Below are 230,686 nucleotides of genomic sequence, written 5' to 3'. Positions count from 1 at the left end.
TGCGGGCATCAACCACATGGCGTTCTTCCTCAAGTTTCAATACCAAGGCCAGGACGCCTACCCTCTTCTGTTCAAAGCGCTCAACGATCCAGACCGTCACTATGAACTCGTTCGTTACGAGATGATGAGAAGGCTCGGCTACTTCGTCACCGAGTCCAGCGAGCACCAGTCGGAATACGTCCCCCACTTCATCCATTTCGGCGAAGAGATGGTGGACCGCTATAAGATCCCCCTCGACGAATACATCCGCCGTTGCGAGGCGATTATCGCCTCATGGAAGGACACCGAAGCCAAATTAATCGGCGAAGAGGGAGAGATCGAAGTGAAGGAGCAATCACACGAATACGGATCCTTCATTATCCATTCCATCGAAACCAACACACCACGCACCGTGTATGGCAATGTCCCAAACCAAGGACTTATCGACAATCTCCTGCAAGGATGCTGTGTGGAAGTTCCCTGCTTGGTCGACGGCACCGGACTGAATCCCGTAAAAATCGGTGAACTCCCCCCACAACTGGCCGCCATTTGCATGAGCAATGTCAACGTTCAACGCCTGACCGTCAGCGCCGCTCTGACCGGAAAGCGCGAACACATCTATCAGGCGGCGATGGCCGACCCGCACACGGCCGCCTCGCTGCCGCTGGACAAAATTTGGGCGATGTGCGACGAGCTCGTTGAACAGCATCAAAAAGATGGTTTTCTCGGAGAGTTTGAACCGGTCATTCGGGGAACGGGTCGGTCCTTTGCCGGGATCGGGGATCGGCTGATCGCCACCGCAAAAGCCAGCGCGTCTCATTTGGACGTAGTTGACAGTGAGCTCCATTTGGAGATCTCCGTCGAAAACCCGAGAAAAACTACTCAATCGGTTTCACTCGCCCTGAGCCCGGAAAATGAAAACCTGGAGTTGCAGAAAACCCAACTACAAATCGAAATCGCTCCTCAATCGACAGCGACCGAAGTCGTTCCCGGCACGATCCGAAAGCCGATCACCCAGAAGACCCGGGTCGACCTGATCTCCGAAAGCACGTGTGTGCTCGCAATCGGGGCGACCCTCGTCCCACGGACGTGGATCAGCGCCAAGGAAGACGGTTTCGGACACTTCGAGATGTCCTTGTCCGGCTTTCCCTGCGCCACAGGCAAGATTCGCCGCCACCAGGGTAATCTCGAGCTCGAAATGCAGATCCAGGATTCCAAACCTGAAGTTTATCCCGAAAATCCCGACCAGAGTTCTTACGTCCATCTCTTCTTCTCGGAACAGAACCGCAACAACATCGCTGCCTTAGGCGTGATCCCGGGAGAAGGAGAAAAGAGCGGAATTGATTTCTGGAACAAATCGAAGTCGGAGACCAAGACCTCCTACCGGTATTCTCAGACCGAGCTCAACTACACCTTAACCGCGAGCATCCCCCTCCATGCGATCGGCTTGCCGGAATCGGGCCCTTTCCTCTTTGATGCAACCGCCTCTCTACAGGCACTTGGCGACGCTCACTCCGGCGGCAAAGCCTTCCTCAGCGGGGAGAATCAACCCCACCGATACAACGACCGGGCCTTCTTGATCGATTGCTAAAACATCGGTCTATCGAGACTCATCCGGGGATTACGGGCGGCAACAGCCTCGGCCTCTCGCCCGACATCAGGACAGACACTGCGAGACGGATTCCAAGTCATCTAGCCAGCTATTGCCACAATTCACCGTAGCCCTCCAGTTGACACCCGTGCCAGCCCAACTACCATCACAATCAAATAAACCCCAATCCGATATTCGATGGATCCCCCCACCTTCATTTCGTCCGTAACCATGGCAGATGTCGCCCGGAAAGCGGGCGTCCACCGGTCCACCGTGTCCCGATCTCTGAAAAACGATCCTCGAATCAGTGACAAAATTAAGAAACACGTCCAAGAGACTGCCGAAGAAATGGGATATCGCCCCAATCCCTTGATTTCTGCGCTCGGCGCGCTTCGGACCCATCACAATCGTATCACTTTGCCTTTAACTCTCGGATATATCCAACGGGGAAATCGCCCCCTATTAGAACAATTCAGAGGTGCGGTCGAAATGGCAAATCACAACGGCTACAAGGTGGAAGAATTTCGAATTAATGAAAAAATGAGCGCCGACAGACTCAACAAGATTCTCGTAAACCGGAATATTCGGGGCCTGATTTTAGCACCGCTTCCAGAGGCACACGGATCGTTCTCGCTCGACTGGGAACGGTTCGCAACCGTAACGATGGAATACTCGTTCACCTCTCCCCGGTTCGACCGTATTGTTCCGGACAGCTTTCAATCTGTCATCCAAATAATGGATCAATGCATGGCATTGGGGCATTCGAGGATAGGACTCCTACTCACCCGCACCGTACATGAACGGAATGAACGCCTGCTGACTGCGGCCTACCGACAATACACGCAAGAAAACCACCCGACGTCCGCTTTACCTCCGCTGATTGTGGAATCTTCCGACCAGACCGAACAGCTTAAAGATTGGATCATAACCCAGCGGCCTCAAGTCGTGATCAGCTCCAACCATCTCATCCCGGAAGTGGAAACCTGTCTATCCGAACTGGAGATCAAGGTGCCGGAAGAGATCGGAATCATCAACCTGAATACATTCCCTGAATCACAGAAATATACGGGAACAAGCCTGGATGCTCGGATGATGGGTGCGCAGTCTGTCGCCCAACTCATTCATAAACTTAATAACAATCAATATGGCATTCCCTCCTCTCGAATTACCATACAGATGGACATCGAGTGGATTGAGGGCCAGACGTTGCTGCCAGCATCAAAGATGTCTTCGCCGAGAATTCATGTAAAGTCTCCTCAACAACATTCGCCAAGGGTAAGAGCCAAGTAAAGAAATGGAAACTCCGCTTTTCACAACTTCTGAAGTCGTGAAAAACGATGACGGCAATTCCCATTAAACTTCGAACAGCAGATGGATTGAACCAATAAACGTTCTGGCCGAGCCGAGGAACGAGGCTCGGACAACCAAAGGTTACTCACTGTTCCTTCCCGAGCGACGACGCAGAGAGACAAATCCAAGAACCGAAGCTCCGATAATCAAAGAAAAAACCGAAGCCTCCGGAATCGGAACCAGGGTCATATACCCGGATTCGTCAAGCGAGGCCGTCACCTCACTATAATCCGAAAAGATGATCTGCGAGAGTTGAGTTTCCGTCAGTCCTGTTTCATCGGTGCCGAAACGAATAGACATCGAATCGATGGTTCCGGTGATCGTAAGGATCGAATCGGATTCCCAGAGCCCAGAACTGTTGGAGAAGGCAACCGAAGAACCAGAATCCAAGATCAGGGTGGAATCAGCAGTTAAGCTAAGTGTACCCAGTTCTTCCTGATTTCCCCCCAGATCAAAAGTGCCTCCACTGAGAACTAGATTGCCGGAATCGTTGATTTGATTAGAGGATCCCAGCTCAAGAGTCGCACCGGATTCCACTTCAACATCTCCTGCCAAAGCATCTACTCCCGAATCCTTGCTGAGCCGAAGCGTCCCCGATTTTACTAAAAATGATGATCCGACGGAATAGGTGTTTGCAGACGCTCCACTGAAAATGACGATTCCCTCTCCCGTTTTCTCCAGAATAGCATTCTCGGACCCGCCATTATCTTTGATCACGCCTGAAAATACAGCCGTATTGTTATCTGCTGCATGAAACCGGTGAGTTCTGGCATTCCCCCCGTCTCTCATTTCATAGTTTCCAGCAAAAGTCACTTCCGAGGTGCTTCCTGAAGTCGCGGTGTTATCGTTCGCTCCAAGAGTCAGGATATTGACTGAGGCACCTCCCGAGCCAGCGGTTCCCGTGATAATATTATCAGAGAGCTCTACCCCATCTCTCACCCCGTATGTCGAAGCTTTCACGTTGGTTCCGGAATATCCCAGGTAAAGACCTCCCGAACCAGAAAGATCCAGGCTGGATTCAAGATTCATCGTCGCGGCACCGTAGCGACCCGAAACTCTCAGCACTCCTGCATTAAGGTTGGTCGAGGAAAATGAGCCGACCCTCCAGTTCAAAATCCCCCCTCTCATATCCAAGGCAATGTTCTCTGCTCCTCCGTCAAAAATGTCGGAATACAGATTGATCGTTCCTGAACTACCTGAACTACCGATGATGCCTGAATACGTATACCCCGAGCTGAAAGTTACCGAGCTCGTTCCATCGACTTCGTAGTAAGAACTGTTACTGACCACATCCGAATTAAAGGTGACGCTTGATCCGTTGAGGGAAGTGACGGCTGAGTTCAGGGTCATGCCATAAGAGCCGCCGCCATCAATTGTCGCAAAGACTCGGCCAGATCCTCCGCTCTGAGCTTGGATCTTATCAACAGCTGTGTCGCTTCTTAAAATCAAAGTCGTGGTTTCGTCTGCTTCGGTTGTCGTGACTAATGCACGATCTCCCACTCCAGGAACACCTCCGGGGCCGGACCAGTTTCCAGAATCATCCCAGCTAGCTGGTCCGACCGGAGCCCAATAGTAGTCGGCCCCCTGGGAATGAGGAGACATAAGGGCCAAGATAGATGAAGTAAGGAGAATATTCGCGATAGGAGTTTTCATAGGAATTGATTCAAGGGGTGAATAAACGTGTCAAAGGAACGATGACGAAGGTTAGATAGTTTACTGCTATCCATACTCTCCAAGACGAGATTCATAACAAGAACGAGTAAATGCACCCTGTTGCACAATGTGCGTTATTTGGAATCCTATCGCGCACTTGAGGAGTCTTCGAATGGGAAGGTTGAAACGCTATTCCGGCTTCGCTCCATGGCTTAGTCCTTTTTCTTTCGAGACCGGGCCACTTCCGGGATTCTTGATCTGCATGATCCGGAAATTGTTGGGTCTTCCCGCTTTATTATAAACGAGAATGGTCAGACTGTCACTGGGATTCACGTATAGCTGCTCGGCATATCTCTCTTTCCAGTCGCCTTTGTTATTTTCAGCTCCAATGCGGACCACGATGTATACGCTTTCAGAGGCACCAATGGGAACGACTTTTTGTTCTCCGGGCTCCAGAAGGATCTGCTCTTGATTAAAAAGACATCCAATTGTCGTTCCTGTAATATTCAGAACACAAGCCTCACCAGGCTTCACCCGTTCACGAGAATTATCGATGGGATAGATGCGGTATGTATTCCGGCTCTCAGGATCCGGCAGAAATAAGAGCAAAGCGTGTCGGAAAGAAGGTGGAATACTCACGTCCCCCAGAAAAACTCTCCGAACCGATCCCGTTCCCACGCTCTCTTGACGAAAGAAGACGAGAGGATTGCTTCCCTCATACCAATAAGTTGGTGAAAGGCGTTGCTCGGCGGCTTGCACCAACTCTACCTCGTCACCACCATTCGGACTGAATTCGATCGTAGGCGGAACGTATTCCAGCATTGAACGGCTGCCTTTTTCCTTAACCCCTTCCCTCAACTTAGCATCGAGATTCGGGTTTGGAGCGCCCGGCCAAAGAAAGACCTGAAACGGGATAGGAGACCTTCCATCCGGAGTGGCACCCACGAAATTCGTCAAGAAGCAAAGCAGTAGAACACGAAAAAAGAAGAAATGGAAATTCATAGCGAGACGTTGGCGGCAGCCCACCTAATTTGAGTCCATCCAGCGAAAGCCCGTCAGAACATAACGTCTTCCAAAACGTTCGTTCACCGGATCGGTGAGTGAATCCACGTCCGAAGAGGCACTATCGGCATCACTGTTCAAATAGTTAGGCAATCGCTGCAAGGTCGCTTCTCCCCAAGCTTTACCATCCACCCGGTTATCGAGGGGATTGCGGGATTCCCCATAAACTCGAATCTTAAAGGTATCGGAGCGAACCGCCAAAACAGAGCCCAGCCTCGCCAGTAAATCTGCTTGGGTTAGCCAACCGGGCAGCCCTTCCGACCGCCATCCTTCCATCGCTTGGGTTGTAAATCCTGCGATCACATTGCTGGTTTCCGTTTGCGTCAAATTATCTTGCAGAGCGCGGTTAATCGTCGATCTGGTTTGATCGACACCCAACTCACTGGATTCATCCGCAGAAATCTTATCCGCACGGTCCAAAGCCGCCGAGAGGACTCCCCTCAGACGAAAGGAGTTATTGCTTCCCACTCCGGTCGGCGCATCTTCATAAGGTTGCCGATTCACGAAGCCGCTCAGAGAAGAGAATGGCTTGTTTCGTCCCAAGCGGCGCCATTTGATCTCCTCGACGATCTGATGGGCCAGATTGATAATCTGATCCTGCGTCAAAGCTCGGTATCCGCGATAGGCTGGCTCTTCCTGTGCATCATCGCTAGCGGGGTCAAAGAGCACTGCGCTCTCATCCAGAATCCTGACGATCGGAGAGGCAAACTCACCATCAAGGCTGGCCTGACCGAAGAAAGAACCCAGAAGAGCCCGCCATGCCTCTTCTGAGACCGAGTTCACGTTAAAGGCCCCTTCTACCATAAACTCAGCTGCAACTTCGTGACTCTTTAGAGCATTGGTTTGCGAATCGTCGAGCGGCACCAAACGGGAATTTGCGGAATGCCTGCTGGAATTATTCGAAAGAGCCGAAAAGAAATACGAATCCCAGAGTGCTTCATTCAATAGATACGAATAATCGTAATGACGTCCTTGAATTCGCAGAAAATCATAGACTTCGCTGTCCGTGTAATCATTCTCACGCCACTCTACAACCACCGCATCGAGAGGTATGGAGGGATCAGCCTCGCTATTGCCAATCGCATAGGCAGGAATCGTATTATCAAAGCGTCCATAACGGATACGATTTCCGGCATCGCTCTCCGCATCTTCCCGATTGTAAAGACTTCCTTGAGAACGATTGACCCCAGAGTGGAAAAGCGAAGCGTGCATCAATTGACCAATCGAGCGGAGCCTGCTCCGGCTCAACGAGCTCTCGAACAACACCGTCTCGTCCAGATACGAAGAACTTATCGACCAGCCGCTCCCAACGTTATTCAACCCGAGTTGCTGGTCGCCTTTATGAGTGCTGGAACTAAAAACAGACGGATTGTTCGTATGCCGATTCACGATCGTATCCATGGTGTCACGAAAAAAATAAGGAATCGCCCCCTGATACGATCCTCTCGGATTGAGATGAGAGATCCACTGGATCGAGCGGTCCTCGCTTCCATCAAGAGTTCCCCAATCGGTGAAATTGCGAATCACTTTGATCCCAATGCTTCCCGTCATATCAGAACTCCCTAATGGCAACAAATCCGTTTGAGGAGCCGTAATCACGGCAATGCCGCCCAAGTGGTAAAGCTCCTGCAAGATCTCATCTCCATCCCGGAGCGTCACCGCCAAAGTCGCATTTCGAGTCGCGCGAAGAACAAACTCCACAGGGGGGTCAGACGGATCATAGCTCAACGCATCGCTACCGCTGATATCCGTCAGAAAATAATAGCTACCATCCGGATGAAATCCCGGAGTAAGTGCATAGTAATCCGTCTTATTCATGGACATGGGACTTTTACTTCCGGCCGGCGGGCTGAACGTCACGCTTTCCCCCGGATCGAGGTCGACGGTACCGATCGAAAAATGGAGGCCATTATGATCGTTCGTATTCAGCACGGTTTGATTGGGGAATTGGGGGGAAGAATCATCATCATACCGGCTTTCTATACCATTTTGTACGATCTTTAATAGCCATGCGTGAAAAGGCAGGTAACTCCACCTGAAGGCACCCCCACTGCCTCCATACCGAAAATCCCAATAGCGTCGGGCAACATCGATTAGACCGTTATTAATCCTGATACGACGATCATAGGGGTTCCAAAGGGTAATCGCGGGGTAAATGTCCAAAAAAATCTCCTGCGTCCCTGCCAAAAGGTCTACTTGCGTACGTGGGACTGTATAAAATTGAAACTGCGTAACGACAGGAGCTAATCCGGTCTGATTGTCGTGCTGAGAGCGGACCTCCAATGGTCCGGAATCCGGGATATCGACCCAACTCTTCAATTGCTGCCAAGTTGGGCCTCCAGGATCCGAAAGAGACTTCGCTCCACTAATTGGATCAAAAATTTGCCCTGACGGCAATTCGGACCCGTCGTAAAGGGCAAGAGTCAAATCCCGCTTGAGCCCGCCCTTGGCAACGTTCGCAAGAACCCCGAAGCTATTGGCCGCCAAGTCGAAACGACGATCATCTATGCTTTCCTTTTCGGCGGCACTTGACGCCATAAGGTCCAGCGACTCGATCATACTCAAATTCGCCCGCGCTTCCTTTTGCCCGGAAACAGCCAAGATCCATTCCAGTTCGCTCATTCGTGAAATATCCATCATCTGAGCAGAAACCAGAGGTTCCGTATTCAGAGTAGCATCCGCCAAATTGATATTTGCTTTCACGTTCTCATCGCTAACCCAATAGGCATACGCCCCGCTTTCAATCGGGCGAAGTGGCACCTCCACGCTCCCGTCGGAATACATCGATTGGACGTTCAGTGGGAGCGCTGAAGGAGAAATGAAATCCGCATCCGACGGTTCCAAGCCTTCATTGCCACTAACCAACCACGAAAGGAGGGTCCCTCTCTGATCCCAAACTCCTGTCCAGTAAGGTTCATTGATATCGTCTATTTCGGATGTTTCCGGGTCCGAATCCATTAACCCCGCCGAGCCAGTAATACGTTGATCCGGCCCTGTCTGCCGTTGAACTTCCCCAAAAGCCGTTTGGAGAGCAAGCAACGCATTCTGCCGGGCAACGAACTCCTTTGAGTCATGGTTCGCACTTTTCACGCTAACTCCGACAACAGAGCTAAGAACCAGTACCAATAGTAGCACCAAAGACATCAAGGACAAAGAGACGACAAGTGCGAAGCCTCGCGCTTCACGTCGAGGCTTCGGTTGCGAATGATGGAAATGGATGGGGTGCATTGAAACGGTAAGCGTTCTTTCTGAAAAAGTAGCATTTTCGACAATATCTCGGATCCTTCGACGGCTTTCGGTTACTTAATTATTTTTTCTCCGCATCAGTCGTTCGACGGGGCTCCCGAATATTCGGCCAACACCGTACGAAATCCAGGTCAATCGGCAACATTTCACCAACGCTTACCGATGCACAAACCCGGCGCCTCTCTCTTAATTCAAAGAGAGATTCCCCTGCGGTAGTCTCAACATCCCGAGACCAAAAGGTGATTACTTTTTCCGAACCTTACTCGCTCCGTCGAGATGTCGAAGCGTCCGTCCATCCTGCCAGATTCCGTCTGTGAGGATCGTCTTCCGTCGCACCGGAATTCCACTATCATTATGATTCAACTTTTCGATTAAGAGAGCCGCCGCCGTCGCTCCGATTGCAGGAGAGTCCTGACAGATGCCCGAATAGATTCTGTTGTTCGCAACGTTCAGATTCAGAAGTCCCATATTCTTCGGCACATGATATCGATTCTGTTTCAGCCAACCGGAGATATCATAGATCAAAGTGTTCGAGGTCACGATCACTTCAGGAGAAGCTTTCTTCATCCATTTCTCAAATTTGTTCTCATTCCATTCCTCCAAGATCAGGATCGGAAGACCTGTCATCGAACGCCACCGCATTTGTTCCCGCCAATAAGCTGCAGACAAGAGGCCCTCGTTGCGGTCATCCACGACCTTCGAGAGGACCAAACCGATTCGTTGATACCCGTGCTCCAGACAATGTTCCACAGCCATCAACATTGTCCGGTAACTGTCGGTTACCACCCGATCAAAACGGGGCTCGTTGAAGGAATACTCGATCACAACGGTGCAGAATCGCTCCCAATCTAATTGAAAATGGCCATGGGCCTGAGGAAGAGGACCGATAATAATTCCCAGAATGTTACGAGCCGTCAAAATCCGGTTGATTCTCTGCACACTTGCCGAATCGGAATAATGAAAAAGATCGATTTTAAATCCCCGCTGCCTGGCTGCGTCCTGCGCTCCCTTCAAATGACGCGCGGAGGCCTGGGATTCATGTAGCAGGTAAGCAATCGGCGTTTCGTAAAGCGTATCGGCCCTCTTTCGCCGCAAGGTTCCCAATGCCGAAAGCAATGGATTCGTGCGATATCCCATCCGATCGGCCGTCTCACGAATTTTTTCCCGCATGGCAGGCGAAACCGAAGAAGCATTCCTCAAAGCTCGTGACACGGTAGTCTGGTGAACCCCAACAGCTTTGGCCACATCCTTCATTGTAGGAATATTCTGGGCACCGGGAGAAAATTTTGAATGGGGCATAGGATTAAATTGATAGGCTTTAACGCATCGGCAAGCGTAACGCCAAATTTGTCTTCAACAAACCAATGGTGATTCTGAAGCGTAATTCAATCGAATACCAGCAAACATGACTCGACCCGAATCCCGCCTATTCTTCCAGTTCACTCATTCGTCGGATCAAGAACCTATCGTTCATTCAACGCAAACGAGAGGCTTGTGCAATGGATCCCGATAGAGGTCTGTTTTCGCGAATTCTTCCCGTCCCCAAAAACGGAGGTTTTCGCATGGATGGCTATTGGGTATGGTGTGGATCGGTGATCCGCGGAGAGGATGGACTCTATCATATGTTTGCCTCACGATGGCCCACGAATCTCCCGATGTTCTCAGGATATGTCTTAAACTCCGAAATTGTTCGAGCCGTATCCGTGGCTCCGGAAGGACCATATCAATTTGCGGATCGAGTTCTACCCGATTCTCCTCCAGAAGCATGGGACGGACGCATGGCCCATAATCCCACCGTCCACCGATGCGGAGATAAATTTTTACTTTTTTATATTGGCTCTACGTTTGCAGGGCCGCTTGAACAAGACGACCCAGACGAGGCTGGCGAACAGGTCAAACAGAGCTATGCCGGCATTCGAATCGGATTAGCCATTTCTTCTTCAGTCAAAGGCCCTTGGAAAATATTGTCTAAGCCCATTCTAGAACCTCGCCCCAATCACTGGGACGCGAATATTGTCACGAATCCGGCACCGTGCGTTCGCGAAGACGGAAGCATCATTCTCTATTATCGTTCCAATACCCCGGATGGATTGCGGATAGGCGTCGCCGGAGCGGACTTCTACGAAGGCCCTTACCGACGACTCTCCGAGGACCCAGTTCTACGCTTCGAAGGAGGAGACTACGTTGAGGATCCCTATGTCTGGTGGGCGGGAAACCACTATCAGATGCTTGCGAAGGACATGCTTGGCGGAATTACAGGCGAGTATCACGCCGGAGCGCATTTTCACTCGTCCGATGGCTTGCTTTGGGAGCCGATGAAGCCGGCAAAAGCTTACTCGCGTAACATCACCTGGACAGATGGATCCACCGAAAAACTCGGTTCACTGGAAAGACCGCAACTCCTGTTCGATGAGGAAGGGGAGCCGATTTGTCTTTTTGTCGCCGCCGCTGATGGACCAGGAGGCTTTAGAAATGCTAATAACACCTGGAATCTCGCCATACCGTTTCAACGCCCAACCCAGGCAAACACCCCGGCCAACCGGACATAGACGGGAAACTCCCGATCCAATTGAAAAATATATTTTAATCCCCGAAAGATACCGAAAGCGGACCGAAAATTTTGACGGAGTTGCCCTCTTCCCCGGGCAGAGAATACGAAATCCAGACAAAAGATTACCAGAGACAAATATCAGAGATGATGAAATACACCCTTTTACTTTTTGCCTTTGCAAGCGCAACCGGAGCATCGACTCTCCCTCCCGTAACGGCCCCCCCTCCGCCTTTTGAAAAAGGTCAAGCGGAAGAGGTGCGTCATTTCCCGGTAAATTGGAAAGACGGGGCCCTAGTCGCGGGGCAAAAAAGAATCGTTATGTCATCCGATGGTGAGATTAAAATTCTCGCAGAGGGAAAGGTTCTGACAACCGTTTTTCTGCCCTTCTCTTTCCGAAATACCGAAACGGGAGAGAAGCAGTGGGTAGATCCCGTACGGGATTATCCAAAGGAATATTTCAGCCGGAAAGATCGAACTTTCGAACATGTAGAAGACGTTCTCAAGACTACCAAAACCCTTCATGTGGGCGACGGAGAGGAACTAACTCTTTCGACCTCGCTTGAGCTCCTGCCAGACGGTCTGATTTCCCTGTCGTATAAATGGGACGCCCCCCCAGAACCCTATAAATTGATCCCTAGAACCGCCATTTTATCTGTTCCGTTCTTCGAAATCGAAGGGACCTCGATTCAACTCGACGGGACCGATTACCCGATCACCTCGACGAGCGACGGAACCGTAGCGAAATCGAAAGACTTCGTTCGACTCAAAGTCTATCCAGAGTCGCCTTCCGGTTCATTCACCCTACTCGGAACGAACGATTCCGGCTCCCTCACCGCTGAAGTGCGTGCTGGACAAAATGAATTGTGGTTTCGCATTCGCGAAGCACCGGAAACCCACTGCATTCGCTTCCTGATTGATATCCGAGAGGGCGCGGAGTTGAAAAACTCCTCGCAGCTAGCCGGGGGGATCGACTTCCTCTCCACCGACGACCTAGTCATGCCCGACTACGCGGGTTCCCGAAATCTTCTTCTCAATCCCTCTTTTGAACAAGGACTCTACTCGTATGATCTTCTTCAACGAACCAAACTGCCACAAGAGTGGGGCGTACTCCCCTTCAAACTGAATGATCAGGATTCTTGGGACGCTTCTTACTCATTAGAATTGGCAGCTCCAGAGTCCACAAGTAAAGACTTCCGTTTTATCGGCATGCCGATGCGCACCATGGCGATTCCCCTATCTCCAGGAAGATATACTTTCAGTGTTTACGCGAAATCAAGCGGATCTGCGCAATTGAGTATATGGTTTCCCAATTCGGCCTGGGTAGGAAACCGCAAGACAAGTTTGCCAATAAATTGGCAAAGCTGGAAAGAAGCCGGAGCACAAAAGGTATTCCAGCTCTCCCGGGATTGGACCCGCTACTCGCTTACCTTTGAAGTCCCTCAATCGATGCCAGTATTTGCCGCGTTCGGTTCCGACTCACCCGACGGTCAATCGCAAGTCTGGATCGACGGGCTGCAACTGGAACGGGGCAGTGAGACCTCGCCTTATACGACCCGCCCGGTCGCCGGTCGTTTTCGAACCTCACAAGAGGGGAACTTCCTCGAACCATCGGACCCTCTTGACGCCAGTCTGGAAGTAGTCGGCCCTCCCGAGACGGCAGGCACGGCACGAATCAGCGTGAAGGATTTCTTCGGCCAAACCCTCGTCCAAGACGAATTTGAATTTTCCTCCGATCAAAAGGGTCATGCGAGAATTCCGCTGTCTTGGAACGAGCGGTTCCCCTCCGGAATTTTTGTAGTGAAGGCCTCTTACGAGCTAGCGAATGGAACCAAATCTTATGACCTTCATCGATTTGCGATCATGGACTTTCTCGAAAACAAGCATCGATTGAAGGGACATTTCTCCGACGAATACGGAGATGACCTCAGCGAACGCTTCGACTTTTTAACACTACTCGACCGCTACCGTAAAATCGGCATCGGCGGAAAGCCTCACACCTATCGCTGGGACGAAAAGGCCGTCTGGGACGCCTATACCGATGCAGGGTTTATGACCATGGACTCCGTCATGAGTCAGAGAATAGCTCCCTACACCGGCGTACATAAGAAGGTTGAAGGTTTTGCTTTCCTCAATGAATCCAAAGTAAACGGTCTCAGACCCGACGATCCTCGTATTCTGTTAAGCGACTTCAACCACGACGCGAATGGCGAAATCACTCCAGAATGGCTTCAGCAATTTAAAGATACCGTTGCCACTCTAGCTGCGGAGCACCCTTGGGTTCCGATCTGGTCACTCGGCAACGAGGTGTATGCCAACTATCCCGTGGAATGGTGGTCGGAAGATGGAGACCCTGAGAAAGCCTTCCGCAAATACGCAATCCTCCAGCAAGCATTCATCCAAGGAGTGAAGCAGGGCAATCCAGAGGCCCAAGTCTATCAAGGAGCCCCTTCCAATATGAATCCTAATGGAGGCATCGCCGAAACCGCCCATACTCTAGCTGAACTCAATGAGATCGGTTCGACAAAGTTCGATTGGATTGGAATTCACAATTATCGGAAATCTCCAGAAAGCCCGGATCTTGATGCCGACGCCCAAACATTCTTCGATATGCTTGCGGAAAACGGATATGGAGATACACCCGTCTTCTGGCCAGAAGGGATGCATTACGGACCCTACACGATTCCTCAATGGGGAATTCGATCCGCTAGTTGGCTGCCTCCGAGTTGCTGGTATTACGGTACGCTCTCCTATGACATGGGCTGGAGCGAAAAGGTTTCCGCCGCTTGGCGGGCACGTAGCTGGTTAGTCTCCCTAAAGTATCAGGACAAGGTCAAGACCTTCACATCCTCATCTTACATTAACAATTTGGACATGGATATCGAATATACTCCCTTTGCGACTCAGAAGATCTCGAACACATTGGGAAATTTATTGGGAGATGCAGAGTTTCGGGAGGATATTCGTTTCGCTTCTTATTTGAGGTGTTATATTTTCGAAGACGCTCAAGAAAGACCCGTAGCAGCCATCTGGTGCCACCATCCGAAACTGGACGCGGGCATGATGTCCGCACCTGCGGTCGAGGCCAATTTCACCCCCGGACAAAACGTCAAGATCTTCGATCTGATGGAAGCTCCTCGAGAATTTAATCCTGACCCTCAAGGCCGATTCACCTTTCCCGTCTCTTCATTTCCAGTTTTCTTTCTGGGTGAACCCGGCACCCTCAAGAGTTTCATAAAAACTTTCAAACAGGCATCCGTAATCTCAGGCGAAGGAGTATCCCCATTGCAACTGAGCGCCCGACCCATGGCAAAAGACCGATTTGAGATTTCGGCAACCAACTTATTGTCGAGAGATTTTGTCGGAACCATGACAACCGGATCAAAAATGGTGAAACTCACCGTCCCCTCATCCTCACGGGCAAAGGCGGTTCTCCCGCTACCGACTCCCCTACAGAACGATCTAATCGTAGAAGAGCACATTCCGGTAAATCTCAATTCAGAGAAGCTTTCGATGGATCTAGATCTGAGTTTTCGAGCATTCCTTAGCGAATTTCATCCGGATCCGATCGTCATTGATGGTAAACTTGAGGACTGGAGCGACCTACCGAAAATTCCCTTCTCCGGTCGACTTTTGAGAAATGCGGATAAAATATCCGATCTAGATCTTTCAGGACATTTCCAAATTGCCTGGAATACGCATGGAATATTCATCGCTGTATCCGTCGAGGACGACCTTCTGGCAATTAAAAATTGGCCCAATGCCGAAGACCGCTGGGACAATGATTCGCTCCAAATCTACTTTGATACCCTCATCGACGCTCGGTCCCATCAACAGCAAGGATTCGACGAAAACGATTATGACTATACCGTCCATCCGAGTTCCGACGGAAACAGTGCCGAGGTATTCCGTCGACGGTCTCCCGACCCTCAATTGACTCTCGCCACCACGGCACCGCCAGACAATATGATCGCCGAAGATATTCCGGCAGCCTTTCAAAGAACCCGTGAAGGATACACCTATGAAATCTATTTTCCCGCAAAGTATCTATTACCACTTCGGCTGGAACATGGCTCTTCCTTCGGATTCTCTTTAACCTTAAACGACAAAGACGCCCCAGATGGGCCAATCCAATCTTCCATGACGATTTTGCGCGATGGACAAGATTCATACAACCGACCGGATCTATGGCCAGCAGTGCTTCTCTGGAACAAGGACTAAGACCCCGTTTAAACATCCCCGTGAAGACGTTTAAACGGGCTCCAGTCTCGATTCGCGAAACGCGCTATACTCTTAGTTAATACCTGCACAACCTGATTCGACCCTCAGATCCGCATCCGGACCTCATCCAACCGTTGCCGTTCGGTCCGGGTCCCCTCATCGTCGTTCAACCGAAACGCGACGACCGTAGCACTCTCATCCGGTAGCGGGTATGTCCAGGCGGTGGGACGGGCAAAATTGAAGAAAATATCCTCCGGCCCGTCGAGGGTTTGCACTTCGGGATTCCAGTATTCGCAAATCAACACATCGGTATTGGTAGCCACCAGTCGCCCCTCCCGGACTCGACCCCGCAGGCCACGCAAGCTGATGTTTCCGATAGGCTGATCCGTGACATGCGCGTAGAGAGTCTCTCCCTTCTGCGTATATCGGCCCCATTCCGGTGTTGGATAATCGGCTGCACCGGCTCCGTAAATCGACTCGCCGTTTTTCTTCATCCAGGCACCGACCTCCCGCATCGTCTCCACCGCCTGCTCCGGGACGATTCCGTTGCCATCCGGACAAACGTTGATCAGAAGGTTGCCGTTCTTCGAGACGCAATTGATGAGGGAGCGAATGATCGTTGCCGGCGGTTTCCAGAGGTTGTCCGTCGAGGAATACGACCAGGAGTTCGTCAACGTGAACCAGCCCTCTCAGGGAATTCCATCCCCGTTGCCATCCTTCAGGCATTCCTGGGGAATGTTCTGCTCGGTTTGCTCATAGTCCCCGGCATAGGGCAATTCGAATTACGGGAGAGGTCCCTCTTCCCGAAATCATGGCCACGATCCGAGAGGCACTCTCGGCAAAGAATAACTAGAATCGATCGATTCTAAAGCTCATCAGCTTTCAGCGCTCGGCCCTCTTTTGCCGACTGATAGATGCCGTGGATGATTTCCATTCCGCGATATGCTTCCCCGACATCAATCCGAGTGCTACCCCCGCTCCGCAACGCCTTTACGACATCCACTACAGCGCGCTTCATGTAGAGAGCTTCATCCTCGCCGTGATGGAAGTTTTCCTCCGTCGAAGGACAACGGATAGCCTCTTCACCCGCATAAGAAGCGCGAAAGACGCTGGCTGCTCCCGGTGGCGGCGAGAGGTGCAGCTCGGCAAATCCCTCGCTTCCGTGAATACGGAGGATCGGAGACTTGCCCGGCGTATCCGACCCCACTTCCACGGTAATCCGGAAATCATCGAGAAAATGGGCCGTGCCGAGCAACTGTTTCTCATGAGGAATGCCGTGCCATTCCCCCGTCTCCGACCAGTCCACGGCCCCGAAGACGGACCGCAATGAGCACGATTCTCCGAGTGCAAACAGGGCCGCATCGACGAGATGAGGGCCAAAATCCAGAAAATTGGGCATTGGCTGGACGATGTCCCCCCCTTGAACGATCCCAACCTTCGACGACGCGTCGCGAAACCATTCGAACGGTAATCCGTATCGCCGCTGATGACTCACAAAGAGCCGGACGCCTTTCTCTGCGGCCGCTTTCATGATTCTCTTCGCCGTCGGCAGATCGAGGGCCAATGGTTTTTCGATCCAGATCGCCTTCGCTTCGTTTTCCAACGCGGCCATGACCATCTCTTCCCGAGTCGTGGCGAAGGCGCAGATCACCACCAGGTCCGGCTTCAGCTCCTCCAGCATATTCCGGTAGTTTCGATCGCCCTCACATCCTGGGAACTCAGCGAGAAAATCATCGACGTTCTTCTGCTGGCGGCTGCAGCCACCCACGAGTTCTATGCCTGAAGTCGCTGTGTGCGCCCAGCCATGACAGTAAGAAATAGAATGGACCCCGCCTCTTCCCTCTTCCGAAGAACCGAGACCGATGATCGCCGACCGAATATCTGTATCACTCATTGACTTCCTCCCGGTTTATTTCTTCTCGGACTGCCACGAGAAGGCGACCGAACTCACCTCCCGCTCGAGCAATTTCCGATAACCACTTGCGGCCTCCTTGTAAGGAAGGACCAGATCGACGAAATCCCGTCCAGACAGGTGCCCGGAGCGAATGGCCTCCACGACCTTCTGACGATCTTCCACTCCCCGATCGCTCGGAGTAAGAACGGTGACCCCCTCGCCGGAGAAAAAGGAAAATGGATTGATTGAGACCTCGTCAATGTAGTTCGCCTGCACGACAAGGCGGGGCCAGTCGTCCCCATAGAAGCCGATCGGCTCGACCTTGTAGTCGTCTCCATAAGCCTGAGGCTTCTTGCGCAGCAGTCGATAGGCGGCCTGAATTCCGGCGGATGTACCGGAAGACTCGACCACAATGTCAGCTCCTCCGTTTAAAAGAAACTCCAGACGTCCCATGGCATCCTCGTCCATCATATTGACCGCTTCGGCCACTCCTCGACTCCTAGCCTTTTCCAGTCGTCCTGCGTCCACATCGCATACGATCACCCGACAGCCGTGATTCAAGAGCCAGGCGGCGGAAAACGTACCGATCATCCCCTGACCGATGACCACTGCGGTTTCCTCCGCCCTCGGTCGTGCCGCATCGATTCCACGATGACTGATCGCCGCCACTTCGGCAACTACGTAGTCCAGCGGATCCGCCTCCTTCGGCAGAAGAACGATCCGGTCTTCTCCCCGAGTCGCATAAACATGACGACTGGCCTGACCTCCCCACATGGCGCCAACTCCCGCAACCGCCTTGGGATTCCGGCCACTAACGAGATCGCCCACCCGAATCCCCGAAACCTCGGTTCCAACTTCTAAAACCCGGGCAACCGCCGAGTATCCGGGAACGAGTGGAAAATCCTTAGGCTTTGAATACTGCCCTCCAAGCACTCGCAGTTCGGTTCCAGGAGAGACGAAAGTGTACAAGGTTTCGCAAACGATCTCATCAGGACCACACGGAGGCAGTTCGACAGTCTGGTGAGAGACCTCGTTGACAGATGAGAAAACAATCGCGTCGGCAAATTCAGGCATGATGGATATTTCTGGATGATAGAGGATATTGAGCCCGAAAATAATAACCGAAGCCCCTCCCGAGGTGAATGCACTCGACGGGGAAAATCATTTGCACATTCCGGGTATCCTCAAGTAACTCACTCTCTTCCACCTCGACCCTCATCCACTTTGTCCTTTTGAATAAACTATGGCCTCTATCCGCTGTATTTTCGTTGCTGAAATTCCAATGAAAGCGAATGCTCCCTGCCCGATTCATTCTCACCACTGCACGGAACTAGTCTACTACGCGAAAGGATCAGGAGAGCTCGTTCAGAACAATAACCACTACCCTTATCGGCAGGGCCAAATCACAGTCAGCCCGCCAAACGTTCCCCACAGCGATATTCCTCATCAAGATGGCCGACAGATCTGTGTCGGCATCTCAGGATGCGATTCCGAAGATCTCCGACCCAACGTCTGGGACAACACACCCAAAACCATCGGAGCGACTTTCGAACAGCTTCTCTCGGAATTGAAAGGCCCTCCTGGCGACCTGAAACAACGCCGCCTCGACCTGCTCTCGGGTTGGATTCTCGTGGAATTGCAAAAGATCCAGCGGGAAGAGCATGAAACCTCCTCCCTGCCCCATCCAGTCAAGACCGCCCGCGAAATTCTCGACACCCGTTACCATGAAACCCTGGACCTGTCAGACCTCGCCGCAGAAATCTACATCAGCGCCGACCACCTCCGCCATCTGTTCAAACAAAATCTCGGCGAATCTCCCCTTCACTATCTGATCAGGAAACGGCTCGATGTCGCCTGCGAACTCCTCACCTTTACCGACCTTCCGGTGCAAGAGATCGCCGCTCAAGTGGGCCTCGAAAACCCCTACTACTTTTCCCGGCTCTTCAAAAAGCGTCTCGGCAAGACTCCTTCGGAATACCGACAGGAAAAACGATCCTCTTAATTTTCGTCCATGGGAACCTCATGCTTGATTTTCAGAGCGTCACTCCCTATCCCTCTAAATCCATGTATAAGACAACCCCTTCCCGTCTTCGTTCATACACCTGCAAATGTGCCGCAATCGGCCTGACAACCGGAATCGGTCTCTTTTTCGGCGCCAGCTCGGCCCTCGCGGAACTGAAGCTACCCGCGATTTTCGGATCCCATATGGTTCTCCAGCAAGACGGAACGATTCCCGTTTGGGGATGGTCGGATCCCGGAGAAACGGTGACCGTCTCCTTCGCCGAAAAATCCGCCAAGGTGAAAGCCAGCGAGGACGGCACTTGGCGCGTCGAATTACCTGCCATTCCCGCCAATTCCGAGGCTCAGGTGATGACCATTTCCGACTCCAGTGGAGATCAGGTCACCTTCGAAGACGTCCTCGTCGGCGAGGTCTGGATCTGCTCCGGACAGTCCAACATGGAATGGTCGCTGAATCGCGCGGCGAACGCCGAAGAGGAAATTGCCAATGCCAACTACCCCGAAATTCGACTCTTTGACGTAAAGAACCAAATCGCCTACGCACCTCAGGAAGATCTCGAGGGCAAATGGGTCGTCTGCACCCCGGGAACCGCCAAAAACTTTTCCGCGGTCGGCTACTTTTTTGGACGCCACCTCTACAACGAGCTGCAACAACCCGTCGGCCTCATCAGCACCAACTGGGGCGGCACCATCGCCGAGGCCTGGACCAGTGCCGAAGCCCTCGAAGCCAATCTGCCCGAGTTCTCTCAGAAAATTGCCGATATTCCCAACCTTCCGGCCAAAAACGCCGAAGCTGTTCAAACCTATCAACAAGACCTCTCCGCCTACAGAGCTTCGTTGACCGAGCTCTATTCCCTCGAAGCCGATTTAGCCTCGGCTCAGGCTTGGGCTCAACCCGATCTGGATGACTCCGAGTGGACCACAATGCCTGTCCCCCAGAACTGGGAAAAATCCGGGCTCCCCGGATACGGGAACCTTGACGGCATCGTCTGGTACCGCAAAACCGTCGACATCCCAGAATCCTGGGTCGGTCGCGATCTCGCACTCCGTCCCGGACCGATCGATGAGGTCGATGTCACTTGGTTCAACGGAAAAGAAGTCGGTGCCAGCGGAAATATCTCTGAGAAGAACGTCGATTTCTGGGATAAGCCCCGAAATTACACCGTCCCAGGAGAACTCGTCCAAGCGGGTCCTAACGTTATCGCCATCCGTGTCATAGACGCTGCTGGGCAAGGAGGCCTTTGGGGACAAGATGCGAGCCAAATGACCCTCTCCCCCGTCGAAGGAACCGATGCCGAGTCCATTGCCCTAGCGGGCGAATGGAAAGCAAAACCAGAATTCGCGCTTCTCCCGAAGCCTAAGAATCCCAACAGCCCGAACTACCCGACCGTGCTCTATAACCAAATGATCGCACCCCTGATCCCCTACGGCATCCGTGGTGCAATCTGGTATCAGGGCGAATCGAATGCAGGCCGCCCAGAGCAATACCAGACACTGCTCCCCACCATGATCGAAGATTGGCGTGAGCGCTGGGATCGTGGAGACTTCCCCTTTCTTGTCGTGCAGCTCGCCAATTTCCGCGCTCGCGAGGAGAAGCCGGCCGAAAGCAACTGGGCCGAACTGCGCGAAGCCCAGTCCATGACCGCCGCCAACGACCCTCAAGTAGGACTCGCCGTCATCATCGACATCGGTGAAGCCAATAACATCCACCCGAAAAACAAGCAGGATGTTGGCAAGCGACTCGGTCTCCAAGCGGAAGAGATCGCCTACGGGCATAACATCGTCGCCAACGGCCCCACTTTCGCCTCTCTGGAGATTGAAGACAATGAAGCCGTACTTACCTTCGAAAACGCCGAGGGCGGAATTGTCGCCCAAGGTGACACCGAAAACGCGTTCGCCATTTGTGGGCCCGATGGGAAATTTGTCTGGGCCGACTCAGTCACCGTGGATGGCAATACGATTCGCGTCAGCACCGAAACTATCGATGAACCGGAAGCCGTCCGCTACGGCTGGGCCAACAATCCGGTCGCACCCTTCTATAATGAAGCAGGTCTCCCGATGGCTCCCTTCCGCACCGACGGGCCAACCGAGGCCGTGGCCCGCGATGCGGCGGCCGAGTAGCGGAGTGATTCGACGGGAGATCGGTAGCACCGGCGCTTCGCCGATGAACTGAGGGCTGCCGAAGGTCTAAGAAGCTTCGATACCCGGGCTTCCATTGCGATCATCGAGCAAGGCTCGATGCTACGGGACGGTAGCGGATTGAGGACAATGTCGCTCTATCCGCTTTCTCATCGAGCCCCGAGGTCCAGAGGCCCTAATTTCTGGTTCGTTCCCTGATTCGGCCAAAGACTCTGCTGGAGTGCCTTCGATTACACGTGTGCAACTCTTTCCGAACCGGATGCTTTGTTGACCAATATCTTGAACCGAGAATTTCCGGTTTCAAACCGACCTGCGAGCACTTCCGATTCATTAAAAGAAGCCATGAGCACTTCGCGCTCTTCCGTTCGGTTGTAGTCGTAAATGACGTAAATCGTCCCATCCTCGCTTTCGGTTCCATCCGGATATGAGACCTTCGATCGCTCGTCCAACAGTAGACCTCCCTTCCATGTGAACCCATCGTCCTCCGACAGATAGGCAGTCAAATGAGAGCGGTTAGGTTGCTGACCTTCAGGAAAATCATTACGGACCAACAGCAGATTTCCCGACTTCAATCGGCGAATGAAAAACCGAGAACTCTCCCCTCGCACAGACGAAAGGTTTCCTTTCTCCCACGATCGCCCCTGATCGCAAGAGAAAGTCTCCCACATTCCCCCGTCGGTGCGAATCAGCATCCAAATCGACCCATCCCGCCGCTCGACAAACATATGTTCATCGAAACTAGGCTTCTCATGCTGATCGGACTTTCCAAGATACTCGAAGGTCTTCCCGCTGTCTCGACTCACGACCGCATACGCGCCAATCCTTTTCCCCATATCGTGATAAAGCGGTGGAGCCTGACCCTCACCCTCCTTCAACTTTTTCCAAATGGAAATCGGCAGCAACCATGCCCCGGACTCTAAGACGGTTGGCTTATTCATCATGATGCCATCCCCAATATACCTGGGAGCAGCCCAAGTCGGCTGGTTCGACTCATGATTCTCGCAGACCATTGCCCAGACCCCAAAGCGACCGTCCATATATAGATTCTTCGGAACTTTGGCAGCCATCGACTGGGCCCAGAAAAGCCACAGGCGATTTTCCGGATCCATCCACAAGCAAGGATCAAAAGCCCTAACCGTGCCCCCCGGAGCAACCACCCAACGCGGATCAGACCAAGTGCATCCATCGTTATCACTCGTAACCACAACAACGTAGTTCTGCCAACACTCCCAGTCTCCACCAGCATACCACGCAGCCCACAGCCTCCCGGTGGGACTGCGTTCAACCGTAGGAATTCCCTGAAATGGTCTCTTGTCAGCTTGATACTCAGGACCTGGGGATGAAATTATCTCCGGAGCGTCCAACGCTGTAGGAATTTCTTGGTAGTCAATCGTGTTCGTCTTTTCCATAGAATTCAGTGTGCCGTGCTTTGAGCGGGCAGTTCAGAATAGTAGGTATCTGTATTCATCTTCTGTAGAAGAAACATAGTAGGTCATCATACCTCGCTTCCCCGAATCGGATCAATTGTCCTAGTGTCGAACCGATAGTCGATTTGTCTGTATCTCTCGTGCAGACCCTCAGATTTCACCAAAGAATAGGTCAAACGAAGCAAAAGAAGAGCGGGTTGAAGATCTCTCCAACCCGCCCTCTATATGAATTCCCCAACAATGGGAAAGAGATACGAAAACAGAGAATACGAGTCAGCTCGAACGATGGTTACGACACTTCAGGCCAAGGGAAAGAGCCAGCACACAAGCAACCAACCCAAACGGCGCCGATTCCGGAATCGCAGCGCCGCTCACTTCAACCTGATCCAACCGCATAAAGCCATTGGCGGGCTTGTTGTCTGTATAAACACCGACTGTGAACGAAACGGTTCCGGTCAATCCCTGAAGTTCTGGCGTTCCCGACAAGTCCAATACAAACTGATTTGAACTGGTAGGCTGCACACTACTCGCGATCGCCGCCGAACTCGAATACGTGCCGAGCGTCGAAGCACCCGTCTCACTGCTTCACACTAAAAAATTATAATTCCCACCGTTGTACGGCCCCGCCGTGCTCACCCAGGCGTAGAAACTCAATTCGCTGAGATTCAATGTAGTCCCCCCTCCGGGGTTTTATCAGGCCAGATCAATGTGCTAAAAGGTTCGGTGGTTGTAGAATCATCGGCAGACAGTGGAAAGCGAAGAAAGGCGACTGGCTCATTATGCCACCACAAGGTCGAACCCACGTCATTCAAGGCGAAGTTCAGTTGTGGTCAGCCCACTTCTATTTTGAGTCCAATCAACCAGGCTCCGAGCTCAATTTCCGCGAGGTGGTTCAGTTAAGGTCCCCCAAAGATCCGAAATTGAATCAAGCCACCTGGAAACTGGACAAAGTCGTCTCGACACGTTTGTCAGCCCACGAAGCTCATATCCCCGGTATTTCCTGCTCGGTAAATGACTATATCGCCGGATTAGGTGCTTTTATTCGGTGGCTCGAAGCCTTACTCGAAGTCCTCGCTACCGAAAAAGAAACTTATCTGGAACCTCAAGAAAGCAATTCACGCGCTCATGAAATCCATGAGCATTTATCGAACGCTCCACTAGACGCTCCTCTCTGCCTGCAAACCATCGCAGATCGAGCCAATCTGACCGTCCGACATATGAATCGGATTTATTCGCAAGCGACCCATCTAACCCCTACCCGCTACTTCGAACGAAGACGCTTTACGTGAGAGCAGCAAAGATTGGCCGACCTCGACACCAGCAGAAAAACAATCGCTTACGATCTAGGATTTAAGCATCGATCAAAGTTCTCCAATTGGTTCACCCGCTTGGAGGGCTGCTCTCCCCGTTCTTTTCGCGATCAGCTGAAAGCCTTGAATGTTCGGAATCCGGACATCGATTAGTTCCCGGTATAATCCGGATACTTCTCCATCCATTTCGCATTGCCCATCTTCTTCGGGCGGATGAAGCGGAGAACTTTTAAAGGCGAGTTCCCGGATCGAAACTCTAACTCCATCCCGTTTTCCCGAATCAAGGTTCCGTCGTAGGTACCCATGCGTGTATCGGTAACCATGTCATCGACAAACCATTCCCCATCGGGAACATTTCCGATTTTTTGCAGATAAATCCCTGCTTTCTCTTCGTAGATGAAGGTGTAGAAACGATCCATAGACTCATCGACTCCCTCCAGCATGTAGGGAATCGGATTATCCATAGTACCGTTGGTAACCCCGGCCTTCTTGGCAATCGCTGCCATGAGGCCGTTCTGCTCTTCAGGCTTCATCTCCGGAGTTCCCCAGAAGACGAGAACCTGTCCTTCACCCACCGAATATAGAGAAGCCGCGACACCGCCATCGACGAAGGTCGCGAGAGTTTCTCCACCCACATCCAGATTTCCTTTGTAATAACCAAAGTAATCGGTCTCCGGGATAAATCGGTATGGCCACTTCCAATAGGACTCATAGAGATCCTCTTTCGCTAAATCATTCCGAAGATCCTCCTGTGTAAAGAAGGGCAATCCGCCTTCCGACGAACCGAGCCAATCGGATTCCTCGATCTTCGCAACCACATCTTCTTCATTCATTTCCCATGTCCCAGTCGGCAGCGGAATTTCTAGCTTCTTTAGAAGTGGATACTCGCCGTGCTGCTCATCAGTCGTGTAACGACCTGTGCGTGCAGACATCACCACCAATGCTCCGTTGCGGGCCATCCGGTTTACCACCTCAATCGTGTCCTCGCTCAAAACCTCGTCAATGGGGTTCAAAACCAGCATTTTATAATTGGCCTCCTCATCTTCCCGGTAGAATTCGAAATCGACTGCATCCAGTTTCATCAACTCGAACCAACGCCGCAGGTCAGACTTACGCGCCATAAAGGTAGTTCGATGTTTCGTCAGCAGGGTCTTTTCGTCCTGAATCACTGCTACCTGCTTTGGGTCTTGGACCAAAGTCATCTCCTGAAACTCCCGCAAGATCGGCTTGTAGCGCTCGAAACGGTCGTAGGCGTAGGTCCCCCCATAATGCGCCGTAAGATCGACGCCGGGATTCGGAAAATAATAAACATGCAAGTTTGCTCCCCCTCCTCCTGATTGAGCTATAGAGACATACATCTGCCAATCCAGAACCCAACCCCGGTCGGCAGGATCCCCGTAGGCGGCCCAGCCATGAGGATGATGGGGTTCATTGATCCAGCCAACTCGGTCGTCTTCCCACATTTTCACCATCGTTCCCTCTCCCTGCAAATAATGGTTCCCTCCGTTGTGAAAGTAATCGACAAGATCCAGCAGCTCGTCGTTGCCAACGTTTCGAAACCCACCGTAAACAATGATGACGCGCTGCTCATCATAACTGCGGATGCGTTGGGTAACTCGGTTATACCAGCTCGAACGCCAAAAGTTTTTACAACGCTGAAAGTCCACCCACTGCGGACGAAGGTCCGGCGCTTTACCCTTCGACAAATCCGGCAACGGAGGCATCACTTGCTCCCAGGAAGTATAATCGGTCGACCAACGGTCATTCAATTGCTGTAAGTCGAGCCCAAGAGTATTTTTCAGGTAATCCCGAAACCCGTTCTGACCCGCAACGGAATAATCGGAAATGTACCCGTTCCATGGCTCATCCGGGATAGCCCATTCTCCTCCGGCCTGCATCACGTAATAGCCTTCGAACGCAGGATGCTCTTGATAACGATCATGAACGGCTTTGAAGGCACGATGCCAAGAATCGCGATAGTCTGGATCTGCGACGGAATAACTTCCGTAATAACCGTGCCCCTCCAGAGGCGTCCCGTCAAAGCTTCGCGGCAGGGTGTAAGGCAACCATCGATAAGGCTTCTCCTGCTCCGTATGCGCCAAGCGAACTGTAATCCCCGCACCATTATCCGCTGCGACATCCATGATTTGATCCATCAAGGCAAAATCATACACCCCCGGGAGGATCTCGAATTCGGCCAAATCCACCATATAGGTAATATGCGAGGCCATCTGCTTCGACTCGTCCACCATCTCTGAAAAATTTTCGAGAATATCCTCCTCGACCGGGACTTCCCCGCGACTCCGCTTGTAAAAATAGGTTGTTCGGAAGTAAGGATGCCGTTTGATCACATTCCGATCAGGCAAGTTCCCGTCCCTCGAAATGTAAGCTGGAATTTGTTCCCGGGCGACCCCCAACACATACTCCCCTCCATCCACTGTTTTTTGCTCTTTATCGAGAACGGTGTAGGAAATCCGGTAGGCATCACGATCCTTTACAACCGGTAAAACAACGTTCGCGTCCACGAAGGAGGCCCCCTCAAATCGAACATCTTCTTCCCCTGAATCAATAATTTTATCACTCAGATAGGGCATAAATTGCCATTGTAACGTCAGGGATTCGGAACCATCTTCCGGTTCAAATATGCGAAATTGCACGTTCATTTCTTCATCTTCGCGGTAAACACCTCCTGTCTGTTTTGAATCATCCAAACGGTCCGGATTCATCCGAACCAGCCCCAAGAGGGGACGCTGTGTGAGATCAATACTCGCCACATCCTTCGAAACTTCGGGCGATATATTTTGCTCCCAGCGGATATCCTCGCTCACCACTGGCATACCTTCTTCGTCCCGCACCTGGTAACGGACCCAACTGTTGTGAAGGTCTCCTATCGGCAACTCGATTCGTTGACGACGACTGGCTTCGTTATCCGGGTCAAAATCAAGGGTCTCAACCATCTCCTCTACTGGGGCTCCTTGAAACGCTGATCGGATCTCAAAGCTAATCTCGTATTTGCCTTTCTCCTCGAGAAGAGAATCGGCGAAGGCAAACGGGCTATCAGGCACCTGTTTCCCGCCCAATTCAATGTTCCCGAGGTAAATCGTTCCAGAACTCTCTCCCTCTGCTCGCTTTCCACGATTGGCAAAGAGAACGACCTGAAACCCACGGAACGTAAGATTCCCATCTGGCCAGGCATTCAGGTCTCCCCCTTCAACTCGAAAAATGTTGTCCGTAGCCCCGCCCGCTTCTGTTAGATCAAAGACATGAGTTTTCATCCACTTCCATCCATCGTGGGATTCCTGAAAACTGCGAATCGGAACGGCTCGGTAAGAGATAGTCTCCCCATTTTCGTCCTCAAGCAGGGGTCGAACCTGATAGGTATCTTCCTTCACCCCTTTCATCCGCACTTCGAAGACAACGCGCTGGTCCTCAGGCGCGAGTGCTATCGGTTCTTTCAGCAAGAGCCGAAAGCCCCCTTCTTTCCGGCGGACATGCCCAACCATTTGGGATCGGTCTACCGCAACGTCAAAATCGACGGCTAATAGATCGTCCTCACTAGACAGGAGGCGGACTGTATCTCCCTCCCGTATTTCGACCTTCCAATCATCCACATTCAGAACATCGAAAGCCTTCAATTCGGAAGTACCGAACAAGGGGCAAGTAAGACCAAGTCCGGCCAAGAGAGAAACCACTGTAAGATATTTTCGTTTCATTTTAAAGATTCTGTTTTCTTCATTCTATAGATAGCGACCTCACGGGGCCCCAGTGCCGTGGATAGACCTTCATTCCAAAGCGTATCGGCGGAAAAAACTCCCAAGATCTGTTCTGAGATCATTTCCGCAACCTGATACTCTCCTTGCGGCAGTCTCCAAAAAACGGTTCCGTCTACCGCCTTTTTCCCCCGCATTAGATAGGCTGGATGATAAACCAACCCGTAATAATCGTCGCTATTCTCTTGAGACAGTAGGTTGGTCCACAGAGATGGCGAATCCGATCTTGCGAGCAAATCGACTCCAACCCACCGGGCAATATCACGCATAAACGGATATTCTTCCTCAATTACGGCCGGAACAATCGACGAAGCCCACGCAACAATCACTTGCCCTTCTCCAAAAGGAAAACGAGTGATGGCCGATGCATCCACTTTTTCATCGAAAAACGCGAACACTTCTTCGCCTTCTTTTGAGTCATGAGGCCAAGCAGTTCGAAAACGCCACGTACCAGCCTCTTCGTCAAAAACATCACCCGCTACCGGAATCACGTCAACATACCCCCCGACTCCCGTTTCAGTAACTGGGACGGATAGCCCAAATCGACGCAGTAAGATCCAATCTTCTTCAGGAAGATCCGGAGAACTGCGGCCCGAATCAGCATACAAGAATACGGTTCCCCCATCTTCAACATATTGAACAATCTTATCAATGGTCTTTTCCTCGTAGACCGTGATGCCGGGGAGAATCATCATTTTGCCTCTACAAGCTCGGTCGATATCTCCCCAAGGTGCATTGATTCCCGCCTCCATGAGCACCATATCCGGCCAAAGTTCCCCGTGGTAGTTCAAACGTTCGATTTCAAGCATGCCAGCATTCAAGTCATTCAGCACATAGACTTCACGAGGCATGGTCTTGGTGTACCTCAGCTCCTTCCAGATTGGAATAAACTGGAGAAAACGATCCAGCGAATGCGGAGCCGAAAGAAGCTGCTCATAATCAAGGCGAACAGGATAAAACATCTTGATATTGGCATTTCCTCCTCCTCCTAGGAGCATGGTATATAGGGTTGCGTCCAACTGAGTCGGAAAGTGTTCCGACCAGTTTCCCACCGAGACTTCTTCCGCCCGACGCTGGAGTCCGTAGTCGGCCATTTGCATGGCTGCCCCACCGAAGGTCTCTGGATTCTGACTTCCTCCGTCCGCCAACATGCATCCCATATCACTGAGCGCGTCCATAGTCTCCGGGGTCTGCCCCCCGGTGTAAACCTGAATAATTCGATGATCATCGACCTCTCGAATCGTTTCCACGCAATCGATCAGATGGCTGCCCACACCACGTCGGAGAAAGGCGAGCCAATCTAGTCGCTGCCTTCCCGTAGCCTCCTCGGGTGGAACGATGATTGCCTCCCAACTCGCATAATCAGTTGCCCATCGGGAATTCACCGCCTCCAACGTTTGAAACTCCCTGCGCAGGTGATCTCGGAATTGGCCAAGGGTTTCCTCCGAACCTCCGATATACCAACCCGACGTCGGCATATCATAAGGATGTTCGGTGAGCACAAAGTAGCCATGAACTGCGGGACTACCCCGATAACGTTCTGCCAACGTACGATACAGATTCAAAGTCGCCGCCTTAACCTCATCCGAGTAGTAGTGATTAATGCGCCCTCCGTGAAATGTGTAGGGAATCGGATTGTAAATTTCCCCATCTTCGTTGCGCGGCTTCTCATAGATCGCGGGCAGCCATTCCGGCTCGGCGCCCATGATCGAGGGCCAAATCAGTACCGTCACGCCCTTCGTCTCCGCGTAGTCAAGAAACCGGTCCAACTCCGACCAGTCATAAACTCCCTCCATTGGCTCGATATCTCGCCAACGCACAATGAACTCTACGGTCGAAGTAATTTCCGAAGCCCGATCCAAAAAATTCTTCAACAACCGCCAACGTTCCTCCGGGTCGCGTATCGAGCCGTATCCGTGTGGCATGAGATAAATGATAGAATCTCCTTCGAGAATTTCCTCGTAGGAAGGAATCGACGCGGGAATCTCTGACCAAGGACTTTCAGCCTCTTTGACACCAAAGAGTCGAGTTTCCCGATCCATCAGCTCCCCGTCCTCAAAAACATCCATCTTCATCTGATAGGTTCCTGCCTTCATCTTCCCCAGCGAAACCGGAACCATCTGTCGCTGAGGAACAGACTCAAGATCTCCCTCGAATTCATCCACCAGCTCACCACTACTGTCATGACGAATCGTCAGCTTCCACTGATACTCATGACGATCCGCATCATCTGGAAGCCAAAACGCCGTTTCCCATAAAACGGAATCATTTTCCTCCCCGACAAAAGACTCGCGATTTGGAGCCATCCGCAGAAAAGAATAAGGAACCTGGACTTCGGGAGCCACCTCCTCGCGATCCGCCGGCTCCTCCCCAGCCAGGATATCGAGCCGAAATTCGAACTCATCGATACGGCTGGTCAAACGTGCTGGCTCGCGATTCCACTTCTTTTTGACCCGAATCCAGTAACTTCCCTCCGCAAAAACCGGAATCTCGATCTTGCGTAGAAAAGTATTCCGGTAATCGGGATCGTCCCGGTCGACGAGAATTTCCTCTCCACCGACCAGAAAAGGCTGTCCGGCATATTCATCCCTCACATCCCAGCTAATCACGAACTGCTCTCCGTAATGCGGTTGCTTGAGTTCACCTAAGGAGAGAGAAGGAACGGGATCATCCGCGCCAAAATATTCAGTGTCCGCCAGAGAATAATAGAAGTCTGCCTCCCGCCAGAGTAAGCGGGTAAACTTGAAGTTCCCCAAGGAAAACACCAAGGGTTTGGCATTCTCACCGGCAGCGGGCTCTTTATAGTTCAAACCCTCAAAACGTATCCCCACCACTGACAAAGGAGGCTCTGGCAGGTCACGCACGGAAGGGTCCACTGCATCCAAAGTCGCTCCTGCACGCCTCATTACGGGCCTTTTGAACCCCGGCGCATAAACTCGAACCGCACGCGGGCGTTGGTTGTTCGCGAAATAGTGGGTTCTCTTCGGAAGAAGATTCGAATGCAAATCATAGTCGTAAACATGCCCCTGGCAATCCTTCACCAACAGCCGCAACTGAAAGCCTGTAGGCCATCCTCCGGTAGAATGAATATCGAGAGAAAACTCATCGCTCCACTCGGGAACCCGGACCGGCTCTTTTAGCCAAATGTCCGCGATGTCTCCCCTGCGAAAATCTGTAATTCCCAAGCCAAGACGTTCTGAAATGGGGAACCAACTTAGGCGATCAGACCCGTTCTCAGCAATGACCCAAGACTCCACGTCGGCCATCTCCGGAATCCGCTCTACAGGATCCTCATTGGTAGAGGCCATCAACGGAGACGGGAGTCCCGGAAACGAAAAAACGGAGAGCAATAGCAGAATACGGAGAAACATGGGGATGGGAAATGTTCGAAAGTGAATATCGAGAAACAGTCTACCGACTGCCATCCAATTTCACAATGGTCGGGGTGTCTAAAATGTGGTCCAAATGTTGGAGCCGAACAGCGAAGCAGGAGATCTCTCGCTTTCATTCTCCTGGCCTTAGCGATCAAGCCAGAATCATAAAGTCTCAAGAACTACAACAAAAGCCCTCCCCCGGTTGCATTCATCCACCGAGGAAGGGCCTTTCAAAGCGATTTTCTCTATTCCAAAAGGCCTCAGCAGAAGCCTCATTCAATCATCTGTTGCGCCCGAGATCTTCGTTCCAGACATCCAAAATGAGAGGACTGAAACAATCTTCACTCCCGAGATTTCCGACGGATCAGAAGAAGCAGAACCGACATCAACCCAATCCATCCCGCATAGGCGGAAGGTTCGGGTATCGCTGCGGAGACACCGGAAACTTCTGCTCCTTCTCCGTCCAACCAAATGTAGTAGTTCCCGCCCTCTTGCCAAACATCTCCGGCGGATTTCCCCGTCGTATCGAAACCGGAAGCATAATCCCACTCCAGGTCATCTACAATCACCGTCGAACCACCCGCAGCGCCAGTTTCCCATTCCTCAAAGAGGGAATTCATAATTCCGGCGTTATACCCCGTCAGCTGCTCGGGAGCCTGGCTCAGCGAACGGGCTTGGCCATCTGTGAGAATCCCATTCCAGATAGCAAGATCATCAAAATAGATCGGCGCTTGTCCTCCCTTAAGAAGAATCGAATCAGTGTAAGGCCCGCCCGCTGAGAATGCATTGTCCTGATTGAAATCACTGTAAGTGCCGTCAATAAAGGCATCATATCCTACAGAAGTGTCCCAGGTTGCGACCAGCTGAACCCATTCGCCCAAAGCAAACTGATTACTAGAATACCTCTGGACTCCGTTCGCCGTAATTCTCAATTTTCGCGCATTTGCGCCAGTGCCTCCAGACATTGAATACTGCCAGCCGCTCTGACCATTCACGCTCAAGAAATCGATCCATGCAGGTGTGGCGGAATCCACATAAAACCAAGTCGAAAGAGTCATCTGCGCCCCAGCAGTATCCTGTCTCAAAACATCGGTACTGTTCGGCAAACTGATTGATGTAACCGAATTACCTAAATAGAGAGAAGCCCCGCCCCCTAGTGACGAAGGAAGTTGCGATGTAGACCCCGAGGGTGATCCGCTACTGACAGAAGCTACCCCACCCTGGCTCCCACTATTGGCCAAGCTGAAACTGGTGCCATCATCGAAAGGCAAATAATAGAGCATCTCGGCCTCCACCGTTGCCCCCACCAAACAGGCCGCAGCGAGAAGAGAGGAACGAATTTTTCCTGAACCGGGAAACCGGCAGTAAGTCTTTAAGTTGGGGTAATTCATATGTTCAAATTGTATAAAATGGTGCGATATTCGACAATAGTCCAAGTGTCCGAACTATGGTCTATCTGTAGAAACCGCAATCACCCAGCACAACCTCTCCGAAGCACCTCCCAGTGCTCTGAATCTGCTACACGAGGCTTTGAAAAGAAGTTGTCGCGAAGAGCCAATACATTCCCCACCTCAACGCAGGCCTGCATTCGGGAAGCCGATGCGAAGTATTCGTCAAGAGATTCATCAAATTCATGCATGTCATACGAGACGGTGACCCCCGGGCAGGTGCTCTTTAACATGCGGGCACGCTCTTCGTGCTCCCTCCAATTACTGGTATGAACATCGTAGGTCCGGTTTAGATCGATATAGGGCGAAAGCCAGTAGTTTCCCGCGCAACCCAAATGCAACGCCTCTGGCTTATGCCTCTTCATTTCTGAGTAAAACAGATCGAAAACCTTCAAAAAATATTGCTCCTCGCCGCGCCAAGATGAATCGCAAAGCGGGTTTTCTGGATGCACCTTATCGGCAAGAAAATCCGTCTTCACCCCGTCAAGATCATAACACCCGGGTCCGTCTGAGAAAAACGTTCGCATCAAAGGCTTCAAATAACTCTCCTGAATTTTTCGATCGGAGTAATCCCGCCAGCGAAATCCCCTTCGATTGAGCCATCCACCCTCAGCCAATTCGTGAGAGGGAATCTTTGCATCCTTGGCGATTTCAGCCCAATTCCACCAAACCATGACCTTAAATCCACGCTCATGGAGATCATTTACCAATCGCCGAAGATCGGGAAAACGCTGGGTGTGAGGCCTCCAATCACCCCGCGCAACATTCCAACCTTCGTCCAACAAAATTGTCCGAACCGGAATCTTCTCGCGCTGAATAACCTCTACAGCCCGACGAACCATCGACTCATTCAATTGCTCCAGCGCGCTGGATACCGAATCGGCAGTCTGGTCGACTAACTCCGCTTCGAACTGTCCGTTGGACAGCATTCGTTGATCGTTCCAAGTGCAATAAATCGGCTCTCTCCACCAATCGTGAAAGACCTTCTCCTGAGCGTCCGGGATGATTTTTTCCTCAATCAGCATATCTCCGAACTGGGCAAACATCTGATGCACCTCGACATTCGAGCGCGTGAATAGTCTCATCCGGCCAACAAAAAGATTCTCACCACCCGGAATCTGCCATCCGTGAGGTCTATCGCCAAAATCCAAGAACCAGCTTTCAACTTCCCCTCGCTTGACACTCAGGGACATTCCAAAGCTAGGCTGCAAATCGAGAAAACCACAAAACAGCGCATGCCGATCCCGTCGAAAGAGAAGAGCCGTCGGATGTGGAGCGAATTGCCAATCATCCGAATAGGTTCCCGTATCCAAGGCCGAACCTACATTCAACTCAGGCCACGTCGCTGGAGTATAATGCCGGTTCCGGAAATTCACGACATCGTAGGCATTCAACTCCGTGCCCGGAGGAAAAATCTCGATTCGATTCAGTTCAACCTTCTCCGAAAACCGAAGCGTGCAGCTGCAATCCACCCCGAGCCGATCTTCCGTCCCGGTAAACTCTACCAGCATCTCTTCCAGACCCTCCGCCGCATAGCGCAGGATGACAGAGCCCCCCTCCCGTGAGACAGACACTAGTTCCGTTGAAAGCCTGCGTCCGTTGACCACAGGCTGAAAGTATGAAGCGTTCTCCGAACGCAGAAGGAATGACTGCCCAGCCGAATCGCGGATCGTCAAGGAACCATCCAAGATTCTCCATTGAAATATCCCCAGAGAGACAATGTCGTCCACCCCTGCGATTTTGGGGGTCTCCAGACTCATACGAGTTCATCCCCCTGGTCCGCTACCGATTTTCCTATTTTTGCTAAAGGCATCCCTTCCATCATAAGGAAGGGTCGCCCAGCGGTAAATGCCCTCGATGTCCGAATTATTGTCTATCTGTAATCAGGCGGTCCGCCACATCATCCACTTCCAATACTCGGTTGATCGCATGAATCTTTTTAAATTGTCCGGGCGACATATGATAAACGCGGCGAAATACCTTACACAAATGGTTCGCATCCGCGAAGCCGGTCTCCCGGGCAATATATTGGAGCTTAAACCCCTGCCTCAGAAGTGAGATCGCATCTTTGAGACGTAACTCATTGAAATAGGCAGCGGGGGAGATTCCGGTAATCTGCTTGAAATGCATCGATGCCTGAGCACGTCCCATCCCCAGCACCTGAGCGAAATCCTCTACTCCAAACGAACGCTGCTGATTCTCCCGGTAGAATTTGTCCGCAATAAAAAGTAATTCCTTCCGGGGATCCTCCGGATGCTTGAGCTGATACAAGTGCCTCTCGACCTCAAGCATCCAGCACAACGCAGCCTTCTCCGCTTCGAATGGATCATCCAGATGACCCGAAAACATCAACTCGATCACTCGCAGCGTTTCAGATTGAAAGCGAGATCCTCCCTCAACCGGAAAGGTGTAAACCCAGTCCGAAACAGCGCGTGTCAGCCGATCGACCACCCAATGCGTATCCTTCAGGAATAAGTAGAAGAACTTCCATCCATTTCCCGAAGGGGACACCCTATATTCATGCTCTGAGGGGATCGGGACCAAAAAGGCCTGGCCCGGTCCCTGAGCAAAGACCTTGTCTTCTACTCGAAGCTCTCCTTCGCCTTCCAGAGTCCATTGAAAGGTAAACCACCGATTCGTTTCCGAGCCTCCTCGCTCCATGCCATTCCATCGATAGTCCTCGGACGGGAACTGAAACTCGGCCCCCACACCGAAACTGCTCTGATGGATTAGATAAGAGTGCCCCGCATAGTGGGACCCCTTCGACTCGAACCCATAATCGCGGATTACGGAATCCCAAACTGCAAGCGCATCGTCAGACATAGTAAGATCTTACAAATAGACTATATAGTTCATTTTACAAACCGAATGGAGTCTCATACAAAAATACAAATAAACCATCTTCGGACAACGCAAGTCTCTTAGATCTTGAAAACCAACTCATTTCGACCTCTCGCATTCAAAATTTTTGAGTATGAATTCATTTCCTCACCCCAACGACCTCAATAACAATCAACCCATTCAAGTCCCCTATCTAAAGCAAATCCCGGACATAATCGAACTCCAACCTGGCCGACAACTTTTTCTAGACGATTATCTATGGGAAGCTCATCGAACAAGCATGAGCCCCTGCTACCACCAACCCGCCAAGTTCTCTGGGAACCCCATTCTCTGGCCGGAGACGGCAGAGGAAACCGACCCTCGATTTCCTCCGTGTGCCATTGCCAAAAGTGGAGGCGTCTGGTTCGACGATCGCTACCAGCTCTTTAAGATGTGGTATATGACCGGCTACCTCGGCTACGCAGCCCTAGCCATCAGCCGCGATGGGATCCATTGGGAACGCCCCTCTCTCGACATAGTCCCGGGCACAAATCTAATTCTCCCCCAAGAAGTTCATCCAGATTCTGGCAGTGTCATCATCGACCATAATGCGACCGGTGATGAACCTCGCTACAAGATGCTGATGCGCGAACCCAATCCCGTCGGCCCACCATGGATCGACAATTTTGAAGCGCTTCTTTACACCTCCAAGGATGGAGTCCACTGGGATTTTCGGGGGAAGTCCGGACCTATGGACGACCGCAGCACGATGTATTACAACCCAATTCGGCAAAAATGGGTGCAAAGCATCCGAAAGTGGCATCCGCTAGCCTGTCGTGCACGCTACTACCACGAAGGAGATCATTTCCTGGAAAGCGCTCGTTGGACCGAAGAAAGCATGACCCCTTGGATGCGGGCCGACTGCCTCGATCACGGCAAATATTTCCCGGCCCAACTCTACAATTTCGATGCCATTGCCTACGAGAGCATGATGATCGGATTTCACCAAATCCTACACGGTCCGAACAATCCTCACGGTGAATCTCGGGGCGAGCCCAAACTCACTGAACTCTACTTAAGCAGCAGTCGCGACGGATGCCATTGGTATCGACCAGACCGCCAGCCTTTCATTCCCGCCCGTCGTGAATACGGTTCATGGGAATTCGGATATGTGGAATCCAGCGCAGGCATGTGCTGCATCGTTGGAGATGAACTCTGGCTCTACTATTCGGCTTATGGCGGCGATCCCAACCGTATTACAGAGGACTGGAGAACCAACGGCATGTATTCGAACGGAGCAATGGGCCTGGCCAAGATTCGCCGCGACGGATTCGCCTCTATGCGCCCCAACTACCCTGGAAGTGAACTTCAAACAAGGCGCATGCGATTTAAAGGCCGACACCTTTTCGTCAACGCCACTACGGTTGGGTCCCGTCTGAGCGTCGCCGCGATCGGCACCGATGAAAAGCCTATCCCCGGTCTCTCGCACGAGGATTGTCTCGGGTTTGTTGGCAACAGCACATGCGCACAGATCCGTTGGAAGAATAAAGACCTCTACTCCCTGGAAGAGGAAGGGGTTCGGTTCCATTTCAAATTGGATCGAGGCGATCTCTTCTCATTTTGGATGACTGACAATCTGGAAGGAAAAAGCGGAGGATTTACAGCCGCAGGAGGGCCAGGATATACAAACGGACGAGATACCTGAGCCTCCCCAATGATTAACTACCCAACCCAATGCGTAGCCCCCACCTCACACAACCCCAGCCTCAAACAACCTCATTGGGCGTCCCAATGGACTCCGGCTTTGCCCTGATTATTTCGATTTCACTGATGGCTTTCGTGCTTCTGATACTGATAGCGATCGCCACCCTCACTCGGATCGAAGCCCAGCATTCCAACCATCAGTTAGGCAGGCTCAAAGCCCAGCAGAATGCCCTTCTTAGCTTCAACATTGCCCTCGGGGAACTTCAAAAGCAAACCGGGCCCGACACACGAATCACGGCGTCTTCGAGCCTTCTGGATACGGATCCTTCCACTCCTGAAGTCGATGGGCAAAACCACAATCACTGGACCGGGGTCTGGGACGAATCCGGAAATCTGCTCACCTGGCTGATCAGCGGAAACACGGGCCTCGACCCTGAAGATCCCGATTTCACTACTCCCGATTCGGTTCTACCTGTATCGGTACTCCTGACCGATGACGATTCCGTCACCGCCCCTCTGCAATCGATCAGCCCAAACAATGGATACGCATTCTGGGTGAGCGACGAAGGCATTAAAGCCAAGTTCAGCTCCGCCGGCTCCGAGACTGCCGGCGATCTTCTTCTCTCCTCCCAAAAAGCCGAAATCACCCTCATGAGCAACCTGGGATGGATCGAATCCTTCTCGCGAGCCGAGCTCCAGCAGGCCCAATATGTGAACGAACTTGCTCAGCGTGCAAACGATCCTACCGAACTCACCGCTCTCCGTGACCGCTATCACGATCTCACCGCTCGCAGCTATGGGCTCCTGACCGACACGCGCAACGGAGGATTGAAAAAAGATCTGACTCTCGCCCTCTATGACAATTCTTTCATGCCCACCGGACAAATCTTCGACCCGATTGGCGGTGTCCAACTAGATTCCGATCCAGGGGGTCCTCTCTGGTCGCAACTCCAAAACTGGGCCACCACGACGACAAACCTCCTCGGGCAACTTCCAGTCCAGCGCCAGTCGCAAACACAGGTCGGCTTTCACCCAGTCATCACTCAAGTTCAGCTCTATGTCCTCCCTCGCTACGATCCGACCCCCAATGCCGATGGAGAATACACAGTTTATCTCGAGTTCCTGCCAGCCGTCACTCTGTGGAATCCGTACAGCGTGACTTTGGAAGAGACCGACTATCGCCTGGACTTCGGGCAAACCTTCTACCAAACGAACTCCTCCACAGAACACATTCACCACTACGACCAGTACCTCGGAAGTTGGGATATTCGAATCAACGGAGCCCGAGATGACGTCAAGATCCCCGGTTCCGCACGACTCAGTCTCAACCTAAGCAACGTCCAGTTGATGCCTGGAGAAGCCGTTTGCTTCTCACCGCCCAATGGGAACACCGAGCTGCCCGTTTTTACGAGACTGGCTCGGCCAAAGTCAGGAGAATCTGAGCTCACGCCAGGCTTCCGTCCCTCCGCCAGCTACCACATCCCCACTGGCAATACCTTCACCTCAGCCTCTTCCGGCTTCACACCAGCGGATTTCGAATTAATCCCAAGCCGGTCCTTCTCCAATTCAGTGCGCCTCGTCCGACGGGACAACGAAAGCGTTCTTTTCGAAGCGTTCTATCTAGCCGGATATGCATCCAATGCAGCGGCTCCCTCCATGATGCAGCCAATGGGCGGCCCAATTGCCTCCATGGAAGGAAGCGTGGGTATGAAGTCGATTCACAACTTCGTCGAGAGCGGATCCGACCGTTCCGTGAAATGGACAGCAAACTACAATCCCCGTGCATCGGCCAATGGGTCGAACCCGATTTTCTACCACAATTTCCGAAACAACAGCGACGTCGTCGAATCCAAGATCAACAATCCTTCCTTCGAATCCTACGTAACTCTAGACGGGCAGGACCAGAGTTTCGGATTGCCCATATCTGGCAGTCGAGCCGGAACCGGGTTCTCCGTCAATCCTGTCTTCAATGAGCGCAGTATACTATTCTCCTCTCCTCCCAACCGAGCTGAGCTTCAATCGATCGGTCAGCTGATGGACGCTCCTCTCTACTACTCCGCCCCAATTGTGACCTCAGAAACCGACCTGAATCGCATTCAAAATCTGGAAACAAAATATCGGATCAAGTGGGGACGCTTTGACAATCTCATCCCCGCCTATGCGATCGGTAACAGCCTTGCCGATCCCAACATCCAATCCGACCAGACATTCACTCGTTGGACCGATTACCCACCTCCATCCTCCCAATATTTCAATACTACCTACACCAACATTAAGGGAATGCACTATGACTATTCATACTGGCTGAATGAGGCCCTGTGGGATCCATTTTTCTTTTCCTCTCTTTCTTCCACAACGAGCAGGCATCCCTCCAATCAAAGACTAGTCCCGCTCAATGAAAGCGACACTTCCGCCCTGACTAGTGAAACTGCTGCTAGCAACTTTCTGTTGGACGGAGCCTTCAACATCAACTCGACTTCGGAAGAGGCTTGGAGAGCAATTTTGGCTTATAGCTATGGACAAACTATTGAGCCCGACCAAGAGGAAGGCGCCCCCTATCTCCGTATTTACGACTCCCCGGGAGAGGCCTTCGCCCTCTCCGACGACGAATATGAAACTGCGAGCTATCACGGCTATCGCACATTGAATTCCTCTCAAATCAAGAACCTCGCCCATCAAATCGTCCAAGAAATTAAGTGGCGAGGGCCATTCACATCGCTCGCAGACTTCATCAATCGGGATCCGGATCGGGACGCCCCCAACACTCTGGGCACAGATGCCTTTCGGCTCAAGGGACCACTGGCCGCCGCCTTGGCATCGGCCGATTCAATCTCTACGGCCGAAGCCAACCATCTCGGGATCAATCGCGCCAATGCTCAGATCAACACCTCCCTGCAATCAGCATCCATTAAAACCCAAGCTCGTACCGAAAATGGATTCAATGGCGATGCACAGAAAGGCTGGCGATCCGAAGGAATTCCGGGATGGATCACCCAGGCGGACCTACTCGCCCGGTTGGGATCGACGCTAACCCCTCGTTCCGATACATTTACCATCCATCTATATGGCGAAAACAACAACGTATTCGAAGATGAAAAGTCAATAGCCCGCGCAGAAGCCACCGTTCAGCGTCTTCCCCCATACCTCAAATCCACAGATCCGGAGAGCTCCCTCCCCTCAACGCTTACCGATTCCGTCAATCGGATCTTTGGAAGAGGATATAAGGTCGTTTCCTTTCGTTGGTTGAACTAAATACACTGACGGCAGAAATGAATCTCCGCTCCATATTCCTAGCCCTGTTTTTCACGTCTCTCTCAGTCGTTCACGCAGAGGACGAAAAAGCACACCCTGTGGTCTCCTTTCGAATCTATTTGTGGCCCGGAGAGAATCCACCCGGAGTTCAGACTGTCCCAACGCCGGATAGCAATGCAGCTTCAAACAAGGAAGAAGACGGGATCGATTTCATGGATCCCTACGAACCACCTTTGATCGAATATTGTCCAACAGGGGAAGGAGAGACCGTTCAAATTAAAGCTGAGGCGCAACGAATCTCACCTCTCTACGAATACTCCAGCTCCGATCCACTCACGTTTTTTCAGGAGGTATCCACTTCCAACAACTCCTTCTCGCGCAAAACACTCGGAAAAATCGGTCTACCTCCCAATCAGAAACAATCGCTCCTGATCTTCTACCCGAAAAGCGAATCCACTGGATACGATATATTCCCCGTCGATAGTTCTCAACGCGGCATACCAGCCGGGAAATCACGGGTCTACAACCTGACAACGACTCCCGTAGCTTGTCTCTTCAACCAACAATCTATCCGGTTGGAACCTGGAGAATCTGAGCTCGCTGAACTCGGTCCGAACCAAGATTTCTCCGTGACGATTCGAATTGGCGCGCCCAATGAAGAAGGGAAATGGCGCGAACGCTACGCCCAACGACTGCGCATTCCCCCTGAAGCGAGTATCCTCACTCTGATCTACAGAAAGTCGGGAAACCGGAATGCTTATCGAGTGACCGCCCTGGAGATTCCGGAAGAATAGGGAACCCATAGCCCGCGATTCGGCCGAAGAGTAGCGGAGTGATTCGACGGGAGATCGGTAGCACCGCCGCTTCGCCGATCAACTCAGGGCTGCCAAAGGTCTAGGAAGCTTGGATTCCCGGTCTTCCATTGCGATCATCGAGCAAGGCTCGATGCTACGAAATGGGCACATGGCTTAAGCAATACTCGGGCGGAAAGAAACCTTCTTTCCGCCCTCTCCCATCGATTCTCTCACTTGCGGAGACTTCAAAATCGGGCATAGTAGAAGGCGTCCATGATAGCCTCCAAAGCTCAAGCGCAATCCGCTCCCGCCGTTCGATCGACCATCAAAGTCATTCGTCAGCGGATTGAGGGCAATCTCGCTCATTCGCCCGAGACGGATTTCCTCGCAATCGAAGATCCTCTTGAACTCAGCCTATGCTCACAGTCGGGCGGATCCTGGGTGGAGAGAAATTTCTCGGTAACGATGCGCACACCGGGGAATGATGAGGAATTGATCTACGGACTCCTCTATGCAGAAGGGATCATTCAGCGGGCCGAAGACATCAAAGAGATCGATTTTACGGCCGACAATGATCACGCCGCCCCGAATCGGGCCCGAATCCGCTTGCGGGAGGGCCTCGACGCCTCCGCCAAAACAAAGGAACGCCACTTCGCAGTTCACTCCAGCTGCGGCGCCTGTGGCACGGTCTCTCTCGGCCATCTCGAAATTCCCAAGTCGCTCCGGATCGAGGATCCAGTCGAGGTGGATTCCGAATGGATTCACAGCCTCCCCCGGCAAATGAGGGAACAGCAAAACACCTTCGAACAAACCGGAGGACTCCACGCCGCGGCGATCTTTTCCTCCGACGGTCAACTCGAGGTCGTTCGCGAAGACATCGGACGCCACAACGCCCTCGACAAGGCCATTGGAACCAACCTCCTGAATCAGCGGTCCCCCTGCACGGGCCAGACTCTTTGCGTCAGTGGCCGCATGAGCTACGAAATCATTCAGAAAGCCCTCATCGCCCGAATTCCCATCATCGCCGGCGTTGGTGCGCCTTCCAGCCTCGCCGTTGCTCTTGCCAATGATTTCAATCTCACCCTCATTGGTTTCCTTCGGGATCACCGATACAATTTATACAGCTGCCCAGAGCGCATCCGCACCGCCCCATAAATCTTCATTCTTTTTTCTGGACTAACCGACTATGCAACCCGACGCCGAACCGCCTCGCAAACTCCTGAACCTCGAACGTGGTGCTCCCAAAGAGAAAGCGGTTGGCCGGAAGGCAGTTACGAACTCCCTCAAACATCTTCATGGACAGGCTGGCACGAAGCGGAGTGCCCAAGCCCTCTACCGACTGAACCAGAAAGGCGGTTTCGACTGCCCGAGCTGCGCCTGGCCCGATCCGGACGACGAGCGCTCACGATTTGAGTTCTGCGAGAATGGGGCGAAGGCGGTGGCCACCGAAACCACCCGCAAGCGCATCGGGGCCGAGTTTTTCGAAAAATACTCCGTAACCGAACTCGCGGAACAGTCGGATTACTGGCTCAACGATGTTGGCCGGCTGACCACTCCCATGGTTCTCGAGAAGGAGGCCAGCCACTACCGCCCGATCTCATGGGACGATGCCTTCTCCCTCATTGCCGAAGAGCTCCAGTCACTGGATAGCCCCGATGAAGCGGCCTTCTATACCTCCGGGAGAGCCAGCAACGAGGCCGCATTCCTTTATCAGCTCTTCGCCCGCCAGTTCGGCACCAATAACCTACCGGACTGCTCCAACATGTGCCATGAGTCCAGCGGTAGCGCCCTGACCGAGACGATTGGCGTCGGAAAAGGCACCGTGACTCTGGAGGATATCGAAAAGACCGACTGCCTCATGATCTTCGGTCAAAATCCGGGAACGAACCACCCGCGGATGCTCTCCTCCCTGGAAAAGACGGTTCAGAACGGCGGTAAAATCATCTCCGTAAACCCTCTTTTCGAGACCGGACTCAAGGCCTTCTCCCACCCCCAAAAACTTTCCGGCATTCTCGGCAAAGCCACCCCTCTGGCCTCACAGCATTTGCCTGTGAGACTCAACGGGGACCTCGCGCTGCTGAAAGGCATGCTCAAGTGCATCCTCGAAAACGAAGCTACTTCCCCCGGAGGCGTCATCGACCAGAAGTTCATCGCCGAACACACCTGTGGATACGAAGCGATGGTCGACGATCTGGAAAAGGTCTCTTGGTCCACGATCGTCGAACAATCCGGCCTCAGCGAAGAAGAGATCCGACGGGCGACCCGCACTTTCACGGAGTCCGAGGAGGCCATCACCTGCTGGGCGATGGGCCTCACCCAACACCGAAACTCCGTAGCCACGATCCGCGAAGTCGTAAACCTCCATCTCATCACCGGCAAAATTGGGCGTCCCCGCAGTGGACTTTGCCCCGTCCGGGGCCACAGCAACGTTCAGGGTGATCGCACCATGGGCATCTGGGAGAAAATGCCAGAATCCTTCCTCCAAACCTTGGAAAATGTATTCGACTTTCAGGCACCCCGAGAACATGGCTACGACACGGTCGACGCGATTCGAGCCATGCACGCCGGCCAAGTTCAGGTGTTCTTCGGCCTCGGAGGGAATTTTCTCTCCGCCTCACCGGACACCCACTATACCGCAGCCGCCCTCCGCAAATGTCGCCTCACGGTCCAAGTGTCCACAAAGCTCAATCGAGGACACTTGGTCACGGGCGATCGAGCCCTCATCCTCCCCTGCCTGGGACGAACCGAGACCGACCTTCAAGCCAGTGGCCCGCAATTCGTTACCACCGAGAACTCAATGGGCGTCATTCAAAGCTCCGAGGGACGTCTTGAACCAGCCTCCCCTGACCTCCTCAGCGAGCCCGCGATCATCTGCCGACTCGCTCGCGCGACCTTGGGAGAACGATCAACAACCCCATGGGAATCCTTTGAGGAGAACTACGACCGCATTCGCGAAAAGATCGAGGCAGTCGTTCCCGGGTTTGAGGATTTTAACCAAAGAGCCCGTCGCAAGGGAGGATTCTATCTCCCCAACGGGGTCAAGGAACGAGTTTTTGAAACCGATAGTGGCAAGGCAGAATTCTCGATCAATCCGCTCTCGCCGATTCAATTGGAGGAGGGCCAACTCCTGCTGCAAACCTTCCGCAGCCACGACCAGTTCAACACCACTATTTACGGAAACAACGACCGCTACCGCGGAATCCAGAATGAACGCCGCATAATCTTCATGAACCGCGAGGACATGAAGGAACGGAACCTCGTCGCCGAACAACCCGTTAATATCACCAGTCACTTTCAAGGAGTCGAACGAACCGCCGAACTCTTCCTCGTCATTCCCTACGATACCCCGAAGGGATGCGCCGCTGCCTATTACCCGGAGGCCAATGTTCTCGTCCCCGTAGAGTCCGCCGCCGAAACGAGCCAAACCCCGACCTCAAAGTCGATCGTCATCACCGTGGCTGCACATCGGTAAGGGATCAGCCTTTCTCCAACCGCCTTACCGTAGAAACGGCTATCGCCATTCCTCTACAACGATTGCCACGAAGGCAACGGATCTTTCGGAGCGGAAGCGCTATAGCGATTTCGTTGCCCTCCGCTGAAAACCCTTTCTCCGACCGCCAGTCCGTAGAAATGGCTATCGCCATTCCTCTACAAGGAATACCACGAAGGAAACAGATCTTTCGGAGCGGAAGCGCGATAGCGATTTCGTTGCCCTCCGCTAAAAACCCTTTCTCCGACCGCCAGTCCGTAGAAATGGCTATCGCCATTCCTCTCCAAGGACTACCACGAAGGCGACGGATCTACCGGAGCGGAAGCGCGATAGCGATTTCGTTGCCCTCCACTGAAATCCCTTCCTCCGATCGCCTGTCCGTAGAAATGGCTATCGCCATTCCTCTCCAAGGTTTACCACGAAGGCAACGGATCTTTCGGAACGGAAGCGCGATAGCGATTTCGTTGCCCTCCGCTGAAATCCCTTTCTCCGATCGCCTGTCCGTAGAAATGGCTATCGCCATTCCGCTACAAGGTTTACCACGAAGGCAACGGATCTCTCTTGATCAAAATATCCGCCAGGCGCCAAAAGTTAACTCGGCGATTTCGCGTCCGTTCCAAACCAGACGCCACAATGATTCATAAAAGTTGAATCTGGCGAGTTCAGGAGTAAAGGCTCCCCGGCGAAATCCGTAGCCACGGCACCAGCCTCACGAAACAAGCAGGCCGTCGCCGCAAAATCCCAGATTGAGCCCCCACCCGCCTGCGCTTTAGGCTTTTTGAAGTACACCGCAGGAGGATTTTGTAAGACGGCACATGCGTTCATTACCGCACCACCACTGATGATACAGTGGGCTCCCGAGTAGCCGAGCGCACGAGCCAAACGGTCCCATTCCTGAAAGCGGGCTTCTTTTTCCGGGAAATCGGCAAGTCCGCAGTCGCAATAGATATTCAACGGCTGGTCACCCCGGTTGGCGATCGGATCGACTCGAAAGCGATCCCCGTTGATCGTCATTCCCTGTCCCTGAACGGAACGGTAGAGACATTTCTCGACCGGATCATAGACTACACCGATAACGGCCTCCCCCGCCCGGCTCACCAAGGCGATCGCGACCGCATATCCGGGAAGCCCACGAGTGAAAGGTAAGGTGCCGTCCAGGGGATCAATACACCAGAAGTAGTCCTTTTCCAGTCGACTGCCATCGTCCGCCTCCTCCTCAGCCAAAAGAGCGAGATCATAGCGGCGAAAACTCGACTCCAAGCGATCCAGAATGAATGCCTGACTCTTCTCGTCGACCTCGGTCACGACCTGGGATGCGAGACTGTCGCCGCCAGCTTTTTGCTGTACGGTAAAATCCCCCACATCATAGCCAGCGATCAAGGCACCCGCCCCTTCCGCAGCTTCACAGGCAAGATTGGCTAACTCTGAGAGTTGTTGAGAGCTCAACCTCATTTAGTGGTTCCCTTCTTCCATGCGGCCACCACCGAACGAGCGAGTCGTTCGCTATAGCTGTGAATCTTCCAATGGCCCGGACTCCAGCCTTTGAGAAAACGATGAAAATCAGTCCAAGCGACGGGATACAACGCCCGCCAATCGGACTCCAACGCGTCGGGGTCGACTCCTTTGCCGTTTGCAAGCACCGCTTCGCGCAGGCTTTGAAAGTAGAAATCCAAGAGGCTCTCTTCCGCGGCATCACATTCCTCCTCACGGAGACAACTCCCAATGAAATAGGCGACGTCCTTCATCCCGCATCCACCCCCAACGTACTGAAAATCGACGGCCGCCACTGCACTTCCCGTTTCGGAAAAGCAAAAATTCGCCAACTTCGCATCGCCGTGCACCCAGGTCTGAAAGGGGCTCGCTTTAAGCCGTGTATCAATCGCCTCGGCAGCCGCATGAAGCTCGGCATCTTCCTCGGCCAATACCTTCAATTCGTCGGGTCGGGTTTCCAGATGCCAGTAGGTGCCACTGGACCACAAGCCCGATGGCTTTTCCCCGAGAAACTGAGCATGGAAGTGCGCGAGCCAGTGGAGACAAGCCTTCCGTTCTCCTTCGGACACAGAGGCCCTCCGACCGGGAAAGCCCGAGGCATCCAGATCTTCCAGAACCATCACCACCTCATCCCCGTCTTTCACGACCGCCCAACAATGCGGCACCCGGCAATTTTCGCGACATCGGTTGGCGAAGTCCCGATACCAAGTCGTTTCTACTTCATAGGAATGCAGCTTCCGCCGATGCGAAATATCCGTATTCCAACCCCGTGGATGAGTCGCATCGCTCGGGGGCGAAACGTGCTTCACGATCACCGAAGGCACCTTTGCGCCCTCGACTCGATAACGCACAATCGAACCATAGCCGCTCCAGAGCGTTTGCAGGACACTGGATTCCTCTACCCGGACTGCTCCAGTGGCGTGCTGGACGATGGACTCGATGGATTGCTGCATTTCCGCAGCAGACTGATGCACGGGCGGACGATGTCAAAAGTCGAGTCCTGAGACCGGGCACTTTGTGACTGTCCGCCTTTGCCAAAGACTGGATCCGCTCCAACGTGCGAGAGCTGGAAGCTCGCGCTACTTTGAAGATTCCTCACTTTTCCGGCTCGACACCCAGGCCAAACAATTTCTCCGTACCGCACATCCCGCAGGCGCGGTTCGGGAGGCTGCTCCTTCACGAATTACGAAAAGGGGTTCGATTGATTTTCACTATCCGAAATTCCTGAGAAAGACTCGGCCTGCCCAGTGTTCCTACGCCCCCACCCGTGAAGTGCCACGACCTTTGTTTTCCAGCCCGTGGTCGGGTTCGGCCAAATCTGCAGCCGGAAGCGCACCCACGACCTCGGTCCAGCGTTTGCCGGTCTCATGCGTTTTCGTCAAAGGCATAGGCGTGGAAGACGCTTCCAGACTATAGAGACGTAGTTCAGGATCCCCCCAGGAAGAATCTCCTGTCCAGCGGATTCCGACTACTTTTTGCCCCACTGGAAGAACCCAAAGGCGACGGGCGTTATCCTGAATCCGATGGAGCTCGGTCCAGTCGTCCTCGGAGGTCTTCACCGAAATGCTAAACTCGCGAACCATCGTCTCCGGGACTTGCATGGGCTTATCCTTCAATCCGTAGCGGCAGAGCATCCGTTTGTCGTTACGGAGGTCACTGTCGAAGACCAAACGCAGGCATTCGATCTCCTGCGGGGCCTCCCACTGCATCTCCACGGAAGCACCAAAGGGACCCGTCCAAGCGTGGACTTCTTTGTCCGGCTCTCTCTCATGCCCGTCGAGAAGCACCGCAGGATCTTGCCCGCTCGAAGCCGATAGCTTGGCCGCCTTCATCAAAGGCGAAACTTCACGGGTGCGGCCTGGTAGCCAACAATCATCCTCCATGAGTTGAGACTGCAACCGATCGACTTTGCTCGCACTCACTTCGGCCGGAAGACAACCGTCCTCCACACAAATTGCGGCCGCCGTGCCGACCGCCTGACCGAGAATCGAACAGGTTGCCATCACCCGAGTGGAGGAAAGGGCCGCATGCGTCGCCGAAATGTTTCGCCCTGCACAGAGCAAGTTGGGGATGGATTTCGAATACAAACAGCGAAACGGAATACCGTAGGGAGAGGGAGCTGGATGAAAGATCGTCGCCTTGCCCGGATAGTAGATACCCGCCGGGTGATGGTCATCCATACTCCACCCGCCGTACCCGACGATGTCATCAAACTGCCCCTCGGATTCCACGTCCATCTGGGTCAGGACGTGAGGTCCCACATACCGGCGATTCTCCCGCTTGCCGGGCAGAGAGCCCAACCAACCGAGACGCCAGTTTTTCAGCTTTTCGGCCTGCGGACCCCGGTTCTTCATGTAGTCCCAGACGCCCCACGCAGCCTTGACCAACTCCTCATAGATCACCTCAGAATCGCGAATCGTGTCCTGAAGGCCCCCGATCTCCAACCACCAGAAGTTGTGCCCGAAACCACTCCCGACGCGTGAGGGAAGGTTCGACTCGTCGTCAAAAACATAAGCCCATTCCGGAGGGGTAAACTCCTGAGGCTCATTCGTTTCTTCCAGCTGCAGAAGAATGGTGTTCCCCATGGTCTTCAAATCCGACTTCAGGGGCGCGATCGGCTCGCCCGTTTCCTCACGGGACTCCCGACCCCAGCGTACCTCTGCACCGGTGAGTGGCGCCAAAATCGAGTCCCCCGAGCAATCGATGAAAATGTCGGCCTTCACCGAATGCCAGGTTTGGGTCGTGAGCTGCCATGCGTTGACACCGGTAATGCGGTCGCCGTCCATGGTCACGTCGTTGCAACTGCAGTTCAAAAGCGTCGTCAATCCCGGGGTCATCTTGGCGAACTCGAAAAGAACACTGTCCCAAACGGAGTAGTTGCCTTTCGGGTTGCGCGATAGATTCAGGAGCTGAATTTCTTCCAGAATCCCAGTCTCCTTCCGATCATGCCCATGCGCTCCGCAGATCCACATTCGGACTTCCGACGAGGCGTTGCCTCCGAGAACCGGACGATCATGGATTAAGACAACCTGCGCTCCACGACGGGCTGCGGCCACGGCGGCGATGAGACCGGTCATACCGCCACCTACGACGCAGACATCGGCTTTGTGTTCTTCGGAAAAAAGTTTGGAATTCATGCCATCTAGGTTCGAGAAAACGAAGTGGGAATCAATTCGACACACTATCAAGAATTTCACATTTTATATCAATATCTCACTCTAGCACTTTTCCCGAATGGACTCCCCTGGCTTTCCCGAATTCCGACTCGATCAATGGACGAGCATGCGTATCCAGCTCTTATGGGCCTACCGGAAACGCCTCGATATACCCGACTCACCCACAAGCCAAACCTATCACTTTCAAACCGCCGCTCTCGTCCTCAAAGGCATGGCCGAGGTCGATCAGGGCAAGTCGCGTCGGGTCCAGGCGCAAGCGGGCGAGTGGTTGATCTTCAAGCAAGGGAAACGCTGGCAACGGTTCACTTCGGACTGCGAACTCCTCTCCATCGGTTTCCGTTTCCAGCTCCCGACCGGAGAAGCCCTCTACGATGAGGGACTGCCCTTAGCCTTCCCGGCGAAATCCCATCCACAGCTCGAGAAGGAAGCGCGCCAAGTCCTCCGGTTGACGGAGAAGCACATCGGCTCCGGCTTTCTACTCTCCAACCAGGTAATCGACATGCGGGACTACCTTCTCTCGCAGAACGCCCTCCGAACCTTTCTCATCGAACTGGCGGGCATTCTTCATGAGCACGGAGTCCGCCCGCAGACGATGAATCAGGAGCACCCCCAAGTGATGCGGGCCCTGGAGATCATCAACACCGCAATGACCCGCGATCTCGGAAAAGGCGTCTCCGCCCGCAGCATCGCCCAAGAAGTAGCCGTCAGCCCGAACCATCTCGATCGCCTCATGGTCGCCGAAACGGGCCGCACAATCTTCCAGCACATCGACACCCGACGCCTCCGCACGGCCCAAGACGCCCTCCTCGCGGATCAAGACAGTATAAAAGCCATTGCTTACGCCCTCGGATTCTCCTCGCCGGCCCACTTCAACAGCTGGTTTAAAAAACGCACCGACACGACCCCACTGCAATTCAGGAAGCAGGGATCACTGGCGTAACCCCCGAGAACGGGAATTTCAAGTGCTGCCAGAACAACCTCGGCAAGTTACCGACTCAAGGCCATCCCTTGCCATTGCTCCCTGCGGGATCGAAGAAAACCGAATTCGCCCCCAAGCTCGCCTCTTCCAACATCTCGTCGAGTGTCCGCACTTCCAAATGACCGTCGACAAAGACACAATAATACTCGCCTGGGATGCGGGTCAATTGATCCACGAAGATTTCGTCTTTGTAATAGTTATGGTTAACTCGCATTCCCCCTTTCGAGAACTCATCGCCATACTTCGAGGAAATGCCCGTGGTCAGGGCCATCAAACGGGCGGGGAACTCAATTGTATTCGCTCTCCGATTGGTCACTCCCGTCGGAATATCTCCTTCTCCCGACATACCATTGATCGCGATATTTCGAATAGGACGCTCACTTCCCGACGTTTTCAGACTAGTATCCAAAGGGTCGTGGAAAACGGAATTTTCGATCACCTTGGCACTATACCAATTCTGTGGACTGATCGAGCCTTCCCCCAAATAAGGGGCAACGGCAGCCTGCCATGAATTGTCTCCCGGAGTATTCACATGCCCTGCAGCGCCGGGAAAAACACCTTTATTCTCGGCAACATAAGACATCAATCCCATATGCACGTTGCGCATATGGGACGAGAGCTGAGTCGTGCGAGCCGATTGAAGAACCTTACCCACTCCCACATAAATCAACCCTGCGAGAATCGCGATCACAGCCAACACTGCGAGCAACTCGATCAACGTAAAACCTGAATGACGTCTGGATTGGATTCCCAACATGGAATGTCGCATCTGGTATATGTCTGCCTACCTCTCCGACAATTCAGTCGACGGGCATCAATTCTTCGAACCGCGCCATTCGGTTACTTAAGTCCTCAGGACTCCCCCACTCGGGGAAATGTTTTGGCAGCTTTTCCACTCCTGCACTGCAATCAACGAGGACCACGGAATCGGTTTCTTCTGGTAAGTCCCCCCCAGGATTCCCGAAAGAAACTACGGCCTCCAAACGATGACGACTTCCCTTCAACAGAAAGCCTGCATTCCGATTTTGATGATTCAACAGGTCCCGGTAGCCGGTCCGAGCGTTATTGATATCCACAACGCCCGCCGACTGCGATCCATTGAACGCCACTTCAGACAGTTCGACGACAACCTCGCTTTCACCATGCGAGCTAATCCCTTGATCTCCATTAAACAATGCTCGAACTCGCACCAATTTAAACCCAATACAGCGATTGTGAAAGTTGAACCCGTCATTCCCCGCAAAGGCCACGGTTAGATCGCGAATGATCACGTGCTTTCCTCCGGACCCATGAACAACCGGGTCCAGATCGCGTCCAACCAGAACAATCGAAGAATTCTCGGGTGATAGGCCTTTCGGAAACCTGACGACCATCTTCCCAGCTTCATCGTAACGAAGAGAACCGCCGTGCCAAGCCGGCTTGCCAAGCCCTTTCGGATGCTCAGCCCAGACAGGCAACCCGTCGATAAAAAGAGGCGAGGTCGTATAATGGCGTTGATGCGGCGGCACCTCTTGCTCCAATCGATATTCCTCGCCAATTTTAGTCCAAGGACCGTTCGACACATTACGACCGAGATGAACGACGGCACCATTCCCCTCGATGATTAACGGGTGGGTTTCCGTACCTCCCGAACGTATATTGATTTTTTCCCGGAAAATTTCGTTCGGCATGAGGTGAACCGTCCCTCCAGCCCCATCTACTTCGGTCATGGCCCTTTGAATGGTTCGAAACGGTTGCTGTTCGCTCCCCGGAAACGAATCGTCTCCGACACTCGAACTGACATAGAAATCCCCGGCAACCGCAACGGACCCCATTATAAACCATAAAATCCAAACAGCCTCTCGCTTCTTCGGCATAAGCATCCCGCGCTTCATCGATTCCAAAAATCGGAGATGCACTATCGATGGGACCGTTCGGACTTCGCTCTTCGCAAAGAGAAAGATCGACGTAAACCCGTCATCATGAGCACCATTCCCCCGAAAATGAAAGAGATCTGCGAGCTTTCCGGAATACTTGTCACCATTACCTGATAATCGTATAGACCCGGATCATATTCGTTGAGTCGAAAGGATGCCGTTTGCCCCGGCTCCAACCCGATCACATCGAATTCGTGCTCGGGTGCCGACGAGAGATTGCGAAAGAGTGAATACCAATTGTCTTCGGAGAAGCCAGCGATTGGGTTCAAATCCAACGAGGCCCCTTCTTCGACAACCAACCAATCCAAACTGTAGGCTTCCGTCGTAGCCAGACCCGTCGCACGGACATATTCGATCAGGTCACCTCCCGTCCCGACATCCATCACCAGTGTCCCCTGCGATCCGATCGTCAGTGTCGGCTGGCGACCGGCCGTGGCGGAAGAAACGTAGCTCACCGTCTGCCCGACTCCCTCATGGAAAGCCATTGTCCCTTCCGAGATGCTTATCGAAGACGAACGGTTGTCATTGTCTCCCCATGCAATTCCGATGGAATCGCCCTGAAAGTCGAAGGTTCCCCCTCCGATCTTATCGATCTCGCGAGCATTCCCTCCGGTACTCGTAAAAGATTGAGTGGTCACCAGTCTCTTTCCCAGGCCGATGTCGTAAGTCATACTCAAACTGGACTGACGCAAGCGATTCGATCCCGTAAGCATTACCGTGGAGTAACCACCTCCACTCGCCAATGTGATGTTGTTCACAACCGAATCGTTCGGTGCGTTGAAGGTCAAATCAGCCTGAGCGGCCGAAGTGACCGACAAATCGCCGAAGTACATGTAAGAACGCGGGCTAGACCCGCTGATCCCCACGGTTAAAGGCGATTCTCCGAAGTCACCGAACTGTGAAATATCCGAATTTCCATTCGGCACTCCCGAAGGACTCCAGTTTGCAGTATTGTTCCAATTCGTGTCGGCGGCTCCTGTCCAAAGATATGACTCTGCGGTCAGTTGCCCTCCCGCGAAGAAGAAAAAGCAGAGTGCAAGAGATAAATTTTTCATAGGGCTATCAGGGTGTTGAGGTTGAGTCCGATTCGGACCGGTTCAGATAATTACTACTCTCTTCTTCTAGAGTTTTTATTCGATTGTCAAGAGAATCTATATTCTTACGATACTTATTCGTATGAAAGAGCCTTCCCGCACCAAGTACCGCCAGATAGCGCAGCAACTGCTCACCGAGATTCGCGAAACGAAAGGTCCGGGCGACAAGCTCCCCACCGAATTGCAACTGGCGGAGCGTTTCAACGTTCACTTCATGACCATTCGCGAGGCGTTGAAGGTGCTACAGGAAGGTGGGGTGATCCAGCGCCAACGCGCCGTCGGTACAACCGTGCTGAATCCCCTCGGAGGCAACTGGGTCGGCATCATCTGCGAAATGAACGTTTTCTCCCCGACCAGCCACAGTCTTTTCCATCGAAGCGTGATCTACCATCTTCGCAAATATTTACGGGAAAACAGAATTCCCTCCCGTGTCTCGATCGGAGAATCCGAACCGGGCTCCGTTCCGGACAGCAACCTGACCTCACTCGACTTCATCGCCGACATCGAAGCCAATCGGCTGGCCGGGGTGATCGCCCTGTCCGTAAGTTCCGACGACCAGTGGATTCATAAGCTCCAGAAACAAGGCATCCCGGTGATCGGTTCCAATCACAAGTTTCACTACAGCGTCGCCACCGACGACGCCTCGGATACCCAGCGAGCCGTGCGCACCTTGCTCGATTTCGGACGTCGCAGAATCGCCTACATGGGTTGGGTAGAATCCACCGAGAAGGGCGTCCTACCCCCTCACCTCGATCAACTAGTCCGGTGCTATCCGGAGAATCTTCGCCGCGAATGGATCAAGCACGACATCCACCCGGAAACTCCACGGGCGGGATCGACGGAATTCCGCGAAATCTGGACTTCGGGGAATGAGAAGCCCGACGCCCTCATCGTCAACGACGAACATATGATGCCCGATCTGGAGCGTTCGCTCACCGAGCTGGGAATTTCCTCTCCCGAGGATATTCTAATCATTCGCCACCGCACCCGCGGGAATACGACCCCCTGCAGCGTGCCTTCCATCATCATGGAAACGGATCCCCAGATTTTCGCCTTCCGCATGTCCGATATGTTCTCACGACTATACTCGGGGGTTGAGCTGATCAACAATCGTGAAAGCACCCGGCGGACTTTCATCGACGACGAGATCCGTCGTCACCCTGCAATTCGGTCCTTCGACCCGGGAACTTCCACGCTGGGATCGACCATTCCGTCCTAGCTCGGAGCTTCCGTAGGAAGTGCGGCATTCCGCAATTCTCAAGAAAATTTAAATAAAAACTTGCACTCACGCAGCTCCCCCGCTCAAAACTCTAGATCTTTACAACTTTCCACCCATCTAAATCTATATTTAATACGCACCCCGATGCAGACCGAGACCCTCCCTACTCTCTCCACAACCCCGAGAACCGGAGAATCTTTACCAGATACGGTGCTGGGTCGGTTTTCGGAGGCAGGCATTTCGGCGAATTGCGGGCCAGATGGTTTTGGATTTGAAGGCTACAGCCTTTCTCTCACCACCGAGAGTGGAGAATGGACCATTCCTCACTGGACGATGGCCCCATCGCATCAGCGAGGAACGGCCCGGAATGACATGGCCCTTCAAATTGCTCTCGATTGGGTGAAACTGGGGAAAAACGGCCAGTATCGCATCGATTTATCGATCCTCAACGAGGGATCATTTCCTCGATTGCTGAAAGGAATCAAATTCGGCCAGTTCGGAGACCAAGCCAGATTTCGTCAAGGCCCGGGTCACGTTCTCGGGTGGGGGATGCGTTATGCCCACACCGGCAACCTCCGCACCGAACGCTACCCGTTCTGCGCCGCTGACTACCCTTATCTACGTCAGCTCCCTCCCGAAAAACGAATTCTCGGAGACACCGAGGACCAGCCCTTTCCCGCCCTCTTTCTCGGCAATGCCATTTCGAAGGAGTATCTCGTCTTTGCCTTTACCCGACAGGAGCGGGCCGTTCCCGTCTTCGAATTCCAACGGCGGAATCATTTTTCCGAGGCTGTGTTCGAAACCTTTGAGATTCGTTGGCATTTTCCACAGTCGGGCGGCTACACCCTCAAGCCCGGCGAAACCTTCACCCCCGAATCACTCTATATTCAAATCGGGAAGGATCGCGAGGTAGACTCCGCTTTCGAAGATTACCTCGACTACATCGCCGAAATCACTCCCGGAAAAGATACCGAGAATCCGGTATTTACCAACGCGCTCCACTGCACCTGGAACTATGGGGTATTCGATGACCAGAAAGAGGAGACTCTAATCGACACGGCCCGCTTTATCGCAAAGAACCTCCCGGAGATTCGCTTTTTTCTCATCGACGACGGCTACCTTGAGCATGAGGAAAAGTCGACACGGGTTCATCTTAATCGATTCTATCCGGACCCAGAAAACGCTAGAGTCTGCCCGGACAGCTGGCCAACGGGAATACGGGGATTTACCGATAAGCTCCGCAATCTCGGGCTTCGTCCGGGCCTTTGGTGGACGCCCATGATCCAACTCCCCTGCCGCTTGCACGACGATCACCCCGAGTGGTTTCTCCGCAAAGCCAACGGAAAACTTTTTCTCATCGGAGAGAAGCTTGCCTACCTCGACTACTCCCACCCGGAGGCCCTCGCGTTTCTTGATCGCACCCTCGCTCATATCCAGGGAGAGTGGGGAATCGACGCCGTTAAGATTGATTTTTGGAGCCAAAATTTCGAAACAAACCAAGCTCGACTCCAAAACTCCGATTGTTCCGGAATCGATTTACGACGCAAATTTTTTGAGACCGTTCGCAAGCATCTCCCCAAAGATGGAGTCGTCATGAGCTGCATTGCAATGGGAATGGGAAATCCCTTTCTCTCCGAATTCGTCGATACCTACCGCTGCTCGATGGATATCCACGAAGGATACTGGGAAGACCAAGTCAACAACTGCAATTGGATGCTTCCCATCCTGGGATTTGGCGGACGACGAACCGGAATCCTCCTGAACACAGATAGCATCGGCTTTAATCCTAAGATTCCCGAAAACGAAACCAACTTTCGCCTCACCTGGGCCTACATTACGATGGGCCTGATCGAAACCGGCGGGCGACTCGAAGATTTGAGCCCTGAAGATCTCAGCGCCCTCCGGAAACTCCTGCGGCGATGCGACCGGGGCTACCCCACCCGCTGCCCGGACCTCCGCGCCTACTCCGGGGACCCTCATCCAGAATCCCTCTACGTAACTTTTCCGCCCGGAAGTCCCACCGCTCAAAGCGGCATTCGGCAATCCATCGCCTTCTTCAACTGGCACGATCATCCTCGGGCCATATCGATTGACCTCCGGGCAATCGGACAAAACGAACCTGTCATCGCAAAGGACTTCTGGAACGGAGCCACCGAAACTTGGAACCCAAATTTCATCACGGTCAAACTGGACCCTCACTGCGCCCGGCTCTTCGACATCTACAAACAATAAATACCTTGTATCGACCCCTCCCCTATGAAAATCCGACTATTCCTAGCAAAACTAATAATGTTCTTTGCCTGCAGCTACTCAACCACAGCGGCGTCTCCCGTCGAAACGCAAATTTTTGATCTCCAGGCGGCTATCAATGAAGCGATTAAGGAGAAAGAAAGAGTGCTGGAACTACCCGAAGGTCGTTTACTGGTAGAACCCATAGAAATCTCCGAAGCCAGCCACCTAACGATACGTGGAGAAAACACGGAATTGGTTTTTACTTCCTATACCAACAGCCTGATCAAAGTAACTCGCTCCAGCCATGTGACGCTCGAAGGCTTCACGATCGACTGCAACCCTCTGCCTTTCACTCAAGGAGTAGTCACCAGCATCAGCGAAGACCATCGAACCCTAGAGTATAAGGTTCTCGACGGGTATCCTGAATTGGATGACACCATCAAGCCCGGACGCCATGGTGTTTTCGTTTACGATCCGAAAACTCTATTTTGGAGATCAAATGTCCCCGATCTTTATCTGGAAAGCAGCGAGGTACTGAGTCCAAAGAAGGGAAAATTTCGCATCAGCACGCCAAATCTTCCCGGTTACCAGAACATCGAGATTGGAGACTATCTAGCATTCAAACATTTCATTGGCGCAGGTATCGGGGTTCACGACAGCGAACGAATCGACCTCAAAGACCTTACTGTGTACACCTGTCCCGGGGCTGGTATGATTTACCGGCGAGGCGTTGGCGCTCCTCATATCACCAATTGCACGATCAAACCGGGTCCGCCTCCACAAGGAGCCATAGTTCCACGTTTGCTAAGCACTACAGCGGACGGCTTCAATATCGCCTACACCCGCCAAGGACCGATTATGGAAGATTGCGACTTTTCCTACATGGGTGATGATGCAATCAATCTGCACGGAACTATCGTGAACGTGGGCTTCAAAGAAAGCGAAACGGTATACTGGACCTCATCGAAGTTCTGGCCCGAATATAGCATCTCACTGCAAGCGGGCGATATTGCCCAATTCATGCAAAGAGATTCCTACCAGATTCTGGCTGAAGTCCCCATCAAATCGGCAAAACGCGAAACGCCTCCCGAATCGGTGGATTTCTCCATCAGAAAGCAGTTGGGTCTGGATGACGACCAAAAGCTCTACTGCGTCCGGATTGAACTCGAGGATCCTGTCGAAGCTCAGGCAGGGGACCACCTTGGATTCCCCTCGGTAGCCAGCCCCGACTTTGTGTTTCGCAGCAACTACTTCCACGACCACCGCGCGCGCGGTCTCCGTATCGGCGCCTCGCATGGGTTGATTGAAAACAATACCTTCGAACGAATTAAACAAACGGGGATCTCCCTGGGGCCCCATGCGATTCACCACGAAGGCAATTGGGTTCAGGATATTACCGTCAGGGGGAATACATTCAAAAACATTGGTTTCGACGACCGAGTCTTCGAATCCGGGAGTTACCAGGGAGGAGCCATTGTGGTTCAGCACTTTCTTCCGAATAAGAATGTCGAGTACAGTCAAGGGAATCGAAATATTACCATCGAAAATAATACGATCTGGAACACTGGAGCCGCCGGCATTCTTGCAATCTCTGCCGACGAACTCATCATTCGCAGCAATCTCATCGGTCAAACCCAACAGTTGAATACGAAAGGTGTAGGATCTCGAATGAGGCTCCAATGCAACGGGGCAATATCCCTCAATCACTGCACAAATGTAGTCCTCGAGGACAATCGATTCGGCCCTTTCGGCCCCTTCTGCAAAAACGAGGTGGTGAGGAATCCGTAAGCCTAACACGTCAAAAGGGGATTTAATGGCCGATTTGACTGGCGCAAGATCTTCCCCGACTCTACGCTCTTTCAATCCCCAGGTCGGACGGGACAATCTTATCCCAGCAGTAAGAACTGCCGACCACGCGATTACCTAATCCCTGACAAAGAAATCATGCAACCAAACATCATTGTCTTTTTCACGGACCAACAGCGTTGGGACACCCTCGGACTGAACGGAAACAAATCCGGACTCACCCCGAACTTTGATCGACTCGCCCGACAGGGAACCTTTTTCAAGCAAGCCGTCACTCCACAACCCGTCTGCGGCCCCGCCCGCAGTTGCATACAAACTGGCCAATACGCAACGACCAGTGGAGTCTGGCGTAATGGTCTTGGCTTGAAAGAGGAATCTCCGAAGCTCGCCGAACTTCTCGCAGACGGAGGTTATCGCACCGGATATATCGGGAAGTGGCATCTTTCTCCCTCCAAAGACGAGGGTCCCGTTCCTCTTGAGTCTCGGGCCGGATACCAAGATTGGCTCGCCGCCAACGCCACAGAGATCATCAGCGGGCCCTACTCAGCCCGCCTCTGGGATGTCAACGACCAGGAGGTACAACTCCCGGGCTACCGCGTCGATGCCCAAACCGACGCCATGATCCGCTACCTCTACGACCGCGCCTCGGAACCGAAAGAATCCCGAAAGCCATTCCTGCTATTTAATTCGTACATCGAACCCCATCACCAGAACACAAACGACTCCTATCCGGCCCCCCGAGGCTACGAGGAACAGTATCGAGACGCTCCACTGCCGCCCGACCTAAGATCCCTCGGAGGCACCGGCGCACAACATTGGCCGGGATATTGTGGCATGATCAAACGCTTGGACGAAGCACTCGGACGCACGATGGACGCCCTGATCTCCGAGGGGTTGGACAAAAATACGATCGTTGTTTTCATCAGCGACCACGGAAATCACTTCAAAACGAGAAATAACGAATACAAACGAACGGCACATGAATCCTCCGTCCGTGTCCCTTTCGCCATATGGGGCCCCGGATGGGACGGAGGCGGTGAACGAAACGAAGCAGTAAGTCTTGTCGACTTAATGCCAACCCTTCTTGACTCCGCTGGAGTTCAAATCCCAGGCGATGTTCAAGGGCGATCCCTACTCCCGCTATCGAGGAACGCAACCAAAGGCTGGCCCGAGGAAAGCTTCATCCAGTTCGGAGACAATTCCCTCCCGCCGGGAAGGGCCATCCGAACGAATCGCTGGAAGTACGTCGTCACCTCTGCCCTCGAATTCAAATCAAAAGGTGCCGCCCCTGTTTACACCGAATCCCATCTTTTCGACCTGGAATGCGACCCCTATGAACTCGACAACCTCGTTCACCTCGAGTCTCACTCGGCCATTCGCGAGGATCTTCGCCGACGTCTCATTACTAGAATGACGGAAATCGGAGAACCGTCGGCAGAAATCAAATTCGCGCCATCCAGCAATTCCGGTCAGCGGACCGCGTCTTATCCCAATACGGATACGCAATAGCCCGACCGGCCGTAATCCCCTCTCGGTCTGGATTTCCGACGACGACCTCAAGACCTGGTCCTACCAACGCGACCTCTGCACCTTCCCCGGCGCCCTCTCCTATCCCGATGGTGAAATCGAGGAAACCGACGAAGGCATCTTCCTCCACTTCGCCTTCGACTACAATCGGCACGATGCGATCTATATGAAGGTGGAATTGCCGGGATAGGCTCTCATGCCTTGGGAATAAAAGCCTTTAACTTCAAGTTGCGGTTCGACGCTGTGGCTTGAATCGCTAGAACCCGTTGACGTGCAGCCGGTGACTCGAATCAAACTGCAAGGGCATCCGACTCAGTAAAGCTTGCCGCCAGGATCGGCTTATCTGTCAGCCCACTATTGTCGTAGGCAATATAAACAGTGCCATCGGGTGACTTGGTTCCATCCGGAAAAGAGACTTTCGAAGGTCCCCCCAAAAAAAGCAAGCGGCTCTCTTGGCGTACAAATGGTTTCGCAAAAACGGCTACCGCCTTCCCGAAGACATATCCATCATCGGCGTCGGAGACTCTGAGAAGGCCTACTATGCCTATCCGGAACTTTCCACAATTCGCCAACCGCGTATTTCCTCGGGTACGGAAGCCGTACGGATGCTCGAAAAACTTCTAGAGCGCCCCAACAGCCAATCAGAAAATATCACTTTGCAGTCAGAATGGGTTTGCCGCGATTCAGTGACCGCCTGCACAACGCAACCTAAGGCTGAGAATCGGACATAGTTCTCTGCACGATGGGAGAGTCATTGGCTCCCTCTAGCCATCAGCAACTTATGACCGATTTCCAAGCTGTTGCCCGACAAGATTCCATGCGGCTCGAACGAAACTAAACGCCGCTGGAAAATTCAAAACACGAGCAATCCCGGTCAAAGTCGAAATGAACGTAGCTACGACTCCCAATGTTCGTAGCTTTCGAAATCGAATTAGCATGAAAAAAAACTCCACCCCGACGATTTGCCCTTCGAGCGACGGAAATCACCTTGAGAGATTCCAGCACCCTCAAAAATCAATAGGCCTGGATTGACGACAACTCGACCTCCCGCATCAGAAGTCACAGGAATCCTCAACCAAACGCATCCATATCGGGGCACCAAGTCTTAGCCTGCTTTGAATCATTAGAATTGAGGCAGTCCGTCAAAGTAAATGCTCATAACCTTGTCACAAAGGGTTTAGGATATGGTTTAGGATTGATCGCCCCCTCTCCACAGCATCATCCTTAGATGATGAAACGATGCATTATGGTAATGTTCGATTCGCTGAATCGACACATGCTCCCCCCTTACAATCCAAATACCAATGTTCAGGCGCCAAATTTTCAACGACTCGCTGAGCACTCGACGACTTTTGACACCAGCTATGTCTGTTCGATGCCCTGTATGCCGGCCCGCCGGGACTTTCATACGGGACGTCCTAATTTTCTGCATTGCAACTGGGGACCAATAGAGCCTTTCGATGATTCGGTGCCTGCAATGCTGAGGGACTCGGGGGTCTATTCGCACCTCTGCACGGACCACTATCATTACTTTGAAGAAGGTGGAGCGACCTACCATACGAAGTATTCCAGCTGGGAGGTTTTCCGCGGACAGGAAGGCGACCCGTGGAAAGGAATGGTCAAGGAACCAGAGATCCCCAAGAACATTAACGGAAAAGGTCGTCGTGCAGATTGGGTAAATCGGGCACAACTCCACTGCGACGCAGACTACCCTCAGTCGAAGACATTTGAAGCGGGGTTGGAGTTCATTGAGCAAAACAATACGGAAGACAACTGGTTCGTACAAATCGAATGCTTCGACCCCCATGAGCCATTCACAGTCGATCCTGAGTGGCAGAAAAAATATCCCTCACCGGACATTGACGGTGCATTGTTCGACTGGCCCGACTATGCGGATGTTACGGAATCGCCAGAGGAAGCTCAGGTCGCGAAAAACAATTACTCAGCCCTCGTTTCCAAATGCGATGCCAGCCTAGGCAAAATACTGGATGCCATGGATCGCCATGACATGTGGAAAGACACGCTGTTGATTGTCTGGACCGACCACGGCTACTTGCTGGGTGAACATGGTAAGTGGGCGAAAAACTGGCCAATCACTTGGGAGGAAATTGCGCATACCCCATTCTTTATTGCCGACCCACGTCGCCCAGATACTGCGGGTAAACGACGCTCGTCTCTCGTGCAACCATCCATCGATTTAGGCCCAACATTGCTGGGATATTTTGGATTGGATTCGACACCTGACATGACGGGGAAGGATTTGGCAGGTGCGATTGAAAACGACACACCCGTCCGGGATGCCGGAATTTTTGGTTATCATGGCCAGCGTATGAATATAACGGACGGGCGTTACGTCTATTACTCAGCCCTTGAGGAAACCGGAGATATTTATCTATATACTTTGCTCCCTCTCACCATGAGGGGCGCTAAGCCAAACCTCGAGACGGCGACCCTCGCCAAACCATTCTCCTTCACCAAGGGCATGAATACGCTAAAGATTGGACAAACCAATATTGAGCAAGGCGATTCCTTTGGAAGGAAAGGATACCTCTATGATGTGCAGGAAGATCCTACTCAATCTACTCCGTTAGATGACCCTGAGGTGGTTGAACGTTTGAGTCAGCTTATGGCGAAACTCATGCGCGAATGTGACGCCCCGGCTGAGCAGCTTGCCCGTGTTGGATGCAACGGCTAATACCGAATTTAGTGCAAGAAACGCCTCCCTATTCTTTGCGAGGATCGCGGTCCATAGTTTGGGTCGATTAAAATTCGGCGAAAAACGAAAGGCACTCTGTCTTTGCAAGGTTTAAGGGGAAGCAAACCAAGGGATTTCTCATGATTGCAATTCTCGAATGGTGGCGACGCCAATATAATCCCCTCCGTATGTCGGACAGGATCTGGACCTGCTGATTGATACGAGTCGCAGTGGGTTCATTGATGAATACGTCACATACCCAAGCAAGTGATTACACCGCGGATCTATCCAACAAGCAGAATGATATAAATGGTCCCGGGTTACCCTCCCGGCTTCAAAGGATCCGATGAAGCCCCGTTGGCATTGCCAATCAGAAAAGGTCACGAGCCTCCCAATCAGGTTTCTAATTGGGATGTCATCTATACCTCAAAACCTAACCTCATGAGTGAAAATTCATCACGGTGAACATTGAATCTTCTTTGAAAATCATGAAACCGAAATATTTCCACTACTCTCCCGCCAGACCAGATCATATCCGACTCGCAACCGCTCGACCTGGGATGGGTCAGCTCGATACAGAAACTGCACCGCCCTCTTTCCCGCTTCCTCTCCACGGAGGTTCACACTCGACAGGGGAGGATTTATCAGGTCACTAAAATCCCTTCCCCCAAAGCCGACGACGCTAAGGGCCTCCGGCACTCGTACCCCTACTTCCCTGGCCGCTCGAATCGCCTGAACAGCCAAGCCGTTGTCAAATCCAATGATGGCGGTCGGCCGCTTGGATTGCCGCAGAATATCCTGACAAATTTCATATGCCAAAGTGACATCATAATTGGTGCAATAGTCCGGCCAAGCCGCGAAATCGATTCCCACCTCCTCGGCAGCCCGAGCCATGCCTCTCTTCTTCAGTCGATCCGAGTGCTCGAAATGTCCACTCAGGAGAGCAATACTACGATGCCCTTGCCGAATAAGCCCCTCCGCCAAAGCAAAGGCAGCCTCTTCGATTTGATCGACAATGGTCGGGCCACTGAGGTCGGATTCCATCGCCAAGCAGAAAGGGATCCGGTTGCGGCGCAATACGCTGAGATCACCGTCAACCAGCAGTCGGGGTAATACGACCACCCCCGCCAGAGAGTGAAGAAACTCGGACGTCCACTCGCCAGGAGTTCGACTCGTAATGAGGAGATCGGTTCCTTGCTCTGCCACCGCTATTTGCATCCCACGGAGAAGTTCCGAATTGTGAAAATTGCTCACCTTCCACGGCTCCCGCAGCAAAAACGCGACAGGCTTCGACGAACGATCCTCCAACCGCCTCGGAAAGGTTCCCTTCCCTTTCACCCGATCGATCAAGTGGCGGCGCTCCAAGTCGCTCAACGCCTCCCGCACCGTCCCTCGACTGACACCAAGCCGACGCTGCAGCTCTGTTTCACTGGGCAATGCTTGCGACAGATCCAGATCCGGAGAAGCCAGTTTTTGCTCTAAAGCGGCAATCACCTTTGCTTTCTGAGAATTCGATTCACGCATTTCCCCCATTCACTTGTTCATACAACTTTTCTCATCGGAATCCGATTCAATTCTAACAATTCCCGAATTTAGGTCAAAATCTACCTGTAGCTTACCAGACCTGTTCAAACATCTTCAGCCTATGAATTCCACCTCTGTCCGAGTCCTTCGTCGTGCCATCCCGACCTACCCTCAGGCGGAAGCCGAGGAGCTCCCCATGTTCGCGGAAAACCGAGTGCATCAACGTACCAGTGGGCGTCCCTACCCTAACCGGGTCGTCCTGAAAACTCTACGCGCGGAGAAGGTCGACCGGGAATACGAGATTATCTGTCTCGAAAACGAGTTTCTCAAAATCGAGATTCTTCCGGAGATCGGAGGACGCATCTTCTCCGCTCTTGATAAAACCACGGGCTACGACTTTTTCTACAAGCAAAGTGTCATCAAACCCGCGCTCATTGGCGCTCTGGGAAATTGGATCTCGGGGGGAGTCGAGTTTAACTGGCCCTACCATCACCGCCCCTCGACCTTCATGCCGGTAGACTATGAGATCCAGCACGGCGAGGATGGCGCGGTAACCGTCTGGCTCTCCGAACACGACCCCATCGAAAGGATGAAAGGAATGGTCGGAATCCGACTGGCACCCGGCGAAGCCATCTTCGAAACTCGCGTTCAAGTATGCAACCGAACCCCTCTCACACGCTCTTTCCTCTGGTGGGAGAACGCCGCGGTGCCGGTCAACGAAAACTACCAGATCTTCTTCCCTAAGGATGTCTCCTATGTGAACTTTCACTACCACCGCTCCGTTGGCACCTGGCCGAAGAACTCTGGCACCTATAACGGCATCCGCCTCGGTGAAGATATCGACATCCAGCAGCACGCCAACACCAAGAGCCCGACCTCCTACTTCTCGGCCGCCTCCCAATATGACTTCTTCGGCGGCTACGACCACGGAAAGGAATGCGGCGTCGTCCACGTAGCCAACCATCACGTTTCGCCCGGTAAGAAGCTTTTTACCTGGGCATACAACCAGCTCTCCCAAACCTGGGAGCGCGCACTGACCGACACGGATGGCGAATATGCGGAGCTTATGGCCGGCAGCTATACCGACAACCAACCCGACTTTGCCTGGCTAAAGCCCTACGAAACGAAGAAGTTCTCCCAGTTCTGGTATCCCATCCATAAGATCGGCGCCCCTACCTACGCGAATACCCAGTGCGCACTCAATCTCGATCAGGAGCATGCACGCCTATCCATTCTGTCGACACGCGCCTTCGAAGGAGCGAATATACGCCTGACCTCTGAGGACAAATGTATCCTCGACATTCAACGCGATCTCAGCCCCGCAGAAGCGCTCGAGTTGAGGATCGAAAAGCCAATCCATCCGGAAGCCCTAAAGATCGAGGTTCTGACAAAGGAGGGAAATCGCATCGCGTTCTACCAGACTACCCCAAAAGTGGCCGAAGAAATTCCGGAACCATGGACCGACCTCCCCGGCCCGTCCTATTTCCACAGTGCTCAAGAGCTCCATCTCGCCGGCACCCATGTGGACCAATATCGCAGCCCTAAAGACCTTCCGGAGGTCTATTGGGAAACCGCCCTCAAACGCGATCCGGATTATGCACCGGCCCTCATTGACCTCGGAGCCTTGCGCTATAAACAAGGATGCTTCCGCGAAGCCCGAGAACAACTGGAACACGCACGCGATGTGCTCACTCGACACAACGGCAATCCATGCAACGGACAGATCTTCTACACCTTAGGGCTTGTACTGAAGGCCCTAGGCGAAACCGACTCAGCCTACGACACCTTCTACAAAGCGAGTTGGGATGAAGCCATGCGCTCCAAAGCGCTGACTCAGATCTCTAGTATCGACGGCATCCGCTGCGAATATGATCGCATGCTTGAGCATGCCGAAGCCGCCCTCGATCATGCCTCAGACAACCCTCTGGCCACGTCCTTGACGATTCTAGCCGACCTGAAAACCGGTCGAATCAAACGTGCACGACAGCGCATAGACATAGCGCTTCAGAAGGATCCGCTTCACTGGATGGTCCGCTACCTACGCACGCTCGCCGAAGGCGATGACGTAACAACATTCGTCAACACCCTGAAAAGTTCGCCCTCGCAAACCTCACTGGATCTGGCCTTTGAACTCCTTGGAGCTGGTTTCCTTAACGAAGCAAAAGATCTTCTGGAAGCCCTGCCCGAAGGAGCTGACCCAATGGTATACTACACCGTTGCCGGAATCGAGCTGGAGCTCGGTAAAAACCGAGCCGCGGAGAGTGCCATCGCTCGCGGGGAAGCGGTCAACGATCCACAAACCTACCCTTTCCGCCTGGAAGAAATGGCGATATTGGAAGCCGTCATTGGGCACAATCCTCAGCAGACCGCAAAAGCCCAATACTACTTGGGATGCCTTCTGTATGATAAGTGCCGCTACGACGAAGCGGCCTTCCACTGGGAACAGTCGAAGTCACTCAATGACGGCTTTGCTCCGATCCATCGAAATCTGGCCGTCGCCTACTTCAGCCATCTCGACCGAAAGCTGGAGGTTCTCCCCTTATTGCACAAGGCCTTGGCCTGTGCCCCCGGAGACGAGCAGCTAACCTACGAAATCGCCTACGTCATGACCAAGTTGGGGCTCCCACCGTCCGAGCGCCTACAGTTTCTCAAGAGTCACGTCGACCCAACCAAGACGATCCGGGACGATCTGATTCTCGAATGGGCCCGCGCTCACAACCAAGCTGTCGACCCTCAGGGTGCCCTCGCTCTGCTCAACGTTTATAACTTCGTTCCCTGTGAAGGGGGAGAGCACGCTGTTGTGGAACAATACATGTTCTCTCACCACATGATGGGACGGATTTAGATTCGAAAGGGCAACTATGTCGCAGCCCTGCAACATTTTCGGGACGCCCAAGACCTGCCACAGAGCGTGAAAACCGGCCTCTGGAGTGAAACTTGGCGGTGCCACATCAGATTTTCGAAGCACAATGCCTCGAAGCCTTGGATCGCCGCGAGGAAGCACTCCCCTTCTACCAAGACATTCTCAAGCTCGAGATCGATTACTTCTCGAACATGCACCTCCCCGAACTTCCCGTTTACCAAGCCCGAGCCCTGCAAGCGCTGGGACAATCCGCCCGTGCCGAGCGAATACTACGCAATTGCCTTCGAGACTGGAACCAATCCCTGCAGGAGCAAAGTGCCGGATTCTTTGGGACAACGCCCTTCTTCATCTCCTACGTAGAACAGGAAAGTGAGGCCCGCACGGCTCATTTTAAATACCTCACTGGCAAAGCAAAATGGGCGCTTGGGGACACCGAGGGAGCTCAAAAAGATCTGGAAGTCAGCCAGAGCTTTGACCCGGGGAAGCTTCACGCCTGGATCGATCTCCAAGAGCTTCAAGAAAACTTGCACAGCAACTAACCGCGCCTTTCGAGATCCTCAGATCTCCCAACCGCCCCATCCAAACTCAAAAGACATGGCACAAAAATTCCTCATCAAGCGACAAAAGATGGCCCTCATAGGCCTTCTCTCCACAATGTTCAGCCTAAGCGCAAACGCAGCTCCGCCCCATGACCACTGAAAGTACCGAAACCCTGAAGATCTTACGCGATATTCAATACAGCGAAATCGCTGGCGAAAAAGCCTACGGGAACTTGTTTCTTTATGAAGGCAGTAAAGAACGCGGACACAACATCTGGCGCAACGGCAAGGCCGAGCCGGATCTGCATGAGAAACTCGAAAATCAAATCATTGCCTTCCTCAGTTCATTCTACGCGAAGAAATAGGGCTGAGGATAAACCCGAATGGCAGGTAGATTAGGCCGAGTTGCGAGGCTTGGTTGCAGAGAATAAGACTGGGTCGGACCTCCTCCACCAGCTGTCGCTGGTCCCCCTCCCCTGCATGCAGGAGAGGAGTCTAAATCAAAAATACAATTCCCCTCCTACTCGTAGGAGGGGGGGATCCCGCGGACGCGGGATGGGGAGGTTCCGCAGTTCGGATTGGTCCTTAATCTAGTGCTTGTCCGGCACCCGAATCAAGATCCCCGGTCAACGCCCATATTTATTAAGTCATCGCAGAAGTCGGTTAATCGTCGAAGCGTGCCACCGCCAGCAACATCTCCACACTAAGAGTCGTTATCCACTGAAATGAATACCAAACCATCTATTCCTGAATTTTCAAAATTCCCCACCGTCGGAACGCTCAAGCCCAAACGAAGCACCGAGATTGCCTCATCCCGCATCGGCGTGATGAATACCCAGGCCTGTGAACACTCTTATCCGCCCTTGATCAGTATCACACTCGGCGCTCAGGAAATCGGCAGGGTTGCCTTTGAGCTTCTTGACTGAAGAATGCGCAATCCATCGGCTCCGACACGGCATGCGACCATTCCCACTCGATTGGTCGAACGTCAATCCTGCCCCCCAGTCAAATAACTCTGCCCCAACACAACCATGCACATCCTGATTCAATCTCTTCTAGGTTCCGCAATGATTCTAGGCGTTAGCACCATCGCGGCGACCTCTTCACCCTATGCGCACTTGAATGCGCAGGAAGATGGCGGTCCTGCCGTCTACGGTGACAACACTTTCACACTCAAAGGCGATTCCCTTGTTTCTGAATCCCTTTCCCTGAGATATCCCGTCGCCCAGCAAGCCCGGATTTATACGCTCGGCGGCTCCGTCCGGGGGGCCGGCATGCTGGCCGAACTGCAACCGGATGCGGACGGGACGGTCCGCGTAGTCGTTGCACGCCAAACCAATATCTCCAACCAGGAAAACGAGCCCTATACGCCGATCGCCCTCGCCCGCCTGATCGCACCGGATGGCTCCCTCGCCGACTACGCCGAATTCACGGATCAGCCGGATTCCATCAGCGTGCGGGAACTCACCGCAAAGGATGCCGCGCCCGGCATTTGGCGTGTCTCCTTTTCCGGCGGGCGCAGTAACGATTTGATCGAGTTCCGTCTCCCCGAAACGGAGATCTGGGGGGTTCGGGGGGAGATGTCCCTCGGCACGACCGACAGCACCCCCGGCGTCTCCGGGAAAGCCTTCATTTGGACACCTCCTTCGGCCTTCCTGATGATGGTGGGAATCGACCGGGGAAACACCCGGGGAGCCCGGATCCTGAACCTACGGGGGGACACCTTAGCCGAAGTGGAATCGGATCCGACAAGACGCGCCGGACGCTTGATCCCCCGTCCCACGCCCACAGGGGAAGTGCTTCAGCTCACGCTCCCCGAAGAGTTCAACGGGGTCTTGACTGTGGAGGGCGTCCCCGGTCTGCTCTGCCCTTCGCCGGAGGCCGCCGCGAGGCTCAGGGGCGGCATGGTCGAGAGCCTGGGCAAATGGGTCGCCGGACCACTCCAAGCGCGCGCCCGGGAACTGGCGGCGGAAATCGCATCCGGCTTGGACCGTGATGTATCCTTTGAATTTCCCCAAACGATACCCGACGACTTGACGAATCTGCCCTATCATGTCCTCGGCTTCGGCAAGTATGGTGCCTTGAACACCATCGATTTCAAGGTGAAGCAACAGAACCGGTATTTGGATCCGATGGATCTCAATTTCGGCAGCACCCGGGATACTCCTCGCGAAGCGCCAAGTTCGGAAGAGGACTTTCGCCCCATCGGAGGGGCAACGAACTTCGATCCCGCTGCCTTCGCCGGAGCCGTCACTTTCGATTCTCCCCTCAATCCGGCCTACCACAGTCGGGAATTAACCAAACGAGCCGCACTCGGCTCTTTAGTAAACATCAGCAACCTGCAGGGAGACGATCTCATGCGGGAGGGGTCGCTACTGAAGAGCGTCTATCCCATCACTCATATTTTCTTTGCTTACGGAGGTTCGTTCGCGGAGCCCTTCCTCGAACTCCAGCCGCTGCTCGATGAGGAGGTGCGCGAAGTCTGGCGCCAAGGCTTGATTGCCTTGGGTGATAAGATCGCCGACTATCAGGCGTACCAATCCAACCAATGGTCGCACATGCTGCTCGCGCACTTGGATACGTATCTGGCGACTGGCGAAAAGCGCTTCCTGGGATACTTCGAGCGGCAGGCACGTGCCTACTATGGCAATACCTATGGTCCGAATTCCAAATTCGGCATCCATCCGACGGGCTATTACCTGGAAAATTACGGCCCCGACGGCAATTACGACAAGCTCAACTCCTTCTGTGTCGCCATCTCCTATTACAAATACCGCGAACTCCCGGACGCCGATCCGGAACTGCTCGCCCTGATCGAGGACGCGATCCAACGCAACCTCCGCTTCAATAGCTTTTTCTGGCTGCCACAACCGGATGGCAGTCTTGCCGGTCCGAATCATATGAACGCACGAAAATCGGCCTACATTGGAGACTTGGGCTACCCCGGCACCTTGATGACAAAGTCCGATTTTCCACTCTCCGCGGCTCGTTTCGCCCTGACTCCGGCCCCTGAACGAGGCCTCGGCATTGCGGGCACATTTTCATTCGCCGCCAACCGGGAAGGCTGGATCCGCCAATCCATTGAAAACGGACTCGAAAAGGGTGCCGATGGCTATGACGCCGGTGGTGGCACCTGGGTGTCCGGCATTGTCAAATGCTACACCCAGCCCAAGATCGTCGAACCGGACCGACTCCCCTACGAAGAGGACGGCGCAACCTGGGCACTCCCCGGTTTGCTGGCATGGAATCAAAACGGCATCTACGGTATGGTTTTTAGTGACGTGGCCGGCACCAAGGTCAAGAACCACAACAGTATCACCGGGGGCGCACCGTCCGCACTCTGGACCCCCGGCACCGGAACATTCCTCAGTTCCGTTATTCCGTCCGGGGATCCGACGTCGAAACATCAAACGAAACCCGAGGATCTAACCTTTGCCGCCATCTACGGGACCACTCCATCCGGAGACTTCTTCCATTCCGGAAAAGAACGGGCATCGACGGAGAGCAACGCGCAAAACAATGTGCATACCATCACCTCCGAAGTGAAATCGCCGAAAGGCACCCTCACTTGGCGATACGATTATTCGGAATCACCGCTTAAAATCGGCGTCCGCTTCAAAGCTCACGAACCGGTTCAGGAATGCTATGTCAACCTGCCGCTGTATCGCAATATGGACAGCACCCGGATTCAGATCGCGAGCCCGGGAGGCGCTGTGTTCACGACAGATACCGGCTGCGTCCGAATCAACTGGGCCGCAGGAAAACCCGGCGAGTTGGCCACCTCCGCAAGAAAAGAAATCGAGCGCCTGGTCATCCCCATCGGCAGCGATGGGGAATGGACTTGGATCTCGTTCAAACCCGTCAGCTACAACGAAATCATACGCCACACGCTTTCGAAAAAATGATGAGAAAATCGCGAATCAGAGAACAGGACACCCCTATGATCCGGGTTTGATTTGAAAGATCTCTATCGCAAAAATGATGGCCTGGTTCACCGAAATCTCCGGGAATTTTATGGTCAGCACATCGTCAGTTATACAGACCGGGTAATCACGCACAACTGCTCGGTGATGATCGCCGGATTTTTTCCAAATATCGAGTTTTGATTCCTTATTACGGCGAACCGCAGGTCACGGAGAATCGGCTTGGATCTGATCGATCAAAGAAGCGAAATGACGGATTCCGCAGACTCGGATCTGCTTGTCGCCGAAACGGCGCAGCAAACCCGCCTCATTCCCGCCAGTCATCAGAATCGTCTCGCCATCGGGATAGTTGGCCCGAAAAGCGTCGAGATTACGGGTGTCGAACGCTCTTTCACTCCACTTGCATTCGATCGCGACGACGTTGCCGGGGGACAGCGGGAGCACGAAATCGATTTCCCTCCCCTGCTTATCCCTCCAGAAGTGGACCTCGCGGAGGGTCGGGGATGCCGCCAATTCATCGAGGACCAAATGCTCAAGCAGCCCTCCGCAATCCTCCGGTCGCAAAGTTTCCCATCCCCGCTGGTGAGCCACGAATCCCGTATCAAAGGCATAGATCTTCGGCTGGGCGAGGAGTTCCCTTCGTCCTCCCGCGTGATACGGGCGGAGCGTTCGCGCGAAATGAGTCGCCTCAAGGATGTCGAGATAACTCATCACCGTCGGTCGGCTGAGGCCTGTATGCTTCGCAAAGGAAGTTATCTGCGCCAACCCTCCGCTTTGTCGCAGAACGAGTGCGCAGAGCCGGAGAAATCCACCGCGTTTGCCGACATTGAAGAGTTCCTGGATATCGCGTGCGAAATACGAATCGAGCCATTCGGAATAGAACTCGAGGTCGACCTCGTCCGACAACAACGCGGGGGGGAGGCCGCCGCGCTGGAGTCGGTAGGTCAGATCCGGGATGCCGAACCGATCCATCTCCGATGCGAGGACCGGCAGGAGATGGACGGAACGCTTGCGCCCCGTCAGGGTATCCGAAAATTTGCGACTGGCCGTAAGGGTTGACGAACCTGTGGCCAGAACTTTCAAATGCGGAAACTCATCGGCGGCAATTTTCAGGATTTCGGCGGGATCGGCGGTGCGATGAATCTCATCAAAGATCACGATTCCGGAGGGTATTTGCCCAAGAAACAGCTCAGGGTCGGCAAGTTGGTTCCGGACTCGTGGAAGGTCGCAGTTCAGATAGTGTGCACCTCCCCAGTGCCGGGTGAGCGTCGTTTTGCCCACACGGCGTACACCCGTCAGCCAGACCACCGACACCTTTTTCCAAGCCTTTTCGATCCGACCTACCCATTCTGGTCTTTCAATCATGAATATAATATTTACATATGGACGTCTGTGTGCAAATAGTAAATTCCTCGTTTGCCCTGTTTCAATATTATAAGGTTGGCAGAGTTCAGGGCGGGCTGCGGGTGCGACGAACTTGGGGCATGGAGCTCATTAGAATCAGGGGTTGAAGCTTATTCGGAACTACGAGCAATTCGAGATACTCCTTATCTGTCGCATTCAAAGCGGTAAACGCGTGTCCACTCGGCGGATTCGCCAGGTTCCAGTTCCAGCCGGATGAACTGTTCCGGGCTAATAAATAGTGGTTCGGCATGAATCACCGAATATCCGCTATTGGGCGAGGTCTCCACCTCCACGCTCATGCCCGACGAAGGGTGGCGGACGACCATCTCGTCGGAAGGGCGCCCGGGATCGAAGGGGAAAACGTAGGTTCGCGACACGGGCAACTCCGGCAAGTAGCCGCCGACGATGACCAAGGAATTTCCCTGTCGTTTCATCGGCGGATTCATGGTGACCGCGTAAAAGCCGTAATGGGGTTCCACCACATAGTCCCCAGGCCCACAGTCGCGACCATCGAAGCGGAAGAAATTGTGCGCATAGTTAATCGTCGTGAAAGAACGCTCTCCGGCATTCGTCAGACGATGGTGAATGCGAACTTCGTTGCCGACGACCAAGACTTCCGAATCCAGCGAGTAGGCATAGCCCCGCACATCCCCGCTATCTTGATGAAACCTCGCACGGTCTTCGCCCCACTCGGCCGTCGTGTTCGCGGCTTCGAGCAGTGGGTACTGCGCGTAGAAATCATATGCGTCGCCGTGACGCGCGAGAATCCCCACACCCACTTTCAGGAAGCCCTCCCCCCAGGAGGCTTCCTGGAATCCGGGCGGCGGATTTTCATCGGCCTTGATGTCAAACTCCATGGCCAGCCCACCGTTCTGAGTAATCGGGTTGTGTTCAATCGGGGCATAGAGGAAATCCTGACCGTCCATGCTTACACGCAGGATATTCGCCACCGGCGAAAAGCGCACGCCTTGGTTGTAGCGGTCCGGTGCTTCCGGGTCCATCACCTCCACGGCCAACCGGTCACTGTGCAGCTGCCGCGTGCCGGGAAGCTTGGGCACGTACTGCTGCCGCAAAGTCACAGCCCCGGACACGGGCCAGACGATTGCCAGCAACGCGGAGAAGAGAAAGTAACCGGAAAAGGTCATGTCAGCCAGGTAGACTAATGCTGCGGCGGAAAAGGATTCATCAGAGGGTGGATAATCGTCTGTTAATCAAACATCGACATGGGGTTGGTGGTGGAGGATCCGGATGCCACAGGCGGCCTCCGAAATTGACTGAAAATAGTGATGGCTTCGACGGGCTCGACAGAGTCCACAAGCAAGGTCGTGTGCTCGTGCCGCCACTGGCGGAATTTCATCGTATGGTCGTAATTTTTCTCCTGGGAAACCGTCACCGGCTGGTCCGACTTCACCGTGATCACGGCAGCCGGAGTGTGCACGACATCGAAGTCGGGAGGCGTCCAGGCAGAGCCTTCCGGCAGCTTGCCGATCCAACCTGCGAAACCGATCTCCCCGGCCGGCAGGGAGGCCGTCGTGACGGTGCCTCCCGAAGACTGAATGGAAAGAGACTCCTCGGAAGCCAAATGCCAACGTAGTTTCACATGCTCGGGCTTTTTCGGGACGATCCGGTCGGTCACGCTGATTTCGTCCGCCGTCCAGATGATGTTTCGCTCCCAACTTTGCACCCCGGGATACCCCTGCCCCGCATCGACGGTCACCTCGCCTCCATCTGAATCGAGTCGGATGACGGAGGTGGGTGCGGCGGCTTTTTTCGGATAGATCTCGTCGCCGACTTGAAGCACATTATGTCCGACCACCGAATCGTAACTCTCGCGCTTAAGCGGTTCGTCATAACCGGGCGTGCCCGCTTCAATCAGGAGAGGCTTTCCATGGAGGATAAAATTTACGTGCCCACGATCATGGTGCGAGTGACCGTCGCGCACATCCCCGCCGCGCACCCACACGCCGGAAGCATCGTCAGTCCAACTGCTGCGCCACACGACCCAGCGCGCCCGCTCGTAAGACCCCCAGAGCGGGGGCTCTTTGGCCTCACTGGGCGGGATGCTCCAGGCGAGCAGACTGAAAAAGCCCGGCTGGATCCAGTCGGCGAATTCATTTCGGATGAGCCAAGTCATGTAAGGGTTCGGAACCAGGGCGTTCACACGCACCAGACGGGGCGTGAAAACGTGGTAGATCCCGCGGGAGCCGCCGTAACCATCGAAGCAGTTGATGATACTCTCGCCGGGCTGAAAGGACTGCACGTACCAGAGTGGGAAATTCTTCAAGAACGCGGCGTCGGATAGACGAGTGTCGCCCGCGTCCCGGGCGGCGATAGCAGCCATGGCGTAATACGGCACCGTCCAATAGGCGGCATACACGATACCTTCGGAAACCGAACCATCGGGGCCGAGCGAGTTCTTTGTCTTGAGCAGGCTGTCGATGCCCAGCCGGTAGGCTTCCGGATAGCTGTCTTTACCTGCGGCCACGCTAGCGGCGACCAGCCCTGACGCCGGAACGACCCATTGATTCGAACCCACGGCCTGCTTGCGCACGTACCAGGGACGTTCGTCGGCCCAATCCTTTACAATGAAGCCGATCTCACGATCCAGCAAGGCACGCACCGCAGCTTGAGTGGACTCCGGCAAAGAATCCGGAGGTAACACATCGAGCGTTTGGCAAAGGGCGAGAAGCCCCTGCCCCGTCGCCAGCCAGACACCGTCACCGCCAGCGGGCAATACACTGCTGGGCTTGAGCAGCGTCCAACCCGGCCGTTGCAAAGGCTCCCAGGTACATAATTCATCGATCTGGGCAATGACGTAGTCAAGAAATGACTTATCGCCCGTCAGGCGATAGGCACTGGCGACCAAAGGCATTTCATCAATGATGATACCCGTTGCCGTGGTGTCCGCCATGGCCAGAGCGAAGATCTCGGCTTTTTCCGGGACGGCGGCCTCCAGATTCCCAGTACGCCCATCGATCGTGCCGAGGCGACGTCCGTCCGGGTTTTTCAGCTCATCCAGCGAACTGGCCCGCTCGACGATTGGCCGCCGGACGATCGCTCGTGCCAACTCAAGCGTGGAATCGATCTTGGCTTGGAGCGTAGGATCCGCCTCGGCTCGTCGCTTGAGTTCATCCATCCGGCTGGCGTAGTAAGACTGCGACGACGAAGCGCCCACTTCTCTCTCCGATGCACAACAATCACTAACCATGGCGATAAAAAATGCGACCCCTGCCACAGCAAGGCAGAGACCGCGGGCAGACATAGAATATACAAAAATCATTTTGTTCATGAATGTGTTCATAAAAATCCAATTCGTCAAGCACACCCACTATGAACAATCCACCCGAGGAAGCAAATAACAGTTGCAACACAGGATGACAGACGACTTCAATATGTTCATGAACAAGAAAAGTCGATCCCCACAACTACGCATGCGTGACATCGCACAGCAGGCCGGGGTGTCACTGGGCACCGTAAGCCGGGTTCTCAACGGCAAAGCCGACGTTAACCCGACCCTCACCCAACGCGTCATGCGGGTTGTCCAGGACAAGGGTTATCAGCCTCGCGTCAATTCAGGCATTACCCACAAGAACGGGCAGCGCTTGGGGCCTATCGGAATGCTCATGGACGAGATCACCTACTCAAAACGCCAGTCGACCTCGTTTCAGACGAGCCTGATCCATGGAGTGGAACGGCGAGTCCGCGAACGGGGCGGACACCTCGTCATCGCCTGCTGCGAGGAAGACGCCCGGAGTGGCGTACTTCCTGCAATGATTGAGGATAATCTGGTCAAATCCGTCATCCTCCGGGTCAACCGCGGCATCCCCGACACCTGGATTCAGGAAGTCGCGCAACGCTTGCCGACCGTCATGCTGATGCATCGCGACCTCCTCCACTCGGTTCCTTCGGTGATGTGCGACAACTACGGAGGGATGGCCCAAGTCCTGAAACACCTCATGGACCTGGGGCACCGCCGTATCGGTTTTTACAGTGAGGACGAAGGCGCACGCACCACACCGATCCATACCGAACGCCTGCTATGCTTTGAGCGCATGCGGGGCGAGTTCGGGCTGTCCACCGATCCCCGGCTGATAAAAGTCCCCCGCCGCAACGCCGCCACTGGCGAAAGCTACGACCAACTGATTGAACGCACGAGCCGCGATTTCCTGGCTATGGACGACCAACGTCCGACCGCCATCGTCTGCGCGGCGGACACCTACGCGCTATGCTTCCAGCGCACTTTGTCCCGGCAAGGCCTTTCACTTCCCCGCGATATGAGCCTGACCGGATTCATGAACACGCCCTACTGCGAAGACGCCACCCCGCCGCTGACCAGCGTTTCACTCAACGAAGAAGAACTCGGTCGCGCTGCAGTGGATCTGCTCGAAGAGCGCATGCGCACCCCCGACTCCATCGTCCGGCACGCCCTGGTGAACACCCAGCTCATCGAACGCCAATCCTGTGCTCCTTTTGTGCCCACCCAATAAACACGCCCGTCACTCATCGCCGTATATTCAGTGAAACCACCGTGACTACACTGTCCGGGAACTGCCTCTCCAACGACTACTGTTTTGGGTTCTCCAATTTCAAGATGCGGAAGGCGTTGGCCTTTTCGGGTTTGTTGTAGATTAGAATCGTCAAGCTATCGTCGGGCTGGACGGAGAGTTGTCTGGCATGGCGTTGCTTCCAGTCTCCATCGTCATCCTGGGCGGCGATTCGGACCACAATCGTAATGCGCTCCGAGGCACCGATTGAGACGATTTTCTGTTCTCCGGGGCCGAGCAGCACTTGCTCTTCATTGAATAGGCAGCCGATCTCGCTTTGAGTCACGTTGTGGAGACAGGCTTCTCCCGGTTTGGTTTTCGAGAGGGAGTTGTCGATCGGATAGATCCTGAAAGTATCGGGACTCGTCGGGTTGGGCATGAACAAGAGCAGCGCTCTTTCGATCGTCTCCGGAACGACAACCGATCCCAAAGGAACACGGCGAACCACTTCTTCGCCCGATTGGATCTCCCGAAAGAAAAACAACGGCCCTTCTCCCTCATAGCGGTAGACGGGCGAGAGACGACTTTCCGCAGCCCGGATCGTTTCGACTTCCTCCCCCCCGGTCGGACTGAATTGAATCGTGGGCGGCACATACTCGACCATGACCATCGAGTCGTAATCCGTCGAAGACGCCTGCGCCCTCAACCTTGCCTCCATATTCGGGTTCGGCCCCCCGGGCCATAGGTAGACCTGAAACGGCAGAACGCGGGAACCTTCCACGGAAAGAATTGAGAACGTCAGGAGCAGCAACCAGATCGGATGAAAACGGGGGGCATTCATTATTAAATCGGCCTATGATAGAATCGCACTAGAGTTCTGCGAGCCAACGAAAGTCGACGAGGACAAAACGCCGACCGAATTCGGCGTTGGCGGGGCCGTTCAAGCTGGCAAGCGGAGTCTCGGGCGAGTCGGCGTCGACATCGACAAACTCCGGCACACGCTGCACGGTGGCCTCACACCACGCCTTGGAGGTGGGTGTATCGGTAATCGGGTCACGGGTTTCCCCATAGGCACGAATCGTAAACGTATCGGAACGGACGTTCAAAACAGGACCCAGCCGAGCCAGTAAGTCCCCCTGCGTCAGCCAGCCCGGAAGGGATTCCGTGCGCCAGCCTTCCTGTGCTTCTTGGGTGAATGCGGGCTCATTGCGCGGCGTCGCCTCGTAAGCCGATTCCGAGAGGGCTTCATTGATGACTGCATCCGCTGGTGCAATGCCAAGCTCGCCGGCATCCACGGTCGAAATCTGATCCGCAGCCGCGATCGCGGAACTCAAAGCCCCCCGCAGACGAAATGCGTCGGCGTCGCCCAATCCCGAGGGTGCGGCAGCGGTTGGATCGCGATTCACAAAGTCGGCCATCGAGGTAAATGGCCGGTCACGTCCCAGTGCCCGCCATTTGACCTGTTTGACAATTTGCCGGGCCAGATTGGCGATCTGCTCTTCGGTCAAAGCACGATAGCCATGGTAGGCGGGCTCGTCCTCCGAGTCATCGTTGGCGGCATCAAAAAGATCGCCCGGGTTGTCATGCACGCGCAGAAACGGCGAAGCATCCGTCGCCGACGACTCGACCTCCACGCCAAAGAAGGCTCCCAAAACAGCACGCCAGGCTTCCTCCGAGGTCGAGTTGATGTTGAACGCGCCATCGATCATGAACTCCGCAGCGGCCTCATCGCCCGTCATCACACTCGTCCGGGTCTCATCCAATGCGACCACGCGCGAATTTCCGGATGTGCGGCTGGTGACATTGGGAAGTGCCGAGAAAAAATAGCCATCCCAAAGAGAGCGGTTGAGCAGATAAGAATGGTCATAGTGGCGCCCCTCGACCATCGCGTATGTTGTAGTCCATGCCGTATCATAGAGGCCGCTATTCCAATCCACAAACAGGGCGTCGAGCGGAATACGTGGATCCGCCTCGCTGTTGCCGACGGCATAGGCGGGCATGCTGTTGTCAAAACGCCACCAGCGCAAGCGGTTGGCTGTGTCATTTTTGTTTTCCGAGTTTGCCGCATCCGCCCGGGAAACATCCGCTCCGGAGTAATACAAGGGTGCATGCATCAATTGCCCGACCCCATGCAGGCGATCCCGGCCCGGAGGTGTCTCAAAAAGCACCGTTTCATCAATCGTGGCGGAATCGACACTCAGGCCATTGCCAATGTTAGTCAGGCCAAAGTCATACTCGTAGCCATTGAGATAACTGGATGCATAGAATGACGGGTTCAGGATGTGGCTGGTTTGAATATTCAAAGGCGTTTCGTTATAGAGGAAAATCGGTATAAGCCCCTGGCTGCCACCCCTTGGATTCTGGTGCGCCAGCCACTGAATCGATTCATCCTCGCCCGCATTACCAAGCGAATCCGTAAAATTACGCACCGATTTCACACCGACCACTCCTTTCGGATTGACCAAAATATCGGTGCTTCCCAACTCCAGTAGAGCCGTTCTTGCGGGGGTCGCCTCTTGAACACCTCCCAGCCAGAAGACTTGCTGCAGTATGTCATCCCCATTCCGCAAGCGGAGGCTCAAAGTAATGGTCCGCCAAGCGGCCAGAACAAATTCATAGTCCTCCGAGTCCGGATCGGCCGGATCATACGGCCGCTCGACATCGGTTTCCAGCGAGTAATAAGCCGTCGGCCGGAAGCCCGGGGCCAGTGGATAATAGCTGTATCCGGTTGTCTGGATATCCATGCTGCCATTCCCCGCAGGAGCACTGAAAACCATGGATTCTCCGGGATTGAGCCTCACACTGCCGAGGTCGAAGTGCATAGCTCCATACACGGCTCCGGCACTGGGGAATTTCTGTGTCGATTGATGGTTGTACTCCTCAGATGCCCCGGTTGAATCCCACAGTGTCAATTTCCATGCATAGAAGGTGCTGTTGTAATGATTATATTCCGGCGATGCTTTTGAGTAATCCCAGAAGTTCCGCCCAATATCGATTTTGAAATCATTACCTGTCAAAGGTCTGTCGTAGGGATTCCACAATGTGATGGCCGGGTAGATCTCCAAATAGACCCGTAGTGTTTGCGCGTCCGTATCCTTCACGTATCTGGGCGCGACATAGAATTGCATCTGCGTCACGACCGGAAAAATACCGGTCTGCACATCCGTCGCCGGGCGGACGTTTGCACTGCCATCCGAATTGACCGCACTCGAACCGGCCTGTGCCCAGCTCTGCAATTGACCCCAGAGCGGCCCACCGGGGTCGGTCAACGAAGGGGCTCCACCGCCAACTGGTTCGAAAATCTGGCCGGAGGGTAAATCGGAGCCATCGAACAGGGCCAATGTTAAATCTTTCTTCAGACCGCCCTCGACCGGATCAGTCAAAAGCCCGTAACCATAGTGGCTTAAATCGTGGCGGTGCGCATCCAAACTCGCGACTTGATCCGGAGTGCTTCCCAGCAATTTCATGGTCTCCGTGGTGACGACTTTCTCGAGTTCGCCCGGGGAAACCGACGAACCGTCCAGCCAATCCAGATCCGTCATCAGGGAGACTTCGACTTTCTGGGCGGATGCGAGCGGCGAGGTCGATGCAGTGGCGCCTTGAAGCAAAGGCAGCTTTGCCTTCACACCTTCGTCTCCAACCCAAAATGCATAGGCCCCCTGCTCGATCAGCACAAGTGGTGCTTGCACGGAATCATCATCGTAAAAAGATGCGCCATTAACGACCTCGTCGACCGGACTGACAAAATCGGCATCAGCAGGTGACAAGCCCTCGTTACCGCTAACCAGCCATGTTTTTAGCTGACCGTTCTCATCCCAAATCCCGGTCCAATATTCCTCCTCGAATTCCTCCCCGCCCCACTCGACAGCCATTGTCTCCGGGTCTGTGTCTAAGATCGAAGCACCGGCCGACACTCGCTGGTCGCGTCCGGCATGCTTCTGCAACTCTCCAAGCGCATTCTGCATCGCCAAAAGAGCGGTCGATCTGGCCTGAAGTTCGTTGGTGGTAATGGCGACCGATTTGCGTTCCACCGATATCAGGGAGCTCAAACTGAGAAGCAGCAAGAGAACAAAAGCCATCAAGCTCAAGGCCACGACTAGCGCAAACCCCGAATCGCACTCACGACGCTGTCGTCTGAAAATCATAGAGGGTGTCCGTTATTGTCAGGCGAGAGGCCGTAATCGTAGAGTATCCAATCGAGCCAGCCAACGTTGACGCCCCTGGAGCGGGATGAAGTTCCAGTAAACATTGGCCGAGGAAACATTCCCCACGCTGGTTTCCGGGTTCAGCGTTTGGAACGGCGAATGAAAATGACCGCAGCCCCACAGAGCACTCCGAAAATCATGGCAGAAGCACTCGGCTCGGGGATGGAGGCAAGACCGATCAATGAGGGGTCAATATTGCTGTTCCCGACGGAACGCAACCCGGTCGCCTGAGATAAATCGCCGGTGGTTCCGCTAAAGTCGGAAAGCTGAAAAGACGCCCCCGCAAAGGATGTGACGGTACCAACTTCCGAATTCACAAAATCACCGCGAATGGTTCTAACGCGATCAAACGAAGTAAGCCCACCTCCAAAACTTGCTGCTGTCAGGGTGATTGTATAATCGCCGATTGCGTTTCCGATGCTGTCGACCAGTTCGAAAGTAACGTCATCGCCAGTCCCCATATCGAAGATAAAGATCCGATCACCCGCAGTGATCGTCCGGTCGAACTGGAAGAATGAATCATCCAAGATGTTTGCCGCACCCTCAAAGTTACTCAAACCGGAGACACCGCCACTGATTTGGTCATACATGTTTTGGCGGTCTGTAGCGTTGGCAGGGTTCAGCCCAGTCGGATCAAACCGCGGTGGTTCCGTCGGGGCATCATTGATCCAGAGCCCAAGAAGCGTGCCGGACGATTGGGAGGAGGAAATGTTAAGATTTGCGGTCGAGCCCGTTAAGTTCGTATACTGGATGCCACCAATCGTCACCGAAGTCAGGTTCCCGTAGGTGCCATTACCCGTTGCTCCGGTGCTTATGGACGCATCGTCGGTATATGCGGTGACGGCTTGGACTGCGGCGAATGAGAGTTGCGGAAGAACCGCGATTCCCAGGGAAGCGACGAGAGACTTTGTCAGTGTGGTTTTCATATGATTATCCTGAGGTTGGTTGAATAATGGATGAGGCAGAAAACTCCCGTAAATAGATGCCGACAGGCACAACTTAGGGAACAGACTTGACTCTAGTTGAATCTCGGGTGTTCTCAACGAGAAGGTTATCGAACCGTTCGATGGATCGCATCCCCCCCGAGCCCCGCTTACCATGGAAAAAGTCACTTTAGCTGTGATCGCAGAGAAAGCAGGCGTTGCAAAATCAACGGTCTGCCTGGCGCTGAGAAATGATCCGCGCGTCAAGAAGCCCCTGCGTCTGCGCATCCGGAAAATGGCCGAAAAATTGGGCTACCAAAGCAATCCGATAGTATCGCAACTGATGTCGGAATTGAGGAAGTCCCAGACGAAGAAATACCAAGCGACATTGGCTTGCATCCAAGTCTCCAGCTTTCATCCCAGCCTGTTGAATCTGGCGGCGAAAGAATGGACCCAAGGGTTCACCGAACGGGCACATTCACAGGGCTATCAAGTGGACAACTTCTGGCTCCATGAGACGAAGCACAGCGTGAGGCAGAACGCCGAACACATCTACAGAGTCATGAAAGCCAGAAACATAAAGGGCATTGTCTTTTATGACATTCGCGACAACAGCGAACTGGTTGAATGTGAAGCACTTTGGGAAAACTTTCCAAGTGTCGTCCTCGGCCCCAGATTAAGAAATCCCGCATTGAACTTCGTGAGCAGCAATCACTTCGAGATGGCGCGGGAAGCCTGCAATAGCATCCTTGAGGCGGGTTACCGGCGAATCGGGATCGTTCTCGACTACTGGGTGGATGCCATCATGCAGCATCAACTCACGGGGGGCTATCTGGTGCATAAGTTGCGCCACCCCGAATGGCCCTCCATACTCTACTTGCCGGAAGAGCCGGAGAAAAACCGAATAAAAGGGAAACAACAATTCAGGGAGTGGATCGAACGTGATCGACCGGATGCCTGTTTATGCATCAACCAGTTCATTCTGGATTGGATCATCGAGATGGGACTCGATGTGCCGGCGAAAATGGGCGTCGCCTTTGTGGATTTAAACGAAGAAACGCGTAAAATTGCCGCAGGCATGAATCAGCAACGAAAGGAAGTCGGCATCAATGCCGCGGACATCCTGATCGGCAAGGTAAACCGAAGGGAATCAGGCATTCCGGCCTACCAATCCGGAACCTCCGTCATGGCCTATTGGGTTCCGGGGCCAAGCATTCGATCGAAGCTCACAGCTTCGTGAGCATTGTCCCGTCCAAGACACGTCAAAAGTCTGCTCGAAGCAAATCAAGGAACGATGACACCGCCATGATACAGCATGTTGCCGTACTCAATCTCCGGAAGAACCGTGTAACGCCCAAGCTCGGATACGATACTTTCCCCCTGACGCATCAAACGGAACTCCGGCGTGAAAGCCTGTCCCGGCTCAAAAGGAACAGTCAAAGATGTCATGCCGGCATCGGCATCCATCGTATGCCACGTTTCGCCAATTCGGATGCCGATTTGTCCGGGTTCCTCAAGGAAAGCAAGCAACTCGATCTCGTTGCGCGTTTCAAAGCCCTGACCATCCTTTCGTAACGTCCACTGCGGCCCCCGGAGGGACTCCACCTCGGAATGGTTGATCCGATGGAAATAGTACAGCGTGTCGCGAACGACTTCCGGCTCCTGCCCGGACTTGAACCACTTCGTATAATAGGCATTCAGGTCGTAAATGGCATATCCGAATGCGGTGGAGGGTGCCTGCGCCTGCTCGGAATAGTCCGACCATGTATGGATGAAGATCCAGTCGGAATCGTTTTCGATGGCCGATTCCCACATATTCCGGAGCGCCCCACTGTTGCAGGCTTCCCAATAACTGCTACCGCGTGTTCGGACGTCCTGGAAAACAGCGGGCGCTACCACCAGTTCCGTGATATCGCGAACCTTGTCCGGCCAGTCGTAGGAAACCGGCGAACGCGGCCCCCAGTCGGACATACCATAAGAAACCGGAGCGTATGCCTGCAAACGTTCCCGGCTCAAGCCATTAAACTGTCCGAGCAGTGCCACCTCGAAACCATGCGATTCCAGACGCCGCATGGCATGCGCCCACCACTCGGGCGTATACAGTTCCGTCCCCCACTTGCTGAACAAGACCCGTCCATCTTCTAGCCGATAGACCTGAGGATGCTGCAGGATCCGGTGGAGCACCGGCGAATCCCCATAGTCGTTTGCCCATTGCTCCTGCAATTCCCAAGTAGGTCCCGGATTTTTTTCAGGGACCCAGCCGGCATAGACGGCGGGTATGATCTTGAACTGCGGATCGACTCTCTTGGCGGCGTCCATCAGTGCGAAGGACCGCCTGTTATACATGCGTTGCCCGGCGGGATTCGAATACACCTCCGGCAAGGCGAAAAAATCCAGCAGGAAGCCGTCGAGCCCCATTTGAATCGCCAGACGCACTTCTTCCTCCATCGCCCGGATCAAAACTTCGTCCGCATCCAGCCCCGGCTCCATGGGCGCACGAGGCAGCGGACGGGCCAGATACTCCGTCCCGGATTCGATTCGCGACTGGGGCGTCTTGGATGGATTGAACGTTTTCAAGGTGTAGTAGCCGAGGCCGGGATCCTCATCATTGTAACCGGAGGTATAAATTTCATAGTAGTAGGCAAAGACCTTCTTCGCCTTCGTCTCTTCCATTTCACGGACGTTGCCGCGCTCAAAGGGAAACCATTCCGCGCGTGAGGCGTCCACCTTACCCGCCATCAAGATATTATCCAGCACCCAGCTGCCCCAAGCATCGTCATCATTCGCATTCGTAACAGTCAGGCTCTGGAAGCGATCCGTCTTGATGACACCCAAATCAAAAGCCCCGCCGACCGTCTCCTTGCGTTTGCGTTCGTCCGTCAAGGCCACGTCAAGGCCACCGCCTTCGCGAAAATTCAATGCAACGTGATACCACACCCCCGGATCCACTGTGGTCAGATCGCGCAGTACTTCTCCAATCGATCCAATTTGCATCCGCCCCGACTGATGGACTGACACAATGACGCCCTTTCCTTCGCAATCGGTCAACTCGACATCAAAACCCAGTGCTTGCGACGGATCGCCCTCAACGCCCAGGCGAAAATCAAAGCCGAGATAAAGCGGACCCTCCGGTGGCGGTGCGAAACGATAGCGAATGCCGCAGCCCTGCCCCGTTCCCGGATCATCCACCTGCATCAGCAAACCTTTTCCGGTGACTTCATTGCCTTTGAAAGGCGACTCGCCCGAGGCCTCCAGTGAAAAGTGAACGGACTCCGGCTCCAAGTCTCCAAATGCTTCCCATGGATAAGGCGGCAACTTCCCGGGAACGTATAGATCGAAACGATCCACCGGCAGTTGCTCGACACTCCGGGCGCGTGGCAAGCCGCATGACGCTATCTCCCCCTCTGCCACCTCGGCTCCACAAGGACCCGATGCGCCAATCAAGGTCAGACAAGACACCGCGATTCTTAACGAGGCAGTCATTTGGATTTTTTTATGATATGTCATTTTTTAGGGTTTTACAGAATAGATGCCGGTCCCTCTCAGAGCTAAGGAGACAAACAAGTTGGAGACGATCGCACAGTTCAATAATCGTTTGGTCGAGCCTCAGTGCACCAGCTCTCCGAGCAAAAAAACAGCTCCGGGGTACCAATCCATCGCTTCGAATCTCTCGGGCGATTCGTCGAATTTATTGCGGACTCGCTCGAACAACACTGAGCGCTTGTCAAACGTCTCGGTTGACACTTCGACCACAACGTCATGCACAGTGTCTTCCAAGTTGCCCGCCAGCTCCACTGTCCCTAGCCTGTAGTAGTGGCAATACCCATCCATACGCTTCAACATGCGTGATTTGCCATCGACCGTCACTCGGATCATACCGCAACCGGGACCGAGCAGATCGTAAACAGCCACTCGTGTGCCCTTGAATTGAAAGGACAATGTGGATCCGGGTTCGGCGCGCCATAGCTCCGGCATACGCATCAGAAACCGCTTGGCCAAGGGATCTTCCGGTGCTTTCAACTGCTGCCATGCCCCCTCCAGTGAATCCGGCCCCAGTTCGGAAATCTTCACTATGGTGGCCTGCTCCCAATTGTTTTCAAACATCGGATCAGACAACCGATGCGGAAAGGCTTCTCCAACCGCCAAAGCCTGCGGCAAGGATCGCGCAAGCGCATCCATGTAGAGCCTGTGCCCGGTATCCACGTAGGGATGCACGCCGTCTTTGGAAAACACGACGGGGCGACCGGCCGAAGCCGGCAGCTCTGAAGATTGATTCAAATCATCCCCGGACACTGCTTCCATATTGGCCTCCGGTTCTTTCATCACGAGCCGTCCGGCTTTCTCCATCTCCACGATCTCGACTCCCATGTGCACGGTCGGAATCCCATAGTAGTCGGCAATGGCTTCCATGTTACTGGAAGTGCGCTTCATCTTCCCAGTCCTCAAATGCTCAATCTCGTGGTTTGTAATGGTATAGACAAAACAAATATCAGTATCCGGAAAACGCTTCCAAGTCTTCCGGACAATCCCTTCCATCGCCAACTGGTATTCCAATCCGGCACGGTCGTTGACAGCGAACTCGACGAAAAGCAAATCCGGCTCATGCTGGAGGACATCCCGTTCCAGCCGAAACACTCCCAAGGTCGATCCTGTGCCGCCGATCGCAGCATTGATCCCCGTGATTTCCGAGTCTGGATAGCGCTCCTCGAACCATGCCTCACTGTAGATACGCCAGCCCTGCTGGGACGTGATACTACCGCCAAGATAAGCGATCTTGACCGGTTCTCCCGCCGCAAGCTTGGCAGCCACATTCGGTAGTCCGTTTCGGACACTCGACTCTTTTAAATCCCGCCAAGCCGACGAATCTTCAGCCATACAAAACGTGCCGATCAACACAAACAGAAGTGTTAGAAATGAAAATTTGGAAGTAACAAACATATCGTAAACTTCCACAAATCCGGACCGTTTCACAAGCAACACGGCTTCGAACAGTTCGATAGATTGTGGTTTGACTTTGATCAGCGACTTAGCGGAGTTCATTTCCAATGACAACAACCGCCTCCCCCACCTATTTCGGACTGAAAAAACTCGGCAGAGTGAAGCCCAAGAAGAGCACGGAGATCACTTCCTCGCGTCTCGGCGTGGGATTCGAGACCTTGGACCGCGACATGTGGGAACCCCACCAAGCCTGGCCGGTTCTCAGCGAACTCGGCGTCAAATGGGCCCGCGTGCAGACCGGCTGGACCAAGACCGAAAAGGAAGTCGGCGTCTATGACTTCGCCTGGCTTGATGAAGTGGTCGATACCCTGATTGAGAAAGGTGTCACCCCGTGGCTGAGTCTCAGCTACGGCAATCAACTCTACACGGAAGGAGCTGGCGACACCGGAGTCGGCTATCCTCCCATCGAGACCGAAGCCGAACGCGAGGCCTGGCAAAACTATGTCGCCGCCGTGGTCGAACACTTCAAGGACCGCATCGACCACTACGAAGTCTGGAATGAGCCGGACCTCACCTCCTTCTGGAAACGTGGCCCCAAAGCAGCCGACTACGTCGATCTCGTCCGCCTCAGCGCCGAACCCCTTCGCAAGATCCAACCCGAAGCCAAATTGATCGGGGGTGCCATCGCCTGGGGAATGACGCCTTGGAGCATCAAGTTTCTGGAGGACTGCATGAAAGCCGGCATGGGTGACCTCATCGACATCGTCACCTACCACGGCTACAAATCCGTGCCCGAGCGACATTCGACCCAAGAATTTCCCGCCTTCCAGCACATCTGCAAAAAATACAACCCGGATCTGGTCTACTGGCAGGGCGAATCCGGCTTCCAGTCCTACGTACCGCCCAAGGCGGTTGGTGTCGGCGCTCTCTCAAAGATGAAATTCAGCGAGGACATCCAAGCGCGCATGCTCCTACGCCGCTTCCTCCTCGAACTGCACAACGACACCAAGATGTGCAGCTACTTCCACATGGCGGACTTCGCCCACTATGCATCCTTCAAGGAAACCTTCCACTACGGGCTGGTTCGTCTCGAGGACGGCTCGCCCAAACCGGCCTACTACGCCCTGCAAACACTAGCGACCCTCCTCGCGGACCCGATGGAGCCCGCCCTCGGTCGCACCTCCTCGCACATCAGCGTCATGGAGGATGCCGAAGATCCTCGAAACACCAAGATCGCTACTTGGCAGGCCAACTTCGTCTGCGGCGATATTCCCGTGCTCGCTTGGTGGATTCCCGAGTCGGTTGAGGTGGATCCCGAGATTCTCGAAATGGAACTCACCTACTGGATCGAGGACGGCCTCAAACTCGACGACCCCGTGCTCATCGAGCCCATCACTCAAAAGGTCTACGAAGTTAGCTGCTCCTGGGACAAACGCACCTGCGCCGAAACTTGGATGGATCCCGATCCCGAGGCCGAAGGCGTCCGCGTCTTCAAAGATCTTCCCATCTGCAATTCGCCATTGCTGCTGACGGATCGGGCACTGATTGAGTTGATCTGAGGTCATTCCGCAGACCGGCTTAGGACTGGCTTCTTTCGAGCGGGTCGGGACGGACATCCATTTAGAGCGTCCGCCTCTAGTTATGAGTCTCCACCCGCTGACGCAAGGCCTTGGCAATCTTCACCTGCCTCGCTCCCGCAAAATGCTCAGGCCAGCCGACGGCGGTGAGCGACACCCAATCCGTACCCGTCAACTGCAGAGGCACAGAACATGCGTAAACTGAGGGGTGGTATTGGCCGAGCTCAAAGCAGACGCCCCGCTCCCGACAGTCGCGGATGCGCTTCCAGACGTCATCCGGCTGTTGGCGCGCCCAGGCCTCTTTCGGCGCGGAGTCGAGCACGGTCTTGATTTCGTGGTCGGGCATTTGCGCCAATAAGACCGCCGCAGCCGAACCGATCGCGAGATGAATGCGCGATCCGATCGGGCTGGTAATCGCGTTTGGCGACGATGGCTCCGCCCGTAAAGCCGTCGTCGCGAAATGTCCTTCTCGCAGAGATACCTTAACCGACATTTGCAACTCTTCCGCGAACACGCGCATCGTTGGCTCGAACTCTCGAAGGCGTGTTTCCAACCCCGAGTAGGTCCGGGCCACGTGCGCCAGACCGAAGGCGATCCGCAGCCCACCGGAAGGCTCTTCGCAGAGCCAGTTGTGCTCCAGCAAAGTGTTGACCATCCGGTAGCAAGAGGCTGGCGGAATGTTAAGGGCAAAGCTCAATTCCTTAACAGGAATCGGGACGTTACGATCAGCGAGATATTCGAGGATCGAAACCGCTTTGTGCAAGGCAGGTATAGTTTGCGAACGCGTCATTTCTTTTTTATCATATATGATATTTATTTTATCAATATTATTTTGACCTAACTTATTCAAGCCTCAGGCTGCTCAACAGAAAAAGGAATCACCATGACTCAAACCAACCCCAGAGACACTGATGGCGCAGTGGATCCCGCCACGTTAAAGATCACCGATATGCGCTTTGCCGACATCGACGGCGCACCGAAGCGCTGCACGCTCATCAAGCTCTACACGAACCAGGGTCTCGTTGGATTCGGTGAGGTCCGCGATGCCTCCAGTCGAACCTATGCGGCGATGCTCAAGAGTCGGATCATCGGCGAGAACCCATGCAACGTGGAAAAGATCTTTCGGCGCATCAAACAATTCGGTGGACACTCACGTCAAGGTGGTGGCGTGAGCGGCATCGAGGTGGCCTGCTGGGATTTGGCCGGCAAGGCTTGGGGCGTCCCCGTCTGGCAATTATTAGGCGGAAAATTCCGCGACCAGATCCGCATCTACTGCGATACCGACTCGGAAGGTGGCGGACGTGATATGGGCAAGGCGTTGAAAGCACGAATGGCTCAGGGCTTCACTTACCTCAAGATGGATCTGGGATTGGAACTGCTGATCGATCAACCGGGTTGTTTGAGCGCGCCGCTCGGCTTTCTGGAGAAGATGAAAGAATACAAGAAGACGGTCTTCAGCACACCGGGCGGCTCCATCGATCCACGCGCGATGCGGGGAGAAGCCTATGACCTCTTCAATACCGCCCACCCTTTCACCGGGATCCATCTAACCGAAAAAGGTCTCGACTATCTGGAACAATACATGGCCGATGTGCGCGCCGAAATTGGCTATGAGATTCCACTGGCAATCGATCACCTTGGACACATTCCGCTCGAGGACTGCATTAAGTTGGCCAAGCGCCTGGAAAAATTCAACCTGGCGTGGATGGAAGATCCCATTCCCTGGCAAATGACCGAGCAATACACCCGTCTCGGAAACGCGACAACGGTTCCCATCGGAACCGGTGAGGACATTTACCTAAAAGAGAACTTCATCCCACTATTCGAGTCCGGCAATCTGGCGGTGGCTCATCCGGATGTGCTCTCCACGGGGGGTATTCTGGAAACCAAGAAGATCGGCGACATAGCGGAGGACTACGGCGTCTCCATGGCGATCCACATGGCTGAAAGTCCCATTGCTTGTATGGCGGCCGTTCACGTCGCCGCAGCCACGCGCAACTTTATGGCATTGGAAGTACACTCCGTCGATATCCCCTGGTGGGAAGATATTGCAATCGGCCTGCCGAAGCCTCTGGTCGACAACGGCTACATCGATGTGCCGAACACACCCGGCCTCGGCATTGAAGCGCTGAACGAAGAACTGATTGCCGAAAAGCTGCACCCGGATTTCCCGGACGCATGGGCCCCAACAGACGAGTGGGATAAAGAGTGGGCCAACGATCGCCAATGGAGCTAGTGCATGCGACCATCGGTTCGATCGAAATAGAATCCTAAAATACGAGCACCACTCCAAGAAAATGAGCGACGAGCGGGCTTCCCTTTTCCATCATCGAAAGCGTCCGGCGGCGCACCCGATCGGCAACGAACCATTACTCTGAAACACGACCCTGTCATGAATCTTCCCGCACTCCTTAATCTAACCGGGCGCACCGCGCTCGTCACCGGTTCGTCGCGCGGTATCGGCCGCTCGATCGCCTTGGCATTGGCCGAGGCCGGCGCGGATATCGCGCTCCATGGCACTTCTGACGGCGAGCGTGTCCAACAGGTGCGCGACGAAATCCTTGCCAAAGGCGTCCGATGTGCCGTCATTCTCAAGAACCTCGCCGAGCATGATGCGGCAAAGTATCTTCTCGAACAGGTCGGCGCATCCCTTGGCAAACTCGACATTCTCGTCACGAATGCCTCGGTCCAACTGCCCAAGCCGTGGCTAGAGGGCACTCGCGAGGACTTCGAACTTCAGGTCCAGGTCAACTTCCGCTGCAGCTACGAGCTGATCCAGATGTCGGTCCCCGCCATGCAGGAACGCGGATGGGGACGGATCCTCACCGTAGGCAGCGTGCAGGAAAGTAAACCGCACCCCGACATGCTGGTCTACGCCGCCACCAAGTGCGCCCAGACCAGCATGGCGCAAAACCTGGCCAAGCAACTCGGACCGTCGGGCATAACCATCAATAACCTTGCACCAGGCGTGATCGGCACCGATCGGAACCTCGACCGACTGGCCGATAAGGATTATCTCGATCGAGTCCTCAGCTGGATTCCCGTCGCTAAAATCGGGAAGCCCGAAGACTGCGCCGCCACCGCCCTGCTCCTCTGCAGTGACGCCGGTGCATACATCACAGGACAAAACATCTTCGTCGATGGCGGCATGAGTCTCTAACTAACTTTTCGATACACACAACCCAATCAACAATTATTATGAGCAAGCAAATGCATGTCGATAAACTCAAGGAAATCCGCGACACGGTGGAGAACATTGAACTGAGTATCCCTCTAGAAGAACTCTGCAAGCGCTTCGAAAAACTGTATACAGGTGCAGTCAACGACGTCCTCAGAGAAATGTGCCTCCCCAATCAGGGCCTACCGACAAGCATCATGCCCCTGCGCGACGAGATGGTTGTTTGCGGAGAAGCCTTCACCGTCAAAGCAGTGAAGGACCCCACCATGGGCGGCGAAATGGAAGTGCGCGTCGAAATGCTCGACGAATTGCGCCCCGGCCACGTCGTCATTTGGAATGCCAACGGAGACGACCACGCCTCGCACTGGGGAGGCGTCATGACCCAAGCCTCCATGAAGCGCGGCTGCCGCGGCGCCATCGTAGACGGCGGCATCCGTGACACCAAGGACATCCTCAGTCAGAAGTTCCCGATCTGGTACCGTTACCGCACGAGCAACGGGGCCCTCTCCCACACCAAGATCGTCAACTACCAAGTGCCGATCTTCGTCGGTGAAGTCATCATCAAGCCCGGCGACATCCTGCTCGCCGATATCGACGGTGCCCTCGTCATCCCGCGCAAGATCGCCGTCGCCGTCCTGGAGCGCGCCGAACAGATCGAACGGAACGAAGGCGAGATCAAGGAATGGGTTGCCGCAGGCCTCACCGCCGAAGAGATCCACGACCGCGGCGGCTACTTTTGAGCACCAGAAAGCCAAGGAATCCGGTCTGACCTCAACCGGGACCACTGACGAATCGCAAGATTCAAAGACCCATCTTTCGTTGAACTACCAAATGTCCAACACCCGCTTGAGCGCGTAAGCGGACCATGCCGCTATGGGCGGCGGCTCTTGAGTTGATCCATCAACAAGTCAGGACTGTATTGAAACTCAGGCTCTTCCAATCCAGCGTGAACGCAGTGTAGTCGACGCTCCAATCCTCCAGCTTCTATTTCCCTTCATTGAGATCACTCATAAACCCCGAAGTTCCGACCGAGGAATCCACCTCCGAGACTGCCAGCGCAAACTTGTGTCCTTTGCTTCCCGCAGCCACCTTCACAAAAACCTGATTCTCGCCCGGCTCCAACGTTACGGGGACGTAAATATATCCTTTCGGACTCCCATGCCCCCCGTCAATGTCCGCGACAAGGTCCCCATTGACCCACATCTTGGCATAGTAATCCACCTGGATCGCGAGGAAAACCGGTCCTCCGTTCACGCTCCGGAGAGAGCCCCGTAACCCCCCTCGACAAGAAACCGTCGCAATCCGATCTCGATCCGGGCCGCTTCGCGAAGGGAGTCGTGTCGGTCGCCGCCTTTCGCCAACTCGGGTGTTAGTTCGTACAAGTCTGCATACTCTTCGCAGACGGCGGCCACTTCTTTATTGCTGGCTTCCTTGATCACGGCCACCAGGTCGCCGATCCCATGGGTATTGACCTCGAATCCAAAAACCCGCTCGGCCTCGACCTTGTCGCCATCGGTGACGGAGACGTAGTGCATGTTGTCTCCGAAGCGGACCACCTTGAGGTGACGCACCTCATCCCAGCCCAGGGCGACTCCCGCCCAGCTGGCTACTTGGGCCCGCACGGAGGATTCCTCCCAGTGTCCGACGACCACCTTGCGCGGAATCCGTATGCGCGTCAGCATATGGCCATACTCCCGCCCGCCGTGGGCCGACTGGCTCAGGTTCATGAATTCCATGTCGATCCCGTCCCAGAGAATATCCCGGTTGAACTGGGTGTGGAGGTGACAGATCGGCTTGGTCAGCACGTTGAGACCGCTGATCCACATCTTGGCCGGAGAAAAGGTATGCATCCAAGTGATCAGCCCGATGCAATCCTCTTCGCTGCTCGCCGCCACGCAGGTCGACCGAATCTCATCCGGCGTCGTCACGATCGGCTTGAAGACTACTTCCACCGGAATGGAATCGTCGGCGTTCAAAGCCTTGGCAATGGTCTCGGCGTTCGCGGCAACTTGTTTCAGGGTTTCCGGCCCGTAGAGGTGCTGGCTGCCGGTGATGAACCAAACTTTTTTCGAGGAGTTTTCTTTCATAGGATTAAAAAGTAGCAGGGTTGCTTCAGCGCCCTGCCGTCGGGCGCAGTTACTCCAAAGGCCGCGTCGATCCCAATAGCTTTTCCATCGTTGTTTATCGGGAAACGTATTCCGCCGCAATATCTAACTGTTAGAAAACCCAAATCTTGAGACTCCCGGGATGCGAAGCAAGATCACAACCATCGCGTAGAGTGGTTTCTACGCCAAACAGACCCTCCAAATTGAAAGAAAACCAATGAAGCTCTCCCATTTCCTGATTCCGGTAGCTCTTCCCTTTTTACTCTCGGTTCCATTGGCTGCTCAATCGGTCGAGATCGCTCAGATCGATTTTCAAAGCGACCCTTTCCAGTCCTCCTCAAGCACCTCCAACCAAGATTTGACCCTTAAGTTGAACTATGGCCCTAGTCTCGTGAGTGCGGGAGCCGATGCGGGCTGGAGTCAAAGCTCCGGCACCCTATTCGCCCGGGCCATGCAACTAAGCGGTGAGCCGATTCTGGCCCTCGGAAAATCGAGTAAAAATCTTCCGGAAGATGAAGATAGAGTAATCGAAACCGCTAGTTTCATCGAGTTTTCCCTCGCGCCGAAAGAGGATCAAAGAATATCTCTCGATGAGCTTCGAGTGCGCATTGGCAGCCAACGATTAGCACAGAATGAGAAGCGCACCGAATCCTTTACCACTCAGTTTTTTATTCGCTCCAGCGTCGATGATTACCAGAACACACTGGGAGCGGGAAGAATTTATCTAGGAGCGGCTAGTAGCGCTTCGAATACGCACTGGGAGGAGATCGAAGTTGATCTCCGGTCCGACCCCAGCTTTGAGAATATTTCAAAAGAGGTTCAATTCCGTATCTACATCTATCTCACCACTTCGGAACCGAACTGGTTGCAGGTCGCCCGAGTGGATGACATCGTTCTGACGGGAACGATTCATTAAGGCGACTCAATCATTAGGCGGATTGCAGCGGCAGGATAGGCTGCCGAAAAATCCAGATCTTTTTCTCACAAAGGAAACAACACTTCAGTGAAACACGTTCTTCTTCATTCCGGCTGGCAAACCACAAATATCGGGGACGTGGGTCACACCCCTGGGACGCTCCGCTTCATCGAGCAACATATCCCTGAGGCCTCAGTCAGCGTTCTACTGCATGATTGGTCAGAGAGCGTCCTCGCCATGCTGAGACAAAGATTCCCCCGAATCACCTTCATCCCCCGAGAAGGGAAAGACTATAGGCCGATGAAGGAACATGTCTCTGCATTCGAAAAAGCAGACCTGGTCATTCAGAACTCCGGGATGCTGTACAACCGTTTTTTTCAGCCAGACCTCAGGCTTATGCAAATGTGTATCGAGGCTAGGAAACCCTTTGGTCTCTACGGACAGTCCTTTGATGGTTTTCCCAACGATCAGAAAACAGAAGTGGTTGAACTGTTCAACCATGCCAGCTTCATCTATTGCCGTGACACACTTTCCCTCCAATTCCTGCGATCCTGCGAGGTGAAACCAAGACGACTGGCATTTGGTCCCGATGGTTGTTTCGGAACGGACCTACGCAACGAAGAGGGTGCAAACGAATTACTCCAGAAACTCCACCTCAAGGCTGGAGAATACCTGACCGTCACGCTCCGGACCAATAGCCCAAACAAAGGCAAAGCCGAGAACATCCTGAATCCTGCCCACCTTTCTGCCGAACTTATTGCCGAGAACGATCGATGGGCCGATCAACTCCGTGCAGTGATCATCGGATGGGTCCTGAATACAGGAAGACCCGTTCTTCTCGCGCCCGAAGTGGAGAAAGAAGTGGAGATGGCTCGCACCTACCTTTTTGACCCGCTTCCACATGCAATCCAGTCCCACGTCGTTGGCCCCGAGACCTTCTGGGACTTAGACACAGCCGCGTCAATCTACGCGAAAGCACGCGCAATGGTAGCCATGGAACCCCATTCCTGTATTCTGGGAATCGGAGCTCATACGCCATCTATTCACTACTACACTCCCAAACATGGCCAGAAAGCAGAGATGTTTGCCGATATCGGGCTTCACCCTTGGTTATTAGACATTGAGGAGGTTCAACCCGACCGAGTGCTCGACACCTTATCCAAGATCGACCAAGACCCCGAATCCGCTCGGCAATCCGCCAGACAGGCGATGGAGTATGTCGAGAAAACTACTGCTGTGAATATGCAGTGGATCCGCAAGGTGCTCGGACTGACCAACTAGTTTCCCCCTCAATCTAGAAGCTACGAACCTTCTTCCGCTTGCCCTGCTCTCGCCCGACCATAGGCATGAGCATGGAACGCAGGGCGCCCCTTCATCCAGCTCTCGCTACACCCGGTTCAAAAGCACCGCAGTCTTCTCCCACCTTCGAAGTCTCCTGTTTGAGACGCCAAAGCTGACTGGAGCAAGGATCAAACTCCACGTCGATTCCGTCACTCAAATCTCGTTCCCAACCGGGGGCTATCTGCAAGGAGGTTTGCACCGGATCGGAAGAATAATTCGTCAAAATCGCGAGTAGATCTCCGTTCTTCAGAAAGTGTTCCGTCACGCCAATCCATGGCGACTCCTTTCGGATCACTCTCCGATCAATGAAACGTTGGGAAAACTTTCGATAGAGTTTCCAATAATCCGGTTCCCTCCCTGGCAGAAATACCTCTGCCGAATTGGCCAGAAAAGTCTCTAAAGGAAACAGGAGAGTATAGACCTCACCTTCACCCTGCGGGCAGCGAAGAAAGATGGGACTTCCGTCCTCCTCTGAGGCAAGGATCTCTGTTCCAGAATGCAAATTTAAATCAAAGCGCATCGGACTATCGACTGTGAACGATTGCCCCCCATAGGAAAAAGAACACGTGTTTGCGCGTTCAGAATGACGGATCAAATCGAATCCTGCCCGTTGATTGGTCTCCGCGAGCCCGATAAGAGCCACCGAATGATACAAAACGGCACCGGATTCGATCTTTTCCCAGAGTTCACGCTCACGATGTCGGGATAGTGGAGCTTTGTTGTGGACCGATGGCAGGATGTATAGAGGAGCATCCGGCAGCGGCTGGTCGCTGTAGTGAAATCGGAGATCAAAGCCAGCTTGCTTGGCCAAAACAAACGCCGAAAAACCCGCCCCCCATTGATCCTGTCCCGGTGTCAAAAGGCAGACCGCCTCAACCTTCCGGGACGGAAGCCGTTCTATTCCAGAACTCGCATCCCGAATTTCCTGCCTGGCCGAGGCCAGGGCGAGTGCTTCCGGCTTGGGTTCCCGGTTCGGCTTAAACAAGCCCAGCTCTCTTTCGATGGATAACCAATCGTAAGGAGCCTCTTCCAACTCGTTCTGATCATAAGCACACCACCAAAGCGCTGAGCCAACACCATGGGCCCAGCAATCGTACACGCTCACCCGGGCCAGTTGGGCAGCCACCTTCGAATCGCAGACCGTCGGCCCCAAAGTCCCGAATTCCTCGACAATCACCGGGCTCCCCGAAAGATCGGAGTAAAAACAACTCTCTGCTGCGATATGCAGCAATGGTCTCATAGTATTCAAGGGTTCCCGTAAACAATGTGGAGTAAAGAGGGGATATGGGTGCACGGTGAGTACATCGGTCAGTTCCCCTTGTGCACGAATCGACCATGGCATCTTCGGGTCCGCTTTCAACGAGTGCATTCCCGAAATGATCGGCCGCGATGGATCGACGGCCCGGATGGCATTGGCGATCGATGCCGTCCACGCCCAAGATTCTTCCTCGCTCGTCACCTTTCCCATGCAGTTGCACTCATTCCCCAGATCCCAGGCGACTATGGATGATTCTGACCGGAAGCGATCAACAATACCGTGAACAAACCGTAGTTGCCACTTCACCACCTCGGGATCCGTAATCGGATTCAAGCCTTCCAATGCGGGAGGAACGAAAAGGCGGCCACTCATCCAGCCGGTTATGAGCCCGACCACGAGTTTCAACCCATGTTTTGCTGCGCAGTTCGCAACAAAGGAAAACCTTTCGAGCATTTCCTCGGCCAAACCGTCAGGCCTCTGGAGAAGCTCCTCTCCATTGCGATATTCAACGTGAGTCGCATGCCATTTCCTCAGATTGTTGACTGGTTGAAAATCCGGCCACAATGGGAACACACGAAGCACTTCCATTCCCTGCTCCGCCAGATTGGCAAAATCCGCTTCGACCACATCAGGGCGCCATTTTTGCCACATGAAGATGCCAGCGTGTGAAGCCCAGTAATTGACCCCTATCGAAACCGCCCCAAAACTCCCGTCTTTCTGGATCTCCATTTTCCTCTCCAACTCATTCATACAATTCCTTCCGTTTTTCGATCGACCATCGAAGGATCGAGAAATCCCGCTGCTCCGGCAGTTTGATCCTGATTCTCTCTGCCGACGAAACGCTCACCTGGGCGTTGCCCGCGATCTGCTCAACAGCCCCCAATGCACGCGGGGCCAACCGCCATACAGAGGGCAAATCAAATTCGAACTCCTCATTTTGGGCCAGCTCCCGAAAAACAAAGGCATAAAGCGGAGCCCCCTCCGATTTCAGGTCATAGGACAAAAATCCGCACCAGCTGAATCCATTGGGGCGCTCCCCAATGGCCAGGATCTCTCCCCGCTGAAAAGCAATCCTATGCGGTTTCCAACAAGCCAATAGCTGTCCCCATTCATCTCGCCTTGCCGCCGTGATTTCACTCATTTCAAACCAAGCCAAGGGCGAGGTGGGCAAAACGGTCGCCAGCTGATACGAAGCCGGCCAATGCTTGGGAGCCAACGGATCGTCACTCGGATACCGATCTTCATTCCGGTCCGAATTTAGAAACTCAAGTCGCAGTCGTGACGGGAGAAACCCATAGCGGGTAAGGTCCCAGAGAGCCCTTAGCGTTTGGTGAGGATAATAATTCCCAAAATCCGTATACCGATTTTCCAGAAACATGGGGCCGCCGGACAAACGACCCCAGTAGGTAGGGCGCCTTTCCGCCGTGGCATCAAAGTCGAAGAGGACCTTTCCCTGACTACAGGCCAGGACATAATCGCACAGCTGGTGAAACCGCTGCTCAGCCAGACGGCTTCTGAGTTTAACTGCATCCAGTTTAAAATGACGAACTCCCAGCTCCCGCCAAAGTGCCAACAAGACTTCTGCATCTTTCTCCCAATTCTGGAAATCTGAACTGGAGTCTGGTGCGAACCAAAGACCCAATTCCAATTCCGCTGCCTCAGCAGCATCCACGACAGGTCGCAACCCATCCGGGAAACGTTCCGGATGGGGCTTCCAAAAATCGGGATCTGCTGCCCAGAAACCGTTCCAAACTCCCGCTTGAGGATCCTTGACCGTATTGACGGTTTCCCCTTTCTGCCAGCCATCGTCAATCTGAACAACTTCGACTCCAAGGGCTCGAGCAGCTTCGATCTCGCGCCGAAGAAACGCTTCATTCAAATGGGACGCTGCCGCACGGTCTCCCCACGTGTTGGACACGATCAGGCCGTCACGGGATGGGTCCCACTCGTGCAAAACCCGCTGGAGTTTCTGCAACTCAAATGCTGCCCCGACCCTTCCTCCTCGATAGGTCAGACGCGCCATAGGATAACCGAGCCCCAACGCCCGGACCTTTAGACTTTCCACCTCGAAAGAAATCAGAAAATCATAGGGAGGACTCCACGGCTCCCTCACATGACGCAAGGGAGCGAGTAAAACCCAGAGGATCCCCTCTCCTGCATTTTCCGCCCTGTTCTGTTCCAAGCAAATTACATTCGTGCGCAACGGAAGTGCTTTCTCGGAAGGATGCATCATCCACTCTCGCTCACAAACGAAATCGGCATGGTGATCGGTCTGATCGACGAACTCGATCTGGCGCAGAGTGCAATGCCTCTGCTTCAAGACCAAAGGGGGCAGAATTTCATCCGGCAGACTTACATCCAATCGTCCATTGGGTCGTATTTCGACCCCATCCGCCTCGCGGACTTCCATACTGGATATTCCCTGCCCATACTTTTCCAAAGATTCCTCTACCCCGGGGCCGAACACCTCAAGAATTGAACCCGCGAGACCCGGATAGACCTGAAACCGAAAGATACGCCAATGCCGGGAATCGACGCGCGATTCAAGCCGCAACGTCACGACAAAGGCCTCGATTGCGCACGGATGAAGACACTGGCGTTCGCAACGAAACTCTGCTTTCCAAAGAGAATCTGAGGAAGTGGTGGATTCTTCTTTCCCGGACCATTCAGGACCATCGACTCTCCGCAGAGCCGTGGGCTGCAGAAAACCATCCGAAACGAGAGACCACGATTCCTCGAAACAGTCGTTACCGAGAGTCAGCTTCCCCCCACCCCACGACGCAATTCCTCTCGTTCGCTCTTCCTTCATCTTTCTGAGTTCACAGCGACCAGAAAGGATCGCTACTGCTACTGGGAATTTTCTCGGGAGTCATTGATTCGATGTGGCCATCGTAGAAGGCTACGTTTAGTTCTCCCCCATGAGGAGCGAGCCCAAACATGCGGAAGACATCACGATTCGCAAACGGAGCCGAACACTCCAGAGTCATCGCGGTCTTCGCCGGATCCGTTACGAGGAATAAGTTAACGGGCGTCATACGAGCACTCCCTCCCACCGGAGAACTGCCCACTCCAAAATTGAATCCATAAGAATGCCTCGAGGGCAGTACGCGTCCACCGTATGCGGGGTAATCGCCGATTCGGTTCGCAGGGCAGCGGAAAACGTTATCCGGGCATGGCTCATAAACGGGAGTCCCCATTTGGAGACAGTTCTGCGGACCATCAGATGCACGGTCATTGTAATTGTCATAGCTCCCGTAGATATAGGGCCAAAGCATATAACCCCAGGTATTCTTCTGATTCGAAGCATCGCCAGAGATACTCGGGGGTGGAGTTTTATTTCCATTCTCCCCGGCATAGAGCGACATTCCCGTCGTTATCTGGCGAATATTATTGATACAATCCGCCTTCCGTGCGCTTTCACGGACTCGCCCTACAACTGGAATAATAATCCCAGCCAATATTCCGATCACCGCAATTACAGAAAGCAATTCGATGAGGGTAAAACCACGCTTCCTCGATATAATTCTGAAAGCATGCATATTATTCGTTCTCCTTATCCCAATCTTCACGGACCACTTCGAAGAAGGGAGTTCCTCCCATCGCTCCTAGATCCTGAGTATCAAGCTCAATCAATAACCGGCCCTGAGCGTCTACCGAAATAGGGAGTTCACTTCGTCGGCTCCCATCCATGCCCAATGCGAAGAGCTTGAAACCGAGATCCGCCCGGACTCCGCTCAGGAGAACTTTGAGTTCGGCCGTTTGCAAAAGGACCGGAAGTTCTCCCATTGAGCTCGCGGTATCCTCAGTGGCATCCGTGAACTCCATCCCGTAGTTGCGGGCATCCGTCGCCAAGACCAGAAGGATCCGCCTCGAATCCGGTAGTCCTCGTGAGCGGTCGGAATCAATCGAAATCAAGGAGATAGATGCGGGCTCCGTGCATCGCAGAATCTGCATCGGTCCCACACTCAAGGGCCTATCAAACTTCATGACGGCGCCAAGAAAACGCGTTGTTTCCACCATCATTTCGCCGCCATTACCAGTCCGCACCAAAACCTCACCCGTATCGCTTTCGTAAATTCCAGCCGCTGGATCGGTTCGATTTTCGGGCCCAAGGATCTGCAATTCACGCAGCTCCCCCACCATTCTCTCAATTCTCTCGCGGGAAGAAGCATCCTCGACGACGGAGAACATTTGGTCACCTTTAATTTCGGCCGTCTGTCCCGGCAAAACCACGAGATCCGGGTCAATCTCAACGCGTGGCTCACCGTAAGTAATCCCAATCCGACTCAACGGCCACATGCGTGCCAGCTCATCATCTAATGCGCGCAACGCGCGACCTTCCCGAAAAATGTAATCATCGGTCAGCGGAATCTCAATGGTATGCGGAGAACTCCGCACGTCCCCCCGTCGAAAGAGAAACGCAGCCTGCACTTCAGACGCACGGGAAATGGGATCGTAACCCGCGTTAAAATAACTCATCGATTCCACTTCATCGACGACCTGATTTCCGTGCCGAGTCAACGCCCCCCACCCCTGAAGGGCTGCCCCTGCGCCATGAAGAATGCCCTGCTCGTGACGATAGCGATTCCAGAAAAGGTGTCCAAATTCTGTATTGAGAAAGGGTCGATCCAGGAACCGGGCGACCGACTGGCCTTTAAAACTGTTCCCTCCACTCGCCAGAGCACTGTCTTGGGAAACAATTGCACCTCCTTTGATGTATTTCGGATGAGCGTGATATTGATTCATGCTGACCACCGGAAAGAGTGATCTTGCCGGAACTGATCCGATCCGGGTGCGCATATTCCAGTTGGTGACCAAGCCTTCGTATTCCAACTCCTTGAGGAAAGAGAGGTAAAACTCAGACATTTCAACCTCCATTTCTCCAACGAACCGGGCCATATCCAAACCTGCCTGAGTATCGCTGAGTGCGGTACGATTGATCGAGGGAACATCCGTGTCGATGCGGCCGGATTCCGGCAATTCAATTGAACCACATTTTCCCGCCCAAGCCTCTCTCAGATTCTCATAATCTCCGTACTTCTCCGTCAAAAATACATGCCATGGTTCGTTGAGTTCCGACCCATATTCACGGTGAGGGAGGAGAATCTCCTGCTCATTCAAACACATTACGATCGCGAGTGCAGGATCCTCTTTCGGCGCTAAACCTGTGTAAGGGTTGACTTCATTCAACAACTTGCGCGCTCCCGCCTTCCAATTGGACCGAAACATCGGATTGACGTACATCTGCACCTTCGTGTTGAATGGAGCGTTCTCTAGCGAGGCAGCACTACCATTCAGAATGAATTGATCGTTTCCATGACCGACATAGGTCGTCATCAAATCAATATTCCAGTAGATGCCGTGCTCTTTCAACTGAGCCATGAGATAATGGGTCCGATCAAGCGCCTTTTCATCCCAATGCACGTCTTCGGCTAACATCGCCAAAGCTAAAGAATCGGGCGACGCGGATTTCAGCGCGGCAGCCCGATTGTTTCCGCTCAGATAGTCATCCAGAAAATGGAAACGCACCATATTGTATCCCTGACGGGCGACTGCTGCCGCAAAGCTCTCGATTTGCTCATCTGACCAGTTCCGAAAGCCGGGAGGAAATCTCGGGATCCATTGAAGAGAAAGGAAGCGGACCGGCGCATTCGGCTGATCCGCGAATGCCAGTTCACCCGAAGAATTTGCGATCACCCGGCCATGGATACCTGCTTGAGAGGTTCCACCGAACTCCGTAAAATCCAACGCTGAACCCTGCTGAATATAGAGATTATCCATATCCACCCCGATCCACCCTTTGGGTAGATCCAGCATCTCCGAAGGATCTTCCTGCAATCCGCTCCCCACAAACCGGACCGTAAGGGGCCCGAGATAAACGCTCTCGCCTGGTTCATACTGGCTGAAGATCAAGCGGGGAACGGAGGCCCATTTCCCGGATACGGTTTCTGTCAACGGAGCCGAGAACTCGATTTTCTCCCAATCGTTTCTCAAGTCAAAGCGTTGGGTCTCGCTGAATGGACGAGCGTTCTCATTCGTCACGCGCATGCTTATCCGGGCGCTCGAATCACTTTTCGCCCAACAGGAAATCTCTACCTCACCTACTCCTAGAAGGGAACGGGTATCGGTCGAGAACACCAAATAGGGCGGCCATCTCAATTCTCCCAAGGCGTGAAGAGGAGTGACCTTGAGACTCGGGCCCCCATCGGGTGTCGACTCCGATTCATCCAGCTCGCAAATGATCCCGTTCCAGTCCTCCGGCAGAGCTCCCGGCTCATCATAGCTCCAGAACAATGCCTCTTCGGGACCAGCCACTGCCTCCGGAACTAATCCCGGGATGAAAGCAGAGAAGACCAAGAGCAAAAAGTAAGGACTCCTACCCACGAACGAAACGGACATGGCGAAAAACGAAACCGTAACTGAGTCAAAAGGGTCTAGGCGCGGCAACGGCGACGAGCGACCCAAAGCATAGCCACCATTCCGAGCCCCAAGGCGACCGAAGTCGGCTCCGGAATTGATGAAGTCGAACCGGTGATCAATACATTATCCATTCGCATTAGCTGGTTGGAATCTACGGTGCCGGTGGAAATCACCGCATAGACCCGAAACGTAACCTCTTCCAGCGACGCTATATTTTCAAAATCGCTGTTGCCAATCAGGTCGACGCTCAGATTGGTGTAGTTATTCCCCGTAGTCCCAGAACCCTCACCCACATAGCGATTCACCGTAGCAAGATTGCTAACATATGAGTCCTGACTCGAACGAATAAAGTACGATATCGTGAAGTCGTCTACCGAGGTATTCCCCAGTCGTTGCGCTCCCACATCGACAGAGAACGAGGTAAGGGTCATTTCTTGATCCGCCGCGGGCGTCAGCGAAAAGTCAAAATAGCTTCCCGTTCCTGCATCCACGACATCCGCAGAGCCTCCGACCGTACTAGAATAAGCAAGCGAACCTGATCCTGTTCCGCGAGCGTAGAGGTTACCGCTGCCACTGTAGTTGCCGGATCCAAAATTTGAACCGGCGGCGAAGCCGATCGTGTAAGTAGCATCCTGCGTCGAGGGAAGAGTCGAGAACGGACTCTCGGTAAAGTTAAAATCAACCAATGTGCCGGATGCCGCCTGGGCAGCCGTGGGGAGAGTCAGGAAAAACGCTGAGGTCAGGCCCAGGGAAACAATTGATTTCGTAAGAGACTTCATGGGTATCGGGTCTTTTGAGGGTTGAGTTGTAAACGAACTACAGAAGGACCAATCGTAGATCCAACCGAGACGAGAACTATCGGATTATTCTTGAGCTACGACAAGAAGTTGGAATTCTAACAGTTAGATGCGTGTCAATTTGCGAACGGTTGCCGCCGAAGCGGGTGTTTCCGTGGCTACGGCCTCGATTGCTTTGCGGGGTCTGAAGAATATCAAACCGGAAACGAAACAGCGAGTGCTCGAAGCGGCTCGTCAGCTCGGGTACGTGCGCGACCCGCAACTCGCGAGCGCACTTACTTTCGTACGACAGAAAGAAAAAGCCATCTTCCGAGAAACTTTGGCTTTTATGGCGGACGTCCCCAACCCCAGATACAGCGAGTACCCTTGGCTAGAAGAGGAATTTCGAGGTGCTTCGGAGTACGCAAGGGCCAATGGCTACCAACTGGAGCGCCACCCGTATCCGGATGAGAAGAAACAACAAATGGTTCTCAACCGTCAGCTCAAAGCACGGGGGATTCGCGGCTTGGTGATCACACCCGCACTGAAACGGGGCCCGTTTCGTTTGTCGATCGATTGGGAGAACTTCATCGCAGTTGAAATCGGCCAAACGCTGATCGAACCCAATCTCCCCGAAATCATTCACGACGTGCCCGATGACTATGCGCACATGTTTGAAGAACTCAGATTACGCGGGTACAATCGCATTGGTTTTACAATTACGAAGCACGACGAAATCCGCCGCCATTGGGCGATGATGTCAGCTTATCTGGTATTTCAGCACAAACACAAGGAACTTCACAAACTTCAACCCTTGGAGAGTCCGACGGCCTCTTGGTCGAACGAACTGCTCGCGCCTTGGTTTCGGCGAGAGAAGCCGGATGTAATTGTAACGAATGGCCCGCACTTAGGACGTTGGCTCCACCAGATAGGCAGATGCGTGCCGGACGACGTAGGGATATGCCGAATCGACGCCATGAACGGCCCCGACTCCGGACTCCGTCCCAACTATATAGCCATGGGATACGCGGCGATCGAGACCCTCGCATCAAGGCTGGAAAGGAACACGCAAGGTCGACACACCCCAAACTCGGTCCTCTCCATCCCCAATTTCTGGTTCGAGGGAAAAAGTCTACGTCCCCGGCCTCAATCCGCTCCAGCCATGGGCCTCCGACTCTATTCCTCCTCTTCTTTCTAAAAACCATGGCGAAGCCATCCCAATCCCATCCTTCAAAGTTTGCCCCAACAATCGATGCCCGCAAAGGCGGGCCAAGCAAGCCCTTCGGGAAAACATTCAAGTCAAAATGTCGGTTTTTACGTTAAAAAAATAATGCATGGTTTGATTCGCTCGCCCTATCCTAGGAACCCGGTTCGTTCCGGAATAGTTTCAAGATCTACGGGCGATTGGCCATCGAAAGGAAGTTCTCCGAAGAGAGCGCGCACCAACGCGTCAATCACCGTCGGACATGGACTGTAGGCGTTGACGAGAGTGTCCAGATACGGGTTATCGAAAGTCAGGTAAGCCGTGTTCAGAGAAATGGTGATCGGCTTCATCGTCTCAGCATATTGCTGCGCCCACTGCACCTCGCCGAGCTCACCTACCGGACGGACAGCATTTTTCATCTGATGGATCTGCAGCGAATAGACAACGAGGTACGCATCCCAATGTTTACCCTCCTGCTCCATTTTATTAACATCCAGGCAGTTGCCATTCTTGTGCCGAGTAACCTCCAGCCCACGCGCTTCCAATGTCTCCGCCAAGAGATCGATATACCGGCTGTCTGCCTGCTCGGGAATCGCGCTGTGCAACAACACGGATCGTGCGCGGTCTGAATTCAACGGCAGCAAATTCTCGCGATTGCGAACGAGAGTGATGCTTTCGTCCGCCACCCGGGCTGACAGATCGACCGCTTGTCGACGCACCTCTGAATCCTCCTCAATGGGGGCGAACTGTTCTGCCGCGTCAGCTGCGTCCAACAAGCCCAGTTGCTGCTTAAGAGTGAGGATGCGACGAACGCTCGCCTCCAGTCTTTCTGTCGACACCCGCCCCTCCTCGATCGCTCGTTCCATTAGCGAGTAATAGTCATTCTCGGGCCAGAGCATGACGTCGTTGCCGGCGGCGAAGGCCTGCAGGAGTCTTTCACTCCGCGAGGCAAACCCCACAAACCCGGCCATAATCAGGGCGTCCGTAACCAGAACCCCTTCGAACCCCATCCGCTCCCGCAGCAATTGGGTGAGAATCGGTTCCGACAGTGTCGCCGGCCTGGGTCGTCCCGAAGAAGATCGAAACGAGTCACACCAAGGCAAAGCGATATGCCCGGGCATGATCGTCCGCACCCCTCGATCGATCACGGATTGGAAAACTCCCCCATGTACCTCCCACCACTCCTCCTCGGTGAGGGAGTTCACCGAAGTAATCAAGTGCTGGTCCCGAAAATCGACTCCATCCCCCGGGAAGTGCTTCGCGCAAGCCGCGAACCCGTGATCCTGCATGCCCTCAATAATCGCTCCAGCCAGAGCCGCGACCCGCTGAGGATCATCGCCTAAGCCGCGGTTGGTTACGATCGGGTTGAGCCAATTCTTTTGGACATCGACCACCGGCGCAAAGGTCCAGTTGAACCCGGCCTCCCGTCCTTCGAGGGCGGTGTATTTTCCATACTCATAGGCCATCTTCTCATCCCGGCACGCGGCCAGAGAGAGAAGCATCGGAAATCGAGTCTTGTCGGCCACCGCCTGACCGGCTCCCGACTCAAGATCTCCGGCCACCAAAAGCGGATACTTACTGGCCCTCTGGGCCCGCGCCAGTTTTTCGCGCAGAGCAGCCGACTTCCCCTCGGCCGAGGTAATGATCTCACCCCCACAAAAAACACTCCCCACCGGGAACTCTTCCAAATGACGCTCCAAGGTCTCTTCGTTGCAAAACCGCGAATTGAGGCCTAGCTGAACGGTCTGGCCGATCTTCTCGCGGAGACTCATCGATTGGATCAGATTTTCGATGGAGTCGGCTGGGTGTTGGGTGGTATCCGTGATCATCGTAGATTCATTTGGTTTTCGTGTAAGAAATCGACATTTCGTAGCATAGGCATCCTGCCTGTGTTCGTTTCATCGATCCACAGGCAGGATGCCTGTAGCAGTTGGGTCGGTCCACAGGCAGGATGCCTGTGCTACTGGAATACCTTTGCCAGCGCTCCCAACGATGTCGACGTCGGCCAAATGACTCACGATGCATCCGGAATTGACATTCTTCCGCCCTATTTCCTGATTCATTCCTGCTACCATGCTCAACCAGCGCGCACTTGCCGATCAACTCGGACTCTCTCAGACGACCGTTTCGCGCGCGTTACGCAATCATCCCTCCATTGCTCCCGCGACTCGGGAGCGCGTCTGGCAGGAAGCCCAAAAAGCGGGCTACCGTCCCAACCCGCAGGTCAGCGCCCTCATGGAACAGATTCGCCAAGGTCGCACACCGGAGATCCACAGCACCATCGCCATTCTCTCGGGAACCGACCCAAAGCACTTTCCAAGAAACTCCACGACCCAGCGACTCTACCAAGGCCATTGCGAACACGCTCAGGAATACGGATACAGCACCGAGGTCTTCCCCGTGCCCTCCAACCAGAAGCAAAGTGTCGAGCTCGATCGCATTCTCTACTCACGGGGAATCGCGGGCATCATTTTTGCCTATTCGGGTGGAGAAGAAGGTCTCCCCATCCCGGACCTCCATTGGGACCGCTATGCTATCGCTACGGTCAGTGACGTATTCGCGCACCTTCCCATCGACCGCGCCTCAACCGACCACCAGCGCAATACGAACCGCGCCTACCTCGAACTCCTCCGCCGCGGATACAAGCGAATCGGAATCTGCCTCCCCGAGCACTCAATTGAAGCGCGTGACGGCTATGACAATTCGTGGCTTTCGGCTTACCTTGCCTGCAATTTCAGACGCCCGAAGTCGCTTCAGATTCCAGTTTTCACCGGAACGATTCACGACACCAAATGCTCCCGGTTTCAGTCCTGGTATGAGCGCCATCGCCCAGATGCCCTGATCACCCTCCTCGGCGAAGAAATTCAGTGGCTCAACGAACTGAAACTCGCTCCTCCTCAAGACATCGGACTCGTCTCCCTCAATCGTCCTCCCGACTCCCACCTCTCCGGGATCGATGAGAACAACCTCCAAGTGGGTCGGGCCGTCTGCGAGCTCGTCGTCTCCCGACTCACCCACAATCAACTCGGCCTCCCCACCTCCCCGCGACGAGTTTTGGTCGACGGCATCTGGTGCGAGGGCGAAACACTCTCCAATCCCAGCGCACCGATCCCTCCGCGCGGAGGGCCAAGGGTATAGCTCGGCCCGATGAATCGAAGAAGTTTCTTGATGGAGCACGGACTTCAGTCCGCCCCGCATGCCCCTCAGCCATATTCCCATCGCCTTGCCGAAGATTCCCCTCCTTCGCGGCCAATCCATCGGGGCGGACTGAAGTCCGCGCTCCGAGGGGGAAGTCATCGCCGGGCTTCACTCCACTTGCACCGAGCGTTAGCACCCTCTAATACCACCTAACCTATTCCAGAGTTCGTTCGTAAGGGAGCCACTCATCCGTGCGGAAAGGTTCAGCGGGCAGACCATCCGAATTTCGTAAATTGGCGAAAAACGGATCCCCGGCCCATGCGTAGCGCACACTGACCGGATTGGACACCCGCTCACTGGATAGCACGACGGTGTCTTGGCCTTTGATTCGACAATACCCCTTTCGCACAGGGATTGACTCCTACTCGATGGGAGGTCGCCCTTGGAAAGGAAGAAGGTGGCCCTCCACCGTTGGATAATACAGTTAAAATTCGTGCACAATTGAGTCGCACGCTCCGAGTAATTTATCACTCAAGACGTTTCCCGACGAAAAGGATCTATCATAAATAGATTTCAAAGTTTGGAGACACTAATTTAAAACTCCGATACCGAGGAAACAAATACCCAATGCTAGTCAGTGCATACTTTTTAAACCATGGCCTATGGACTGTCATCCCAGACCAACTGAAGGAAAACTTCGATGATATGCTCGATTGCGGATTCAATGCGGTCTGCCTCTCCTTCAGTGAAAGTGAAATGGTCTACTCTCGGCGCGCGTTCGAGCTTCAAGTGAACTTAGCCCATGAGGCGGGATTGAAAGTCTTTGTCATTCCCAGCCGAATCGGAGGTCGATTCGCCGGGGCTCCTCTCACTCCCAGCCTATGGCTTACCCAGAACCCGGAAGCCCAAATCCCGAACTTCAGTACGTTCTTCGGCCCAGTCGCTTGCATCGAGCACCAAGCCTTTCGTGATTGGATTAAGTCCTTCATGAAGACGCTTCTCACCGACTACCCTCTTGACGGCATAATCTGGGACGAACCCAAGGAAGAGCAGACCATCTCTCATCATCCAGATACAATCTCGAAGTTTGGACCCGATCCAACCGTCGAAGAGATGGAAGATAGCTATCTCGAGTTTCTCACAGAACTGACCGGCCACTGTAAATCGCTGAACCCGGAACTCCTGATAACTCTTTTTAACCAGAAAACCTCCACCGAACGCTTCACTCTCGGTGGCGGAAGTATCTCAGGCATAGACTACGCTGGCTATGACGGGAATCTGGCTAGGCAGAGCTATTTCCACGAGGAACCTCAGTGGCACAAATATCGAATCGAAAGCGTATGGGATCGCATGGAAGATGAGGCTCGGCGAAACAATAAGGGAAGTTTTGCCCTGATTGAGAATATGCTCATGCCGACAGTCGCAATTCCCGAGTATGAGAAGAATCTGGATTCTTTTCTCGAAAGCCATCGCCCCGATCACCTTTCGCTGTATTACTACGCACACAATAATGAAGATCCTCATCGCGTTCACGAAATAACCCGGCACCTGATGAAAAAGCACCTTTCGTAAACGGTGCCCCCCCGGAAAACTCACAGGATTTCATCGCAATGAACTGGTCATTCTCCACCCTGGGCTGCCCTCACAGAACGCTCCAGGAAGCATTCGCTCTGGCGCGACGATACAACCTGTCCTCTCTTGAAATTCGTGCTCTCAATGGAAACGTCAACCTGAGAGACAACCTCATAGAAATATTCGGCTCTCCGAGATCGGCCTGCGGCCTCGCTCAATCTCTCCCACTGCCAATCTGTAGTTTGGATTCATCGGTTCGTGTAATCGGTCCGTCCCAAGAAGATTGGACTGAACTCGAGGCGCTTGCACCTTGGGCAGACGCCCTCAACGTGCCATCCATTCGAGTATTTGACGGTCGGCCTAGACTCGGGGATCTACAAGAAACCCACCTCCAGCAAGTTCGTGATTTTTTTGTATGGTGGAACCAGAAGCGAGACGACCACGGCTGGAAAGTTGACGTGATTGTCGAAACTCATGACATCCTGCTAACCACCGAAGCGATCAAACGCTTCCAATCAATACTCGAAACTCCAGCGAAGATCCTCTGGGACACCCATCACACATGGAGTAAAGGCGAAGAAGATCCACAAAGCACTTGGCAGTCGATTGCACCGTGGGTTGCCCACATCCATGTCAAAGACCGCCGAAAGGGTTCCAACCCCGGCGAACCCGAAACCTTCGCTCTGCCTGGCGAAGGGAACTTCCCGTTTGCCACTTTGATCCCCGAACTGGAGGCCTATAACTTCTCCGGCCCCGTCAGCCTCGAGTGGGAAAAGTTCTGGAAACCAGAACTCCCCGAGCTGTCCGAGGCCCTCGAAGCCTGTCGCAGAATGAACTGGTGGGGTAGCCCACCGAACCCCTCCGCATCATGACTCCAAGCAACATAGAATACGTGGTAATCGGGGGCTATCTGGTTATGCTCCTCGGTGTTGGATTCGCTCTGCGCAAATTAAGTACCGATGTAAGTGACTATTTTCGCAGCGGATGCAAAGGCACCTGGTATCTTGTCGGTTCCAGTGCCTTTATGGCCTCCTTTAGTGCGTGGACCTTTACAGGGGCGGCCGGAGTCGCTTTTGAGAGCGGGTGGTCCGTAACCGTCATCTACGCTTCCAACGCAATCGGATTCTTCCTCAACTTTCTGTTTCTCGCTCCTTGGTTTCGACAAATGCGGGCTATTACTGCACCAGAGGTCATCCGAAATCGTTTCGGGGTGGGAACCCAGCAATTCTACGCGGGGTTCTCGGTCATAACGGCCCTTTTATACGGAGCTCTTCATCTCTACGGGCTCGCTCTCTTCACCTCCGCTATTTTTGGATTTCCCATCAAGGGAGTGATTGTCGTGATTGGGTTCGTCGTTCTTTTTTATTCTCTTACGGGCGGGAGCTGGGCAGTGATGGCGACGGACTTCCTCCAAAGCCTGATCCTGATACCTCTCACTCTCTTGGTCTGCATCCTCTGCCTCATCGAATTGAAAGGATTCAGCGGTCTCCTAGAGGGAATCCGCAGCCAAGGCCTTAGCCAGGACTTTCAATTGTTCAACGAACCCGGGCGATTCACCGCCAGCTCTTTCACCATTACCTGGGCCATCGCGATGGCTTGCAAAAATATTTTCAGTTACAATACTTTAGGTGCCGCGCCCCGATATTTCGCCGTCAAAGATGGCAGAGAAGCCCGCAAAGCCGCCCTTCTCGCCTGTATCATGATGACCGTTGGGATCGTGGTTTGGATCGTTCCACCCATGGCGGCTCGACTTCTCATCGCAGACCAAATAGACGCGCTTGAAATTTCCAAGCCAGCCGAAGCCTCGTACGCACTGATGAGTCTCTCTCTCCTGCCGGATGGGCTCGTTGGCCTCATGGTGGTCGCGATCTTCGCTGCAACGATGAGTTCTATGGATACGGGCCTGAACCGGAATGCCGCTATCATCACCCAGGATGTCTATCCCAGCCTGTGTAAAATACTTGGTATCACTCCCAGCGAGGCTGTTGGGCGACTTTGGATAGGACGAGGTTTCACCATATTCTTCGGTGCCTCGATCATCTCCCTGGCACTCTACTTCTCTGGTCAAGATGGCAAGGGGATCTTCGACATCATGCTCTTAATCGGGGCAATGCTCGGGATTCCTCTGGCGGTTCCGCTCCTCCTCTGTCTGTTCATTCGCCGCGTTCCCCGCTGGGCCGCGGTTTCTTCAGTGATCGCTGCACTCATTCCGTCCGTACTCGGGCACTACAGCGCAGAGCTTTTCGGAGCATCCTGGAACTTCCAAGAACAGATTCTCTACAACCTCTGCGCCGGCACAGTTGGATTTCTCGGCTCGGCCCTTTTCTGGAAGCACTCCTCGCAACAATATCGAAAGCAAGTCGATCACTTCTTTTTGCAAATGCACACTCCGGTCGACTTCGAAAAGGAAATCGGTGAGGCCAACGACGATGTACAGCTTCGTCTTCTCGGCCGGTTCGGACTCGCGATCACCCTTTTTATCGGGGCGCTCGCACTCATTCCCAATCCCTGGACAGGCCGACTGGCCATTCTGTCCGTGGCATTCTTCATCGGCTCAATATCCGGGTTGATGCTTCGTGCAGGAAACAGACGAAAGAGCTAGTACACTTCCATTGTCGATTGGAGATCCCCCCGAGAACGGGGATAATCACCTTGTGCCCCTCACTCCAAGCAAGATTAGCCGGAACCAAACGAATTCAATTCTTTACGAAGCAGACCTCGCTAACGATATGCGTCCTCAACCTTGAGGAGTTTCACCGATCAGTCGTCCGATCTGCACCTGCTCAAAATTGACACTGGAGAACCACGTTCGTAGGCCGAACCAGCCTCCTTCCAGAGGATCATCCAAAGTGAAATCGTGAACTTTCCTGCCATTCAAAAAGTAGCGCAAACGAGGACCCGAGACGACAATCACAAACTCGTAATCGGTGTCGGGCTCGGAACGAAACTGCCGCTGGTCACTCAGGAGATGAAAACCGGGATCCAGACGGGCTCTGGCCCAACCGGGCATGAACCCTCCAGTCAGCGTGAAGATGTAATTGGGAATCGAGTGATAGTCCCGATAAAGCCCACTGCGACCAAACTGCAGCGCGGATCCATTCTCCTCCCGAGCATGAACGAAAAAATTCAGGTTACATGCATTGTCTCCCTCAACCGCTGCGGTCGAAGCCGTCACCCGAATCACGACATCGGGGGGCAACGCCTGACGCATCCAGATCGTAGTGCCTGCCTGCTTTCGATTGTTGTCGACCGGCCGCACTTTGAGTTCACCCGCTTCAATATATGCCCGTGGACCTTGCGACTCTACCACCCAACGATTTTCCCAATCCTCAGACTCAAAGGTCTCCACTGCAAACCAGTCTACTTCAAGAGAAGTTGTAGAGAGGTCCACCGGCTCGGAACCCGACACATAGTGGCTCATCAAAGAGACCCAGAGAGTGCACCCTACGAATCCGTATAGACTCCGTAGCCTCATTATTTGCGGCGGCGACGGAACAGCACAAAAAGGCCGACCACACCGGGAATCACAGTCAGAATGGCTTGGGATTCAGGTATCGCCTCAAAACTCAATTCTCCAGAACTATTCAGACTCGCTTCCCAATTCGCCGTATCATAATTCTCAAAGGTGATCGTTCCCACAGTGCCCGAATCAAAACCGGAAAACAGGGTATAGGTCGTAGAATAATCCCAATCAGAGCCGCCGAGGTCAATGATCCCATCAATCAGATTAAACATCGCCGCCCCGCCCAAACTCGTGATCACATCATTGATTTCGGCATCCTTATCGTAGTCGAACACGATCGTCCCTCCATCCAAGGTAAGGACCTCTCCCGATGCCAATTGGTAGCTGCCAATATTCTCCCCATTGATCTGGAGTTCTCCGCCATTCAGATTAAGCGACCCTCCAATATGAACTACACTAGATTCGCTATCCAGGGTGCCTCCATTAACCGTGACATTGCCAGATCCCAGCGCACTGGTCGACCCCGCGACCAAAGACCCCGACTCGACTTCCGTGCCTCCAGTATAGGTATTGTTTCCGTATAAAGTCTGGGATGAGCTACCGGCTACGACGAGAGCAAGACTAGAATCTAGATCTGCCAGAACCGTTCCCGAACTCTTTGCCGAAAGGACTTCAATCCGTAGAGTCGTTGCGTTCCCAGAAAAAAGACCTCCAAAAATGGTACCTCCACCACCGGAAAGCCCCGAACTGGTTGCCATGATCGGGCCTTTATCCTGAGGAGCTGAATTGAGATAGACCTCTCCCCCACCTGAGGCAACGACTTCTCCAATACTGTAATCGTTATCGACATTTATCCTTAGCTGCCCCCCGGTGCCTACTGATGTCGTTCCCGAGACAGAAAGATTCTGAATCGAGTTTACACTGTTATTGGCCCCAACCAATAGAATGCCCGAACCCGACATGTCGATATTGTTGACCGATAGATCAAACGTATTTGATCCAGAGGACTTCCGGAAAGCCAGGTTATCGTCACCTGATAAGGATAATGTCCCGCCGATCGATAAACTAACATCCCCAACGCCGACGACCTGCCAGTTACCGATATTGCCTGCGTAGCTAAAATTATCAATTGACTCGTTTCCACGGACTTCGAGATTGCCCAACTGACTGGCACCGGTCACGTTATCTGAAACTCCGGGAATTCCGACCGGACTCCAATTGATGGAATCCCCCCATCCCCCAGAGGAAGAACTATCCCATTGGTAGTCAGTTGCCTGAAGACCTAAAACCGGAACCATGCCAATTAAAAGAGGAACGAGTTTGCGAGAATACGGTTGGTAGTGAGGTAGGATATTCATAACTCCAGCAAAATACCTCTAAGCTCGTCCGAATAAAGAAGGTATAAATATTAACTGTAATAATTCTACCCCGCTCTTCTGTTTACAGTTAGAAACGGTACCTTCTTTGCGATCCCCGTTTTCTCTTCCATACAAAGTTATTTGTCATACCCGGAACTCCCCTCATATCAATCTATGGAAAAAATAATCCCAATTTTAGCACTTTGCCTCGGAACCATTCTCACCCAGCAGAGTACCGGATGCACCGGAGATGCAACTGAAGGACCTAAAACTGCCAATCCGACTCCCTCGCGCCCCCAAGCCTCTGAAGACTCGTTTTTTGCTACCGGCAAACAACCACATCTATTCGTCCACTCCCCGCAACAATGGGAACTTCTGCAAACCCGTCTCAACAAAGAGCCCTACGCTTCCGAGATTGCCCGGTTGCGAACATCACTAGAAGCCCGAATGGATCGATTCGACTGGGAGCAGGACACCGAACCCCGCCCGAACAATGCGATGTCCGACCTCCGACCTGCGGGAGATTTCATCGCCGCGCTTTCTTTCCTCTATCGGCTCGAACAACGTGAAGAGGATCTTGAAGCTCTCCTAGAGACCGTCAACTATGTCCTCAACTTACCAGCGTGGGGAGTTCATAAATACGGCGGCCCGAACGTCGATTTGGCCGGAGCACACGTTATGTTCGGCCTGTCATTGGCCTATGACTGGTGCGGACCTGATCTTCCCAGTGAAGTCACCGCTACGATTCAAGAAGAGCTACTGGCACGCGCGACCCAAATGGCCGAATTTGTAAATGGGAAAGGCCTCCCAGGCTATCAGAATAACCACAATGCGTTACGACTTCTCGGTCTTATCTCTGTTGGGGTTTCATTGAGAAACGAGGATCCGCGGGCCCAAGCCATTATCCACAAGGCTATGGAAGTCGCCGCACCTACCTTTGAAGCATTATCCCATACCGACGGGTTCTTCGCAGCAGAAGGAGTTCCCTACTGGCAATACGGCCTCTCGGCGCTGGTCCCGATTGGGGTGATCGCCAAAGAGAATCTTGGCATTGACTGGTTTCGCGGGAACCAAGGACTGGAGAACGTTCCACTCGCCCAGGCCTACTTTCTCCTCCCACCCGAGAGCAGACTCGTCGAAACGAACTCGGCCGGGCTGACTCGACCCAGGCTTGACGTTCTCAATTTCGGCGACGGCCCCTCGAAGAGCTGGCACGATTACACGAAATACATGACTTATCTCGCGAGAGAGTACCGGAGTGGGCTCGCCCAATGGTTGTCCGACGAAAATCGAAGAAACATTACGGGCCACAATCCACTAACTCGGTTTCTCGGCCTGATCTGGTACGATCCGAAAGTACAGCCACAATCGCCCGAAAATCTTCCGACTCAACACTGGTTCAAAGAGCAGGGAATCTTTCTTTGGCGGAGCTCCTGGACGGGAAACGGTACCGTTATCGGCATCAAGTCCACTCCTCCCGGCGGCCGTTTCACGACCGAAACCTACCCATTCAATCCAGGCAGCAGCCACAGCCAGCCGGATGCCGGAACGTTTTTGGTATTCGGCAATCGGAGTTGGCTGATCGCCCCTCCCGGTTATACCAAGGACCGGCAAACCTCCTATGCAAATACACTTCTCGTAAACGGCAACAGCCAGATCGGATCCAACGATAACTGGCTCCATACAGACGCCTATGCTCGGGAGAAGCGTTTCCCGAGAATTGTCTCGGTCGATACAAACCATCAAATCACACGGATCCAATGCGACCTCACCCCGGCCTATCGGGATCCCGGTCTCATTCGATGCACGAGGACATTCTATCTCGTCGATGCAACCACTTGGATCATTATTGACGAGATCCATCATCAATCGCCAGCAACAGCCGAAGCGATTTTTCACAGCGAAAGCTCATTTTTCCTGACGGACAGCCTTCACGCCCGGACTTCTGTCGGGGACAGCGAGTTCAATGTAACTATGCTTCCCCTAGAGAAAACCGATGCCTCGCTCATCGTCAAAGAACAAATCGAGTGGATGAAGAAGGAGGGAAAGATTCGAAAGAATGTCCTCACGGTCCAGGCACAACCCGGGACGCAGCTAAAATGGGCAACCCTATTCCAACTTGTCAATCCGAAGGATATGAGTGGACAACTGACTCTCGACGCCTCCACAGGCTCCGTCATTTATGAAAAAAACGGCCACTCAGAGATCCTCGACTAGACCCCCGATCCGTTTGCTACACGCACAGGCAGAGATCGAACTCTGCCTGCTTTATCGGCTATACTGAATACGGTTATTCAAGATGGGAAAGCCTCAAGTCATCATATCGAACTGCTCAGGACTCACCGTGCTGGTAAGTTCTTCCCCATTGAGGAACCGTTTGATGTTCGCGAGGGCGAGGCGGCCAGCTTTAACGCGAGCATCCGCCGTATTTCCGCCAATATGGGGAGTCGCTACCAAATTTCGCTCCCCTCGCAGGAGTGAGTCGCCAGCGAGAGGCTCGTTGTCGAATACATCCAATCCAGCGCGCAGGAATCCATTCGCCACCCGCTCGGTTAACGCCGATTGATCAACCAACTTGCCTCTGGCCACATTCACAAAAAGGGCACCGTTAGGCATCGACTCAAGGAGTGAGCGTGAGACGATTCCGTGAGTTTTATCCGTCAACGCACAGCATTCAAAAAGGACATCACTCGACGAGAAAAGCTCCTCCAAGGAGCTCTCTGTAGAGACACCTTTTGCCTTAAAAACCGATTCATCCTGATAAGGATCATACGCAAAAGTCCTCACCCCGAAAGGTTTTAGCAAGCTCGACAATTCTTGACCGATTAATCCAAAACCGTGAATCCCGATCCGGGCTCCATAGAGGCTTTCCGCCGGAATGGGTGTCTCACGTCTCCACGCATCCTCCAAGTGAATCGCATAAAAATGATGAGTGAGATTACGTAACGAGGCTAAGGCCAGCATCAGTGCCGTTTCGGCCACGATCGCCGCAACTGTATTTCCCCAGTTCGTGACGATCATACCCTTCTCGATCATCGTCCGCGGGACCTGTTTTCGAACCGATCCACAAACGTGACAGTAATACGGAGCGGGCGACTGACCATCAACCTCCGGCAGGAGCGGAGTCGACCAGGCCCCAATAATCACGGTCGGTTGATATTCTCGAATTAAATCCTCTAAGTTCGTGCAGTTCTCTGGAAGAACCTGTTTCAACTCCCAGGGAATGCCACCGCTCGCCGCATCCAAACCACAGGGAAAGAACGTCCGACTTTCCTCCTCGTTCAATATGGCGAGCAATCGAGCAGACTTGCGGTTCACTGGAATCGAAGTACTCGAGATTAGGTCCATTTCTCCTTTCATAGCACAACAACCAGTATCGGCTCGCCGCCGCAAATGGTGTACTTCCGAAGGTCAAAATTGTATGCCTGAGTCATCATACGATCATCTTCGTCGAAACACCCTCCAGGCAATGGGGTCGTTTTTCTAACTGTAATAACGCCCTCGCTGAGGCTTCCTCTAATCCACTTTAGTCAGGCCCGTTTTGAGCATTTTTTACAGTTATAAACACATTCACATTGTCCCGCATATTTCCGAACAGAACGATGAACTTAGAATCTAAGATCTGCGGATACCATTCTTCGCCATTCAAAATCGGAAAACATCATGCCATCCAGCCCTAAAAAGCCCCCGAACATCGTCCTAATCCTGCCGGACCAGCTAAGGGCAGATTTCCTGCCGCTCTATGGTTGTCAGGGGCTAAAGACTCCACACCTGGATTCAATCGCAAGGGGGGCGACAGTCTTTGAAAATGCCTACTCACCGTATCCGATCTGCGTTCCGGCGCGGGCGGCTTTGCTAAGCGGACTCCATCCGTTGCGGAGCGGCGTACTCAGCAACAATCATTGGTTGCGCCCAGACCGCGCTGAAATGGGTTTCAAAACATGGCCCGAGCACCTTCGGGACCACGGATATCACACGGCCGCCATTGGCAAGATGCATTTTCATCCGTTCGAAGCCAGCGAAGGTTTTGAGGAACGAATTATTGCAGAAGACAAGCGATGGCCCAAAGTCCGTGACGACTTCGCCGAATACTTGGCCCGTCGGAATCTCGAGAAATTCGATGCTCGCCAACATCCGAACTACCGGAAGAAAAAAGGAGCCATCCACTTCCCCTACAAGGTTGAGTTGACCCCCGATCGATACGTAGGCGAAGCGGCTGCGAAATGGATCCGCGAACAACCCTCAGAGCGTCCGTTTGCCCTCATGGTTGGCTTGCCCAGTCCTCATTGCCCCTACGATCCTGTTCCCGAGTATCTCGAGTCGATCGAACCCGAAGGACTCCCTCCTCTGATTCCCGATCCTGACCGAACCGACCGAGGTCCGAAAACATTCTACGACGACTTTCTTGCCAATACCCGATCTGCGTGGCACGACCTTGACTACAGTGACTTTCCAGTGAAACAGCGCAAAGCGATCCGCCTCCACTACGCTGGACTAATCCGGCAGGTTGACGAGGAAGTAGGTCGAATCGTTTCCGCCCTTCAACAACGAGGACTCTGGGAAAACACCCTCTTTACATTTTCAAGCGACCACGGAGATCACGTGGGCGATCGAGGTCTGGTAGGAAAAGGCGATTTCTTTGAAGAGAGCATTCGAGTGCCACTCGTCGTGAAGTATCCTCATCAAGTATCCCCCAGAAGACTGCAAACACCCGCTATCCTACAAGAGATAACCGGAACATTTTTCGATACGGCAAAAATCAGTCAGCCCGAACACTGGGACTTCCCTCCTCTGCCCATCGAAGATTCTGACGATAGTCGTTCGACACCGATCTTCGGTATCCTCGACCGTATGGCAATGATTCGCCGAGGCGCCTGGAAATTTATACAGTATAGCCGCTATGGGTACGGTGAACTTTACAATCTGGAGACCGATCCACGGGAAACGACAAACAGAATTGAAGACCCCGAGGTCCAGACGATCGCCCTTGAACTCCAGGCTCTCCTTAGCCGAGAAATACACCGCCAGGCAGTATCCGGCCACGAAGACAAAATTTTGACCCGTGGAACTCCCCTGAGTGAGGACGCCAATTTCACTCGAAAGGGCTGGCGCATGCGATATCCGCAACGTCTCTAGCGTATGCCCTGGAACCCGAATGAGGATTCCGATTGCCAGTCACACCATTTGGAGTAGAAATAGGACCTCCTTTTTCGCCTCCCCAGAAAAATATGAAATCCCGAGTTTCCATGCGAGACATCGCCCGAGAGGCAAACGTCAGTGTGATGACCGTTTCCCTAGCCCTTCGAAACTCTCCCCGGGTCAAGCAACAGACAGGGGAACGAGTGCGAGCTGTCGCCAAGCAAATGGGGTTCACTCCTGACCCGGCTCTTCGCGCTCTAATCTCCTACCGCAATTTGAAAAGCACCCAGAAGTTTCGCGGAAGCATCGCTTACATCAACAACACTCCTGAACCTAACCTCACGCAAACTTCTCCTCTTCATTCACAGATTTTTTCCGGTGCCACAGAAAGGGGAGAGTCTCTTGGGTACATGATTCGAGAGTTCTGGATGCACGAAGAAGGCCTGAAGAGCCAAAGAGCCAGCCAAATCCTGCTTTCGCGAGGGATACAGGGATTGGTACTCGGTCCCCAGACGAGAGCCCACTCAGAGATTGAAATGGATTGGCAACATTTCTCGGTCGTCCAGCTGGGCTTCTCACTCGAAGCTCCTCGATTCCATCTCATATTCACCGATATATTTGCGGTCGTAGCCCGCATTTTTCAGGAACTCGCCAACTATGGGTATCGGCGAATCGGTTTAGTGCTCCAGAAAGATCAAGACGAACGAGTTCAGAACCGCTATTCAGGAGCATATTTGGCAATGCAAAACAAACTTCCGAAGAGACTGAAACGAATCCCGGTCTTTTCCGAATCGCAAGCTAAAGAAAAAATCGGCTTATGGTATGATAAATACAAACCCGACGCGATCATCGGGGGTCCGGAACTCTTTCAGCACCTGCAAGCAGTCCGGGAACTAAAGACGCCGGAAGACATTGGATACGCTTGCCCATTTTATCTCAAACGCGTGGAAGGTATGGCTCACGCCGACGGAAGGCAGGACGAGGTTGGCCGCAAATCGATGGAAATCTTAAGCAGCCTGATCGAGCGCAATGAACGGGGCATTCCCGACTCTCGCATAATTCACCTCCTCGAACCTTCATGGACTCCCGGGAGCACTCTTCGAAGAGTTGGAAGTCCCGTATCACTTGCTAGCTAATCAGATAATGCCCGCTGGGAAACCGTCTCCCGAATGGAAATCATTTCGATTTTTTCGCCATCCATACGGAATAGAACGGTCAACCGTGTATTACTCCGAACTCCAACGCTGGTATTGACTCGTGGACTCCAGCTCTCGCCCTCTCTGGATGCGACTTGGATCCGGATCGACACCGCTCCACTCTCACTCCCCTCATATTCCAACAGGTCATCCATTCCAGGCGAAAGTTGAAACGCTTCCCCGTCAAGATATCCGGCCAACGAATACGGGGTAAGATTAATCAACCGTGCATGGAACCATGGGATTCCCTCTGGAACTCCAGGTATGGCATAAATCTCGTAAGGAAGCTCACCTTTACGAGCCTCAAAAACGAACAAAGTCAATTCATGCAGTTCCGGAGGCAAATTAAGCTTCCCGATCGGCTCCGGCTTTGGGCCCTCCAAAGTCTCAACCATTTCATAGAGATAGAAAGGACTGGGTCCCGCATATTTCTGCACGGCGGAGAAACCGGCGTTGGGGACGAATAATCGTTCCAGACCCGAAGCCCCCTGATAATAGACGTCACGAAGAGTCTCTCCCAGACTCATTGCCACCCAATCAACATCATACTCTGGTGAGGGTTGTGAGTAAAGAGGCGTGACCCAAACCACGAAGGCGGCCAATGCCAATTTCATCTTCGAAAGCCGAAGAGATGTTATCGCCAGAAGTCTCATCCGATTCATGGGTTATCGAGCCAGCGATAGGATACCAATTTATACCGACGGCCAAATTCAGATCCAGTGTCTCCGCTCTCGATCGCTTCGGTCGGATCCAATTTCTCAGGAACCCTCTGCACGATCGCCTCCAGCAATACTTCCGCATCAATCTGGTGTGAATCCACTGAATTCAACGCGTTTCCGTAGCTGCGAATCAAAAAGGTATCCCCACGAGTCGTCAACACAGGGCCCAGCGAGGTGACCAGATCCCCTTGGGACAAAAATCCGGGCGCGAAATCGGAACCGTAGCCATAAAAATGCTCGGGAGCCGGAAAACTCGTCTCAGGAGGTGCTGCGGTCACCGGCGATCCCCTCACATTATGATTGAGACCAGACGCATTGATCGCTGACTGCAAAGCTCCTGACAGGCCAAGATCAGCACTGGGATGATTCTCATCCACGAGGCGTCGATTGATGAATTCTGCAACCGACAAGAAAGGGCCCCGAGCGCGCACCTCTCGGACGATTTCCGCGGCAAGAATCCCGATATCACCATCCGAAAGACGGCGAACGCCCTGCCAAGCATCTACATCCGACTCCAACGGATCCGCCATAGCGTTCCCCATGGGCAAGGTGAACCGAGAGAATAGGTTGTCCACCGATCCCTGCAATGATCCGTCCTGTTTTCTTAAGTCGTAGTCACGAATCCCTGCTAAAACCGCCCGCCAGGCCGACTCGGATGTACTATTCACATTGAATCCACCCTCCAAGTACAGATTCCCTGCCGACGCAAAAGGGTCGGCATTCATATCTACCGAGGAGTTCCGAATTGTGAATCGGCGATTCACTAATGGCCCGACGGTCTCCGGTGCAGTAGAGAAGAAATATCCATCCCAAAGTGCCTCATTGGATCGATAGGAAGTATCGAAATAGGTGCGCAGCGAATGAAAATTAGAAGTGCCACCATCATAGAAATGCGATTCACGCGGCACCGTCGGAAGCGCTAAAGAATTTCCAAAGGCATAGGTCGGAGAATTATGGGTTGATCGATCATAGACCTGCCCCGGACTCATCAGCTTTGTGCTCAGATCAAGATGCTGCAGTTGCCCCAGTGATATCAAACCGGGATCATTTGGCGGAATTTCGAAAAAGACGACACGAGTGAATCCATCGCTACCATGTGACGGGCCAAAATATGCATTGGCCGGGCTGCCAGCAGGTCCATCTACCGAAAAATCTCCCTGCCCGAAGTCACCAACGAAAAGACGCGGCGCCAAATTTGAATGTTCCGTTTCGTAACCGTTCTGAGAAATATGGTCACTGTGGTAGTTGAAGCTCGCTAATTGGCGAACCGATCCCAAATCCATTTTGTAGCTAAAACCCGCCACGGGAAATACCGATGCATTATCGTCCTGCTGAATGGGAGCCGAAGTCCCGCCCAGACTAAACTGATTATACCCAACACCATCATAGAAACTGAGAAAATTACTTCCGACAACCCCAAGCAGTTCGGTCCGGAATCGTAACGATCCCCCATTGACCAACGAAAAGCTGTAGAACTCCGGAACCTCTCCGGCAGCGAGTGAATCCTGAAATTCGATAAAGGCGCTATTCAGGTCAGAGAATCCTTCCTCCAATTGATTGGACTGATACGAATTACGATCAGGATTCTCAGTCGTCACGAGAGCTGTGTTTACCGGCCCTTGGTAGGGAGCAGTCGAACCCAGGGTCAAGACCTTCACCTCCCCGGGCCCAAAAGAAAGATTCCTCGCAGTAAAATAAATCTCTCCACTATTCGCTCCCTCGAGAAAAATGGGATTGGGCTCTTTAAAATGATACCCACCAAAGGTTCTCGAGCTCCCGTCATCCATTTGAATATCGACCTCCAGTTCCGTAGCACTCTGCTCGTTGTGTTGAGGAAAAGAGAAGAGATAATTGGCTTCGGTCAAAGATACGTTGTAAGGATTATGAAGGACGACTGCCGGAAACATATGCATTCTGAGATGACCGTCAGTGCTGAAGGAGAAATCGAAGTACAACTTCACCTGAGTCAAACTTGGCCCGATCGGTCCAAAATGATTTGAACTATCGGCCTGATCCTTCTTTCCCTCACGCGGACTCATTTCGAGTAGATTTGGACTCAGACTGTTGGATAGATCGTAGAAGTCCTGAATGAGACTCCATGCCGGTCCCGGGACGGACGTCCGACTCAATACAGATGATTCACTCTGGTAAAGGTATCCCGTAGGTAAAGAGTCGTTGCGAAGCATTTGAGTCAGGTCCCTTTTCAAACCTCCCCGGCGCGCATCGGTAAGTATCGAACGGGACATCGCCGTAAGATCATGGTAGCGAGAACGATTCAGAGCCTCAAAAACACTCCCTGAAGCCACTGTCTGTGCAAATTGATCGAGAAAAAGGACCTTCTCGAGTCGACCGTCATTCGCCGGATAATCGTCGCCCATGAATTTTCCGGGATCCGACTGCAAATCCATGAGTTCGAGACCATTTCGTTGAGAGGAGACAAGAGGAACCCGACTTCCGGCCTGAGCGTCATACCGATCGATCAAATTCACCCGAGCCTTCGTTGACTCGTCCGAAACCCAATAGGCGAAATTCCCGGTTGGAGTCGCCCCCCCCAAAGGCTCCAGTGGGACCTCTACATAATCATTCGGTTCGTTAACAGTCCCCTCGCCCAGGATCCGAACTCCAGCTGAAGGTGAGGCCAGGGAATCCGCGGTCGGATCTCCGGAGACTAAAACCGTGATCAGGGAGGGATCGTATTCCTGAACATTGGCAACCGGATCAAAGACTCCGCGATTCTCCCAAACACCGGTCCAATTCTTTTTCGAATCATCGACCGCCAGACTCGAATCAACATTTACCGGCCCGGTACTGACACGATCAATACCCGTTGCAGCTTGCAACTGACCCATGGCCACCTGCAATCCCAGTAAAGCATGCTCTCGGGCACGGGTTTCGGTGCGAACTGATGAAGCTTGGCTCGATTCAATCGAAACCAGATTTCCCAGCACAAGCAGTAATAGCACGATGAATGCGAGAAGGCCTAAGCTCACAATCAGCGCGAATCCACGCTGTGAATTTCGATTCGTGTGGTTTGGGGTCAACATCGGAACAGAAAACTCCATGATGCGGAATCGACTCAGATTCACCACCAAGGAAACTTTTTAACTGTAATAGCTCTCAATCCAAATCCCAGTTAAAAACCGATCCCCTTCATCACTATCTCAGGTCCTGAGCTAACAGAAATTTATTACAGTTACAAATCCACACCAATTGATCGCCCTTCGGCCTCGATCATCCTAGATCTCATGCCTGTAAACAATGTTCTCCTCATGATCGCAGATGATTGGTCGCCCATTGCCGGATGCTATGGGGATCCGATCGCCCATACCCCCCACATCGACAAGCTAGCACGTCAGTCGACAGTATTCGATCGCGCTTTTTGTACCACACCTTCCTGCGCAGCGAGTCGGGCCAATATCCTCACAGGGCAATACAGTCATACCCACGGGCAATACGGCCATTGCCAAGGGATTCATGGATTTCGAACTCTTCCCTCGATGAAGACACTGCCCGAGGTATTGAGGAGCACGCCCGTTACCAGTGCCCTCGCCGGAAAAACCCATTTTGCTCCCGACGAGTCATACCCATTCGATTTCCGAAGGGAACTAATGAAACCGGAACTTGCAAAATTCTCAAACCAGCACCTTTCGGACGCAATCGAAGACTGCTTGGATGCAATCGGATCCAAGCAGTTTTTCCTCCTGACTGCATCCGGGTATCCCCATCGAATCGGTGGCGATTTTGACCCCAACTTTGCTACACAAGAATTTTCCGGCATCGATAAGAGCTACAATCCGGAGACCATTCCCATCCCCGAGTACTTACCCGACACCCCGGCGGTACGTGACGATCTCTGTGAATACTACCGGTACATCACCCGATTCGATGATTTCGTAGGAAAAACCCTATCAGCGCTCGAGCAAAAAGACCGATTAAGAGACACCCTCGTCATCCTCCTATCAGACCATGGCATGCCTTTCCCCGGAGCGAAAGCGAGCTCCTTCGAGGCCGGGCACAACTGTCCTCTGATCATTTCCCATCCCGACATCAAGGGCGGAAGCCATACCCAGTCGCTGGTCAACTGGTGCGACATCCTGCCCACAATTCTTGAAGCGCTCCGAGTGCCTCTGGAACAGTGGCCCGAGAACATGCCGGGAAGAAGTCTTCTTCCAATTCTCGAGGATCCCGACGCGAAAGAGTGGCTCAAGCCAGTCGCGTATTCTCATAGTTTTCATGAGATCGTTAACTATTTCCCTTACCGGGCTCTCCGGGGCCCTCGATATAAATATATCCGCAATCTCGCCTACCAAAGTCCTCTACCACTTCCCACTGACCTATTCGATTCTCCCGCCTATCATGCCATCCTCTCTACCGGCGGGTCTGCGGAACGAACTCAGGAACGTCTCCTCCACCATGACCGGGAAGGTTTCTATGATCTCGAAGAGGATCCGTTCGAGAAGCGTAACTTGATCAACGATCCTGAACTTCAGGGTCTTATTGAATCGTATCGCCAACAACTTACCAAACTCCGCCGAGAAACCAATGACCCTTGGTTGGAGGTAGATTTCCAAGAAGGAGACCTCCCCCAAAGGCATAACAATATGGACCTCGAATCTGAAAAGCGCCTAATCCGCTAACTGATGATGTCACTCCGAAAGATTCCCCTTCTTCCCGTCCTCTCGGCCTTTCTCTTCGCAATAACCGCGCAGGCCGAGCTGAAACTTCCCTCCATCCTAAGCGACCACATGGTCATCCAAGCGGAAAAGCCGATCAAACTCTGGGGCTGGGCCACTCCGGATGCCGAAATCAGCGCCACTTTTCTCGATTCGACCCGCTCAACTCGAACCCGATCCGACGGAACATGGCTCATTGAGCTACCTGCGGCGGAAGCGAACGCGCAGCCCGAAACGATCCGCGTTGAGGGTGACCAGCAGATCGTCAAAATTGAAGATGTTCTGGTCGGAGAAGTTTGGCTCTGTGGAGGTCAGTCCAATATGCAGATGAAACTGCAGAACGTTGACGGAGGGGAATCAGCGATTCGAGAAGCCAATTTTCCAGAAATTCGTTTCTTTGAAGCGAGACGCCGCCCCAACATTAATCCTCAGGATGACATTGCAGGCAAATGGCAGAAGGTGACACCACAGACAATTCGGGAGTTCTCTGCCGTCGGGTATTTCTTCGGACTCGATCTCTCCGAGGCACTAGGAACCCCCGTCGGCTTAATTAGTAGCAACAAGGGAGGAACACCTGCTGAGGCGTGGATGCCCAGCGAAAACCTGAGAGCAAATCCGATCCTCCGTCCATACACTCGGGACCTCGACGATCTCTATGAAGCCTATCCTGATCTAGAAGATAGCTGGGATGAAATTTACGACGAAATGAGAGCCAGCCACAGGGAGTGGAAGAAACAATTCACCATCTGGACAAAGCTCCCGAAAAACGAACAAATCCAGACGCCAAAACCAGAATGGCGCCAAGAGTTTCGTCTCCGCAAAGCACCCACAATCTACTACAATAGTAACATTCATCCATTGAGGTTCTTCCCCATTCGAGGAGTGATTTGGTACCAGGGTGAAGCAAACTCCAACAATCTCCAGGACGCTGCCTTATACGGCACCTTGTTCCCTGAAATGATCCAATCTTGGAGAGACGCTTGGGGCGAAACCCTCCCCTTCTACTTCGTGCAGCTCCCCGGATATGGCGGACGCCCGGGGATCTGGCCAACCACACGCCAATCTCAACTCTCGACTTGGCAAAATGTTCCCAAGACTGGCATGGTCGTCACCATCGACGTTGGAAACGAGAATAACATCCACCCCAAAAACAAACGTCCGGTCGGCGAACGCTTGGCCCGGTTCGCACGCGCAAATACCTACGGCGAGGAGATCCCCTTCTCAGGCCCCGTGGTGAAAACGTCAACCCGAGACGGAACAGTAGTCGAGATAACTTTTAATCATATCGAGGGAGGGCTCGCGGCGAAAGACGGATCGCTAGGGGGCTTCGAAATCGCCGACAACAATTCCGGCTACCTTCCCGCTGAAACCGCAATCCATGGCAATTCCGTTCGGGTCTGGTCTCCCTCAATCGATTCTCCAACCAGAGTGCGTTACGCTTGGACAGACACTCCGGAAGCCTACCTATTCAATGGAGCCGGACTCCCCGCCTCTCCTTTCGAGATCACGGAAATAGGGGAATAAGCCCCATCCTATCGGATCGCGGTCTCAGCGGGTGAAGTAGAAATCGATCGCGCACCTTCGTCAGGCGCATCTGCGCCGGAGCCTTGACAAAGAGGGGCATCCCAGGAGATCCCAATTCCGCAAGGCAACGAGACGAACCTGCCCCCAGAAGTTCACTATCGTACCGGGCTCGACTCGCCAGATCATCGGAACTCGACAAACATCGTCGATGGCAGCACCACGCCCCGGGCCCAGATGGCAGTCGATAACTTTTCCTTCTCCGCCGCACCCGAGCCGCCCTAGGCCTTGATGAGCATCCTTATCGCCGGGTTAATCGTGCTCATTCGGCGCCCCCGGAACGGAGTTAGAGGTCGCGCCGATCCCTCCGCGCGGATGGCCAAGGGTAATTGCTCGGCCCGATGAATCGAAGAAGTGTCTTGATGGAGCGCGGACTTCAGTCCGCCCCGCATGCCCCCCAGTCATATTCCCATCGACTTGCCGAAGATTCCCCTCCGTCGCTACCAATCCATCGGGGCGGACTGAAGTCCGCTCTCCGGGGGAGAAGTCATCGCCGGGCCTCACTCCACTTGCACCGTGCGTTAGCATCCTCTAATACCACCTAACCTATTCCAGAGTTTGTTCGTAAGGGAGCCACTCATCCGTGCGGAAAGGTTCGGCCGGCAGACCATCCGAATTTCGTAAATTGGCAAAAAACGGATCCCCGGCCCATGCGTAGTGCACACTGACCGGATTGGACACCCGCTCACTGGATAGCACGACGGTGTCCTTGCCTTCAATCCTCGCATGAGCCCAGTAAAATTGCCGGTCCTCTCCCGCCACGGCAAAGCCGCTTACCCAGTCTCCCTCCCCCCGGAGGCCCTCGCCTACTCGGTCGAAACGAACGCGCACATCTTCCCCTTCGAAAGAGATATTCTTGACACGCGGACCGGAGGACAGAACCGGAAGACCGTGCGCAACCCTGTCTGCGCACAGAGAAAGTCTGCGTCCGACCTCCTGCTTATTGGGCGGATGAATGTTGTCGGCGTCGCCGATGTCGATCGCCGTTGCCATCTCCGTATTCGGCAACTCCAACCCCCGGATCCGCCGTCCACCCAAACCCGGATCGGCTCGTCAAGCTGAAGCGCAGCGTGCGATTGAAAAGGCGAAGCGAAATCAAGCCCCCATGCGTGAAAGGACAACAGCAACAGCACAGAGAATCGTGGAGAGAGGATGGCATTCGTCGGCACATGGAAAACATTTGCATTCGATCAGGAGCCTAAAGATCACCAAAGGTGGCACGCGGTTTCACCTCTTCGAAAAATCTTTTCCGTCAGTGCATCAATTTAAGTGAAAAACAATCTATGGCAGCCGCTTTACACCTCGACCTCGTGAAGGGCCAGAGGTTCCCATCGCTCTCGGAAAAATATGGAACCGGTGACGGCCTATTTTACCCCATGACCTCGTGGACGACGACGGAGAAAAAGTATACCCCCTCCGATGATTCCGAAGAGAAGTGCAAAGCCCCCCGGTTCGGGGATCATCACGACATCCGACCACGATGTGCCGATAGTCGCCTCGTCAAATTGAACTAAAACGTCGTTCGCCGTGAAATCACTGGTATGTAACGTCAGTTGATCGATCGGCTGACTCCCGGCACCACTCGTCGAAGTCATGCTCTGATAAACAATACTGTCCGAAGTTGCTGCTGCTTCCGAGGATATATCTATCGGGTCGATCCAGATGGACATCTGTTCCGTGCCGTTCCAGTTGCTATTCCCTCCATTATCCAACTTGATGACGAACAAGTGCGTCCCGGAAGTGTAGGCAGTCCCAAGGTCGACATATTCATGCACACCTGTCGCGCTGTTCCGATTCATCAGCATGAAATTCCCATCCTTCACACCGGCCCCCAGACCAAAGGCGAAATTGTCGCCGGAAGAGTCGCTACGGAATGCGACAAATGCGTCACCAGTAGCATCCACCGAGCTGAGATCCATCAAAAAACTGACATAGTAGGTCGATACGGAATTATCGAATGGCAAACTGGGAGTAACCGTTCGGGACGCAAACCGGGCATTGCTATTGGGATTTGTAATTCCGACCCCTCCACCGGTCCCCGTATAAGACCCATAGGAAAGATTATATTCGTCCTTGTAGGTCATTATTGAAGTGCTCGCCGCCCACACATCCGTACCCGTCGCCAATCCGGACGGTCCGGTAAGGTCCTGTGTCCCTATAGCACCATCCTCGACATAGCCGTCGGATGCCAGGAAACTTTCTTTCACCAAAGGAGCGGCCTGCAGGATGGAAGTGCCGAATAAAATGGCAGCGATGCCCAACGAAATAGATCGTTGGGAACGGAGGGCTGAGGGGCTAGCTGGGTTCATGGAACTCCTTATTTTGGAAATTAATTGGGATTCAAAACAATACCCCTAATATCATATGGTATTTTTTGTTTTGCAAACCTTTTTATCTTTCGATTTCGAACTTTCCCCGAAAGCTCCGGCATTCGCCATCGCACTACGAATTCCCCAGAAATAGGGTGCTCCCTTGTACATACCCCAAATACAAGCTATCGATCATGCCATAGACCTTCCGGATATTCACCGAACTCCCAAGCCGCCATCACTCGACCGAACTGCTTTTCGGCAAGTTCATCAGTCCGATTGTGCATTACCGATCGTTCTCTCCGCCCTACTCCAGCCACTCCGGGACCGCGAATAAAACCTGGCACTCGGATCGAACTCTCCTGGCAGGTGTTTTTGTATTCATGCCCGCGGGTTCTGGAATGGCACCCATGGTCACTGTCATAGACGATCAGCGTATTCTCAAGAAGTCCCAAGCTTTTCAGCGCGTCCGTTAATCACGCCAACCCTTCGTCCACACGCTTCACCATCCCATAGTAGGCCGACCTGACCCACACCGCAAAGTATTGCCAATAGAGACGACTAATCAGTCATCCCTTTCGGCAAGAATGACAAATTAGGAATTTCCTAATCTTGCTTTGGTTGACCTGCGGCGGGGAAAAATCATCCATCCTCCGACAATTCCGAGAAAAAGGGCGAAGGCACTCGGTTCTGGAATCACTGACGATACCGTCAAATCCAAGCCCGTCGCTGTGTAATCGGCCACAAACTCGTAGTCTCCGTAACTAACCGTTCCACCATCCGCGACATTACTAAAGACTCCCGAGAGCGAAGTAGCTGAGGCCACGATGGTCAACGTATCATTCACGCTCAATCCACTTGCGATGCCGACAAAGTCCAAAATCGCTGTCCCTGCGATACTGATATCGCCCGCCGTATTCAAAAATCCCGACTTCTCAAAATCATATTCCAAGACAGAACCATCCTGCAGAGTCAGGTTTCCGCCGCCACTGCCTTCTCCACCTAGAACTGCACCAGAATTGACCACAATATTACTCCCGACCGAACCGTCGATGACGAGTTTCCCTTCGGAGACGGTCGTACCAAATTGATCCAGGTTTGTTCCGGTCAAAGTCCAAGTCCCAGTTCCATCCTTGATAATACTGCCATCACTGAGTGACCCTGCGAGCACTCCATCGCCGGCCCCACCCAAATACAGAGCCCGAGCATTCGCGTTACTGATCGTCCCGGTATTCGATAAAGTAAAAGTTCCGGATTGGGATGTAATACGATGCCCCGTGGAAACATTAATCAATGTAATCAAACCGGCATAACTATTATTCCCGCTGACACTGACCAGTGCACCATCACCTCCACCTCCAGAAACGCCATCCCCACCCATGGAGATTGCCTCATCTCCGACGGAAATATTCCCCTGAAATCGCAACGATCCCCCGTTATCAATCGTTGTATTTCCCGTTGTATTTCCAAGACCCGTATCGTTCTCGATGATCAGAACCGCCCCATTATTGATATCAGTTACGCCTGAATAGGTATTCGCGCCCCTGAAGGTCTGTGTAACTTCGACCAAGGAGGCATCGCTACCGATATCAATGGACAATTGACCCGTCGCCGAACCGATATTATCCGCGACAACACCACTAAAACTATAGGTGCCCGCACCTTCAAAATCCAATCGGCGATTATTGTTAACAGAGAGCCCGATCGTGCCTCCACTTCCCCCATAGTCATTTAAGCCAGCGAATGTGTGAAATACATTCCGTAAGCCGATGATTCCTCCGGAACCCAAAGCGACAGTATTGTTCGCGCTTAATCCATCCCCGACCAGCTCCACTCGGCCATTGCTAACGGACAATGCACCCGAAAAAGTTGCTCCACTCGCACTGTTGTTCAAAACCACTGTACCTGTTCCATCAAAAAGAAGATCGCCGCTGCCGGACAATTGACCGTTCACGGTATTCACCGCACCGTTGTTAAAACTCCAAGTTTGATTGGTGGTGATATTAATTCCCAAGGCCCCGTCGAAGTTAACGAAATTAGCTCCACTCTCGACACTGATACCGCCCGCTCCAAGCGACAGACTTGTGCCTCCAAATGAGTTGATCGCCCCGGAGTTCGCCCCCACCTCAATGCCATAAACACTGGTTGTTCCAAAATTAGGCACGTTGGAATAGTTTCCAAGATCGAAACGAGCGGTATCCGTTACCAGATCGTCAGTCGGCGCGACACCACCGACCCAATTATTTCCGTCGGCATATGTCGATGAAGTGTCGCCATCCCACTCAATGATACTCGCCGACAGGGACGGTGAAAGAGTGAGAGCGATAGCTGCTGCAGAAAAACCGGAAAGTTGAGAAATCTGCAATGAGTGAATTAAGGGTATGTTCATTGTATTGGAGGGGGTTAAGGTACAGAGAATAGCTATCATATGCTATCTCCGGGTCAAGCGGAATCTTCCGGAACCAGGATGAAGGCTTCATGGTTGTCTAAGAACCATCGCAGTTCCAATGCTGAACACGTCAACTGTTTCCTCGTAACCCAAAGATTCTTCAGACTTTAGAGCTTCAACTCTGTCATCGAAGAAATTATGTGTGCTCGACGTTTCATTTGAAATAAGTCCACATTTTCTGCGGTTTCCCGTCCGCTTCGTGGTAGATATAGGATTCTCGGACTCGATCTAGCCGATCAGACATTCAGATCACTCATCGTCCGTTCGAAATACGGATTGCCCTCGTCCTTATAATTGAAGAACCCGTGAGGTTGTCCTTCGTAAAGTTTCAATGTGCAGCGATTTCCAGCCCCTTCCATTCCGGCACAACCCAAGACACTGGCCCGCTGGTCATCGGCGATGGTAATGAGAATATTCGGAGGCCGGGTCCGTGAAGTCATTTTGCCGCTTTCACTCTAAAGCTCTCCAGATTCCCGGGCGATTTTTCGCTGCCCACTGAAGTTCACTTTCAGCGGGGGAAGAATCGTGGGACGCTTGCCCTCCACCTTTTCCAAGCGCTTGAGCAATCGCTCCCGCAATTGTTCGGCGACCTCACGGTATCCCTCGAGCCCGATACAATTCTCCTGCTCCCAAGGGTCGGCTTCCAAGTCGTATAAAAACGCTTCTCGGTATTCGTCTGCACACCCGGCCTCCGGCAATTCTCGCTGGTCGGTTTGTACTGCAAATTTCCAACGACCGGTCCGAATCGCACGACCCGTACCGGTGGGGTTTTCGTATTCCACGTAGGCTTCGCCCGGCCATTCGGAGATCGACGAACGGAGACGCGGCACCAGCGATTGTCCCTGCATCTCCCCGGGCACCGACAGGCCCGCCGCATCCAGCAGCGTCGGCGGCAGATCGACCAAACTAACCATCTCGGGCCGCTCGCCTCCGGCCAGAAAGCCCGGGCCGTGAATGAATCCCGGCACTCGAATCGAACTCTCGTGACAGGTATGCTTGTATTCATGCCCGCGGGTTCGGAAATGACAGCCATGATCGCTTGCATACACGATGAGTGTGTTTTCCAACATCCCCATGCTTTTCAGTGCATCCGCCACACGCCCAAGGCCCTCATCCACACGCTTCACCATCCCATAATAGCCGGGCAATTGACGCGCCGCGCTGCCCTCCATGGCAGCCAGGTCCGGCGGAGTCCAGCGATCCGAATACAGTTCCCGATACCCGTCGGGGGCCGGGTAAGAGTCCTGTGGATTGTGCTGGTGGGGCTCCACGAGGGACAGGAAAAGAAAGAACGGATTCTCACGCGGCTCCGAAAGATAGCGGATCGCCGCATCCACATAGGCGTCCGAGCGATAGCCCGGCAGGTCGACCGCATTTTTCTCTTTGTCGTATAGGCGACATCCATACACCCCAGAAGACAAGTCCGGTGTATTGGATCCGAGCCAGGAAGCGTATCGCCCCTGAAGCCTTTCCGGGACCGGATCGGTCCCGGCGAGATGCCATTTCCCGATCAAAGCGGTATCGTATCCGGCCTCGTTAAAATGATCGGCAAGAGTTCGGGACCCGGCAGAGAGAACCCCCGCGGAAAGACCGGATTGCGACGCATAGCGACCCGTCTGAAGGGAAGCTCTGGCAGGGGTGCATAGCGGCTGGCAACTGAAACAATTCTTCAGGAAGGTTCCCTCGCGCGCCAGGCGGTCAAAGTTAGGCGTCAGGCCGAGGGGATTCCCGTGCAGACCGACCGTATCGTGACGCTGCTGATCCGTGAAAAAGAAGACAATATTGGGAGGGGGTGCCATTTGCAGAAGACTCAGGTTAATGGAAATATTCTCTCGCCTTACGGTACGCGGGCGCAATTTCTTCACCCGCCAATTCAAACAAGGCCGCATACAAGTTTTTCAGCGAGCGACCGAAGGGCCGAACCGGATAGCTTAAAAGTCCATTGGCCAACATTTTCGGATCCTCCAGAGCGAGGGCATCCCCCAGCATGGTTTGGTGTGCGGCAAGGCTCGCAGTCACCCCGTGCACAACATCCGGGATATCATAGGCCAATTCGGAAAACGGTCGAACCTCCTTTCCCGACAAAATCTGGGTGTATTCAACGCAATGCCGATCCTTGATCCCGACAATCGCTCCCTCATTCGCACGACTGGTAGCGATCTTGGTCGATCTCACACCCGACAAGGCGGAAAAAACCCGGACAAAGATATCATTATCGTGCCGCTTGAAGACGGAATTCTCCTTCCAATGATTCTTCCAGAATTCCCCGTCCAGATCCTTGTCCAACCAAGACTGAAAACGGCGATCCGCATCGGCCCGTCCGGCTTTCACTTTCTCTGATGCCGCATCGACGCCGTTCGGCATATTTTGGGCAAAGTCGAGCCGATTCTCATCCACTGCACTATCATACATCAGGTGGGCCATTCCATCGCCTTCCGATGAAAAGATCAGAACGCCGTATTCCCGCCAGATACGGACCAGTTTGTTGACGCTGTTCGCAATGTTAAAACGGGCAAACTCTCCCCACCAGGGCTGCAATTCGCACATCTGCCAGTCTTTGGCCAAATGGGCTTCCAGTTTAGGCAACAAGTCTTCGCCCTGCCATGTGCCGCGGATGACAAAACTCATATGATTGATACCCGCGCATTCCACCTCCAAGTCAGTCGCCGGCTCATCGCAGCCGAAAATTCGCGGGACATCCGACAAATGGTTCGTGAATCCAGCGCAAACGCCGAGGCAGCGAATCCGGGTATGGCAATTGACCATCGAGGCCAACACGGCAATGGGGTTCACGAAATTGATCAGCCACGCATCCGGACAGATTTGCTCCATACGACGGGCAATCGTCAGAAGCACGGGGGCGATTTTCACCGCAGAGACCGCGCCATTCGGAGAAACATTGTCCGAACTAATGTATCCGTGATCATAGGATACTGGCTTCCCGTGATTAAAGGAGAGCCAGGGACTTGCCGGCAGAATCACCCCGACTGCATCCGCCCCTTCCAACGCGGGGTCAAGCTGATCGCCCCAGCGCACCGAACAATTGGCCCGCTTCAACTCAGGAGACTTCAGGATCATCCGGCCCATGGCTTCCGCCCGAACCAAATCCAAGTCGTATAGGAAGATCTCTCCTTGGTCCAAAACCCCCGGAACCGCAAGAACGCCGCGAACCACACCGAGGACACGCAGAGCTCCACCTCCAACAATCGTAATTTTCATAAAAGGGTAACTGATTAAATTCGGTAGTCTGGCGACTAGTCCTTCGTCGACCAGCGATGTTCGACTAAATCACCAGGGTTGTTGAGATAGAAGACGAACCAATTGTCCGCACTTCCAGGGTGACATTTAACCAACAGCTCATTCTCCCCCGGCTCAAGCTCGATCTTTGCTTCAATGGGCTTCCAACCGTTGAACCACGCACCATCCTGCGCGCACTCCTCCTCGGACCGTTTGCTGCTCACCTGTCGGCCATTGACGATGAGATTCGCCCACCAATCGCAACCCATCAAAATGGAAATCTCGCAGGCCTCAGGAGCCGTGACATAGGTCCTTGCGTAACAAACACCCATGTCATCGGTGCCACAGAGATGCGAAAAGTTGACCGACTCATCGGAGGCCTGCGATTCGCAAGCGCGCCAATCGACCGGAATTTCACCTCGCTCGGGGGGATGAACCGCGGTCAGGGCATCCCTCACCTGAGAGATCTCTCCCTGAGGACGAAACTCGGTCGGAAAGGGACCGACGACACTCCAGTTTTCGGCGGTCAGCATTTTCCAGAGAGGCTGTGCCCGCCACAGATAAACCCCGAAGTCAGCATCCTCCCCGGAAACCGCAAGATGATGAACTCCTCCGTTCAGGACTTTCCCTTTCAAATGCAATGTGTCCGGATAATTGCAGAAACGAATGGGAAGCTTCGTGGTGCTCGAATCCGAATCCAAGTGAAGATCCAACTCTTGGCCCACGTTCGAAATCACTCCTAGATCCAGGTCATACACGCCTCTCGCCGGCACGAAAAACTCCAGCTTCTGACTACGTTTCATCTGCCAATCGTCGACATTGTGCACCTTCCCCTCTGCGGGAAGATTTCGTCCCGTATCCGCTTCCACCAACAACGAAGGCGGGGTGCTACCGGAGAGAGTTCTTTCCAATTCAACTTTCAACACGGCCAACGATCTGATCGGTTCATCCACCGGAAGCCCGAGAATTCTCACACAACCATCTGGCGATCGATCAAAGTCTAACTTCACGTCCGACCCCAGCAACTCAACCGAGCGCACATCCACATCGATACCTGCGATGACGGCGCGTTCACACGGCCACTCCTCCAAATGGAAATACAGGCAATGCTCGCGGCAAGTAACCGAACCAATCAAATGTTCGGACTCCGTGTAGGGCGTCCGCTCCGAATCGCAAACCGACTGCCGGTTCACCCGCATCCAGTCGCCGATGGCCTCAAGACGCTCGACTTCACTGGGCCGGAACGATCCGTCTGCCAACGGGCCAATATTCAATAAATAGTTTCCCCCAAATCGTGCACAAAAGACCAGATCCTGAATCAACCGCTTCGCCGATTTCTCCTGCCCGACATTTGGGCGCCAGCCCCAGGACTGACCAATGGTCTGACAACATTCCCAAATCCGGCCAGTAGGGGCGGGAGTCAGATGCGGTTCCGGCGTAGTCACATCTTCCGGCCGCGCGGCCCGGTCGTTGATGAGGATTCCAGGCTGCAGCTCACGAACCATTGCGTTGAGCTCTTCGGATCGCCAATATTTCGACCGGATGCTGGCCTCTCCCATCCCGGGAACGACGCATCCATCGTACCAAAGGTAATCGATTTGCCCGTAATCGGTCATCAATTCCCGCACCTGAGCATGGGTCTCTTGAACCATATTCTCCCATCCCTCCGGATCCGCCAATGGCCCCGAAAAGATCGCCGGCCACTGCCAGCTCATTACGGAATAATAGATCCCCACACGCAAGCCGGCCCGGGCACAGGCTTCGACATACTCACGAATCAAATCACGCTTGGCCGCTGTGCGAACCGTCGTGAAGTCGGTGGTATTCGAATCCCACAAACAAAATCCATCGTGGTGCCTTGCTCCAAACACCACATAGCCAGCCCCGGCCTCTTTCGCCAAGGAGACCAGAGCGTCCGCATCAAACGACGAAGCCGTGAACCTGTCCGCCAGTTGATTGTACTCCGCCGGACGGATCTTTTCGTGAAACATCAGCCACTCCCCCTTCCCGTGAATGGAATATAGGCCGTAGTGAACGAACATTCCGAAGCGAGCCTGATCAAACCAAGGAGCCTTTACCCCATTCTGTAGACCATCCGCTGAAGCGAAAGAAGTTTCCATCAGATTATAGCCATTTCGCCCGGAAGATTCGGATTCCGTAATACCGTCTGTTTTCATCGCAAGACTCCTAATACCATAAGTGAGAAACCCCAAAACTATCTTATGCTAGAAGAATGAGACAAGACAAATTCGTTCGCGAAACCATTTTCTGATGCGCCATGGATCTACGGCCGAAAGATTGAGGAGGCGCACGGCTTCCCGCACCAACACGAACATGACGTCACCAACACACGGGCGCCGCCCCCCTTCGGCGAAGTCAAAAATACTCACCGCCCCAAACAGGCTCTCGAGAGGGATTAGATTTTGCGAGTCGACTGTCGGACAATCATCCTAGGCTCAACCCGCAGGTATTGATGGGGGGTTTCCCGATCCTGGATCCGACTGTCGAGCAGCCTCACGGCTCGCTCTGCAATCACCTCCGGTCGCTGGTCGACTGTGGTGAGCGGAGGCGTTGACATTCTCGACAGATCCAAATTTCCACAGCCGACGACCGAGATATCATCGGGGACCCGCATTCCGTGCTGCTGCAACTCCTGGATCGCTCCCAATGCCACGGCATCCGAAGAGGCGACAATCGCGGTAAATGACTCTCCCTTCTCAACCAGACTCCGAACCGACTCCACCCCAGCTTCAAACAGATACTGCCCCCCGAGAACGAGGTTCTCATCCAGCTCAACACCGGCACGGGCCAAGGCACGAACATATCCTTGATACCGCTGGTCTGAGCTGGGGCCCGGGTATCCCTTCAAATAAGCGATTCGCTGATGCCCCAACTCAAGCAAATGTTCCGTCGCCAACCGACCGATCGCGCCGTTGCTGTTCCCGACTCCGGAACAACTCAACCCCTTGATATTCAAATCCAGCAGCACATAGGGATATTTTTGCTGCTCCAGCATCGCATAGACATCCACCGGCTCATTGGAGTTTGCCGGGGCAATGATCAAACCATCGACCCGGTACTCCCGGAGAGCCACCACTTCCTTTTCCAGGATCTCTGGCGAACTGTGACTTTGACAGATGAAGCACTGAAGTCCCAGCTTTCTGGCTTCGCTCTCGATCGTCCCAATCATGTCACTAAAATAGGACACCTTCAGCTCCGGCATAATGATGCCGATCACATGGGTTCGGTTCGAGCGCAGAGCTTTCACCAAAGCGTTTCGGTGATAACCGCTGGCCTCCACGGCTTCCATAATCTTCTCCCGAAGCTCGGGCCCCACCATGTGGGACCGACCATTCAGGACGTGGCTCACGGCCGATCGGGAAACTCCGACTTTTTGTGCGATCGCTGTCTGAGAAATACTCACGATTCTGGGGATATACTGTCTTAAGTGAGCATGCAATCCAAATCAAACCAACGAACGCAACAAGTCATTATGCTGGAGACAGATGCAAACCTGAAAAGGTCATAGAAAGACTCGGATCGCATCCACGGAAGAGACACCCTCCCCCATGTCCCAAATCATTGCTCTGCAAGCACAGCGCGGATCTCTTCCGCAACTTGATCTCCGATCGCTTGGTATCCAGCCTTCGAGTAATGAACATCATGAGGAGGCAGTGCCAATCGCCCCTCGAAGGAATGAGTCAAGCGATTCAAATCGTTGACGCGAACACCGTGCCTCGCCATCACCCGTTCAGCGATGGCGTTAGATTTAAAAGAGTCCCCAATGATCAAGACCCGGGGAAGCGAGACTTCCTCGGTCTGCCCGGACGTTGTGGTCAGAAGACCCAACAATAGAACGGAAAGAAGGATTTCCACGAATTTTAACGGAGATTGAATGGATTCGTGACCTCTCTGAAAGCGTATCACCACTCCCCCTGAGGAACCGGAGTCCGATCGTTCCAAAGTTCCGGAGGATATTCATCCAACTGGACAAAGATCGTCCAAAGATCCGGATGATACAGATTCTGCCGCACTTTGTGATATTCGCCATCTGCCAAAGCTTGCTGGACCACCTCAAATCGCTCCTGAGCCGCAGCGTATTTTTTGGGAGACACCGCATTTTCGATTTTTCCATCGGGCTGCAACCAATCCTCCACCGTAGCGACTTGACGTTCAGCACGCTGAATTCCTTCCTCGGATACCTGAACCGAAAAAGACACCGGCCGATTGTCGCCGGATGTCTTGAGAGAAATCAACTCATAGGGCTCCAGCTGAACCTGCCAAAACCCCGCATCGTCGATTTCCATCGTTTGGCCATCGACAAGGCGAACCACATTTCCGTCGTGCTCAAGAAAGCTTACTTGAGCCTCCACGGGTTCATCCAACCGGTTCACTAAATAGAAGTAGGTAGAATCCCCTGATTTCCCCAGCCAAAGAGCGACAGGGTCTCCAGACCCGATTCGCTCCATCCCGATATTGGGCAGAGCGCGGTAGTGGGGCATCCATTCGCGTAACCATTTCGGCGGCCAGGAAATGTAAGCATGACTTCCATCGGTGATCATGGTCGTATTTCCATCCGCCATGGCATTGGCGAAACGCTCCAGAAAATGACGCCCGGCGGGAAATACCATCCCGGCTCCGTGCATCTTGGGCCGACTCATTTTCTTATTCGAAGTCGTTTCTTCATACGAATACCCCAGCTCGTCACCATAGGCCAAATCGGACTCGTAGGAATTGGCGTCAAAGTGAACACCACTCTCGCGGCCTCCATCAACATTCCGATAGGCTTCCCCGACCACGTCCGGGTCCAGGTATGAATAAAAGCGAGAACCTTGACGGGATGGATTGCGAATGGCGCCGGAACGTGCGCCCGCGGGATAATGACGCCAATCATTGATCACGATGCTCGGCGTATCCCGATAACGATCCGGATCGATTCCCGTCTCTCGCAGCATCCCCGCCCATCCCAGACGGTCGTAACGATCGATATTCGGTTCTCCCCGAAAATCCGGGCGGAGTACATCAATGTTCAGTTTCCAATCGGGGCGCCTTTCCTGAAGGATTGCCAGCAGTCGAAGATGCATGGTCTCGATCTGATCTGCGCGCCAGTCCACCCACTCCTGATAAACGTTCTTCGTCATCCATTGGTAGCGCTCCTCGAAACGCTTCGGATCATCCTCATCGACCGGAACCTCAATTCCGGTATCTTCTTCGAATTGAGAGACCGTCCAATCATCATATCCATACTCGATATTGGGCCATGCCTGCCATCCAGGAAACTGCCAGGCCATGTGACGAATTGCGACTCCCCCGTAAGAGGGCAGGTCCTGATAACGATCCGCCAATTCGGTTACCACATCAGCAACCCAATCCTGAACCCCGGGATGAGCAGGATTGAGAAAAATCGCATTGCCTCGTGCATTGTTCTTTCCGGACCGGTGCATCGCCACCCAAGGCATCGTATCCGCATCCTTCCAGGAAACATCGCCCTTCGGATCCACGCCCGTAATCCGCTCGGTAAAGTACCGGCGAGAGATATCGCGCTGCATTCGGGGATACAGCTGGCCCATAAACTGCATGTTGTACTTCTCGGCAACGAGAGCGAGCAGACGAACCGTATCGCGGGGAAACTGTTCCTTACTCGAATCGAATCCACCCCCATTGAAACCCTGTTCCGGGATGAAGCGAGTCGGCCACAACTTATCTCCGTAGACCGAAATCGTCGGCTTCCAAAAATTTGCCCCGACAAATCGTGAATACCTCCCAATCCTCTCCGCCGGCTGCCATACGCTCAACCAAGAGTCGTCCTCCATACTCGTCGTCCACTGCGTAAAACGTCCCGGCTCCTCCTGATACCGGCCAAACAACCGCCCCTCCTCGAGATCCAGTCCAGGCATAGCCGGGAAGCCGCCCGTAATTCTGTAGACGTTGATTTTCGAAACTGCGGCCGGCTGGCCTTTCCACCAATTGCGGAAGTGGACACGGGGATTCGTTTCCTTGTTATAGAAAACCATTTCCGTGGTCTGCATCTGATCCGTCAGTGAATAAATCCCTCCCGACAAAATTCCATGCGTCAGCGTGCGTCCCCAAGGCTTTTCCTTCTCAATCAACGAATAAGTCCAGTTCCGGCGATCATCGTCTGCATACTCGATCTCCAGAAGGTAGGGCACTCCCACTTCGGGCAAATCCAACTCGTAGGCAAACCAATCGGCCTCTACGTTCTTCTCCATGTGGCCGTGCTCTCCGCCCTCACGATAGACAAGACCATTCCGCTCCACGACCTTGTCCCGACCGCTTCCATACTCAGGCTCTTCTTCAATAGAATTTATGGATTCCACCAGTTCAAGAGACCATGGGGCTTCCGGCGGGGAATCCGTATCGATCGTCAAATACTGGAACGTCCGGTTCACCACTTGCCCGGCCGGCCCAGTTGCAACCACATCCAGAATCCCTTCCCGATCCGTCGGCAAATATATCGTCTCCTCGTAGAAACCGGGTCCGACAGGAATCTCTATTTCCTCCTCGGAAACAACTTCGCCACTTTCCGAATCCACGTACTGAATCATTATCTCGTAATCGGAATCCGTCTGACCCGCCTGAAGTGCCACCGGTACGGATTCGCCCTTTCGATAAACCAGATAGTCTTTCTCCAAGTCTAAATAGACCATCCCCTCCGGACTCTCAGCCGGACGGAAACGCATCTCTTGAATCCGTGGAGGTCCGGGATGCCAACCGCGTTCAACCACCAATTCATGAGACCCTTTCGTCAAATAGACGTTCCGTAGTTTAGTTCCATCCTCCTCCGGTTCGAATCCAACAGGCTCCAAGACGCCATAGAAAAAATACTCTCCGTCGAGTCGAAAGCTTGTCGGCCAACTCCCGGAATGGACGATGAACTCATACCACCCGTCCTCGGGAACGTCGAAAGCGAAATTTGCGATCAACGGCGTCCGCAGAACGTTCTCTTCCCGAATCCTGTTCTCGGTTTCTTCGCTTACATAATCGAAACTCACCGCATCGACTGGCTTGAGGATAATCGCTTCGGTTTCCGAAGACCAGGCCGTGCATAGGCCGCTCGCCGCGAGAATAGAGAATCGACAGAGCAAACGGATCGAGCAGAGAACGGACAAGCCGCGAAAAAGATGGGGAAACATGATTTTCCAGGGTTAGGATTAGAAGCAGATGTGGCTACTATTGACTTCGATAGATCACATATGATAGTTTCTTTGTCAATATCGAGCTTCTACTCTCTTCATGGATTTCAATGGATCATAGACTATCGTAAGTATGTAGGTTCCGGATTTTCATATTCTCTTCGCATTGCTCATCTCATACACAACCATCTTCGATCCCCCCTTGTTCGCCCCCATATCCTAAGATGCAAAAACCGAATATTCTTCTTTTTCTCATGGATGACCTAGGCTGGAAAGACCTGGGATGCTATGGAAGCAGCTTCTACGAGACCCCCAATCTGGACCGCCTAGCAGCCGAAGGAATGCTCTTCACAGATGCCTATGCCAGCTGCCCAGTCTGCTCACCCACACGGGCCAGCATCCTCAGCGGGAAATACCCAGCTCACGTCGGAGTCACTCAATTCATCGGGGGACATGCGGTCGGCAAACTCAGCGACGTGCCCTACTTCCATTGTCTGCCCCAAAGCGAACGCAGCCTCGCCACCGCCTTAAAAGAAGATGCCGGTTACCAAACCTGGCATGTCGGGAAGTGGCACTTGGGAGGCGGCCTCTCCCTACCTGAACGGCATGGCTTTGACATCAACATCGCCGGGAGCGACTGGGGCCATCCCTTGCGCGGCTATTTCAGCCCCTATCAGATGCCCAAGCTGAAAGATGGCCCGGAAGGGGAATATCTCACCGACCGCATCACCGATGAGGCCATCCAACTTTTGGATCGAGCTGCATCAGAGAAAGAGGCCAAACCGTTTTTCCTCAATTTCTGGCACTACGCCGTGCACACTCCGATCGAAGCACCGAAAAACTTAGTCGAGAAATATAAGGCCAAGGCGAAAGATCTCGGACTCGACCAGATCGATCCAATCGAGCGCGGCGAACATTTCTCCTGCGATCACAAGAAAGACCAATACATCGAACGACGCCAGATCCAGTCCGATCCGGGCTATGCCGCCATGGTGGAAAACATGGATACCAATATCGGGCGGCTTCTCGCAACGCTGGAACGCAACGGACAAGCTGATAACACCATTGTTATCTTCACGTCCGACAATGGAGGTCTCGCCACCTCGGAAACCTCCCCCACCTCAAACGCACCTCTGGCTGAAGGCAAAGGTTGGATGTACGAAGGGGGCACTCGTGAGCCGCTTCTCGTCCGTTGGCCCGGCCAGATAAAACCCGGCTCCCGATGCGTGGAACCGACAACCAGCCCCGACCTGTTTCCCACGCTCTTGGAGATCGCCGGGGCACCTCCCCAGCCCCCCACCCGCATCGACGGAAAAAGCATCACTCCCCTATTTAAAGGAGAAGCATTCGAACGAGGGCCCATATTCTGGCACTACCCGCATTACAGCAACCAAGGAGGATGTCCCGGATGCTCTGTTCGCGAAGGCGACTACAAATTAATCGAATTCTTCGAGGATGATTCGCTCGAGCTCTACAACCTTCGCGACGATATTTCGGAAACCAAAAACCTATCGACGGAACGCCCCGAGTTAACTCAAGAGCTGAAGCGCAAACTGGATGCCTGGAAAACCGAGGTCAAAGCCCTCATCCCGGAGCCCAATCCGAACTGGAAGGCCAACTAAACACTCAAAATTCAATGACGCTCGAATACTCTTCCCTAATTCCCACCAGCCCACACGGTTTTGGTCTGGGCACCACGCACTATATCTCGGGACGCATTTCGGCCTGTGTTGCAGCCCAAGGGGGGCTCTATGGAATCCGCTACTACGGTCAGCAGCCACACGCTAAAAGTTTGTTTTTCGAAGCGGCGATCGAATCCGGCTTCAATAAGCTCTTTCGCCTACAGGTGATCATCGATGGCCGCATCTACTTTCCGGAGTTCAACCAAACGCAACATATGCCTTTTGGCTTTCAGTCGCAATGCACTCTGGAAGGAGTGACTCTGCGCCACTCTCTAATCCTCGATCAGAACCTTCTCGCCCAACGCATCCAAGTCCTCGAAAACCCCGAAAATCGCGAAATCCGCGCCCGGTTAATTGTGCACGGCCACCTACGGACCAAAGTAAACGGTCGAATCAACCAAGCCTGGGAGGTCCTAGGCGCCGAAGGTTTATATACACGAACGATCGACGAGGTCGACGAATCCGAGGGCAACTCCGTGGAAACCCGGATCAAACTCGGATCAACCCAACCGCTCGCGATACAGACACGCAAAGGCACCTTCAAATACTATGTCGAAACGACTCGACCCTCGGAATCCGCCACTTTCTACCTCGCCTTCAATCATACGCCCGAATCGGCGGGAATGGATGCACAAATAGACCGGAAGATTAAGAACTATGAAGAGGGCCTGCGAAATGGATTACGCTTTGAAAGCGGCAACCCCTGCCTCGATTCGGCCCTGACCAACGCAGTCCCGACCGTCTGCTCCCTCGAATTGGCCGACACTCCCGGGGCGGTTCGCGCCTCGCAGTCCTATTGGGTTTGGGGATGGGATAGCATGGTTCACGCCGAAGCCTGGCTCTGGAGCGGTCAAACCCGTCTCGTTCGCGACATGCTCTCCTTTTGCGAGGATACCGCACACCCGGAGAAAGGAGTTGCCCATGCTCTTCACAGTGACTTCTCCCTGCAACACTCGATGGCCCCCAGCGCACAGTGCCTCTATGTGGTCATGCTTTACAACTACTTCGCCGCCACTGGAGATCAGGAGACCCTCGACAAGCACCTACCCTTTGCCCGCACGATCCTCGAGAAAGCCGGAGCGGCACGCTCCCAGCACAATTCACTTAGTACCGGCAAAGGCTTTTTTCCCGATCATCCGGAGGAGTTAGAGCAGAAGGAAGACGACATCAGCCTGATCAACAACTCGCTCTACTTCCAAGCGCTTTCTGCCGTGAACGAGATATGCGGTGGCTACGAGGATGAACTGAGGCAACTACAAGCCGACATGGAAACGGTCCTTTGGGATACAGAACAGGGCTACTGGGTCGATTCGGTGGACGAAAAAGACCTGACCCAACGCAAATACTATCCGGCATACGGTCAGCTTTACGTTTCTCCTTTCGGCACCCAGCCGAAAGCGGAATCCAACGGAGCCATCGGAGCGTTCCTGAGGGAGCACTCGCTCTTCGAGCATGGCATTTATATGTTCCCCCGCTCAATGCCCGGCTTTATGGCAGACGGCAACCAACTGGGAGCCTACTATCCATCCGTCGATCGCTATTATTGGAACATCATGAACCGATGCGGTCACATCGGTTCCGCCGATGATTTTGAGCGAATCGTCACCCACTTCTGGAACGAACACTCCTATCCGGAAGGGCTGACCCACGAAACGGAGAACGTCGATCCGGCCCTCGACAATCCTGGCTGCAAACAGGCCTTCGCCGCCCGCAGTTGGTGCTGCGACGCCCTCGAACTGCATTTTGGACTCCGCGTCGATCTAAACGGATTCCATCTCAACCCGCTCCCGTCCGGCAACGCGTTCAAGGTCTCCGGGCTCATGCTTCGCGGAAGAAAGATCTCGATCGAACGACAGGCATCGAACGAAGCGATGCGGATATTTCTGAACGACACCGAGGTCGACTCCCCCATTCGCTGGGAACAGTTGGAGAACCGAAACTACATTCGTATCGAATGATCGCTCCTTCAAAGTGTATTCTCCCTTTACTCGGGTTCGCATTCGCGATGCTCTCCCCCCTCTATTCCTCCCAGGAAGCAGAGATCAAGCCCGACCAATTCGAATTCTACAAGACTGTTGACGGGAAAGATTTCGACCTGCACATCTTTACTCCAGAGGGACACCAACCATCCGACGTCCGCCCGGCCATCGTTTTCTTTCACGGTGGGGCCTGGAGGGGTGGAAATCCAAGGAGCCTTTATCCGCAGTGCCGGTATCTTGCCGACCGTGGCATGATCGCGATCTCGGTCAAATACCGCGTCCGCAGTCGAGATGGCACCTCTCCCCGCGAATGCGTCATGGATGCGAATTCGGCGATGCGCTGGGTCCGGGCGAACTCCGACCAACTGGGAATCAATCCGGATCGAATCGCTGCCGGAGGAAGCTCGGCCGGAGCACAGATGGCAGCAGCCACCGCGACTACCACGAAGTTCAATGACCCCGGAGACGATCCGGATATCGACTGCCGACCCGACGCACTCGTCCTCTTCAACCCGGTTATCGACAACGGCCCGGGGCCCGACAGCTTCGGCCACTACTGGGTGGCCGATTATTGGGAAGACTTTTCCCCTCTCCATAATATCGATGAGACCACGCCTCCCACGATTATTCTGGTCGGATCCGAGGATACCGCGAGCAAACCAGCGGCCTGCCGGGAATTCCAACGCCAAATGGAAGCGCACGACCGACGCTACGACCTGCTGATCTACGAGGGCCAGACTCACGGATTCTATCTCAAAGATCCTCACTACGAGGAGATTACCAATCAAGCGATGGCCCGGTTCCTCCAATCAATCGGATTCATTGCGGAAAGCCCCAATTAACCACTTCCACCTTCACAGCCCCATGAAAAGTATCCTCACCTTCGGACTCGCCCTCTTCCTAGCCACTAGCACCAGTCTGCTGGCCGATGTCAGACTTCCCGGCATCATTTCGGACCATATGGTTTTACAGAAGGGCGAACATGTGCCCATCTGGGGCTGGGCCAGCCCCGGAGAGAGTGTACAGGTTTCCTTAGGCGAGCAGAAGGTCAAAACGACCGCCACGGAGAACGGAGAATGGCGGGTGGACCTGCCCTTAGACGACCTTCCCCAAGGGCCGCATACCCTAGTGGTGGAAGGCAACAACCGGGTGGAAGTCGACGACGTCGTTCTCGGCGAGGTCTGGCTCTGCTCGGGCCAATCGAATATGGCCTTTATCCTCAAACATAGTATCGGATTCCAAAGAGAAGAGAAACTGCCGGAGGATCGCAAACTGCGTCAGTTCCATGTCACTGGTCCCATCCACGAATTTCCCAAGGAGGATATTCGCGGGAAATGGGTTATTGCGAATGCCAAATCGATTCCCCGGTTCACCGCAGTCGGCTACTTTTTTGGAAAGCGCCTCTCCACGGAACTCGACGAACCAGTAGGTCTGATCATCGCCTCGGTTGGAGGCACTGCCGTCGAAGCCTGGACCAGCCGGGATGCCTTGGCACAAATCCCGGAGCTCAGAGTGTCCGCGGAGAAGTATCACGAACAATACTACCAAATCTATCCGGGACAACTGGAGCGCTTCGCAAATGAATGGAACCAATGGATCGAATCCTATGATCGCCAGGTCGACACAACCCAAGATCCGGAACGGTTCACAAACCCGGGTTCAAATGATTGGGATCCGATCGAACTGCCAGGCTCCATCGCCCCCTCCGGAGATGCTGTCGCCGGAGTCGTTTGGCTACGCCGTACGGTCCAGATAGAAGACCCGTCTGCGAGCCATTGGTGGGTTCTGGAACTCGGGGATGCGAGCGGTCTTTGCGACATCTATTGGAACGGTCACAAAATCCGGACGGCCGATGTGGAGGACATTTCCCAACAAAAGTATCCGCTCCGCGGCAATATCCCGAATAAATGGATTTTGGAAGGCGACAACCAACTCGTCGTCTGCATGTACCAGCCACGGGAAGGTTTCTCGATTGGAGGTGAGCTCAAGCGTTTTCGCCTTTCCTATGGGAACACGTCACAATCGTTACAGGGAACCTGGGAGGTAAAAACCGAGGTTCTTCTTCCTCCTCTGAGCGAGAAAGCTCGCAACGACTTTCCCAAGATCCCTGCACAACCCCAAACCGCCGCAAAAAATCTGCCTTCCGGCTGGTTCAACAGCAAGATCGCCCCCATCATTCCTTTCGGGATACGAGGAGTGATCTGGTATCAGGGAGAATCGAACGCTGGCCGCGCCTACCAATACCGGGAAAGTTTCCCCCTCATGATCCAAGACTGGCGGACTCGCTGGGGGCTCGGCGAATTCCCGTTCTATTGGGCTCAATTGGCAAACTACGGACAAAAATCGGAAACTCCGGAAGAGAGCAACTGGGCCGAACTTCGGGAAGCACAGACTCTCGCGCTACGGCTTCCCAATACGGGACAGGCCATTCTCACGGATCTCGGCGAATCTCGAGACATTCATCCACGTAACAAGCAGGATGTCGGGGAGCGCCTGGCGATGATCGCTCTTGCCAAAGACTACGGACGAGACATCTCCTATTCCGGTCCGCGCTACCAGGATATGAAGATTGAGGAGGACCGGATCCGCCTCACCTTTGACGACGTCGACGGCGGCTTGGTGGCCCAAGAAATTCCCGACACTTATGTGGTGCAATCACGCACAGATTCGACCGCCTCACTGGTACGAAACCGTCCGGACAGCGAACTCGAAGGATTTGCGATCTGCGGTCCTGACAGAGAATGGTATTGGGCCGATGCGACCATCGACGGCAATTCCGTCATCGTCCAATCCCCAGAGGTGAGCCAACCAGTCGCCGTTCGCTACAATTGGGCTGACAACCCGAGTGGCAATCTCTACAACCAAGCAGGCCTCCCCGCCCACCCGTTCCGGACGGACGACTTTCCGCTCACAACGGAAAAGGCGAAATACTAACCGATTCCAGCTCCCCGCAAATCCGTAATTTCCCGCATACTGCCCGGTCAGAAAACACACACGGGACGGACCACAAATGGGATTAAGAGGACATTGGGGCGTCTCCCGGTCATGAGAATCTATCCTTCGAACACGGGTAGCGGCAATTCTCGCTCGATCCTATCAACTTGATAACCGAAGCCGGGTCCGGAAAGAGTCGACAGGTTCAGAACCCCTTGAGCTCGTCGATACACTCCCGGATGGACTTTCGCTTCGGGCAAAGACGCATCGGGATAGAACTGAGGAGCATTGGACTCCAGTCCCATAATCGTGCCCGCGTGAGCCGCTAACTGCGCGTGGGGAATCATCGCCAACATGGGATTGGTCAGATCCTGCACCATCAGGGTCATGCCGTGGGCTTTCGCCCAGCAAAGGGAGAGTAAGGCTCCGGTCTGGGTCTTGCAGGTCTTCAACGCCACATTGTTCCATCCCAAGCGCCGTCCCAGACGAATCATCCGCCAATCATGCGCGCTCTCGTCCATGAAAAGAGGCTTCCGAGCCGCAATCGAATGAACATCCATAGGAAACTCCTCCAACTCATAGGGAAAGGGTTGCTCCACGTAGAGGAGCATACCATAGACCCTCGGTTCTTCGACCCGGAGCCGATCCAGCATTGCATTCACATAGCCGGGATCGGGAGCGGTGCAGTTGTAGTCGGCACAGAGCCATTGAACGCCCAGATCCATCCCCAAATGGCCGATCCTCACCAGACGGTCATAGTCCCAGGCTTCATCGTTCCCCCGGAGTTTAATCTTTAAGCAGGTCAATTCATCTCGAATGATCCAGTCCCGCAAGAGAACCGGATAGTCATCCTTCGGCTCGTTCCCCGTAAGTTCAGATTCACTCACCGGGTCCGTCCCTCCGACAGAATGCCAAACGGGAATCTCCTTCGCGGGCTTCACCAGAAAGTCTTCTGGAAAAAGTCCATCGAAAGAACCCCCCTCAGCGTCGGGCTCCAGGTAATACGCTAGGTCTTTGGACAAGTGTTGCTTGCCTAAACAGTCATAGACGTTGAGGCCGTGCAACTGCCCGTAAGCGTCATACAGCGCGAGATCAAAGGCGGATGCACAGACCAATGCCGCCAACTGCGATAAACGCGCCTCGCCTTCCCTCCCACGATTGAAGTCATCACGTAGACCCGGCAATCGATTCTCGAGAAACGAGTGCCCGATCTCAAAGGGATGCCCCGAAGCGCCAAAGTCGGTCCATGCCTGAGCGATTTCTCCGCAGAATTCTTTCAATCCCTGCTCGCGTTGAGAAAACGGAAGTGTCCCGGGCCAGACCCAACCCACGTTCAAAGGAGTTTCTCCCCAACCTTTGGCCGAACGACCCTCGTAGCTGACTGCAATCGCAACCCGCGCACAGACCACTTCTGACATCGTGGCCTTCCCAAACTGGTAGGGGATCCGGGATGTTACTGGCAGAAAATAGAGCTGAACCTTTTCAATCTTCATCGTCTCTTTCTTATCCAATCAGGCAACTTCCCAAGCAAACACTTCGGCAATTTCATTACCCCAGGTTTCATCGATCACCAAACGAATCGCTTTCGTTGTCACGGGAACCGGAACCCGAACCAACCGTTGAAAATTCTCGGTTTCCGAAAACACCGCTTCCCACTCCCCGTTCTCTGTTTCAACCAACAACCGGAATCCTCGGACAAGAGTGGGTTCCGGCCGGATATCCCATCCATCCCGCGGATACCAGAGAGGCATATTCGCCCATTTGCGTTTCAGGTTGCTATTGAAGATCATGCGGGTCCGTGACAACTCCACGGCCTCGTCAAATCGATACTCCGCCCATGAGCCGACTTCAGCCTTCCAAGCATGGAGCTTGTCACTATCCTCATCCTCACGATCATGTCCATCCCGCAAGGCTTGAGGATCGTTCACAGATGCGGTCAACTCCGCCTGTACCGTCAACTTCGGCATTCCTCGAGGAATCCCCGGCAACCAACAGTCATCGTCCTGCAAGATGGTCTGAAGCTCTCGGAGGTGCTCCTGTCCCACTTCGCGCGGAGTGCACTTTTCCCGGGAGGCTAACGCCGCAGCCGTACCGACGGCCTGTCCCATCACAGCGCAGGTCGCCATGACGCGTGTGGTGCAGAGAGCCACGTGAGTTGCACTGATATTGCGCCCCGCCATCATCAGGTTTTCGACGTTTCTCGAATACAAACTGCGAAAGGGAATCCCATAGGGACAGTTCACCTTAAACCAGTCGTGCGAATACTTGCCCTTGCGCAGGGATCCTTTGGAATCGTGATCGTCGATCGGCCACCCGCCATAAGCGACGATGTCGTCGAACTCATTCGGCTTCTGCACATCACTCTGCCTCAAAATATAGTCCCCTACATAACGCAGGCTTTCCCGCTTTCCCGGTAGGAATCCGAACCATTCCAATGCCAGATTCTCGGCGTCGTGATCTCCGTGATTCTTGTAGTGATCGACGAGACCAAGCCCCAGTTTGAGGAGCTCTTCTTTGATTTCTTCCGAGTCGTGGATGGTATCCTCCTCTCCCCCGAGCTCGACAAAGAAACCATTGGCACCACTGACCGGCGTCAGGTTGATCTTTTCGGAATGCTTGGGCGCCTCCTCGTTGTTGTGATAAGTGTGGATCCAGGTGGGGGGCATAAACCGTTGGCGATTCCCCATATCCCGCCAAACAAAGACGAGGCTCATTCCCATCTTGGTCGAGCTGGCTTTCTCGGGGGCTACGGGCTCGTCGAATTCCGAGGCAGCCTCCCGACCCTCCCTCATCTCGGCACCGGCAAAGGAAGCGAGTATGCTATCCCCCGAGCAATCCGCAAAGACATCCGCCCTCACCTCATACCAAGTCTGGGTCGTCGATTGCCAGGCTTTGAGAGAAGTCAGGCGGTGCCCGTCCGCGAAGGCTTCCGTGCAGGAACAATTCAACAATAGGGTCAAGTTCGGTTCCTGCTTTGCAATGCCATGCATGGCCAGATCCCACATCTGCCAGTTTCCGGAAGGATTCCGGTAAAGGGTCTCCAACATGATCTCCTCGATAATGCCGGTTTCCCTCACACTGCGGTCCCACGAGCCAAAGGCTCCCTGTACGGGAACCCGAATCTCACTCGAGGCATTCCCGCCCAGGACCGGTCGGTCATGGACCAATACGGTTTTGGCACCATGGCGAGCCGCAGCCACCGCTGCACAAAGGCCGGCCAGACCGCCCCCGACCACACAAAATTCTACGTTTAGTTTCTCAGTTTTCATGAAAATTGTTCTTCGTTTCCCCATCCTCGACGCCCGGTTCCCGTCCCAGCCGATAACGGACAGACCACTCCTTGCTTCCTCCGGGTTTGATCAAGAGGAGAATAAACTGTTCGGGGCAGATATACCGCGAAGATGCGTGCACACTCACCCGACCCACCGGTTGCCCCGAGAAGCGGGACTCGATGAATTGGCCATTGGTATTCGTAACTTTCAAGACATTCGGATTTTCCGCAGATTCCGGCACCCAGAACTTCACGGTCGTGGGCTTGGTCAATTCGTAGTTAAACGTGATGAAGTCGCTTCCGATTCTGTCCGACTTTTTGAATTGATAAGGATTGATCGGATACGGAAATTCCACGGAATAGTCGGGACCGACGGCGCCTTCCCCGAATTTGAAAAAGGTATGCACGTAAAACTCAGTCCCCAATAATTTCTCCCCCGTATTGGTCAGTCGATAATTCAACTCGATTCGATCTTCGACCAGTAGTAGCTCAACACCCAATGTATACGCATATCCATTGACCGGTCCACATTCCTGCTCAAGACTCGCTCCGTCTTCCCGCCAATCAATCGTTGTTTTAGCCAATTGGATCACTTCCTTGGGACGATAAAATGACCACCGAACAAGACTCCGCCGGAGAACGCCAACCCCGACCTTCATAAAACCTTCATCCATTTCCGCCTGGTAAAATCCCGGAGGTCCGAAAGGATTGGTCGCATCAAAATCCATCGCGAGTCCGGCCCCATCCAAATTCGGATCGTGATCAACCGGAGAGTAGAAAAAGTCCTCCCCGTCCCGAGTCGCCCGCAATATCATAAGCGGCATGAATCGCGTACCCGTATTATACCGCTCCGGCGACTCCGGATCCATTACCTCCAACGTGATCTGCTCATTGCTGAGCACTCGAACGCCTTCGTGACGGCCCGAGACCTCCTGCGCACTCAGTGCACCGACTCCAATCGCCGTTGCTAGAAAAATACCAAGGAAATGCATGAAATGAATTCTCAAGAGATCGGTCGTTGATACTAGTGTTTCTGCACCCAATCAACCCCTTCGGTGACCATGGGCCAGTCGTCGGTTCGGAATACTGCAGCGGGTAGACCTTCTTGATTCACCAGATTTCCGCCGGAAGGACGCTCGGCCCACGAGTAGCGAACCGCTTTCGGTTCCAGCACATCCGGATGACTGACGACAACCGTCTCCCCGTCGACGCGTGCGTTTGCCCAGACCCACTGCCGATCCGCACCGGCCATGGCAAAGCCCCCGAGATCGCCGTCTTTCGCCTGCAGACCTTCCGAGTGGTCGAAGTAGAGGCGTATCTGGCCGTCCTCGATCATCATTTCCCGGTAGAGCGGACCGGAATATTCGATATCCATTCCATAGGCGTTGGCGAGTGCGGCTAAGGCGAGCCGATACCCCACCGGAAGCTTGTCGTGATAGTGAACTCCATCCTCCGGCGTCATCAAATCATCCGTCACCACCATGGCGGTATTGGGAACCGAAAGGGTCCTCCGTTGCATTTCCTTTATCTCCGCTCCTTGGAAATCGCCAGGCTCTCCCTCGTAGAGAGCACCCTTTCCATAGGCGACCTGAACGAAATAAAAGGGCCATTCGGATTCACCCCAAGCCTCCCGCCAGCTCTCGATCATGGCCGGAAATCGCTCTCGATACGCATTCGCCATCGCAGAATCGCTCTCCCCCTGATACCAGAGGACTCCGCGCATCGCAAAAGGGATCATCGGTTCGATCAAGCCATCCCAATGCAATGCCGGCTCATTGTTTCTCTTCATTTTCACCGTGATCTTCGGCTCTTTCGGGGGAGGTTTTCCCTCTTCTTCGGCCTTCTCGACCCTAGCCTTCCATTTCCGGATCTTTCCTGCCGTTTTTCCCAGATGAATGATCTCAAGGACGTTCTCCTGTTCCATAGATTCGTGTCCCTCCAAGAACTCCTCGTAACTCGGCAAAGAACGGTGCAAATCCATACTGGACCAGGTAGAGATGTATGTACCTCCCCGATTCGCCCGGACCAGACCCACCGGAATGCCCAATTCTTCATGGATTCTGATCCCAAAAGCTAAATGAATGGCGAGCCAATTTTTCATCATCTGTGGATCTCCGCCGGAGTCCGCATCCTGCCAACTCACACGGATTCTCTTCTCTCCCGAGTCCACCTCCGTCCCAAACACCGAGCCGAGGCGGACCTCCGGATAGTCGGCCTCGCGTGCCACCTCTGTTCCGCCGGTAGACTGGAGGATCGGTCCTCCCATGTTGGATTGCCCGGAGAGCAACCAAACTTCTCCAACAAGAATACCTGTGCTTCGAATCGTCTCTCCTCCCGACTCCGCCTCAAGGTCGAAAGGACCCCCGGCCTCCATGGGAGGGAATATCACTTGCCAGAGTCCATTTTCGTCCGCTTCGGTTTCAATCGTAGTCTCTGCGAGAGTCACGCGAACATTTTCCCGCGGTTGACTCCAACCCCAAATGGGCAGCTCCTTCCCCCGCTGCAACACTGCCGCATTGCTAAACAAGCCGGCAAACGCAAACTTCGTGGAACTAGGCAACTCCGGGTCTCCCAAGTCTTCGGCTGCCATCAAGTAGCCCCCTTTCAAGTCAGACGGGCGGAGCATCTCGCCATCGACACTTGCCAGCACATGATAGAGACCAACCTTTTCGGGAAGCTCTATCAAAAACTCCTTTCGGAGGGGCCTATCGCTGACAGGGAAAGCCATCTCTCCCAGGGCAATCTTCCCATCCGTCATCTGATCCTCCAGCCAAAGTTCGTAGCGAGTCTCCCGAAACGCATTGCCCCCGATTAGTGTTACCGGGATCGAATCCCCGGGATGAGCGATCCGGCTCCCATCCACCACCATCCGAACACTACTTTCGGGTCTCCCCTCTGCAGGACGCAATTCCCAAACGAATGGGATGTATCCGGGGAAAGAGTATCGTTGATAACGAAGGGTATGCTCACCTTCGGTTAAATAGACGTTCAACTCTTTGAAGAACGGACGGTCTTGATTGCTGGCCTCATCCACGTCCTCTTCCTGACTGGAGAATCCGAGCCTCGAGACGGTTTCCCCATCGATGAAAACATCCCGGTTCCACTCGGGCGGTGCCCCGGCAAACCAAAGCTCGTACCATCCCGCTTCCGGCACCTCGAATGCGTAATCGGCCCAGCCGGTCAGCGGGATTCGTTTGTCCTCGCTCCGGTGAAGAGCGATTTCCTCCTCACTCTCGCGAAAGTCAGCGCGGTCGTAATCCCACCCGTACCGAGTGATCCGCTCACCGTTGGCACTCAAACCCGAAAGAAGGCTCAATCCGAAAAGGATCCATCCAGGTTGTAATATTTGCATCTCAATACTTTTCATTGTGGATCATTATTCAAATGGCACCGGTGACACCTCCAGATCTCCTGGATCCGTGATGTAGCTGGTGAACCAGCACCAAGCGTTTCCTCCCTGATTCTTGACCATCAATCGATTCTCACCTGCGTTCAGGTGAATCCGGGCCACTCGTGGCTTCCAGCGGTGAAACCATGCACCAGTCTCCTCATAAGATTCTTTACCAGAGTCCGTTTCAATCAGGTCACCGTTGATCCAAGCGTTGGCCCACCAATCGCACCCGAGATAGAGGAGAACCTCACATTCTTCCGGACTGTAGATGAAAGTTTGCGCAAATCCGACGTTATACCCCGTCAAACCACTACGCTGGGCAAAATTGACACCACTCTTTTCGTGACGTCCGACGATCTCCTCAGTCTGTGTCCAGACAAGTTCCTGTCCCATTTGGTTTCGATAGGTCGCCTGGATGGATGGATCTCTCTCGGGCGGATATGGCTTCTCCATTGTCCGCTTCACATTCTCGTTGGTCTTTCCGCTAGGAACCCAAAAACTCTGAAACGGAGCTACCGTTGACCATCTCGTAGTATCCAGCGGTGACAATTTGGGGATCAACTGCAATGCATAGACCCCAAATGAAAAGTTGCCCGAAACCTCAAGTACGGCGGCTCCGGATTCTAGCTGAATCTCCGGAAAAATCGTTTTCTCGGGAACTCCCGTCGAGCTCATTTGAACGGGCACCGGTAGGTTTCTGCCCCCAATACTCACCTGAGCCACCCCACTCTCCTCGGCGACGTGCCCTAGACGAAGGGAATAGAACCCCGCCGCGGGGATCTCGATTTCGAAACGAAGCCCATCGCTCAGATTCTTTACCACCTGCGCGAACTTCCATTCAGGATTGTAAGACTCGGATTCTTCGGAACCCCCTTCTCCGATCAGACTTTTCACCAAAGCTTCCGCGTCGGAAAACGGTTCGTCCGGCGCGTATCGATCAGTCAGCAACGATTCCAGGAGATTCGGAAACTGTGTCTTCACCTGATCCTCGGGATAGGGCCCCACTTGTTCATAAATCGCCATCATTGGCGCGGACGTCAAAATGGTCCGAGCTCTCCACCACGATTGTTCCTCTACCGCTTTCCATGCAGCATCCAATTCGATTCGGTAAACTTTCTGTTCGTCTGCGGAGATACTATCGGCAAATACACCCTTTTGGATTTGATCGGCTACACGCTGAGCGAAGGCTAGGCGGCGACGAATCCAATTGATTGCGCGCTCCGGAACCGAAGTCACCGCCGCTTGAATTCTGGCATCTGACGAAGTTCGGAAAGAACGCAAAGCAAAGGGTTCGAGTTCCAGAGTCAACTTTCCGTTTTCCGTGGCAAACTCTCTGTCTGCCCCCAATTGGTAGACAGATTCCTCTGTGCCGAATTCCAGCGTCAGAGTCACGGGATAGCGCTCCCGGTTTACCGCATAAAACCAGTAGGACCCCTCGTAGTTTTGATCCCAAACCGCAACCGGGTCACGTGCCACCTTAATAGGATCAAATGGCACCCGAGGCAAGGCTGCATACTCCCTCATCCATGTAGAGAAGCGATCCTGTTCTCCCCAGAGAATCGGATAGCCCCCGGTCCGGAAAAACATGGTATCCTGTTCGGCCAGCACGGTGGCGTAGCGCTCAAGGAGATGAGGTCCCGCGGCATCGGATCCCGCGCAGTAATGAAGCTTCTTCCTAAAGTGGACTCCGAGCTCCTCAAACGGGAATTCTTTTCCCCACTCCTGGTAGGCTCCATAAGGGGCGAATCCACGGACATAGTTACGCCCGGCGTTCACGTAGTCGGGATCCAGAAACGAGTCATACGCCAACTGATCCGCGAGATAGGTTCGAGACTTCCCTCGACCGAAATTCGCAGTTGTCATGATTCCGATGCCCGGATGGTCCTGAAGTTTCTCCAGATCAATCCCCATCTCAATGAACCGCTGGCTCACGGAAAGAGGAAGACTCGCCCGATGGTTCTCATCGGTGTATCCATCTCCGCAGAGGAAGAGGACCGCATCCGGCTTCGCTTCGCGAATTCTCTCCGCCAGACGTTCGATGAAACGGGTAACCCGATCTTTGCGCCAATCAATCCATTGCTGACGCATGGAATCCGAGGTCAGGAACCGGAAGCGTTGTTCGAATCGAGCCGGATCGTCGGAATTACCCGGAACTTCTACATTCGTATCTTCCTCGAACTGGCGAATCGTCCAGTCTCCATATCCCCAATTCAAACTGGAAAGCGCATAAAGTCCGTCCCACTGCCAAGTATCCAAACGACCGGAAAGCCCAGTGAAGGATTCCGTATCGGCCAGCATATCCGCCAGCTCACCGTAAATGGCGATCATTTTCTCTTGGACGTGAGGATGGAGAACATTCCAATTCGGCCACATTCCTCCTTGGGAATCGGAGGTTCCCCGGCTGTATCCCCACCAGACCGTTGTGTACAATTCCTCGGGGTTCTCCACTCCCTCAATCATCACCCGCTCATTAAAGTATCGCTGCCGGGCCAGAAAAATTTCCGCGACGTAAGAAACTCCATACTTTTCCGCGAGCAAGGCACTCAAGCGCGGCATATTGTTTAGCTTGAGCAAATATCCCTTGAGTTCTTTCGAGTCGTAAGTCGACTGTTGATACGCAACCACCGTTGGCCAAAAAGCATTCATTCCCCGATAGGCAATCCACTCCATCGTCCGATTCAGGCCGATCCAGTCCCGAACCTCCATGGGCAGATCCTGCGGGGTGTTGAAATGCTCATGCCACCGCTCGTGCTCCTCCATCCAAATTCCCGCCAAACGACCCGAACCATTCTGCCCTTGAGAAACCAGCGGACCCTCCACTCTATACAGACGGATCCCGGATGCGGCAGCCCGCTTCCCAATTCGGCTACTCGTTAGCCCTAAGTGAACCTGGTTGCCATTCGGCCAAAATACGACCCGTTCGGTCAGCATCTGATTACTGAGCGGGAGATTTCCACCCGTTTCGTAGCCAAAGGCCCGCGGCATGTAACCTTTCTGCTTATCCCAATCGAACATGTCTAGGATTGAACCGCAGACGGAACGCCATGCGTCATCCGGATGATCGATTTCGATGACGTAAGGCACCCCTGCTTCCGGAATATCCAGCAGAACCGCAAATCCGGAGAAGTTTTCGGAGAAAAGAGATGGATTCGGATCCACATCGGGTCCGCGTCCATCATTGGTCTCTCGATAGGTGCCGATCGCAGAATCCACGATCCGGGTAGCTCCATTCCCCTCCCAATAGTTTTCTCCTAACTCAAGAGCCTCTCCATTCAGCGTCAGAGCCACCAAATCAACCTCACTGACCAATGTCATTGTGGTTTCTCCCGATTCCGGAACGGTCCGTGAACTCGTATCGATTACATAGTAAACGCCCTCGGTGAATTCCCGAGCAGACAGAACGCCATCATCGCTATCGATAAAAAGCTGAAATACCCCCTCTTCCGGGCACGGGATCTCGACAACCCGCTTTTCAACAGAACCCGATGCCGGAAAACGAATGGTATCAATGACCTCCTTGCGATTGTCCAGTAAGTTGACCCGGATCAGATCATAACTCGTCTCCCGATCACCTCCACCGCCGTAAAGCGTCAACTCTACCGATTCTCCCCGTCGAACCTCCCGAAAGGAAGTATAGCCTCCCGAGAATCGGTCTCTGGAGGTTTCTCCCGCAGAACGAATTTGCCACGCACTGGGAAACCCGCCGGGAAACCCCATCCGCCCCACTCGCTGAATTCGAAGCGTGTGCGCACCCTCCGACAGGACTAAATTCGCTTCCTTCACCCACTCCGCGTCCGTCACCTCGTTCACATCAATCCCCGCCAACTCGGCGGCTCGCTTGAAACTATTTCCCACCGTCAACGAGACCCTCTCATCATCGACGAAAATCTCGCGAGCCCACGGTGGCATATTTTTGAGTGACAGCACGTACCATCCGTCCTCCGGCACCTCAAAATCATACTCCAGCTCGGCATCCTGATTCGGAATGGGCCCGTCTTCCGGAATCTCCTTGGGCTCGCCCGACCGATCTTTGCTCAAGACCAATTCACCTCGGTCAAAGTCGAGCGTGCTACGCTCCAGCACAAATTCTTCGGATTCGGTCGCCACTCCGACAAAAGGAAGGAGAAACGTCCCCAATACGAAGCAGCACCGCAGGCAATTGATCGATCGAAAACTCATGGGTTGGTAGTTCAGTCGACTTTCCATTTTACGATTCGACGGTTTCCGGAATCCGCAATGTAGAGCCAGGTCACACCATGCGCGTCCTCTTCTGCCGCGATTCCATACGGTTGATTCAATTCCAATCCTTCCGTGCCATTCCCGAAGTGACCCACGGTTTCGACGATCCGGCCCCGGTCATCCAGTTGCATTACCTGGTGCCGGGAGGGATCCGTCACCCAGATACGACCTTTCCCATCCTGGCAGATTCCTAAGGGCTGACGGAAATCCTGATATCCAGGAGGGCTTGTGACCAAGCGCTCGGAGGACCAATTCACTTCACCCTTCTCCGTCAAAGACAATACCTGAAAGGTACTTCCAGCCGCGAGCAAAAGATCCGGCCCCGGAAGATCAAAAACACCGAATCCGCCATCGGCCGGACTGCCCAAGTTCACCAACAGCTCAGGCTCGGCATCGGGACTCCAATAGTAGAGTGAAAAGTTATTTCCCCAGCGCTCGCCAGGATTCTTCATCCGCAACAAGACGCGGCCTCGTTCATTCAGATGCAAGTCCGTCGGATGGTATTGCGGCCCCTCTATCACGGGCTTGCCGCCATTTAAATACACTGGACCTCTCCACCGATCACCATCCCGTGCACAAAAATATAGATTCGCCCCTCGAGCGGATCCGTTCCAATGGGAAGCCAAATACAAATCGCCATCCTCATCGAAAGCAAATGACTCGAACTCGGGGTGATTTCCTCCGAAACCAGGATCGACGACAACTTCGGCGTTATCACCATCCCGGGGATTCAAACGGTATAACTTGCCCCCGGATGCAAAGTACAAATTCTCCTCGAACTCCTTAATCTGCGTCCGCTGCGTCAAGCCCTTTGACTCCTCGACAAAAGGAACCACTTTTCGGTCGAATGAAAATTCCGTCGATGTCAGAGACACTTCGTGAACAAGAGCTCCGCCGTAGGGGGATTCAAACGCGAGAAACAGATTACCCTCTGGACTCAGGTCGAGATCGATCGCCTTCTGAGGCAACCGATGCGCTACGGACTTCACCCACTCGCGCGATCCCGAATCCCACTGCAGAAGCTGTATCTCCCACCCCCCTGCGGTTAAAAGTGCCAGTGCTAACCCCGAGTCCGACACGGCTAGAGCTTCGGGAGAGACATCGAGAATCGCAGTCAAAAGATTTCCTTTCGGATCGTAGACATTGATACGATCCGCAAACAACAGGAAGATCTCACCATTCGGGACAACTTCCCCACCGAGACAATTCCCCAAAGCCAGAACCCGGTCCAAACGTCCGTCCCGATGGTAAAGGGCAACTTCCGGCTTCGAGCGGTCGCCGGAACTGAGAACCACACGTCCATCCGGATGCACCGCGATAATTTTCGCCCACCGATCGGGTAACAGGAACTCTCCGTACTCCTGCGCCAGGATCCTCCCAGTCTGCCCGTCATAATAGCGAGGTTCCTGATTCCCAGACTGGGTGAGAAGTTCATTTTCGGGCGTCACTCGAATACTCGTCACGTTCTCGGGACGCACCGGATCTAAGGTCGGGGAACGAAGATCTTTTCCAAAAGAATACGGAGCAAAGAGGCTTAACTCTCGGATCGACTTTCCGCCAGGATCCCACGCCTGCAGACGGTTCGGCGAAGCGATCCAAAGGAATCCATCAGGGCCAAAATCCATATCGTAGATCGCAGGAAGCCCCTGCTCCTTTTCGGTGAAGACGACCTCCAGTTCGCCCGCCTCAGTTGAGCGCCAATGAACACCGTGAGGAACGCTTCGCTCCCACATTCCTTCGGGATATCGCCCGGTCAGGTAAAATATTTTCACCGGAGCTTCCCGCTGCAGCCACCCCCAGGCTTTCGCGTAATGGCCTTCGTCAAAGGCATCCATGGCTGCGTTCAAGCAATACAAGGCCTTCTCAAACGTCGGGCCGTCTACCTCCGGAGCCAGCTCGCCCGCCTCCAAAGAGTCGCGAATCTCCGTCGCAGAATCCACTACACTCTCGACTCGAAGAACAAAATCTTCGGGAACTTCGACTTCGACTGCGCCCACGGTGGCACGGCCCTTGAAGCGATAGGCTCGCATCATGAACGGCTCCAATTTGACTGTCAGCACGTCATCGACCGTTGTCACGGCACTTCCACCCGGAGCCGGAAAGACATCATTTCCGCCCACCTGAACACGAGCCTCAACCGCAACCGGAAGTCGGTTCACCAAATAAAAAAACGAATCTCCTTCATATTCGTCCAAAGTCCATAGCGCAACGGGATCCCGGACCGATTCGCTGTGGGTGAAGGCCTCGGTCGGAAGCGACCGAAACTCCCGAAAGAAAGGCTGAAGCAATTCGGGAGTTCCGAAAATCCAACCCGATCCCCCATTGCGGAACATCGCCGTGTCGTTTTCCGCCATCGCATGGGCATACATCCCACGTTCATAGACTCCGCTCGGCAAATTCGCATCAAATGCCGAATACGGCTTCCCCCCCAACTGCGACCAATCGAGATTCCGATTTACCTCATAATACTCGCTGTAGATACCGTACGGGCGCAGCCCAGAAGACTGTATCTGCTGACTCTGCTCTTCGTGCTGAACCTCGAACTTCCGCGCGTCAGAAATCGGCATGGAAAAACGTCTTCCATAACGACTTCCCTCCGGCATCAAGACAAACTCGTCCCCATCCGCGTACCGCTCCCAATCCATTCCCACGGCCCGCAGGTTATCAATTACTCCATCACCGTAGGACTCGCTCGGATTCATATCGTAAATATGAAAATAGAGCTTGGCATCCGGCTTCGCCTGCCGAATCCGGGTCAGCAACCGTTGGTGGTAATCATAGATCCGGTCGCACCTCCACTCGATCCACTCGTCCATCGCATCACCGGTGAGAAATCGAAACCGTTCTTGAAATCTCTCCGGGTCTCCGTCCGCACCGGGCACCCGGATCCCGGTATCTTTCTCGAACTCGGAAATCGTCCAATCGTCGTATCCCCAGTTTAAGCCAGGAAGGCTGTTCCAACCCTGCCATTGCCAGGTAAACATCATCCGGGTGGAAATACCGGCAAAGGCTTCCGTATCCGACAGAGTGTCGGCCAACTCGCCCAATATATTGATGTATTTTTCCTGAACATCCGGATGGAGTGCATTATAGACAAAGGCTTCCCGCGCATACCGAGTGTCCCCATCCTTATCCTGAATCACGCGCTCCTCCGCGCGCGGTGAGGCATAGGTGATTACCAATTCTCGATTGCGTCCCTCTCCGACGTATTCATGATCGACTCCCATAACTTCCGCGTCGAACCATCCCTGCCCGGTCAGGTGAAACTCTGGGATGAACTTCGAACCGTATTTTTCGGCGATTAGAGTGGCCAACCGAACTTCGTTATCCGGCGTACTGAAATACCCGTCCAACTCGCTGCTGGGAAACGTATTGGCCTGATACACATTGATCGTCGGAAACATCAAGTTGGCACCGATATGGCGATTCCACTGCCCCCATCGATTCAAAGTCAATAGGTCGTCGGAGATGCCATCCTTGCCTCCTCCGAAGAACTTGAGCCACCGCCCCGGTTCTTCGAAAAAATACCCAAAGGTTCGTCCTCTCGTTTCACCGAGAGGAGCCGCCGCCAAACCGGACTCGACGAGATCGATTTGAATTCGCGCTGCCGCCGCTTTCATATAGGGAACCAAGTTTAAAACGGCTACGACGACATGATCGGTATCGCGGGGATAGAAATAGGATTGATGGACCTTCATACTGTGAGAGAGCGGATACTGGTCTCCGGTCTCGACTCCCCCGGTATTAATCGTCCCACCTGCAGTTCCCGACCGAGTTCCGTCATTGACCCAAAAGCCCATGCTTCTGCGATCATCGTCGGGATACTCGACGCGCAGTCGGTAAAGACGATTGGCCTCCGGAAGCCGTATGCGATAGGAAAACCCGTCGAGTCCCCAGTGACCATCCCCCGCGTTTCCGAGGCCTGAAGACTCCCGGTAAGTCCCGAAAGAGGTCTCGACCACTTTGGTCTCGCCCTCTTTCTCCCAGAAACCGGATTCGGGTGGGGGTGCGGAGCAATCGATATCCACAACCCTCCGGAATTTCATTTCATCCGGAGCTGGCGGCGGGTTCTGAACATCTACGGCAATGAAGGTCCGGGCTTTCAAGTCCCCCGGTCGTAAAATCGTTTCGCCCGACCGGGCTTGCAGAGTGTAGGCGGCCTCTTCCGGAAATATCACTTCAACGCTCTTTTCGACGGGAACGGACGAAGCTGGAAACTCAAGACTTCCGACCGACTGGAGCACGTCGGAATCGCTCTTCCGAATGAGCAGTTCGTAGTTTTCCGACTTTCCCGTTCCTCCTCCGAGAAAGGCAAGAATCTGCGGTTGCCCGGCGCGCACGACATAGCGATCCATATCTGCGATACGAATCGAACTCTCCGCCCTGCCATCGCCCGGGCGTAGCTCCCAACGGCTGGGCAGCACTCCCGGAAACGTGACCCGATGAAAACGGATCGTATGCGAACCTTCCTCCAGCCACAAATTCGCCCCTTTGAAGAGATCGGTTTCCGGGTCCCGGTCGAGCTCCGAAGATTGGACATGTTCGAATATCTTTTCCCCGTCTAAATAGATGGTTTGAGTCCAGCTCGCCGGAATTCCGGCCGACCACAGGGCATACCACCCATCTTGCGACACTTCAAAATCGTACTCGGTCCAGCCGATGACATTTTTCAGAATCCCCTCCTCACGGGCCTCTTCCGGCTTGGCCCAATCATACCAGTGCAAATCGGAACGATCGAAACTCCAGCCCTCCCGGGCAATCGTGCCATCTCCGTCACCCAATGCCGTTAGTGATAACACGGCACCGAGCATCCAACCGACCAAGGATCCTTTTCGAAAAAATCTCTTCATTTCTCTGCTTCCGCTTTAAGCGGTTCTTTCGATCTCCCAATTCAACTGTTCCCGATGGGATGGCCGCGTATCCGGCTGCGGAGCCCCGGGGGTGCTTCTGTCCTCCAAAACATAGCGGGAAAAGAGCTTCGTCAGTTCTTCTTCCACCTCGGGAAAATCCGCCCGCACGTTTTCCCGTTCGCCAATATCCTCCCATAGATCATAAAGCTGGATCGCGGGCAAATGAGAGGTGTCATCCATGTAGCGACCGGTTAGAATACTATAACGCGACGGGGTGTAGACTGCCGAACTCGAATGGGCGTCCGTAAACGACATTCCCCGAGCCGCCATACGGTCCAGGTTCGGCGTGCGAACGGCAGCATTTTCGTTCAGACAGCTCAAGTCACCGTAGCCCATATCGTCCGCGAGGATATAAACGATGTTGGGACGACGGATAAAAGAAGAAGATTCGCGGAGCATAGAGGGTAAATACGGGAGAGAACCGAAGTTTTCGCCCATCCGACAATCAGAATACAGGGGAATCAGGGATAGGCTTGCATTGAAGAATACGATCAACAACTATCCTATGGTAGTTACTTGTCAACCGAACATTTCCTTTTGGCACAATCATTCGATCCATCCCCAAACATGAAACCGCCCAATATTCTTCTCATTACGACCGATCAACAACGCTTCGATCACTTGGGCTTGGCCGGGGTCAAAGGCGAATGGCAGTTTAAGGATATCTACGCATCGCGAAACCACCCCACCAGCTGGCGCTGGTCCCCCCCTCCTACTCGTAGGCATATCCTTACACACAAATCCGGTGAGCAACACGGTCTTGAACATACTTTTGGTTGAGAGGCTAATTTCACTGTGGTTTGACTTTGTTCGATTGCTCCCTCCTAAGGCCGAAGGTCTTATTTACCCTAGCCTCGGGCGACGCCCGAGGTGAAACGGATGGGATAGCTGGTAGGCTGAAAGTCCTACCTCAATCGCTCCGGATGAACGCGCTAAAGCACGCTTTCAGCGTGCCCATTTCTTGCTTTGGGATCCTCGGGCGTAGCCCGAGGCTAATCTTGAATGGCGCTTTCAGCGCACCGATGGACCGTCACGAATCCAGCGAAAACCTTAACCCAATCTAAGTTCCTTGTCATAAGCATTGTCGTCGACTCGAAGAGACGAGAAAAATGTGTGTAAGGATATGCTCGTAGGAGGGAAGTTGAAAACTTCAGTAGAGACTCCTCCCCTGCTTGGAGGGGAGGGGGATCCCGCGGACGCGGGATGGAGGGGTTCTTTTCGACGTGCCAATCGCCAGATTATCTTCGCAAGAGCTCTTAAACTGCCATTCGGGTTAAAGGCTACCCCCACCTACAGGGAAACGATCTGAGCCCCGTTCTAAACGGGGCAACCGGTCAGGTTCAGAACTCCATTCTTGTCGAATGTCGCCCGAACCGAGAACATCTCAATCAGATCACTCTCGTCACGACCCCCTACAAACTGATCCTCACCCAAGGATTTTCCTTGGGCGAACTGTACGACCTCCGCAATGACCCCGATCAATACGAGAACCTTTGGACACACCCCGAACACCAAAAGACCAAGACCGACCTCCTCGAAAAGCTGATCCGCAAGCGCATGGATTCGGAACCCCATTTTCAGCCCCGGACGACTTTCGGCTGAGGCTTGATTCGATCCACGCAAAAACAGCTACCGACCGATTTTGATTCGCATCAGGTCAAAATGCTCCCGATTTCCGTCCCGGTTAAACACCAAAAACAAAGTATCCTCCGCATCCTCTCTAGGATATTTGCGACTGAGCTTTCGCTCCCACTTCCCTTCGGAATCCCGAGCGGCCACCAGGATCATCTCAAAATACGTGTCGACAATCTTCGAGTCGAGGACGACGGACTGCATCGGCTCCAACTGATAATGATCGACGCCCATGGTACAACCGATCGAATCGCTCGTTAAGTTATAAGCAAAATTGACCTTGTCTGCCCCATCCACTTCAGGGTACGGAACAGGCAGCAATCGATAGCTGCTCTCCCCCGTTCGAATGAGCAAGATAATGAACTTTTTCACCGCCGGATCCAAGGTGACCGACCCGATCGACTGAGGAGCCCCGTCCACGCCATCCCCCATATTTTTTGGGAGATAGAAATACAAAGTCCCAGGCCCCGAGTACGATTGTAACGCCGACAGTCGTCCAAGGCGCAATTCCACTTGTTCCGGATCCTCCAAGACTCCGTCCTCATCGACTCCACTGGCATATAAAAGGGGCAACTTGTATTTGTTTGCCTTGAGGATTCGTCCCGAGCCCAATTCTTCGGCTGCACTATATTCCTCAAAGTTTGCATGAGACTTTCCGGCAAACCCCGAGTAGGACGGCCACAAGTATACATAGAACGAGACCGACACCGAATCTGACTCGCTCTGCCCAGAGAGAACAGTCGTGATCCCCAAAGACATCAAAAAACAGCAAACCAGCGAAAAACCTCTCATATTTCCAAGTCCTCCAACCAACGAAGATCCACTACGACAAAGCGCCTGCCGAAACTCTCATTGAACGGGTTTAATGAATCGAGATCATCCTCAGGATCATTGCCAACGGAGTCCACAAATTCCGGCAATCGCTGCATCACCGCCTCACAAACTGCCGTCGATACTTTCGCGCCGGTTAAGGGGTCGGTTACTTCACCATACGCCCGCACCCGGAAGGTGTCAGACCGTGTGGTCAAAACACTTCCCAACCGGGCCAACAAATCGAACTGACTCAACCAACCCGGAAGATCTTCGCTCCGATCCCCCTCTTCAACTTCGGGAATGAGATCAGGGACTCCACTGTAGGAAGTTTGGGTCCCGGGAGAACGCAATTCGTCGTTTAGTTCTGCTTTCTCAATTGCCCGGCTCAGAAGGCCTTGGAGGCGGAAATCATCCACCGATTCTCCGGCCAACCGATTCGTGTGGTCCAGGTTGGGAGATCGATTCACAAACTCCGCCATACTGGCGAATGGACCCCGAAGTTTGATCTCCTCGACAATTTTCTCGGCAAGCGTATCGATCTCATCCGGCAACAATACACGATATCCATCATACGCACTGTCCGAATAATAGTTTTCGGACCCTGAATCAAATGCATCTCCAACCGGCCGGTCCACTCTCAACAGCGGCGACTCGGGATCCACCAGATCGGCCACCTCGGTCGTGCCATCACTCCGAATAACATCCTCGTAATAGTAGGAAGCCAGCAAGGCCTTCCAAGCGTCCACCGAGGTGCTATTCACATTGAAGGGTCCGTCGATCATCAGATTACCGGCAACCTCATCCATCGTCGCTGGCGGGGAAAGAGATTCTTTCAATACATATCGATCAAAACCGGGCTCGTACCCTCCCCCTTCGACCTCCAAAGTCGAGAAGAAGTACCGGTCCCAAAGACCTTCATTCAATTTGTAGGAATAGTCGTGGTGTACTCCCAGAAAGTTCATGTTCGGATTCGTGTATTGATATCGAGTCGTCCAGTTCACCTCAGTTTGATCCAGCGGGATCATCGGAGAAGCCCGACCGTTCCCGATTGCATAAGCAGGAAGCTGGTTTCCAAACCGGGCGTAGTCATAGGCATCGTACAACTTGAAATCCGTATTCTCATCAGGCGATCGAAATAGAGAGGCCTGAGACAGTTGTCCCAGCGAATGCAGCTCCCCTCGCTCGGGAGAAACCTGGAATAAAACACTTCGATAATTATTGTCACTTCCGACACTGACACTCTGATCATCTGCGGCAATATTGAACCCTTGCTGCATATGGTTGGAAATATCACCGCGAAGAAAATTTCCGGAAAAAGTAGGATTCGGCGACACTTTGTTAACCTGCGTTCCCTTGTTTCCTTTCTCAAATACGACGGGAATCGGCCCGTGATGCGCGGCTCTCGGATTGAAGTGCGCCAGCCACTTGTAGGAATCCGGTAAAGACCGCGCCCCAGACGAATTCCAAAAGGGAAGATTCACGACATAATTGTGGACCAATTTAAAACCCGCACCATAACTGAGATCCGTAATCGGACCGGTTCCCGGGGCTCTCTGCAATTGCACATAACCGGAATTCAAATCCCACTCGGGACCATTTCCCATGCGGACCATGGTCTGCAATAAATTCCCGGGGGCGACAGAATCCTTGTACAACTGCAAGCCCAACGCATTGTTGATCAATTTCACCACCAGTTGGTACGTAAACGGGTAAGTATCCGGATTGTCGTCATGCAAATCCTCGTCGTAGGCAAAATCTCTCCCCGTCAACGGGATCCTGAAGGCAAATCCCGGCCGAAACCCGGGTGAGAGCGTTGCTTGGGGATCGAGCAAATCGTACTCTTGAATAGGGCTGGTAGGAGTAAAAACAACCGCCTCCCCCGGCTCCAACTCCACCCCCTCCAATCGAAACTGTGCCGGATCGTTGAAAAAATGATCCCATTCCTCCTGAGTATCGAATGATACCGACCCGATGTGAAGGCTTCCACCGGAATCCGTAGTTAAACCCGCAGGATTCTCGTCGAGGCTCAACGAATAGGCCAATCCCTGCCATATTTTTTCAATGTAGGCGTCATCAATATCCCATGAAACGCCTTTGGGCACAATGGAAGCCGCTTCGACGACATAGTCCGAGGCCCCGATCGGAACGTTGTATGGATTCCAAAGCACCACAGCCGGCATCGCGTAGAGATCTAACTTTACCAAGCCATCTACGACTCGCCATCCGGGCACCATGTAAATCTGAAAAGCGGCAATCAGCGGAGAAATTCCCGCCTGCGTCTGCGTCTCCTCGCGCGGCAAAAGAGCACCCTCGCTATTTGTTGAGGTATTGACCCAAGAACGAACCTGATCCCAATCCGGTCCCCCAACATCCTCAAGAGGATTGGCTAGATCAGCCAAGGGGCCAAAAACCTGTCCGATCGGGAAGTCGGTCGTATCGAAAAGCGCTGTCGTCAGATCTTTTTTTAGCCCGCCGTCGATCGTATTGGCGAAAACACCATAGCTGTACGGGGTGACATCATGAAACCGCTGAGCAACGCTATCGACCGCCCCTTGTCCACCGGTTCGAATCGCCAAAAGGTTCCAACTGGGCTGATTCAAGACTCTGCCGACTTCCGTCAATTGGTTTGAATCGAACCAATCGAAACCATCGACCGCACCTACTCCAAAACGACTCGGCGATGAAGAATCGCTCACCACCGGAGAGGAACTCAGATTTACTTTCGCCTTTACCCCCTCATCGCCGACCCAGAAAGCGAAGCCGCCGCGAGATGCAATTTCCTCCAAGCCCACGGTAACCGGATTCGGCCCGGGTAAAATCTCCAGTGGATTCTGAAACGGTGTCGATCCAGTATCCGTATCTGCCTCAACAAACACATGATCATTCGAAAAACCCGAAACCAGCCAATGACGGAATGTTGTCATGGGATATCCCTCAGCATCGCGAGCCGCATCCCAAACCCCTGTCCATTGCTGACGATCCCGGTCCAAACCATCCACAATCAATGCTCCTGTGGTCTCATCCAAGTCGTCGCCATCATACGGGTCAGAGTCACGCCGTGCCGCCGTCGCCGTCACCCGCGTGTCGAGCCCCAGAGCCACCTGCGTGTCTCCCATGGCAACCTGAACTCCAAGAAGCGCATTCTGGCGGGCAAGAATGCGGTATTTCTGCTTCTCAGCCGTCGATATCTCCACACCGACCATCACGCTGACCGAAAAAAGAAGCAATACGATGAATGCCATCAACGAAAGAGCGATGACCAGAGCAAATCCAGGATTCTTTGACCCCAAGATCGTACCACCGCCACTATGGATCGCAGAACGATCCGCGCGGGCGACGGACAATCGACCTTTCCGGAAGTTTCTCATGGGGTATCGAGCAGAATCAAGGGGGGAGTTAGAGCTAAATAATCAACTGAGGTATTGATCAAGAGAGAACCATTATCTATCATATAATAGTAATAGCAAGAAAACTTCTCGCCGAGATGGCAACAATCTGATGTTCAACTCGAAATATTCTCTTCGAAACAAAGTCATTTGACCTACAAACCCCCGAAACTATCATATGGGATTTTCGTAAAATCGAAATAATCCCCCCGCGAACCATGCACAAAAAACAACCGAATATCCTCTACATTTTTGGAGATCACCTCAACCCAGTCGCCCTCAGTTGTGCGGGGAACTCCGATCTTGAGACGCCGAACATCGATCGACTGGCTCAACGCGGGGTCCGCTATACCAACGCCTACTGCACTCACCCTCTCTGCACCCCTTCCCGCGCCAGTATGATCACTGGCCGACTCCCCTCCCAGTTGGGAATTACGGGATTTGAGACGGATTGGAAGAAGGAAGATCTCCCGCCCACCTTGGGCCGTCTCCTTCGGGATCAGGGGAATTATCGCTGCGGATGGGGCGGGAAGTGGCATATTAGCGATCATTCGCTCGAAGATCTCGGTCCCCCGGAGCCCTCGGATCAAGACTTTGGCTTCGAACGGATTTGCGGGCTGGATGACAACCATCTCCCCGAGGCCTGCGCTCGCTTCCTGCAGGTCGATGATCCACGGCCATTCTTTCTAGTGGCCGGGTTCGACAACCCACACAACATTTGCGAGGCAGACCGAAACCAGCCACTCCCCTGGGGAGAAGTACAAGACGTGCCAGTCGACGAGTACCCGAACCTTCCCCAGAATTTCCGCCCTTCGACAGGCGAGCCTCAGGTCATTAGCCTGAGACGAGCCCAAGCTCAAAATCAGGCGGTCACCCCCTACTCCGAGGAACGCTGGCGCCGCTACCGCCATCAATTCTATCGGCTGATCGAGAAGGTAGATGCTCAGATCGGTCAGATTCTGGACGCACTGGACGAATCCGGACTCGCGGACGACACGGTGGTCATTCTTTCCAGCGATCACGGTGAGATGAACGCGGCCCACCAACTTTTCCACAAACAGGTGCTCTACGAAGAAAGTGTCGGCGTGCCGCTGATTGTGCGCGACCCGGCAGATACCCGCCGGGGTGTCACAGACGACCAGCTCGTATCGATTGGGTTCGACCTCCTTCCTACCTGCTGCGACTACGCAGGCGTTACGCCACCCGCAGGCCTTTGCGGAAGAAGCCTTCGCCATGAAGGCGTCGATTCTTCAAGCTCCGCCCGCGAGGTTCTCATAGCAGAAACGCGCTTGAACAACGCCTGCGAAGCACGGATGGTGCGCACACCACGCTTCAAATACATAGCACACCGCTGGGGAGAGAATAACGAACAGCTATTCGATCTGGAGGACGATCCCGGCGAGATGATCAATTTGGCCGTCGAGAAGCGTCATGCGAATACCCTCCAAAAGCACCGTGAACTCCTCGCCGAATGGTGTCGCTCCACGGGTGATGCCTATGCCAAACACTATACCCACCCCGGTCACGCCGCCGTCCCCGGCGTCGGCTGGGTCGAACTCAGCCCGGATCGCCTCAAAGTCTAGGAAACCTCTCCTCCCAGAACATCCTCCCGACGATCAAAGAACCCACCTCATGAAGGGAGCCACCGGGCCATTTTCCCCGATGGCTCTTTTCTACGGATAAACCTGCCAATACCCGATGCATTTCCTTCGATTCCTCCTCCTGTCACTCGCCTTATTGAGCCCCGCGAGCAGCTCGCTTCACTCCATGAATCTCAACCTCGCACGTCCCTGGAGCATCAAAGGCTCTCCCCCGCAAAACCCGAACCTCAGCTTTTTCTGTGCGGAATCGCCGAACTTTATCTTCGAACAGAATCCTCGGAAAGTGCGAATCTACTGTCAGGTGAATGTCAAAGCGATCTCGATGAGCTGGTCTCTCCACCTCAATCAGATCCGGAAAGAGTTCCGGACGGGCAAGGCCGAACCACTACCCGCCAATCTTTTTCTAATCGACATCGACACCCGCGATCTCCCTCCGGGTTTTTACGACCTCCGCATTGCGGTGGATACCGGGTTGAAGGAACCCGAAGAGGGAGTTTGCACATTCGGCATCGATCCGACCGAAATGCCGATGTCCAAGACTCGGCCCGACGATTTTTCCCGGTTCTGGGAAACGGCTCTCGACCAATCTGCGGAGATTCCCTTGGACCCTAGAATCGAAGACACTCCCCGAGTTTTCACTGCCGAGCAGATCGACGCCTACAACCGCGAATCCGCTAACCTTCCCGCTCGCTACGACCCGGGAGGAATTGTCTACGACAAAGTCGAATCCTACAAAATCAGTTTCAAGGGTCCCGAGGGAAAACGCGTGTACGGCTGGCTCGCCAAACCAGTCGGCGACGGTCCGTTTCCTGCCATGCTGGTCCTCCCCGGAGCCGGATTCGCCGCGCGCCCCCGCCCCCTTGAGCATGCCCGCCACGGCTACGTCGCTCTCGATATTCAAATTCATGGTCAAGACGTCGATCTGGAAAACTACGAAAAACTGGCTGGATACTATAAACGCGATCAGGTCTACGATCCGGTCGAAGCCAACTACTTTCACAACGTCTACCTCCGAGCCCAACGGGCGGTCGATCTCCTGGCCTCCCGACCCGACGTTCTTCCCGGAAAGCTCGCTGCAGTCGGGGGTAGCCAAGGCGGGCGGCTTTCCGTGATCGTCGCCGCATTGGATCCACGCGTAACCGCAATCGTCTCCTGTATCGCCAACTCCGGCAACGAACCCCATCTCCGGTGGGAAGAGGACTTGAATGAGGCGAAAACCACCCCGATTCCCGGGACGGACCCGATCGAAATGTTCACACCGCCTTCCGGGCTGGAAACGGCCCGAGGGCAATGCGTTGCCTACTACGATCCCATGAACTTCGCGCCCGACGTCGAATGTCCCGTCTTGATGAACGCAGGCTTAATCGATCCGATTTCTCCGGCCTACAGCGTCTGGGGAATCTACAATCGCCTTGGAACCGACGACAAGGAGATCGTTCCCCTAGCCGGCCTCGGCCATGACTGGTCCGCCGAATTCGACCGGCTCGCATGGCGCTGGCTCGACGAACAGTTCCAGCTCCGGCATTGATTTCAAAAGGGAGAGCGACCGCTTCGAAAAAGTCTCCCACCTGACCGCTTATTCTCTCCCTAATCCTTCTTAATCCAGTAGACACCCTCGGTTTCCATCGGCCAATCGTCGGTTCGAAAGACCGGCGCCGGCAATCCTGCCGCATTAACCAGATTGGTTCCCATGGGCTGATCTCCCCAAGAGTATCGAACCGCTACCGGATCCGTTACCTCCGGGCTGCTCACGAGGACGCTTTCCCCGTCAATTCGGGCTTCCGCCCAAAACCATTCGCGATCTTCTCCGGCGATCCAGAAGTTTCGCAGAGACTCTCCACCCGCAACCTCAAGACCTTCGGCATGATCGAAGAAGAGCCGAATCCGATCCCCCTCCACCTGATGTTCCCGGTAAACGGGACCGGAGTATTCCAGATCCATTCCATAAGTATTCGCCAGCGCAATGAGAGCCAAGCGATGCCCTACCGGCAACTTATTCGGATAGTGCACGTCGTCGCCGGGCTGCATCAAGTCATCGGTGACAGCCATCCCGGTATGGGGAACGGTGAGAGCCATCGCCTGCGCTTCCTTGATCTCCCCATGCCTGTAATCTCCGGGAGTTCCCTCAAAACGCTCTCCTTGCCCATAGGCGATCTGCACAAAATAGAATGGAAGATCGGGCTCACCCCAAAGTTCACGCCAATTTCGGATCATCGCCGGAAATCGATCCCGGTAAGCCTCGGCCATACTGCTGTCGCTCTCTCCTTGATACCAGATAATCCCTCGGACCGGAAAACGGGCCAATGGCTCGATCAACGCCTCAAACAAGTAGCCGGGATCGTTCTTCCGAGAGATCTCCAACTGAGGCTCGGGCATCTTCGGGGCTATTTTCCCTTGAGCCTTCGCCTTCTCGGACCGTTTCTGCCACTTTCGAATGTCACCGATATAGTCCTGAACATGGGTCAGCTCCGGCACTCGTTCGCGCTGGTTTGCATGAAGCCCCTCCAACATAGGACGAAAAGCTTCATGGTTTTCATGCAAGTCCATACTGGTCCAAGTCGAAATCACCGTTCCCCCGCGATTGACCATGACGATGCCCACGGGAACATCGAGTGCGCGATGCAGATCGGTGGCGAAAGCATACTGAATCGGCTTCCACTGCTTGATTGCCTTTTCATCGCCCTGAAAGTCTGCATCCGACCAACGATATCCTTCGATCAGAGGATCTCCGTCATCCGTTTCACATTGCTTCAAGGAAGTCACGCGGACATCCGGATAGTCCCCACGAGCCAACCATTCGTCGAAGTTCGGGCTGATGTCCATACGTCCTCCCATGTTCGACTGCCCCGAAGCCACCCAAACTTCACCGACCAGTACATCGTCATAGGTACGTTTCTCGTCACCGGCAGTAGCAACCAACTGCATGGGTGGGCCTCCGACACTCATGGGCTCCAAAATCACCTCCCACAGTCCATCGTCGTCGGCCACCGTTTCGGCACTTTGTCCGCCCAGAGAGATCTGCACCTTTTCACCGGCCGGAGCGACTCCCCATACCGGCAATGGCTTTCCCTGCTGGATCACCATTCCATCGCGAAAGACCCCCGCCAGACGGAATCCGTCTTGAACGATTCCATGCCCGCTTTTCTCCGCCGCGACGAAGTATCCGCCTTTCACATCCGATGGACGCAGTACCTCACCTTCGGCACGGACAACGATCGAATAGAGCCCCGGCTCCGGAAGGGTAAAAGCGACCTCTTTATGAATCGGTGTATCCGCCTTCGGGAACAACAGATTCCCGACCGGCGACAGTTCACCGGTAACTTCGTTCTGCACGTAAAACTCATAATCCAAGGGCCGTGTGGTTCCTCCGATCAGCTCGAGAGTTGTCGATTCTCCTGCCTCGACCAGACGGTCTGCACCCACCAAAGCACGAATACTTCCGGAAGCTTCTCCCGAAACCGGACGGAGCTCCAAAGCCGTCGGCAACATTCCGGGGAAACCTAAACGCTGAATGCGAAGCGCATGACTGCCCTTTTCCAGAAATAGGTTAGCCTCTTTATACCAAGTCGGATGGCCGGGAGGAGTTTCATTCACGTCGCTCCCATAAGAAACCCCGAGACGAATGACGGTTTCTCCATCAATGTATAGATCACGGGGCCACTCCGGAGGGCTCCCGGCAAGCCAAAGGGCATACCAACCGGTCCCAGGGACCTCGATGTCATACTCGACCCAACCACTGGCCTTGAACCGTTTCCCCTTTTCCGCGAGAAGCGCATCGATCTCCTCCGGTCGCCCTTCCAGGCCATGGCGGTCGAAAGACCATCCGTCACGGGAGATGATACCGTCTGCAACCGTATCTTCGCCCAGAGCCGATGATACGACAGCGATGAAGATGAAGCCGAATAGGGAGAGGAGTTTTTTTTGATTCATGGGTCGATAGGGAATTGTTAAAATCAGTTTCACTGCACCGACTCGGGGGTCGGTCCGATCCTCAGATCGCCGGTCTCGGTCATGCGAACCGTAAACCAACTGTGCATGGATCCCCCCTGGTTCTTAATCAGCAAGCGGTTCACACCGGGCTGTAGAGTCACCCGAACCGGACGCGGTTTCCATCCCGAATACCAATAGCCATGACGCTGGCTCAATTCCTCGCCCGCAGCGGGCCGCAAAAGTTCACCGTTAAAGTAGGCATTTGCCCACCAATCCGTCCCGATATAGAGAATAACCTCTTGCTCAACCGGACTTTCGATAAAGGTCTGGGCAAAAGCGATCGCGTTGCTGATAATACCTTCGCGGGGCGCAAAATTGACACCGTTGTCCTCGTTAAGAGCGATGATTTCTTCGGTTTGACTCCAAGTCACCGGTTTGCCTTTGAAGTCTACGTAGGTCGCATCGATGGAGGGATCTTTCTCGGGTCCGTATTCACGCTCCGCCCCTTGCCGGATCAACGGATCCTGAAATTCACGCCGACGCACGCTCGTATCCCAATAGCTTCCAAAATTCCCGACCGTCGACCATAGTGTCGTTGGCAGCGACTGCAACACGGGCTCCAACTGAACGGCGTAAACTCCGAAATCGACCGGAGCCGAAACCGTCAGATCCAGAGTGCCCGCTTCCAACTTCAACTCGCCGAAGACGCCCTTTTCCGGAAGACCGAACTCCGGAACCTCGAAAGACTTCGAGATTTCGCCTTCTGCCAGAGTGGCTTCCAGCGAGGTGGGCTCGGTCACCACATAGCCGAAACTGAGGCGGTAAAAACCATTCACCGGAACATCGAGCCTAAATGTAAGACTTCCGGCTTCGCTGCGGATGACCGGGGTATAGCTCCAGTCGGGATCAAAAACGGACGAATCCACCAGCTCTATTCCTTGCGTGGTTTCCAGATCTCCCAAAAGGTCCTCGGCATCGAGAAACGGACTATCCGGGTCGTATCGGCCTGCTACAGTCTGCTCCAGCAAATTCGGGTAACGGACGTGAACCACTCCCTCGGGAAACGAACCGAGATCATCATAGATCTTGATCATGGGGGCAGACGCCATCAGTGTCCGAGCCCTCCAGAATGCACCGTCCTCCAGAGCCTGCTCGGCAAGAGCCATCCGGCTTCGATATTCCTCGGCCGCGTCATCCTCCCGGTCTTCGATCTCAGCCCCGAGTTCTCTGATCGTCGCCAACCGATTTTCAAGCAGCACGATCTGCTCGGTCGGCACCGCGATATCCGCATCGACGATCTTCGCCTCATGAGGGGCTTTGAACGATTGCAGCGCATAAGGTTCTAATCGAACCACGAGCCGATCCATACGCAAAGGCAGCGGCTCACCCGTCCCCATGCGTTGCACGGACGCCGCGCCCGTCAGATTCAGTGTAATCGTCACCGGATAACGCTCGCGATTCACCATATAAAAAAGATAGCCTTCTTCATCCTCGCGCTCCCAGACCGCGACCGGATCCCGGGCGAATTCCACCGGTGTGAAGGATCGGCGCGGCAGGCTGGAGAACTCCGCCATCCACTCGGAGAAGAAATCACGGCGTCCGTGCAGAAGCGGATAGGCTCCTTGCCGGATCGCCATCGTATCCTGCTCGGCGAGAACCACCGAAAGCCGTTCAAGCAGATTTCTTCCCGCGGCGTCTGATCCAGTACAATAATGCGGACGACGCTTCAAGAGCATTCCCAGCTTTTCATACGGAAATTCCGTTCCCCACTCCTGATAGAATCCGCTGTGGGAAAAACTGGTGACCGCCCCGCCCCCGCTAGTTGAGTAAGTCGGATCCATAAAGACGTCATACGCCTCTTGATCCTCATAATAGGTGCGCGGTTTTCCGCGTCCGAAAAATCCTATCGGCATGATCGAAACTCCCGAATCCGGGCCGAGTGCATCCACGTCGATTCCCATTGATCGATAGCGTTCCGAAAGATTCTCCGAAAGACTTAGATTGTGAATCTGGTCACTCTCGGCTGAACCCGCCAAATAAAACACGGCATCGGGCTTCGCTTCTTGAATGCGCGCACCGAGACGTTTCAGGAAATCAGTCACACGACCGTTTCGCCACTCCATCCAATTTTCGATCATCGCTTCGGAAGTCAGAAAACGGTAACGCACCTCGTAACGTTCAGGGTCATCGACCTTCCCTGGAACTTGGATTCCGGTATCGGCTTCAAACTGTTCAATCGTCCAATCGGAATATCCCCAGTTGAGGCTCGAGAGCGCATAAAGCCCATCCCAGCGCCAGCTCATGAGACGACCGGCCAACCCGACGAATGACTCGGTATCTCCCAAAGTATCGGCGATTTCCCCGTATATCGCGATCATCTTGTCTTGCACCCGAGGATGAAGAATATTCCAGGTGGGCAAAATCCCCCCCTGCACCTCGGGATCGTAGCGATACCCCCACCAAGTGGTCGTGTAGAGGTCCTCCGGATTTTCGCCCCCCTCCAACATGGTCCGATCATTAAAATACTTCTGCCGGGCCAGAAAGATATCTCCCGCAAAGGCCATATCGTATTTTTCGCACAGCAACGCACTCAACCGAGGAGTGTTGTAGTGACTGATAAGATACCCTTCGAGCTCCTTCGAGGGATAGGTCGTGTTCTGATAAGCCGTGACCGACGGCCAAAAACCATTCATTCCGATATAGGAAGCCCACTCCATCACTCGGTTCAGTCCGATGAAATCCCTCACGGGCCCTTCCAGGTTCGGAGGTGTATTGAAATGATTGTGCCACCGTTCCGGCTCCTCCATGAAAAGTCCCATGAAACGTCCATCCGCTCCCCGCGTCTGGGCAGGCAACTGCTCCTGGATCTCATAAATCCGGATTCGTGCAGCGGCCGCACGCTTGCCGATACGAGAGGATGCAAGCCCGAGCACCATTTTCTCACCATTCGGCCAAGTGAAAAACGATTCCGTCAGCATCTCATTCGAAAGCGGAAGCGTGCCCCCCGTCTCATAGGCAAAAGCCCGCGGCGCGTAGCCGTTGGAAGGACCTTCCGGATTAAAGCTGTAGTATTCCACAAACGGGACACAGACGGACCGCCATGCATCGTCCGGGTGATCGATTTCGATCAAGTAGGCCTTGCCGGGCTCCGGGACGTCGAACTGGTAGGAAAATCCAGAGAAGTTGTTTTGAATATTTTTCGCCAACGGATTGGTCTCCGGCCCCATCCCATTTCCCGACTCGCGATAACGACCCGCCTCGGTCTCGCTAATCCGAGTCGCCCCATTTGCCTCCCAGTAGTTGACGTTCAGTTCGACCGGTTCGCCATTGATCGTGTTGGTGATGCAGTCGATGTCGTAGAGAAGCTTCTTTTTGGCATTGGCCGAGATGGGGGCCGATCGGTTTTCCGTATCGATGACAAAGTAGGGACCTTCGATGAACTCTTGGTGGGTAAGATACGTATCACCCGTTTTGGCCAGCAGCTGGAAAACCCCTTCTTCCGGCGTCGGAATCTCCAGGACTTGGGTCTCAAACCGATTCGACTCCGCGAAATCGAGCTCTCCAACCCGTTCTTGCTCGCCGGTCTCCATGTTCGCCCGGTAAATTTCGTATTGCGATGCATCTCCCCACCCGGATGTAACTTTCAACTTCAAAGGTTCGCCCAATCGCAGTTCCCGGTAACCCTCTACCCGAACATAAATACGATCTTGGGGCGCATCCTGGGAAGCGCGCTCCAAGGACCATTGGCGAGGCAACCCTTTCGGGAATCCCATGCGTCCATAACGCGCCAAACGAATCGTATGTTCTCCCGCCTCCAGCGGAAGATTCACCTCTTTCGCCCATCCATCGACCGTCAGATCCTTCAATGGAATACCCTGAAGCTCGGCCGCACTCTTGACGCTTTCGCTGAAAGTCATGGCCATTCGCTCTCCATCGACTAGAATTTCCCGCGCAAAAAACGGCATCTCCTGAAAAGAAAGAACATACCAACCCGGCTCCGTAATCGTGACATCGAATTCGACCCAACCGGAGGCAGGGATCGCCCCTTCACCGATATCCTCTTTGCCTAGCTGCCAAATCAGATCACCCCGATCGTAGTCAAGAACCGCACCCCCCATCGGCCCTTCCGATATGTCTTGACCCCACGACAACTGGATAAGCAAGGAATATACGAAAAGCGAGAAGGCAAAGATGGAGCAGTAGGACTTCATAGTAAATAGGGAACTAAGGGATTTGAATCCATCACCGGCTAAGATCCATGCGAGGCAACACCAAGACGGGGTTCATGATAGCCAGAGGGATAATCGAATTGATGATCCTCATCTATTACTATCATAAGTGAGAAGTAAAGTCCAAAACTGAAGTTTTTCAGTTCCTGTCCCCCTGAGAACAACGAATACCGTGACAAAAGATGGAAACTTTCCTCGATTCACTCGGCGGTCTGAACCAATATCAACTCACCACGGCCTCCCCGGTCCACTCTCTTCCCTCTCGATTCCGATCAAACGCGAGGCAAAGGGGACAAACCCACCCCCGGAAGTTCACTACCATACCGGGCTCGACTCGCCAACCTTGTCGAAGAAGAGTTTACCCCAGAAGCTACTCTACAAATACATCGTATTGTACCGTTTATTACGAGGTTGAAGCGGAGTTGGCAGACGCCCGTCCTCGCAAATCGGATAGGTAAAATGCATCCCTTTCGTATAGTTTGGCAGGTTCTCGTTTTTCACCGTCTCCTGCCCGGTGCTCGAACGCAGGGTGCGGATCATCCATTCCAGCAGCAGACGCCGACAGGTGACGACTTGGTCAGCATGCTTGGGATCGCTGTAGAGATTAATGGTTTCTTCCGGATCGGCTTCAAGATCGTAAAGCTCGCCCACATCCGCACCGTCGAAGTGCTCGGGCTGGTAGTGAACGAATCGCCACTTCCCCCACCGCATCGACTTACTCCAGACATTCTCCGTCACCGCTACATCGCGTAGCGGTTGGTCGTGGCCACGCAGAAGCTCGGTCATGTCCAGACCGTCCGCAGAATCGAACGACGGCAATCCGCACAACTCCGCCAGGGTTGGGGTCATGTCGATGTTTTCAACCAATTGATCGCAGACCATTCCCTTCGGGGTAACACCGGGGACTCGCCAGATCATCGGAACGCGACAAACATTGTCCGAGCAGATCCCGGGAGCCTTTTCCGAAATCCCGTGCATTCCATGGTAACAGCCGTGATCGCTGCCATAGATCACGATCGTATTTTCGGACAGACCCTTTTCCTCGAGAAAACGCAGCAGCTTCCCAAAAACATCATCCACCTGCGTCACGCAAGCCAGCGTCCCCTTCCAGGCCCGCCGCGCACCGTCCTCAAAGGATTCGCCCTCACGGGCATAATCCCATTGCAAAGACCGGAACTGACGCACGGCCTCCTGAAAGTGCGGCGGCCGGTGAGAGGCATCATTTCCAATAGTAGAAGGTAGATTGAGATCGTCCGGATACAGGTCCCAGAACTTCTGCACCGGCAACAAGGGATGATGCGGCTTTTGCATCGAAATCTGAATGCAAAACGGTCGATTCGGATCGGCCTCAATAAAATCCATTGCCTTGCGCGTCGACCACATTTCGTGAGTATGCTCATAGGGCATACGCGTCGGCTGGGCATCGAGGGAGATGGTATTCTTCCCATAATTCCAGGGATTGTGATAACTGTCTTCCCACTCCCGGAGTCCCCGCTCCTCCAAATACCGAAAATACTCGGTCGTGCCCCGCTCCCCGTCACAGGTTTCATAGGTGTCGCCAAACTCATCGACATCGTCGGCAATCCAACTCTCCGGCGACTCCGGCAAATGCAACTTTCCGTATCCCGCCGTCCGATACCCATTCCGCTTGAAGTGGCGGAAGAGATTGTCCAGGCGGGGGGCGCGCCCGGACAAACCGTAGTAGCCGTGGTTATGGCAATACTGACCACTCAGGATACTGACCCGGCTCGGTGTGCAGATCGGGTTCTGCGCATAGGCCTGATCAAACCGGATGCCCGACTCGGCAAAGGCATCGATGTTCGGGGTAATCACTTGCGGGTGGCCGGCACAGCCCATCAATCCCGCGTGGTGTTGGTCGGCAAGGACCATCAAGACGTTGTATTTTGACATAAAGGGGAAAACGTTCGGGTTCAGAGATGGAGCCTACCGGGGATGTTCGCTTGCACAAATACAGGATTGTTGAAATCGTTCGACAAATGTCCTCTCCGATCAACATTCGTGACGTCGCCGAGCGGGCGGGCGTCGCGGTGTCCACCGTGTCGATGGCCTTGCGCAATCACCCCCGGATCTCTGCGAAAACCCGCGAACGGGTTCAGCAAGTTGCCCGGGAGTTGGGCTATCGCCCCAATCCTCTGATCGCGGCCTTGATGTCCAACCTGCGTCCATCCCGCCCCGAGAACACCTCGCCCGTCATCGCCATTCTCCACGCTCACCCGAAACCCGCCGAACGACGACGCAGCCCCTACTACCGCGAAATCGTTCAGGGAGCGTCCGATCAAGCGGAGAAACTGGGTTATCGCATCGAAGAGTTCTGGGCCGATAGCGAGGACATGACCGACGCCCGAATCAGCGACATTCTTCGGGCCCGGGGCATCACCGGTGCCTTGATCGCTCCGTCCCATCGAACTGATCGACGCTGGCAACTGGATTGGCAGCATCTCTCCGCGGCGACGATTGGATACACGATGGAATCACCTCAACTGCATCGCGCCTGCTCCCATCACTTTCAAGGCATGTGTGAACTTTTCGACCGAAGTCTCGCCCAGGGATACCGCAAACTCGGCTTGGTCATCAATCGGGAGATGGACCGGCGAACTCACCGTCAGTTCCGAGCTGCCTTTCTTCTGGAACAGGAGAACCTGCTGAAAAAGAACCGCATCCCCGTTCTCCTCCAAGACAAACCGGGTGCCTATTCCTTCCGTCGATGGATGAAACGACATCGGCCCGACATCGTATTCGGCGGCGGAATCGAGGTACTGACCTGGATGAAGGAAAATGATCAGCCCGCGCCCGGGGACTGCGGCTTCGCCCTACTCGACTGGAATCAAAATTATGAAACCTGCACGGGGATCAACCAGCAGATGCGGCAAATCAGCGCGGCCGCCATCGACATGATCATCGAAATGCTCCAGCGCAATGAACGTGGAATCCCCGCTCAACCAAGAACGCTGATGATCGAAAGTCGATGGAATGCCGGATTCACCACCCGGAAAATCCAGATAGCTCCGCAATAACGATCGAGAACTTTTCCTTCTCCGCCGTTCCCGAACCGTCCTACGGTCTGATGAGTCTCCTCATCGCGGGATTCATCGTGCTCGTCCGACGCCCTCGGAGCTGAACCCGAAGAAGTCTCTTGTCGGAGCGCGGACTTCAGTCCGCCCCGCATGCCCCGCAGTCACATTCCCGTCTCCTCGCCGAAGATTCCTCTCCGTCGCGGCCAATCCATCGGGGCGGACTAAAGTCCGCGCTCCGGGGGCGAAGTCATCGGCAGTCGCCACTCAACTTGCACTGGTTAGCGCGGGACCGAGAACAACTCCCCCTTCGGACGCTCCGGTCACTGTAATCCGTTTCCGTCCCCTACTCGATCAGCCCATCCCGCTGGAAGGCCTGCCAGTCCTCGGCATATTCCTCATCCAGCAGCCAGGAAGCTGTTTCAACGTCTCCCGTAAACTTGTCGACCGGGGCGATCTCTAGCTCTTGATGGCCTCCGGCTACCGGATCCCAGTGGGCACCTCGCCAGCCGGAATCGGGAGAGAGCTCGATCAACTCCACCGGACCTTCGCGAGGATCAGCCCCCTCTGGAACGCGAGCTTCAAAAGTCTTCACGAGAAACGCATAGACCAACGGCCAAGTTTGCGCTGTCGGACCATGTCCCGTGCCCGCTTCGACGACATAGTTCCAGACCGCATCGTGATTCTTCCGAACAGCCGGAACCACAGCGAGATTCTCCTCAACGGAGGGTCGGGTCAAAAAGGAATCCTCTTCCCCGAAGATGACGAGCCCCGGAACGTTCGCCGCTCCTGGCTGGTAGACTTGAAAAGTCGTCCCCGGACGCATCGACACCCAACCCCACACGCGATCACTTTCGGCCGCCGGAAAAAAAGCGGAAAAGCCTGTGCCATTGGAATGGCCGTAGAGAAACAAGGGCGCGTCACCGATCTCCGGATAGCCTACGGCCTCTCCCATCGATCGAAGCTGCTCGAACAGCAGACTCCGCGGCCAGAATCCCCGCTGAACCGGATTCCCGACGAAACGGAATAAAGCGAGATCCCGATCCCGGGCAATCTCCCGAAGGTTCGGATCTTCAAACATTTGCTGACCGGTGCCGTGTGCACTCATGGCCACAACTCCCCGGATCAAATCCTTCCCCTCCGGAATCCAGAGATCATAAGTCACTTCCTCGAGCTCTGTGGGCTCATTCTCGGCCACCAGCGCTTCCCACTCCTCATCGCTCAGGGGAATTTCCCAATTTCGGGCAACCGCCTGCTTCTTCGAGGGAGAGCCCCACTTGGCTTCGTCCAGAACCCCATCCCAAACCGGCTGATCGCTCGGTTGAATGTTGCGGCGCACCCAACCCAAGCTGTGGCTGAGCGGCAATTCTACCGTTTCCGAAATCTCAAAATCTTGTCCCAAAACACTTTTCGCCATAAGCGTAACTAAGAGTATGAAGGGGAAGCGAAGAAGGAAGCCCGTATCCATATACCAGAAAATTCAAAGGTCCATCCTCTGTCGCACAACGGATTTCCTGCCAGACAGTTTGAATACTGATAACGAAATGCCAAAGAGTGCAGCCCTTTGCCTGATCCCAGTCCCTCTAACCGCCCCCCTTACCCCAATCGGTCGGTGGCGACGTGATACTGCGGATCCTCGGAGAGATTCACTTCGACCAGATCCCCCGCCTTGCTCAAGAGCTCGCGACATTCCGGCGACAGGTGGGTAAGGTGGAGGCGTTTTCCGAGGTTCGTATATTTCTCCGCCAGAGAATTGATGGCCTCCAAACCCGATTGATCATAGACTCGGGTAAAATAAAAATCGATGACCACATCCTCCGGATCCTCGCGAGGATTGAAGAGGTCTTTAAAGGAAGACACGGAGGCAAAAAAGAGCGGTCCGTGTAACTGGTAGATCTTCCCCCCTTGCTCGTTGATCATTTCTTCCGCTCCCAAGTGGGTGGCGTGCTGCCAAGCAAATTTCAGAGCCGAGATAATGACCCCGATGATGACGGCCGTCGCCAAATCGTGCATGAGAACGGTGTATGCCGCGACAACAACCATAACGAGCAAATCCCCGGCTGGGACCTTTTTGAACATCTTCAAACTGGCCCACTCGAAGGTTCCGATCACCACCATGAACATGACCCCGACGAGCGCGGCCATGGGAATCATCTCAATCCAAGGTGCCAGGACCAGAACGAAGAGCAGCAGACAGACCGCCGCAGTGATTCCACTTGCGCGCCCGCGTCCACCGGAATTCACGTTGATCAGGGACTGTCCGATCATGGCACAACCTCCCATACCGCCGAAAAGACCGCAGACCACATTAGCCAATCCCTGCCCCACACATTCCCGATTTCCGCGGCCACGGGTTTCAGTAATTTCGTCGATCAAGCTCAAGGTCATGAGCGACTCGATGAGTCCGACCCCGGCCATTGTCAGGGCAAACGGGAGAATGATCCAGAGAGTCGCCCAGGTAAATGGCGGGAAAACCTCATATTGGTCATCGAGAAAAAAGAGCTTCGGCAATCCCGCCTGAATCCCGGTCCCTTCAGCCGTAGCAGCGGCGACAACTTCATCCACCATCGCGGGATCGGCATCGGCGCCCATATCTGCCCAAGCGTCTGCTGTGGCTTTTGCCACGGTGTTGGTTTCCAACATATCCCCCACGGTCAGCAAAGGAGCGTCCTGATTTTCCGCTGCCCAGCTTTCTGGTGCGAACTGGTTGATCCCGATCGAAAGACCCGTAACCACCAAAATCGCGGCCAGCGAGGCTGGCACTGCCCGGGTGATCTTCGGCAGCAGCCAAATGATGAGCATGGTCAGGCCCGCCAACCCCAGCATCAGATAAAGCGCCGGACCCTCCATGAAGATCAAACTCCCGGCATCATTGATGGTCTTAAAGCTCCCGAATTGGGCCATGAAGATAACAATCGCCAGACCATTGACGAACCCGAGCATCACCGGATGCGGGACCATCCGGATCAATTGCCCCAATTTGCCGACGCCCGCAGCCATTTGAATCAAACCGCAGAGGATCACCGTCGGGAACAGATACTCCACCCCGTGAATGGCCACCAACCCAACGACGACCACAGCGATCGCTCCGGTCGCACCCGAAATCATCCCGGGGCGGCCGCCAAAAATTGAGGTAATCAGTCCGATAAAGAAAGCAGTGTAGAGGCCCACAATGGGTGAAACCCCGGCCACAAAGGCAAACGCAATCGCCTCCGGGACGAGCGCCAAGGCCACGGTGAGCCCTGACAAAACGTCGTCTTTGAGGTTTCCAGAATGTTTTCGAAAGAAATTTAGCATAATTTGTGCAAACGATTAGAAACACTCTCCGATAGAGCTTGAGTAAACCCCAAAGTCCACCAGCCGGGAAAAAGATCGCTGGAAATGTGCCAAATGTGGCAATTTCCGGAATCTAACCCCGACCAGAGCCCACAAACGGAGCAGGCCCTCCACTAGGCTTTTTGGGTCACGGGTCCCAAGCGATGGTTCGAGAGCGGCAATACGCCCCCTATCCCATCAGACTCAACCGATGAGCCGAACATAAGATGCAACGACACGGGAATACCTCTCCAAAACGGGGACTGGGGGCTTTAACCGCCGATTCAACCCATTCCGATTATGAAGAGAGACCGCATTTCTTCCTCAGAGCTCGGTAATCAATCTTCGCATTGTGCCTCTTATCTACGGGAAAATTCTTCAATCGGACCCATTTTTCTGGCTTCGGGATATTGGAGGGAAATTCATCCAGAGCTTCTATTCGCCCTCCAGAGGGAATCGCCAGCAGGTATCCGTTACCCACCGGGAGACACCCCGCCAACCGGATCGACTATTTCGACATCCGCACTACGGCCCACATTGCATCTTTCATCGATACCTCTGACAAGGCAAACGCCTAGACACGCAAGAATCAGTATTTCCAGATTCTCAATCCCTCCCCGGACAACCCCATCTATCGTGGCTAGGCCACAGTCTTTACTCATGACCTGGCCATGAAGGAGAGCGAGGATCTCGCTACATCCGAGAAGCGCTACCTCCAAGCACCCGACAAGCTCTTCACGTTTTTCAATGACAACTGAAAGGACATCTGGGTCGGCACACTTGGCGACATTGCAACCTAGGTCAGGAGCGCGACGCTGCCACGCTCGAAACGATCGAGAGCAACCAAACCCGCATTGTCTTAGAACTCACGAGCCTCATGGATCCAACTCTCTTCAACTACCCTCTTACCCTTAAAATCCGTATTTCCGAAACATGGAATAGCTGCCGGGCCATGCAGGACAACGAATTCATACCGGTCACCGTAGTGAATCACGAAGGTGTGCAGTATGCGCTCGTCAACGCGCGTCCCAATAAGGGCCCTATCATCCTCGCTCAATAACTCTGGATTTTTTAAGCAGCAGAGGACTCGATTTGGTAGAGGAGTCGCACCGAATCTAAAAAATTCTAATACTTACGGCGGGATCGTGTCAGAATTTTTGAGAAGTGGTATTTCTAGGATTGGCGGAACCGCAATCGTGGGTGGTATCTATTGACTCAGGTAGCCCTCTTTCGTCTGTAAAGAATTTGGCCTCAGGAAGTCCGGTTGCGATAGCTGCGGGGAGATTTTCGTTCGTGCCGGATGAACCAATTACTGAAGTGGGAGGGACTTTTGAAACCGAGATTGTAGCCGATTTCCTTAATAGGCATCTCGGTGTCTTCCAAGGCGTGTCGCGCAAGGTTGAGCCGACGTCTTTCGAAGCAGTCAAAGGGAGACATGCCGGTTTCATTTTTTAAGAGACGCCCGAGTTGATTGACGCTGAGAGCACAATGCGCAGCAAGCTGGCTCACGGAGAAGGATTCGCTCATTGGGTGATCTTCGATGGCGCGCAAGGCGGTCAGAACACGATCATCGTATTGTTCTGTGTAAAGTATTTGAGCCCCTTCACGGATCATAGAAAAAGTGTAGCTGCTCAGCCATTGGTTGAAAGCGGCATCGATGGCAAAGTTCTCGGAAATGGGGATCTGGTTGCGTCCGACAAGGAGCGAATGGGTGGCACGCCAGGGGTCGAGGCGGCGGATGAGTTCACGTGCACTGTGCTCCAGCTCGGGATAATCCTTGTGGCGGAGGATCCGGGTGCGTTGACGACGAAACAACTCTGTACCGTCCAGCCAGCAAAGATCGAAGCGCAAGGATATGATTCGCGCCTGAGGGGAAAAGTGTTGAGTGCTCTCATTGGCCGCCAAAAAAAGCCAATCACCCCGTTTTGCTACGTAGCTTTGATCCGCTTCATCCACCCGGACTGTGCCTCTATCCAAAAACCAGCAGACCGTGTGAAGGCGAGCGCGAGTCCGATGATCTCGGAAAAATGCTTCGACCACTCGTTCATTCGCCCAAATCAACTTCGCCCGGCAGCGGGAATGGTCGATTGTCCGTTCGAGAGAGAAGTTAGTCGAGGCCGGCATTGGTTAATTTTGATAACTTTTTGGTGAAGTCTAGCAAGTCAATTCACTTTTCACAAATGCAGGAATGTCGCACACATATATATGTCTCAATTAACATCAAATTCCGCCCCCCTAAACCCCAATCGAAGAAAACCATGAATAAGAGTATTTGCTTTCTCATTTCGACTGCGTTTGCGTTTTCAACCGCTTCCGCCCAACTTATGTTGGATTTTGGTCCAACAATTCCGATAGGTACGGATCTGTACAACAGCCCAGCTCATGCTAGTGGTGCGATTTCGGTTTCCGATACCACTTGGAATATCTTGGGGAAAGCTGATGTTTCCTCCGGACTTTTATTTGCGGACGGCACCGCAGCAACAGGTGTATCCGTCAACCTTGGAACCGAGACGTTCGCTGGCAGTGATGTGATTAGTTTTACGACAAATCCGGGAAAATCCTCTGCACTGGGAACCGGATTCAATGGTATTGACGGTGGAGCTGGTTGGTTCAGTGAAGGCATATTTGCGGATCAATCGGTCGGCACAGACGGCATCTGGGGTCCCGATAATGCTGCCAATGGCCTGCGAATCGATGGACTTGTTGCAGGCGCTTACGAAATCTTTTTTGTAGGATCCAACACCAATAGCAACGTCGGCGGAGCGATTATGAACCTTTACAGCGGAGTAGGTGCAAGCAGCAATTCCTTCGACTTTAGTAGTTTAATGGCAACTTCCTCTACTATCACAAATAACACCTTCTGGAGTGAGGGCGAAAACTACGCCAGGGCCACGATCACTCTTTCTGAAGGGCAATCTCTGTTTCTCGCCAACGATACGACCGGATTGGATAATGATCGTGGTTTTATAAATTCGGTGCAAATCAATGCTATTCCCGAACCCTCCTCCTTCGGGCTGCTCGCCGGAATATTGGGAGCGATTTGCCTAGTGCGGCGTCGTCGCGCCTAAAAGCACCGCTCCTCCCAAGGCCAGTACGTTGTCCACCGAATCATATTCCCCCAGCAACAAAGCCCACACATAATAAACAAGGCCGCCATCTGGTAGCCGAATCCATCGAGCACCACATGGCGGGCGATGTGAGCCACCGGACGCATCATCGGCCCCGGTCGGATAGGTCGATTGCCCAGCAGAAGATCCTGTAGCATCGTCATCTCCGGCTCCAATAGCACCGCGCAACCGTCCACTTGAACAACTTTTTTGAGCTGCCCATCGTCTCCATCAGCAAGGTCCGATTTGTGTTCGCAAACTCGCGACAATCCAAGAAAGGTTCCGAACGGTAAAAAGGGAGAGACCTAGATAAGGATGAGATCCACGACATCAACGCGGCCATCCCAAAAAAGAGGAACCGTTTCTGCCTTCTGATAGAATTGGCGAACTACAGACCCAGGGTCGTCGAGTATTCATCGACGGCCTTCGAATGCTCACAAAAGACTCCTTGATGACCGGACTCCTCCCAAAATTGGAGGAGTTTTCTCCAACTCTCGGCCTCATTCCCGGGCAAAATCGGATAGAACCAAGAACCCGCGGCCTTCGCGGCGTCCCAATCTCCCGGCGAATCGCCGATCATCAGAGTATTGCGTCCTTGACGAACCAAATCCGTCAAATACTCCTTTTTCGAGCAACGCTCCTGGGTCACGTAGTCGTTTACAAACGGATCCAATCCCGCCGCAGTCCATTCCTCTTGAATCGTCTCCCGATTCGCTGAAGAGACGACATCGATTCTGGCAACTGCCGATAAACTGCGGATAAACTCAAGGGTGCACGGAAACGAGGGAGGCTGCGACTTCAGTTCAGCGACACACCGATTGACAGCCCGACTCCACTCGAGAGCTTGAGACAAAAACCGGTCTTCTTTCTTCGCCAGCTCCCGCTTTATCGAATCGGGAGAAAGTGAAGCGGTTCCATCGGCGAGAACCTCCATCCCACTAATATCCGGACGCACAAATCCTTGGGGCAACTGGTCAGAGGGAAAGCTCCTCCAAAAGGCCAACAACGCAAGAAACCGATTGATCCCCCGTTTTGGCGAATAGAGGTTTATCGTTTCCCAGGCCTGCTGCACCTCACCGGCAACCGCTTCAAGCTGCCAGAGACGAATGAGTGAAGGACCAAAACACTCACGGTGCTTCAGTGACATATTGTCGAACACGCATCCATCGGAATCGATGGCGACAGCGAATGTTGTGGATAAACTCATCGTTCAGCTTTTCATCGGGTGGTCCGGCCGCGATAGACCCTGCCGGGCAACAGAATTTTCAAAGGATTCTCGGGCAAACCGACTTCGTTCGCGTACACCATCCGCAACAGTTGCGAGACAGATTGGGCTCCAGCCGAGAATCCATCTTCGACGATTCCGCTCAAGTCACCGTCGGGACGCGCCGCACTCACCGAAGCGAGGCCAACATCTTCCGGCAATCGGATGTCGGCCTTCTCGAAAATGGAGAGGATACGCCAAGGACTCGAACATATGACCACATCCGGCCTTTCGTCTCGGATCCAATGCAAAAGATACGAATCGGAGAGGTCCGCATATTTCATCAAAGGAACCTTTTCAAACAAAGGATTTTCCGTCTGTTGCCTCAAGAAACAGGCTTCCCACTGCCCCCCGATTCTCTCGTCCGAGAGAGTTTCCAAGCACAACCCTGGCCGCCGATAGCCCCATGTGGCACAGGCTTTCAACAGAGACTCCATATTGGAATAATGGTCACTCATCACCCGGTGGAGGGCTGGCTTGCGCAGCGTGGGTCCAATCGCAATGGCCGAGACACCCGCCCAATCCCATTCGATTTCCTCCAACTCCGGCGGCAAAGGAGAGACCACGATTCCACGGATTCCGCGAGCGTGAAGGATCTGGCCAATGCGAGAAAGAGGCATCTCCGAGTCGACTTTGAATTTCTCCAGCCGGATGCCCTGCCGCGCCGCTTCGGCCATGGCTCCTCTCTCGAATTCCGCATAGATCGACTCTTCCCGCAGCACAGGCGCCATCTCCTCAAACGAAAGATAGGCTCCTGTCAAAAAGCCTTGCTCCTGATGAGGCCGACGCCGACTTTGCATCAAAGCCGAGACAAGGGGGTTGGGCCGATACCCCATCCTCTCCGCGATCTCCGAAATCCTCGTTCGGGTGAGCTCGGATATTCGCGGGCTACCCCGCAGAGCGAGAGATACTGCCGAGGCACTGACCTTCGCCTCCCTCGCAATATCCTTCATCGTCACTGTGTCATCGCGAGCCATGGACTAAGAATGACAGAGGTTCCTCTCTCCGAGAAAGCACGAATCCTTAAAAATCCCCCCGAAGTCGGAACGCTATCGCTCCGCCTTCCCGTAGAGGTGCCGGGCAACCTCCTTCACGCATTCCGATGAAGAACCATAACTGAGCACGACCGAGTCAAAACTATCGTCCAGCGAGAGAGGTAGATCGGTATTCGTGACCACCACCACTGGCTTCTCACAGTTCCGACAAAACTCTTGCACGAACTCATGCCCATTCGCCCCACGCCGATAGTAGGTATTCGTCAGCACTACGACGTCAGCTTCCTCCATTCGGTTGGCGATGCGCTGATGATCCGCCTCCTCGTAACTCATCTTGACCTCAACCATGGCCACACTCGAGCCGTGCTCCATCATTGCCTCCCAGAGAATACCGGGATGGCACTCCTGACTGTTGACATTGATGTGCAGGGGATTGGCCTGTTCCACCAAGAGAACCCGCGTGCCTGGGTCGAGAGGAAGGATTCCCTTGCGGTCCCGCAGAACCCGGGTCGCCCGTTGAGCCGCCTCTGACGCGATGGATATCACCTCGGACGAACGCGCTGGAGCCTCCGCCTCGGCAGGATCGACAAGTGCCCCCTCCTCGAAAAGGCCGTACTCTGCTTTGATTTTGAGAACCCGGCCCGCAGCGTCATTCAAACGTTCCTCGCTGATCTTACCCTCTTCAACGGCCTCGACGACCTTCGCATATACCTCATCGACCAAGGTGCTTTCGTCACGCAATAGAATGAGATCAGATCCGGCATCAATAGCTTTAATCACGGCCTCGTGCACCTCGTATTTCTCAAGGATCGCTCCCATGGTAATATCATCGGAAGTCACCACTCCTTCAAATCCCATCTCACCTTTGAGGAAATCCGTAATGATGGTTTTCGACAGAGAGGCGGGATCCCCGCTCGGATCGAGGGCGGGATAGACGGTATGAGCGGTCATGATCGACGGCACCCCCGCTTCGATGAGCGAGCGAAATGGCTTCAAGTGCTCTTCCATTCCCTCCCGATCCAGCTCGACAAGAGGAAGACCATGATGAGCATCGCCGATCGAGTGTCCACGCCCGGGAAAATGCTTCGCCGTTGCGATCGTCTTGGAACGTTTTAGACCTTCAAAAACTTTCTTCCCGTATTTCTCAACGATCTCGGCACTATCACCAAAACTGCGGGTACCAATTTCCGGATTCAAAGGATCCGTATTGACGTCCAGCACGGGCCAATGAATCCAATTGCAGCCGAGCCCCGACATCTGCGCCCCAACCGCCCAAGCGACACGCTCAGCCAGTTCAGGGTCTCCACTTTGAGAAAGGCCCCGACTACTCGGGAAAAACCGCAGCGGGCTCCGGGGAAAGTCCGCGCTAATGTCACCCTCCATGTCATAGGTGATATGAAGCGGGATTGCCGCGGGATTTTTCAGCGCAGCTTCCTTCAGACGATTCAGGAAATGGGCATACTCTTCTCCGGTCACGTAAGGGGGAGGCAACCCCGGAAGGAAGTCCTTTACCGTCCCCGTAGGAGCTCTTAGAGCACGGTGCGCGAATTTCTCCCCCACCGCATAAGGATCATAATACGCGGACTTAATCCGAAAGTTCATGCCCATCCGAATCCCTGCGGGACGGATCGTGGCAATACGCTCCAGAATCGCTGGCGTCATCACGCTCCCGGTAAAACCAATGACAAAGCATTGGCCGACCTTGTCCTGGACGGACATTTTCTCGAGCAAGGATTGGATATCAGGGGTTGGCTTCATGTTTTTGAAAGAATGGGTCCGTTAAAAGAAGAAACCACCCTACCCCCTGAATCAGACCGCCCGCAATTGTCGCGCAATTCACATCGTTGACTTCAAGAACACTTTCTCTATGCCCCCCCTTTTTTTAAAAAAAATCGACCCGCTAGCCGGACTGACCGGGCAGCTGCTACGCTTCGGATCAACAGGCAATGCACGGTATCAATGCTTCCCCGGAGAAGAGAACCGTTTCCTTAGTCGAAGCTACCATCCGCAGCGTAGTTCAGGCATCCCTTTTATTCGCTCAGATCCACTCACCGATATTTCAACTCCCCCCGAAGGCGATCCATGTCCAGCCTCGATGGGAACCGATCTTGTCTGTCCTCGATCGGTAAGAGCGAGCAATAACGAAACCGGGAAGGTCAATCCTCATAGATATCATGCGATCCCCAAAATCTTCCTGCAGCAATCCAAGAGATTCTGCATCGCGATCTATGAACGCGACTCGGGCGCCATCTCCGAGCATTGCCGTTATGCTGCCAAGCTCGATGCTGGATACACCTCCGACAACAACGGCGGTTTCACCTTCCTATGTTGGATTGATCTGACTCCTGTCAATCGATGAGTTTTACTGGTTTTAGAGGAGACAGTCCTTCAAGGTCGCAGCAGCTCCCCGTTCGTAAAAACTCTTCAAGAGGGAAGAGACCGTTTCGACAAAGAGCGGCTGATTCGCCAACTCTTCGCTAAAAACTTCACGCATGGCTAGCAGAGGACTTGCGTCACTTCCCGCTTCCTGGGCTCGATTCCGAAGTTTCTCGGCCATGGGGTCGAGCATTGGCATTTCCTTCCCCGATTCGTCCAGCCCACTGAGGAAACGGAACCATGATGCGATGACAAAACTGAGTAGTTTGATGGAACCACCCTTTTTCAACTGCTCGCTGATGCATGGCAATACGAACTTGGGAATCCCCGAAGACCCGTATATTCCGATACGCGAGAGTTGGTCTCGGATCGCCGGATTCGCGAAACGCTCGATCACCGAGTCCTTGTATTCAGTGAGGTCGATGCCGGGAACAGGAGACAATGTCGGCGTTGCCTCCTCATCCATCATTCGACGACAGAGAGTACGAATTTCGGAATCCTCCATGGTTTCGTGAACCAATTCTTTTCCGAGCAGTAATCCGATATAGCAAAGAGCTTGGTGTGTGCCGTTAAGCAGGCGGAGTTTCATCAACTCGTAAGGGAGCACATCTTCTGTCATTTGTGCACCAACGTCTTCCCATCGTGGACGCCCATCGATAAAGTGGTCCTCGATGACCCATTGCTTGAAAGGTTCGGTCATCACTGGCCAATCGTCTTCGATTCCGAATTCTTCACGGACAAGGATTCGAAGCTCGTCGGTCGTGGCGGGTGTGATCCGGTCGACCATACTGTTTGGGAACAGGCAATTGGTATCCATCCAGTTTCTGAGCGCGGGGTCTCTCAACTCCGCATAGGCCGACAGCATTTTCTTGGCGACCTCACCGTTGCCCTGGACGTTATCGCATGACATGATCGTAAATGGTGAAAGTCCGCGAAGGCGCCTCCGGTCTAAAGCTTCAAGTAAGTATCCGAACGAACAGGATGGCGCATGAGGATTCTCAAGATCCATGACCAAGTCGGGGTGCGCGGCATCCAATTCCCCGTTCGAGGCGAAATAGTAGCCCCCTTCTGTAATCGTCAGCGAAACAATTCGAGTCTTGGGCGAGGCCATCTGCTCGATCACCGCCTCCCTGTTATCCGGTGCATAGACAAACTCGCCAATCGAACCGATCACACGCGCCGAGTTCCCCTCCGGGCCTCGCTCCACAAGAGTATAAAGACAATCCTGGGCACGCATGATCGCATCCATGCGAGCGTCATGCCGGAGCAATCCTACCCCGCAATAGCCCCAAGTCTTGTCGCCTCCTTGATTGAGCAAATCATCGGCATATTCAGCCTGATGGGCTCGGTGAAAGCCGCCGACACCCACATGCATAATGGATTGGCTGACTTCTTTTCTGTCGTAGTTCGGGCGTTGGATCCGAGAATCCAATTTACCGAGGTTCGCATTGTTTAATTGAATCGTCATTTGATGATAATGTTTGGTATTGACGTTTCTGCAGCTGCAGGGGCTCTACCGGTGAGCTTAAATTGATATGCGCCGCTCAATGGCTTCATCGATTGCACTCAGGAGAAGAGGATCGACCCTAGTCTTTTGAGCAAGTTGGACATCGGGGCGGCCATCCTTCGCCTCCTGTAAACGCAACGCTTCTGTAATCCAGGATTCGGCAGTTGGTTTCGGGATAATATCGGTGTTGAGGACGAGATCGAGTTCGCTCTCGTCGTGCCATTTACACCGGTAAAACCTCTCGACAAATTTGATCCGCGCTTTGTCGTCGGCAGCCACTTTCGTTTTCGCGTCTTCCCGCTTCGCGATGTTCTCTCGCGCCATGACACGATCCACGCGAACATCAAACGGAGCGTGCAAGCGGACATGCAACACATCGGCATACTTGTTTAAGGCCACGTAACCTCCGCGTGCGAGAACCACAGTCCGTCCGCGGTGGGCGAGCGCCCGCATGGTATCGTTCAGCATGGATACGATTTCCAGGTTCTTTGTATTAGCCAAATCCCATAAGTTGGGCGGCGATGTGTAGAGCTCGCCAAAGCGAGTCAGCCCGTACTGCTGCAGGGTGCCCTGCAAGACGGCTTTATCGACCAGGTCGTAGCCCAGGGATACAGCCAACTGCTTTGCGATCGCGCCGGCATCACTGCCGACCAGTCTGGAAATTGCGATGGTGTTCATGATGCGTTTCTCCAATTGGTGGTGGACCTGATGATGGCTTAACTGGCCTTCCGATGCTGCAAGCAGTCAAAGGCGACAGCGATCAACAGAACGGAGCCTTTGATGACCATCTGCGTAAAATCCGAGACGTTCATGAGGACCATACCATTGCTGAGCACACCGAGAATCAAGACACCGGCGATGACATTGGAAATACGACCGACGCCGCCAGTGACGCTAACGCCACCGAGCACGCAGGCGGTGAGAATTTCCAACTCCATCATTTTACCTGCCGTGACTGTCGCGGAATTCGTTCTCGAAAGGATGACGATACCCGCCACACCCGCAAAGAAACCGGACAATGAATAGACGAGGTATTTAACATTTTTCACCTTGATGCCGGAGAGTTTCGCGGCTTCTTCATTACCGCCCACGGCATAAAAATAGCGACCAAAGTAGGTTTTGTTCAAAATAAACGCTCCGATCGCCATAACAACCGCCATGATGATGACGGGGATCGGAACCGGCCCCAGATAGCCCTGCCCGATGACGGCGAAGGAGTCGGGAAAACCATAAATCGGCAAACCCTTGCTGATCAAAAACGCCACCCCTTCGACAATGATCAACATGGCCAGCGTCACAATCAGTGGAGGCATATGAATATTCGCGATGATCCAGCCGTTGGCGAAACCGATCATGGTGGCCAGCGTAAGAGTGATAAAGATCGCCAGCACTGGGTTAAGGCCCGCATTGACCATAAACCAGCCACAGACCACATTGACCAAGGTGATCACCGAACCCACGGAAAGGTCGATACCTCCCAGCAAAAGAACGAAGGCAAAACCGACCGCCGCGATGCCGAGCATCGATACCTGGCGGGCGACGTTCATCAAGTTATTCGCGACGAGGAAATTCTCCGTCGCAAAGGAGAAGAACCCGATGAGTACGAACAAAACGACGTAGATACCGTTCCGTTTTGCGAAATCTATGGCTTTCGCGGTGCCTTTTAAATTCTCTAAATGTCCCATATTATTGTTCTCCTATCTTTGAGATGCGAAATTCATGATTGCTTCTTGATTGAAATCTTTACGGTCCAAGCTGCCGGAAATCCTACCGTCGCAAAGGACGACAATTCGGTCGGACATGCCCATGACTTCCTCCATTTCAGAGGAGATCATCAGGACCGACTTTCCGTCTTCCACGAGGGCATTGACCAGAGTGTAAATCTCGGACTTGGCCCCCACATCAATGCCTCGGGTGGGCTCGTCGAAGATCACCAGTTCGGGTTCGGAAGCGAGCCATCGGGCGATAATGACCTTTTGCTGGTTTCCGCCACTGAGGTTCTTGATCTGCTGTTCGACCGAGGGCGTTTTGATCCGAATGGATTGCTTGTATTCTTCGGCCAGTCGCTTCTCCTCTTTCAGATCGATCACGAAGAATTTCGAAATCCGATCCAGGACAGCCATGCTGATGTTGCTGCGGATCCTCATATCCATCAAGGCACCTTTGCCCTTTCGATCTTCGGGAACGAGAGCGATGCCGCAGTCGATGGCGTCTCTAGGCGTCTTGGGGCGGACTTCTTTGCCGTTGAGAGAAACGGTTCCGCCAGTTCTCTTCGCCGCGCCAAAAAGGAGCTCTGCGGTTTCCGTGCGACCGGCACCGATCAAACCCGCAAAGCCTAAAACTTCACCTTTTTTGATTTGAAAGCTAATGTCGGTCACGCCGTTGCCGGAGAGGTTCTGCACGTCCAGCAACACCTCATCAGAGATGCAAGACTTGCGCTGCGGATAGGTTTCTTTCAATTCGCGGCCCACCATCAACTTCACCAGCTCGTCCATATTGGTCTCACTGGTCTTGAGGGTCTCGATTTTCTGTCCGTCCCTCAAGACGGTGATGCGATCGGTGAGTCGGAAGATTTCCTCCATGCGGTGCGAAATGTAAATAACGGTCACACCTTTGGCCTTCAATTTATCCACCACTTCGTAGAGGCGTTCCGCTTCAGCCGAAGTCAAAGGCGCGGAAGGCTCGTCCATGATCAAAATCCGGGCCTTTTGCGATAAGGCTTTGGCAATCTCCACGAGTTGCTGATAGCCGACCGTTAAGTTGCAGACCAACTCGTGGGGATCGATATCGATGTTAAACTGCTCGAAGATCGCCGCGGCCTCGCGGACCATGGCTTTTTTATTAATGAAGAGGCCTTTGCGGATGGCCCGACCCAGAAAGATGTTTTCCGCAACAGAAAGTTCGCCGACCAGATTAAACTCCTGGTAGATGACACCGATACCGTGCGCTTCGGATACCTGCGGGGTGAGCGAAGTAAATTCTTCTCCTTCGATCACGATACTGCCGGCATTCGGTTTGACTGCACCGGTGCAACTCTTGATCAAGGTCGATTTACCCGCACCGTTTTCACCAACTAGGGCATGAGCCTCCCCTTCAATGAAATCAATGCTGACATCGTTCAGCGCAATCACACCGGGGTATTTCTTCGTGATGTTCCTTAGTTCAAGGATATTCATGTCTGTTTGGGGCTGAGGTAGAATGGATGAGGGGTATCCCAGGTCGGCGCAGAGTATTCTGGCCCCTACGCCAACCTGGATTTACAAAGATCGAAGCTTACTTTCCTAAGTATTCATCGACGTTCTCACTCGTGACGGGAATAATCTCGCGGTAGACGACCTTATTCTCGATCGGCTCCCCGGAGTTCAGCTCGGACACCATCTCCCAGATCTTCTCGCCGATAGCCGTGTTGGTTCCGGTAATCGTCACAGTCATGCGGATCCCTTCATTGTTCTTCATGGCTGCCAATTCCGGTTGAGTCGCGTCCGCTGCAAAGATACCGAAGTCATCAGTGATCTTTCCAGCCGCCTTGGCCGCTTCATTGGCACCGACGGAACCGCCGCCACCGATCGAGCAAACGACCTTCACATTCGGGTTCGACTGAAAGATGGTTTCCATTTTTTCGATCCCCTCTTTGGTGTCGATCGCGCTACTTTCCGCAACAATCTTAGCATTGGGGGCTAACTCGGTGATGGCATCGCGGATACCATTGCCACGTTCCAGTAAAATCGGCAATTGCGGGTAATTAAGGATGGCGACCTCTGCAGTGCCCCCGAGCTTCTCGTCGATCCACATCGCCGCGTATTCTCCGATGGTGTAGCCCAATTCGTGATTATCAATCAACCAGGCGATATCAGCGTTCTTCAGATTATCATCCCATGCGAGCACCTTAATTCCGGCCTCACGCGCTTGTTTCAGGGCAAACTCAACCCCCTCAGGGTCGGCCGGATGGACGATAATGACATCGACCCCCCGGGAAACAAAGTTTTCGATTTGGGTGATCTGCTTACCAATATTATTGTCGCAGGAGACGTAGTTGATGCTGCCGCCATGCGCCTGAACTTCCTTTTCGATGGCCTGGCAATATCCAGCCCAAGTCGGATTCGTCAAGGTCTGCACCGTCATGCCAATCTTTACTTTGGGATCGGCGGAGCTTGTTCCGTCTTCTTTGCCGCCGCATCCGACGATCGTGAGTGACATGCAGCAGAGCATTAGTCCTGTGAGTATTATTTTCATGGGATTTTTGAGGTTCGTTTTGATGGATTGAGGATTAATCAGAGAGCGAAAAATTGGATTATCGTCTTAGCAGAGGATCTCTATCGACTGGCGCTAGTGCGTGATGGACAAAGTTGGTCGGCCATCCACCGATCCGTTGATACTCGTAATAACGGTCCCTGGGGGAGGTCACCTATACCGACGACTTTAAATGGGGGGTTCATGGTAAGAATGCTTGTCAGCGAATCGGAAATTCGAATGGGGGTTCTGACTGCTCATAAGAAATCCATAAAAGGCGCAGAATGTAAATTCAAAAAATTACATTTGACTGATTTTAATATTACATTTGGATTACATTTAAATTATGAGCACTTCAAAACCGATGTATCTGCAAATCTACGAAGACCTCCATACTTCGATCCGAAACCAAAGTTACGTCCCAGGTGATTTGCTCCCCAGCGAGAAGGCGATTTGCGAGCAATACGGCACCTCCCGCCCTACTGTCGCCAAGGCGATCAAGATGCTCAGCGATGCGAAATTCGTTCGGCGCCGAGCGGGATTCGGCACCCAGGTGTTAGCACCCGATTTTTCCGGTTTGTCGGCAGGATTGCTTATTCCGGAATTCCCTGACACCGAGATTTTCACCCCCATCGTTGATAGCATCATCGAAAATTCGCCCGCGTATGAGCTGCAGATCACACACCCCTATGAGTTGAATCGGTCCCAAGACCGTAAAGCCATGGCCCTCGCTCAGGCCGAACAATACATAAAAAAGAAAGTCAAAGGCGTCTTTTTCGCCCCTCTTGAAAACATTTCAGACCCAGAAGCCTTCAATCTCAGAATCGTCGAACGCTTCACGGAAAAAGGGGTTCAAGTCGTGCTACTGGATCGCGACATCTATCCGTGGCCCCGACAAACCTCTTTCGATTTGATTTGCATCGGCAACATCGAGGCTGGGTTCACTATGGCGGACCACCTTTTGGAAAATGGCTGCACCCAACTAGCTTTTGTCTCCCCCCGAAATCCCGCGATGACCGTGGGGCACCGGATTATAGGGACCCGCGAAGCACTCGTCCAAAAAGGTTTCTCAGCTCGCAGCCTTCTCTCCGTCGAATACGATCATAAAGATCCCGGTAAAGCGGCAGCCCGGCTATTGAATTCAAATGTGGATGGGATTGTCTGCGCCAACGATACAACTGCCGCCGTCATCCTACGTTCCCTCCTCGACCTCGGTGCCAAGATTCCCGATCAAATTAAAGTATGTGGGTTTGATGATGTTAAATACGCCTCACTCCTCAGCGTACCTCTCACCAGCTATCGCCAACCCTGCCAGGTTATGGGGCGCCTCGCCGTTGAAACGATGGTCAACCGAATCAAACATCCGGAAAGACCGCCTCACCACATTGCTTTTCACGGCACCCTGATCGTTCGAGAATCCTCCATTCCAAGCGCTTGATATCCCAAGAAGAGTATTACTCCTGAGTGCTCGGACTCGAGCGAACACACTCTGAGCAAAAAGAACCGCTTTTGCACCACTTTCTGCCACCTCGGCAACAATCGAACAATGGATCGAGCCCATCGCCAGCATGTGGCGATCTACCAGAAAACAAAGGTCATCTGAGAAAGGTTCCATAGAAGAATGAAACGAATCCAGCGAAGAGCTTACGGCTTCAGGTCCTTCCACAACTATCGACTCAGAGTCCTCGCCACTTGCGCATGAAAACTAACCCGAAATATAAAAAAATGAATAATCCCCCACAGTTTGATGTAGACCCGTAGACCCTCACTTTCGCTTCGCGAAGGCCGCCTGATGGCGGAGAGGATGGGATTCGAACCCACGGAACCGCTTTTGGCGGTTCACCGGTTTAGCAAACCAGCGCATTCGACCACTCTGCCACCTCTCCACGGTCGAAAAGAGGAGAAAACAAGATGCAGGCCCTCCCCGTCAAGCGAAACCACACTCAGAAAATCGAAATATTCGGTCTGTGCCTACCCTCTCCCGCCAAACTCCTCTATCGATGGGCCTTCCGTCCGATCCGTAGATGTTCGATCCCAAAAAATTCCAAATTTCTTTCATTTTCGGGTTGATCGATCCTCCAGAAACCGCAAATGTCCACCCTTTACCGTTGCCCAGTAGCTCAGCGGTAGAGCAGGTGACTGTTAATCACTTTGTCGTAGGTTCGATCCCTACCTGGGCAGCCATCCAACCCTTCCGATAAACGAAGGGTTTCTTTTTGCCCATGTTTCACGTCTACATCCTCGAAAATCCCAAAGGCCGACTCTACATCGGCCACACTGAGGATATACAAAGACGCCTTGGCCAACACAATTCACCTGAGGGGAAAGAGCATCTCGGCAAATACACCCACCGCAATGGGCCCTGGAAACTCATCGCATCCGAGGACTTTGACTCGAGAGCCGACGCAATGAAACGCGAGAAACAGCTCAAAGCCTGGAAGTCTCCGAAAAAGGTTCGCGAACTCTTCAAACGATAAACTGGCGGTAGAGTCCCGACTCCGTCGGGATTAATCACTTTGTCGTATCCCGCGGTCGCGATCCCTACCTGGGCAGCCATCCAACCCTTCCGATAAACGAAGGGTTTCTTTTTGCCCATGTTTCACGTCTACGTCTTAGAAAACCCAAAGGGGCGCCTCTACATTGGACACACGGAAGACCGTCAGAGACGTCTCAGCCAGCACAACTCTCCAGAGGGCAAAGAACATCTCGGGAAGTATACGCACAGAAACGGCCCATGGAGATTTCTCGGATCTGAGAACTACCCAACTCGCGCAAAGGCCATGCAACGAGAGAAACAACTCAAAAGCTGGAAATCGCCAAAAAAAGTCCGAGAACTATTCGATTAGTAGCTCAGCGGTAGAGTCCCGACCTTGTCGGGATTAATCACTTTGTCGGATCCCGCGGTCGCGGGACTACCTGGGCAGCCATTGAACCCTTCCCGATATACGAAGGGTTTCTTTTTGCCCATGTTTCACGTCTACATCCTCGAAAATCTCAAAGGCCGACTCTACATCGGCCACACTGAGGATATACATAGACGCCTTCGCCAACACAATTCACCTGAGGCTAAGATTCTTTAATTTGTAGGCATTTGGAATATTGTCGTCACCCTATACCATCTGCCCTCGGGGTCGGTCTTTTCAGACACTACTCAGGGCTCTACAATCTTGAGGCCTCTGAACCAACGCTGAAAATCAGAGCGATTGCGGGTTACCAAACCGTCGAAACGTAGAGCGAATCCTCCGATGAGCAAATCCGCCACTGGACGCTTGGCGACCTGCTTGCTGCGCTTGGCCTGGATGTATGCATTCCACGCCACATGCGCCGTCTCACTATCAGCCAAAGTGAAGGGCTCGTGATAGGAGATTCCACACATATCCAGAAAGGACTTCTGGGCAGTCAAATCTCCCGCGAAGGCCGGGCTAAGTTCGACCATACTGACCGGGCACAGCACTAGCCCTTGGTCGAGGAGCGATTGAAGCTTCTTCGCGGAGCCGACTCCAAACATAGGATCGTTTTCAAGCACGTCGATAACGACGCAAGTATCTACAACCCAAGCCATGCCTATTCGCCCTCCCGCAACTCTTTCATCCAGTCAGAAGTGGCCTTGCCATCGTCGCCCCGGAGCTTCGGACCAAACCCCAGTGCGGCCAGAGGACCGGGTGCGCCCTCCTGCTCCACCGTCACCCGGCACTCGCCTCCGGCGATTTTTTCCCAACGCAGCCTCTGCCCCGGACGCAGACCCAGATCCTTGCGTATAGATGCCGGCACAGAAATTTGCCCGCGCTTGGTTAATGTGCAGGTGAGTGTTTTCATGAACCAAATTTATCATGTAAAAACATCATGTCAAGCAGTGGCCTTTAGAGACCGGTGATTGAATTGATTGAAATCGTGCCATGGAAACCACCCCCGAAAATATTGAAGAGTCTACCATAATGACTTGATCTGTGACCTTTTCCGGACAATGGCGAATGCGGAAGGCCCTCTGAAACCAATTTATGCTTGGGCAGCCATTCTTCCAACCCTTCCGATAAACGAAGGGTTTCTTTTTGCCCGTTTTTCTAGGTCTCGAGATCCTGAGAAGGTCACAAGCCCCCTACTCCTCGAGTTCCCGAGCCATTTCCAGCAAGCCTTCTCGCAGGTCTGAAAGAACCTCCTCGCGAAAGTCCCCACGCAGTCCGATCATACAAAGGGCCAGTCTATGATCCCCGATGCGAACTGGACAGGCGATGGCGTCGATGCCCTGCGGATGCTTTCCGATGTTTTCGCACCATCCCCTCTTTTGACACTGATCAACCCGATCCCGAAGTTCCTCCGGCCGATGACGTCGCCAATGCTCTTCGGGGGTCCGATGTATGAGATCCTCCAGCTCGGACTCGGTTAATCCCGCCAGCAAGGCGGCACCCGAAGCCGCCTCGACCACCGGATACGGCACGCCTTCTGGAGCGAGGATGCCCACCGGATTTGAGGGAGTCCCGACCGCCACCGTAATTTGCTCACTTCCTTGCCGGAAGCAAAGCTTCACGGTGACTCCCCATCTTCTCGCGCCCGCCTCGAGAACGGGGCGAGACCTGCGAATTACCTCCCGAAGATCAGCGAGCGGTTCGACAACCGGAAGGAGTCCCTTGCCAATGTGAAACCCTCCCCACTCGTCCTGGGCGATCCAACCGGCCACTTCCAAGGTCTTGAGAATTCGGTAACAGGTCGAAGCACTCACCTCCACCTCGGCCGCAATTGCCTTTGTCGGCGTTCCGCGCCCCTCCTTCGCAAGATAATGAAGGATGCGGACGGTTTTCTCTACCGCTGGAATACGGTTTCCCGCGTCTTTTGCTCTCACCGGAATCTCCATACCTCTTTTCATATTTGAAAAATATATTTTCAATTTTGATTAGCGTCAATTTTCGAGTTTGCCAGAATCTCCCCCGATGAATCTTCAAATTGACGACCGCTTTCTCCTCAAAACCGAGGCCTCTCGCTCCCTCTACATCGAACACGCGGCCAATGCCCCTCTCATAGATTTTCATACTCACCTGTCTCCGAAGACCTTCGTCGAAAATCAGCCCTTCTCCGATATTTCTGAACTCTGGGTGGCCTCGGATCCCTACAAATGGAGGGCGATGAGAATTCACGGAGTTCCGGAGAGATTCATCACCGGCGACGCCTCTGCAAAAGAGAAGTTCGCGGCTTGGGCCAGCACCCTTCCCCACCTGATTGGAAATCCACTCTACGATTGGGCTCGGATGGAACTGGCCAAGTATTTTCAGGTCGACGAACCTCTCAGTCCGGAAAACGCTTCCGAGATTCGAGAAGTCTGCAATCAACGACTTCAGGAGGCCGACTTTCGCCCCCAGGCCCTTCTTCAACAATCCGGTGTCGAAACCTTCGTCACTTCCGATTCTTGGCTGGACTCGATCTCACCTCATCTGAGGGCGCGCCAGGAAGGGCTTCAGCCCCAGATGTTTCCCTCTCTTCGTGCCGACGCCGCTTTCGCTTTCGGATCAACCGAGTATCCTCAATGGTTACAGAGCCTCCGAGAAGTGAACGGACACCCGCTACAATCCCTCGCCGATTTTCTGGAGATCCTGAGCAAGCGCCTCGATGATTTCAATAAAGCTGGCTGCCGACTGGCCGACCACGGCATGGACACGGTTGTCTATGCACCCTGTTCCGACGGAGAAGCCGAAGCCATCTTCGCAAAAATCTTAACCGACCACATCCCTTCCGAAGACGAGGTTGCCAAGATAAGCACCTTTCTCATCTTGTGGTTGTCGGGAGAATACACGAAGCGCGAGTGGACTCTCCAGCTCCACATGGGAGCCCGTCGCGAAACCAGTTCCCGTCTCGCTGGCCTTTCCGGCAAAGCCGGCGGTTTCGCGGTCATGAGGAACCGGGTGGATGACAAGGCCCTGGTTTCGCTCCTCGATCAGATGGAGCACCGGGCCAGCCTCCCCAGGATCATCCTCTACTCCCTCCACGCAGCCGACTACGACTGGATGTCCTGCTTGAGTGGATCATTCGTCGAAGAAGGTCTTTCCGGAAAAGTCCAACTCGGCCCTGCCTGGTGGTTCAACGACCATCACGATGGCATTGAGCGACAACTTCGATCGGTCGCCGCCTATGGCGTTCTCGCACACAGCGTGGGGATGAACACCGATTCGCGATCCTTTCTATCCAGTGTTCGGCACCGCTATTTCCGACGTATCCTCTGTAACCTAGTCGGCGAGTGGGTCGAAGCGGGGCGACTCGATCCCGAAAACCCGTCCACTGCACTTCTCCTCGAAAACATCTGTTTCCGGAATGCCCGGAACCTGGTTCAACCCAAAGATTCCAACCCCCTTCCCACCTTATGAGCTCAATCACCCAAGAGAAAATCGCCGTCATCACCGGAGCGGGAGGCACCCTCTGCTCGGTCATCGCCAAAGACCTTGCCCGACAGGGAATGAAAGTCGTCCTTCTAGGACGCACCCTCAGCAAGTTGGAAGCCGTTCAAAAGGAAATTGTCGAATCGGGCGGCCAAGCCATGGTCCTCTCGGTCGATGTGACGGACTCTGCCGCAGTTCAAGAAGCCGCCCAGACCGTAACCCGCAAACTCGGTCCCTGTTCGCTTCTGATCAATGGAGCCGGAGGAAAGCTTCCCGGAGGAACGATGTCCCGCACCCATTTCACCCCCGAAGAGCTGACCTCCCCTTCCGAAGAGCTCAACGGATTCTTCAACTGCGACCTCTCCATCTTTCGTGCAGAGGTGGACATGAACCTCAGCAGTGTCGCCCTTTGCTCCCAGGCTTTCGGACGCTCGATGGCGGAGAACGGAGGTGGATCGATTCTCAACTTCGCCTCGATGACCAGCTTCCGGCCTCTCTCGCGAGTTGCGCCTTACGCAGCCGCCAAAGCGGCTCTCGTCAACTATACCGAATGGTTGGCATCCTACCTCGCTCCGGCCAAAATTCGGGTCAATGCCGTTGCTCCAGGCTTCTTTGTCAATGAGCGCAGTCGCAAGCTTCTCTACCAAGAGGATGGCTCCCTCAGCGAACGCGGTTCACAGATCCTCCATCACACTCCAGCCGGACGATTTGGAGAAGCCCAGGAACTCCTCGGCTGCGTCAACTGGCTCATCGACGAAAAAGCCGCTGGCTTCGTCACCGGAATCACAGTTCCCGTCGACGGCGGATTCCTCGCCTGCCCGGGCACCTAGGGAAAATCGCCATTCCAGCCCAAAGCGACTCAACCATTTGATCTGAGGGCGAAGGGCGCTAGAGTGAACTTCTGTGCACTCCGACGCCCCCAAACATCCCCTCATCCGCCCCACCGAACGGGGTCTCTTCTGCGAAACGGGAGGTTTCTACATCGATCCCTGGCGCCCGGTGGACAGGGCTCTGATCACCCATGGACACAGCGACCACGCCCGCTCCGGCATGGGCCGATACCTCACATCCGCTGCAGGGGTCCCCATCGTCCGCGAACGCGTCGGTCACGACGCTCCGATAGAGGGAATCCCTTTTGGCGAGCGACGGAAGATTGGCGAGGTCCACGTATCTTTTCATCCTGCCGGGCATTTACTCGGGTCTGCGCAGATCCGCGTCGAGCACCGCGGGGAGGTCTGGGTCGTCACCGGCGACTACAAGACCGATCCCGACATCTCTTGCGAAGCCTTTGAACCCGTTTCCTGTGATACCTTGATCACGGAGTCCACCTTTGGCCTACCAGTATACCGCTGGCCCGAGCCCGAAAAGGTTTTCCGGCAGATTCACCAATGGTGGCGCGACAATCAGGAGGAAGGCCGGACCAGTATCCTCTTCGCTTACGCCCTCGGCAAAGCCCAGCGCGTCCTCTGCGGACTCGATCCCTCGATCGGCCCCATTGGTATCCATGGCGCCGTAGCTCGTCTCAATCCCCACTACCGGGAAGCGGGGATTCCTCTTCCGGAAACCATCCATGCCAACGCGGAAACCCGATCCATTCTCCGAGGACGCGGGCTGATTGTCGCCCCGGGATCTGCTCAGAACACGCCTTGGATCCGCCGTTTTGCCCCCTACTCGCTCTCCTTCGCCTCGGGATGGATGGCGGTTCGCGGATCCCGCCGTCGCCGAGCCCTCGATCGGGGATTTGTCCTTTCCGACCATGTCGATTGGCCCGGACTCCTCCAAACGATTGAAGCGAGCGGAGCGAGTCGCATAGGGGTAACTCATGGCTACGCCGCCCCACTGATTCGCTGGCTCCGCGAAGAAAGAGGATTGGCTGCCTATGAGATACCGACCCGTTATGCAGGAGAGAGCGAAGAGGAGAATCCCGAGGAGAAGCCGAAGGAGGAAGAATCATGAAACGGTTTACCGAACTCTATCTGGAGCTTGACGCCTCAAACCGCACGACTGCCAAATTGGCCTCCCTCAAGCGTTATTTTGAATCGGCCCCTCCGGAGGATGCCGCCTGGGCGGTCTACATTCTAACGGGGAGGCGACTGAAACGCCTCGTGAAAACGGGCGACCTCCGCACCTGGACCGCCGAAGCCTGCCAGTTCCCCCTCTGGATGGTCGAGGAATGCTATGGTCATGTCGGCGATCTGGCCGAAACTCTGGCCCTCCTTCTGGCCAACCGTTCTTCGACCCCGCCCCCCACGGAAATGCCCGGGCTCCGGGCGATGATTGAGGATCACATCCTGCCGCTCCGCGACCTAACTCCCCCCGAGCAGCAGCAGTCCATGCTCGACATCTGGAATTCCTTGGACGGAGAAGCCTGCTTCGTTCTCAACAAATTGATCACCGGAGGATTTCGGGTGGGCGTCAGCAAAGCGCTGATCAACCGGGCTCTCGCCGAGGTGGCAGGAGTCGAACCGCCGGCCATGGCTCATCGACTGATGGGAGACTGGCAACCCACTGCCGACCATTTTCGCGCCCTCCTCCAACCCGAATCCGCGGAGGATGATCCGGCCCGCCCCTACCCCTTTTGTCTCGCCTACCCTCTGGAACAACCCGATCTGCAAAAGCTCGGACCCACCTCGGACTGGCAGATTGAGTGGAAGTGGGACGGCATCCGGGCCCAGCTGATTAAGCGATCGGGCGAAGTCCTACTCTGGTCGCGGGGGGAAGAACTCGTCGGCGAACAATTCCCGGAAATCGTCGAATCGGCCGCGCAGTGGCCCGAAGACTTGGTTCTGGACGGCGAGATTCTCGCGTGGGACGAAGATCAGCCCGCCTCATTTGCCGCTCTACAAAGGCGTCTCGGCCGCAAGAAAGTGGGACCGAAACTACGAAAGGAAGTCCCCGTTGTCTTTATGGCCTACGACCTACTGGAACTCCAGAGGAAAGACCTGCGATCCCGTCCAACGACCGAACGACGCCGCATTCTGGATACATTGGGATCCTCCGAGCGGGAATCGTTCCGACTCTCCCCCACCCTTCAGGCCGAAAGTTGGACCGAGATCGCAGAAATGCGGGCACAATCGCGCCAACACCGCGTCGAAGGCTTAATGCTCAAGGCCGCCACATCTCCCTATGGAGTCGGTCGGACAAAAGGCCTCTGGTGGAAATGGAAGGTCGATCCCTACACGGTGGATGCCGTTCTAGTCTACGCCCAACAGGGTCACGGCCGGCGGGCGGGACTCTACACGGACTATACCTTCTCCATCTGGAAAGACGGCGAACTCGTCCCCTTGGCCAAAGCGTATTCCGGACTAACCGACAAAGAAATTCGCGAGGTCGACCGCTGGATCCGCCAGCACACCCGCGAATCCCATGGTCCGGTAAGAGTCGTCGACCCTGAGCTCGTTTTCGAAATCGCCTTCGAAGGCATTCAACCCTCCAAACGCCACAAGTCCGGCCTCGCTGTACGCTTCCCTCGGATTCACCGCTGGCGGCGCGACAAACCGACAAAAGAAGCAGATCACTTCGAAACCGTCATTTCACTTCTCAGCTAAACTCCTGATCATCCCAGATCGATTTAGGGAAGGTTAGCCAAGAGCCCGAAGCGACTCTATGCCTTGTAAGCATGCTTATCCGTTTCATCCATTCCCTCGGGAATGACATCGTTGAAAAGTAAGCTCTCGACATCTCCGTCGGGTTGGTTCGTTGCCCGCAGCAAAGGCTCGGGCCACTTCTGCCGCTCCAACAATCGGTAAACATGAATCAACAACTGGGCAAATCTTGTGCAGTGAATCTCGACGACCTTGCGTCTTAAACTTCCATAATCGACCCCATACTCATCTAGACGGTCAAAAACAAAATCGGCTAACTTTCGACTGCGCGCCACACTGTAATAAGGGTTGAATCTAAGATGCTCACGGCTCATCGGCAAGAGCTTGCAGACCGAAAGCAACTGGATCGCTTCAAAAGCGGGATCATCAAAAGATACGTCTTCAAACCAGCAAAGGGGAACACCCGCTTTCACCAGTCGGCTTTGAAATTCTTTGAGCTGCTCACCGCCGATCTGCTGTGAAGAAATCTCTTCTTCCAAGGCATAGGCGGCAAACTCTCCAGCGGCTTCCCCCACAGCCCACTCGACATTGTGAAGGCGGTAGGCACCGTTGGCGATTTGGGTCACTCCGATGCTCTTTCCAGCGACCGCAAAGTTATCCAGCTCTGGAGAGAGCAAGGCCCCCAACGGAATCTGATAGGGCCGTGACATCTGGCTAAGACTGGGAGCACCGTTGCGACGGTGAATATCAATAATGAAGCACCCCAAGCCCACGGAATCCCGAAAATGCGATCCTCTTGCTTCCTTGGCTGTCGCCGTGGAAATGTCATTCTCGGTCACGATCTGGCAGGCCCGCAGCCGACGTCCTTCTCGAATGTAGGGAGCCATCGCAATCCCATCGGGCGCTCCTGTCAGTTCCGGCATTGGGCGCAATTCCGGGTATCCATATCCACCCTCGTCGCGAGGAGCCTCTGTCTGTAACCAATACAGGTAGGATTTCGCTAAAGAGCGCGCCCGACCGTAAATCTCCTGCCGGTCCTCCTTACCAATCGCATTCTCGTGGTAATAATCGTTGCCTGTCACATTGAAAATCGTCCGACTGTAGGGGAGCCGGGGATCATCGAAATTTGCCCGATCAACCATGCATCGATAATAAAAGGCCGGTGGGATGGGAAGGTCGTTCCTCCCCTTTTTCGCGGAGAACATCAGCGCCGGATCATCCGCTCTCGCCCCTGGAGCATCTAAATAGAAATAATCTCCATGCTTCTCTTTCCAAAACTCGTAATCATCCGGCTTGGAGATCACAAAACTTCCACCCGGGACGAATTCTGCTGCGATGCAATAGGTAAAACTCTGCACGGAATCCGGGGCCGCATCATCGGGAGCATGAGGCTCCTGAAATTCGGACTTCGCTTCGGCTCCGATCAAGAACGGAAGATTCAAGATGGGAAAAAGTTCTCCCGTCTCATCGCCATTGAGGAAAAAGGACGCCACAATTTCTAAGCTCGGCTGATTGGGGCTGTCTGAATCGCAAGTTACCGATTGGATCAAGCGATTCTCTACGACCGCATCCGTCGGGACATAATTCGTAAAAATCGTAAGGCGATCCTTGCCACCGGATTTCTCGAACAAATCCTCGATTACCTTCAACGCCGCCGGAGGCTCGGCGACGACCATAGAGTTCATGGAGTTTCCTGCGTTGAAATATAATTGATCCCGTCCGAACTCCGAAAGTCGGTATCCCTCTTGGTAATGCTTGCGGAGTGATTGGCGAAATCCCCCATAACGGCGGCTGTAGCCGACGCCTGCCTCGGAAATCGGATCATGATACTCATCCAGCACACACAATGCTTGGCTTGTAGCTTGCCCTCCCACCCATGGATATTGCTCTGAAATGACCACTCGAAGACCTCGTTCCAAACAGGCTTGTGCCGCGGCAATCGCCCCAAATCCTCCGCCAATAATTGCGACGTCGCACTCTACGATTTTCTTTTTCTCTTGGAGATTATTCATGTCAATTCTTCTGGATCCGTTGAATTCAACTGAAGCGCTCAGTTACACCGAAACGGGTTTCCATGGTGCATCAATGATTCATTGAGGCCTCCTGTATGAGCAAGGAGGCGTTAGGGGTTGATTAGGATTCCGACAGAGGCCTGTGGATCGGTCTGTTCAAACTGATTCCCGGAAAGGATAACTTTTTCACTCCCAGCAATGACAATGGCCTCTGAGGGAGAAATCCCCAGGTCTTCTCCCGCTCTCTCAACTGGCGATAAATTCGAATCGGAGAATACATTCCCACGAACCTCGACATCACTCGCATTCAGGATCGAAACAGCCGGAAGATAAGAGCGATTGATCGTATTGCCCGAGATCTCAATATCGCGAATCGGGAAAAATCCTTCCTTCAAATTCCCCCCGTAGTAGGCATGGAGACTGATAGCCCCTAAAGCCGTTTTATAGGAGGCTTTCGCGGAAACGCTCAACCCTACATCTTCAAGGACATTGTCCTTCACGACAATTCTCTCGGAAAAAGGTCCCTGCATCCAAGGCACCTCGCCACTCAGTTCCATCGCAGGACCGCTAATCCACGAAGCCCGGTTGCCCACGATCCGCACATCGGTTGACTGTATCAAGATAGCTCGCCCCCGAAGGTTATCGATAGAACAGTTTCGAATCTCAGAACCCGACCCACTCCAACCATTGCTCTCAACCAGAGCATTTTCCGACAAGTCTAGATTGCGATTCAACCGCACGGAAAGAATCTCCTGAGTCGCCATACGAATAATCCGCTGGCCCTGCCTGGTGAGGCGGGATGGCAGAGCTTTCGCTTCTTCGATCAACGCCAGATCCTCAACTTTCTCAACTGCTACGACCTTCGCGCTTCCCTCACTATCCATGCTGCGGATCTGGTAAAAAACGAGTTCGTCTCCAACATCAAAGTCACGACGCAATAAGGGAGCAATGATGACCGTATCTTCAGAAGGCTGAGCCAACAGAAGTGAAAAGAATCCGTGGACGGCAAATCCGTCATCGCAAAGGGCCTCCACACGACAGGATTCGTAGTGGGGACCGACTTTCGCCATCGAGGAGTGAAAGCCATCCGCATTTCCGGCGAGCAAACGTTGACTGCCGGGCTTACGAATAATCGAGCATCCCCGGTAAACTGTCTGGTTTTTAGATGCACGCTCATAAACGGCTAGTCCCGCGGAAGCAAAGACGGAGACATCCTCGAAAACCATGCTTTCGCAATCGTTCTGGCTAATGATCGGCTGACCTTTTCCTGAGAGAGTCAGACGCAAGCCGGATTTGTAGCCACATTGAGTCAGACTCATTCCATTGTCGTAAGGGTTGAGCTTCACCCAAAGACGTCTCTCATCTGCAAGCTCTAGGCTCTTAACGCTACAATCCGCATAACCGGGAACCAAACGTCCTTCGTCAGAATCGAAGAGAACAGCCAACTTGAGAGAAAAGTAAGCATCCAGCACCTCTCTACTCTCATATCCCTCATCCATTTCGAGCAATACTCGACCCGACTCATCATCGACCTGCACGATGGTTCCCTGAACATAGGGCAGTGGATCCATGTCTAGAGTAATCCCTCGAAGGATAACTCCTCGACAGTTCGAAAACTGAAAAGCCCCGAACAGATCTTCCACGATCACCGTCGCATCGTGGCCTTCGATCACCACATCCTCCACTCCCGTAAGGGCAAAGGCTGCACGACTTTCGCCGGAGGAAACCCGATACGTACCTTTCGGTATTACAATTTTTTTTTCGCCCTGCTGAAGAGCCTCACGAATACGTTTTTGAAGCTCAACGCCGGCTTGTCTCTCCGTCTCCAGCGATCCGGCTGAGACCATCTGAACTAAAGTTCCCATGAAAATACAGGCAAAGAAGAAAGACTTCCAGCCGGACATACTGAGTTTCATTGAAATCTTGTTACGATCGACAGTCTATTTTTTCGTGCGGCGGGAAATCAGAAGCCAAGAAATTGGGACAAGAGAAAGAAACAAAGCCGAATGATTCATCTCTGGAATCGGACTCACCGCATCGGCCCAATTGTCGGAAATTGTGACCCGATCCACATAAGCCACATCCGTATTGGCCTCAAACAGTGCATACCGCACTCCGAACGTGTCGATGGAGGAGATCGTAGAGGAATCCGTGGTGGAAGAAATCGAAGGGCTCAGCGGCTCGGTCAGGCTCGTAGGATTGATGTAAATCTCGTTTTGATCGAAGAAGGTCCCAGCCGTCGTGCCGGATGACGATACTTTCACGATAAGCAGAAAGGTCTGATTATTGGTCAAGGTCACGCCACTCGATTTTTCACTCTGATTCGGAGCGACTGATCGAATATCACCATTGCGAATAATCACTCCAAAATCCTGATCCTGGTTGAGCCAGACAGAGAAGTAGTCGTTACCCTCCAGAGTCGGGCTCTGGATCAGAAAACTCATATAGAGAGTATCTGAGCCGGCACTGTAAGCGTCAAAGCTCCGGTTCGTCTGATTCGCAGTGTTGTCCGTGCTAGCGCTCAAGCCTTGTTGCATCACTTGGTCACCATCGGAAATATTGATATCTCCAGACGAGTAACTGAGGGACAATTCGGCAACCTGAGCAGAATTCAAACTGGAACTCCAGGCATCTGTCCAACCCTCCCCTCCGTTACTTCCATTCAGAGTTCCGGTTGGGTAAGACTCAAAACTATCGAACACCGCAGCCGACAAGGAGACTGCAAAAAGAGAAAGAGCTGAGACAGACAAACAGAGAGAGGGGAACTTTTTCATAGGATATTGTGGTTAGGGTTCTCTTAAAAAAACAGTCTGAACATGACTGAAAAAATCGGAAAATCAAGAACTTTTTGCACCATGTAAACCTGTGTAGCAAAAATCGTCTCTCTCCTAGGCAATCGACGATTTTGACTGTGGATTCCTGTAACTTTCAAAAATCCTACGGGCGGCTCTATTCATCAAAATTACTCCATGGAAACTAACTGCATCAGAACTTGTGATACTCCGCTACGTCGACCATCATCCAACCCATGGCCATCGGACTCAGACAACTAGCGGAAATCTGCAACGTATCTCACACCACCGTATCGCGGGCACTCAAAGACGACCCGCGCATTTCGAAAACCGTTAAAGCCCGCATTCAAAAAATCGCTGAGACCTACAATTACATGCCCAATCGCCTGGTTAAAGGAGTCATGTCCGGCAAGAGCCAGTGTATAGCGGTCGTTTTAGCGGACTCCACTCGAGACGTTGGAGGAATTCTTGGACCGATCCAGCAATATTTTCTCCGAAAATCGTTTTCGACTTTCGTTTACAATACACAAGATGATCCGAAGCTCGAGTTGTTGAGCTTTCATGAGGCCGCATGCCACCGGGTCGAAGGCCTGATCGTCGCACCCGCCGACCAGAACGCCAAAGATCCCTATTTTAAAGAACTGCGACGCTACGAGATCCCCTTCGTAATCATTGGGCCCAATGTCGAACAGGTTGAAGCTCCCCACGTAGCTGCGGACGACCAAGCCAGCACAATGCAAATCGTCGACCACCTTTCCGATCTCGGCCACCGAAATATCGCTCTCATGCGTGGATCCATGCCTCACGAATCGATGGACAAACGGTATCTCGGATACCTCCAAGCCATGCAGAAACACGACCATCCCGTAAACCTGAACTGGATCTGTCAATCTGGATGGACCCCCGAAGAGTCGGATCAATCCGTTCAGCAGCTCATGCGCAACCAGCCAAAACCGACCGCCATCGTCTGCGTCAATGATTCGATTGCAATGGGCGCGATTCGAGGCCTGAAACAACTGGGACTCCGAGTCCCACAAGATATTTCAGTCACCGGAATGGGAGACGACTACTTCTCGCAGTACCTCAGTCCGGCATTGACCACGACCAGCTCTGTCCGCGGCAAAGTTGGACAGGAAGCCGCGAAGCGCCTCTGGCAAATGATCGAAAAGCCCTCCGCAACATCCGCCGACCCCGCCAACCAAGTCCTTCTTCCCGTTGAACTGATCGTTCGGGAATCGACCGGCCCCGTCTCCTCTCGCAAAGCCTGAGGGGTCTGAGAGACCGCAATAAAAAAATCGAGAGAGCGGACTTATCCAACTGCGCACCATGGTGCATTTTTCTTGCATCGTCTGATTCTCTGATCAAAGTAAAAGAATCCAGGACCCCTCAATCTCATTAAAATCGTGAAAGTCCCCTTCTCCCCTATTACCCCTCACCCAAAGGAACCTCCCAAGAGCGCCCCCCTCCCGAGAGGATTCACTCTCATCGAACTCCTGACAGTAATTGCCGTCCTAGGGATTTTAACAGCAATACTCCTCCCGGTTTTCGGCAAGATGAGAGAGTCGGCGGATCATGCGAAAAACATCAACAACCTCCGCCAGCTCGGATCAGCATTCCATCTCTATGCACAAGACAACGGCGGCCGACTCCCCTTGATCTTCCATATTGGATCAGACCCTTCCGCCTATTGGCGCCGGGCGACGCTCGCATATGCAGAGCGAAATCCCGATCACACTTCGACTCGCGACGATCTCTTCAATTCTCCGTTCACCTCCCCAGTTATCGTCGATATGATCGAACAGAATGGAGGACGACCCTACGTGACAAGCTATGCAATGAACGAAAGGCTTAGAATGGACTCGAAAAACGAGAAGGGTCAGCGAGTCGAGGTCCAACGCCCGCTAGTCACAATTTCAGATCCCTCCAATACAATCCTCGCAACAGAGGGCCCCATGGGACCTGGTGGGGAAAAGACCATCCCCGATTTTTCCGTATACGAACCGACCCTACTCGCGAATCTACCTCAAGCTACCTATAAGGGCGGTCGAGACGCCCTGATGGTCGATGGCTCCGTTCGTTTCTTCGAGAAATGGGACGAGATGGCACTGCCTCCCTACAATTCGGGTGGCGAGAAAGATCTCTGGAATCCTTAAGAATTCAAGGGCCCCGGAATCGGTTCAATCGCCAAGAATCCCGAGGAGGGGGCAAGGCTGCAACAAGTTGCCCATGGCAAAAGATCAGCCGCGTTACGAAACTTCGATCATCGCCTTGAGAACTCCGCTCTCCGGTCGAGTCCACTCAGGGAAACGTTCAGGAACCTCCTTGAGCGGTGCCCGATGCGTAATCCAGGGAGTCGTATCGATCCTCCCGTTTTCAATCATGCCAATAATGTTTCGAAAATCCTCCGGTCGAGCATTGCGGCTGCCCAGAAGGGTCAACTCGCGCTTATGAAAATCCGGATCGTGGAAAGTGACATCGCCCTGAAACAAACCGACAAATACCAGTCGGCCACCGTGGGCCGGATAGTAAAATGCAGACTGCATGGAGTTTGCATTTCCCGTGGCATCCAAGACGACCGTGGGCTGATCCCCGTCTGCTAGTTCTTCGAGTTGCGCAACCACCGACTCCGATGAGCTTGGCCTCAGGGTCGCATCCACTCCCATCGCCTCCCGACAGAAGGCGAGTCGATTCTCGTTGAGATCCATCACGATCACGCGGGCTCCAGCTGCTTTGGCAAACTGGATGACCGAGAGACCGATCGGGCCTCCACCAATCACGAGCACCACCTCGCCCGACTCGATCTGAGCCCTTGCTACGGCATGAGCTCCGATTCCCAGGGTCTCGACCAACGCGAGCTGATCATAGCCCAAATCATTGGAACGGTGGAGCTTATGCACAGGCACATGAATGCGCTCCCGGTACCCGCCGTCAACGTGAACCCCCATGACCCTGAGGGAAGTGCAGCAATTCCCTTTTCCCCGACGACAGGCGATACATTTGCCGCAGTTCAGGTAAGGCTCTACCGAGCATCGATCGCCGGGCGCTAGATTTTGATCGTTGGGCCCCACCGCGAGGATTTCGACGCCCAGCTCGTGCCCGAGAATTCGAGGATACTGGAAAAATGGCTGTATACCCCGATAGGCATGAAGATCGGTCCCACAGACACCCACCCGATGGACTTGAACCAAGGCCTCCCCTCCTGGCGGATCCCCCGGTTCAGAGGTGTCCTCAAGAATTAGCTTTTCCGGCTTTTGTAAGACGATGGTATTCATGATTGGATCAAAACGGCGCGACAGGGAGAACCCGAGAATCCGGGAAGGCTCAGGGGTAAAGCTTGAAACGTGGATCCAGGAAGAAACTCTTTCCATCCATCCCGAAAATTGAGCTCTTCGACGACCCAAAGTCCGGCGCCGAGTAGCGCTTCGTGAGTTTGCAAATTTTCGTCCGCGTCCATCCCGCCGATGGAAAAATGATCGATCCCTACGGCCCGAATCTTTCGCTCGATCAACCATTCCGCCCCATCGCATCGCAAGTATGGCGATTGATAAAGCCAGCGCTCTTCTGACTTTCGCAGCGATCCCCACTCGGTATTCAGCAAAACAATCGCATCCCTGAGATCCGGTCCAGACCCCAGAACGGACTCCAGCAACTCGCTCCCAATCGCACGACCTGGAGAGACCTGCTCGATCAAATCCGCAACGACAGGACGACCGCAGAAAGCCTCCAAAGGAAACTGGTCGATACTGCTGCCACCGGCAATCTTGTGCAGAGGTGCATCGAGATGCGTTCCACTATGGGAAGCCATATGAAATTCCTCCATCCGCCAGCCGTCCTCAGGATGATCGGCACTTCGCGGAAGCCGAATGGGTGGATGGGCCGGACAATTGGGACACCCGTCAAAGAGCGGCTGGGATAGATCAAAAATACGCACGATAACCTCCTAGGAAAGGATGGGATCCCGGTGCTCAGGAAGGCCCCGGGTATAGTTGAAGTTGTGGATCGGCTCGAGAATCTCCTGCACTTCCGCGAGGAGCTCGGCATCGATCGGCTCCTCGACATAGGCGAGATTATCACGAATGTTTTGAGGATCCGCTGTGCCGACCAGAGTGGTCGCGATCTCAGGGTTCGCACAGCTGTATTGAATCGCCAGCCGAACGATATCGACTCCCTTGGCGCGACAGTGGTCCACCGCTTTCCGGCAGCCTTCTTGAATCTCCTGCGAGGCGGGATGCCAGTCCGGGGCCCCGCGCTCGGTCAACAAACCCATTCCCGTAGGCGAGGCATTGATGATCCCCACGCCCTTTTCCTTGAAGTAAGGAATCCAGTCCAAGAGGGAAGAGTCATTCAAGGTGTAGTGACAGAAGGACAACACCGTCTCAACCGTCCCCGGATCTGAACGATCGAAGATCCCCTTCAGCATGCCCAGAGGTAGTCCTGTCAAACCGATGTGTCGAACGATCCCCTGTTCCTTAAGATTGAGCAGCGTGGGCAGAGTCTCATCCAGAATCTGGCGATGGTCCGCAAACTCAATATCGTGGCATTGGATCAAGTCCAAGTAGTCCACCCCGAGCCGTTTTAAGCTGTGAGCGACGCTGCGTTCAGTCGAGGCCTTGGAATAGTCGTAGTCGCCCCGGGCCTCACTATAGCTGCCAATTTTACTGGCGAGATAGTATGAATCTCGGGGAACCCCCTCAAGGGCTCTCCCCAATCTCAGCTCGGCGAGAGTCTCCCCATAGGCGGGAGAAACATCAATGAAGTTCATTCCTCCCTCCAACACTGCCTGCACCGTATCCATGCATTCCTGCAGCGAAACTTCACGAAAGACCGAGCCCAGCGACGAGGCACCAAAGCTCAAGCACGAAACAGACATTCCGGTGGATCCTAGGGGGCGGTATTCCATGCTCACCATTCTAGATTCGAGCTTCCGCTTTGACAATGGACGGAACTGACCATTCCATGCCAATTCTTGACCTATCGACCTCTCCCACAATGGAAACCTCAAAACAGAAAACTCCCGACTTCTTTTCCCGTGAGGTTGAACGTGAGCGAACTTTCTTCTTTCAGGAGCCGACTCCTATCGACGGGCTTACTGTAATCTGTGGGGGTCGGGAACATTGTGCGGAGGATTACACAATTGATCGAAAAACCTTTCCTTATGTTGGTCTCGAGCTCGTCGCTTCTGGGCAAGGAAACCTCTGCTTGAACGGTGTTTCCTACGATCTCTCTCCCGGGAGTCTCTTTCTCTACGGACCCGGCATTCCCCACCAGATCCGAACTCATCCCCAACAGCGCCTCACCAAGCTTTTCGTCGACTTTGAAGGTCCTCAGGCTCTCTCCATTCTCCGAACCCATGGACTACAGATCCCCGGCTTCTACCGCCTCAGCGCGAATGCGGGTGCCATCGACATTTTTGACCGATTGATCGATTCCGGGGCCGAAGACATTCCCCAGTCACCCCGACTCTGTCGATTGCTACTCGAGACTCTTATCATGCTCGCGAGCACTCACCAGACGCCTCTTGGAGAAGCCTCAAGCCAAGGCTACGAAACCTATGAACGCTGCCGGGATTTTATCCTCAACCATCACCGCCGATTGAAACAAGCTGATGAGGTGGCCCGCGCCTGCCATGTCGATCCTGCGTACCTCAGCCGACTCTTCCGCCGATTTGCCCACGAGAGCCCGTATCGGTTTCTGCAGAAGGAGAAGATGAAATCGGCGGCACTCTCGCTGGTCCGCCAAGGGAAATTGGTCAAGGAAGTCGCCGATGAATTCGGCTTCCCCGACCCCTACCACTTCACCCGATCTTTCAAGCGGGTCCACGGAGTCTCCCCGGACGCCTATCGACGGAACCATGGGGAACCGATCCAACAGTAATCGCTTCTATGAGCTTACGAAGGATGCCAAACCCCAGGCCGCGCAGCTGAAGCTGAGCGGCTACATTAGTAAGGCCGTAGCTTCAGCTGCGCCCACCGCGTCGCCCATCCGCCTACCCAGAGTCCTTTTGAAGGGAAAAAAGTTTTCTACCTGCATACGGAGCACCGGCCGTTTCGCTTTACCCCTCGAGGAAAGGTGGAGCTGGTCGAATCTACGAAACCACAAGCCGCGCAGCTGAAGCTGAGCGGCTACTCATCCAGCGTTTTTCTCCGCACTCACCTTGCGCAGCAAGGCAATCGCCCAGACCAAACCAACGGTCCCCGAGACAACATCGGCGATTAAGCGGCCCCAGAAAATGCCTGTCAGCCCCAAGAATTTGTCCCCCAACAAGGAGAGCGGAATCAACAAGACAATGATACGAAGAGCATTGAGCCAGAGCGACTGCATGGGCTTGTTGATCCCGTTCATGAGAAAACCACTGTAGCGCTGGATTTCAAGGAGACCATAGCCGACCGGAATGATCCGCATGTACTGGGTCAGAACCCCGATCACCGCTTCATCTTGACTGAAGAGACCGCCGATCTGCGGAGCAAAGATCCAGAAAACCACGGCGATGATGAGGCCATAGCCAAAAGCGAAAGTATTCCCGTAAAACATCCCCTCTTTGACCCGGTCCAATCGTCCTGCACCAAAATTTTGGCCAACGAAGGGGACCAATGAAATCCCCAGAGCCATGGGAACCATAAAGGCAAACATTTCCAAACGCCCCGCAACCCCCGCAGCTGCCACCGCAGCAGGGCCGTGCCGGGCGAGCAACCAAGTGATGATCGCCCCGGCGATGGGCATGAGAACCTGAGTCACCGTACTGGGCAGACCGATCCGCATGACCGCCTTCCAGGAATTCCAAATATTGGCCCAACGAAGTCGCGAGAAGGTGATCAGATCATATTGGTGGATCAAAATCCAGAGCGCGGCGACACAGGATACGGCACGGGACAGAACCGTAGCCAAAGCCGCCCCTTGGATTCCCATTTCCGGAATAAAGGCGAAGCCGAAGATAAAAATGGGATCCAGAAAAATGTTCAGCACCGATGTCACTCCCATGATGATGCTCGGCCGGATGGTATCGCCTGTAGCTCGGATGATATTGTTGGCCACCATGGGAATCACCAAAAAGATCACCCCCAGATACCAGACCTGCATATACCCCCGAATCGCCGGCATGACCTCCGGCCCGGCCCCGAGAGCGCGGAAGACCGGCTCGATCGTTAACAGCCCCACCACGGAGACGAAAACGACAATGAGAATGCACAAAATGATCGCGTGGGTCGTCAACCGCTTCGCCCTCTCATGATCACTGGCCCCCAATGCCTGGGAAATGACAGTCGTCGCCCCCATCCCCAGCCCGAGCGCCAAGGTAATCAGCAACATCACCACCGGAAAACTGAACCCCATCGCCGCCAGCGGAACGGTTCCCAGCTTCGCCACAAACCAAGTATCCGCCAAGTTGAAGGCGTTCATGGCAAACGTCCCACCCAGCATCGGCAAAGCCATCCGCCAGAGAGTCGAATAAACGGGTCTGCGGATTAAGCGCGGAGTGGATTTTGGTTCTGACGGCATACGATGTTCAAAACGGCACCGATTCAATCCCCGGCAGCCGGAAAACAGGAAACTCGAGAAGATACGCGCCCATCAGGAGGATTTGGAAGAACATTCGGCCCCCCAGCTCGGCAATCTTACGGTGAAGACTGCTCCCTCGCCTTTTCGACTTTCCACCGAAATACTTCCGCAATGGTTCTTGGCGGTCGACTGCGCCAATGCCAGACCCAGCCCGGAGTGCTCTCCCGAGTCCGTGCGCGATTTATCCGCCCGGTAGAACCGTTCAAAGATATGAGGAAGATCCTCGGCGGCGATGCCCGTTCCATCATCGGCAACGATGAGGATGACCTCCCCCTCAGTCTCTTCGACCCGCACCTCGACCTGACCCTGACCCGGATGATGAAGCACCGCATTCGAGATCAGATTGTTGACCAGCACCCCTAACGCGGCCCGACTTCCAACGACAGAGGCTGGGCTTAGACTCGTTAAGCACCTCACGCCCCTCTCCTCCGCGAGCGGACGAATCTCTCGCACGGCCTGTTCGGCAACCTCCGCGAAATCCACTTTTTCCCCGGCTTCGGCGCCAAATTTGACGACCTGATCCTCTTGGCGCGCCAGAAGGAGCAAGCTCTCCACGAGCTTCCGCATCCGCTGTCCTGCATCACGGCACACTGCCATCGACTCAGCGTATTCCTCCACCGACCGTGTCTTTTTGCACATCCGCTGCGTCTCCGAGATCAGGATCGTCAAGGGAGTCCTGAGTTCGTGGGAGGCATCAGCGGTGAATTGGCGTTGCCGCTCCACCGAATTTTGAAGTTCGTCGAAGGTCTGATTCAAAACCCGGCTGAGTTGGTGCAGCTCGTCCTCCCGGCCCGACACGTTGATGCGCTCGTCCAGATTTCCCCCGGCGATGCGGGTAGCGGTGCGACTGATGGACTGAATCGGGCGAATCGCTCGCCCCGCCAACCACCACCCACCGAGAAGGCCGATGACCCAGAGAGCTCCCCCCGATAGAACGAGTGACCACGCAAATGTCTGCTGATCGCGCAATTCAGGGGTAATATCTTTGCCGTAGACCGTCCGCAGACCAAAGGAAAAGCTACTCCGGCTTTCACGACGGGCCCCGTCAAATTGGAAATCTTCCTCCATCCCCCGCTCGGGGACAGGGAGAAAACGGATGTCATCCGGTGCGTTCAAACTGGCGAGAAGGACCCGTCCATCCGCGTCGGCAAAGGCAAAATACTGAAACCCATCATTCCGCGAATCGAACGAACTTTCCAATCCTTCGGGAAGCTGGACAGCTCCCTCCTGCAACTCCCGGAGAAAGAACTCCGCCGGAGATATGGACCGATCCTCTCCATTCGATTCGCTCTTCTGTCGATTAGGCTCCTCCTTGATGAAGGCTTCGATCATCTCCCGTTCTTCTTCAACGAGGCTCCGATCGATTCGGCGAGTTTGGTTCAACCAGGAGAGTTGGTAGGCACTGAAGCAGAAAGCGGAAATCGTCAGCAGAAGAATGACCGCATACCAGATCTGGAGACGCCAACGGAGGGAATGGAAAGGGAACTTCATCTCTGGTCTCCTATTCGATGATGTAGCCATGGCCACGCCGGGTAGTGATGAGCTCGGCCCCCAGCTTTTTCCGGAGATTGGAGACATGGACGTCCAGGAGGTTCGAAAGGCTGTCGTCGTTTTCGTCGAACAGGCGCTCGTAGAGCAGCGTCCGGCTCAAGACCTTCCCACGGTTTAGCAACAAATACTCCAGGAGACTGTATTCGCGGGCAGTGAGATCCACTCCGACGCCGTTCCGGGTTACCTGTCGTCTCGCGGTATCGACCTGAAGCGCACCGACCGTCAAAACGGCCTGAGAAGAGCCCGCCGACCTACGGATCAACGCCCGCAGCCGAGCGAGGAGCTCGCTGTTGTCGAAGGGCTTGGTCAAATAGTCATCGGCCCCGCTGTCCAACCCCTTCACGCGGTCGGGGATCGTATCCCTCGCCGTGAGCATCAGGACGGGCACTTTGGATTCCTGCCGAAGACGACTGAGCACCTCCCAGCCATCCAGCTTCGGCATCATGACATCGAGCAGAACCGCGTCATAGATTTCTTCCCGCGCGCGGATCCACCCTTCTTCCCCATCATTTGCCATATCGACCGCGATCGCCTCGTCCCGCAAAGTAGCGGCTAGGCTTCGGCAAAGCGCAGCATCATCCTCAACGATCAGGACCCTCATAAGGCTTCAGCAGAGCAGAGGATTATTCGTGACGCAAAGCATCAATCGGGTCCAGTCCTGCCGCCCTGCGCGCCGGTGCGAATCCAAAGACCACCCCAACCACGGCCGAGAAGACGAAAGCGATCAGATTTATCTGCAGGTTGAAGAGAAAGCCCACTTCAATGATTGGAGCGAGCACTGAGCAGAAGAGAAAGGCCAATCCGATTCCGACCAATCCCCCGACACACGAAAGGGTCAGGGCTTCGACCATAAATTGCCAAAGGACCTCACGGGCGGTCGCCCCGATCGCAAGCCGGATTCCAATCTCCCGGGTTCGCTCGGTCACCGAGACCAGCATAATGTTCATAATTCCAATCCCACCGACCAGAAGAGAGACGCCCGCGACCGCCCCCAGAAGCATGGTCATCATTTTGGTTGAGGCGCTCAACGTCTCAGCGATCTGACGTGTATCGAAAACACTAAAATTATCGTCCTGATTCCATTGCAGATTCCGCCTCTGACGCATCAGCTGGGTAATTTCGGCAATCAACTGATCGCCATCCGAATCGTCGATGGCCGAGATCGTGATATCGGTAATATCCCGGGAGGAACCCCGCCCCCCAAGCCGCCGCTGCATCGTCGCCAGAGGGACGACAATAATATCATCCTGATCCTCCATTCCGATGCGTCCTTTCGTAGCGAGAAGACCGACGACTTGAAGGGACGCCTGCCCCAGACGAATCTTTTTCCCGATAGGATCCTCCGATCCGAAAAGCTTCTGGCGGACCGTATTCCCGATAACCGCAACTGCGTCTCCCCGCTCCGCTTCGCCCTCGGTGAAGATCCTTCCTTCACCGACGACCCACTTATTGATGAAAAAATATTCTGGAGAGGTCCCAACAACCTGGGATTTCCGGGCTTCCTGACGATAGATCGTGCTCAGCGAAGCTCCCCGAATCGGAGCTACCGCAGCAACACCGGGAATCTGGGTGCGAATGGCCCGGACGTCTTCCAGTGTAAAATTGGGCACCCCCGCCTCGGAAGAACGCGGCCCAAAGCCAACACCGGGGCTTAACACCAAAAGATTACTCCCCAGCTGAGAGATCTCGTCTTTGACCGCTTGGGTCGTTCCCTCCCCCATGGTTACCATTGTAATCACCGCCGATACTCCAATGATGATGCCCAGCACCGTCAAAAAAGTCCGCGTCAGGTTCCGCCGGATTTCCCGAATCGCGATCAGAAAAGCATTTCCCAACATGGCGATCATCGTAGGAACTCCCGGCTTGGTTTCTCCTGAGACCGATCGTGCTCGATCAGCCCATCCGTCACCCGCACGACCCGCTTGGCGTACGCGGCGACCTCATCTTCATGAGTAACCATCAAAATCGTAATGCCCCGTTCAGCGTTCAGTCGGGTCAATAAGTCCATGATCTCGCCGGTCGTCGTCGTATCGAGGTTTCCCGTCGGCTCGTCAGCGAAGAGAGTGCTCGGATTGGTTACGATGGCCCGGGCAATCGCCACTCGCTGCTGTTGTCCCCCCGATAACTCTGCCGGGGTATTCCGAGCTTTGTCGCCAAGTCCGACCGAAGCGAGCGCCTCTCGGGCCACGTGATGACGTTCGCTCCGCTTGATCCCGCGGTAAAGCAATGGCAGCTCCACGTTCTCCAGAGCACTCGTGCGGGCCAGGAGATTAAATCCCTGAAAGATGAACCCCAATGCGTAGCGACGCAGCAAAGACCGCTGCACTGCATCAAGACTCTCGACCGAGATCCCCTGATACGAGTAGAACCCCGAGGTTGGCTGATCGAGGCATCCCAGCAAATTCATCAACGTCGATTTTCCCGAACCACTGGGCCCCATGATCGAAAGGAACTCTCCTTTGTAAATGGCCAGATTAATGCCCCTCAGCGTTTCAAACGCCGCCGTCCCCTGACCGTAGGTTTTTCTCAGCTCCCGGAGCTCGATCAATGGCTCTTTAATCCCTGTATTCATCACCGTTTGGCCAACTCTTCACGGATGATGACTGCGTCACCAATGGAGAGATCTGCTGAGGAGACTTCAGTCATCTGCCCATTGCTGAGACCAAGCATGACCACAACCCTCTGGGGCTCACCATCCCGCAGCACCCAGATCGCGGGTTTCAGCAAACTGGGATCTGACCCATCATACCCTTCCCGGCGCTCATGTTTTTGTGGCGACGGACCCATAATCATTTTCTCAAGGAAGGACATTTCCTCACCTGATTCCCCATTCTCGGCCGGTTCCATCGGCTCGAAACGGAGGGCGGCGACCGGAACCAGGAATACATCCGTATGATGCGCGACATCTATGTCAGCCGTCGCGGTCATGCCGGGACGCAAGCTCAGGTCCGCATTCGCCACCTTCAGCTCTGTCGGATAGGTCACGACATTGTCGGTCACCTTCGAGCCAAAGGAGACCTTCGACACAGTGGCCTCGTAGGTGCGCTGCGGCCAAGCATCAACCTGAAAGCGAGCGACCTGCCCGTCCTTCACGAACCCAATATCAGCCTCGGCAATCGAAACTTCGAGGAGCATGCTCGCGAGGTCCTCCGCAATCACAAACAACTCGGGTGTAGTGAAACTCGCGGCCACCGTCTGCCCAGGTTCCAGTTTGCGACTGAGGACCACACCCTTGGTCGGTGATCGAATGATGGTCTTCGAGAGATCTGTCTCCGTGATCTGAACTTGGGCTTCTTGCTGGTGCACCGAGGCCTCAGCACTGAGGAGATCCGCACGGGCCCGTTCCAGTGAGGCGACAGCTGAATCCATCGTAGCCTGGGAGGGAATCTTGCCACCGCTGATCTTCCGCAATTCTTTTGGTTCATCGTCATTTCCCGGGGAAAGCATGCTTAATCTTGAGGAAGAAGTATTCCGTATCCCTGAAGCCATAAGCGGTTCTTTTGATGACCTTGATCTTGTTGTTCATGCCCTCGAGCACGCTGGTGTTGAGTGGGTATTTGGCTGAGGCTATGATTCCACGGAGGTAGGGTCTGAGTTTATCAGCGAAGGCGAGCAGGGGTTTGATTTTGGACTCACGGCACATCCTCCACCATGTGCGCCAGCGTTTGAAGGCGCCCCAGATGCTTGAGCTTCGCCATAGTTCTTTGAGCTGTTCTTTCAGGACGTAGACTTGAGCCAAGGATTGGTTGGCATTCATCAGCTCTTCGAGCCTGACAAGTTCTTCTTCATTGAGGTTGTCCTTGTTCTTTAGAAGTAACCATCGGCTACGTTTGACCGCTCTGCGAGCCGACTTGTTCTGCCTTAGTTCATTGGCCTGATCCACGCGGACTCGGTCGATGACTTCACGGCCGTATTTGGCAACGACATGAAAAAGGTCGTAGACGACTTCCGCATTCGGGCAGTGCATCTTCACCTCCAGGTCAAAGGCGCTGTTCTGATCCATCGCGACCGCTTCGATTTGATCGCAGTGTTCGCCCAGTGATTCAAAGAAGGGGCGTATGGATTCGCGACTGCGCCCTTCACCGATCCAAAGCACTTGCCGAGTGTCCGCATCGGCTACGACGGAGGCGTAGCGGTGCCCCTTGTGCAATGCGAACTCATCCATGACCAGAGTTCTGAGCGAACCGTAATCGACTTCAGGCAACTCCCGAACCAACCTAGCTTTGTCAATGCGTTTGACGGTGTGCCAAGGCAA

General features: G+C 53.8%; 162 protein-coding genes, 2 tRNA genes and 2 pseudogenes (1 of these 166 cut by a window edge). 69 read left to right on the top strand and 97 right to left on the bottom strand.

What is annotated here, in order from left to right; translation table 11 throughout:
* Positions 1-688, top strand: a pseudogene (gene melA / locus H5P30_RS22830) (alpha-galactosidase) (its annotated part extends 587 nt beyond the left edge of the window); the annotation flags it as partial.
* Between the two features lie 1,113 nt (positions 689-1,801).
* A complete protein-coding gene (locus H5P30_RS13080) occupies positions 1,802-2,860 on the top strand; it encodes a LacI family DNA-binding transcriptional regulator (RefSeq protein ID WP_185693376.1) in 1,059 nt (352 codons plus the stop codon).
* A 141-nt stretch (positions 2,861-3,001) separates the two neighbouring features.
* Here the strand turns inward: H5P30_RS13080 and H5P30_RS13075 are convergent, their stop codons facing one another.
* The 4 genes from H5P30_RS13075 to H5P30_RS13060 form a co-directional block, all read right to left on the bottom strand.
* The gene (locus H5P30_RS13075; protein WP_185693375.1) at positions 3,002-4,573 is read right to left on the bottom strand and encodes an autotransporter outer membrane beta-barrel domain-containing protein; all 1,572 of its coding nucleotides are present in this window, start codon (positions 4,571-4,573) and stop codon (positions 3,002-3,004) included.
* A gap of 189 nt (positions 4,574-4,762) precedes the next feature.
* Positions 4,763-5,395 (bottom strand): hypothetical protein, encoded by a 633-nt coding sequence (locus H5P30_RS13070; protein ID WP_185693374.1) that lies wholly within the window; start codon positions 5,393-5,395, stop codon positions 4,763-4,765.
* 204 nt (positions 5,396-5,599) lie between these two features.
* Positions 5,600-8,725 carry a hypothetical protein gene (locus H5P30_RS13065; RefSeq protein WP_185693373.1) on the bottom strand — a complete coding sequence of 1,042 codons (3,126 nt, stop codon included), beginning with the start codon at positions 8,723-8,725 and terminating at the stop codon, positions 5,600-5,602.
* 399 nt (positions 8,726-9,124) lie between these two features.
* A complete protein-coding gene (locus H5P30_RS13060) occupies positions 9,125-10,180 on the bottom strand; it encodes a LacI family DNA-binding transcriptional regulator (RefSeq protein ID WP_185693372.1) in 1,056 nt (351 codons plus the stop codon).
* A gap of 200 nt (positions 10,181-10,380) precedes the next feature.
* On the opposite strand from H5P30_RS13060, the gene H5P30_RS13055 reads away from it, so the two are divergent.
* Both H5P30_RS13055 and H5P30_RS13050 read left to right on the top strand, forming a co-directional pair.
* The gene (locus H5P30_RS13055; protein WP_185693371.1) at positions 10,381-11,430 is read left to right on the top strand and encodes a glycoside hydrolase family protein; all 1,050 of its coding nucleotides are present in this window, start codon (positions 10,381-10,383) and stop codon (positions 11,428-11,430) included.
* 320 nt (positions 11,431-11,750) lie between these two features.
* Positions 11,751-15,650, top strand: coding sequence for a sugar-binding protein (locus tag H5P30_RS13050; RefSeq protein WP_185693370.1), 3,900 nt, complete (start codon positions 11,751-11,753; stop codon positions 15,648-15,650).
* A gap of 104 nt (positions 15,651-15,754) precedes the next feature.
* Here the strand turns inward: H5P30_RS13050 and H5P30_RS13045 are convergent, their stop codons facing one another.
* The 3 genes from H5P30_RS13045 to H5P30_RS13035 form a co-directional block, all read right to left on the bottom strand.
* A complete protein-coding gene (locus H5P30_RS13045; protein WP_185693369.1) occupies positions 15,755-16,324 on the bottom strand; it encodes an alpha-L-fucosidase in 570 nt (189 codons plus the stop codon).
* A 191-nt stretch (positions 16,325-16,515) separates the two neighbouring features.
* Positions 16,516-17,544: a Gfo/Idh/MocA family protein gene (locus tag H5P30_RS13040; RefSeq protein WP_185693368.1), complete on the bottom strand. Its 1,029-nt coding sequence runs from the start codon at positions 17,542-17,544 to the stop codon at positions 16,516-16,518.
* A 15-nt stretch (positions 17,545-17,559) separates the two neighbouring features.
* Positions 17,560-18,618 carry a zinc-binding dehydrogenase gene (locus H5P30_RS13035; protein WP_185693367.1) on the bottom strand — a complete coding sequence of 353 codons (1,059 nt, stop codon included), beginning with the start codon at positions 18,616-18,618 and terminating at the stop codon, positions 17,560-17,562.
* A 169-nt stretch (positions 18,619-18,787) separates the two neighbouring features.
* On the opposite strand from H5P30_RS13035, the gene H5P30_RS13030 reads away from it, so the two are divergent.
* Both H5P30_RS13030 and H5P30_RS13025 read left to right on the top strand, forming a co-directional pair.
* Positions 18,788-19,546, top strand: a complete 759-nt coding sequence (locus H5P30_RS13030) for a helix-turn-helix domain-containing protein (protein ID WP_281388075.1) — start codon at positions 18,788-18,790, stop codon at positions 19,544-19,546.
* 62 nt (positions 19,547-19,608) lie between these two features.
* Positions 19,609-21,684 (top strand): sialate O-acetylesterase, encoded by a 2,076-nt coding sequence (locus H5P30_RS13025; protein ID WP_185693365.1) that lies wholly within the window; start codon positions 19,609-19,611, stop codon positions 21,682-21,684.
* Positions 21,685-21,932: 248 nt separating this feature from the next.
* Here H5P30_RS13025 and H5P30_RS13020 read toward each other — a convergent pair whose 3' ends face one another.
* Positions 21,933-23,111 (bottom strand): sialidase family protein, encoded by a 1,179-nt coding sequence (locus H5P30_RS13020; RefSeq protein WP_185693364.1) that lies wholly within the window; start codon positions 23,109-23,111, stop codon positions 21,933-21,935.
* Positions 23,112-23,402: 291 nt separating this feature from the next.
* The gene (locus H5P30_RS13015) at positions 23,403-23,615 is read right to left on the bottom strand and encodes a hypothetical protein (RefSeq protein WP_185693363.1); all 213 of its coding nucleotides are present in this window, start codon (positions 23,613-23,615) and stop codon (positions 23,403-23,405) included.
* Between the two features lie 293 nt (positions 23,616-23,908).
* On the opposite strand from H5P30_RS13015, the gene H5P30_RS13010 reads away from it, so the two are divergent.
* The gene (locus tag H5P30_RS13010) at positions 23,909-24,418 is read left to right on the top strand and encodes a hypothetical protein (RefSeq protein WP_185693362.1); all 510 of its coding nucleotides are present in this window, start codon (positions 23,909-23,911) and stop codon (positions 24,416-24,418) included.
* 12 nt (positions 24,419-24,430) lie between these two features.
* Complete coding sequence (locus tag H5P30_RS22695; protein WP_185693361.1) at positions 24,431-24,592, top strand: helix-turn-helix domain-containing protein; 162 nt, start codon at positions 24,431-24,433, stop codon at positions 24,590-24,592.
* On the opposite strand, the gene H5P30_RS13000 is transcribed toward H5P30_RS22695, so the two are convergent.
* From H5P30_RS13000 to H5P30_RS12980, 5 genes are all read right to left on the bottom strand, one after another.
* Positions 24,589-28,152 (bottom strand): beta-galactosidase, encoded by a 3,564-nt coding sequence (locus tag H5P30_RS13000; protein ID WP_185693360.1) that lies wholly within the window; start codon positions 28,150-28,152, stop codon positions 24,589-24,591. The two genes, H5P30_RS22695 and H5P30_RS13000, sit on opposite strands and share 4 nt — an antisense overlap.
* Positions 28,149-31,580, bottom strand: a complete 3,432-nt coding sequence (locus H5P30_RS12995) for a beta-galactosidase (protein ID WP_185693359.1) — start codon at positions 31,578-31,580, stop codon at positions 28,149-28,151. Before H5P30_RS12995 ends, H5P30_RS13000 begins: the two co-directional genes overlap by 4 nt.
* Positions 31,581-31,924: 344 nt before the next feature.
* The gene (locus tag H5P30_RS12990) at positions 31,925-32,974 is read right to left on the bottom strand and encodes a LamG-like jellyroll fold domain-containing protein (RefSeq protein ID WP_185693358.1); all 1,050 of its coding nucleotides are present in this window, start codon (positions 32,972-32,974) and stop codon (positions 31,925-31,927) included.
* Between the two features lie 80 nt (positions 32,975-33,054).
* A complete protein-coding gene (locus H5P30_RS12985; RefSeq protein ID WP_185693357.1) occupies positions 33,055-34,791 on the bottom strand; it encodes a TIM-barrel domain-containing protein in 1,737 nt (578 codons plus the stop codon).
* Positions 34,792-34,897: 106 nt separating this feature from the next.
* Entirely contained in the window at positions 34,898-35,854 is a 957-nt protein-coding gene (locus H5P30_RS12980; RefSeq protein ID WP_185693356.1) for an AraC family transcriptional regulator, read from the bottom strand.
* A gap of 151 nt (positions 35,855-36,005) precedes the next feature.
* On the opposite strand from H5P30_RS12980, the gene H5P30_RS12975 reads away from it, so the two are divergent.
* From H5P30_RS12975 to H5P30_RS12955, 5 genes are all read left to right on the top strand, one after another.
* On the top strand, positions 36,006-37,556 hold the full coding sequence (locus H5P30_RS12975; RefSeq protein WP_185693355.1) for a glycosyl hydrolase family 32: 1,551 nt from the start codon (positions 36,006-36,008) through the stop codon (positions 37,554-37,556).
* Between the two features lie 29 nt (positions 37,557-37,585).
* Entirely contained in the window at positions 37,586-40,807 is a 3,222-nt protein-coding gene (locus tag H5P30_RS12970) for a hypothetical protein (RefSeq protein WP_185693354.1), read from the top strand.
* Positions 40,808-40,824: 17 nt separating this feature from the next.
* A complete protein-coding gene (locus tag H5P30_RS12965; protein WP_185693353.1) occupies positions 40,825-41,601 on the top strand; it encodes a hypothetical protein in 777 nt (258 codons plus the stop codon).
* 273 nt (positions 41,602-41,874) lie between these two features.
* The gene (gene fdhD / locus H5P30_RS12960; protein WP_185693352.1) at positions 41,875-42,756 is read left to right on the top strand and encodes a formate dehydrogenase accessory sulfurtransferase FdhD; all 882 of its coding nucleotides are present in this window, start codon (positions 41,875-41,877) and stop codon (positions 42,754-42,756) included.
* Between the two features lie 31 nt (positions 42,757-42,787).
* Positions 42,788-45,073, top strand: a complete 2,286-nt coding sequence (locus tag H5P30_RS12955) for an FdhF/YdeP family oxidoreductase (protein WP_185693351.1) — start codon at positions 42,788-42,790, stop codon at positions 45,071-45,073.
* Between the two features lie 609 nt (positions 45,074-45,682).
* Here H5P30_RS12955 and H5P30_RS12950 read toward each other — a convergent pair.
* From H5P30_RS12950 to H5P30_RS12940, 3 genes are all read right to left on the bottom strand, one after another.
* Positions 45,683-46,543 carry a 3'(2'),5'-bisphosphate nucleotidase CysQ family protein gene (locus H5P30_RS12950; protein WP_185693350.1) on the bottom strand — a complete coding sequence of 287 codons (861 nt, stop codon included), beginning with the start codon at positions 46,541-46,543 and terminating at the stop codon, positions 45,683-45,685.
* On the bottom strand, positions 46,540-47,535 hold the full coding sequence (locus H5P30_RS12945) for a phosphotransferase (protein WP_185693349.1): 996 nt from the start codon (positions 47,533-47,535) through the stop codon (positions 46,540-46,542). Before H5P30_RS12945 ends, H5P30_RS12950 begins: the two co-directional genes overlap by 4 nt.
* Positions 47,536-47,835: 300 nt before the next feature.
* On the bottom strand, positions 47,836-49,719 hold the full coding sequence (locus H5P30_RS12940; protein ID WP_185693348.1) for an FAD-dependent oxidoreductase: 1,884 nt from the start codon (positions 49,717-49,719) through the stop codon (positions 47,836-47,838).
* A gap of 97 nt (positions 49,720-49,816) precedes the next feature.
* On the opposite strand from H5P30_RS12940, the gene H5P30_RS12935 reads away from it, so the two are divergent.
* Complete coding sequence (locus H5P30_RS12935) at positions 49,817-50,698, top strand: helix-turn-helix transcriptional regulator (protein ID WP_185693347.1); 882 nt, start codon at positions 49,817-49,819, stop codon at positions 50,696-50,698.
* Between the two features lie 55 nt (positions 50,699-50,753).
* Here H5P30_RS12935 and H5P30_RS12930 read toward each other — a convergent pair whose 3' ends face one another.
* The 3 genes from H5P30_RS12930 to H5P30_RS12920 all read right to left on the bottom strand — a co-directional run bounded on the left by H5P30_RS12930 (position 50,754) and on the right by H5P30_RS12920 (position 53,708).
* Positions 50,754-51,494 (bottom strand): type II secretion system protein, encoded by a 741-nt coding sequence (locus tag H5P30_RS12930; RefSeq protein ID WP_185693346.1) that lies wholly within the window; start codon positions 51,492-51,494, stop codon positions 50,754-50,756.
* A gap of 43 nt (positions 51,495-51,537) precedes the next feature.
* The gene (locus H5P30_RS12925; RefSeq protein WP_185693345.1) at positions 51,538-52,446 is read right to left on the bottom strand and encodes a hypothetical protein; all 909 of its coding nucleotides are present in this window, start codon (positions 52,444-52,446) and stop codon (positions 51,538-51,540) included.
* A 188-nt stretch (positions 52,447-52,634) separates the two neighbouring features.
* Positions 52,635-53,708, bottom strand: coding sequence for a hypothetical protein (locus tag H5P30_RS12920; RefSeq protein ID WP_185693344.1), 1,074 nt, complete (start codon positions 53,706-53,708; stop codon positions 52,635-52,637).
* A gap of 121 nt (positions 53,709-53,829) precedes the next feature.
* Between H5P30_RS12920 and H5P30_RS12915 the strand changes: the two genes are divergently transcribed.
* From H5P30_RS12915 to H5P30_RS12890, 6 genes are all read left to right on the top strand, one after another.
* On the top strand, positions 53,830-54,966 hold the full coding sequence (locus tag H5P30_RS12915) for a GntR family transcriptional regulator (RefSeq protein ID WP_185693343.1): 1,137 nt from the start codon (positions 53,830-53,832) through the stop codon (positions 54,964-54,966).
* Between the two features lie 144 nt (positions 54,967-55,110).
* Positions 55,111-57,198, top strand: a complete 2,088-nt coding sequence (locus H5P30_RS12910; protein ID WP_185693342.1) for an alpha-galactosidase — start codon at positions 55,111-55,113, stop codon at positions 57,196-57,198.
* A gap of 24 nt (positions 57,199-57,222) precedes the next feature.
* Positions 57,223-58,986, top strand: a complete 1,764-nt coding sequence (locus H5P30_RS12905) for a right-handed parallel beta-helix repeat-containing protein (RefSeq protein WP_185693341.1) — start codon at positions 57,223-57,225, stop codon at positions 58,984-58,986.
* 156 nt (positions 58,987-59,142) lie between these two features.
* The gene (locus H5P30_RS12900) at positions 59,143-60,513 is read left to right on the top strand and encodes a sulfatase-like hydrolase/transferase (protein ID WP_185693340.1); all 1,371 of its coding nucleotides are present in this window, start codon (positions 59,143-59,145) and stop codon (positions 60,511-60,513) included.
* Positions 60,514-60,983: 470 nt separating this feature from the next.
* The gene (locus H5P30_RS12895; protein WP_185693339.1) at positions 60,984-61,262 is read left to right on the top strand and encodes a substrate-binding domain-containing protein; all 279 of its coding nucleotides are present in this window, start codon (positions 60,984-60,986) and stop codon (positions 61,260-61,262) included.
* Positions 61,263-61,762: 500 nt separating this feature from the next.
* Positions 61,763-63,226, top strand: coding sequence for a sulfatase (locus H5P30_RS12890; protein WP_185693338.1), 1,464 nt, complete (start codon positions 61,763-61,765; stop codon positions 63,224-63,226).
* A 486-nt stretch (positions 63,227-63,712) separates the two neighbouring features.
* Here H5P30_RS12890 and H5P30_RS12885 read toward each other — a convergent pair whose 3' ends face one another.
* A complete protein-coding gene (locus H5P30_RS12885) occupies positions 63,713-64,750 on the bottom strand; it encodes a GntR family transcriptional regulator (protein ID WP_185693337.1) in 1,038 nt (345 codons plus the stop codon).
* Between the two features lie 121 nt (positions 64,751-64,871).
* Here H5P30_RS12885 and H5P30_RS12880 point away from each other — a divergent pair, with 121 nt between their 5' ends.
* The 5 genes from H5P30_RS12880 (at position 64,872) to H5P30_RS12860 (ending at position 72,057) form a co-directional block, all read left to right on the top strand.
* Positions 64,872-67,595: a DUF5107 domain-containing protein gene (locus tag H5P30_RS12880; RefSeq protein ID WP_185693336.1), complete on the top strand. Its 2,724-nt coding sequence runs from the start codon at positions 64,872-64,874 to the stop codon at positions 67,593-67,595.
* A 98-nt stretch (positions 67,596-67,693) separates the two neighbouring features.
* Positions 67,694-68,152: a hypothetical protein gene (locus H5P30_RS12875; RefSeq protein WP_185693335.1), complete on the top strand. Its 459-nt coding sequence runs from the start codon at positions 67,694-67,696 to the stop codon at positions 68,150-68,152.
* A gap of 149 nt (positions 68,153-68,301) precedes the next feature.
* A complete protein-coding gene (locus H5P30_RS12870) occupies positions 68,302-68,517 on the top strand; it encodes a hypothetical protein (RefSeq protein ID WP_185693334.1) in 216 nt (71 codons plus the stop codon).
* Positions 68,518-68,877: 360 nt separating this feature from the next.
* Entirely contained in the window at positions 68,878-69,078 is a 201-nt protein-coding gene (locus tag H5P30_RS12865; protein WP_185693333.1) for a hypothetical protein, read from the top strand.
* A gap of 105 nt (positions 69,079-69,183) precedes the next feature.
* Positions 69,184-72,057 (top strand): hypothetical protein, encoded by a 2,874-nt coding sequence (locus H5P30_RS12860; RefSeq protein ID WP_185693332.1) that lies wholly within the window; start codon positions 69,184-69,186, stop codon positions 72,055-72,057.
* 225 nt (positions 72,058-72,282) lie between these two features.
* On the opposite strand, the gene H5P30_RS12855 is transcribed toward H5P30_RS12860, so the two are convergent.
* The 3 genes from H5P30_RS12855 to H5P30_RS12845 all read right to left on the bottom strand — a co-directional run bounded on the left by H5P30_RS12855 (position 72,283) and on the right by H5P30_RS12845 (position 76,768).
* Positions 72,283-73,440, bottom strand: coding sequence for an ATP-binding protein (locus H5P30_RS12855; RefSeq protein WP_185693331.1), 1,158 nt, complete (start codon positions 73,438-73,440; stop codon positions 72,283-72,285).
* Between the two features lie 182 nt (positions 73,441-73,622).
* Positions 73,623-74,624 carry a hypothetical protein gene (locus tag H5P30_RS12850; RefSeq protein ID WP_185693330.1) on the bottom strand — a complete coding sequence of 334 codons (1,002 nt, stop codon included), beginning with the start codon at positions 74,622-74,624 and terminating at the stop codon, positions 73,623-73,625.
* 62 nt (positions 74,625-74,686) lie between these two features.
* Complete coding sequence (locus tag H5P30_RS12845) at positions 74,687-76,768, bottom strand: heparinase II/III domain-containing protein (protein WP_185693329.1); 2,082 nt, start codon at positions 76,766-76,768, stop codon at positions 74,687-74,689.
* Between the two features lie 85 nt (positions 76,769-76,853).
* Here H5P30_RS12845 and H5P30_RS12840 point away from each other — a divergent pair, with 85 nt between their 5' ends.
* On the top strand, positions 76,854-77,966 hold the full coding sequence (locus tag H5P30_RS12840; protein WP_185693328.1) for a LacI family DNA-binding transcriptional regulator: 1,113 nt from the start codon (positions 76,854-76,856) through the stop codon (positions 77,964-77,966).
* Between the two features lie 76 nt (positions 77,967-78,042).
* Here H5P30_RS12840 and H5P30_RS12835 read toward each other — a convergent pair whose 3' ends face one another.
* From H5P30_RS12835 to H5P30_RS12825, 3 genes are all read right to left on the bottom strand, one after another.
* Positions 78,043-78,804 (bottom strand): hypothetical protein, encoded by a 762-nt coding sequence (locus H5P30_RS12835; protein ID WP_185693327.1) that lies wholly within the window; start codon positions 78,802-78,804, stop codon positions 78,043-78,045.
* 28 nt (positions 78,805-78,832) lie between these two features.
* Positions 78,833-82,108 carry a hypothetical protein gene (locus H5P30_RS12830; RefSeq protein ID WP_185693326.1) on the bottom strand — a complete coding sequence of 1,092 codons (3,276 nt, stop codon included), beginning with the start codon at positions 82,106-82,108 and terminating at the stop codon, positions 78,833-78,835.
* Between the two features lie 140 nt (positions 82,109-82,248).
* Positions 82,249-83,094: a hypothetical protein gene (locus H5P30_RS12825; RefSeq protein ID WP_185693325.1), complete on the bottom strand. Its 846-nt coding sequence runs from the start codon at positions 83,092-83,094 to the stop codon at positions 82,249-82,251.
* 172 nt (positions 83,095-83,266) lie between these two features.
* Here H5P30_RS12825 and H5P30_RS12820 point away from each other — a divergent pair, with 172 nt between their 5' ends.
* Positions 83,267-84,331 carry a LacI family DNA-binding transcriptional regulator gene (locus H5P30_RS12820; RefSeq protein WP_185693324.1) on the top strand — a complete coding sequence of 355 codons (1,065 nt, stop codon included), beginning with the start codon at positions 83,267-83,269 and terminating at the stop codon, positions 84,329-84,331.
* Positions 84,332-84,375: 44 nt separating this feature from the next.
* Here the strand turns inward: H5P30_RS12820 and H5P30_RS12815 are convergent, their stop codons facing one another.
* Positions 84,376-86,574 carry an endo-1,3-alpha-glucanase family glycosylhydrolase gene (locus tag H5P30_RS12815; protein WP_185693323.1) on the bottom strand — a complete coding sequence of 733 codons (2,199 nt, stop codon included), beginning with the start codon at positions 86,572-86,574 and terminating at the stop codon, positions 84,376-84,378.
* Between the two features lie 123 nt (positions 86,575-86,697).
* The gene (locus tag H5P30_RS12810) at positions 86,698-88,131 is read right to left on the bottom strand and encodes an SGNH/GDSL hydrolase family protein (RefSeq protein ID WP_185693322.1); all 1,434 of its coding nucleotides are present in this window, start codon (positions 88,129-88,131) and stop codon (positions 86,698-86,700) included.
* A gap of 5 nt (positions 88,132-88,136) precedes the next feature.
* On the opposite strand from H5P30_RS12810, the gene H5P30_RS12805 reads away from it, so the two are divergent.
* Positions 88,137-89,588 carry a GH39 family glycosyl hydrolase gene (locus H5P30_RS12805; protein ID WP_185693321.1) on the top strand — a complete coding sequence of 484 codons (1,452 nt, stop codon included), beginning with the start codon at positions 88,137-88,139 and terminating at the stop codon, positions 89,586-89,588.
* 76 nt (positions 89,589-89,664) lie between these two features.
* Here the strand turns inward: H5P30_RS12805 and H5P30_RS12800 are convergent, their stop codons facing one another.
* The gene (locus H5P30_RS12800; protein ID WP_185693320.1) at positions 89,665-90,369 is read right to left on the bottom strand and encodes an IclR family transcriptional regulator; all 705 of its coding nucleotides are present in this window, start codon (positions 90,367-90,369) and stop codon (positions 89,665-89,667) included.
* Positions 90,370-90,489: 120 nt separating this feature from the next.
* Here H5P30_RS12800 and H5P30_RS12795 point away from each other — a divergent pair, with 120 nt between their 5' ends.
* From H5P30_RS12795 to H5P30_RS12785, 3 genes are all read left to right on the top strand, one after another.
* Positions 90,490-91,842 (top strand): mandelate racemase/muconate lactonizing enzyme family protein, encoded by a 1,353-nt coding sequence (locus tag H5P30_RS12795; RefSeq protein WP_185693319.1) that lies wholly within the window; start codon positions 90,490-90,492, stop codon positions 91,840-91,842.
* A gap of 156 nt (positions 91,843-91,998) precedes the next feature.
* Positions 91,999-92,766 carry an SDR family NAD(P)-dependent oxidoreductase gene (locus H5P30_RS12790; RefSeq protein ID WP_185693318.1) on the top strand — a complete coding sequence of 256 codons (768 nt, stop codon included), beginning with the start codon at positions 91,999-92,001 and terminating at the stop codon, positions 92,764-92,766.
* 38 nt (positions 92,767-92,804) lie between these two features.
* Entirely contained in the window at positions 92,805-93,524 is a 720-nt protein-coding gene (locus tag H5P30_RS12785; RefSeq protein ID WP_185693317.1) for an RraA family protein, read from the top strand.
* A gap of 244 nt (positions 93,525-93,768) precedes the next feature.
* Here H5P30_RS12785 and H5P30_RS12780 read toward each other — a convergent pair whose 3' ends face one another.
* Together H5P30_RS12780 and H5P30_RS12775 are read right to left on the bottom strand one after the other, a co-directional pair.
* Positions 93,769-94,038 carry a hypothetical protein gene (locus tag H5P30_RS12780; RefSeq protein ID WP_185693316.1) on the bottom strand — a complete coding sequence of 90 codons (270 nt, stop codon included), beginning with the start codon at positions 94,036-94,038 and terminating at the stop codon, positions 93,769-93,771.
* Complete coding sequence (locus H5P30_RS12775) at positions 94,035-94,871, bottom strand: L-arabinose isomerase family protein (RefSeq protein WP_185693315.1); 837 nt, start codon at positions 94,869-94,871, stop codon at positions 94,035-94,037. Before H5P30_RS12775 ends, H5P30_RS12780 begins: the two co-directional genes overlap by 4 nt.
* A 235-nt stretch (positions 94,872-95,106) precedes the next feature.
* Here H5P30_RS12775 and H5P30_RS12770 point away from each other — a divergent pair, with 235 nt between their 5' ends.
* The gene (locus tag H5P30_RS12770; protein WP_185693314.1) at positions 95,107-95,805 is read left to right on the top strand and encodes a hypothetical protein; all 699 of its coding nucleotides are present in this window, start codon (positions 95,107-95,109) and stop codon (positions 95,803-95,805) included.
* 87 nt (positions 95,806-95,892) lie between these two features.
* A complete protein-coding gene (locus H5P30_RS12765) occupies positions 95,893-97,086 on the top strand; it encodes a polysaccharide pyruvyl transferase family protein (protein WP_185693313.1) in 1,194 nt (397 codons plus the stop codon).
* Positions 97,087-97,177: 91 nt separating this feature from the next.
* Here H5P30_RS12765 and H5P30_RS12760 read toward each other — a convergent pair whose 3' ends face one another.
* From H5P30_RS12760 to H5P30_RS12740, 5 genes are read right to left on the bottom strand one after another with little or no spacing between them, the layout of a single operon-like run.
* Positions 97,178-99,154 carry a cellulase family glycosylhydrolase gene (locus H5P30_RS12760; protein WP_185693312.1) on the bottom strand — a complete coding sequence of 659 codons (1,977 nt, stop codon included), beginning with the start codon at positions 99,152-99,154 and terminating at the stop codon, positions 97,178-97,180.
* Positions 99,147-101,213, bottom strand: coding sequence for an alpha-galactosidase (locus tag H5P30_RS12755; RefSeq protein ID WP_185693311.1), 2,067 nt, complete (start codon positions 101,211-101,213; stop codon positions 99,147-99,149). The genes H5P30_RS12760 and H5P30_RS12755 overlap by 8 nt, the downstream gene beginning before the upstream one ends.
* Before the next feature lie 10 nt (positions 101,214-101,223).
* A complete protein-coding gene (locus H5P30_RS12750; protein ID WP_185693310.1) occupies positions 101,224-101,943 on the bottom strand; it encodes a DUF1559 family PulG-like putative transporter in 720 nt (239 codons plus the stop codon).
* A 1-nt stretch (position 101,944) separates the two neighbouring features.
* Positions 101,945-104,803 carry a beta-galactosidase gene (locus tag H5P30_RS12745; protein ID WP_185693309.1) on the bottom strand — a complete coding sequence of 953 codons (2,859 nt, stop codon included), beginning with the start codon at positions 104,801-104,803 and terminating at the stop codon, positions 101,945-101,947.
* A gap of 35 nt (positions 104,804-104,838) precedes the next feature.
* Positions 104,839-105,603: a hypothetical protein gene (locus H5P30_RS12740; RefSeq protein WP_185693308.1), complete on the bottom strand. Its 765-nt coding sequence runs from the start codon at positions 105,601-105,603 to the stop codon at positions 104,839-104,841.
* Between the two features lie 127 nt (positions 105,604-105,730).
* On the opposite strand from H5P30_RS12740, the gene H5P30_RS12735 reads away from it, so the two are divergent.
* Positions 105,731-106,798, top strand: coding sequence for a LacI family DNA-binding transcriptional regulator (locus tag H5P30_RS12735; RefSeq protein WP_185693307.1), 1,068 nt, complete (start codon positions 105,731-105,733; stop codon positions 106,796-106,798).
* 155 nt (positions 106,799-106,953) lie between these two features.
* On the opposite strand, the gene H5P30_RS12730 is transcribed toward H5P30_RS12735, so the two are convergent.
* Both H5P30_RS12730 and H5P30_RS12725 read right to left on the bottom strand, forming a co-directional pair.
* Positions 106,954-108,633: a glycoside hydrolase family 3 protein gene (locus H5P30_RS12730; protein WP_185693306.1), complete on the bottom strand. Its 1,680-nt coding sequence runs from the start codon at positions 108,631-108,633 to the stop codon at positions 106,954-106,956.
* Between the two features lie 69 nt (positions 108,634-108,702).
* The gene (locus tag H5P30_RS12725; RefSeq protein WP_185693305.1) at positions 108,703-108,867 is read right to left on the bottom strand and encodes a hypothetical protein; all 165 of its coding nucleotides are present in this window, start codon (positions 108,865-108,867) and stop codon (positions 108,703-108,705) included.
* Positions 108,868-108,877: 10 nt separating this feature from the next.
* Here H5P30_RS12725 and H5P30_RS12720 point away from each other — a divergent pair, with 10 nt between their 5' ends.
* Positions 108,878-109,942, top strand: coding sequence for a LacI family DNA-binding transcriptional regulator (locus H5P30_RS12720; RefSeq protein ID WP_185693304.1), 1,065 nt, complete (start codon positions 108,878-108,880; stop codon positions 109,940-109,942).
* 214 nt (positions 109,943-110,156) lie between these two features.
* Here H5P30_RS12720 and H5P30_RS12715 read toward each other — a convergent pair whose 3' ends face one another.
* Positions 110,157-110,309: a hypothetical protein gene (locus H5P30_RS12715; protein WP_185693303.1), complete on the bottom strand. Its 153-nt coding sequence runs from the start codon at positions 110,307-110,309 to the stop codon at positions 110,157-110,159.
* 260 nt (positions 110,310-110,569) lie between these two features.
* On the opposite strand from H5P30_RS12715, the gene H5P30_RS12710 reads away from it, so the two are divergent.
* The 3 genes from H5P30_RS12710 to H5P30_RS12700 are packed head-to-tail and all read left to right on the top strand — an operon-like array spanning position 110,570 to position 114,116.
* Entirely contained in the window at positions 110,570-111,514 is a 945-nt protein-coding gene (locus H5P30_RS12710; RefSeq protein ID WP_185693302.1) for a hypothetical protein, read from the top strand.
* Positions 111,515-111,552: 38 nt separating this feature from the next.
* Positions 111,553-112,386: a sugar phosphate isomerase/epimerase family protein gene (locus H5P30_RS12705; RefSeq protein WP_185693301.1), complete on the top strand. Its 834-nt coding sequence runs from the start codon at positions 111,553-111,555 to the stop codon at positions 112,384-112,386.
* On the top strand, positions 112,383-114,116 hold the full coding sequence (locus H5P30_RS12700; protein WP_185693300.1) for a sodium:solute symporter family transporter: 1,734 nt from the start codon (positions 112,383-112,385) through the stop codon (positions 114,114-114,116). The genes H5P30_RS12705 and H5P30_RS12700 overlap by 4 nt, the downstream gene beginning before the upstream one ends.
* A 135-nt stretch (positions 114,117-114,251) precedes the next feature.
* Here H5P30_RS12700 and H5P30_RS12695 read toward each other — a convergent pair whose 3' ends face one another.
* A complete protein-coding gene (locus H5P30_RS12695) occupies positions 114,252-114,935 on the bottom strand; it encodes a DUF6250 domain-containing protein (protein WP_185693299.1) in 684 nt (227 codons plus the stop codon).
* Positions 114,936-114,988: 53 nt separating this feature from the next.
* Positions 114,989-116,335, bottom strand: a complete 1,347-nt coding sequence (locus tag H5P30_RS12690; protein WP_185693298.1) for an autotransporter-associated beta strand repeat-containing protein — start codon at positions 116,333-116,335, stop codon at positions 114,989-114,991.
* 174 nt (positions 116,336-116,509) lie between these two features.
* Here H5P30_RS12690 and H5P30_RS12685 point away from each other — a divergent pair, with 174 nt between their 5' ends.
* Positions 116,510-118,552 carry a heparinase II/III domain-containing protein gene (locus H5P30_RS12685; RefSeq protein ID WP_185693297.1) on the top strand — a complete coding sequence of 681 codons (2,043 nt, stop codon included), beginning with the start codon at positions 116,510-116,512 and terminating at the stop codon, positions 118,550-118,552.
* A 93-nt stretch (positions 118,553-118,645) separates the two neighbouring features.
* Here the strand turns inward: H5P30_RS12685 and H5P30_RS22520 are convergent, their stop codons facing one another.
* Positions 118,646-119,653 carry an NAD(P)-dependent oxidoreductase gene (locus tag H5P30_RS22520; RefSeq protein WP_185693296.1) on the bottom strand — a complete coding sequence of 336 codons (1,008 nt, stop codon included), beginning with the start codon at positions 119,651-119,653 and terminating at the stop codon, positions 118,646-118,648.
* 345 nt (positions 119,654-119,998) lie between these two features.
* Between H5P30_RS22520 and H5P30_RS12675 the strand changes: the two genes are divergently transcribed.
* A complete protein-coding gene (locus H5P30_RS12675; RefSeq protein ID WP_185693295.1) occupies positions 119,999-121,471 on the top strand; it encodes a sulfatase family protein in 1,473 nt (490 codons plus the stop codon).
* 92 nt (positions 121,472-121,563) lie between these two features.
* Complete coding sequence (locus tag H5P30_RS12670) at positions 121,564-122,610, top strand: LacI family DNA-binding transcriptional regulator (RefSeq protein WP_185693294.1); 1,047 nt, start codon at positions 121,564-121,566, stop codon at positions 122,608-122,610.
* Here H5P30_RS12670 and H5P30_RS12665 read toward each other — a convergent pair.
* Positions 122,607-123,284 (bottom strand): hypothetical protein, encoded by a 678-nt coding sequence (locus H5P30_RS12665; RefSeq protein WP_185693293.1) that lies wholly within the window; start codon positions 123,282-123,284, stop codon positions 122,607-122,609. The genes H5P30_RS12670 and H5P30_RS12665 overlap by 4 nt on opposite strands.
* Before the next feature lie 44 nt (positions 123,285-123,328).
* The gene (locus H5P30_RS12660; protein ID WP_185693292.1) at positions 123,329-126,433 is read right to left on the bottom strand and encodes a hypothetical protein; all 3,105 of its coding nucleotides are present in this window, start codon (positions 126,431-126,433) and stop codon (positions 123,329-123,331) included.
* Between the two features lie 201 nt (positions 126,434-126,634).
* Between H5P30_RS12660 and H5P30_RS12655 the strand changes: the two genes are divergently transcribed.
* Both H5P30_RS12655 and H5P30_RS12650 read left to right on the top strand, forming a co-directional pair.
* Positions 126,635-128,026: a sulfatase family protein gene (locus tag H5P30_RS12655; RefSeq protein WP_185693291.1), complete on the top strand. Its 1,392-nt coding sequence runs from the start codon at positions 126,635-126,637 to the stop codon at positions 128,024-128,026.
* 6 nt (positions 128,027-128,032) lie between these two features.
* A complete protein-coding gene (locus H5P30_RS12650) occupies positions 128,033-129,586 on the top strand; it encodes a sialate O-acetylesterase (protein ID WP_185693290.1) in 1,554 nt (517 codons plus the stop codon).
* Positions 129,587-130,189: 603 nt separating this feature from the next.
* On the opposite strand, the gene H5P30_RS12645 is transcribed toward H5P30_RS12650, so the two are convergent.
* The 11 genes from H5P30_RS12645 to H5P30_RS12595 all read right to left on the bottom strand — a co-directional run bounded on the left by H5P30_RS12645 (position 130,190) and on the right by H5P30_RS12595 (position 144,792).
* Positions 130,190-130,636, bottom strand: a complete 447-nt coding sequence (locus tag H5P30_RS12645; RefSeq protein WP_185693289.1) for a hypothetical protein — start codon at positions 130,634-130,636, stop codon at positions 130,190-130,192.
* A 371-nt stretch (positions 130,637-131,007) separates the two neighbouring features.
* Positions 131,008-131,952, bottom strand: a complete 945-nt coding sequence (locus H5P30_RS12640; protein WP_185693288.1) for a hypothetical protein — start codon at positions 131,950-131,952, stop codon at positions 131,008-131,010.
* Positions 131,953-132,137: 185 nt separating this feature from the next.
* Complete coding sequence (locus H5P30_RS22690) at positions 132,138-132,416, bottom strand: sulfatase-like hydrolase/transferase (RefSeq protein WP_354587816.1); 279 nt, start codon at positions 132,414-132,416, stop codon at positions 132,138-132,140.
* A 131-nt stretch (positions 132,417-132,547) separates the two neighbouring features.
* Complete coding sequence (locus tag H5P30_RS12630; RefSeq protein WP_185693286.1) at positions 132,548-134,341, bottom strand: beta strand repeat-containing protein; 1,794 nt, start codon at positions 134,339-134,341, stop codon at positions 132,548-132,550.
* Between the two features lie 296 nt (positions 134,342-134,637).
* Positions 134,638-134,841, bottom strand: a complete 204-nt coding sequence (locus tag H5P30_RS12625; protein WP_185693285.1) for a hypothetical protein — start codon at positions 134,839-134,841, stop codon at positions 134,638-134,640.
* A gap of 15 nt (positions 134,842-134,856) precedes the next feature.
* The gene (locus H5P30_RS12620; RefSeq protein WP_185693284.1) at positions 134,857-136,200 is read right to left on the bottom strand and encodes a sulfatase-like hydrolase/transferase; all 1,344 of its coding nucleotides are present in this window, start codon (positions 136,198-136,200) and stop codon (positions 134,857-134,859) included.
* Positions 136,201-136,216: 16 nt separating this feature from the next.
* A complete protein-coding gene (locus H5P30_RS12615; RefSeq protein WP_185693283.1) occupies positions 136,217-137,620 on the bottom strand; it encodes a family 4 glycosyl hydrolase in 1,404 nt (467 codons plus the stop codon).
* A gap of 35 nt (positions 137,621-137,655) precedes the next feature.
* Positions 137,656-139,815, bottom strand: a complete 2,160-nt coding sequence (locus tag H5P30_RS12610; RefSeq protein ID WP_185693282.1) for an alpha-L-fucosidase — start codon at positions 139,813-139,815, stop codon at positions 137,656-137,658.
* 239 nt (positions 139,816-140,054) lie between these two features.
* Positions 140,055-141,062 (bottom strand): substrate-binding domain-containing protein, encoded by a 1,008-nt coding sequence (locus H5P30_RS12605; RefSeq protein WP_185693281.1) that lies wholly within the window; start codon positions 141,060-141,062, stop codon positions 140,055-140,057.
* A 155-nt stretch (positions 141,063-141,217) separates the two neighbouring features.
* On the bottom strand, positions 141,218-141,514 hold the full coding sequence (locus H5P30_RS12600) for an SGNH/GDSL hydrolase family protein (protein WP_185693280.1): 297 nt from the start codon (positions 141,512-141,514) through the stop codon (positions 141,218-141,220).
* Between the two features lie 47 nt (positions 141,515-141,561).
* Positions 141,562-144,792, bottom strand: a complete 3,231-nt coding sequence (locus H5P30_RS12595) for a family 10 glycosylhydrolase (RefSeq protein ID WP_185693279.1) — start codon at positions 144,790-144,792, stop codon at positions 141,562-141,564.
* A 224-nt stretch (positions 144,793-145,016) separates the two neighbouring features.
* Between H5P30_RS12595 and H5P30_RS12590 the strand changes: the two genes are divergently transcribed.
* Genes H5P30_RS12590 through H5P30_RS12575 form a run of 4 tightly spaced genes read left to right on the top strand, consistent with a single transcriptional unit; the run spans position 145,017 to position 151,387 of the window.
* Entirely contained in the window at positions 145,017-146,414 is a 1,398-nt protein-coding gene (locus tag H5P30_RS12590) for a sulfatase (protein ID WP_185693278.1), read from the top strand.
* Positions 146,415-146,428: 14 nt separating this feature from the next.
* Complete coding sequence (locus tag H5P30_RS12585) at positions 146,429-148,432, top strand: glucosidase family protein (RefSeq protein ID WP_185693277.1); 2,004 nt, start codon at positions 146,429-146,431, stop codon at positions 148,430-148,432.
* Positions 148,433-148,479: 47 nt separating this feature from the next.
* Positions 148,480-149,295 (top strand): alpha/beta hydrolase, encoded by an 816-nt coding sequence (locus H5P30_RS12580; protein ID WP_185693276.1) that lies wholly within the window; start codon positions 148,480-148,482, stop codon positions 149,293-149,295.
* A 22-nt stretch (positions 149,296-149,317) separates the two neighbouring features.
* A complete protein-coding gene (locus H5P30_RS12575) occupies positions 149,318-151,387 on the top strand; it encodes a sialate O-acetylesterase (RefSeq protein ID WP_185693275.1) in 2,070 nt (689 codons plus the stop codon).
* Between the two features lie 119 nt (positions 151,388-151,506).
* Here the strand turns inward: H5P30_RS12575 and H5P30_RS12570 are convergent, their stop codons facing one another.
* From H5P30_RS12570 to H5P30_RS22685, 7 genes are read right to left on the bottom strand one after another with little or no spacing between them, the layout of a single operon-like run.
* The gene (locus H5P30_RS12570) at positions 151,507-152,880 is read right to left on the bottom strand and encodes a mandelate racemase/muconate lactonizing enzyme family protein (RefSeq protein WP_185693274.1); all 1,374 of its coding nucleotides are present in this window, start codon (positions 152,878-152,880) and stop codon (positions 151,507-151,509) included.
* Between the two features lie 18 nt (positions 152,881-152,898).
* The gene (locus tag H5P30_RS12565) at positions 152,899-154,656 is read right to left on the bottom strand and encodes an FAD-dependent oxidoreductase (RefSeq protein WP_185693273.1); all 1,758 of its coding nucleotides are present in this window, start codon (positions 154,654-154,656) and stop codon (positions 152,899-152,901) included.
* Entirely contained in the window at positions 154,646-155,650 is a 1,005-nt protein-coding gene (locus H5P30_RS12560; protein WP_185693272.1) for a hypothetical protein, read from the bottom strand. Before H5P30_RS12560 ends, H5P30_RS12565 begins: the two co-directional genes overlap by 11 nt.
* Before the next feature lie 32 nt (positions 155,651-155,682).
* Positions 155,683-158,025, bottom strand: coding sequence for a sialate O-acetylesterase (locus H5P30_RS12555; protein ID WP_185693271.1), 2,343 nt, complete (start codon positions 158,023-158,025; stop codon positions 155,683-155,685).
* A gap of 9 nt (positions 158,026-158,034) precedes the next feature.
* Positions 158,035-162,255, bottom strand: coding sequence for a family 10 glycosylhydrolase (locus H5P30_RS12550; protein WP_185693270.1), 4,221 nt, complete (start codon positions 162,253-162,255; stop codon positions 158,035-158,037).
* The gene (locus H5P30_RS12545; RefSeq protein ID WP_185693269.1) at positions 162,240-167,138 is read right to left on the bottom strand and encodes a hypothetical protein; all 4,899 of its coding nucleotides are present in this window, start codon (positions 167,136-167,138) and stop codon (positions 162,240-162,242) included. The genes H5P30_RS12550 and H5P30_RS12545 overlap by 16 nt, the downstream gene beginning before the upstream one ends.
* Before the next feature lie 15 nt (positions 167,139-167,153).
* Positions 167,154-167,597, bottom strand: coding sequence for a sulfatase-like hydrolase/transferase (locus tag H5P30_RS22685; RefSeq protein WP_246459709.1), 444 nt, complete (start codon positions 167,595-167,597; stop codon positions 167,154-167,156).
* A gap of 168 nt (positions 167,598-167,765) precedes the next feature.
* Here H5P30_RS22685 and H5P30_RS12535 point away from each other — a divergent pair, with 168 nt between their 5' ends.
* Both H5P30_RS12535 and H5P30_RS12530 read left to right on the top strand, forming a co-directional pair.
* Positions 167,766-167,978, top strand: coding sequence for a hypothetical protein (locus tag H5P30_RS12535; RefSeq protein ID WP_185693267.1), 213 nt, complete (start codon positions 167,766-167,768; stop codon positions 167,976-167,978).
* A 486-nt stretch (positions 167,979-168,464) separates the two neighbouring features.
* Complete coding sequence (locus H5P30_RS12530) at positions 168,465-168,800, top strand: sulfatase/phosphatase domain-containing protein (RefSeq protein ID WP_185693473.1); 336 nt, start codon at positions 168,465-168,467, stop codon at positions 168,798-168,800.
* A gap of 27 nt (positions 168,801-168,827) precedes the next feature.
* On the opposite strand, the gene H5P30_RS12525 is transcribed toward H5P30_RS12530, so the two are convergent.
* Positions 168,828-169,589 (bottom strand): hypothetical protein, encoded by a 762-nt coding sequence (locus tag H5P30_RS12525; RefSeq protein WP_185693266.1) that lies wholly within the window; start codon positions 169,587-169,589, stop codon positions 168,828-168,830.
* 29 nt (positions 169,590-169,618) lie between these two features.
* Positions 169,619-173,011, bottom strand: coding sequence for a hypothetical protein (locus H5P30_RS12520; protein ID WP_185693265.1), 3,393 nt, complete (start codon positions 173,009-173,011; stop codon positions 169,619-169,621).
* Between the two features lie 236 nt (positions 173,012-173,247).
* Here H5P30_RS12520 and H5P30_RS12515 point away from each other — a divergent pair, with 236 nt between their 5' ends.
* Both H5P30_RS12515 and H5P30_RS12510 read left to right on the top strand, forming a co-directional pair.
* Positions 173,248-174,612, top strand: a complete 1,365-nt coding sequence (locus H5P30_RS12515; RefSeq protein WP_185693264.1) for a sulfatase family protein — start codon at positions 173,248-173,250, stop codon at positions 174,610-174,612.
* Positions 174,613-174,796: 184 nt separating this feature from the next.
* The gene (locus tag H5P30_RS12510; RefSeq protein ID WP_185693263.1) at positions 174,797-176,158 is read left to right on the top strand and encodes an acetylxylan esterase; all 1,362 of its coding nucleotides are present in this window, start codon (positions 174,797-174,799) and stop codon (positions 176,156-176,158) included.
* Between the two features lie 59 nt (positions 176,159-176,217).
* On the opposite strand, the gene H5P30_RS12505 is transcribed toward H5P30_RS12510, so the two are convergent.
* From H5P30_RS12505 to H5P30_RS12495, 3 genes are all read right to left on the bottom strand, one after another.
* Positions 176,218-178,560, bottom strand: a complete 2,343-nt coding sequence (locus H5P30_RS12505) for a sialate O-acetylesterase (protein ID WP_185693262.1) — start codon at positions 178,558-178,560, stop codon at positions 176,218-176,220.
* 29 nt (positions 178,561-178,589) lie between these two features.
* Positions 178,590-182,771 (bottom strand): hypothetical protein, encoded by a 4,182-nt coding sequence (locus tag H5P30_RS12500; RefSeq protein ID WP_185693261.1) that lies wholly within the window; start codon positions 182,769-182,771, stop codon positions 178,590-178,592.
* Positions 182,772-183,164: 393 nt separating this feature from the next.
* Positions 183,165-184,700, bottom strand: coding sequence for a sulfatase family protein (locus H5P30_RS12495; RefSeq protein WP_185693260.1), 1,536 nt, complete (start codon positions 184,698-184,700; stop codon positions 183,165-183,167).
* An 86-nt stretch (positions 184,701-184,786) separates the two neighbouring features.
* On the opposite strand from H5P30_RS12495, the gene H5P30_RS12490 reads away from it, so the two are divergent.
* Together H5P30_RS12490 and H5P30_RS22680 are read left to right on the top strand one after the other, a co-directional pair.
* Entirely contained in the window at positions 184,787-185,824 is a 1,038-nt protein-coding gene (locus tag H5P30_RS12490; protein ID WP_185693259.1) for a LacI family DNA-binding transcriptional regulator, read from the top strand.
* Complete coding sequence (locus tag H5P30_RS22680) at positions 185,776-185,928, top strand: PEP-CTERM sorting domain-containing protein (RefSeq protein ID WP_185693258.1); 153 nt, start codon at positions 185,776-185,778, stop codon at positions 185,926-185,928. The genes H5P30_RS12490 and H5P30_RS22680 overlap by 49 nt, the downstream gene beginning before the upstream one ends.
* A 239-nt stretch (positions 185,929-186,167) precedes the next feature.
* On the opposite strand, the gene H5P30_RS12480 is transcribed toward H5P30_RS22680, so the two are convergent.
* Together H5P30_RS12480 and H5P30_RS12475 are read right to left on the bottom strand one after the other, a co-directional pair.
* Positions 186,168-187,289 (bottom strand): hypothetical protein, encoded by a 1,122-nt coding sequence (locus tag H5P30_RS12480; RefSeq protein ID WP_185693257.1) that lies wholly within the window; start codon positions 187,287-187,289, stop codon positions 186,168-186,170.
* A 128-nt stretch (positions 187,290-187,417) separates the two neighbouring features.
* Positions 187,418-189,118 carry a SulP family inorganic anion transporter gene (locus H5P30_RS12475; RefSeq protein WP_185693256.1) on the bottom strand — a complete coding sequence of 567 codons (1,701 nt, stop codon included), beginning with the start codon at positions 189,116-189,118 and terminating at the stop codon, positions 187,418-187,420.
* An 895-nt stretch (positions 189,119-190,013) separates the two neighbouring features.
* Between H5P30_RS12475 and H5P30_RS12470 the strand changes: the two genes are divergently transcribed.
* Positions 190,014-190,196: a hypothetical protein gene (locus tag H5P30_RS12470; protein ID WP_185693255.1), complete on the top strand. Its 183-nt coding sequence runs from the start codon at positions 190,014-190,016 to the stop codon at positions 190,194-190,196.
* A gap of 191 nt (positions 190,197-190,387) precedes the next feature.
* Here H5P30_RS12470 and H5P30_RS12465 read toward each other — a convergent pair whose 3' ends face one another.
* The gene (locus H5P30_RS12465) at positions 190,388-191,260 is read right to left on the bottom strand and encodes an AraC family transcriptional regulator (protein WP_185693254.1); all 873 of its coding nucleotides are present in this window, start codon (positions 191,258-191,260) and stop codon (positions 190,388-190,390) included.
* Between the two features lie 134 nt (positions 191,261-191,394).
* Here H5P30_RS12465 and H5P30_RS12460 point away from each other — a divergent pair, with 134 nt between their 5' ends.
* Positions 191,395-192,204: a PEP-CTERM sorting domain-containing protein gene (locus H5P30_RS12460; RefSeq protein WP_185693253.1), complete on the top strand. Its 810-nt coding sequence runs from the start codon at positions 191,395-191,397 to the stop codon at positions 192,202-192,204.
* Here the strand turns inward: H5P30_RS12460 and H5P30_RS12455 are convergent.
* The 4 genes from H5P30_RS12455 to H5P30_RS12440 form a co-directional block, all read right to left on the bottom strand.
* Entirely contained in the window at positions 192,201-192,512 is a 312-nt protein-coding gene (locus tag H5P30_RS12455) for a hypothetical protein (RefSeq protein ID WP_185693252.1), read from the bottom strand. The two genes, H5P30_RS12460 and H5P30_RS12455, sit on opposite strands and share 4 nt — an antisense overlap.
* 119 nt (positions 192,513-192,631) lie before the next feature.
* Positions 192,632-193,450, bottom strand: a complete 819-nt coding sequence (locus tag H5P30_RS12450; protein WP_185693251.1) for an HAD family hydrolase — start codon at positions 193,448-193,450, stop codon at positions 192,632-192,634.
* A gap of 11 nt (positions 193,451-193,461) precedes the next feature.
* On the bottom strand, positions 193,462-194,484 hold the full coding sequence (locus tag H5P30_RS12445; protein ID WP_185693250.1) for a LacI family DNA-binding transcriptional regulator: 1,023 nt from the start codon (positions 194,482-194,484) through the stop codon (positions 193,462-193,464).
* A gap of 72 nt (positions 194,485-194,556) precedes the next feature.
* Positions 194,557-196,260 (bottom strand): glycoside hydrolase family 3 protein, encoded by a 1,704-nt coding sequence (locus H5P30_RS12440; RefSeq protein WP_185693249.1) that lies wholly within the window; start codon positions 196,258-196,260, stop codon positions 194,557-194,559.
* A gap of 337 nt (positions 196,261-196,597) precedes the next feature.
* Between H5P30_RS12440 and H5P30_RS12435 the strand changes: the two genes are divergently transcribed.
* Entirely contained in the window at positions 196,598-196,861 is a 264-nt protein-coding gene (locus H5P30_RS12435) for a hypothetical protein (RefSeq protein ID WP_185693248.1), read from the top strand.
* Between the two features lie 12 nt (positions 196,862-196,873).
* On the opposite strand, the gene H5P30_RS12430 is transcribed toward H5P30_RS12435, so the two are convergent.
* From H5P30_RS12430 to H5P30_RS12410, 5 genes are all read right to left on the bottom strand, one after another.
* A complete protein-coding gene (locus tag H5P30_RS12430) occupies positions 196,874-198,346 on the bottom strand; it encodes a mannitol dehydrogenase family protein (protein ID WP_185693247.1) in 1,473 nt (490 codons plus the stop codon).
* Between the two features lie 57 nt (positions 198,347-198,403).
* On the bottom strand, positions 198,404-199,063 hold the full coding sequence (locus H5P30_RS12425) for a cytidylate kinase-like family protein (RefSeq protein ID WP_185693246.1): 660 nt from the start codon (positions 199,061-199,063) through the stop codon (positions 198,404-198,406).
* Between the two features lie 38 nt (positions 199,064-199,101).
* Positions 199,102-199,932, bottom strand: coding sequence for an ABC transporter permease (locus H5P30_RS12420; protein ID WP_221774361.1), 831 nt, complete (start codon positions 199,930-199,932; stop codon positions 199,102-199,104).
* A 150-nt stretch (positions 199,933-200,082) separates the two neighbouring features.
* Positions 200,083-201,561, bottom strand: coding sequence for a sugar ABC transporter ATP-binding protein (locus tag H5P30_RS12415; RefSeq protein ID WP_185693244.1), 1,479 nt, complete (start codon positions 201,559-201,561; stop codon positions 200,083-200,085).
* A 97-nt stretch (positions 201,562-201,658) separates the two neighbouring features.
* Positions 201,659-202,618, bottom strand: coding sequence for a sugar ABC transporter substrate-binding protein (locus H5P30_RS12410; RefSeq protein WP_185693243.1), 960 nt, complete (start codon positions 202,616-202,618; stop codon positions 201,659-201,661).
* A 343-nt stretch (positions 202,619-202,961) separates the two neighbouring features.
* On the opposite strand from H5P30_RS12410, the gene H5P30_RS12405 reads away from it, so the two are divergent.
* Entirely contained in the window at positions 202,962-204,053 is a 1,092-nt protein-coding gene (locus tag H5P30_RS12405; protein ID WP_185693242.1) for a substrate-binding domain-containing protein, read from the top strand.
* A gap of 165 nt (positions 204,054-204,218) precedes the next feature.
* A pseudogene (locus tag H5P30_RS22675) lies at positions 204,219-204,317 on the top strand (transposase); the annotation flags it as partial.
* A 91-nt stretch (positions 204,318-204,408) separates the two neighbouring features.
* Here H5P30_RS22675 and H5P30_RS12395 read toward each other — a convergent pair.
* Positions 204,409-204,501, bottom strand: a tRNA-Ser gene (locus H5P30_RS12395).
* Positions 204,502-204,724: 223 nt separating this feature from the next.
* Between H5P30_RS12395 and H5P30_RS12390 the strand changes: the two genes are divergently transcribed.
* From H5P30_RS12390 to H5P30_RS22670, 4 genes are all read left to right on the top strand, one after another.
* A tRNA-Asn gene (locus H5P30_RS12390) sits at positions 204,725-204,799 on the top strand.
* Between the two features lie 38 nt (positions 204,800-204,837).
* Positions 204,838-205,092: a GIY-YIG nuclease family protein gene (locus tag H5P30_RS12385; protein ID WP_185693241.1), complete on the top strand. Its 255-nt coding sequence runs from the start codon at positions 204,838-204,840 to the stop codon at positions 205,090-205,092.
* A gap of 117 nt (positions 205,093-205,209) precedes the next feature.
* On the top strand, positions 205,210-205,461 hold the full coding sequence (locus tag H5P30_RS22510) for a GIY-YIG nuclease family protein (RefSeq protein WP_185693240.1): 252 nt from the start codon (positions 205,210-205,212) through the stop codon (positions 205,459-205,461).
* Positions 205,462-205,581: 120 nt separating this feature from the next.
* On the top strand, positions 205,582-205,695 hold the full coding sequence (locus H5P30_RS22670; RefSeq protein ID WP_185693239.1) for a GIY-YIG nuclease family protein: 114 nt from the start codon (positions 205,582-205,584) through the stop codon (positions 205,693-205,695).
* Positions 205,696-205,766: 71 nt separating this feature from the next.
* Here the strand turns inward: H5P30_RS22670 and H5P30_RS12370 are convergent, their stop codons facing one another.
* The 3 genes from H5P30_RS12370 to H5P30_RS12360 form a co-directional block, all read right to left on the bottom strand.
* Entirely contained in the window at positions 205,767-206,177 is a 411-nt protein-coding gene (locus H5P30_RS12370; protein WP_185693238.1) for a type II toxin-antitoxin system VapC family toxin, read from the bottom strand.
* A gap of 2 nt (positions 206,178-206,179) precedes the next feature.
* Complete coding sequence (locus H5P30_RS12365) at positions 206,180-206,431, bottom strand: AbrB/MazE/SpoVT family DNA-binding domain-containing protein (protein WP_185693237.1); 252 nt, start codon at positions 206,429-206,431, stop codon at positions 206,180-206,182.
* 280 nt (positions 206,432-206,711) lie between these two features.
* Positions 206,712-207,476, bottom strand: coding sequence for an IclR family transcriptional regulator (locus H5P30_RS12360; protein WP_185693236.1), 765 nt, complete (start codon positions 207,474-207,476; stop codon positions 206,712-206,714).
* Positions 207,477-207,540: 64 nt separating this feature from the next.
* On the opposite strand from H5P30_RS12360, the gene uxaC reads away from it, so the two are divergent.
* From uxaC to H5P30_RS12340, 4 genes are all read left to right on the top strand, one after another.
* On the top strand, positions 207,541-208,965 hold the full coding sequence (gene uxaC / locus H5P30_RS12355) for a glucuronate isomerase (protein ID WP_185693235.1): 1,425 nt from the start codon (positions 207,541-207,543) through the stop codon (positions 208,963-208,965).
* Positions 208,962-209,807, top strand: coding sequence for an SDR family NAD(P)-dependent oxidoreductase (locus H5P30_RS12350; RefSeq protein ID WP_185693234.1), 846 nt, complete (start codon positions 208,962-208,964; stop codon positions 209,805-209,807). The genes uxaC and H5P30_RS12350 overlap by 4 nt, the downstream gene beginning before the upstream one ends.
* Before the next feature lie 73 nt (positions 209,808-209,880).
* Positions 209,881-210,933, top strand: coding sequence for a ligase-associated DNA damage response exonuclease (locus H5P30_RS12345; RefSeq protein ID WP_185693233.1), 1,053 nt, complete (start codon positions 209,881-209,883; stop codon positions 210,931-210,933).
* Positions 210,930-212,525 (top strand): ATP-dependent DNA ligase, encoded by a 1,596-nt coding sequence (locus H5P30_RS12340; RefSeq protein ID WP_185693232.1) that lies wholly within the window; start codon positions 210,930-210,932, stop codon positions 212,523-212,525. The genes H5P30_RS12345 and H5P30_RS12340 overlap by 4 nt, the downstream gene beginning before the upstream one ends.
* 56 nt (positions 212,526-212,581) lie before the next feature.
* Here H5P30_RS12340 and H5P30_RS12335 read toward each other — a convergent pair whose 3' ends face one another.
* The 3 genes from H5P30_RS12335 to H5P30_RS12325 form a co-directional block, all read right to left on the bottom strand.
* Complete coding sequence (locus H5P30_RS12335; RefSeq protein WP_185693231.1) at positions 212,582-214,534, bottom strand: FAD-dependent oxidoreductase; 1,953 nt, start codon at positions 214,532-214,534, stop codon at positions 212,582-212,584.
* Positions 214,535-214,644: 110 nt separating this feature from the next.
* The gene (locus H5P30_RS12330; RefSeq protein ID WP_185693230.1) at positions 214,645-216,450 is read right to left on the bottom strand and encodes a right-handed parallel beta-helix repeat-containing protein; all 1,806 of its coding nucleotides are present in this window, start codon (positions 216,448-216,450) and stop codon (positions 214,645-214,647) included.
* Positions 216,451-216,474: 24 nt separating this feature from the next.
* A complete protein-coding gene (locus H5P30_RS12325; protein WP_185693229.1) occupies positions 216,475-217,308 on the bottom strand; it encodes a hypothetical protein in 834 nt (277 codons plus the stop codon).
* Positions 217,309-217,562: 254 nt separating this feature from the next.
* Here H5P30_RS12325 and H5P30_RS12320 point away from each other — a divergent pair, with 254 nt between their 5' ends.
* Together H5P30_RS12320 and H5P30_RS12315 are read left to right on the top strand one after the other, a co-directional pair.
* Positions 217,563-218,594 carry a LacI family DNA-binding transcriptional regulator gene (locus H5P30_RS12320; RefSeq protein WP_185693228.1) on the top strand — a complete coding sequence of 344 codons (1,032 nt, stop codon included), beginning with the start codon at positions 217,563-217,565 and terminating at the stop codon, positions 218,592-218,594.
* Between the two features lie 135 nt (positions 218,595-218,729).
* Positions 218,730-219,479, top strand: coding sequence for a type II secretion system protein (locus tag H5P30_RS12315; protein WP_221774360.1), 750 nt, complete (start codon positions 218,730-218,732; stop codon positions 219,477-219,479).
* Between the two features lie 93 nt (positions 219,480-219,572).
* Here the strand turns inward: H5P30_RS12315 and H5P30_RS12310 are convergent, their stop codons facing one another.
* Genes H5P30_RS12310 through H5P30_RS12300 form a run of 3 tightly spaced genes read right to left on the bottom strand, consistent with a single transcriptional unit; the run spans position 219,573 to position 222,226 of the window.
* On the bottom strand, positions 219,573-220,598 hold the full coding sequence (locus tag H5P30_RS12310; protein WP_185693227.1) for a zinc-binding alcohol dehydrogenase family protein: 1,026 nt from the start codon (positions 220,596-220,598) through the stop codon (positions 219,573-219,575).
* On the bottom strand, positions 220,595-221,257 hold the full coding sequence (locus H5P30_RS12305) for a cyclase family protein (RefSeq protein WP_185693226.1): 663 nt from the start codon (positions 221,255-221,257) through the stop codon (positions 220,595-220,597). The genes H5P30_RS12310 and H5P30_RS12305 overlap by 4 nt, the downstream gene beginning before the upstream one ends.
* A gap of 9 nt (positions 221,258-221,266) precedes the next feature.
* The gene (locus tag H5P30_RS12300) at positions 221,267-222,226 is read right to left on the bottom strand and encodes an aldo/keto reductase (protein WP_185693225.1); all 960 of its coding nucleotides are present in this window, start codon (positions 222,224-222,226) and stop codon (positions 221,267-221,269) included.
* A gap of 89 nt (positions 222,227-222,315) precedes the next feature.
* Between H5P30_RS12300 and H5P30_RS12295 the strand changes: the two genes are divergently transcribed.
* The gene (locus H5P30_RS12295) at positions 222,316-223,200 is read left to right on the top strand and encodes an AraC family transcriptional regulator (RefSeq protein ID WP_185693224.1); all 885 of its coding nucleotides are present in this window, start codon (positions 222,316-222,318) and stop codon (positions 223,198-223,200) included.
* Positions 223,201-223,452: 252 nt separating this feature from the next.
* On the opposite strand, the gene H5P30_RS12290 is transcribed toward H5P30_RS12295, so the two are convergent.
* The 7 genes from H5P30_RS12290 to H5P30_RS12260 all read right to left on the bottom strand — a co-directional run.
* Positions 223,453-224,820 carry an MATE family efflux transporter gene (locus tag H5P30_RS12290; protein ID WP_185693223.1) on the bottom strand — a complete coding sequence of 456 codons (1,368 nt, stop codon included), beginning with the start codon at positions 224,818-224,820 and terminating at the stop codon, positions 223,453-223,455.
* Positions 224,821-224,892: 72 nt separating this feature from the next.
* Positions 224,893-226,371 (bottom strand): sensor histidine kinase, encoded by a 1,479-nt coding sequence (locus H5P30_RS12285; protein WP_185693222.1) that lies wholly within the window; start codon positions 226,369-226,371, stop codon positions 224,893-224,895.
* A 10-nt stretch (positions 226,372-226,381) separates the two neighbouring features.
* Complete coding sequence (locus tag H5P30_RS12280; RefSeq protein WP_185693221.1) at positions 226,382-227,032, bottom strand: response regulator transcription factor; 651 nt, start codon at positions 227,030-227,032, stop codon at positions 226,382-226,384.
* Between the two features lie 22 nt (positions 227,033-227,054).
* Positions 227,055-228,269, bottom strand: coding sequence for an ABC transporter permease (locus tag H5P30_RS12275; protein WP_185693220.1), 1,215 nt, complete (start codon positions 228,267-228,269; stop codon positions 227,055-227,057).
* Between the two features lie 5 nt (positions 228,270-228,274).
* The gene (locus H5P30_RS12270; RefSeq protein ID WP_246459706.1) at positions 228,275-229,003 is read right to left on the bottom strand and encodes an ABC transporter ATP-binding protein; all 729 of its coding nucleotides are present in this window, start codon (positions 229,001-229,003) and stop codon (positions 228,275-228,277) included.
* Positions 229,003-229,878: an efflux RND transporter periplasmic adaptor subunit gene (locus tag H5P30_RS12265; RefSeq protein ID WP_185693219.1), complete on the bottom strand. Its 876-nt coding sequence runs from the start codon at positions 229,876-229,878 to the stop codon at positions 229,003-229,005. Before H5P30_RS12265 ends, H5P30_RS12270 begins: the two co-directional genes overlap by 1 nt.
* Positions 229,859-230,686 (bottom strand): ISL3 family transposase (locus H5P30_RS12260; RefSeq protein WP_185691362.1); only part of this gene is annotated, 828 nt, incomplete at its 5' end. The genes H5P30_RS12265 and H5P30_RS12260, both read right to left, overlap by 20 nt.

Origin of the sequence: Puniceicoccus vermicola, from assembly GCF_014230055.1 — a bacterium.
Taxonomy (GTDB): Bacteria; Verrucomicrobiota; Verrucomicrobiia; order Opitutales; family Puniceicoccaceae; genus Puniceicoccus; species Puniceicoccus vermicola.
The sequence above is the reverse complement of the archived record's forward strand: the minus strand, read 5'-3'. Positions and strand labels throughout refer to the sequence as shown.

Coding starts and splice junctions, on each gene's coding strand:
- H5P30_RS12935 (WP_185693347.1), top strand. CDS start 49,817: ATGGACTCCCCTGGCTTTCCCGAATTCCGACTCGATCAATGGACGAGC.
- H5P30_RS13060 (WP_185693372.1), bottom strand. CDS start 10,180: ATGCCCCATTCAAAATTTTCTCCCGGTGCCCAGAATATTCCTACAATG.
- H5P30_RS12580 (WP_185693276.1), top strand. CDS start 148,480: ATGCTCTCCCCCCTCTATTCCTCCCAGGAAGCAGAGATCAAGCCCGAC.
- H5P30_RS12865 (WP_185693333.1), top strand. CDS start 68,878: ATGAATACCAAACCATCTATTCCTGAATTTTCAAAATTCCCCACCGTC.
- H5P30_RS12795 (WP_185693319.1), top strand. CDS start 90,490: ATGACTCAAACCAACCCCAGAGACACTGATGGCGCAGTGGATCCCGCC.
- H5P30_RS12820 (WP_185693324.1), top strand. CDS start 83,267: ATGGAAAAAGTCACTTTAGCTGTGATCGCAGAGAAAGCAGGCGTTGCA.
- H5P30_RS12995 (WP_185693359.1), bottom strand. CDS start 31,580: ATGTTTCTCCGTATTCTGCTATTGCTCTCCGTTTTTTCGTTTCCGGGA.
- H5P30_RS12415 (WP_185693244.1), bottom strand. CDS start 201,561: ATGAATATCCTTGAACTAAGGAACATCACGAAGAAATACCCCGGTGTG.
- H5P30_RS12690 (WP_185693298.1), bottom strand. CDS start 116,335: ATGAATATCCTACCTCACTACCAACCGTATTCTCGCAAACTCGTTCCT.
- H5P30_RS12500 (WP_185693261.1), bottom strand. CDS start 182,771: ATGAAGTCCTACTGCTCCATCTTTGCCTTCTCGCTTTTCGTATATTCC.
- H5P30_RS12965 (WP_185693353.1), top strand. CDS start 40,825: ATGAATCTCCGCTCCATATTCCTAGCCCTGTTTTTCACGTCTCTCTCA.
- H5P30_RS13025 (WP_185693365.1), top strand. CDS start 19,609: ATGTATAAGACAACCCCTTCCCGTCTTCGTTCATACACCTGCAAATGT.
- H5P30_RS12730 (WP_185693306.1), bottom strand. CDS start 108,633: ATGATCACGGATACCACCCAACACCCAGCCGACTCCATCGAAAATCTG.
- H5P30_RS12655 (WP_185693291.1), top strand. CDS start 126,635: ATGCCTGTAAACAATGTTCTCCTCATGATCGCAGATGATTGGTCGCCC.
- H5P30_RS12465 (WP_185693254.1), bottom strand. CDS start 191,260: ATGCCGGCCTCGACTAACTTCTCTCTCGAACGGACAATCGACCATTCC.
- H5P30_RS12555 (WP_185693271.1), bottom strand. CDS start 158,025: ATGAAAAGTATTGAGATGCAAATATTACAACCTGGATGGATCCTTTTC.
- H5P30_RS12950 (WP_185693350.1), bottom strand. CDS start 46,543: ATGAGGTTGAGCTCTCAACAACTCTCAGAGTTAGCCAATCTTGCCTGT.
- H5P30_RS12480 (WP_185693257.1), bottom strand. CDS start 187,289: ATGGATACGGGCTTCCTTCTTCGCTTCCCCTTCATACTCTTAGTTACG.
- H5P30_RS12425 (WP_185693246.1), bottom strand. CDS start 199,063: ATGAACACCATCGCAATTTCCAGACTGGTCGGCAGTGATGCCGGCGCG.
- H5P30_RS12920 (WP_185693344.1), bottom strand. CDS start 53,708: ATGAAAAATTTATCTCTTGCACTCTGCTTTTTCTTCTTCGCGGGAGGG.
- H5P30_RS12870 (WP_185693334.1), top strand. CDS start 68,302: ATGACCACTGAAAGTACCGAAACCCTGAAGATCTTACGCGATATTCAA.
- H5P30_RS12435 (WP_185693248.1), top strand. CDS start 196,598: ATGGGAACCGATCTTGTCTGTCCTCGATCGGTAAGAGCGAGCAATAAC.
- H5P30_RS12545 (WP_185693269.1), bottom strand. CDS start 167,138: ATGAAGAGATTTTTTCGAAAAGGATCCTTGGTCGGTTGGATGCTCGGT.
- H5P30_RS12670 (WP_185693294.1), top strand. CDS start 121,564: ATGAAATCCCGAGTTTCCATGCGAGACATCGCCCGAGAGGCAAACGTC.
- H5P30_RS12285 (WP_185693222.1), bottom strand. CDS start 226,371: ATGAAGTTCCCTTTCCATTCCCTCCGTTGGCGTCTCCAGATCTGGTAT.
- H5P30_RS12805 (WP_185693321.1), top strand. CDS start 88,137: ATGACAACAACCGCCTCCCCCACCTATTTCGGACTGAAAAAACTCGGC.
- H5P30_RS13035 (WP_185693367.1), bottom strand. CDS start 18,618: ATGCCTGAATTTGCCGACGCGATTGTTTTCTCATCTGTCAACGAGGTC.
- H5P30_RS12430 (WP_185693247.1), bottom strand. CDS start 198,346: ATGACGATTCAATTAAACAATGCGAACCTCGGTAAATTGGATTCTCGG.
- H5P30_RS12385 (WP_185693241.1), top strand. CDS start 204,838: ATGTTTCACGTCTACATCCTCGAAAATCCCAAAGGCCGACTCTACATC.
- H5P30_RS12410 (WP_185693243.1), bottom strand. CDS start 202,618: ATGAAAATAATACTCACAGGACTAATGCTCTGCTGCATGTCACTCACG.
- H5P30_RS12810 (WP_185693322.1), bottom strand. CDS start 88,131: ATGAACTCCGCTAAGTCGCTGATCAAAGTCAAACCACAATCTATCGAA.
- H5P30_RS12860 (WP_185693332.1), top strand. CDS start 69,184: ATGCACATCCTGATTCAATCTCTTCTAGGTTCCGCAATGATTCTAGGC.
- H5P30_RS13050 (WP_185693370.1), top strand. CDS start 11,751: ATGTCATCCGATGGTGAGATTAAAATTCTCGCAGAGGGAAAGGTTCTG.
- H5P30_RS12550 (WP_185693270.1), bottom strand. CDS start 162,255: ATGGAAAGTCGACTGAACTACCAACCCATGAGTTTTCGATCGATCAAT.
- H5P30_RS12640 (WP_185693288.1), bottom strand. CDS start 131,952: ATGAACCCAGCTAGCCCCTCAGCCCTCCGTTCCCAACGATCTATTTCG.
- H5P30_RS12515 (WP_185693264.1), top strand. CDS start 173,248: ATGCACAAAAAACAACCGAATATCCTCTACATTTTTGGAGATCACCTC.
- H5P30_RS12495 (WP_185693260.1), bottom strand. CDS start 184,700: ATGTCAAAATACAACGTCTTGATGGTCCTTGCCGACCAACACCACGCG.
- H5P30_RS12565 (WP_185693273.1), bottom strand. CDS start 154,656: ATGAAAACTGAGAAACTAAACGTAGAATTTTGTGTGGTCGGGGGCGGT.
- uxaC (WP_185693235.1), top strand. CDS start 207,541: ATGAATCTTCAAATTGACGACCGCTTTCTCCTCAAAACCGAGGCCTCT.
- H5P30_RS12325 (WP_185693229.1), bottom strand. CDS start 217,308: ATGAAAAAGTTCCCCTCTCTCTGTTTGTCTGTCTCAGCTCTTTCTCTT.
- H5P30_RS12330 (WP_185693230.1), bottom strand. CDS start 216,450: ATGAAACTCAGTATGTCCGGCTGGAAGTCTTTCTTCTTTGCCTGTATT.
- H5P30_RS12770 (WP_185693314.1), top strand. CDS start 95,107: ATGAAGCTCTCCCATTTCCTGATTCCGGTAGCTCTTCCCTTTTTACTC.
- H5P30_RS12520 (WP_185693265.1), bottom strand. CDS start 173,011: ATGAGAAACTTCCGGAAAGGTCGATTGTCCGTCGCCCGCGCGGATCGT.
- H5P30_RS12745 (WP_185693309.1), bottom strand. CDS start 104,803: ATGTCCGTTTCGTTCGTGGGTAGGAGTCCTTACTTTTTGCTCTTGGTC.
- H5P30_RS12785 (WP_185693317.1), top strand. CDS start 92,805: ATGAGCAAGCAAATGCATGTCGATAAACTCAAGGAAATCCGCGACACG.
- H5P30_RS13010 (WP_185693362.1), top strand. CDS start 23,909: ATGCCACCACAAGGTCGAACCCACGTCATTCAAGGCGAAGTTCAGTTG.
- H5P30_RS12505 (WP_185693262.1), bottom strand. CDS start 178,560: ATGAATCAAAAAAAACTCCTCTCCCTATTCGGCTTCATCTTCATCGCT.
- H5P30_RS13040 (WP_185693368.1), bottom strand. CDS start 17,544: ATGAGTGATACAGATATTCGGTCGGCGATCATCGGTCTCGGTTCTTCG.
- H5P30_RS12275 (WP_185693220.1), bottom strand. CDS start 228,269: ATGTTGGGAAATGCTTTTCTGATCGCGATTCGGGAAATCCGGCGGAAC.
- H5P30_RS12930 (WP_185693346.1), bottom strand. CDS start 51,494: ATGTTGGGAATCCAATCCAGACGTCATTCAGGTTTTACGTTGATCGAG.
- H5P30_RS12945 (WP_185693349.1), bottom strand. CDS start 47,535: ATGCAGCAATCCATCGAGTCCATCGTCCAGCACGCCACTGGAGCAGTC.
- H5P30_RS13055 (WP_185693371.1), top strand. CDS start 10,381: ATGGATCCCGATAGAGGTCTGTTTTCGCGAATTCTTCCCGTCCCCAAA.
- H5P30_RS12775 (WP_185693315.1), bottom strand. CDS start 94,871: ATGAAAGAAAACTCCTCGAAAAAAGTTTGGTTCATCACCGGCAGCCAG.
- H5P30_RS12645 (WP_185693289.1), bottom strand. CDS start 130,636: ATGGCAACGGCGATCGACATCGGCGACGCCGACAACATTCATCCGCCC.
- H5P30_RS12475 (WP_185693256.1), bottom strand. CDS start 189,118: ATGCTAAATTTCTTTCGAAAACATTCTGGAAACCTCAAAGACGACGTT.
- fdhD (WP_185693352.1), top strand. CDS start 41,875: ATGATAGCCTCCAAAGCTCAAGCGCAATCCGCTCCCGCCGTTCGATCG.
- H5P30_RS22670 (WP_185693239.1), top strand. CDS start 205,582: ATGTTTCACGTCTACATCCTCGAAAATCTCAAAGGCCGACTCTACATC.
- H5P30_RS12365 (WP_185693237.1), bottom strand. CDS start 206,431: ATGAAAACACTCACCTGCACATTAACCAAGCGCGGGCAAATTTCTGTG.
- H5P30_RS12510 (WP_185693263.1), top strand. CDS start 174,797: ATGAATCTCAACCTCGCACGTCCCTGGAGCATCAAAGGCTCTCCCCCG.
- H5P30_RS12615 (WP_185693283.1), bottom strand. CDS start 137,620: ATGAAAATTACGATTGTTGGAGGTGGAGCTCTGCGTGTCCTCGGTGTG.
- H5P30_RS12470 (WP_185693255.1), top strand. CDS start 190,014: ATGGATCCAACTCTCTTCAACTACCCTCTTACCCTTAAAATCCGTATT.
- H5P30_RS12760 (WP_185693312.1), bottom strand. CDS start 99,154: ATGAATGAGTTGGAGAGGAAAATGGAGATCCAGAAAGACGGGAGTTTT.
- H5P30_RS12955 (WP_185693351.1), top strand. CDS start 42,788: ATGCAACCCGACGCCGAACCGCCTCGCAAACTCCTGAACCTCGAACGT.
- H5P30_RS12360 (WP_185693236.1), bottom strand. CDS start 207,476: ATGAAAAGAGGTATGGAGATTCCGGTGAGAGCAAAAGACGCGGGAAAC.
- H5P30_RS12905 (WP_185693341.1), top strand. CDS start 57,223: ATGAAAATCCGACTATTCCTAGCAAAACTAATAATGTTCTTTGCCTGC.
- H5P30_RS12740 (WP_185693308.1), bottom strand. CDS start 105,603: ATGAAGTCTCTTACGAAATCAATTGTTTCCCTGGGCCTGACCTCAGCG.
- H5P30_RS12940 (WP_185693348.1), bottom strand. CDS start 49,719: ATGAATTCCAAACTTTTTTCCGAAGAACACAAAGCCGATGTCTGCGTC.
- H5P30_RS22510 (WP_185693240.1), top strand. CDS start 205,210: ATGTTTCACGTCTACGTCTTAGAAAACCCAAAGGGGCGCCTCTACATT.
- H5P30_RS12710 (WP_185693302.1), top strand. CDS start 110,570: ATGCTAGTCAGTGCATACTTTTTAAACCATGGCCTATGGACTGTCATC.
- H5P30_RS12585 (WP_185693277.1), top strand. CDS start 146,429: ATGACGCTCGAATACTCTTCCCTAATTCCCACCAGCCCACACGGTTTT.
- H5P30_RS12815 (WP_185693323.1), bottom strand. CDS start 86,574: ATGACTGCCTCGTTAAGAATCGCGGTGTCTTGTCTGACCTTGATTGGC.
- H5P30_RS12370 (WP_185693238.1), bottom strand. CDS start 206,177: ATGGCTTGGGTTGTAGATACTTGCGTCGTTATCGACGTGCTTGAAAAC.
- H5P30_RS12700 (WP_185693300.1), top strand. CDS start 112,383: ATGACTCCAAGCAACATAGAATACGTGGTAATCGGGGGCTATCTGGTT.
- H5P30_RS12405 (WP_185693242.1), top strand. CDS start 202,962: ATGAGCACTTCAAAACCGATGTATCTGCAAATCTACGAAGACCTCCAT.
- H5P30_RS12280 (WP_185693221.1), bottom strand. CDS start 227,032: ATGAGGGTCCTGATCGTTGAGGATGATGCTGCGCTTTGCCGAAGCCTA.
- H5P30_RS12845 (WP_185693329.1), bottom strand. CDS start 76,768: ATGAACAAAATGATTTTTGTATATTCTATGTCTGCCCGCGGTCTCTGC.
- H5P30_RS12975 (WP_185693355.1), top strand. CDS start 36,006: ATGAATTCATTTCCTCACCCCAACGACCTCAATAACAATCAACCCATT.
- H5P30_RS12590 (WP_185693278.1), top strand. CDS start 145,017: ATGCAAAAACCGAATATTCTTCTTTTTCTCATGGATGACCTAGGCTGG.
- H5P30_RS13000 (WP_185693360.1), bottom strand. CDS start 28,152: ATGAAACGAAAATATCTTACAGTGGTTTCTCTCTTGGCCGGACTTGGT.
- H5P30_RS12850 (WP_185693330.1), bottom strand. CDS start 74,624: ATGACCTTTTCCGGTTACTTTCTCTTCTCCGCGTTGCTGGCAATCGTC.
- H5P30_RS12990 (WP_185693358.1), bottom strand. CDS start 32,974: ATGAATTACCCCAACTTAAAGACTTACTGCCGGTTTCCCGGTTCAGGA.
- H5P30_RS12570 (WP_185693274.1), bottom strand. CDS start 152,880: ATGAAGATTGAAAAGGTTCAGCTCTATTTTCTGCCAGTAACATCCCGG.
- H5P30_RS13080 (WP_185693376.1), top strand. CDS start 1,802: ATGGCAGATGTCGCCCGGAAAGCGGGCGTCCACCGGTCCACCGTGTCC.
- H5P30_RS12660 (WP_185693292.1), bottom strand. CDS start 126,433: ATGTTGACCCCAAACCACACGAATCGAAATTCACAGCGTGGATTCGCG.
- H5P30_RS12335 (WP_185693231.1), bottom strand. CDS start 214,534: ATGAATAATCTCCAAGAGAAAAAGAAAATCGTAGAGTGCGACGTCGCA.
- H5P30_RS12985 (WP_185693357.1), bottom strand. CDS start 34,791: ATGAGTCTGGAGACCCCCAAAATCGCAGGGGTGGACGACATTGTCTCT.
- H5P30_RS12790 (WP_185693318.1), top strand. CDS start 91,999: ATGAATCTTCCCGCACTCCTTAATCTAACCGGGCGCACCGCGCTCGTC.
- H5P30_RS12910 (WP_185693342.1), top strand. CDS start 55,111: ATGCAGACCGAGACCCTCCCTACTCTCTCCACAACCCCGAGAACCGGA.
- H5P30_RS12595 (WP_185693279.1), bottom strand. CDS start 144,792: ATGTTTCCCCATCTTTTTCGCGGCTTGTCCGTTCTCTGCTCGATCCGT.
- H5P30_RS12855 (WP_185693331.1), bottom strand. CDS start 73,440: ATGATTGAAAGACCAGAATGGGTAGGTCGGATCGAAAAGGCTTGGAAA.
- H5P30_RS13030 (WP_281388075.1), top strand. CDS start 18,788: ATGGCCTCTATCCGCTGTATTTTCGTTGCTGAAATTCCAATGAAAGCG.
- H5P30_RS12705 (WP_185693301.1), top strand. CDS start 111,553: ATGAACTGGTCATTCTCCACCCTGGGCTGCCCTCACAGAACGCTCCAG.
- H5P30_RS22685 (WP_246459709.1), bottom strand. CDS start 167,597: ATGCTCCGCGAATCTTCTTCTTTTATCCGTCGTCCCAACATCGTTTAT.
- H5P30_RS12270 (WP_246459706.1), bottom strand. CDS start 229,003: ATGAATACAGGGATTAAAGAGCCATTGATCGAGCTCCGGGAGCTGAGA.
- H5P30_RS12310 (WP_185693227.1), bottom strand. CDS start 220,598: ATGAATACCATCGTCTTACAAAAGCCGGAAAAGCTAATTCTTGAGGAC.
- H5P30_RS12535 (WP_185693267.1), top strand. CDS start 167,766: ATGAAACCGCCCAATATTCTTCTCATTACGACCGATCAACAACGCTTC.
- H5P30_RS12340 (WP_185693232.1), top strand. CDS start 210,930: ATGAAACGGTTTACCGAACTCTATCTGGAGCTTGACGCCTCAAACCGC.
- H5P30_RS12560 (WP_185693272.1), bottom strand. CDS start 155,650: ATGCATTTCCTTGGTATTTTTCTAGCAACGGCGATTGGAGTCGGTGCA.
- H5P30_RS12880 (WP_185693336.1), top strand. CDS start 64,872: ATGAATTCCACCTCTGTCCGAGTCCTTCGTCGTGCCATCCCGACCTAC.
- H5P30_RS12695 (WP_185693299.1), bottom strand. CDS start 114,935: ATGAGCCACTATGTGTCGGGTTCCGAGCCGGTGGACCTCTCTACAACT.
- H5P30_RS12460 (WP_185693253.1), top strand. CDS start 191,395: ATGAATAAGAGTATTTGCTTTCTCATTTCGACTGCGTTTGCGTTTTCA.
- H5P30_RS22680 (WP_185693258.1), top strand. CDS start 185,776: ATGGAATGCCGGATTCACCACCCGGAAAATCCAGATAGCTCCGCAATA.
- H5P30_RS12755 (WP_185693311.1), bottom strand. CDS start 101,213: ATGAAGGAAGAGCGAACGAGAGGAATTGCGTCGTGGGGTGGGGGGAAG.
- H5P30_RS12890 (WP_185693338.1), top strand. CDS start 61,763: ATGAAACGATGCATTATGGTAATGTTCGATTCGCTGAATCGACACATG.
- H5P30_RS12630 (WP_185693286.1), bottom strand. CDS start 134,341: ATGAACATACCCTTAATTCACTCATTGCAGATTTCTCAACTTTCCGGT.
- H5P30_RS12445 (WP_185693250.1), bottom strand. CDS start 194,484: ATGGCTCGCGATGACACAGTGACGATGAAGGATATTGCGAGGGAGGCG.
- H5P30_RS13020 (WP_185693364.1), bottom strand. CDS start 23,111: ATGGAAAAGACGAACACGATTGACTACCAAGAAATTCCTACAGCGTTG.
- H5P30_RS12420 (WP_221774361.1), bottom strand. CDS start 199,932: ATGAACGTCGCCCGCCAGGTATCGATGCTCGGCATCGCGGCGGTCGGT.
- H5P30_RS12750 (WP_185693310.1), bottom strand. CDS start 101,943: ATGCATGCTTTCAGAATTATATCGAGGAAGCGTGGTTTTACCCTCATC.
- H5P30_RS12665 (WP_185693293.1), bottom strand. CDS start 123,284: ATGAAATTGGCATTGGCCGCCTTCGTGGTTTGGGTCACGCCTCTTTAC.
- H5P30_RS12915 (WP_185693343.1), top strand. CDS start 53,830: ATGAAAGAGCCTTCCCGCACCAAGTACCGCCAGATAGCGCAGCAACTG.
- H5P30_RS12840 (WP_185693328.1), top strand. CDS start 76,854: ATGACAGACGACTTCAATATGTTCATGAACAAGAAAAGTCGATCCCCA.
- H5P30_RS12610 (WP_185693282.1), bottom strand. CDS start 139,815: ATGAAAACAGACGGTATTACGGAATCCGAATCTTCCGGGCGAAATGGC.
- H5P30_RS12265 (WP_185693219.1), bottom strand. CDS start 229,878: ATGCTTTCCCCGGGAAATGACGATGAACCAAAAGAATTGCGGAAGATC.
- H5P30_RS12625 (WP_185693285.1), bottom strand. CDS start 134,841: ATGACTTCACGGACCCGGCCTCCGAATATTCTCATTACCATCGCCGAT.
- H5P30_RS12735 (WP_185693307.1), top strand. CDS start 105,731: ATGCGTGTCAATTTGCGAACGGTTGCCGCCGAAGCGGGTGTTTCCGTG.
- H5P30_RS12450 (WP_185693251.1), bottom strand. CDS start 193,450: ATGAGTTTATCCACAACATTCGCTGTCGCCATCGATTCCGATGGATGC.
- H5P30_RS12835 (WP_185693327.1), bottom strand. CDS start 78,804: ATGAATGCCCCCCGTTTTCATCCGATCTGGTTGCTGCTCCTGACGTTC.
- H5P30_RS12490 (WP_185693259.1), top strand. CDS start 184,787: ATGTCCTCTCCGATCAACATTCGTGACGTCGCCGAGCGGGCGGGCGTC.
- H5P30_RS12575 (WP_185693275.1), top strand. CDS start 149,318: ATGAAAAGTATCCTCACCTTCGGACTCGCCCTCTTCCTAGCCACTAGC.
- H5P30_RS12675 (WP_185693295.1), top strand. CDS start 119,999: ATGCCATCCAGCCCTAAAAAGCCCCCGAACATCGTCCTAATCCTGCCG.
- H5P30_RS12650 (WP_185693290.1), top strand. CDS start 128,033: ATGTCACTCCGAAAGATTCCCCTTCTTCCCGTCCTCTCGGCCTTTCTC.
- H5P30_RS13070 (WP_185693374.1), bottom strand. CDS start 5,395: ATGCTGGAATACGTTCCGCCTACGATCGAATTCAGTCCGAATGGTGGT.
- H5P30_RS12925 (WP_185693345.1), bottom strand. CDS start 52,446: ATGACCGAAGTAGATGGGGCTGGAGGGACGGTTCACCTCATGCCGAAC.
- H5P30_RS12290 (WP_185693223.1), bottom strand. CDS start 224,820: ATGCCGTCAGAACCAAAATCCACTCCGCGCTTAATCCGCAGACCCGTT.
- H5P30_RS12980 (WP_185693356.1), bottom strand. CDS start 35,854: ATGTCTGACGATGCGCTTGCAGTTTGGGATTCCGTAATCCGCGATTAT.
- H5P30_RS12525 (WP_185693266.1), bottom strand. CDS start 169,589: ATGTCTTTGGGGATCACGACTGTTCTCTCTGGGCAGAGCGAGTCAGAT.
- H5P30_RS12620 (WP_185693284.1), bottom strand. CDS start 136,200: ATGGCACCCCCTCCCAATATTGTCTTCTTTTTCACGGATCAGCAGCGT.
- H5P30_RS12720 (WP_185693304.1), top strand. CDS start 108,878: ATGCTCAACCAGCGCGCACTTGCCGATCAACTCGGACTCTCTCAGACG.
- H5P30_RS12300 (WP_185693225.1), bottom strand. CDS start 222,226: ATGGAATACCGCCCCCTAGGATCCACCGGAATGTCTGTTTCGTGCTTG.
- H5P30_RS12350 (WP_185693234.1), top strand. CDS start 208,962: ATGAGCTCAATCACCCAAGAGAAAATCGCCGTCATCACCGGAGCGGGA.
- H5P30_RS12295 (WP_185693224.1), top strand. CDS start 222,316: ATGGAAACCTCAAAACAGAAAACTCCCGACTTCTTTTCCCGTGAGGTT.
- H5P30_RS12685 (WP_185693297.1), top strand. CDS start 116,510: ATGGAAAAAATAATCCCAATTTTAGCACTTTGCCTCGGAACCATTCTC.
- H5P30_RS12830 (WP_185693326.1), bottom strand. CDS start 82,108: ATGATTTTCAGACGACAGCGTCGTGAGTGCGATTCGGGGTTTGCGCTA.
- H5P30_RS12725 (WP_185693305.1), bottom strand. CDS start 108,867: ATGAATCAGGAAATAGGGCGGAAGAATGTCAATTCCGGATGCATCGTG.
- H5P30_RS12885 (WP_185693337.1), bottom strand. CDS start 64,750: ATGCGTGAATCGAATTCTCAGAAAGCAAAGGTGATTGCCGCTTTAGAG.
- H5P30_RS13075 (WP_185693375.1), bottom strand. CDS start 4,573: ATGAAAACTCCTATCGCGAATATTCTCCTTACTTCATCTATCTTGGCC.
- H5P30_RS12900 (WP_185693340.1), top strand. CDS start 59,143: ATGCAACCAAACATCATTGTCTTTTTCACGGACCAACAGCGTTGGGAC.
- H5P30_RS12970 (WP_185693354.1), top strand. CDS start 37,586: ATGCGTAGCCCCCACCTCACACAACCCCAGCCTCAAACAACCTCATTG.
- H5P30_RS12825 (WP_185693325.1), bottom strand. CDS start 83,094: ATGAAAACCACACTGACAAAGTCTCTCGTCGCTTCCCTGGGAATCGCG.
- H5P30_RS12320 (WP_185693228.1), top strand. CDS start 217,563: ATGGCCATCGGACTCAGACAACTAGCGGAAATCTGCAACGTATCTCAC.
- H5P30_RS12440 (WP_185693249.1), bottom strand. CDS start 196,260: ATGAAGCCAACCCCTGATATCCAATCCTTGCTCGAGAAAATGTCCGTC.